This is a genomic window from Gordonia asplenii (assembly GCF_012933505.1).
Classification (GTDB): domain Bacteria; phylum Actinomycetota; class Actinomycetes; order Mycobacteriales; family Mycobacteriaceae; genus Gordonia; species Gordonia asplenii.
Genome location: NZ_JABBNB010000001.1, coordinates 173,015 through 403,700 on the forward strand (window position 1 = coordinate 173,015; position 230,686 = coordinate 403,700).

General features: G+C 66.6%; 209 protein-coding genes and 4 pseudogenes (1 of these 213 only partly in view). 128 read left to right on the top strand and 85 right to left on the bottom strand.

What is annotated here, in order from left to right; genetic code table 11:
* Positions 1-156: 156 nt before the first annotated feature.
* From HH308_RS00795 to HH308_RS00815, 4 genes are all read right to left on the bottom strand, one after another.
* Positions 157-1,401, bottom strand: coding sequence for a radical SAM/SPASM domain-containing protein (locus HH308_RS00795; RefSeq protein ID WP_170192256.1), 1,245 nt, complete (start codon positions 1,399-1,401; stop codon positions 157-159).
* Entirely contained in the window at positions 1,398-2,792 is a 1,395-nt protein-coding gene (locus HH308_RS00800; protein ID WP_170192257.1) for a serine/threonine protein kinase, read from the bottom strand. The genes HH308_RS00795 and HH308_RS00800 overlap by 4 nt, the downstream gene beginning before the upstream one ends.
* A 60-nt stretch (positions 2,793-2,852) precedes the next feature.
* Positions 2,853-4,895: a serine/threonine-protein kinase gene (locus tag HH308_RS29645; RefSeq protein ID WP_246284044.1), complete on the bottom strand. Its 2,043-nt coding sequence runs from the start codon at positions 4,893-4,895 to the stop codon at positions 2,853-2,855.
* Positions 4,896-5,062: 167 nt separating this feature from the next.
* Entirely contained in the window at positions 5,063-5,359 is a 297-nt protein-coding gene (locus HH308_RS00815; protein WP_170192258.1) for a DUF503 domain-containing protein, read from the bottom strand.
* A gap of 245 nt (positions 5,360-5,604) precedes the next feature.
* On the opposite strand from HH308_RS00815, the gene rpsB reads away from it, so the two are divergent.
* From rpsB to HH308_RS00845, 6 genes are all read left to right on the top strand, one after another.
* A complete protein-coding gene (gene rpsB / locus HH308_RS00820; protein ID WP_170192259.1) occupies positions 5,605-6,429 on the top strand; it encodes a 30S ribosomal protein S2 in 825 nt (274 codons plus the stop codon).
* Between the two features lie 41 nt (positions 6,430-6,470).
* Positions 6,471-7,295, top strand: a complete 825-nt coding sequence (gene tsf, locus HH308_RS00825) for a translation elongation factor Ts (RefSeq protein WP_170192260.1) — start codon at positions 6,471-6,473, stop codon at positions 7,293-7,295.
* Between the two features lie 129 nt (positions 7,296-7,424).
* A complete protein-coding gene (pyrH, locus tag HH308_RS00830; protein WP_170192261.1) occupies positions 7,425-8,201 on the top strand; it encodes a UMP kinase in 777 nt (258 codons plus the stop codon).
* Positions 8,202-8,258: 57 nt separating this feature from the next.
* Positions 8,259-8,816 (top strand): ribosome recycling factor, encoded by a 558-nt coding sequence (gene frr, locus HH308_RS00835; RefSeq protein ID WP_170192262.1) that lies wholly within the window; start codon positions 8,259-8,261, stop codon positions 8,814-8,816.
* Between the two features lie 10 nt (positions 8,817-8,826).
* Positions 8,827-9,690 carry a phosphatidate cytidylyltransferase gene (locus HH308_RS00840; RefSeq protein WP_170192556.1) on the top strand — a complete coding sequence of 288 codons (864 nt, stop codon included), beginning with the start codon at positions 8,827-8,829 and terminating at the stop codon, positions 9,688-9,690.
* The gene (locus tag HH308_RS00845) at positions 9,687-10,076 is read left to right on the top strand and encodes a hypothetical protein (RefSeq protein ID WP_170192263.1); all 390 of its coding nucleotides are present in this window, start codon (positions 9,687-9,689) and stop codon (positions 10,074-10,076) included. Before HH308_RS00840 ends, HH308_RS00845 begins: the two co-directional genes overlap by 4 nt.
* A 6-nt stretch (positions 10,077-10,082) precedes the next feature.
* Here the strand turns inward: HH308_RS00845 and HH308_RS00850 are convergent, their stop codons facing one another.
* Complete coding sequence (locus HH308_RS00850) at positions 10,083-11,057, bottom strand: helix-turn-helix domain-containing protein (RefSeq protein WP_170192264.1); 975 nt, start codon at positions 11,055-11,057, stop codon at positions 10,083-10,085.
* Positions 11,058-11,245: 188 nt separating this feature from the next.
* Here HH308_RS00850 and HH308_RS00855 point away from each other — a divergent pair, with 188 nt between their 5' ends.
* The gene (locus HH308_RS00855) at positions 11,246-12,064 is read left to right on the top strand and encodes an alpha/beta hydrolase (protein ID WP_170192265.1); all 819 of its coding nucleotides are present in this window, start codon (positions 11,246-11,248) and stop codon (positions 12,062-12,064) included.
* A 31-nt stretch (positions 12,065-12,095) separates the two neighbouring features.
* On the top strand, positions 12,096-12,953 hold the full coding sequence (locus HH308_RS00860) for an alpha/beta hydrolase (RefSeq protein WP_170192266.1): 858 nt from the start codon (positions 12,096-12,098) through the stop codon (positions 12,951-12,953).
* A gap of 100 nt (positions 12,954-13,053) precedes the next feature.
* Here HH308_RS00860 and HH308_RS00865 read toward each other — a convergent pair whose 3' ends face one another.
* Both HH308_RS00865 and HH308_RS00870 read right to left on the bottom strand, forming a co-directional pair.
* On the bottom strand, positions 13,054-14,307 hold the full coding sequence (locus HH308_RS00865; RefSeq protein WP_170192267.1) for a glutaminase: 1,254 nt from the start codon (positions 14,305-14,307) through the stop codon (positions 13,054-13,056).
* Positions 14,308-14,381: 74 nt separating this feature from the next.
* Positions 14,382-15,281, bottom strand: a complete 900-nt coding sequence (locus tag HH308_RS00870) for a helix-turn-helix transcriptional regulator (protein ID WP_170192268.1) — start codon at positions 15,279-15,281, stop codon at positions 14,382-14,384.
* Positions 15,282-15,357: 76 nt separating this feature from the next.
* Between HH308_RS00870 and HH308_RS00875 the strand changes: the two are divergent.
* A pseudogene (locus HH308_RS00875) lies at positions 15,358-15,774 on the top strand (class I SAM-dependent methyltransferase); the annotation flags it as partial.
* On the opposite strand, the gene HH308_RS00880 reads toward HH308_RS00875, so the two are convergent.
* The 3 genes from HH308_RS00880 to HH308_RS00890 form a co-directional block, all read right to left on the bottom strand.
* A complete protein-coding gene (locus tag HH308_RS00880) occupies positions 15,740-18,064 on the bottom strand; it encodes a heavy metal translocating P-type ATPase (protein WP_246284103.1) in 2,325 nt (774 codons plus the stop codon). The pseudogene HH308_RS00875 and the gene HH308_RS00880 sit on opposite strands and share 35 nt — an antisense overlap.
* Positions 18,061-18,342 carry a DUF1490 family protein gene (locus HH308_RS00885; RefSeq protein WP_170192557.1) on the bottom strand — a complete coding sequence of 94 codons (282 nt, stop codon included), beginning with the start codon at positions 18,340-18,342 and terminating at the stop codon, positions 18,061-18,063. Before HH308_RS00885 ends, HH308_RS00880 begins: the two co-directional genes overlap by 4 nt.
* An 87-nt stretch (positions 18,343-18,429) precedes the next feature.
* Complete coding sequence (locus HH308_RS00890; protein WP_170192270.1) at positions 18,430-19,398, bottom strand: zinc-binding alcohol dehydrogenase family protein; 969 nt, start codon at positions 19,396-19,398, stop codon at positions 18,430-18,432.
* Positions 19,399-19,464: 66 nt separating this feature from the next.
* Here HH308_RS00890 and HH308_RS00895 point away from each other — a divergent pair, with 66 nt between their 5' ends.
* The gene (locus HH308_RS00895) at positions 19,465-20,094 is read left to right on the top strand and encodes a TetR/AcrR family transcriptional regulator C-terminal domain-containing protein (RefSeq protein WP_170192271.1); all 630 of its coding nucleotides are present in this window, start codon (positions 19,465-19,467) and stop codon (positions 20,092-20,094) included.
* 5 nt (positions 20,095-20,099) lie between these two features.
* Entirely contained in the window at positions 20,100-21,206 is a 1,107-nt protein-coding gene (gene rlmN / locus HH308_RS00900) for a dual-specificity RNA methyltransferase RlmN (protein ID WP_170192272.1), read from the top strand.
* Between the two features lie 1,189 nt (positions 21,207-22,395).
* Here the strand turns inward: rlmN and HH308_RS00905 are convergent.
* The 10 genes from HH308_RS00905 to HH308_RS00945 all read right to left on the bottom strand — a co-directional run bounded on the left by HH308_RS00905 (position 22,396) and on the right by HH308_RS00945 (position 41,290).
* Positions 22,396-23,583, bottom strand: a complete 1,188-nt coding sequence (locus HH308_RS00905) for an McrC family protein (RefSeq protein ID WP_170192273.1) — start codon at positions 23,581-23,583, stop codon at positions 22,396-22,398.
* Positions 23,561-25,798, bottom strand: coding sequence for an McrB family protein (locus HH308_RS30345; RefSeq protein ID WP_312870245.1), 2,238 nt, complete (start codon positions 25,796-25,798; stop codon positions 23,561-23,563). Before HH308_RS30345 ends, HH308_RS00905 begins: the two co-directional genes overlap by 23 nt.
* Before the next feature lie 36 nt (positions 25,799-25,834).
* Positions 25,835-26,887 (bottom strand): type II toxin-antitoxin system antitoxin DNA ADP-ribosyl glycohydrolase DarG, encoded by a 1,053-nt coding sequence (gene darG / locus HH308_RS00915; protein ID WP_170192559.1) that lies wholly within the window; start codon positions 26,885-26,887, stop codon positions 25,835-25,837.
* An 18-nt stretch (positions 26,888-26,905) separates the two neighbouring features.
* Positions 26,906-27,547 carry a type II toxin-antitoxin system toxin DNA ADP-ribosyl transferase DarT gene (darT, locus tag HH308_RS00920; RefSeq protein WP_312870290.1) on the bottom strand — a complete coding sequence of 214 codons (642 nt, stop codon included), beginning with the start codon at positions 27,545-27,547 and terminating at the stop codon, positions 26,906-26,908.
* A gap of 2 nt (positions 27,548-27,549) precedes the next feature.
* On the bottom strand, positions 27,550-28,338 hold the full coding sequence (locus HH308_RS00925; protein WP_170192275.1) for a hypothetical protein: 789 nt from the start codon (positions 28,336-28,338) through the stop codon (positions 27,550-27,552).
* Positions 28,335-29,081 (bottom strand): hypothetical protein, encoded by a 747-nt coding sequence (locus tag HH308_RS29655; RefSeq protein ID WP_246284048.1) that lies wholly within the window; start codon positions 29,079-29,081, stop codon positions 28,335-28,337. Before HH308_RS29655 ends, HH308_RS00925 begins: the two co-directional genes overlap by 4 nt.
* A complete protein-coding gene (locus HH308_RS00930; RefSeq protein ID WP_246284049.1) occupies positions 29,078-32,260 on the bottom strand; it encodes an Eco57I restriction-modification methylase domain-containing protein in 3,183 nt (1,060 codons plus the stop codon). Before HH308_RS00930 ends, HH308_RS29655 begins: the two co-directional genes overlap by 4 nt.
* Entirely contained in the window at positions 32,257-35,076 is a 2,820-nt protein-coding gene (locus tag HH308_RS00935; RefSeq protein ID WP_170192276.1) for a DUF8741 domain-containing protein, read from the bottom strand. The genes HH308_RS00930 and HH308_RS00935 overlap by 4 nt, the downstream gene beginning before the upstream one ends.
* Before the next feature lie 3 nt (positions 35,077-35,079).
* Positions 35,080-40,212 (bottom strand): DEAD/DEAH box helicase family protein, encoded by a 5,133-nt coding sequence (locus HH308_RS00940; protein WP_170192277.1) that lies wholly within the window; start codon positions 40,210-40,212, stop codon positions 35,080-35,082.
* 799 nt (positions 40,213-41,011) lie between these two features.
* Positions 41,012-41,290, bottom strand: coding sequence for a DUF2631 domain-containing protein (locus HH308_RS00945; RefSeq protein WP_170192278.1), 279 nt, complete (start codon positions 41,288-41,290; stop codon positions 41,012-41,014).
* Between the two features lie 129 nt (positions 41,291-41,419).
* Here HH308_RS00945 and dxr point away from each other — a divergent pair, with 129 nt between their 5' ends.
* From dxr to HH308_RS00965, 4 genes are all read left to right on the top strand, one after another.
* The gene (gene dxr / locus HH308_RS00950) at positions 41,420-42,583 is read left to right on the top strand and encodes a 1-deoxy-D-xylulose-5-phosphate reductoisomerase (RefSeq protein ID WP_170192279.1); all 1,164 of its coding nucleotides are present in this window, start codon (positions 41,420-41,422) and stop codon (positions 42,581-42,583) included.
* A gap of 63 nt (positions 42,584-42,646) precedes the next feature.
* On the top strand, positions 42,647-43,870 hold the full coding sequence (locus HH308_RS00955) for a M50 family metallopeptidase (RefSeq protein ID WP_170192280.1): 1,224 nt from the start codon (positions 42,647-42,649) through the stop codon (positions 43,868-43,870).
* 47 nt (positions 43,871-43,917) lie between these two features.
* Positions 43,918-45,093, top strand: a complete 1,176-nt coding sequence (gene ispG, locus HH308_RS00960; protein WP_170192281.1) for a flavodoxin-dependent (E)-4-hydroxy-3-methylbut-2-enyl-diphosphate synthase — start codon at positions 43,918-43,920, stop codon at positions 45,091-45,093.
* Positions 45,094-45,297: 204 nt separating this feature from the next.
* Positions 45,298-46,089, top strand: a complete 792-nt coding sequence (locus HH308_RS00965; RefSeq protein WP_170192282.1) for a GNAT family N-acetyltransferase — start codon at positions 45,298-45,300, stop codon at positions 46,087-46,089.
* Here HH308_RS00965 and HH308_RS00970 read toward each other — a convergent pair.
* Positions 46,049-47,332, bottom strand: a complete 1,284-nt coding sequence (locus HH308_RS00970) for a beta-ketoacyl-ACP synthase II (RefSeq protein WP_170192283.1) — start codon at positions 47,330-47,332, stop codon at positions 46,049-46,051. The two genes, HH308_RS00965 and HH308_RS00970, sit on opposite strands and share 41 nt — an antisense overlap.
* Before the next feature lie 40 nt (positions 47,333-47,372).
* On the opposite strand from HH308_RS00970, the gene HH308_RS00975 reads away from it, so the two are divergent.
* On the top strand, positions 47,373-47,948 hold the full coding sequence (locus HH308_RS00975; RefSeq protein ID WP_170192284.1) for a TetR/AcrR family transcriptional regulator: 576 nt from the start codon (positions 47,373-47,375) through the stop codon (positions 47,946-47,948).
* Between the two features lie 9 nt (positions 47,949-47,957).
* On the opposite strand, the gene HH308_RS00980 is transcribed toward HH308_RS00975, so the two are convergent.
* Positions 47,958-48,617: a TetR/AcrR family transcriptional regulator gene (locus tag HH308_RS00980; RefSeq protein ID WP_312870247.1), complete on the bottom strand. Its 660-nt coding sequence runs from the start codon at positions 48,615-48,617 to the stop codon at positions 47,958-47,960.
* Entirely contained in the window at positions 48,520-50,091 is a 1,572-nt protein-coding gene (locus HH308_RS00985; RefSeq protein WP_170192285.1) for an MFS transporter, read from the bottom strand. Before HH308_RS00985 ends, HH308_RS00980 begins: the two co-directional genes overlap by 98 nt.
* Positions 50,092-50,221: 130 nt before the next feature.
* Between HH308_RS00985 and HH308_RS00990 the strand changes: the two genes are divergently transcribed.
* The gene (locus HH308_RS00990) at positions 50,222-52,030 is read left to right on the top strand and encodes a penicillin-binding transpeptidase domain-containing protein (RefSeq protein WP_170192286.1); all 1,809 of its coding nucleotides are present in this window, start codon (positions 50,222-50,224) and stop codon (positions 52,028-52,030) included.
* Between the two features lie 90 nt (positions 52,031-52,120).
* On the opposite strand, the gene HH308_RS00995 is transcribed toward HH308_RS00990, so the two are convergent.
* The 3 genes from HH308_RS00995 to HH308_RS01005 are packed head-to-tail and all read right to left on the bottom strand — an operon-like array spanning position 52,121 to position 55,007.
* The gene (locus HH308_RS00995; protein ID WP_170192287.1) at positions 52,121-52,894 is read right to left on the bottom strand and encodes a heme ABC transporter ATP-binding protein; all 774 of its coding nucleotides are present in this window, start codon (positions 52,892-52,894) and stop codon (positions 52,121-52,123) included.
* Entirely contained in the window at positions 52,891-53,952 is a 1,062-nt protein-coding gene (locus HH308_RS01000) for a FecCD family ABC transporter permease (RefSeq protein WP_376767151.1), read from the bottom strand. The genes HH308_RS00995 and HH308_RS01000 overlap by 4 nt, the downstream gene beginning before the upstream one ends.
* Before the next feature lie 2 nt (positions 53,953-53,954).
* Positions 53,955-55,007: a heme/hemin ABC transporter substrate-binding protein gene (locus tag HH308_RS01005; RefSeq protein WP_211188063.1), complete on the bottom strand. Its 1,053-nt coding sequence runs from the start codon at positions 55,005-55,007 to the stop codon at positions 53,955-53,957.
* 92 nt (positions 55,008-55,099) lie between these two features.
* On the opposite strand from HH308_RS01005, the gene map reads away from it, so the two are divergent.
* From map to HH308_RS01035, 6 genes are all read left to right on the top strand, one after another.
* Complete coding sequence (gene map, locus HH308_RS01010; protein WP_170192290.1) at positions 55,100-55,978, top strand: type I methionyl aminopeptidase; 879 nt, start codon at positions 55,100-55,102, stop codon at positions 55,976-55,978.
* Entirely contained in the window at positions 55,975-57,564 is a 1,590-nt protein-coding gene (locus HH308_RS01015) for a cobyric acid synthase (RefSeq protein WP_312870248.1), read from the top strand. Before map ends, HH308_RS01015 begins: the two co-directional genes overlap by 4 nt.
* A 10-nt stretch (positions 57,565-57,574) precedes the next feature.
* A complete protein-coding gene (locus HH308_RS01020; protein WP_170192292.1) occupies positions 57,575-58,435 on the top strand; it encodes an alpha/beta fold hydrolase in 861 nt (286 codons plus the stop codon).
* Positions 58,436-58,531: 96 nt separating this feature from the next.
* Positions 58,532-60,814 carry a glycerol-3-phosphate 1-O-acyltransferase gene (locus tag HH308_RS01025; RefSeq protein WP_170192293.1) on the top strand — a complete coding sequence of 761 codons (2,283 nt, stop codon included), beginning with the start codon at positions 58,532-58,534 and terminating at the stop codon, positions 60,812-60,814.
* On the top strand, positions 60,811-62,316 hold the full coding sequence (locus tag HH308_RS01030) for an HAD-IB family hydrolase (protein ID WP_170192294.1): 1,506 nt from the start codon (positions 60,811-60,813) through the stop codon (positions 62,314-62,316). Before HH308_RS01025 ends, HH308_RS01030 begins: the two co-directional genes overlap by 4 nt.
* 40 nt (positions 62,317-62,356) lie before the next feature.
* Positions 62,357-63,733 (top strand): wax ester/triacylglycerol synthase domain-containing protein, encoded by a 1,377-nt coding sequence (locus HH308_RS01035; RefSeq protein ID WP_170192561.1) that lies wholly within the window; start codon positions 62,357-62,359, stop codon positions 63,731-63,733.
* A gap of 86 nt (positions 63,734-63,819) precedes the next feature.
* On the opposite strand, the gene HH308_RS01040 is transcribed toward HH308_RS01035, so the two are convergent.
* Positions 63,820-64,401, bottom strand: a complete 582-nt coding sequence (locus HH308_RS01040; RefSeq protein WP_170192295.1) for a TetR/AcrR family transcriptional regulator — start codon at positions 64,399-64,401, stop codon at positions 63,820-63,822.
* Positions 64,402-64,442: 41 nt separating this feature from the next.
* Here HH308_RS01040 and zapE point away from each other — a divergent pair, with 41 nt between their 5' ends.
* A complete protein-coding gene (zapE, locus tag HH308_RS01045; RefSeq protein ID WP_170192296.1) occupies positions 64,443-65,363 on the top strand; it encodes a cell division protein ZapE in 921 nt (306 codons plus the stop codon).
* Between the two features lie 16 nt (positions 65,364-65,379).
* Here zapE and HH308_RS01050 read toward each other — a convergent pair whose 3' ends face one another.
* Complete coding sequence (locus HH308_RS01050) at positions 65,380-66,150, bottom strand: IclR family transcriptional regulator (RefSeq protein ID WP_312870249.1); 771 nt, start codon at positions 66,148-66,150, stop codon at positions 65,380-65,382.
* 70 nt (positions 66,151-66,220) lie between these two features.
* Between HH308_RS01050 and HH308_RS01055 the strand changes: the two genes are divergently transcribed.
* The 3 genes from HH308_RS01055 to dmpG are packed head-to-tail and all read left to right on the top strand — an operon-like array spanning position 66,221 to position 69,023.
* The gene (locus tag HH308_RS01055; RefSeq protein ID WP_170192298.1) at positions 66,221-67,042 is read left to right on the top strand and encodes a 2-keto-4-pentenoate hydratase; all 822 of its coding nucleotides are present in this window, start codon (positions 66,221-66,223) and stop codon (positions 67,040-67,042) included.
* Positions 67,039-68,022: an acetaldehyde dehydrogenase (acetylating) gene (locus HH308_RS01060; protein ID WP_170192299.1), complete on the top strand. Its 984-nt coding sequence runs from the start codon at positions 67,039-67,041 to the stop codon at positions 68,020-68,022. The genes HH308_RS01055 and HH308_RS01060 overlap by 4 nt, the downstream gene beginning before the upstream one ends.
* Complete coding sequence (gene dmpG / locus HH308_RS01065; protein WP_170192300.1) at positions 68,019-69,023, top strand: 4-hydroxy-2-oxovalerate aldolase; 1,005 nt, start codon at positions 68,019-68,021, stop codon at positions 69,021-69,023. The genes HH308_RS01060 and dmpG overlap by 4 nt, the downstream gene beginning before the upstream one ends.
* 393 nt (positions 69,024-69,416) lie before the next feature.
* Here the strand turns inward: dmpG and HH308_RS01070 are convergent, their stop codons facing one another.
* Complete coding sequence (locus HH308_RS01070; protein ID WP_170192562.1) at positions 69,417-70,808, bottom strand: mycothione reductase; 1,392 nt, start codon at positions 70,806-70,808, stop codon at positions 69,417-69,419.
* Positions 70,805-71,836: an alpha/beta hydrolase gene (locus tag HH308_RS01075; RefSeq protein WP_312870251.1), complete on the bottom strand. Its 1,032-nt coding sequence runs from the start codon at positions 71,834-71,836 to the stop codon at positions 70,805-70,807. The genes HH308_RS01070 and HH308_RS01075 overlap by 4 nt, the downstream gene beginning before the upstream one ends.
* Positions 71,837-71,973: 137 nt before the next feature.
* Here HH308_RS01075 and mqo point away from each other — a divergent pair, with 137 nt between their 5' ends.
* Genes mqo through HH308_RS01100 form a run of 5 tightly spaced genes read left to right on the top strand, consistent with a single transcriptional unit; the run spans position 71,974 to position 79,057 of the window.
* The gene (mqo, locus tag HH308_RS01080) at positions 71,974-73,470 is read left to right on the top strand and encodes a malate dehydrogenase (quinone) (RefSeq protein ID WP_170192301.1); all 1,497 of its coding nucleotides are present in this window, start codon (positions 71,974-71,976) and stop codon (positions 73,468-73,470) included.
* 3 nt (positions 73,471-73,473) lie between these two features.
* Positions 73,474-75,429 (top strand): VWA domain-containing protein, encoded by a 1,956-nt coding sequence (locus tag HH308_RS01085; protein ID WP_170192302.1) that lies wholly within the window; start codon positions 73,474-73,476, stop codon positions 75,427-75,429.
* A gap of 29 nt (positions 75,430-75,458) precedes the next feature.
* Positions 75,459-76,076 (top strand): cob(I)yrinic acid a,c-diamide adenosyltransferase, encoded by a 618-nt coding sequence (cobO, locus tag HH308_RS01090; RefSeq protein WP_170192303.1) that lies wholly within the window; start codon positions 75,459-75,461, stop codon positions 76,074-76,076.
* Positions 76,077-76,122: 46 nt separating this feature from the next.
* Complete coding sequence (locus tag HH308_RS01095; protein ID WP_170192304.1) at positions 76,123-77,514, top strand: cobyrinic acid a,c-diamide synthase CobB; 1,392 nt, start codon at positions 76,123-76,125, stop codon at positions 77,512-77,514.
* Positions 77,501-79,057, top strand: a complete 1,557-nt coding sequence (locus HH308_RS01100) for a GAF domain-containing sensor histidine kinase (protein ID WP_170192305.1) — start codon at positions 77,501-77,503, stop codon at positions 79,055-79,057. The genes HH308_RS01095 and HH308_RS01100 overlap by 14 nt, the downstream gene beginning before the upstream one ends.
* A gap of 683 nt (positions 79,058-79,740) precedes the next feature.
* On the opposite strand, the gene HH308_RS01105 is transcribed toward HH308_RS01100, so the two are convergent.
* A complete protein-coding gene (locus tag HH308_RS01105; RefSeq protein ID WP_312870252.1) occupies positions 79,741-80,418 on the bottom strand; it encodes a response regulator in 678 nt (225 codons plus the stop codon).
* 149 nt (positions 80,419-80,567) lie between these two features.
* Here HH308_RS01105 and HH308_RS01110 point away from each other — a divergent pair, with 149 nt between their 5' ends.
* From HH308_RS01110 to HH308_RS01125, 4 genes are all read left to right on the top strand, one after another.
* Entirely contained in the window at positions 80,568-81,563 is a 996-nt protein-coding gene (locus tag HH308_RS01110; RefSeq protein WP_170192307.1) for an acyl-ACP desaturase, read from the top strand.
* Positions 81,564-81,672: 109 nt separating this feature from the next.
* Positions 81,673-82,917: an acyl-CoA dehydrogenase family protein gene (locus HH308_RS01115; protein WP_170192308.1), complete on the top strand. Its 1,245-nt coding sequence runs from the start codon at positions 81,673-81,675 to the stop codon at positions 82,915-82,917.
* 61 nt (positions 82,918-82,978) lie between these two features.
* Positions 82,979-83,395: a DUF302 domain-containing protein gene (locus HH308_RS01120; protein WP_170192309.1), complete on the top strand. Its 417-nt coding sequence runs from the start codon at positions 82,979-82,981 to the stop codon at positions 83,393-83,395.
* Positions 83,392-83,652, top strand: coding sequence for a metal-sensitive transcriptional regulator (locus HH308_RS01125; protein WP_170192310.1), 261 nt, complete (start codon positions 83,392-83,394; stop codon positions 83,650-83,652). Before HH308_RS01120 ends, HH308_RS01125 begins: the two co-directional genes overlap by 4 nt.
* 9 nt (positions 83,653-83,661) lie before the next feature.
* On the opposite strand, the gene HH308_RS01130 is transcribed toward HH308_RS01125, so the two are convergent.
* Entirely contained in the window at positions 83,662-84,930 is a 1,269-nt protein-coding gene (locus HH308_RS01130; RefSeq protein WP_170192311.1) for a sensor histidine kinase, read from the bottom strand.
* Positions 84,914-85,552, bottom strand: a complete 639-nt coding sequence (locus tag HH308_RS01135) for a response regulator (RefSeq protein ID WP_170192312.1) — start codon at positions 85,550-85,552, stop codon at positions 84,914-84,916. Before HH308_RS01135 ends, HH308_RS01130 begins: the two co-directional genes overlap by 17 nt.
* A gap of 218 nt (positions 85,553-85,770) precedes the next feature.
* Here HH308_RS01135 and HH308_RS01140 point away from each other — a divergent pair, with 218 nt between their 5' ends.
* From HH308_RS01140 to HH308_RS01150, 3 genes are all read left to right on the top strand, one after another.
* Positions 85,771-86,400, top strand: a complete 630-nt coding sequence (locus HH308_RS01140) for a TetR/AcrR family transcriptional regulator (protein WP_170192313.1) — start codon at positions 85,771-85,773, stop codon at positions 86,398-86,400.
* Positions 86,401-86,431: 31 nt separating this feature from the next.
* The gene (gene cobA / locus HH308_RS01145; RefSeq protein WP_170192314.1) at positions 86,432-87,682 is read left to right on the top strand and encodes a uroporphyrinogen-III C-methyltransferase; all 1,251 of its coding nucleotides are present in this window, start codon (positions 86,432-86,434) and stop codon (positions 87,680-87,682) included.
* A gap of 61 nt (positions 87,683-87,743) precedes the next feature.
* Positions 87,744-89,237, top strand: coding sequence for an MFS transporter (locus tag HH308_RS01150; protein ID WP_376767143.1), 1,494 nt, complete (start codon positions 87,744-87,746; stop codon positions 89,235-89,237).
* Between the two features lie 7 nt (positions 89,238-89,244).
* Here the strand turns inward: HH308_RS01150 and yaaA are convergent, their stop codons facing one another.
* A complete protein-coding gene (gene yaaA / locus HH308_RS01155) occupies positions 89,245-89,985 on the bottom strand; it encodes a peroxide stress protein YaaA (RefSeq protein WP_170192315.1) in 741 nt (246 codons plus the stop codon).
* 39 nt (positions 89,986-90,024) lie between these two features.
* Between yaaA and HH308_RS01160 the strand changes: the two genes are divergently transcribed.
* Entirely contained in the window at positions 90,025-91,755 is a 1,731-nt protein-coding gene (locus tag HH308_RS01160) for a proline--tRNA ligase (RefSeq protein WP_170192565.1), read from the top strand.
* A gap of 367 nt (positions 91,756-92,122) precedes the next feature.
* Here HH308_RS01160 and HH308_RS01165 read toward each other — a convergent pair whose 3' ends face one another.
* Complete coding sequence (locus HH308_RS01165) at positions 92,123-93,664, bottom strand: class I adenylate-forming enzyme family protein (RefSeq protein WP_211188017.1); 1,542 nt, start codon at positions 93,662-93,664, stop codon at positions 92,123-92,125.
* Complete coding sequence (locus HH308_RS01170) at positions 93,665-94,645, bottom strand: phosphotriesterase family protein (protein WP_170192316.1); 981 nt, start codon at positions 94,643-94,645, stop codon at positions 93,665-93,667.
* Positions 94,646-94,847: 202 nt separating this feature from the next.
* Here HH308_RS01170 and HH308_RS01175 point away from each other — a divergent pair, with 202 nt between their 5' ends.
* On the top strand, positions 94,848-95,618 hold the full coding sequence (locus HH308_RS01175; protein ID WP_170192317.1) for an alpha/beta hydrolase: 771 nt from the start codon (positions 94,848-94,850) through the stop codon (positions 95,616-95,618).
* Positions 95,619-95,627: 9 nt separating this feature from the next.
* Here HH308_RS01175 and HH308_RS01180 read toward each other — a convergent pair whose 3' ends face one another.
* Together HH308_RS01180 and HH308_RS01185 are read right to left on the bottom strand one after the other, a co-directional pair.
* Positions 95,628-96,059, bottom strand: coding sequence for a ferritin-like domain-containing protein (locus HH308_RS01180; RefSeq protein ID WP_170192318.1), 432 nt, complete (start codon positions 96,057-96,059; stop codon positions 95,628-95,630).
* Entirely contained in the window at positions 96,056-96,547 is a 492-nt protein-coding gene (locus HH308_RS01185) for a hypothetical protein (protein ID WP_170192319.1), read from the bottom strand. Before HH308_RS01185 ends, HH308_RS01180 begins: the two co-directional genes overlap by 4 nt.
* Before the next feature lie 187 nt (positions 96,548-96,734).
* On the opposite strand from HH308_RS01185, the gene rimP reads away from it, so the two are divergent.
* The 6 genes from rimP to HH308_RS01215 all read left to right on the top strand — a co-directional run bounded on the left by rimP (position 96,735) and on the right by HH308_RS01215 (position 103,341).
* Positions 96,735-97,286, top strand: coding sequence for a ribosome maturation factor RimP (gene rimP, locus HH308_RS01190; RefSeq protein ID WP_312870253.1), 552 nt, complete (start codon positions 96,735-96,737; stop codon positions 97,284-97,286).
* Positions 97,287-97,356: 70 nt separating this feature from the next.
* Positions 97,357-98,379 carry a transcription termination factor NusA gene (gene nusA / locus HH308_RS01195; protein WP_170192320.1) on the top strand — a complete coding sequence of 341 codons (1,023 nt, stop codon included), beginning with the start codon at positions 97,357-97,359 and terminating at the stop codon, positions 98,377-98,379.
* A gap of 79 nt (positions 98,380-98,458) precedes the next feature.
* A complete protein-coding gene (locus tag HH308_RS01200; protein WP_170192568.1) occupies positions 98,459-98,779 on the top strand; it encodes a YlxR family protein in 321 nt (106 codons plus the stop codon).
* 77 nt (positions 98,780-98,856) lie between these two features.
* Complete coding sequence (infB, locus tag HH308_RS01205) at positions 98,857-101,814, top strand: translation initiation factor IF-2 (RefSeq protein WP_170192321.1); 2,958 nt, start codon at positions 98,857-98,859, stop codon at positions 101,812-101,814.
* Between the two features lie 100 nt (positions 101,815-101,914).
* Positions 101,915-102,367, top strand: coding sequence for a 30S ribosome-binding factor RbfA (rbfA, locus tag HH308_RS01210; RefSeq protein WP_170192322.1), 453 nt, complete (start codon positions 101,915-101,917; stop codon positions 102,365-102,367).
* 5 nt (positions 102,368-102,372) lie between these two features.
* A complete protein-coding gene (locus HH308_RS01215) occupies positions 102,373-103,341 on the top strand; it encodes a DHH family phosphoesterase (RefSeq protein WP_170192323.1) in 969 nt (322 codons plus the stop codon).
* A gap of 19 nt (positions 103,342-103,360) precedes the next feature.
* Here the strand turns inward: HH308_RS01215 and HH308_RS01220 are convergent, their stop codons facing one another.
* The gene (locus HH308_RS01220; protein WP_170192324.1) at positions 103,361-104,332 is read right to left on the bottom strand and encodes a helix-turn-helix domain-containing protein; all 972 of its coding nucleotides are present in this window, start codon (positions 104,330-104,332) and stop codon (positions 103,361-103,363) included.
* Positions 104,333-104,826: 494 nt separating this feature from the next.
* Between HH308_RS01220 and HH308_RS01225 the strand changes: the two genes are divergently transcribed.
* The 15 genes from HH308_RS01225 to HH308_RS01295 all read left to right on the top strand — a co-directional run bounded on the left by HH308_RS01225 (position 104,827) and on the right by HH308_RS01295 (position 120,775).
* Positions 104,827-105,678, top strand: a complete 852-nt coding sequence (locus HH308_RS01225; protein ID WP_170192325.1) for a glycosyltransferase family 2 protein — start codon at positions 104,827-104,829, stop codon at positions 105,676-105,678.
* A 71-nt stretch (positions 105,679-105,749) separates the two neighbouring features.
* Complete coding sequence (locus tag HH308_RS01230) at positions 105,750-106,199, top strand: hypothetical protein (RefSeq protein ID WP_170192326.1); 450 nt, start codon at positions 105,750-105,752, stop codon at positions 106,197-106,199.
* Between the two features lie 46 nt (positions 106,200-106,245).
* Positions 106,246-107,208, top strand: coding sequence for a glycosyltransferase family 2 protein (locus tag HH308_RS01235; RefSeq protein WP_246284055.1), 963 nt, complete (start codon positions 106,246-106,248; stop codon positions 107,206-107,208).
* The gene (locus tag HH308_RS01240; RefSeq protein WP_170192328.1) at positions 107,205-108,014 is read left to right on the top strand and encodes a polysaccharide deacetylase family protein; all 810 of its coding nucleotides are present in this window, start codon (positions 107,205-107,207) and stop codon (positions 108,012-108,014) included. The genes HH308_RS01235 and HH308_RS01240 overlap by 4 nt, the downstream gene beginning before the upstream one ends.
* Positions 108,007-109,410: a lipopolysaccharide biosynthesis protein gene (locus HH308_RS01245; RefSeq protein ID WP_211188019.1), complete on the top strand. Its 1,404-nt coding sequence runs from the start codon at positions 108,007-108,009 to the stop codon at positions 109,408-109,410. The genes HH308_RS01240 and HH308_RS01245 overlap by 8 nt, the downstream gene beginning before the upstream one ends.
* Positions 109,407-111,542, top strand: coding sequence for a hypothetical protein (locus HH308_RS01250; RefSeq protein WP_170192329.1), 2,136 nt, complete (start codon positions 109,407-109,409; stop codon positions 111,540-111,542). Before HH308_RS01245 ends, HH308_RS01250 begins: the two co-directional genes overlap by 4 nt.
* Before the next feature lie 65 nt (positions 111,543-111,607).
* Entirely contained in the window at positions 111,608-113,191 is a 1,584-nt protein-coding gene (locus HH308_RS01255; protein ID WP_170192330.1) for an AMP-binding protein, read from the top strand.
* Complete coding sequence (locus HH308_RS01260; RefSeq protein WP_170192331.1) at positions 113,188-113,409, top strand: phosphopantetheine-binding protein; 222 nt, start codon at positions 113,188-113,190, stop codon at positions 113,407-113,409. The genes HH308_RS01255 and HH308_RS01260 overlap by 4 nt, the downstream gene beginning before the upstream one ends.
* Complete coding sequence (locus tag HH308_RS01265; protein ID WP_246284057.1) at positions 113,406-114,788, top strand: flavin monoamine oxidase family protein; 1,383 nt, start codon at positions 113,406-113,408, stop codon at positions 114,786-114,788. Before HH308_RS01260 ends, HH308_RS01265 begins: the two co-directional genes overlap by 4 nt.
* Positions 114,785-116,236: a KamA family radical SAM protein gene (locus HH308_RS01270; RefSeq protein WP_246284058.1), complete on the top strand. Its 1,452-nt coding sequence runs from the start codon at positions 114,785-114,787 to the stop codon at positions 116,234-116,236. The genes HH308_RS01265 and HH308_RS01270 overlap by 4 nt, the downstream gene beginning before the upstream one ends.
* Positions 116,233-117,081, top strand: coding sequence for a hypothetical protein (locus HH308_RS01275; protein ID WP_170192332.1), 849 nt, complete (start codon positions 116,233-116,235; stop codon positions 117,079-117,081). Before HH308_RS01270 ends, HH308_RS01275 begins: the two co-directional genes overlap by 4 nt.
* A 32-nt stretch (positions 117,082-117,113) precedes the next feature.
* Positions 117,114-117,269 carry a hypothetical protein gene (locus HH308_RS01280; protein WP_170192333.1) on the top strand — a complete coding sequence of 52 codons (156 nt, stop codon included), beginning with the start codon at positions 117,114-117,116 and terminating at the stop codon, positions 117,267-117,269.
* Positions 117,270-117,285: 16 nt separating this feature from the next.
* Positions 117,286-118,623 carry a GH39 family glycosyl hydrolase gene (locus tag HH308_RS01285; RefSeq protein ID WP_246284060.1) on the top strand — a complete coding sequence of 446 codons (1,338 nt, stop codon included), beginning with the start codon at positions 117,286-117,288 and terminating at the stop codon, positions 118,621-118,623.
* 71 nt (positions 118,624-118,694) lie between these two features.
* On the top strand, positions 118,695-119,987 hold the full coding sequence (locus HH308_RS01290) for an MATE family efflux transporter (RefSeq protein ID WP_170192334.1): 1,293 nt from the start codon (positions 118,695-118,697) through the stop codon (positions 119,985-119,987).
* Between the two features lie 26 nt (positions 119,988-120,013).
* A complete protein-coding gene (locus HH308_RS01295; RefSeq protein ID WP_170192335.1) occupies positions 120,014-120,775 on the top strand; it encodes a lipase family alpha/beta hydrolase in 762 nt (253 codons plus the stop codon).
* Positions 120,776-120,786: 11 nt separating this feature from the next.
* Here the strand turns inward: HH308_RS01295 and HH308_RS01300 are convergent, their stop codons facing one another.
* Positions 120,787-121,578, bottom strand: coding sequence for a hypothetical protein (locus HH308_RS01300; RefSeq protein ID WP_170192336.1), 792 nt, complete (start codon positions 121,576-121,578; stop codon positions 120,787-120,789).
* A 78-nt stretch (positions 121,579-121,656) separates the two neighbouring features.
* Between HH308_RS01300 and HH308_RS01305 the strand changes: the two genes are divergently transcribed.
* The 3 genes from HH308_RS01305 to truB all read left to right on the top strand — a co-directional run bounded on the left by HH308_RS01305 (position 121,657) and on the right by truB (position 124,529).
* Positions 121,657-122,616: a metallophosphoesterase family protein gene (locus HH308_RS01305; protein WP_170192337.1), complete on the top strand. Its 960-nt coding sequence runs from the start codon at positions 121,657-121,659 to the stop codon at positions 122,614-122,616.
* Positions 122,617-122,913: 297 nt separating this feature from the next.
* Entirely contained in the window at positions 122,914-123,606 is a 693-nt protein-coding gene (locus tag HH308_RS01310; RefSeq protein ID WP_170192338.1) for a 4'-phosphopantetheinyl transferase family protein, read from the top strand.
* A complete protein-coding gene (gene truB, locus HH308_RS01315) occupies positions 123,606-124,529 on the top strand; it encodes a tRNA pseudouridine(55) synthase TruB (RefSeq protein ID WP_170192339.1) in 924 nt (307 codons plus the stop codon). The genes HH308_RS01310 and truB overlap by 1 nt, the downstream gene beginning before the upstream one ends.
* A gap of 50 nt (positions 124,530-124,579) precedes the next feature.
* Here truB and HH308_RS01320 read toward each other — a convergent pair whose 3' ends face one another.
* The 3 genes from HH308_RS01320 to HH308_RS01330 form a co-directional block, all read right to left on the bottom strand.
* Positions 124,580-125,971 carry a WS/DGAT/MGAT family O-acyltransferase gene (locus tag HH308_RS01320; protein WP_170192340.1) on the bottom strand — a complete coding sequence of 464 codons (1,392 nt, stop codon included), beginning with the start codon at positions 125,969-125,971 and terminating at the stop codon, positions 124,580-124,582.
* A gap of 19 nt (positions 125,972-125,990) precedes the next feature.
* Positions 125,991-127,514 (bottom strand): AMP-binding protein, encoded by a 1,524-nt coding sequence (locus HH308_RS01325; RefSeq protein ID WP_170192341.1) that lies wholly within the window; start codon positions 127,512-127,514, stop codon positions 125,991-125,993.
* 178 nt (positions 127,515-127,692) lie between these two features.
* Positions 127,693-128,445: a metal-dependent transcriptional regulator gene (locus tag HH308_RS01330; protein ID WP_246284062.1), complete on the bottom strand. Its 753-nt coding sequence runs from the start codon at positions 128,443-128,445 to the stop codon at positions 127,693-127,695.
* Between the two features lie 118 nt (positions 128,446-128,563).
* On the opposite strand from HH308_RS01330, the gene HH308_RS01335 reads away from it, so the two are divergent.
* Positions 128,564-129,523, top strand: coding sequence for a bifunctional riboflavin kinase/FAD synthetase (locus HH308_RS01335; RefSeq protein ID WP_170192342.1), 960 nt, complete (start codon positions 128,564-128,566; stop codon positions 129,521-129,523).
* 280 nt (positions 129,524-129,803) lie between these two features.
* On the opposite strand, the gene HH308_RS30350 is transcribed toward HH308_RS01335, so the two are convergent.
* Entirely contained in the window at positions 129,804-131,201 is a 1,398-nt protein-coding gene (locus HH308_RS30350) for a DUF2786 domain-containing protein (RefSeq protein WP_170192343.1), read from the bottom strand.
* A 206-nt stretch (positions 131,202-131,407) separates the two neighbouring features.
* Between HH308_RS30350 and rpsO the strand changes: the two genes are divergently transcribed.
* The 14 genes and pseudogenes from rpsO (at position 131,408) to HH308_RS01410 (ending at position 141,424) form a co-directional block, all read left to right on the top strand.
* Complete coding sequence (rpsO, locus tag HH308_RS01345; protein WP_170192344.1) at positions 131,408-131,677, top strand: 30S ribosomal protein S15; 270 nt, start codon at positions 131,408-131,410, stop codon at positions 131,675-131,677.
* Between the two features lie 101 nt (positions 131,678-131,778).
* The gene (locus tag HH308_RS01350) at positions 131,779-132,243 is read left to right on the top strand and encodes a VOC family protein (protein ID WP_170192345.1); all 465 of its coding nucleotides are present in this window, start codon (positions 131,779-131,781) and stop codon (positions 132,241-132,243) included.
* Entirely contained in the window at positions 132,240-132,566 is a 327-nt protein-coding gene (locus tag HH308_RS01355; protein ID WP_170192346.1) for an ArsR/SmtB family transcription factor, read from the top strand. Before HH308_RS01350 ends, HH308_RS01355 begins: the two co-directional genes overlap by 4 nt.
* Positions 132,559-133,044 (top strand): SRPBCC domain-containing protein, encoded by a 486-nt coding sequence (locus tag HH308_RS01360; protein WP_170192347.1) that lies wholly within the window; start codon positions 132,559-132,561, stop codon positions 133,042-133,044. The genes HH308_RS01355 and HH308_RS01360 overlap by 8 nt, the downstream gene beginning before the upstream one ends.
* A gap of 467 nt (positions 133,045-133,511) precedes the next feature.
* Positions 133,512-135,824, top strand: coding sequence for a polyribonucleotide nucleotidyltransferase (locus HH308_RS01365; protein ID WP_170192348.1), 2,313 nt, complete (start codon positions 133,512-133,514; stop codon positions 135,822-135,824).
* A 299-nt stretch (positions 135,825-136,123) separates the two neighbouring features.
* Positions 136,124-136,876: a 4-hydroxy-tetrahydrodipicolinate reductase gene (gene dapB, locus HH308_RS01370; protein WP_170192349.1), complete on the top strand. Its 753-nt coding sequence runs from the start codon at positions 136,124-136,126 to the stop codon at positions 136,874-136,876.
* 8 nt (positions 136,877-136,884) lie between these two features.
* Positions 136,885-137,388: a tetratricopeptide repeat protein gene (locus tag HH308_RS01375; RefSeq protein ID WP_170192350.1), complete on the top strand. Its 504-nt coding sequence runs from the start codon at positions 136,885-136,887 to the stop codon at positions 137,386-137,388.
* Between the two features lie 2 nt (positions 137,389-137,390).
* Entirely contained in the window at positions 137,391-138,023 is a 633-nt protein-coding gene (locus tag HH308_RS01380; protein ID WP_170192351.1) for a hypothetical protein, read from the top strand.
* Between the two features lie 27 nt (positions 138,024-138,050).
* Positions 138,051-138,266 (top strand): annotated as a pseudogene (locus tag HH308_RS01385) (flavodoxin family protein); the annotation flags it as partial.
* Between the two features lie 47 nt (positions 138,267-138,313).
* On the top strand, positions 138,314-138,841 hold the full coding sequence (locus HH308_RS01390; protein WP_170192353.1) for a hypothetical protein: 528 nt from the start codon (positions 138,314-138,316) through the stop codon (positions 138,839-138,841).
* Positions 138,838-139,296: a flavodoxin family protein gene (locus tag HH308_RS01395; protein ID WP_170192354.1), complete on the top strand. Its 459-nt coding sequence runs from the start codon at positions 138,838-138,840 to the stop codon at positions 139,294-139,296. Before HH308_RS01390 ends, HH308_RS01395 begins: the two co-directional genes overlap by 4 nt.
* Before the next feature lie 61 nt (positions 139,297-139,357).
* Complete coding sequence (locus HH308_RS01400; RefSeq protein WP_170192355.1) at positions 139,358-140,374, top strand: AlbA family DNA-binding domain-containing protein; 1,017 nt, start codon at positions 139,358-139,360, stop codon at positions 140,372-140,374.
* A 175-nt stretch (positions 140,375-140,549) separates the two neighbouring features.
* Positions 140,550-141,236, top strand: a complete 687-nt coding sequence (locus HH308_RS01405; protein WP_170192356.1) for a hypothetical protein — start codon at positions 140,550-140,552, stop codon at positions 141,234-141,236.
* Positions 141,233-141,424 (top strand): hypothetical protein, encoded by a 192-nt coding sequence (locus tag HH308_RS01410; protein ID WP_170192357.1) that lies wholly within the window; start codon positions 141,233-141,235, stop codon positions 141,422-141,424. Before HH308_RS01405 ends, HH308_RS01410 begins: the two co-directional genes overlap by 4 nt.
* 1 nt (position 141,425) lies before the next feature.
* Here the strand turns inward: HH308_RS01410 and HH308_RS01415 are convergent, their stop codons facing one another.
* Entirely contained in the window at positions 141,426-141,626 is a 201-nt protein-coding gene (locus HH308_RS01415; protein ID WP_170192358.1) for a hypothetical protein, read from the bottom strand.
* 110 nt (positions 141,627-141,736) lie between these two features.
* Between HH308_RS01415 and HH308_RS01420 the strand changes: the two are divergent.
* A pseudogene (locus HH308_RS01420) lies at positions 141,737-141,978 on the top strand (flavodoxin family protein); the annotation flags it as partial.
* A gap of 56 nt (positions 141,979-142,034) precedes the next feature.
* Here the strand turns inward: HH308_RS01420 and HH308_RS01425 are convergent.
* Positions 142,035-142,388: a hypothetical protein gene (locus HH308_RS01425; protein WP_170192572.1), complete on the bottom strand. Its 354-nt coding sequence runs from the start codon at positions 142,386-142,388 to the stop codon at positions 142,035-142,037.
* 588 nt (positions 142,389-142,976) lie between these two features.
* On the opposite strand from HH308_RS01425, the gene HH308_RS01430 reads away from it, so the two are divergent.
* Genes HH308_RS01430 through HH308_RS01450 form a run of 5 tightly spaced genes read left to right on the top strand, consistent with a single transcriptional unit; the run spans position 142,977 to position 147,068 of the window.
* The gene (locus HH308_RS01430; RefSeq protein WP_246284064.1) at positions 142,977-143,846 is read left to right on the top strand and encodes an alpha/beta hydrolase family protein; all 870 of its coding nucleotides are present in this window, start codon (positions 142,977-142,979) and stop codon (positions 143,844-143,846) included.
* A gap of 51 nt (positions 143,847-143,897) precedes the next feature.
* Complete coding sequence (locus tag HH308_RS01435; RefSeq protein WP_170192573.1) at positions 143,898-144,731, top strand: thymidylate synthase; 834 nt, start codon at positions 143,898-143,900, stop codon at positions 144,729-144,731.
* Positions 144,728-145,231 carry a dihydrofolate reductase gene (locus tag HH308_RS01440; RefSeq protein WP_170192359.1) on the top strand — a complete coding sequence of 168 codons (504 nt, stop codon included), beginning with the start codon at positions 144,728-144,730 and terminating at the stop codon, positions 145,229-145,231. Before HH308_RS01435 ends, HH308_RS01440 begins: the two co-directional genes overlap by 4 nt.
* Positions 145,228-146,481: a winged helix-turn-helix domain-containing protein gene (locus tag HH308_RS01445; protein ID WP_170192574.1), complete on the top strand. Its 1,254-nt coding sequence runs from the start codon at positions 145,228-145,230 to the stop codon at positions 146,479-146,481. Before HH308_RS01440 ends, HH308_RS01445 begins: the two co-directional genes overlap by 4 nt.
* A 17-nt stretch (positions 146,482-146,498) precedes the next feature.
* A complete protein-coding gene (locus tag HH308_RS01450) occupies positions 146,499-147,068 on the top strand; it encodes a TIGR03086 family metal-binding protein (RefSeq protein WP_170192360.1) in 570 nt (189 codons plus the stop codon).
* A gap of 9 nt (positions 147,069-147,077) precedes the next feature.
* On the opposite strand, the gene HH308_RS01455 is transcribed toward HH308_RS01450, so the two are convergent.
* The 9 genes and pseudogenes from HH308_RS01455 to HH308_RS01490 all read right to left on the bottom strand — a co-directional run bounded on the left by HH308_RS01455 (position 147,078) and on the right by HH308_RS01490 (position 155,907).
* A complete protein-coding gene (locus HH308_RS01455) occupies positions 147,078-148,262 on the bottom strand; it encodes an acyl-CoA dehydrogenase family protein (protein WP_170192361.1) in 1,185 nt (394 codons plus the stop codon).
* Between the two features lies 1 nt (position 148,263).
* On the bottom strand, positions 148,264-149,154 hold the full coding sequence (gene phaZ, locus HH308_RS01460) for a poly(3-hydroxyalkanoate) depolymerase (protein ID WP_170192362.1): 891 nt from the start codon (positions 149,152-149,154) through the stop codon (positions 148,264-148,266).
* The gene (locus HH308_RS01465) at positions 149,151-149,603 is read right to left on the bottom strand and encodes a MaoC family dehydratase (RefSeq protein ID WP_170192363.1); all 453 of its coding nucleotides are present in this window, start codon (positions 149,601-149,603) and stop codon (positions 149,151-149,153) included. Before HH308_RS01465 ends, phaZ begins: the two co-directional genes overlap by 4 nt.
* 44 nt (positions 149,604-149,647) lie before the next feature.
* The gene (locus tag HH308_RS01470; protein ID WP_170192364.1) at positions 149,648-151,348 is read right to left on the bottom strand and encodes a PHA/PHB synthase family protein; all 1,701 of its coding nucleotides are present in this window, start codon (positions 151,346-151,348) and stop codon (positions 149,648-149,650) included.
* A 45-nt stretch (positions 151,349-151,393) separates the two neighbouring features.
* Positions 151,394-152,884: a long-chain-fatty-acid--CoA ligase gene (locus HH308_RS01475; RefSeq protein WP_170192365.1), complete on the bottom strand. Its 1,491-nt coding sequence runs from the start codon at positions 152,882-152,884 to the stop codon at positions 151,394-151,396.
* Between the two features lie 136 nt (positions 152,885-153,020).
* Positions 153,021-154,256 (bottom strand): PucR family transcriptional regulator, encoded by a 1,236-nt coding sequence (locus HH308_RS01480; protein ID WP_312870260.1) that lies wholly within the window; start codon positions 154,254-154,256, stop codon positions 153,021-153,023.
* A gap of 23 nt (positions 154,257-154,279) precedes the next feature.
* Positions 154,280-154,663, bottom strand: coding sequence for a DUF488 domain-containing protein (locus HH308_RS29660; protein WP_246284119.1), 384 nt, complete (start codon positions 154,661-154,663; stop codon positions 154,280-154,282).
* An 18-nt stretch (positions 154,664-154,681) separates the two neighbouring features.
* Positions 154,682-155,395, bottom strand: a pseudogene (locus tag HH308_RS29665) (uracil-DNA glycosylase); the annotation flags it as partial.
* A complete protein-coding gene (locus HH308_RS01490; protein WP_170192367.1) occupies positions 155,392-155,907 on the bottom strand; it encodes a PadR family transcriptional regulator in 516 nt (171 codons plus the stop codon). The pseudogene HH308_RS29665 and the gene HH308_RS01490, both read right to left, overlap by 4 nt.
* 86 nt (positions 155,908-155,993) lie before the next feature.
* Here HH308_RS01490 and HH308_RS01495 point away from each other — a divergent pair, with 86 nt between their 5' ends.
* From HH308_RS01495 to HH308_RS01505, 3 genes are read left to right on the top strand one after another with little or no spacing between them, the layout of a single operon-like run.
* Positions 155,994-156,548 (top strand): hypothetical protein, encoded by a 555-nt coding sequence (locus HH308_RS01495; RefSeq protein WP_170192368.1) that lies wholly within the window; start codon positions 155,994-155,996, stop codon positions 156,546-156,548.
* Positions 156,549-156,593: 45 nt separating this feature from the next.
* Positions 156,594-157,508: an EamA family transporter RarD gene (gene rarD / locus HH308_RS01500; protein WP_170192369.1), complete on the top strand. Its 915-nt coding sequence runs from the start codon at positions 156,594-156,596 to the stop codon at positions 157,506-157,508.
* 43 nt (positions 157,509-157,551) lie between these two features.
* Positions 157,552-158,313 (top strand): HAD-IIB family hydrolase, encoded by a 762-nt coding sequence (locus HH308_RS01505; protein WP_170192370.1) that lies wholly within the window; start codon positions 157,552-157,554, stop codon positions 158,311-158,313.
* 525 nt (positions 158,314-158,838) lie between these two features.
* Here the strand turns inward: HH308_RS01505 and HH308_RS01510 are convergent.
* Complete coding sequence (locus tag HH308_RS01510; protein WP_170192371.1) at positions 158,839-159,645, bottom strand: tyrosine-protein phosphatase; 807 nt, start codon at positions 159,643-159,645, stop codon at positions 158,839-158,841.
* Positions 159,646-159,793: 148 nt separating this feature from the next.
* Here HH308_RS01510 and thyX point away from each other — a divergent pair, with 148 nt between their 5' ends.
* The 6 genes from thyX (at position 159,794) to HH308_RS01540 (ending at position 168,511) form a co-directional block, all read left to right on the top strand.
* Positions 159,794-160,546 carry an FAD-dependent thymidylate synthase gene (thyX, locus tag HH308_RS01515; RefSeq protein WP_170192372.1) on the top strand — a complete coding sequence of 251 codons (753 nt, stop codon included), beginning with the start codon at positions 159,794-159,796 and terminating at the stop codon, positions 160,544-160,546.
* 87 nt (positions 160,547-160,633) lie between these two features.
* Positions 160,634-161,539 (top strand): 4-hydroxy-tetrahydrodipicolinate synthase, encoded by a 906-nt coding sequence (gene dapA / locus HH308_RS01520; RefSeq protein ID WP_170192373.1) that lies wholly within the window; start codon positions 160,634-160,636, stop codon positions 161,537-161,539.
* Complete coding sequence (locus HH308_RS01525) at positions 161,536-163,491, top strand: ribonuclease J (RefSeq protein WP_170192374.1); 1,956 nt, start codon at positions 161,536-161,538, stop codon at positions 163,489-163,491. Before dapA ends, HH308_RS01525 begins: the two co-directional genes overlap by 4 nt.
* Positions 163,492-163,495: 4 nt before the next feature.
* On the top strand, positions 163,496-164,128 hold the full coding sequence (locus HH308_RS01530) for a TIGR03085 family metal-binding protein (RefSeq protein ID WP_170192375.1): 633 nt from the start codon (positions 163,496-163,498) through the stop codon (positions 164,126-164,128).
* An 89-nt stretch (positions 164,129-164,217) separates the two neighbouring features.
* Positions 164,218-167,298, top strand: coding sequence for a DNA translocase FtsK 4TM domain-containing protein (locus HH308_RS01535; RefSeq protein ID WP_170192376.1), 3,081 nt, complete (start codon positions 164,218-164,220; stop codon positions 167,296-167,298).
* A gap of 220 nt (positions 167,299-167,518) precedes the next feature.
* Complete coding sequence (locus HH308_RS01540; protein ID WP_170192377.1) at positions 167,519-168,511, top strand: TerC family protein; 993 nt, start codon at positions 167,519-167,521, stop codon at positions 168,509-168,511.
* Here HH308_RS01540 and HH308_RS01545 read toward each other — a convergent pair.
* The gene (locus HH308_RS01545; RefSeq protein WP_376767144.1) at positions 168,501-168,809 is read right to left on the bottom strand and encodes a YciI family protein; all 309 of its coding nucleotides are present in this window, start codon (positions 168,807-168,809) and stop codon (positions 168,501-168,503) included. The two genes, HH308_RS01540 and HH308_RS01545, sit on opposite strands and share 11 nt — an antisense overlap.
* A 191-nt stretch (positions 168,810-169,000) precedes the next feature.
* Positions 169,001-169,552 carry an amino-acid N-acetyltransferase gene (locus HH308_RS01550; protein ID WP_170192378.1) on the bottom strand — a complete coding sequence of 184 codons (552 nt, stop codon included), beginning with the start codon at positions 169,550-169,552 and terminating at the stop codon, positions 169,001-169,003.
* A gap of 147 nt (positions 169,553-169,699) precedes the next feature.
* Here HH308_RS01550 and pgsA point away from each other — a divergent pair, with 147 nt between their 5' ends.
* The 8 genes from pgsA (at position 169,700) to HH308_RS01590 (ending at position 175,341) form a co-directional block, all read left to right on the top strand.
* Complete coding sequence (gene pgsA, locus HH308_RS01555; RefSeq protein ID WP_170192379.1) at positions 169,700-170,344, top strand: CDP-diacylglycerol--glycerol-3-phosphate 3-phosphatidyltransferase; 645 nt, start codon at positions 169,700-169,702, stop codon at positions 170,342-170,344.
* Between the two features lie 205 nt (positions 170,345-170,549).
* A complete protein-coding gene (locus HH308_RS01560) occupies positions 170,550-170,867 on the top strand; it encodes a helix-turn-helix domain-containing protein (RefSeq protein ID WP_170192380.1) in 318 nt (105 codons plus the stop codon).
* 51 nt (positions 170,868-170,918) lie between these two features.
* Complete coding sequence (locus HH308_RS01565) at positions 170,919-171,725, top strand: PspA/IM30 family protein (protein WP_170192381.1); 807 nt, start codon at positions 170,919-170,921, stop codon at positions 171,723-171,725.
* A 21-nt stretch (positions 171,726-171,746) separates the two neighbouring features.
* Positions 171,747-172,124 carry a nitroreductase family deazaflavin-dependent oxidoreductase gene (locus HH308_RS01570; RefSeq protein WP_170192382.1) on the top strand — a complete coding sequence of 126 codons (378 nt, stop codon included), beginning with the start codon at positions 171,747-171,749 and terminating at the stop codon, positions 172,122-172,124.
* Entirely contained in the window at positions 172,121-173,326 is a 1,206-nt protein-coding gene (locus HH308_RS01575; RefSeq protein ID WP_170192383.1) for a glycosyltransferase, read from the top strand. The genes HH308_RS01570 and HH308_RS01575 overlap by 4 nt, the downstream gene beginning before the upstream one ends.
* Positions 173,327-173,336: 10 nt before the next feature.
* On the top strand, positions 173,337-173,531 hold the full coding sequence (locus tag HH308_RS01580; protein ID WP_170192384.1) for a DUF3046 domain-containing protein: 195 nt from the start codon (positions 173,337-173,339) through the stop codon (positions 173,529-173,531).
* A gap of 222 nt (positions 173,532-173,753) precedes the next feature.
* Positions 173,754-174,797 carry a recombinase RecA gene (gene recA, locus HH308_RS01585; RefSeq protein WP_170192385.1) on the top strand — a complete coding sequence of 348 codons (1,044 nt, stop codon included), beginning with the start codon at positions 173,754-173,756 and terminating at the stop codon, positions 174,795-174,797.
* Positions 174,798-174,813: 16 nt separating this feature from the next.
* Positions 174,814-175,341, top strand: coding sequence for a regulatory protein RecX (locus HH308_RS01590; protein WP_170192386.1), 528 nt, complete (start codon positions 174,814-174,816; stop codon positions 175,339-175,341).
* A 31-nt stretch (positions 175,342-175,372) separates the two neighbouring features.
* On the opposite strand, the gene HH308_RS01595 is transcribed toward HH308_RS01590, so the two are convergent.
* The 4 genes from HH308_RS01595 to HH308_RS01610 are packed head-to-tail and all read right to left on the bottom strand — an operon-like array spanning position 175,373 to position 178,701.
* On the bottom strand, positions 175,373-176,263 hold the full coding sequence (locus HH308_RS01595) for an amino acid ABC transporter permease (protein ID WP_170192387.1): 891 nt from the start codon (positions 176,261-176,263) through the stop codon (positions 175,373-175,375).
* Positions 176,260-176,931, bottom strand: a complete 672-nt coding sequence (locus HH308_RS01600; protein ID WP_170192388.1) for an amino acid ABC transporter permease — start codon at positions 176,929-176,931, stop codon at positions 176,260-176,262. Before HH308_RS01600 ends, HH308_RS01595 begins: the two co-directional genes overlap by 4 nt.
* 13 nt (positions 176,932-176,944) lie before the next feature.
* On the bottom strand, positions 176,945-177,973 hold the full coding sequence (locus HH308_RS01605; RefSeq protein WP_170192389.1) for a glutamate ABC transporter substrate-binding protein: 1,029 nt from the start codon (positions 177,971-177,973) through the stop codon (positions 176,945-176,947).
* Positions 177,973-178,701: an amino acid ABC transporter ATP-binding protein gene (locus HH308_RS01610; protein WP_211188084.1), complete on the bottom strand. Its 729-nt coding sequence runs from the start codon at positions 178,699-178,701 to the stop codon at positions 177,973-177,975. The genes HH308_RS01605 and HH308_RS01610 overlap by 1 nt, the downstream gene beginning before the upstream one ends.
* Positions 178,702-178,921: 220 nt before the next feature.
* Between HH308_RS01610 and miaB the strand changes: the two genes are divergently transcribed.
* Positions 178,922-180,451 carry a tRNA (N6-isopentenyl adenosine(37)-C2)-methylthiotransferase MiaB gene (gene miaB, locus HH308_RS01615; protein ID WP_312870262.1) on the top strand — a complete coding sequence of 510 codons (1,530 nt, stop codon included), beginning with the start codon at positions 178,922-178,924 and terminating at the stop codon, positions 180,449-180,451.
* Positions 180,442-181,035 (top strand): Rv2732c family membrane protein, encoded by a 594-nt coding sequence (locus tag HH308_RS01620; RefSeq protein ID WP_211188086.1) that lies wholly within the window; start codon positions 180,442-180,444, stop codon positions 181,033-181,035. The genes miaB and HH308_RS01620 overlap by 10 nt, the downstream gene beginning before the upstream one ends.
* 53 nt (positions 181,036-181,088) lie before the next feature.
* Here HH308_RS01620 and HH308_RS01625 read toward each other — a convergent pair whose 3' ends face one another.
* A complete protein-coding gene (locus HH308_RS01625) occupies positions 181,089-182,477 on the bottom strand; it encodes a DUF349 domain-containing protein (protein WP_170192392.1) in 1,389 nt (462 codons plus the stop codon).
* Positions 182,478-182,627: 150 nt separating this feature from the next.
* Here HH308_RS01625 and HH308_RS01630 point away from each other — a divergent pair, with 150 nt between their 5' ends.
* The 4 genes from HH308_RS01630 to hflX all read left to right on the top strand — a co-directional run bounded on the left by HH308_RS01630 (position 182,628) and on the right by hflX (position 186,717).
* Positions 182,628-183,386, top strand: coding sequence for a class III extradiol ring-cleavage dioxygenase family protein (locus tag HH308_RS01630; protein ID WP_170192393.1), 759 nt, complete (start codon positions 182,628-182,630; stop codon positions 183,384-183,386).
* A complete protein-coding gene (gene miaA / locus HH308_RS01635; protein ID WP_170192394.1) occupies positions 183,383-184,303 on the top strand; it encodes a tRNA (adenosine(37)-N6)-dimethylallyltransferase MiaA in 921 nt (306 codons plus the stop codon). The genes HH308_RS01630 and miaA overlap by 4 nt, the downstream gene beginning before the upstream one ends.
* A gap of 9 nt (positions 184,304-184,312) precedes the next feature.
* On the top strand, positions 184,313-185,221 hold the full coding sequence (gene dapF / locus HH308_RS01640) for a diaminopimelate epimerase (protein ID WP_170192395.1): 909 nt from the start codon (positions 184,313-184,315) through the stop codon (positions 185,219-185,221).
* Positions 185,222-185,283: 62 nt separating this feature from the next.
* A complete protein-coding gene (gene hflX, locus HH308_RS01645) occupies positions 185,284-186,717 on the top strand; it encodes a GTPase HflX (RefSeq protein WP_246284066.1) in 1,434 nt (477 codons plus the stop codon).
* Positions 186,718-186,790: 73 nt separating this feature from the next.
* Here the strand turns inward: hflX and HH308_RS01650 are convergent, their stop codons facing one another.
* From HH308_RS01650 to HH308_RS01665, 4 genes are all read right to left on the bottom strand, one after another.
* Positions 186,791-187,051: an HPr family phosphocarrier protein gene (locus tag HH308_RS01650; protein WP_170192396.1), complete on the bottom strand. Its 261-nt coding sequence runs from the start codon at positions 187,049-187,051 to the stop codon at positions 186,791-186,793.
* An 85-nt stretch (positions 187,052-187,136) separates the two neighbouring features.
* Positions 187,137-189,218 (bottom strand): PTS fructose transporter subunit IIABC, encoded by a 2,082-nt coding sequence (locus tag HH308_RS01655; RefSeq protein ID WP_170192397.1) that lies wholly within the window; start codon positions 189,216-189,218, stop codon positions 187,137-187,139.
* A 56-nt stretch (positions 189,219-189,274) separates the two neighbouring features.
* Positions 189,275-190,237, bottom strand: a complete 963-nt coding sequence (locus tag HH308_RS01660; RefSeq protein WP_170192398.1) for a 1-phosphofructokinase family hexose kinase — start codon at positions 190,235-190,237, stop codon at positions 189,275-189,277.
* The gene (locus HH308_RS01665) at positions 190,234-191,007 is read right to left on the bottom strand and encodes a DeoR/GlpR family DNA-binding transcription regulator (protein WP_170192399.1); all 774 of its coding nucleotides are present in this window, start codon (positions 191,005-191,007) and stop codon (positions 190,234-190,236) included. The genes HH308_RS01660 and HH308_RS01665 overlap by 4 nt, the downstream gene beginning before the upstream one ends.
* Positions 191,008-191,164: 157 nt before the next feature.
* Here HH308_RS01665 and ptsP point away from each other — a divergent pair, with 157 nt between their 5' ends.
* Positions 191,165-192,829 (top strand): phosphoenolpyruvate--protein phosphotransferase, encoded by a 1,665-nt coding sequence (gene ptsP, locus HH308_RS01670; protein WP_170192400.1) that lies wholly within the window; start codon positions 191,165-191,167, stop codon positions 192,827-192,829.
* Between the two features lie 73 nt (positions 192,830-192,902).
* On the opposite strand, the gene lexA is transcribed toward ptsP, so the two are convergent.
* Positions 192,903-193,643, bottom strand: a complete 741-nt coding sequence (lexA, locus tag HH308_RS01675; RefSeq protein ID WP_170192401.1) for a transcriptional repressor LexA — start codon at positions 193,641-193,643, stop codon at positions 192,903-192,905.
* A gap of 203 nt (positions 193,644-193,846) precedes the next feature.
* On the opposite strand from lexA, the gene HH308_RS29505 reads away from it, so the two are divergent.
* Both HH308_RS29505 and nrdR read left to right on the top strand, forming a co-directional pair.
* Complete coding sequence (locus HH308_RS29505; RefSeq protein WP_211188022.1) at positions 193,847-194,317, top strand: LysM peptidoglycan-binding domain-containing protein; 471 nt, start codon at positions 193,847-193,849, stop codon at positions 194,315-194,317.
* Positions 194,318-194,397: 80 nt separating this feature from the next.
* Entirely contained in the window at positions 194,398-194,880 is a 483-nt protein-coding gene (nrdR, locus tag HH308_RS01685; RefSeq protein ID WP_170192402.1) for a transcriptional regulator NrdR, read from the top strand.
* Here nrdR and hrpA read toward each other — a convergent pair.
* Positions 194,873-198,913, bottom strand: coding sequence for an ATP-dependent RNA helicase HrpA (gene hrpA / locus HH308_RS01690; RefSeq protein ID WP_246284068.1), 4,041 nt, complete (start codon positions 198,911-198,913; stop codon positions 194,873-194,875). The genes nrdR and hrpA overlap by 8 nt on opposite strands.
* Before the next feature lie 85 nt (positions 198,914-198,998).
* On the opposite strand from hrpA, the gene HH308_RS01695 reads away from it, so the two are divergent.
* The gene (locus HH308_RS01695; protein WP_246284070.1) at positions 198,999-200,228 is read left to right on the top strand and encodes an aminotransferase family protein; all 1,230 of its coding nucleotides are present in this window, start codon (positions 198,999-199,001) and stop codon (positions 200,226-200,228) included.
* A gap of 13 nt (positions 200,229-200,241) precedes the next feature.
* Here the strand turns inward: HH308_RS01695 and HH308_RS01700 are convergent, their stop codons facing one another.
* The 3 genes from HH308_RS01700 to HH308_RS01710 are packed head-to-tail and all read right to left on the bottom strand — an operon-like array spanning position 200,242 to position 203,766.
* Entirely contained in the window at positions 200,242-200,679 is a 438-nt protein-coding gene (locus HH308_RS01700; protein ID WP_170192404.1) for a nitroreductase family deazaflavin-dependent oxidoreductase, read from the bottom strand.
* Between the two features lie 29 nt (positions 200,680-200,708).
* The gene (locus tag HH308_RS01705) at positions 200,709-202,832 is read right to left on the bottom strand and encodes a DEAD/DEAH box helicase (RefSeq protein ID WP_170192405.1); all 2,124 of its coding nucleotides are present in this window, start codon (positions 202,830-202,832) and stop codon (positions 200,709-200,711) included.
* Positions 202,810-203,766 (bottom strand): PAC2 family protein, encoded by a 957-nt coding sequence (locus HH308_RS01710; RefSeq protein ID WP_170192406.1) that lies wholly within the window; start codon positions 203,764-203,766, stop codon positions 202,810-202,812. The genes HH308_RS01705 and HH308_RS01710 overlap by 23 nt, the downstream gene beginning before the upstream one ends.
* 214 nt (positions 203,767-203,980) lie before the next feature.
* Here HH308_RS01710 and HH308_RS01715 point away from each other — a divergent pair, with 214 nt between their 5' ends.
* On the top strand, positions 203,981-204,715 hold the full coding sequence (locus tag HH308_RS01715) for a hypothetical protein (RefSeq protein ID WP_170192407.1): 735 nt from the start codon (positions 203,981-203,983) through the stop codon (positions 204,713-204,715).
* A gap of 123 nt (positions 204,716-204,838) precedes the next feature.
* Positions 204,839-205,924 carry a DUF4192 domain-containing protein gene (locus HH308_RS01720; RefSeq protein WP_170192408.1) on the top strand — a complete coding sequence of 362 codons (1,086 nt, stop codon included), beginning with the start codon at positions 204,839-204,841 and terminating at the stop codon, positions 205,922-205,924.
* 6 nt (positions 205,925-205,930) lie between these two features.
* On the opposite strand, the gene HH308_RS01725 is transcribed toward HH308_RS01720, so the two are convergent.
* A complete protein-coding gene (locus HH308_RS01725; protein WP_170192409.1) occupies positions 205,931-206,614 on the bottom strand; it encodes an iron-dependent transcriptional repressor DtxR in 684 nt (227 codons plus the stop codon).
* Between the two features lie 139 nt (positions 206,615-206,753).
* Between HH308_RS01725 and HH308_RS01730 the strand changes: the two genes are divergently transcribed.
* Both HH308_RS01730 and HH308_RS01735 read left to right on the top strand, forming a co-directional pair.
* Positions 206,754-208,049, top strand: coding sequence for an acetoin utilization protein AcuC (locus tag HH308_RS01730; RefSeq protein ID WP_170192410.1), 1,296 nt, complete (start codon positions 206,754-206,756; stop codon positions 208,047-208,049).
* Positions 208,050-208,176: 127 nt separating this feature from the next.
* Positions 208,177-210,900: a bifunctional acetate--CoA ligase family protein/GNAT family N-acetyltransferase gene (locus tag HH308_RS01735; protein ID WP_170192579.1), complete on the top strand. Its 2,724-nt coding sequence runs from the start codon at positions 208,177-208,179 to the stop codon at positions 210,898-210,900.
* A 3-nt stretch (positions 210,901-210,903) separates the two neighbouring features.
* On the opposite strand, the gene HH308_RS01740 is transcribed toward HH308_RS01735, so the two are convergent.
* Both HH308_RS01740 and HH308_RS01745 read right to left on the bottom strand, forming a co-directional pair.
* Positions 210,904-211,899: a sigma-70 family RNA polymerase sigma factor gene (locus HH308_RS01740; protein WP_170192411.1), complete on the bottom strand. Its 996-nt coding sequence runs from the start codon at positions 211,897-211,899 to the stop codon at positions 210,904-210,906.
* 71 nt (positions 211,900-211,970) lie between these two features.
* Positions 211,971-212,393, bottom strand: coding sequence for a DUF3099 domain-containing protein (locus HH308_RS01745; RefSeq protein WP_170192412.1), 423 nt, complete (start codon positions 212,391-212,393; stop codon positions 211,971-211,973).
* A gap of 97 nt (positions 212,394-212,490) precedes the next feature.
* Here HH308_RS01745 and HH308_RS01750 point away from each other — a divergent pair, with 97 nt between their 5' ends.
* Together HH308_RS01750 and HH308_RS01755 are read left to right on the top strand one after the other, a co-directional pair.
* A complete protein-coding gene (locus tag HH308_RS01750) occupies positions 212,491-212,727 on the top strand; it encodes a DUF3039 domain-containing protein (protein WP_170192413.1) in 237 nt (78 codons plus the stop codon).
* A gap of 480 nt (positions 212,728-213,207) precedes the next feature.
* On the top strand, positions 213,208-213,729 hold the full coding sequence (locus HH308_RS01755; protein WP_170192414.1) for a putative endonuclease domain-containing protein: 522 nt from the start codon (positions 213,208-213,210) through the stop codon (positions 213,727-213,729).
* A 278-nt stretch (positions 213,730-214,007) separates the two neighbouring features.
* Here HH308_RS01755 and HH308_RS01760 read toward each other — a convergent pair whose 3' ends face one another.
* Positions 214,008-215,177, bottom strand: coding sequence for a YihY/virulence factor BrkB family protein (locus tag HH308_RS01760; RefSeq protein WP_312870264.1), 1,170 nt, complete (start codon positions 215,175-215,177; stop codon positions 214,008-214,010).
* A 69-nt stretch (positions 215,178-215,246) separates the two neighbouring features.
* On the opposite strand from HH308_RS01760, the gene HH308_RS01765 reads away from it, so the two are divergent.
* Positions 215,247-216,977: a DEAD/DEAH box helicase gene (locus tag HH308_RS01765; protein WP_170192415.1), complete on the top strand. Its 1,731-nt coding sequence runs from the start codon at positions 215,247-215,249 to the stop codon at positions 216,975-216,977.
* Between the two features lie 84 nt (positions 216,978-217,061).
* Here the strand turns inward: HH308_RS01765 and HH308_RS01770 are convergent, their stop codons facing one another.
* Entirely contained in the window at positions 217,062-217,271 is a 210-nt protein-coding gene (locus HH308_RS01770) for a DUF7455 domain-containing protein (protein WP_170192416.1), read from the bottom strand.
* Between the two features lie 205 nt (positions 217,272-217,476).
* On the opposite strand from HH308_RS01770, the gene HH308_RS01775 reads away from it, so the two are divergent.
* The gene (locus tag HH308_RS01775; protein WP_170192417.1) at positions 217,477-218,163 is read left to right on the top strand and encodes a YoaK family protein; all 687 of its coding nucleotides are present in this window, start codon (positions 217,477-217,479) and stop codon (positions 218,161-218,163) included.
* A 546-nt stretch (positions 218,164-218,709) separates the two neighbouring features.
* Here the strand turns inward: HH308_RS01775 and HH308_RS01780 are convergent.
* The 3 genes from HH308_RS01780 to ppgK all read right to left on the bottom strand — a co-directional run bounded on the left by HH308_RS01780 (position 218,710) and on the right by ppgK (position 222,335).
* A complete protein-coding gene (locus tag HH308_RS01780) occupies positions 218,710-219,813 on the bottom strand; it encodes a DUF5685 family protein (protein ID WP_170192418.1) in 1,104 nt (367 codons plus the stop codon).
* Positions 219,814-219,902: 89 nt separating this feature from the next.
* On the bottom strand, positions 219,903-221,360 hold the full coding sequence (locus HH308_RS01785; RefSeq protein WP_170192419.1) for an RNA polymerase sigma factor: 1,458 nt from the start codon (positions 221,358-221,360) through the stop codon (positions 219,903-219,905).
* 198 nt (positions 221,361-221,558) lie between these two features.
* Complete coding sequence (ppgK, locus tag HH308_RS01790) at positions 221,559-222,335, bottom strand: polyphosphate--glucose phosphotransferase (RefSeq protein ID WP_170192420.1); 777 nt, start codon at positions 222,333-222,335, stop codon at positions 221,559-221,561.
* Positions 222,336-222,455: 120 nt separating this feature from the next.
* Here ppgK and HH308_RS01795 point away from each other — a divergent pair, with 120 nt between their 5' ends.
* Positions 222,456-223,352, top strand: a complete 897-nt coding sequence (locus HH308_RS01795) for an inositol monophosphatase family protein (protein ID WP_170192421.1) — start codon at positions 222,456-222,458, stop codon at positions 223,350-223,352.
* Positions 223,353-223,482: 130 nt separating this feature from the next.
* Here HH308_RS01795 and cei read toward each other — a convergent pair whose 3' ends face one another.
* A complete protein-coding gene (gene cei / locus HH308_RS01800) occupies positions 223,483-224,199 on the bottom strand; it encodes an envelope integrity protein Cei (protein WP_170192422.1) in 717 nt (238 codons plus the stop codon).
* Positions 224,200-224,628: 429 nt separating this feature from the next.
* Here cei and HH308_RS01805 point away from each other — a divergent pair, with 429 nt between their 5' ends.
* The gene (locus tag HH308_RS01805) at positions 224,629-224,928 is read left to right on the top strand and encodes a DUF4193 domain-containing protein (RefSeq protein ID WP_170192423.1); all 300 of its coding nucleotides are present in this window, start codon (positions 224,629-224,631) and stop codon (positions 224,926-224,928) included.
* A gap of 69 nt (positions 224,929-224,997) precedes the next feature.
* On the opposite strand, the gene HH308_RS01810 is transcribed toward HH308_RS01805, so the two are convergent.
* Positions 224,998-225,519, bottom strand: a complete 522-nt coding sequence (locus HH308_RS01810; RefSeq protein ID WP_312870266.1) for a DUF3093 domain-containing protein — start codon at positions 225,517-225,519, stop codon at positions 224,998-225,000.
* A gap of 23 nt (positions 225,520-225,542) precedes the next feature.
* Between HH308_RS01810 and dut the strand changes: the two genes are divergently transcribed.
* Positions 225,543-226,043, top strand: coding sequence for a dUTP diphosphatase (gene dut / locus HH308_RS01815; protein WP_170192425.1), 501 nt, complete (start codon positions 225,543-225,545; stop codon positions 226,041-226,043).
* Positions 226,044-226,083: 40 nt separating this feature from the next.
* Entirely contained in the window at positions 226,084-226,818 is a 735-nt protein-coding gene (locus HH308_RS01820; protein ID WP_170192426.1) for a DUF3710 domain-containing protein, read from the top strand.
* Here the strand turns inward: HH308_RS01820 and HH308_RS01825 are convergent.
* Positions 226,799-227,521 carry an alpha/beta hydrolase gene (locus HH308_RS01825; RefSeq protein ID WP_170192427.1) on the bottom strand — a complete coding sequence of 241 codons (723 nt, stop codon included), beginning with the start codon at positions 227,519-227,521 and terminating at the stop codon, positions 226,799-226,801. The two genes, HH308_RS01820 and HH308_RS01825, sit on opposite strands and share 20 nt — an antisense overlap.
* Before the next feature lie 122 nt (positions 227,522-227,643).
* Between HH308_RS01825 and HH308_RS01830 the strand changes: the two genes are divergently transcribed.
* Positions 227,644-228,018 (top strand): OB-fold nucleic acid binding domain-containing protein, encoded by a 375-nt coding sequence (locus HH308_RS01830; RefSeq protein ID WP_170192428.1) that lies wholly within the window; start codon positions 227,644-227,646, stop codon positions 228,016-228,018.
* Positions 228,005-228,724 (top strand): DUF3159 domain-containing protein, encoded by a 720-nt coding sequence (locus HH308_RS01835; RefSeq protein ID WP_376767145.1) that lies wholly within the window; start codon positions 228,005-228,007, stop codon positions 228,722-228,724. Before HH308_RS01830 ends, HH308_RS01835 begins: the two co-directional genes overlap by 14 nt.
* Positions 228,725-228,939: 215 nt before the next feature.
* On the opposite strand, the gene HH308_RS01840 is transcribed toward HH308_RS01835, so the two are convergent.
* Both HH308_RS01840 and HH308_RS01845 read right to left on the bottom strand, forming a co-directional pair.
* Complete coding sequence (locus HH308_RS01840) at positions 228,940-229,599, bottom strand: potassium channel family protein (RefSeq protein ID WP_170192429.1); 660 nt, start codon at positions 229,597-229,599, stop codon at positions 228,940-228,942.
* Between the two features lie 49 nt (positions 229,600-229,648).
* On the bottom strand, positions 229,649-230,314 hold the full coding sequence (locus tag HH308_RS01845; RefSeq protein ID WP_170192430.1) for a potassium channel family protein: 666 nt from the start codon (positions 230,312-230,314) through the stop codon (positions 229,649-229,651).
* Between the two features lie 150 nt (positions 230,315-230,464).
* On the opposite strand from HH308_RS01845, the gene HH308_RS01850 reads away from it, so the two are divergent.
* Positions 230,465-230,686, top strand: partial view of an APC family permease gene (locus tag HH308_RS01850; RefSeq protein ID WP_170192431.1) — the beginning only. It continues 1,791 nt past the right edge of the window; the window shows 222 of its 2,013 coding nt (coding positions 1-222); the start codon lies at positions 230,465-230,467; its stop codon lies beyond the right edge, outside the window.

Sequence of the window (230,686 nt, forward strand, 5' to 3'; positions counted from 1 at the left end):
GCGGGTGGGTGTCTTGCTCGCTCACCGCAACCAGCCGACGTGTCTCGCCCGCTCAACCAGCGGAGGTGTCGCGCTCGCTCACCGCAACCAGCGGAGACCGAACGCGGTCGCGATGGTCAACGGTTCGTTGTCACGGGTGGGGCTGGTGAGGCGGTATCAGGGCGTCGGCCAGTCCGCGGGCCAGCGAATCGCGTCGGCGGTCAATCGAGCGGTGTCCCGCGGTGGCCACTGCGCGTCGGCCGGCTCGGTCACCATGGTGAATCGTCCGTAGTCGAACGGGAGCCCATCGGCGGCCCCGACCGGGATCAGGCGTTCCCGCAACCCCTCTCGTTGCAGCGTGAGTGCGCGGTGGTGGCAGAGCGGATTGTTGCCGCGCCGACCGAACAGCGTGTGCGCCGACCACGAACACCCTCCCCGGCACGTGTCCGCATACTCGCAGGTCGCGCAGAAGCCCCACAGTCCGTCGCGTGCATCCGCGCCGGGTCTGCGCAGGTTGAAAGTCAGTTCGGGTGCGGTCGCCTTGATGTCGGCGATGCGGCGGTCGCGGACGTTGCCGCCGGTGTATGGCGCACTGGGCAGGGACGGACATCCTTTGATCGCGCCGTCGGCCTCGATGCCGAGCGTGGTCACACCGGCTTGGCAGCCCTGCCATGACCCGTCGGAGTCCCGGAACCGCAGCAGACTCTCGTCGGGCCCGTGATAGCCGAGGCTGTTGGCGAGGTAGACCTGCACGCCGTCGGCGACCGACCGCCGCGCGATCCGACTGATTACCGGAAACACCACCAGCAACTCAGGTGGTTGCAGCAGCAAGTCGGGATGGTCTGCGGCGCTGCCCATCGGAACGGTCAGCTGAAGCTGCCACGCGATTATGCCGAGTCTCGATGACAGCACATCGTAGAGTTCGGGCAGGTCGACGGCGGTGCGACGGTTGACCTGGGTATTGCACGCCACCGCGAGGCCGGCGGCACGCAAATGGTCGGCGGTTCGTAGGCACGACTCCCAGGAGCCGGTGCGGCCGCGCAACGCGTCGTGCGTGGCTGCCATGCCGTCGATCGAGATCGATGCCTGCGTGATCCCGGCCTCCCACATGCCGTGCGCCATCGCGGCGCTGAGCTTGTATCCGCCGGTGGTCACGGTGCAGCGCATGCCTCTTGCCGTGATGGCGGCGGCGATCTGCAACCAATCCCGACGCAGGAATGCCTCGCCTCCGATCAGCGTGACCTCTTCGATGCCCACTTCGGCGAGCTGGTCGACGACGTCGAGGGCTTGCGCGGTGGACATCTCGTCGGGCCGGGCACTGCCCGCCCGCGACCCGCAGTGCGAGCAGGCCAGGTTGCAGGCCAGGGTCAGCTCCCAGACCGCATAGGTGCGGCGCAGCCGGGGACGGGAATCGGTGCTCATCGGCGGTCCCGCCGCGAGAACCAGCGTCGACGCGGCGCCGAGTCGCGGTTGAACACCGGTGGGCCACCGTAGACGGGACGCGGCGATGGGGGCTCGTCGCCGCGCCACACGGGCGGACCTCCGTAGACGGTGAGGGACGGCGGGGGATCATCGTCGAGCCACACGGGCGGACCTCCGTACACCAGGGCGGGTGGCGGGGGAGCACTGTCGCTCGGTCGTACCGGTATCGACGGGCCGTCGCTGACCGACCGCGCGCGCTCGTCTGCGTCACGCCGATACGCCTGCGCAATCCAGTACGCCTGCCCATCGAAGGGCAGGCGCTCGGGAGCCCGCTGCCACGACACCGTCGGCACTCGCGGCACACTGCGGTCGGTGTCGTCAGGACGCTCGGCGTCGCTCGCCGCCGCACCGAATTCGGTGTCGATCAACGACTTCGCGACCGCAACGGCTTGCTCAGCAGTCTCGTAGCGGCCGACCTCGGTGTCGCCGAACGTGACGACGAAATATCCAGATCCCCGATTCGGTGATCGTCCGGTCCGCCGCTGACCGGTGCCCGCCTGGTCGCGACCGGCGTCAGCAGCGACGAGTAGTGCGTCGGCGAACTCGCCGCACGACTGGTAGCGGTCGTTCGGGTCCTTGGCCAAGACCCGCGCGAACACACCGTCCATCGCCGGCGGCAGATGCATGGCTCGCCGCCACGCCGACGGTGGCGGCCGATGTAGGTGCCCGTCCGCCACTTCCGCGAACGACAGCCCAGGGTAGGGAGGTTGGCCGGTGAGCAGATGAAAGGCCGTGCAGCCCAGCGAGTAGATGTCGGCTCGGTTGTCCACGACACCCCCGTTGCATATCTCAGGACTGGCGAAGGCTGCGGCATGCCACGGCATCGTGGTCTCATCGAGCCATGTGCTGCCCTCGGGGCCGAAGCCCGCGAGTTTGACGGTTCGCAACCCGCCGTCCTCGTCGAACACCGCGCGGACAAACATGGGATGGACCCTGAGGTGGACGATCCCGCGGGTTCGCCACGCGTGGTCCAGGCCGGCACCCACCGCTGCCACGATCTCGATCGCCCGACCGAGTGGAATCGATCGGGGCGAGAGCACCAACCGATCGGCGCCAGCGTCGATATGTTCGGTGCACCGCCACAATTGGCCGCTGTTCTCGCCCCAGGCATGCACCGCGGCGATGTTCGGATGTGCGGTGGCCGCGAGAGCCTCCGCGTTGCGAACCGCGGTCGCGACAAACGATCGGCTGGCGCAGAGCTGTGGGCTGAACACGATCAGCTCTTCGGTGAGCGCCGATCCTGGGCGCTGGACGAGATAGCTCGCCGCACCCGAGTGTGGACGAATAGGTTCGAGAATGCGGTAGCCGGCGAAGACGTCTCCGTTGATCATCTGTGTCCCTCGGACCTGCTGGTCGCAGTCATGTGGTGGATAGTTGTGTGGGGCCGCGCGTCATTTGAGCGCGATTGCCGAGACGGTGTTGTCGTCGCCATTGGTGACGTATGCGGTGGTGCCGTTGGGGGTGATCGCAACATCCTGTGGCAGATTGCCGACGGGAATTGTGGCGGTCAGCTTGCCGCTGGCGATGTCGATCACTGACACCGTGTTGCTGTCGTAGTCGGTTACAAAAGCGGTGGCGCCGTTGGGAGTGATCGCCACATCCTGCGGCAGACTGCCGACGAGGATCGTAGCGGTGACCCTGCCGCTGGCGGTGTCGATCACTGACACGGTGCCCGCAAATGTGGCGGTGTTATCAGTCACATATGCAGTGGTGCCGTTGGGGGTGACCGCCACCCCCTCCGGGGAATTGCCGACGGGGATGTTTGCGGCGACTCTGTCGCTGGCGGTATCGATCACTGAGACGGTGTTGTCGCCGACATTGACCACGTATGCGGTGGTGCCGTTGGGGGTGATCGCCACACCACTCGGAGCTTTGCCCGCAGGGATAGTTGCGGTGACCCTGCCGCTGGCGGTGTCGATCACCGACACTGAGCTAGCATACGAGCCACCGCCGTTGGTCACATATGCGGTGGCGCCGTTGGGGGTAATCGCCACGCGCTGTGCGTTATTACCGACGGGGATGGTTGCGGTGACTTTGCCAGTGGCGGTGTCGATCACCGACACCGTGTTGCTGTAGTCATTGGTCACATAGACATTCATGCCGTTGGGGGTGACGGCCACATCGTATGGATACACGCCGACGGGGATGGTTGCGGTGACTCTGCCGGTGGCGGTGTCGATCACCGACACTGTGTTGTCGGCGCGATTGGTCACGTATGCGGTAACTCCGTCGGGGGCGACTGCCACACCAGATGGCGACCGCCCGACGCGGATGGTGGCCGTCACGTGTGGAGTAGTCGCAGCGCTGACGGGAGTTGACCGCGCACCGCCGTGCGAGTCGGCCAATTTCGTGATAGCGATCCCGTAGACGGTCGCGACCAGCGCCGCGACCGCGGCGATGATCGCGATGCGCTTGCCCAATCGGCGGCGGGAGGCGATCGGGTCTGCGGCGACGGCCGGTCGAATCTGAGTCGTGCCCGCGACTTCGGCGCTGTCGCCGCCAGCAGGTCCCGGGAGGGACTCGGCTCCGGCTGGCGTCGATTGCGGCCGGACCGCGGTCGGTGTATGTACGGGATCCACAGTGATCACGGCCTGCAACTCGTCCACGAACTCGCCGCAGGTCTGGTACCGATCCTCCGGGTGCTTGGCGAGGACTCGCGTGAACACCGCGTCCAGGCCCGCGGGGAGGTGCCGTGCCCGCGCAGTGACCGCCGGAATCGGCCAACGGAGATGCGCGGCCATCAGCGCCGACATCGTCGTCGCGTCTTCGTACGGGGTGCTGCCGGTGAGGAGCTGGAACGCCGTGCAGCCGAGCGAATAGACGTCGGCCCGATTGTCGGTGAGACCACCGTCGAGTGCTTCGGGGCAGATGTAGGCCATGGTTCCCACGGCCATGCCGGTCGACGTCAACGACGTCGCCTCGCCCGCGGCCTTGGCGATGCCGAAGTCGGCCAATTTGACGGTCTTGAACGTGCCGTCGCCCCGACGAGCGATCAAGATGTTGGCGGGCTTCACGTCACGGTGGGTGATGCCGTGGTCCTGCCAGGCATAGTCCAGCGCGGCCGCGGCACCTGCGATCAGTTGGAATGCGGTGTCCAGGGGTAGCGCTCGGTGCTCACGAAGCAGCTGCGCGGCATCGACGCCGTCGACGAACTCCATCGCCAACCACAGGCGGCCCTCGAATACGCCGCGGTCGTAGAGCACGACGATATTCGGATGGCTCAACGGCGCGAGCAGGTCCGCCTCCCGCTGAAACCGCAGCGCGAAGTCCTTGTTGCCGCTCATCGGCAGGTTAAGCAGCTTGAGCGCATCGCGACGCGGCAGACGTGGGTGCTCGACCAGGTACACCTCGCCCATACCGCCGGAACCCAACTGCCGGATCACCCGATAGCCCGCGATGCTCTGCTCAGCCTCCGCGACGCCCTGCTCAGCCATCGTAAGTCCCTTTGCGGTAGGCCAGCGAGATCGGGTCCGCTGTGCGGCCGGGACGTCGAACGAAATTCGGCGCCTCCCAACGTCCTGATTGTTCCCCGCATCCACGACGACGGGCAAGAATTCGTTGGGACGACAGACCCGACCTATGCCGCCGATCTGCGCCGGAGCTAGAAATCCTCCGAGGAGACCACCCGGCGTCGCGCCGAGTTGATTTCGATCTCGGGACGGCGGGCCACCAGGTGCTCGATCGAGTCGAGGACGTCGGCGACATGTCGCTGATCCGGCCCGACGACGCCGGCCCCGATACCGGCGCGTCGGTGCAGGTCGTGGTTGCCGACCTCGGCGGCGCTCACCGAGTATTTGCGTTTGATCTCCGCGATGACGGGCCGGATCACCGACCGCTTCTCCTTGAGCGAGTGCACGTCCCCTAACAAGACGTCGAATTCGATCCAGCCGATCCACATTCGGTCGAGCATACGCGGACCGACCCGGCGTCGAACACGCGATTTTGTCCGGGGCAACGCGGCGGCGTAGGCTGAACGGCGCACTTCGCCTGCGGGCGGGGTGACTTCGCGCGCCTGCGGACTGGTTCGGCACGAACCGGCTCGCGTGGGCAGTCCCGAGAGTATCGGGTCCACCGGGTGCAGGCGCCAGGATCGACGACAACCCGTCGTCGGTGACGAACTGCGATACAAAAGGATGTTTCGACATGGCTGTCGTAACAATGAAGCAGCTGCTCGACAGTGGCGCACACTTCGGTCACCAGACTCGCCGGTGGAACCCGAAGATGAAGCGATTCATCTTCACCGACCGCAACGGCATCTACATCATCGACTTGCAGCAGACGCTGACCTACATCGACAAGGCCTACGAGTTCGTCAAGGAGACCGTCGCCCACGGTGGCACCGTTCTCTTCGTCGGCACCAAGAAGCAGGCCCAGGAGTCGATCGCGGCTGAGGCGACGCGCGTCGGGATGCCGTATGTGAACCAGCGCTGGCTCGGCGGCATGCTCACCAACTTCTCGACCGTTCACAAGCGCCTGCAGCGCATGAAGGAACTCGAGACCATGGAGCAGACCGGTGGCTTCGAAGGTCGCACCAAGAAGGAAATCTTGATGCTGACCCGCGAGAAGAACAAGCTCGAGCGGACACTCGGTGGTATCCGCGATATGGCCAAGGTGCCATCTGCGATTTGGGTTGTCGACACCAACAAGGAGCATATTGCTGTTGGTGAGGCTCGCAAGCTGAACATCCCGGTCATCGCGATCCTGGACACCAACTGCGATCCCGACTTGGTCGACTACCCGATCCCGGGCAACGACGACGCCATCCGCAGCGCCGCACTGCTGACCCGCGTGGTGGCTTCGGCCGTCGCCGAGGGCGTGCAGGCTCGCGCGGGCCGCGCAGCAGGCGACGCCAAGCCCGAAGCCGGTGCCGGCGAGCCCCTCGCCGAGTGGGAGACCGAACTGCTGACCCAGGCAACCGAGGGTGCTCCTGCGGAGGCTCCTGCAGCCGACGCCCCGGCCGCTGAGTAACTCACATACTTCATCTACTCATCAAAGGAGGCTCGCCACCGATGGCGAACTACACCGCAGCTGATGTGAAGCGGCTTCGCGAACTGACCGGTTCGGGCATGCTCGACTGCAAGAACGCGCTGGCCAACAACGACGGCGACTTCGACAAGGCCGTCGAGGAACTGCGCATCAAGGGCGCCAAGGACGTCGGCAAGCGTGCCGAGCGGTCCACCGCCGAGGGCCTCGTGGCCGCTCGCGACGGCGCGATGATCGAGCTGAACAGCGAGACCGACTTCGTCGCCAAGAACGCCGAGTTCCAGGAACTCGCCGATGCGGTACTGGGTGCGGCCGTCGAGGCCAAGACCAGTGACGTCGACACTCTGCGCGCGGCTGCCCTGGGTGAGGGCACCGTCGCCGACGCGATCGCCGCGCTGTCGGCGAAGATCGGTGAGAAGCTCGAACTGCGTCGCGTCGTCTACTTCGACGGACCGGTCGCCACCTACCTGCACAAGCGTGCGTCGGATCTGCCCCCGGGCGTCGGCGTGCTCGTGCAGTACACCGGTGAGGGTGCCGAAGCTGCCGAGGCCGCGCGTGGCGCCGCTCAGCAGGTTGCCGCGCTCAAGGCCAAGTACGCTTCGCGCGACGAGGTGCCGGCCGACGTCGTCGAGAACGAGCGTCGCATCGCCGAGCAGACCGCCCGCGAAGAGGGCAAGCCGGAACAGGCTCTGCCGAAGATCGTCGAAGGTCGCGTGACCGGCTTCTACAAGGATGTCGTGCTGATCGACCAGGCCTACGTCAAGGACAGCAAGAAGACTGTCAAGGCGATCCTGGACGAGGCAGGCGCCACCGTGAAGGCGTTCGCCCGCTTCGAGGTCGGTCAGTCCTAAGACTGCCCCACTTGTAAACAGCACCGGACCCCGCGGCGGCCGTCGATTTCCGACGGCCCGCCACGGGGTCCGTTTGTCGTGCCCATAAGATGAGTCGGAGCCCGCCGACGTCCCGCAGGGAGGAAATTGATGACCCAGTCGCCCGCAGACACCGAGTATGCAGCCGCCGAGAATGCAGAAACCGAGAACGTCGATGGTCGGCCCGGCTATCGGCGAGTATTGCTCAAGCTCGGCGGTGAGATGTTCGGCGGCGGCAGCGTCGGTCTGGACCCCGACGTCGTGGCGACGGTCGCCGACCAGATCGCCGAGGTCGTGCGGACCGGCGCACAGGTGGCGGTGGTCATCGGCGGCGGCAACTTCTTCCGCGGCGCCGAACTGCAGCAGCGCGGCCTGGACCGGTCCCGCTCGGACTACATGGGCATGCTCGGCACCGTGATGAATTGCCTTGCGCTGCAAGACTTCTTGGAGAAGCGTGGGATCAGCACCCGCGTTCAGACGGCGATCACGATGGGGCAGGTTGCCGAGCCCTACCTGCCGCTGCGCGCCCAGCGGCACCTGGAGAAGGGGCGGGTGGTGATCTTCGGCGCGGGCATGGGTATGCCGTACTTCTCCACCGACACCACCGCCGCTCAGCGAGCCCTGGAGATCAAGGCCGAGGTGGTGCTGATGGCCAAGGCGGTCGACGGCATCTACTCCGACGACCCGCGCACCAACCCCGACGCCGAATTGTTCGACGAGATCACCTACCGCGAGGTGCTCGACAAACAACTCAAAGTCGCCGACGCCACATCGTTCAGTCTCTGTATGGACAACAAAATGCCGATTCTGGTGTTCAATCTGCTCACCAAGGGCAATATTGCGCGTGCGATCGCCGGTGAACGCATCGGAACTCTGGTGGCCGATTAAGCCTGCGGTAACACCGCACCGCAAGGAATCACCCCGACAACTCTCAAGGACAATTCCATGATTGACGATGCCCTGCTCGACGCCGAAGAGAAGATGGAGAAGGCCGTCGGTGTCGCCCGTGACGACATGGGTTCCATCCGTACCGGCCGCGCCAACCCGGCGATGTTCAACCGCATCAACATCGAGTACTACGGCACGATGACTCCGATCACGCAGGTCGCCAGCATCACCGCCGCCGAAGCCCGCCTGATCGTGATCAAGCCGTATGAGGCGTCGACGCTGGGCAGCATCGAGACCTCCATCCGCAACTCCGATCTCGGGGTGAACCCCACCAACGACGGGTCGATCATCCGGGTGGCGATCCCACAGTTGACCGAGGAGCGTCGTCGGGAGCTGGTCAAGCAGGCCAAGGGCAAGGGCGAGGACGCCAAGGTGGCGATCCGCAATGTGCGCCGCAAGGCCGTCGACGAGCTCAAACGCATCCAGAAGGACGGCGAGGCCGGCGAAGACGAGGTCACTCGCGCCGAAAAGGAACTCGACAAGACCACGGCAGGCTATGTTGCACAGGTCGACGAACTCGTGAAGCACAAAGAAGGGGAACTGCTCGAAGTCTGAGCCGATGACTATGCCTACCGAAACCCCAGCCCCGAGCGGCTCCGGCGCCGCCAGCGGCTCCAAAGCCGGGCGCAACCTTCCCGCAGCGATCGGCGTCGGCGTCGCGCTCGGCGCCGCAATCATCGCGACACTGCTCTTCGCGCCGAAGGTTTGGTACGGCATCGTCGCCGTCGCATTCGCCATCGCCACCTGGGAGGTCACCAAGCGGCTGCGCGACGGCGGCTACGACGTCCCGTTCATCCCGATGCTCGTCGGCGGGCAGGCGATCATCTGGAGCTCGTGGCCGTGGGGACAGACCGGCGTACTGGTCGCGTTCGTGACCACGGTGCTGGTGTGCATGGTCTGGAAATTGCTGGGCCAGGGCATCTCCAATGCCCCGCAGAATTACCTGCGCGACTTGGCGGTCGCGGTCTTCGTCCTCGCCTGGCTGCCGGTGCTGGCGTCGTTCGGTGCGTCAATGGTGTTGCAGGACAACGGCGCCGCCCGGGTCTGCACACTGATGGTGGTGGTCGTCTGCTCCGACGTCGGCGGGTACGCGGCGGGCGTGATGTTCGGCAAACATCCGATGGCGCCGGCGATCAGTCCTAAGAAGTCGTGGGAGGGACTGTGCGGGTCGCTGCTGGTCGGCACCATCGGCGCGGTGAGCTGCGTGTACTTCCTGGTCGACGACCGCTGGTGGATCGGTCTGATCCTCGGCCCGGTGCTCGTCGTCTGCGCGACACTCGGCGACCTCGTCGAATCTCAGGTCAAACGCGACCTCGGCATCAAGGACATGGGCACCCTGCTGCCCGGCCACGGTGGCATCATGGATCGGCTCGACTCGTTGCTTCCGTCCGCGTTCATTGTGTGGGCAGTGCTCTCGGCGCTGGCGTGAGATCACTGCCGGGCTGGCCGTTCGGCGTCGTGGGAGTCGCGGCGACGGTCGCCGCGTGGCTCAGCAATGTCTGGCTGATCCGCAGGCAGGACGCCTGGAACGACGACGTCCGCGCGCGGCACTGTCGTTACCTTCCGCCGCTGCCGTCGGCGCATCTCTACGGTGGCGCCGCGATGGTGTTGGGGGTGCTCGCCGCGGTCTGCCTGATCGTGTGGGTGTGCCTCGACGCCCGCAGCGGACCCCGCGCGTGGGTGATGCTGGTCGTGCTCATCGGTGTCGCGGCTGCGATGCTCGCGGTGGGCATCGGCTTCCTCTTCGCCGTCGGCGCTCCCACCGATCCGGGGCAGGGCACCGACGGCAGCGGACTGCCGTGCGGCAGTGGATGATCCGGGTCATCCCGGACCCGGCTCCCGCTCGACCGTGTCGGAGAGCTCACGCCACTCCCGCGGGGTCATTCCGTACGCGCGCCGGAATCGGCGGCTGAAATGCGGCGCGCTGACGAATCCCCAGCTGCGCGCGATCATCGCGATCGAGCGGTGCCTGCAGTTCGGGTCGGCGAGTTCGTGATGCGCGCCGGCCAGCCGCTGCGTGGTGATCCAGTGCGCCAGTCCGCCGTCGTGCAACTCGGCGGTCACTTTGTAGAGCTGACGTACCGAGACGCTGTGCGCGCGGGCGATCGACTGGGGTGTCAGCGTGGGGTCGCGCAGATGTTGACGCACATAGCCGTGTACGCGAACGCCGAGCGTGCCGGCCAGGGCGTCGCGCGCCTGCGGCCGGTCTGATGCGGTCAGGACGAAGGCACGCACCAATTCGATTGTCGCCGTGCCCAATTGGTCGGCGACGAGCGGCCCGACGGCGCGGCTGGCCGGGCTGACCTCGTTGATGTGCTGCGCGAGGACGCCGCGCAGCGGGTTCTCCGCGGCGGTGACGCATGCTCGCCGCAGCAAGCCGTAGCCGAGGTCGACCGAGTCGAGCGGCACATGCAGAGCCTGGGCGACGCCGGCGTCGGTGAACACGTAGTCGTAGGGGGAGTTCAAGTCGGTCGCCAACAGGTCGCCGGGGGCGATGACCCGTTGCCGGCCGTGCTGCTCGTGGCGGGCGTAACCGGCTTGCTGCACGGCCAGTGCAAACATCGGAGAGCTCTCGCGAGAGATCTGTGTTGCGGTGCGGCGCAGGCGGATTCCGGCCATCTGTCCGCGGAACAGTTCGGCGGGCCCGGTGTGCCACACATCCATCCGGACGCGGGGATCGGTGCCCGTGCCTTCGCGGGTGACGAATGCGGGCGCCGACGCCTCCGCGAACGCCGCGACGATCGCGTCCATGCGGTCGGCGGTACCGATCAGATCGGTGTCGAAGGCGAGCGCCATGCGCCGACGCTACCCTGTCGGGTCCGCTCAGGGCTAGTGCACGGTGACTGCGGAAATGGCGTTGAGCTGGGCTTTCGTCATATCGTCGACGATCCGTGCACGGGTGGGACGCAACTGTGCACGATCAGGCAACCCGCGCGCGGCGACGCCGGGTTAGGTTGGCAGCGCCGACGCCGCCAGGAGTGACGATGTACCGATCGCAACAGCCGCAACCCGTGGTCTTCATCCACGGGCTGTGGATGCACGCGTCGGTGTGGGAGCCGTGGATGACGCTGTTCGGTGAGCGCGGCTATGCCACCGTCGCGCCGGGTTGGCCCGGTGAACGTCCGACCGCGGATCACACCCGTTCGGCCGCAACCGAATTGAGCGGCATCGGGCTGGCGGAGATCACCGACCACTACGAGTCGATCATCGCCGATCTGCCGTCGGCGCCCATCGTGATCGGGCACTGTTTCGGCGGACTCGTCGCCCAGCAACTGCTGGCGCGTGGCTTCGCCCGGTCGGCGGTAGCGTTGGCGCCCGCCCAGTTTCGCGGTGTGCTCACCGTGAGCGGCGATCAATTGCGCACTGCGGCAACGGTTCTCGCCCATCCATCGTGGTGGCGGGCAGCGTGGCTGCCCTCGTCGTCGCGGTTCCGCGGCACCGTCGCCAACGTGCTCGACGCCCCCGCCGCCACCAAGCTCTACACCGGCTATGCGATCCCGACGTCGGTGCGTCCACTGCTGCAAGTGGGGCTGGCGAACGCATCGCTGTCGACGGCGGCGTCGGTCGACACACACGCCGCCCGCGGGCCCCTGCTCGTCGTCGCCGGATCAGACGATCGCACCGCACCCGCACGCGTCGTGCGAGCGGCGGTTCGACGCCACCGGAGGCATCGACCCGACGCGGTAACCGAATTCATCGAGATCGACGGCGATCACGCGGTGACGTTCGGTCCGCGCTGGTTCGATGTCGCGAACCTGGTACTCGGCTTTCTCGACGATCACGATCTCACCCTCGTCGCCTGACCGGCGCACCGACTCCCCGGAGGACAACATCATGGCCAACACCCCCACCGCGGCTGAACTCGCCGCCGTCGAGAACGCCAATGCGAGCGGCCGGAGACCGGTGGTGTTCGTGCACGGATTGTGGCTGTTGGGATCGAGTTGGCAGCGGTGGGCCGACTTCTTCGAGGCCGCCGGCTACGCGCCGCTGACCCCCGGGTGGCCGGACGATCCCGAGTCGGTCGCCGCGGCCCGCTCCACTCCGGATGCCTTCGCGGGCAAAGGCGTGGGCGATGTCGCCGACTACCTCCAGGCGATCATCGAACGCCTCGGCGTGCAACCGATCCTCATCGGTCACTCGTTCGGTGGCCTGCTGGTGCAGATCCTCGCCGGTCGAGGGCTCGCCGCCGCGACGGTCGCCATCGATCCGGCGCCGTCGCGGGGCGTGCTGCCGCTGCCCATCTCGTCACTGCGCGCATCGTTGCCGGTCCTGGGCAATCCGGCCAACCGCAAGCGAGCGGTGACGTTGACGCTCGACCAGTTCACCTACGGATTCGCCAACGCCGTCAGTCCCGAGGAGGCGAGGACGCTGTACGAGACCTTCCACGTGGCGGCCGCCGGGCGACCGCTGTTTCAGGCTGCGGTGGGCAACTTCAATCCGCGCAGTGAAACCGCCGCGGACAACATGCGCGCCGATCGTGGCCCACTTCTGGTGATATCCGGCGAACGCGACAACATCGTTCCCTGGGCGATCGCGAACGCGACGTTCAAACGGCAACGCCGCAACACCGACGCGATCACCGAAATCGTCGAGATCGCCGGTCGGGGTCACAGTCTGACCATCGACTCCGGTTGGGCCGAAGTGGCGCAGACCAGCGTCGACTTCATCGACCGCGTGTTACCCACGCACTGAACAACCGTCCACCCCGAGGAGAGGTGCCATGAACATCCGGTCCCGCTCATGACGCCGCCGGCGTCGGTCGGGTGGTCGCGCCCGGTAGCGGCTGGGACGGTCAACGGTTGTGCGGCAACTCGATCCATCGTTGCGCGACAATGCCGTCGCCGAGCCCCAGACCGCCGACTACGCCGTCGGGGTCGATCACCGCGACGCGCTTGCCGTCGTCGACGAAGCCGCGCAGCAACAGCATGATGAGTCGGCGAGCCACGTCGGTCACGCTGTGTACCCGCCGGATGTCAAGTGCCACAACGGGTGCCGGATGCGACGTGTTGTCGACCAGCTCGCGCACGATGATCTCGGCGTTCGTGAACTGAAGGGCCCCTTGCAATTCCACCACTTCCACGTCGTCGACGATCTCGATCGACCGGATCGCGGTGCGGTGCGCCGGTGGGAGTTCCATCAGGTGCATACCGAGGTCGTCGGAGAGGCGCTCGAACATGGCGACGCCGCGCACGCTATTGCCATGTCGGTCGAGTCGCGGGGAAAATGCTGCGATGCCGATCTGGCCGGGCAGCACACCGATGATTCCGCCCGCGACTCCACTCTTGGCAGGAATGCCGACCACCGAAAGCCAGTCTCCCGCAGCGTCGTACATGCCGCAGGTGGTCATCACCGACAACATCTGGCGGACCGCGTGCCGATCGAGGATCGCTTCGCCGGTGAGTGGTTGCACGCCGCCGTTGGCGAGCGTCGCGGCCATCATGGCGAGGTCGGCCACGGTGACTTCGACCGAGCACTGGCGAAAGTAGCCGTCGATGATGTCGACCGGATCGCAGTCGATGATGTTCACCGACCGCAGCAGGTGACCCATCGCGATGTTGCGGTGACCGGTCGCGGCTTCGGAGGTGTAGACGCGCTCGTCGACGGACAGGTCGCGTCCCGCGCATGCGCTGTAGAGGCGGCGCAGCCGCTCGAATCGCTGCGCGGAGTCGGCACCATGGACCAGCGAATGCGTCGCTATCGCACCGGCGTTGATCATCGGATTGCGCGGCCGCCCCGACGCGTCGAGGGAGATTTCGTTGAATGCCTCGCCGGACGGTTCGACGCCGACCTTGTCGAGCACGGCGGGCAGGCCGTTGTCGGTGATGGCGAGGCCGTAGGTGAACGGTTTGGACATCGACTGGATCGAGAACGCGACGTCGGCGTCGCCGGCGAGATAGCGGTGTCCGTCGGGCAGTGCGATGGCCAGCGCGGTGTGTTCGGGATCGGCGGTGGCGAGTTCGGGAATGTAATCGGCGACGGCGCCGCCGACGTCGGCTTGGACTTGCGAGACGACACGGGCCAGATAGGCGGGAATCGGCGACTGCACGGACTCACACTATCGAAACCCCACTCAGTCGGCAGACGACGTCCGCTTGGTCGTCGTGGCCGTGTCGAGGGTGACTATCGCCCCACATCGACCGCGGTTTCCTGCGAACCCCGCCACTGTCGCGGCGGCATGCCGATCTCGCGCCTGAACAGTCGCGAGAAATAGGCGGCGTCGTCGACGCCGACTCGTGCTGCGACCGTCGCGATCGGGAGATCCGTCTGTGCCAGTAGCCGACGGGCCTCGAGCATCCGGCGCGAGACGATCCACTGCACGACGGTCTTTCCCGTGCGGCGTCGAATCAGCGTGGTCAGGTAGGCGGGACTGAACCCCACCTCGGCCGCGACGTCGGCGAGCGTCAGCGGCTGCGCATACCGATCCTCGATGGCGGTGAACACGGCAGCGACGGTGTCGTCGGGGCGATGAGCAATTCGGTCGGTGATACGCGCGACGTCGGTCAGCAGCAGCGTCAGATGCGCGACGACGGCTCGTCGGGTGTGTTCGTCGTCGACCGACAGCTCGGCCGCCAGATCGGCGAGTGCCTGCGCCCACCGGTCCCGGCGTTCATCGGGCAGCGCGATCTGTTCGACGCCGTTGGGGAACTCGTGCAGAAACGGTGCGCTGAGCTCGTCCTCCACCACGGACGGATCGAAAATTATTGCTACACAACTCTTTTCGATACGATTCCGCGTCGGGTCGACGACCCGCCCCGGCGCGATGATCCACGCCGAGCGGCAGTCGGTGAGCAGGATGGGGAAGTCGTGGATGTGGCGTGTCGCGAGGATCACGGCACCGCTGATCCCCGGGCGCGCGAGCGTGACCGGTGGACGATCGGCGGTGGGTGTGTATTGGAAGGTCGGTACGCCGTCGCGGTAACGGACGAGCCGGACCGACCGCCCCGTCGGCGAAAGATCATCCAAGTAGTGATGTGTCGCGTCCACGTCGACCTCGTCATTTCTCGGCAGAATCGATGACATGACTAAAGTACATCCAACAGCTCACGACTACATCCCGGCCGCGGGCCGCGATTGGACGTTGCCGTTCTACGACACGATGACCCGACTTGCCGGAGTGCGAGCACTACACCGTCGACTGGTCGCGGGCGCCGACCTGGCCAGCGGGCAGCGCGTACTCGAAATCGGTTGCGGCACGGGAAATCTGTCGACCGCGGTGAAACGGGCCGAACCCGGCGTCGAACTGACTGCCATCGATCCTGACCCACTTGCGCTCGATCGTGCGCGCCGGAAGTCGTCGACCATCGACTTTCGAATCGGCTACGCGCAGGAGCTGCCGTTCGCAGACGAGACCGTCGATCGGGCGTTCTCGTCGCTGATGTTGCACCACCTGGATCCGGAATCGGTGAAAAGCGCTCTCGCAGAGTTGTTTCGGGTGTGCAAGCCGGGCGGCAGCGTGCACGTCGTCGACTTCATCGAAGTCAGGGGTCTCTTCGCCCGGATGGGGCATCACCACTTTCCCGGTGTGGATCAACTGTCGCAGTTGATGACGGATGCGGGTTTCGCATCGGTCGAGGTCGAGACGGAGCATCGTCGGCTGGTGGGAGAATTCGCGTACGTGCGGGCGACACGCGCGACGGGTCCAACTGATAGCGAATAAGACGGGAACTGTTGAGCACCACGGCCACCGACGACGCGTTGTGCAGGATCGCGGCGACGACCGGCGAGAGTGCTCCACCCGCGCCGATCAGCAGGCCCAGCGCATTGACCGCGATCGACATGCCGTAGTTCTGGCGAATCACCTCGACCGTGTGCCGCCCGAGGTTGCCGATGTCGAGCAGCGCACGCAGGTCGTCGGCGGCCAGTGCGATGTCGGCGGTCTCCACCGCGACGCCGGTGCCCGCGATTCCCATCGCGATGCCGAGGTCGGCGGCAGCCAGCGCCGGAGCGTCGTTGATGCCGTCGCCGACCATCGCGACGATGTGTCCGTCGTCTTGCAACCGTCGTACTTCGGCGAGCTTGTCGTCGGGGAGCACCTCGGCCCGCCACGACGTGATGCCGAGTTGTTCGGCGATGGCGGCAGCGGTCCGCGGATGATCTCCGGTGACCATGCTGATCTCGGTGACGCCGGACCGGCGAAGACGCGCGAGAGTCTCTGGCGCTTCGGGACGCAACTCGTCTCGCAGGCTGACCAGACCGACCAGCGCACCGTCGACGGCCAGCAACAGCGGTGTCTCGCAGTCGGCTTGCAGCCGCGCTACCCAATCGGTGGCGTCGGGCGGCACACCGACGTCGTGCCGGGCGAGCAGCGACGGGTTGCCGAGTAGCAGCAACCTGCCGTCGTCGGCGCGGGTGCGCATGCCGAGGCCGACGATGACTTCGCACTCGGCATGGGGCGGAATCTCGATCCGCCGTTCTTCGGTGGAGCGGATGACCGCTTCGGCGAGCGGGTGCCGGGAGTGGATCTCCGAGCTCGCGGCGTAGGCCAGGATCTGTTCGGGCGTCCACCCGTCATGGAACGAAATGACAGTGGTGACCACGGGTCGTCCGAGTGTCAGGGTTCCGGTCTTGTCGAATACCACCGCGCTGACCCGACCGGCCGCCTCGAGATGTGATCCGCCCTTGATCAGGATGCCGCGACGTGCGCCGTTGCCGATCGCACCGCTGATCGCGGTGGGCGTCGACAGCCCGACGGCGCACGGGCAGGCAATCAACAGCATCGTCATCGCCCGACGCACGTCGCCGGTGGCGAGGAGTGTGAGCGCGGAGAGCGCGAACGACGCCGGAACGAAGCGCCGGGAGAAGTTGTCGCCGACCGTTTGAATCGGGGCCCGGTCATGTTGGGCCTCCTCGACACGGCTGATGACGCGACCGATGGCGGTGTCGGCGCCGACCGCGGTGGCCGACACCACGAGACGTCCGGCCATCACGACCGAGCCCGCATGGACACGACTGCGCGATGACTTGCTGACCGGAAGACTCTCGCCGGTGAGCGCCGACTGGTCGACGGCCGCTTCGCCTTCGATGACATCCCCGTCGACCGGAATGGCGACGTGTTCATGAACGACGACGACATCGCCGATGGCGACCGTGTCGAGTGGCACCTGCACCTCGCTGCCGTCGGCGAGTCGTAACCACACGGTGTCGGAACTGCCGCGCAAGAGATCGGTGATCGCGCGACGGGTACGGCGCAGGGTCAGCTCCTGGAGAAACTCGCCGATATTGAGCAGCCACAGCACGGTGAGTGCGACCACGTTCTCCCGCAGAAGCAGGCTCGCTATCGTGGCGGCGGACACCAGGGCGTCTGTCCCGGCCCGCCCGCCGCGCAGCGAGCGCAGTGCGCCCGACAGGAACGGATATCCGGAAAAGATGGTCACGCCGGTCGCGGTGGCCCGCGAGACAGGCCCGAGCAGCGGTGGTCGTCGTAGCCCGTAGCGTCGAACGCCGAGCAGGACGAGCGCGACGGCCCCGATTCCCATTCGGACCACGTCGGCGTTGGACACGTCCGCCGAGTGCGGGCGACGCGCTGCGGACGTGTCCACCGCGGCGTCGAGTCCTGCCCGAATCGCCTCGAGTATGTCTTCTCGGGACACGTCGGCGCGGTGCCAGACGACGACCGAGCCGGTGCGGCCGAATGCGTGCACCGCCCGCACTCCGGTGAGGGTCGCCACGGCGTCCTCAACGGCGACGGCGCGGCTTTCGGGGGCGCGGGCGAATGAGTCGACGACGACTCGCAAGCGCCCGGCGGCCGCGGACTGGACGGTGTGGTCGGGGAGACCACGAAGGTTAGCGGCCACCGCGGTCAGTGCTCGTGGTCGTGAGCGGTCGCCATCCCCGGCGGAGTGGCCTCCTCGCCGATCTTCTCTTTCGCCTCGGCGAGTACGTCGGCGGCGTTGAGCCGCACCGTCTCCGCGACCTCCTCGGCGCGGCGGGCGCCGCGCAGCCCCCAGGCGGTAGCCACGACGGCACCGTCGCGCAGCGGAGCGCTCGAGAGGCCTTTGCGGACCAGGTCGTAGGCGACCGCACCGGCGAACCCGGTCGCGACGGCAGAACCTGCCTTGGTGAGCAGCACGTGCAGAGCCATCGAGCCATCCTTCATTATTGGTAATGGTTTCCATAACCATAATGCATGCTCGACGATGGCGCGCGCGATCGGGCCGACGTTTGGGTCCTACGGCACGACCACCGCCCGTGTGCTCTCCGACGCGGCCCATGCCTCATCGATTGCGGCTAGGGGATATGCGGTGAAGGGGATATGCACTGCGCCGCCGGCGATCTGGTCGATGAATGCGGGCAGCGCGCCGAACATGTCGGCGGGGCGGACGCTGCCCAGTCCGCTCCCGCTGATCGCGTAGCGGCGGCTGCGCAGCAGTGTGGCGGGCACGGCGGCGTGCGCGCCTGCGATCGCGCCGATCTGAATGTGGGCGACGTCGAAGTGGGGACCGGCCAACGCGGGGTCGTCGAGGGCGGTGAACGCCGCTTCGGCGACCGGCCCCCACACGAAGTCGATGACCGTGGTCGGCGCCTGGTCGTCGAGTGCGGCGACGATGGCGGCGGCGTCGTCGGTCCCGGTCAGCGTGACGGTCCGTACCGAATCTGGGCGTCGATCGGCGAGCTCGCGCAGAATCTCCGAATTGCGGCCCACCGCAATGACTTTCGTCGCTCCCAAGGCGAAGGCGTTGTCGACGGCGATTCGTCCGGCGATGCCGGTGGCGCCGAGGATGAGCACCGTGCCCAGTCCTGCCTCGCCCAACGCCGCCCGACGATTCGTCAGTGGGACATACGACGCCAGGCCCGGATTGCAGCCCGCGGCCACGGCGAGCGGGTCGACGCCGTCGGGCAACTCGACCGCGAACGACGACGGGACGGCGAAGCGTTCGGCGAATGTGCCCCACGGCGCGGCGACCATGCCCGTGTAGATGAGCCGGCCGTCGTCGGTGCGCGCGACGGCGTCCAACCCGGGAACGGCCGGCCAGACGTTCTCGCTGCTGTAGTGCCTGCCGCTGATCCGGGCGCGCACGACCGGGTGTAGTCCCGCGGCGACGAGCTCGACGACGCGCTGCCCGTCGTGGACGGTCGGGTCGGCGAAGTCGGTGAAGGTCGGGGTGGCGCCTGCCGCGCCTACTACCGCTGCTTTCATTTTCTGTCTCCTTAACTAAGTTAAATGGCTTCCACCAGCATGCTCTAACACTGTTAAGGTGTCAAGGTGCCCGGAAAACTGACCCGCCAGATCATCGTCGACGCCGCGTTCGAGGTTCTCGACGACGTCGGGATCGACGGGCTGACGGTGCGCGCATTGGCGACGCGGCTCGGCGTGAAGGCGCCTGCGTTGTACTGGCACGTCAAGTCGAAGCAGGACCTGCTCGACGAGATGGGGACCGAGGTGGCGCGGCGAATCGCGCGCCGGTCGGTCGATGCCGACGACTTCGCCGATGCACTGCGCGTTTACGCCGAGACGATGCGCACGGAGTACCTGCGCCATCGCGACGGCGCGCGGACGTTCAGCGGAACGGCGTTGACCGACCCGGAGATGCTGCGCGGTCAGGAGGACGGGCTGCGCCGATGGCGCGACCGCGGGATCTCGGTGGAGCGGGTCGTCGACGCCTTCGAGATCGTGACGGCGTTCGTCGTCGGATTCGTCATCGAGGAACAGGAGCGCACCGACGAGTCGAGGTATTCCCTGCAGCGTCGTGACGCCGCCGTCGGCCCGGAGTATCCCCTCGTCGTCGACGCCGGGCATCACATCTTCCGACCGGCGCAGGAACGGTTCGACGCGCAGCTGGGGGTGGTCGTCGACGCGGTGGCCCAGGGCACACGTTCGGACATGGGACAATAGGAGTCATGACCTCGTTGCCCCTGGTTTTCGACGCGCCCAAACGCGGTAAGCCGCCGACGCATTTCGCCGACCTCTCCGCCGAGGAACGGGTGGCCGCGGTGACGAAGCTCGGGCTGCCCAAATTCCGGGCGAATCAATTGGCCAAGCAGTACTTCGGGCGGCTCAACGCCGACGTCGACGAGATGACCGACGTGCCCGCGGCGTTGCGTGCCGACGTCGGCGAGCAGTTGTTCCCGACCCTGATGACACCGGTCCGGCAAGTCTTCACCGATGACCACACGACGCGAAAGACGTTGTGGCGCTTGCATGATGGCACGTTGCTGGAGAGCGTGCTGATGCGCTACACGGACCGCAACACGCTGTGCATCTCGAGCCAGGCGGGGTGCGGTATGGCGTGCCCATTCTGTGCGACGGGGCAGGGCGGGCTAGATCGGAACCTGTCGACCGCAGAGATCGTCGACCAGGTGCGTTCAGCCGCGCGGTCACTGCGCGACGGCGACTTCGGCGAGCCGGGGCGACTGTCGAATGTCGTGTTCATGGGCATGGGGGAGCCGCTGGCCAACTACAAACGCGTCGTCGACGCCGTACGAAAGATCACCGCGCCCGCCCCCGACGGGCTGGGAATCTCGGCACGGTCGGTGACGGTGTCGACGGTCGGGCTGGCGCCGTCGATCCGGCGACTCGCCGACGAGGGACTGTCGGTGACGCTCGCGGTCTCGCTGCACACGCCCGACGACGAACTGCGCGACACACTCGTGCCGGTCAACAACCGTTGGTCGGTGAAGGAAGTGCTCGACGCCGCGCGCTACTACGCCGACACCACCGGCCGGCGCGTGTCGATCGAGTACGCCCTGATCCGCGACGTCAACGACCAGCCGTGGCGCGCGGACCTGCTCGGTAAGAAGCTGCACAAGGCGCTCGGTTCGCTGGTCCACGTGAACTTGATTCCCCTGAATCCGACGCCGGGATCAGAATGGGACGCAAGTCCCAAACCGGTCGAGAAAGAGTTCGTGCGCCGCGTCCGCGAGCAGGGCGTGTCGTGCACGGTGCGCGACACCCGCGGTCAGGAGATCGCGGCGGCCTGCGGGCAGTTGGCGGCCGAAGAGGTGTAGGCGGCTGCGGCCGTCGGTGGGGCCGCGAAGCTCGAAGCCTTGATTCGCTGGCCGGGCCCGTCGGTCGATTCGCGTCAGGGGGCCTTGACATACTTCGGATATGTCCTCGAGTGAACGTGGCGCTCACCATTACGTTCGGCGTGCATGCACGCGGTGCGGCGCTCGGCCAAGCTTTAATCGTGTGGGCAAGCCTGGCCTTTGCGAGGTTTGCATTGACGCTGCCTACCGTGCATTGGGGGTAGAACCGGTAGGGCCACATGTCTCTGCGCAAGCGCCGCGCATCTTCCGATGTCAAGTTTGCGGACGTGTAGATGCCGCGAGTCTTACCGCGCTTCGAAACAAGCGGCCACCCCTCTGCTTAGGGTGCTCGGTGAGAGAGATTGCGGAGAGGGACATTTCACAAACGATCTCGGTGACAGAGGCGGCGGGATATATTATCTCGGGAACGTGGGTGGTCTATGGCCAGAATGGCAAGGAGGTCAGTCAGTCTGATCTCGCGGCGCAGATGAGCGCGTTCTGGGAACTCGTGGTTGCAACCTGTAGGAAGTGTGGAGCGGACACTGAAATCAGCGCGGTCTTTTGTCTGGCCTCGGCAGACTCAACGCGCGAGATACCTTGTATGAACTGCATGGCGGGAAATGAGGGCTTGGTCGAAAGGCAGGATCTCAGTTTCGCAGCCCATGGTCTGGAAAGGTTGCACGACGGTTACGCGAAGATGACTGACCTCGTCACCGCGAAGTGCTTAGCGTGTGGGTCCCTCCGGAAGATTTCTGAGTCTGCACTGCTATCTGGTGCGACACCATGTCTCTCTTGTGACTCGGGTATAGATCCCAATGTTCCGCATTTCGTATACATCGTTTGGTTCCCTCGACTCAAGGTTCGAAAGGTGGGTATTACAAACTGGGAATCGCACAGTGATCGCATTGCACAACACCTAAACCGCGGCGGATTTCTTGAGGATCTCGTTTTGGTGCCGAATCGAGATGCTGCGACGTTGCTCGAATCCTGGGTTCTGGAAAGCGTGGTGAAGGGACATCGCAAGGCGAGTAGTCCGTTGGATTTTCCACAAGGTGGGTGGACGGAGACCTGGGTCGATAGTGCTCCGATCTTCGACCTGTCGCTGGCGTGCCGCGATGTGCGAAACTCAAGAGCCGGCATCGATGGTTGGCCGATGTCCCGTACCTCGGGGTTAGGGAAGTAGGTGCTGCTTGATTCTGTCCGCTACTTTGTCGACTTCCCCAAGCAACTCCTCCGGCGGTAATGCAAGGTCCATGGCGTGACAGTGGATTGCGATTCTGGATCTGCGTACAGAGTGAGCAATAGCCGTCTCGTTCCCCTTGGCATACACCAAATGTCCGTCTTGTAGTCCGAGCGTCGTGCAGTACGCAAGCATCTGATAAAGATCGGCATCGGGAAACCCTTCGGGACGCTCTGCCTTGTATTTTGCGTCGATGACGGCGGCTGGTCGTCGGTCATGCCCTAACCATAGGAGGTCAGGTTTCATCACCACATGATCCGCTTCGTCGAGGAAGATACGGTGCTGTGTGACGGCTTTGCCTCCGAGCTCAGTCAGCACCTCGCCGAGTGCCGCACAGATGAAGTCTTCGAAGACCCGCCACATGTCGAACATGAATCCAGTGACGGTCAGATCCCCAATGCGCTGCTCGAAAGACTGTGCGGATAGCACGATCTGGGCCAGTCGCAGGGCATCGTGATAGCGCGCGTTCAGGCGAGTCGGCTGCCACCGGGGAGGTGGCAGGCCTCGCGTAGGCGGTGAGACTTCGCTCATAGCAATGTGCAGCCGTTGGAGTCGGCGACGTGCTCCCACAGAGATTCCGCGCACTCTGAGCATTCGCAAGGTTGCGGCCAAGAGCAGTCGATTCTCGACGATGTCTACCGTGAAGTCGTCGTACTCCACAGACAGCGGAAGTGGTAGACCGTATCGGCGAGTCATCTGCTCGCCCGCGAGGATTCGCCCGCGGAGCACGGGCAGTGTGTCGGTCGTCGTGCGGTAACCCTGCAACAGTCCCTGAGCGGTGGCCAGTGTCGCCAACCTCGAAAACGCTTCAGCGAGGGCCGGAAGCAACTCGTCGTCGGCAATTAGATCGACTGCGTCGTCGCGCCAGAGGCTCCGATGCCCGCTATAGCCGAGTAGGAAGATCAGTCGATTCAAGTCGGCGATCTTGGGACGGACGACGACCTGCTGGGCTCCGACCGCAACTGCACCGATCTTGCGGCCCGGCGCGATCTCATACCAGCCGGCATCGAGGGTTGGCGTGACGACCACGATTGCCAGTGATCGCAACGCCTCGAACTCGTGGGCGGAAAGGCGAGCGAACTGCGAATCTCCGCCCTCAGTCAGGCAGATAGGTGTCATCGTCGTTACCTGCGGAGGATGCGGCGAATTTCTTCTCGATGGCTGCGAGCCCGTAGTCCGCGCGCACGTCGACGCCAGGGTCGCCGTAGTGAAACTCCTCAAGGAGTGGAAGGATCGAGGTCCGCCAGGCTCTGTCGAGGCCGCCTGGTGCGAAGACGGACTCGCGCATGAAGTACGACGGACCAATTTTGAAGTCGTCGTCGGGGATACGTTTGTTGAGTTCGTCCAACAGATCTGCGACGTGCGGAGAATGCCCCTTCTCGTGCAACCATCGCCGCAGAACCTTATTCGTGGGTTCCTCGGACGGATGAAGCGGAAGGAAGGCGAAGCGTCGCCGCATCGCGGCGTCGACGAGTGCGATGGAGCGGTCAGCCGTGTTCATCGTGCCGAGCAGAATCACGTTGCGTGGCAATACAAACGGCTTGCCATCATCGGATCCGTACAGCAGGTCGATGCCTTCGCTGCGATACTCCAGCAGGAAATAGAGTTCACCGAAGATCTTGGCTAGGTTGCCCCGGTTGATTTCATCGATGATGAGAACATAAGCGGCGGAGGGATTTTCGTTGGCTTTGTCGACGATGCGGCGTAGTGGGCCGGGCCGTAGTTCGAATCCGACTTGACCACCGGACCCTTGCGCGGGCCGGTACCCCTCGAAGAAGTCTTCATACGAGTAGGCGGGGTGGAACTGGACTAATTTGACGTTCTCTCCGGCTAGGTAGTGGGCGAGCGCCTTAGCGAGGTAAGTCTTTCCGGTCCCGGGTGGTCCGTAGAAGATCAGCTGCGGGCGGTCGCGGAGGAGTTCGACGCATTCTTGCAGCCACGCTTGTGGGACATTGAGTTGCTCGGCGAGTTCGGCATCGGCGTCACGAAGGTTGAGTTTGGTCGCTGGTGGGGAATCCTCGCGCTGGCCCATGAGTTCGCGGATGGTGTCAATCTGCTCGGTGATGTCTACCACGTCGCCGCCGGTTGTCAGCACCGCTGAGATCTCCATCGGGAGGTTGACCGACGGCACGTTGTGAGTCTCCCAGGTTACTGAGCGGCGCAGGTTGGAGCGGCCGTCGCTGCTCGCGATTTGCTCGGCCTCGCCGGTCACCGTCCCAAAGTACGCTCGCCCCTGGCTGACGGTGACAACGAGATCACCGGGGTGAATCCTAGAAAGGAAGGTGTAGAGTTCGTGGGTCTTTTCTTGCCGGATCGTGTACGGAGAGGAACGATAATCTTCAGCAACTATCGCTCTGAGTTCATCCTGGGTGAGTTCGGAATCGAGTTGACGAAGGAACTTCGCGGCCAGCGAGACCGATCCCTTTCGCCGCCAGATCGGCACCATGTCGATGCCGGCCACGTTTGAGCCGTAGACCTTCCACGCATGGGTGACGTCGTCGGTCGGTTCGGCGGTGGGAGCTGGATCCTTCCACTTCTCAACCCAGGGTGAGACATAAAAGTCAACCGGACCGCCGTGGGCCTCAACGAGGTTGTCATAGATGGTGTGAAGATCGACGTCGACATCGTCGGTGGTCGAGTGGCTGAGGTAGTCGGTCGCGAAGGCATCGCGGATCTGACGTCGCTGGTTGATGCTGACGATTGGGAGAAAGAAATCAGGGAATGCGAGGTAAAGCAGCGACTGCCGCTGCGCAATTTGGCCAGTCTCGACCGACTGTGCGAGTGCGCGGAACTCCAATGGATCGTCGAGGAGTCCCATGCGGCGCTCGCTGGGGAGCGCACGGAACACCTGAGCGAATTCGATCAGGTAGTTGATTTGCTTCCACCGGTAGTTGTTAAAGGCTTGACCGCCATGGTAAACACCTCCGGAGGAGAGGGCATGCTCGACGTCGGCGGGGAGGTGTACCGGTCGCTCGCTTAGCGCCAGAATTGTGTTCGCTTGCTCTATTTTCAATGGCCCACTGAGATTAACGATCGGTAGGACATTCATCGTGTAGAGCTCGGCGAAGAGCTGAATTGCGTCCGGCGAAGAATCGGCAAGCTGTCCGGCAAGTTTGTCGAAAAAGGTTCCGCCCCCGATGTCGGGGCGTTGAACGAAATCACGATTCAACTCCGCGAGGTTATCCTCGGTCCAAATCATTCGCCCCGGAGTAATTAATGATCCCCCCTTGCCGAGTCCGTCGACGATGAGGCGACGGCCGATGGCTTCTACGGTCGGCGCAGTCTTTCGGTTGAGAGATGGTGCCTGTGTGTTGTCAAGTCCGTTGTCGGGCACGGTGATTCGCTTGTCCTTCGTTTCGGCGTGGATGAGCTACCTCTGTGCTGCGATGAGCCCACGCTCAGTCAGCGCGCACCAGGCCGTCTCGACATGCTGTTCAGTGAACAAGCTTCTCTTACGCTGGTTCCATTCACGGACGATCTTCGCGGCCATCGTGGGGTCGGTCGCCGACGGCTCCTCGTGAGCCACCCAGTGGACAGTCGCGAGAAGCTCCATGCCGTACATCGACTCGAACCCCTCGATGGCCTGGAACACTTGGTCGATTCGTTCTGATGTCCGCGGGTGGGCCCGTACCACCCCACGTGCTTCGTCCACGGCGTCGGGTAGGACCCGGATCGGGTCAGCCGCCAGTACCTTCGCGGAGCCGTCACCGTAGCCAACAAGGAAGTGTCCTTCGACATGGTCAAGGACATGGCGCAAGTTGTCGGCGTAGGGCCCGTACAAGTTGCGTGCGTACTGCAGATTCAATGGTTCGCCGAGGACCTGCATGAAGTACATCAGCTTTTGAACCTCGATGGGGCTCGCATCGAGGGCAACCGCGCTGTATCGGTCGATCAACGTGACCAGCGCTGCGCGGCCAACGGTCATTCTCGGTCGAGGTGTGGCATTTCGCATTGCGGAGGCGTGGGGTGCGGGTGCGGGCGGATACAGCCGGACATCAAGCTCGGGGAGCGCCGCAAATGCAGTCACGATTCGCGGTTCGACGTCAGCCCAGTCGAGTCCTCCATTGCCGCAGCCTAGAGGTGGAATTGCAATCGAAGTGATCTCGCGGCCGCGGACTACCTCGACTAGGTCGACCAGGCCAGCTTCGATGTCGCCGATGCGGGAGCGCGCTCGCCAGTGTCCCTTCGTCGGAAAGTTGATGATGAACCGTGGGCCGTCGAGCATCCCGGTCTCCCAGACGTGCATCCGGCCCAACTGCACCTCGCCGGTCTTGCACGCCGCTGCGTAGGCCTTGAACATGTCGGGGTAGGCGCGCCGAAATTGCAGGGCGATGCCCTTGCCCATCACCCCGACGGTATTGACGGTGTTGACCAGCGCGTCGACGCCGGCGTCCAGCAGGTTGCCGCTAGCGCTGGTCAGCATGGTGTCGGGCTCCATGGTTCAAAAGTAGGCCTTCGGTGTGACATGAATGGGTGGCGCGGTTACCTCCAGGTTAGCGAGGACCGATTCGACCGTATCGCGGCGGGCGTCGTCGTAGACGGCGATCCCGTCGATCGCGTCCCACGGAACCCGCTGGTGGACCAAGCATTCAGCCATCCGGCGTTCCTTACGATCTGGGTCCTCCTCGGTGTTCCTCCAGTAGTCGAGATACATGACTGCCCAGTCGACGAGATCGTCCAGATCGTCGATGGCGGTGGAGTGCTTGCTGTGAGCGAGCGCGGCGTTCCGATCGGTGAACACCATCGGCAGGCCGTGCTGGTGAAGGATCTCGATTGTCGTAATCAGGTAGATCAGGTCGTGGCAGTCGCCAGTGAACGTCGGCACATTGCCGTGGCGGATTGCATACATCATCGGGCTACGCGACCGGAAGTAGAACGGCGCGTAGTCGGCGACGATGCCGTACGGTTCGACGACAACCGGTCTACGGCGGCGTTGCTCCTTGATGCTTGGGTTGCCGGCCTCGACGGTGAGGTGCCCGCCGCCCTGCGCGTCAGTGTCCGAGAGCAGTCCATGTTCGACGATGGTCGCCAGGTGATCGATGTGAGTGAAGTGGCAAACAGTTGTCGGGACCGGACGCGGCACGGTCAAGCAGCCATCTCGTCGTAGGCCTCCAAGATGAGGCGCTTTGTGCGGTACTCACCGAACTCAGCGATGTCTTTGCGTTTGACGATAGGGAACGTTTCCATTATGTAGTCGACGTCGTCGCGTTCGATGCCATACAGATGGAAGAAGGCGGCGTCAAGTTCGGCGCGGAGGTGGGCGCGTTGGGTGGGGTTCCAAGGGGTAGATGACGGGGTGCCCCGCAGATCCTCGGCGATAGGCCTCATCTCCAGGTTGTCCGCGATGAGGGCGGTTACGCGATCAAAGATCCATTCCTTCAAAGGCTTTTGCGACCAGGCAGTGATTGAGTCCGCAACTGATGGGCTGATCATTGGCAGTTGGCGCATGGTGAAGTACTTTAGGTGGGTTCCACCGACCTTCTGTCGCGCGACAAAATCAAAAGCGAAACTGTTCCAGTTCGCAAGAATGACTGCGGCAGCCTCCGGGGGATCGCAGAAGGTTAGCAGAGTTCCACCCTCGGGCGACGCGTGTTCTCCGCTGATGGTTGCGATGCAGGTGCGCTCGTCGGTGCTACGGCAAATATCGCGCCAGCCGAGCAGCCAGTCGCGGTTCCAGCGCCCTTCGAGCTTGTCTGCGACCTCACCTTCCGCTACCCAATAGCGGGGAATTGCAACGAAATTCGAGTCTTCCTTCTCTTTGAGGGTTACGTCGCGTACTCGTCCGTCACGTTCATATGTAGCCCATCGGTGGTCGTACTGATGGATCATCTTCGCTTCGTAGAGTGGAAGCATTGCCTTGACATCGGTAGTCATTTGGGAGTCTCCAGTGGGCTATCATCGATTCCAGCAGGGGAGTTGGAAGGTGCTCCGTTTCGTCTTCCGAGCACTATAGCGTCATATGCTTCAAGAACTAGTCGTTTGGTACGATACTCGCCAAGCTTGCTGAATTCCTTTCGTTTGACAATAGGAAAGGCGTCCATGATGTAGTCGACATCATCGCGATCGATCCCGTAGAGATGAAAGAAGATTGCGTCTAGCTGGGCCTTTAGTTGCGCGCAATCTGCTGAATAGTCGAAGGTAATCAGATGGTGAAGGTGCTCGACTATCTGCCCCTGGAAGCCAGGAGACCGGAACTGCGCGGGGAATGGCACGGGGATCTGCTTGAGGTAGAAATAGGTCATTGACGTTCCGCCGACCTTCTGTCTTGCAACATAGTCGAAGGCAAATGAACTCCACGCAGCGCAGAGTAGCCTAATGTGAGGTGTAAAAGCGAGGGGTAGTTTGTGATTGACTGCCGCTACAGGAAGCATAGCGGCGATCATTGTTCGCTCATCCGTACTTCGGCAGATGTCGCGCCATCCGAGGAGCCAATCGCCTGGATGTCCACTGAGGCGTTCGTGCACGAGGCTTTCCGCTACCCAGTAGCGAGGCAGCGCAGCGAAACTCGAATCGGCCTTCTCCTCAGTCGTCACCAGACGGGTCGACCCGTCGCGCTCGTACGTCGCCCAGCGATAATCAAAGTGATGGATCATCTTGGCCTCGTAAAGTGGCATCATTCGCTCGAGTTTCGCCCCCCCCCCCGCTCAAAGACATTGCCGTTCAGCACCCAACCGTCAGCTTCCAGTTCGTTGCGGGTGTGGAACAGACCCGAGTCATTGGACATGTGGAACATTGTCATGAACTTGATGCCCCAAGGATTGCCGTTCACCGGGTCATTCTCGTTGATCAACACCGGCACGCGCCGGTAGATGCCTAGGGTGATCTCGGCGTCGCGGCGCGATCGGAACACAGGGCAGGTTCCCGTGTTCGGATTCAGTAACGTGATCTCTTCGGGGCTCAACGTGAACGTTGTGTCAGGGCGCAGTAAGTCGGTAGGGTCGTGGGCAAAGAATGCGAAATCGGCACGCGGCTCGCGAGTATCGCGGCCCGTCAATGTAAGTAGGCAGAACTTGAAACTTCGGTGGACTCCGTCGAACAGCGGCCGCGAGTTCTCGAAGTCATACAGGCTGGCTATCGACCCGCGTTCGACGAGATCCTTGAAGAAGTATTGCGTGGTCGCATCGGTGGCGATCCCCGTTGGCAGTATCACGCCGAGTCGGCCGTCGCCGGTAAGGAGGTTCCGGTCAGTCTCGGCGAAAACTGCGTAGGTATTGATGTCGCCGCGCCCAGTTAGAGGGTAACGACCAGAATTGCGCAGGATATGGGAAATTCCTTCCGCCCGGCGCTTCTCGGCGGCGAACGCATGATAAAGCGGTGCATTCGTAGTAGGCAACTTCGCGATCAATCGTTTTCGGGCAGCTGCGTTTGGAGCAGTCGCAATCTCAGTGTCTCGTGCAGCGAAGAACTCCTGCTCTTGAAGTTTCACACGTTCCCACGGTGGATTCCCCAGCACCACCGAGAAGCCCCCAGCCCATCCAGTCGCGTCGTTGAGAGAATCGCTGCCGACACCAGCAACATCGGTGGGAAACAGGTGCGGAAACTCCAAATGCCAGTGAAAGAATCGATACTCGGCAGTGAGTCGGGTGAGTTCGTCGCGTTGCAGGTGGTCTAAAACGTCCGTTCCCTGCGACAGCGCGGCAATCGTGCTCTGCGTGATCGGGGTGGGCGCGCCGTCGAACTTCGGCCACACGAACGCCGCGCACCAGGCGTCGGCAGCGAGGCGGTGCTGCTGGTATTCGCTCGACTGCTGGTATGAGCGGAGTCGCTGCTGTTGGACGTGAACATCGGCGAGTGACAGCGCCTGGCTCCCGATTACCTGCTCGACTTCATCACCGATGTCGGAGTTTGACCTGAGTACATCACCGATGTCGAACAAGCCGCCTTGCCTTGCACGTTCGGTCTTGTTCGCCTTGGCCAGCGCGGACGACAATGTCTTGTCGTCGCCCTCGATCGGTTTGAATGCTGAATCCGGTAACCCGTCCGCTAACAATCTGGGGGTGACGCCTACGAGCGCATTGCCGACCTTGATCTGCCCGTCGAGATAGGTGAGTGGCCGCCCTGGCTCAAGCGCCTCCATCCACAACGACACCTTGGCCAACTCGGCAGCGAGAGGGTTGACGTCGACACCGTAAATGCACGTCGACACCACCTCACGCATCGCCACGCGAATCTGTTGTGGCGCGGGCTCGGGATCGCCGGTGCGGATCGCCGCAACACGCTTGGCGATTCGGCGAGCGGCTCCGACCAGAAAGTGACCGCTGCCGCACGCGGGATCACATACTGTGACTCGGAGCAGTGCGGCGACCTGGCCGTCTGAGTTGTTAGCCGACTTAACTGCGTCGTCGAGCACGGGGTCCAGGGCGGTATCGAGCAGCGACTCGACCAACGAGGTCGGCGTGTAGTACGAACCGGTGTCCTTGCGTTGGTTGCCCGAGGCGATGTCCAGAGCGTAACGCTTGGTCGTCGGGTCCCACTGTGGCACGAACTCCAAGAGAGCCTCGTAGATGCTCCCTAGCTCCTCGGCACCCAAGTTGCGATAATCGACCACCCGCAGCACTGAGGACTTGGGTTCATGAGTCAGGGAGAGGGAACGAACAGCACTCAACAGCGCGTCATTGCTCAACCCGTGGTCGGCAAGAAAGTCGAGTTCGCCCTGGTCGAACAGGCCACCGATTCCGGGCAAACCGAGTCCCGGTAGGCCGCCCTCGTCGCCCAAACCACGCCACACAAGAGTGAGAGCGGCCCAGCGGTCACTGTACCGTCCGGCGCTGGCTCGGCGCCGGCGTGCAGTGGCTCGCAAACGGGCAGTGGAGAAGTAGTCCGAATACCGTTGACGGGCAATCGGATTGGCAGATGGATCTAGAAGGGCGCCGCGGTCTTCGGCGACGAACGTGAACAGAAGTCGATAGACCACGCGCAGGAGTGCATGGTTCACATCAACCACTGTTAGGCGACCGGATTCAAGGTCTTCGCGAAGCGATGCGTTGTCGGGGTGAGTAAGGAAACCCCGCCCCAAAGTCCGCAGCGCATCGACCACGCCGTCTCGCAGCAGGTTCAGCGCGCGCGAACCGGACTCCACTGCTTCGGTGCGCCACTGCTCCAAGCGGCAGCTGGTGGCGCCGATCTCGTCGTCGCGAACTTCCAGGCGCGATACCTGGCAGAGGGTGTAAAGCAGCAGAAAGTCGGCAAAGAGGTCACCGTCGAAGATTGCTTCAAGATCGAACTCCACATACGCCGAACCGACGAGGGAGGTCGAATCTCTCAGCAGTCGCAATACTTGCCCGTTGGACAAGATTCCCCATAGATGAGCGTCGCTACGGTTGAGCAACTCCTGCACCATCGACTGTGGGGAGGCTCCGGCGGCGCCCGCCACGCCCTTCGTTCGTGTGTCGAGAGCGGTGCGCGCACCCAACAGGTGTATCGGTATCGGCCTCCACTCGTGAGAGATCGGGAACGATTGCCCGTCGGCCGTGATTCCACCGCGTCCGGTCGTCGACACACGGCCGTAGCCCAGCTGATCGAGCAGCACTAGGAGGAAGCGCTCGCGAGTGAGAGAAGTAGTCGACGAGCCGTCGGGGATTTGAGCCAGAGCGTCACGGTAGCCTTGCCACGCGCCTCGGAGGTATGCCCAGACACGGTTCGCCGCGTCACGGACGGTCTCGCCGGTTGCGAGGTGATAATCCTTGGGGGACAAGGTGTTTCCGCTGGGGTCGCGACCAGTTGCCAGCTGTGTAGGGAGGTCGACCGGCAATAGGCCGCCCGAGATATGTAATCCCATGAACGACTCAGCTGTCATTTGGCAGACTCCCTGGCAGGTGGCACGAACACGAAGACCCCTAAGATATCTGCGCCCGGCTCAGCTGTGACCTTCAGGCCGCGCACTATTTCCGATGATGCTTGCCGAACTCGGCGATGCGCGTTGAGTAGGCCTTTGGCCAATGCCGCGCCGTGCTCGGACAGATGTGGCATCAAGGAGTCGATTCCATCGAGAGCGCGGGACATGAACTGTTGTGCCTGCGGGCCCGGAACGTTACCGCTGGGAACTGCGGAGAGCAGGGCTTGCGCGTCGTCCGGCGCGAGCCATCGAGCTTGGGTGGGTGAGCCTTCGAACGCCAGAGTTGCTACATCCTCGGCAATCAATTGGCGCGCACCGCTTCTTGACGGCAACTCCAGGTGAAATCGGTAGCGAGAAACCAGGAGTGTCGTGCGAGTGGGCACCGAATCAGTGCGAATCACTGCGCATCGACGGGCCGGGCGGTCTGCCGAGTCCATCGTCGCATCGAGCGCGGACTCGATGACGTAGCCGGCGATCGCCTCGACCGATGCATCAGTTCGGTTGAGGACCGCGTCACCGCGCCGCAGTGGTAGGTCGTATGCAAATAGCAGCGGATCGTTTCGGTCCGGAGGTAAGGCGTCACGCAGCCCGAGTGGTAGTCCCGCCAACGTCGCGCTCAATCCGTTGTCCCGCGCGACGACTGTTGACTGCAGTGCGTGCAATGAATGTTGGACGCAGGTGCGCACCTGGGCTCGGGTCCCCAGCGCTGTGCGCGCAGCGGCAACTTCGGCGGCGACGTCCTCGGGCTTGATCGCGTGCTGCGCGTACTTGGTCTGCGCACGCTTTTCGCGTTCGGCGGTCGACATCCAATCGTCGTAGAGCGCATCCCGCTTGTCTTGGACGCCGAGGTCCAGGGTGAGTTGTTCGGCGTCTACTCCGCGGAGCAGAAGGCCCTCCATCAGTGCTTCGACCACAGCACCGTTGTTGTCGGGGACGGGCACGGAAACTCCGGTCGCCTTGCGAATTTGCTCATGTTTGCGCAGCAGTACTTCAAGGACAATACCGTCGATCTGGTTGTCGCGGCCGTACAGTGTCAACGCGCGGACTTGATCGGCTCGCTGGCCGAACCGATCGACACGCCCTTCACGCTGTTCGTGGCGGGTGGGGTTCCACGCGAGGTCGTAGTGCAGTACCGCTTGAAAACTCTCTTGCAGGTTCACCCCCTCGGACAAACAGTCGGTGGCAACCAACACATGACGGCCCTCTGAGGCAGTCAGTTCATCTATGCGAGCCACTCGTTCGGCGGGTGGCAGGGCGCCGGTGACCGCCCGGACTGACACGTTGCGGCCCAGCGCCCTATCCAATTGCTCTGCCACATACTCCGCGGTATCGATGAACCGGCAGAACACAATGGGATCGCAGCCGTCGGCGAGCAATGCCTTGACTTGAGTGGTCAACGCGGCGACCTTGCGGTCGGGCTTGCCTTCGAGCTTTGCAGCCTCGGAAAGAAATCCCCGAAGCCGACGGGTTGTTGACGATGCTGAGTTGGAGTCCGGGGCGGCTCCCGGCGTGGTGTCGGCAGCTTCAATCGCTTCGTCATCGGACTGGTCCAAGACGGTCGCGCGGCCGATCGCATCGGCCTCGTCAGGCGAATCAGCGGCAGCCGAGGCGGCCCTAGTGCGCAATGTCTGCGCGGCCGCACGCGGCGACGACGCCAAGGCCCTCAGCAGCGCAAGTGCGGACCACCAATTGACTCGCTTTGCCAGATCGCCGTCGTCGGTTCGAATGGTTTCGCGCGCGTAATCGAGTACCTTCTCGAAAAGAGCCCGATACTCCGGCGACAGGGTGTACGGGACTTCCTTGGTGAGACGGTCCTTTGGAAAGGGAGTGTCTTCGTCGAGGTAGCGTCGAATGTCGCCGCGTCGGCGCTGAACGAAATGGCGGGCTAGGAGCTCGCGACCGCGACGGTCATCGAGGTTGACTGTCGCCAACGCGGGATCAAGCAGCCCCAGCAGGTTGCGGAATGCGTCGTCGTTTCCTGAATGCGGTGTGGCGCTGGCGAGGACAAGATGTCGCTGAGGATCGGCGGCAAGCGCTTGCATCAGCTCGAAGCGCTGCGTACGCCCGGATCCCGCCTGACCGGCGGCCGCCACACAGGTATGGACTTCATCGACGATGACGAGGTCGGGGCATGTGCGCAGGAATTCGTGTCGACGGCGTGCGGACTTGATGAAGTCGGTGGAGACAACTGTGATCGGGTACCGCTCGAAGATGGATTCGCTGCCGATCCGGCCGCGCTCCAGCCGCCGCACGGTCGATGGCAGTACCAACTCGGCTTCAAGGCCGAACTTGCCGCGCAACTCCGCCTGCCACTGTTCGGCCAGGGCAGGTGAACACAGAACAGACAGTCCACGCGCTTCGCCAACTGCGAGTAGCTCTGCGGCCACCAGACCCGCTTCGATGGTCTTGCCGATTCCGACGTCGTCGGCGATCAGCAAGCGCACCACATCCTGGCGCAACGCCATCATCAGCGGCACCAACTGGTAGGCCCGAGGTTCGACAGCGATCGATGCTAGACATCGGAAAGGCCCTGCCGTGGAACGGAATCCGATCCGCAAGGCGTCGGTGAGCAGCTTGGCGCTGAAATGGTCACCCAGATCGTCAGGCGACGGCGCTGGAAACGCAGCCGGGGTCACGCCTTCGCTGACAAGCACGCCAGCGACATCGTCTTCGAGACCGCCGAGGGGCCGTAGTACTAGGAAGTCGTCGGTGCTGTCGGGGAGCACCACCCATTCACGACCGCGTGCGGTAACAAGATTTCCGGGGGCAAAGCCCATCCCTCAGTTCCTTCCCGAGCCGAATACATAGCTGTGGCGATGTAGCTGTGGCAACCAATCGGAATCGGCACGTAGCCGCACCACCGACCAACCACGGTCTAACAGATCATCCTCGGCGCTCGCGTCGCGACCCACACTGGGAGGTGCGTCGCCGTCGACGAATACTGCAGTTGCCCCGTCGCCGGACCGATAGACGAAGTCGGCTGTGGCTGCGCCAACCGATTCGTGAACGGCGTCGGGAAGCACGAACTCGTGAGACACAAGTACATCAAGTAAATTGCGCTCGAGGTCGGAGCTGCATTTTGCCCGCAATGCGTCGATGTCGCTGGGGGAACTTCCTTCAGCTTTGATCGGCGAGGTAGTCGCTGAGGTGAGCGTGATCAACAGGTCCCGGATGGCGTGCCGGTCGATATGTTCGTGGTCGGACTGGTTGCCGTACGCGAGGAGACAGTCATAGCAAGCCTTCTCGCAGCGTGCCCCCGACAACGAGAAGCGGTTATCGGATCCATCAGGCGCGAAGTGCATGATATCGAGTGCTCGGCGTGCGACCCGAGCGAGAGCGTCGGCTTCGGCGATCAGGCGACGTAACACGCCTGCGCCACCTTCGGCGGATTCGGTGAACAGCATCCGTCCCCGCTCGACGAGGTCAGGAAGAACTTCACTCGACAGTTCCGAATCCTCCAGCTGGAACTCGGCCTCGATCCCGCGTTCCAAAGCATAGCGAAGGGTTGTGGTGACCACATCGTTGGCAGGTACCACGAGTCGAAAAACCGCAATGTTGCGCGTGTCCTCGACAAACGGAATCACCTTTTGCGGAATTGCGGCCTTCTCCACATCGGGCAAATCGTCATCATCAGGAGTCGCATCAGGTGCGTCCTTTTCGCTGAGCCAGTTACCCTTCACCGTATCGAGCCAATATCCGAGCTCATGCGGATTCTTGCGTCGTCGCCGACCGAGATTGGTGACCCGGATAGTCGCAGTATCGCCATAGATGAGTTCGGCGACAGGCCCACCGGAACCGTCGACCACGGCGTACAGTCGACCAGAGTGAGGCCCCCGTTGACTGAATCGGTACGAAGTTTCTAGCTCGAAGCCAGCGCGCCGACGTTCCTCCTCGTCTGAAGAGATCCGTTCGCGACGCCGCGTGAACACTGTTTGCATCCGCATCAAATTCTGGCGGGGAGCAGGAAGCGTGACGCCGCAGTTCTCGCAGACATCGAGGCCGGCTTGACGGACATGGTGATAACCGCAATCTTCGCATCGTCGCGCATCCTGAAGGTCAACCGTCCCGATGCCGCCCGCAGACATCGGGACCTGAATGCGGCGGACCTCGTAGCGCGCTCCCTCGTGGTAGATCAGAGCACCGGGGCCGAACTCGCTGATTGCGAGGAACCGCGGTCGTTGGAGGTAGTCACCTCCTTCTGCGCCGGCGGTGCCCTTACGTCCAGGGATATATGCGGCAAGTGGAAGTCGGGGGAAGCTGTAGCCGGGAAGAAACCCTTCCGAAGCGAAGTAGCGATAAGTGTAGAAGTCTGAGTGCCCCGTATCGGAGTCTTCATTTCGTAGGATTCTCAGCTGACTTTCCGCGTCTCGGCGGCGGGACTCGGCCGCGCGACGGGCTCCGGTCGTCGCAGAGGTGTCGAGAACGATGCGATTCTGCTCGTCTTGGTCGGCCAGCGCCGCCTGATAAAGCTCTCGCCATCTATCGCACGCTCGATTGAAGGACGCTGCGGCCGATGTAATTACATCGGCCGCCCAGCCGTCGTGCCACCACGCCGTTTCACCGAGTTCGATGCGCAGTGGCTCGGTGATCGTAGCCGCACGTTGGGTGGCGCGAATTGCAGCATCTTTCTGTGACAACGCATTCCGAAGGCCGTCGATGAGCGGCATTCCGGTTGTGTCGACCTCCAAGAGCTGAGGCATACGCGAATGAAGATTCGCGCCGGTCTCCGCCAACCAGATTGCATGTAGGTGGGAGGCCAGCAATGACTCGTTTGTGAGATCCAACCTCGGGGCGGCGACGACGCCGGCGACCATGTCCTGTGATCTCCGGAAGTAGTACTGATCATGCGAGTTTCCGGTGGCGCAATAGGTGACAACAAGTGCGGGCTGTCCCGACCGCCCAGCGCGACCCGATCGTTGGGCGTAGTTCGCGGGAGTCGGCGGCACATTCCGTAGGCCAACCGCATTGAGGCTCGAAATATCGACGCCCAATTCCATTGTTGGCGAACAATACATCAGCGGGAGTGTGCCGGAACGAAAGTCGCTTTCTCGTTCGCTCCTGATCCGGGCTGGAACCTGGGCCGTATGCTCGCGGGCGAAAAGCCCTGCTAGGGTGGTTGCAGTCTGTCGATAGAGGTCACGAAAGAACGGGTTAATGCGAAGCCCCTGGTCAGCGCTAGCGGTACGACGCAGAAGGTCTGCAGCGCCGGTGATTCCGGTTCCCGCGATCCAGATGATCGACGATGCTTTGAGTCGATAGTTGGGGCCAGAATCATGGGGGAGCGAAACCTTCGTCAGGAGCCCGACACGTGTCAGGACGTCGAGCGCGTTCTCAATCACCTCTTGTGCATCGACGGTTGTCAGGCGGTTGCCGTCTAGATCGCATAGGCCACTTCGATCCTTGATGTAGCGTCCGAGCGCGGACAGTCCAGTCATTCGAACTTCAGCTCGGGGCTGACCGGGCGAACCCCGCCGGGTCGACACCGTAGCTACTCGAGGCGGTTCGGATCCGGTTACGGACCAGGGGCCAGCCAGATGCTGGTCGGACTGCCTGCGGAGCCGATCGAATCCGTCTTCGGAAAGGCACTCGACGTCAATGGCGAGTGCGCGCCGAAACTCGTCAAGCACGATGCCGCACAGTTCCTCGCGCTGCCCCGCGTCGGCGTAGCGCAGTGCAACCGGCGAGGACGCCCAGAGGTCCTGGTCAGCGGCGATCTCGGGCAATGACTCATAGCTAACGTGGAGCAGGCCGGTCTGTTCCAAGTTCGGCATTGTGACTCGCCAACCGCGTTCGAGATCTGCATACAGTCGGTACTCGACGAACCCGCTGAACGCGCGTTCTGCCGCGGTGCGTGCGCCATACTGCGCGTCGGGATTGCCGGCGTAGTCGGCAAACGGCAGCCCGAGGGCGACCACGACGCGTTGGGCAACGTCATCGTGGCGTGCTGGACCGTCGGCCAACGCGCGCCAAAGTGCGCCCCGAAGCTGTGTCACTTGGACGAAGTCGTTGAAGTGGCCCGCTTGCAAACTGGCGTCCTGCCGGTTGTCGACGAAGGTCAAGAGTTTGCGTGCGTGTTCGTCAAGCTCCGTGGGCGGAAGCTGTTTGAGCGAGCGGACGATCGACGCGCTGACAACCGAGACTGCCGAGCTGCGACCTTCGGCGTCGAGACTGGCCAATTTCGCGAAGTCGTTTCCGCGGGTCTGTTCGTAAGAGATCTTGCATCGAAGGCAGAACCGGAAGGGAGCAGGAATGTACGCTGCCGGGATCCCATCGTGGGCCTCATGGCCGTCGACGCCGACGCGGACGGTACGCGGCATGTGTTTGCGAAGGCGATCCATAACCACGCCGTCAATCAGCCACGAATCGGGAAAACGCCCTTCAGTTTCGGGGTCACCTGGCCAGGGCTGATCGCGCGAGATGTACAGGTAGCCGTTCGCGCGATCACCGCCGCTGGCGTCCCGGTCACGGCGCGGCCGGTACCGGGTGGTACCTCGATCTTCGGAGCGGGCCACTACGAGGTACTCCTGACCGCATTCTCGGCAGAATGACAGCGGGATAAGCGACTTGTGCGGTTCGCCGGGGACCGACACCTGATATGTCTCGGTGATGTGACGGGTGTCCTCCGGCTCGATTGACACGTAGAGCGTGTCGCCCTTGGACAGGAACTGATGGAGTCGAAATGCGAAGAGTGGACGACCCGTCTCCGGGTGGACCGCATTGGATCCGGCAAGTAGCGTGCTCTGCACGGCAGCTGTGCACTGATCTGGAGAACACCCGCTGAGTTCGGCGAGGTGTGCGGCCGCTTCGCGCACTGTCTTCGGCTTTGAGCGGACAATTCTGCTGGTTTCCGGCTCGCTGTCGAGGCCGAACGTCGACTCGATCCACGCGGCGAGAGGTGATGCGGCAAGGTCTTGATAGTTGCCCGCGGCTCCACCAGCCCTGATTTCCTGAGCGAGCACACCGAGATTCGCGGTGCCCTCTGTCGCGTGAGTGAGGTGTTCGCCAATCACACGGTTCGGGGTAACGGTTGTACCGAATATTTGGCCGGTGACAGTTGCGACGACTGTGCGTTGGTCCTCAGCGGTGCCAGAGCTAGCCATCGTCGCTGAGGTTCCCACGCATTGCAGGTTGGGTGACTCGCAGGCGTCGCGAACGCGTCGCACCAGCATGGCAACGTCGGCGCCTTGGCGGCCCCGGTAAGTGTGCAATTCGTCGAGGACGAGGAACTGCAGCCCTTGTGCCGCTTTCACGAGCTTCTTGCGTTCCTCCGGGCGCGTGAGAACCAACTCGAGCATGACGTAGTTGGTCAGCAGGATGTCGGGTGGGTTGCGCAGGATTTCGTCACGGTCCTCGCCTTGCTCCTGGCCGGTATAGCGGGCGAAGGTGACTGGCTCGTTGCCCTCGCCATAGCCGAACCGCAAGAACTTCTCCAGCTCGCCGACCTGTGAATTGGCGAGGGCGTTCATCGGGTAGACGATGATCGCCTTCACGCCCCGCTTGCGGGAAGGCATGCGAAGCACCCAATTGACGATCGGGATGATGTACGCCAGTGATTTGCCTGACCCGGTCCCAGTTGTGAGCACGTACGAATCGCCGCTTCGTGCGGCTTCGACGGCGTCACGCTGATGCCGGTGTAACGTGATGGAGCGGACTCCGACGTCTGTGATCGACTCCTTGGGGCGGAAGATTCGCTCGCACTCTTCGTGCAGCAGTCCGTCGGCGACGAGCTCGGTAATCGAACCGCCGCTGGAGAACAGCGGATTGAGTGATAGCCACGGTTGAGGCCACTGTCCCCCCCGTGCGGCCAGTTCAACGACGTGCTGCTTCAATCGCGGTTCCCGTACGTCGACCGCAGATGTAGTGAATGACCGGTAGTCATCGATCAGCCGCTGGTGCACATTGAAGACGTCCATCGGATCCTTCGGTCGGCGCGAGCAGGGCCCGGTTAATGCCCCCGCGATGGTCTAAGATCTCTGAGACTACTGTGTGCCGCAACGGAATCTGGGCAGACCGGGGGAACCTCGTAGACGTTCATCCTCCTGGCGCACAGCGGGCGTTAGCGACGCAGTCTCAATTGACCTAATGTCGTGATAAGTCCTTCCGACGTAGCTTCACTCGATACCACTCGAATCGAGAGGAAGCCCTGGGTCTATAACCCTTGCGCTGGCCGATGCTCGATGTCGGCTCCTACCCGATGGCCTTCGCCCCTGGGCGCACTGCTCGGCGACAGCGACGTCGCCAGCCCGCGAACAACTCAACGGTCAAATCTCCGCCATCGTGACCCACGCCGACGGTAACTAGTCGCTGATCAAGGCGACGATCCTCGGGAACACGTCGACGGCGGCATCGATTGGCGGATCCGCCGGCGACTCTGTAGATCCCGGGCCCGTTCTATCGGCCGGGCCGTTCACTGTCGTGCGCAATGACGGCGACGCTCGGAACGACGACGAGCCGCATGGCGTCCTCGCCCAGGGGCTGTACTTCTCGGCGCCCGACGCCGCGCGGACGATCGATGCGGGAGGCATCGAGTCGGCGGTGCATTCGTGGGCGTATGTCCCCGGATCCCTGGCGGCGATAGAACCAGTGCTACAGGGGATTTCGGCACGGCCAGCCCGCAGACTCGACACCAACCCCACACACATCGAAGAACCCGAACGGAAAATCCGTTCGGGTTCTTCGATTGATGCAGGGTTCAGCGGCCAGCCGCCGACGTCAGCTCCACTTGCGGCGCGACGGCCACCAGTTCTTGATCAGGAAGAACGCGAGAACCGCGGCGAAGCCGATCAGGTACAGGTCCTCGACCTTGCCCTTGTGATTGCCGATCATCATGAACAGCAGGAATGCGACGAAGAACCAGCCGACGACGGTGAACGTCTTGCGGGCCTGACCGTGCCAGCCGAATCGGGCCGACGGCGCGTCGGCCGGCTCGCGCTTCCAGCCGGTGTCGATCTGCGCGTGCGAATCATGTTCCTGCACTGCGGTTCCAGCCACGATCAACTCCTGTGAACTCCGGGATCGTCGCGGATATGCGACGGTCTGTAGTAGGTCGGCCTACAGCATAACCTCACCGGGTCGTGTCGCGGTGCCAAGGGGCGTGAGTCGGCGGGGGATAATCGACGGGTGACTTCCGACGAATCGCCTACGCGCGTCCTCATCCTCGGCTCGACCGGATCCATCGGCACCCAGGCGCTCGAGGTCATCGCCGCCAATCCCGACCGCTTCGAAGTCGTCGGTCTCGGAGCCGGCGGCGGCAACACCGATCTACTGATCGCGCAGGCACGCGCGGCCGGGCTCGGTCCCGATGCGGTGGGCGTCGCCAATCCCGACGCGGCCGACACCGTCGGCGCAGCCTTGGGCGCAACCGTGCTGTCCGGCCCCGACGCGATGACAGACCTGGTACACGCCTGCCCGGCCGACGTCGTACTCAACGCCGTCGTCGGATCCCTCGGACTGGCGCCCAGCATCGCGATCCTGCGGTCCGGCGCGCGCCTGGCGCTGGCCAATAAGGAATCGCTGGTCGCGGGCGGTTCACTCGTGCTCGACGCCGCGGCGCCCGGGCAGATCGTGCCCGTCGACTCCGAACACTCCGCCATCGCCCAATGCCTGCGGGCCGGATCGGCGGCCGAGGTGGACCGCCTGGTTCTCACGGCGTCGGGCGGACCGTTCCGCGGCTGGACTCGCGAGCAGATCGTCGACGTCACCCCCGAACAAGCCGGCAAACATCCGACCTGGTCGATGGGGCCGATGATCACCCTCAACTCGGCGACCCTGGTCAACAAGGCGCTCGAAGTCATCGAGGCGCACCTGCTCTTCGACGTGGACTACGACCACATCGACGTCACCGTGCACCCGCAGTCCATCGTGCATTCGATGGTCACCTTCGTCGACGGCGCGACCGTGGCCAAGGCGTCGCCGCCGTCGATGAAGCTGCCCATCGCGCTGGCCCTGGCCTGGCCCGAGCGGGTCCCCGGCGCATCGCTGGCCTGTGACTTCTCCACCGCGTCGGCCTGGACCTTTGAACCGGTCGACAACGACGTGTTCCCGGCCATCGAACTCGCGCGCGCGGCGGGTACCCGTGGCGGAAGTCTCACAGCGGTGTTCAACGCCGCCAATGAGGCGGCGGCCGACGCGTTCTTCGCAGGTCGGATCACCTTTCCCCGCATCGTCGAGACCATCGCCGACGTGCTGTCGCAGGCGGATCAGTGGGCCACGCCACCAGGTACGCTGGAGGAAGTGTTCGCAGCCGACGCGTGGGCCCGACGCCGGGCCGCCGAGATCGCCTAGACCTGTGAGCCCGCACAAGCACCGACCAGCCCAGCGTCGGCGTGAGAGAGAGTTGACCAACGAGTGAGTTTTGTCGTGGGCGTCGTCCTGTTCGCAGTGGCGCTGCTGTTATCGGTGGCGTGGCACGAATGCGGACACATGTGGGCTGCTCAGCGCACCGGAATGAAGGTGCGCCGCTACTTCGTCGGATTCGGACCGACGCTGTGGTCGACCCGACGGGGGGAGACCGAGTACGGCTTCAAGGCGCTGCCCCTCGGCGGATTCTGCGACATCGCCGGAATGACCCCGTACGACGAGATCGACGAGGCGGACCGCCCCCGCGCGATGTACCTGCAGAAGGCGTGGAAACGCCTGGTGGTGTTGTTCGCCGGTCCCGCGCAGAATTTCATCCTGGGCTTCGTCCTCGTATACGTCCTCGCCGTCGGGTGGGGACTGCCCATCCTCAACCCCGCGCCGGTCCCCGCGAAAGTCGCCTCGACGTTCTGCGTCACCCCGACCGCCGATGCGCAGGGCAACAGCGTGGGACCGTGCGTCGGTGCCGGTCCGGCCGCCGCGGCCGGACTGCGTGCCGGCGACGAGATCGTAGCGGTCGACCGAACACCCGTCAGCAGTGCTGCTGACCTTTCACCGATCATCCAAAAAGCAACGGGCCCAGTGCAATTGACGGTCAAGCGGGACGGCGTGGTGTTGCCGCAGCCGTTAACGATGACGCCGCAGAAGGTGACGCTCACCCAGACCAAGTCCGACGGCACCACCGAGAAGGTGACCATCGGGCGCGTCGGCCTGAGGTATCCGCAGCAGCAGCTGGTCAACGAGTACAACGTCGCGACCGCCATCCCCGGATCGATCGTATTCACCGGGCAGCTGTTCCAGGCGACCTGGGACGCGTTGCTCTCGATGCCGAGCAAGATCGGCGCCCTCTGGACCGCGGTCACCGGCGGTGAACGTGCCGTCGACACCCCGATCAGCGTCTACGGCGCCTCGGTGCTCGGGGGGCAGGCCGTCGAACGCGGAAACTGGGAACTGTTCCTGATCCTGCTCATCAGCATCAACTTCTTCCTCGGCCTGTTCAACCTCGTCCCATTGCTCCCGCTCGACGGCGGGCATATGGCGATCGTCGGATATGAGAAGGGCCGCAACATGATTCGACGCCGGATGGGCCGCACCGCGCTCGGTCCGGTGGATTACCTCAAACTGATGCCGCTCACCTACGCGGTGGTCATCGTTCTCGGCGCGTTCATGGTGCTGACGTTGACAGCTGACATCGTGAACCCCATCAAGCTCTAACCAGCCCGTTCGCAACAACCCGCTCGTAACAATGAGGAGAACGACACATGAGTGACAGTCCGCAGGCAATCGGCCTGGGAATGCCGGCAGCTCCGCCGCCGGTGCTGGCGCCGCGTCGCGTGACCCGTCAACTCAAGGTCGGCGGCGTCGGGGTGGGCTCGGATTCGCCGATCTCGGTTCAGTCGATGACCACCACCAAGACCCACGACATCAACGCGACGCTTCAGCAGATCGCGGAGCTCACGGCGTCGGGCTGCGACATCGTGCGCGTCGCGTGCCCTCGTCAGGAGGACGCCGACGCGCTGCCGATCATCGCGAAGAAGTCGAAGATCCCGGTGATCGCCGACATCCACTTCCAGCCGCGGTACATCTTCGCCGCTATCGACGCCGGTTGTGCGGCGGTGCGCGTGAACCCCGGCAACATCAAGGAGTTCGACGGCCGCGTGAAGGAGGTCGCGCAGGCGGCGGGCGACGCGGGCATTCCGATCCGGATCGGCGTCAACGCCGGCTCTCTCGACCCCCGGCTGCTGCAGAAATACGGAAAGGCGACGCCGGAAGCGCTCGTCGAGTCCGCCCTGTGGGAGGCGGGCCTGTTCGAGGAGCACGGTTTCGGCGACATCAAGATCTCGGTCAAGCACAACGACCCGGTGATCATGGTCGAGGCCTACCGGCAGCTCGCCGCACAATGCGACTATCCGCTGCACCTCGGCGTCACCGAGGCCGGCCCCGCCTTCCAGGGCACCATCAAGTCGTCGGTCGCATTCGGTGCGCTGCTGTCCCAGGGCATCGGGGATACGATTCGGGTGTCGTTGTCGGCGCCGCCGGCCGAGGAGGTCAAGGTCGGCGATCAGATCCTGCAGTCGCTCAATCTGCGGCCCCGCAAGTTGGAAATCGTGTCCTGCCCGTCGTGCGGCCGTGCGCAGGTCGACGTCTACAAACTTGCCAACGAGGTGACCGCGGGCCTCGAAGGTATGGAGGTCCCACTGCGCGTGGCCGTGATGGGCTGTGTCGTCAACGGTCCCGGCGAGGCCCGCGAGGCAGACCTCGGCGTCGCCTCCGGCAACGGACGCGGGCAGATCTTCGTCAAGGGGGAAGTCATCAAGACCGTTCCCGAATCGCAGATTGTCGAGACATTAATTGAAGAAGCGCTGCGCATCGCAGCCGAAACGGGTCAGGATGGTGACGGAAGTTCTGTCGGCTCTCCGGTGGTTACCGTCAGCTGATTTTTCGGCGGGTCGGTGCCGGGGAGCCCAGCCAGGGATGAGGTATCGAGAGTGCTGAAACTTCTGGGTCACGGGCCACCGGGCGCCGGGAGCGTAGCGAGCGGGCCCACTGCTACAGGCGCCGGGAGCGTAGCGAGCGGGCCCACAGTTACAGGCGCGGCGAGCGTAGCGAGCGGGTCGCACCACCTGCGTGCGGCCGACACGATGTCGGTGCTGCGCGCCCTCGACGCCGATCCGGTGGGCACCGCGATGGTCGCGGCGCGGGTTGAGGCGCACGGCGTCGAACCGCGGTCCCTCGGTGGTCAGCTGTGGAGTGCGGGCGATGTCACGACGTCGCTGTGCTTCTCGGGTGCGAATCTGATTCCGTTGCGCGGCAGCAGTTCTGACATGCATTACTTCGCTGATCGCGCGTTGTCCGCGCCGCGGGCGTGCTCGTCGATCGTCGGGCACGCCGAGTACATCGAACCGCTGTGGGCTACGTTGGAACCCACCTGGGGCCCGGCCCGCGAAGTACGGGACAACCAACCGTTGATGGCGTTGCAGCACGATTTGCTGGTGACTCCCGATCCGCACGTCCGGATGGTCACCTTCGACGACCTCGACTCCTATCTGCCCGCCGCAGTGGAGATGTTCATCGGCGAAGTCGGGGTGGATCCATGTGCCGGCGACGGTGGCCGTGCCTACCGGCGTCGACTCGAGTCGCTGGTCAGCGCACATCGCGTATTCGCGCGATTCGACGGCCGTGACGTCGTGTTCAAGGCGGAGATCGGGTCGCTGTCGCGGCGGGTGGGCCAGATTCAGGGCGTGTGGGTCGATCCCGATCTGCGCGGCCACGGTTACGGTGTCGGCGGGACCGCAGCCGTCGCGCAGGCCATCCTCGACAACGGACGGTTGCCGAGCCTGTATGTCAACGACTTCAACGGCCGCGCACGCAACGTGTACAACTCGGTGGGCTTCAGTCAAGTGGGGACATTCGCGACGGTGCTGATCGACTGAGGCGCGTCGTTTCCAGCAGGAGACTGACGTTGTGGCCGCCGAAGCCGACCGAATTCGTCAGTGCATAGCGCGCGTCGGTTTCTCGTGGTCGCGAGTGGACGACGTCGAGCTCCACGCCCGGATCCCCGTCGATGAAGTTGAGCGTCGGCGGAATGGTCGCCGAGGCCAAAGTCTTTGCCGTCAAAGCCGTTTCGAGCGCGCCGACGGCCCCGATCGAATGACCCAACGCGCCCTTGGGGGCGTATACCGACGCCTGCGGCACCACGTCTGAGATCGCACGTGCCTCGGCCGCGTCGCCCACACTCGTTGAGGTGGCATGCGCGTTGACGTGCGTGACGCGGTCGGCAGCGATGTCCGCCGCGGCGATCGCCTTGCGCATGGCCCGGGCGATTCCGTTGCCGTCGGGTACCGGAGCCACGATGTGATGACCGTCCGACGTCACTCCGGCTCCGACGACGTCGGCGATGGAGCGTGCGCCGCGTCGTCGGGCATGTGCCGCGGACTCCAACAGAACCAGCGCGCCGGCTTCGCCGAAGACGAAGCCGTCGCGGTCCCGATCGAACGGGCGGGACGCGGCCGGCGGATCGTCGTTGCGGGTGCTCATCGCGCGCATCATGGCGAAACTCGCGATCGGGACCGCGTTGATCGTGCCCTCCACGCCGCCGGCGATGACGACGTCGGCATCGCCGTCGGCGATCAACTGCCAGCCACGCGCGATCGCCTCGGCTCCCGAGGCGCAGGCCGAGACCGGTGCGAACACACCGGCTCGCGCGCCGAATTCGACCGCGACGGTCGCCGCCGGGCCGTTCGGCATGATCATCGGCACCGCGAACGGCGAGATCTTGCGGTAGCCCCGCGCGCGCATCGTGTCGACGGCATCGACGAGTGCCTCTGCCCCGCCGAGCCCGGTTCCGATGCAGACCGCGAGTCGGTCGGAGTCCACGATCGGGTCGCCCGCGGTGGTCCAGAGTCGTCGAGCGAGGACGAGGGCCTGCTGTTCGACGTAGGACATTCGCCGAGTCTCGACGCGAGTGAGGTGGTCGGACGGATGGCCGGCCAGGACCCCGCCGATGCGGACGGGCAAGTCGTATTCGTCGACGAAAGACGAGGTCAATCGGGATATCCCGGAGCGCCCGGCGAGCAGCTGCCCCCACACGTCGTCGAGGCCGTCGCCGAGTGAGGTGGTGAGGGCCGTCGCGGTGATCGACGCACGACGTGTTTCTGAATCACTTGCTTCATTCATGACTGCATGTCTATCTGAAGCAGTTGTTACAGTCAACAGTGTGCCCCGCCCGATCGACCTGTCGAAGCGAAATGATCTCGTCGAGAAGACTGCGGTCTATCTGAGCGACAACGGGCTCATCGACACGTCGTTGCGCGACGTCGCCACGGCGCTCGGAACGTCCGCACGGATGCTGGTCTACTACTTCGGCACCAAGGAAGCGTTGTTCTCGGCAGCCCTGGAAAGTCGCCGACAGAATTTCCGGGCGGCATTCGACGGTGTGTCGAGTACGGGTGAACTCGTGGACGCGCTCGAGTTGTTGCTGCGGGAGATGACCGTCGGCGACAAGGAGCCGGGTGCACGGCTGCTCGTCCAGATTCTCGGCGCCGGCAGTTCCCAGAACAGCGAATATCAGGCATATGCGCGGGCCGCGATCGGCGAGATGAGCGCGGGGCTCAGCGATGCTCTGCGGCGGATCGGCGCAGAGCCGGCCGACGCCGACCGGCACGCGAAGGTCATCGGAGCGGCGTTCCGGGGGATGTTGATCGACCGGTTTACCACCGCGGCGCCAGGCGAGGTCGACGCCGCGGCGGAGGCGATGTTCGCGATGCTCGTCGACCTCGCCGCCCGACGGTGAGTCGATCGCCTAGGATTCGCCGCTCACCGGCAGCCCCCGCTCGAACATCTCGGCCAACATCAGCAGTGTTTCCGGGCCCATCGCCGCGCCGGTGCGGCTGACCTGATTCACCGCGCCGATCATCGCTCCGACCACCACTCGCAGCGCGACGTCGTCGACCGGACCTTCGATATGCGCCTTGAGCGCAGCGATCAGCTCGTCTGCGGTCCGTTCGAACGCTCGAGCCTGCGCCGCACGCAGACTCGCCGACGACTGCAACAGCCGGGCCCGTTCGAGTTCGGTGGCCCGCGTCTCGTCGTCGAGGTAACCGAACAACAGCGACCCCATCCGCAGAATTTGCGCCGCGACGTTGCCGCCCGGGTCGATGGGACCCATGTTGGAGAGGAAGACTGCGTCGTAGTCGTCCTCGACGACGAGTGCCTCTTTCGTCGAGAAGTAGCGGAAGAACGTTGCCTGCGAGACTTCGGCGGCCGCCGCGATCTCGGCGACGGTCGTATTGTCGAAGCCCTTGTCGGCGAACAATTCGTATGCGACTGTGCGCAGCGTGACCCGTGTCTTCAACTTCTTGCGTTCACGGAGTCCGAGTCGATCGTCGTCCGGCGTCATCGCTGCCTTCGGCGGATCCGGCCGTCCGCGCTGCGTCGTCGGTCCCGCGTTGTTGGGGGTCACCGTTGCATTGTGCCGGAATCAAGACGCACAGGGTCAACAACACCGCGGTGAACCCGACGCCGATCAGCCCGGCGACGCCGAGGGCGTGCTGGTATGCGTCGACCACCGAATGCACCGAGCCGGGGGCGATCTGTCGCAGTTGCGCGGTCGTCGCGACCACATTGTCCGACGTCCCCGCGCGCAGCGGGGCGGGTAGCGCGGCGTCGTCGAGCCGCGCCGAATACACCGCCGCGACGATCGATCCGAAGACGGCGACGCCGAGTGCTGCCGAGATCTGCCGAATCGATTGCAGCAGAGCCGAACCCGAGCCGGCGTCGGCGGCGTCGAGATCGTTGAGCGCCAGTGTCATCGCCAACGGAAGGATGATGCCGAGGCCGAGGCCGAGGAGTGCGGCGATGATCACGTAGACGGCGGTGCCGCCGTCAGGACGCAGCCCCTGCAGGGCGCTGGACGCCGCGAGCAATCCCACGGCGACCATTGCGGTGGCGCGGCCGCCGAACCGGTCCACCGCGACGTCGGTCAGACGGGTGCCGAGGATCAAGCCGCCGATGATCGGCAGCAGGCGCAGGCCCACGCCGAGGGCGTCGGCGTCGAATGCGACGGCGAAGGCCTGCGCCAGTTGGAAAGTCGCACTGGCGAGAAGGATCATCGTCGTCGACGCGAGGACGGTACCGGCGAGGAAGCCCCGGCGGACGAACAAATGCAGATTGACCAACGGGTGCGCCGTGGTCAGCTCGTAGACCACGAAGGCGGCGGTGACCACCGCGGCGACAGCGATGAGCACGATGAACTGTGTTGACGCCCAACCTGATTCGCCTGCCTGAGTGAACGCGGCGACCAGCAGTCCGAAACCCGCCACCGACCCGACGACTCCGATGAGGTCGAAACGCGCGCTGCCGCGTGCTTTCGAGTTCGGGATCAGGTACCACACCGCGACGGCCGCCAGGGCGGCGATCGGCACGTTGATCAGGAACACCGACCCCCACCAGAAGTGCTGCAGCAGCACACCTCCCAGGATGGGACCGAGGGGCATACCCGCCGCCGACGACGCCATCCAGACCCCGAGCGCCTTGGTCCGGTCGGCCGGATCGGCGAACAGATCGGGGAGGACCGCCATCGACATCGGCATCGCGGCTGCGGCGCACAGGCCCAACGCCACCCGTCCGACGATCAGCAGTCCGGGCGAACCGGCGAAGGCACACAGCGCCGACGCCGCCCCGAACCCGACGAGTGAGATCGCCAGCAGCCGGCCGCGGCCGAACCTGTCACCGACCGCTCCCAACGGAATCATGAACGCGCCCAATACAAGTGGGTAGCACGTGGTGATCCATTGCAGTTCAGTCGTGGAGGCGTCGAGATCGCGTGCCAGAGTCGGGAGCGCGACGGTGAGCACCATCGTGTCCAGGCCGACGATCAGCATCGCGAATGCGAGAACTGACAGTGCGAGCCAGGGTGAGCGGGAAAGTCGTGGCATGAGGATCTCCCTTGTGAGAGTAATACTCATTTGAGAGTTACTCTCATTTGATTCGCTGTCAACCCGTCGGGCGTCGTCGTTCGGTGTGGCAACCGCTCGACAGCAGGCCGGCGACCTAACATCAGCCGTGATGAATACGATTCGACGACGTGGTGCAGCGCTGATCACGGTGCTGGCCTGCGTGGCGCTGCTCGTCGGAGCGACGGCCTGCTCGACCTCCGACGACGGACCGCGGCAAGCCGTGCAACGGTTTCTCAACGACGTGGCGTCGGGTGACGTCGCTGCGGCGGCAGCGCAGACCGACGACAAGGTCGCTGCTGAACCGTCCCTGCGAGGTGTGTGGCGTGGACTGCAGGCCAGTGCGCTCACCGCTACCGCCGGCCGGACCCGGATCAACGCCGACACCGCCAACGTCGACGTGGATTACCGATGGAAGCTGCCACGTGGGCGCGAATGGGCGTACACGGCATCTGTGGTGGCCGCCCGCACCGACGGTGGCTGGGGAGTGCGGTGGACTTCCACCGACATCCACCCCGACCTCGGCGCCAACCAGAAGCTCGTCTTCCAGGTCACCGAGGCGCCGCACGCCACCATCAACGAGGCGGACGGCTCCACCGTGATGACCAACGGCACCATGGTCGGCATCAGTTTCGACGCCAAGGCCGCGACCGATGCGGGCGGCAATGTCGTCGACTCGGTGACGCGGTTGGTCTCGGCCGTCAGTCCATTGCGTCCGGATCTGTCCGCACAGGCCGTCATCGAGCAGTCCACCGCTAGTGACACTCCGTACCCGATTGCGCGCCTGAGCAATTCGGACTACGACCGGCTCCGAGATCAATTGGCCATCCCCGGGGTGATCGCCACCGATCAGGCCGAGCTGACCGCAACCGACAAGACGTTCGCGCCCGCACTGCTTTCGCAGGTGAAGAAGGCGGTCGGGTCCGAACTCGACGGCACCGTCGGGTGGCGGATAGCAGTAGTCAATCCGAACGGCCTCGTCGCCGACATCGTCACCGACAACGCGGCTAAGCCTGCCCCCGCGGTGACGCTCACGTTGTCCAAGTCGGTGCAGCAGGCCGCGCAGATCGCGGTGAACGGCAGTTCGCGATTCAAGACGGCGATGGTCGTAATCCAACCGTCGACCGGCAACATCCTGGCGATCGCGCAGAATTCGTCGGCCGACCGCGACGGGCCGATCGCCACTACGGGCCTCTATCCGCCCGGGTCGACGTTCAAGATGGTCACGGCGTCGGCGGCGATCACCCACAATCTGGCGCATCCGTCGACACCGGTGCCGTGCCCGGGCGAGATTCAGATCGGTCCCCGCCTGGTTCCCAACTACGACAAATTCTCCCTCGGCACCGTGCCCATGCTGAGCGCCTTCGCCAACTCGTGCAATACCACCTTCGCCAAGCTCGCCAGCGAGATGGGACCCGCCGACCTGGCGAGCATGGCCGCATCCATGGGGCTCGGGCGGAACTATACGATCGCCGGGCTCGACGCCGTATCGGGCTCCGTTCCGATCGCGCCGGAACTCGTCTCCCGCAGCGAGGACGGCTTCGGGCAGGGCAAGGTTCTCGCGAGCCCGCTGGGTATGGCCCTCGTCGCGGCGACCGCCGCGCGCGGATCGGCGCCGACCCCCCAGCTGATCGTCGGGCGGCCGACGAAAGTCGAAGGGCCGCAACCGACCATCGCCCCAGGGGTGATCGAACAGCTCAGGACGATGATGCGGGCGGTGGTCACCGAGGGCACCGCGACGGTGATCGCCGGACAGGGCGCCGTGTACGGAAAGACCGGTGAAGCAGAGTTCGCCGGCGGCTCCCACGCCTGGTTCGCGGGTTACCGGGGCGACCTCGCATTCGCGACGCTGCTCGTCGGCGGCGGCGACTCCACCAACGCCGTCGCGGTGACCCGCGACTTCTTGTCGATGCTGGGCTGAGCACAGCCTGGTGGCGCTGCGTCGCCGCGACTCTAGAACAGCCGCCCCGACCGCACCAGCGCGGGTTCCTCCAGATCGAGTTCCCCGACCTCACTCCCGGCGCGGCACGATCACCGCTTGGCCCGTTCGTGGGTGGGCGATGATTTCGACGGGATGGTCGTAGATCTCCGACAGAAGGTCGTCGGTGAGTACTTCGGTGGGTGTCCCGGTCGCGACGATCCGGCCCGACTTCATCAGCGCGACCCGATCGGCGTAGGCGGCCGCCAGCGAAAGGTCGTGTACGACAATCAAAATCGCCACTCCGCGGTCGCGTGCGCGGCGCAGCACCCGCAGCGTGGCCTCTTGGTGGGCGATGTCGAGGGCGGCGGTCGGCTCATCGAGCAGCAGGACGGGTGTGCGCTGGGCGAGCGCCCGCGCCAACGCGACGCGCGCCTGCTGACCACCCGACAACTGCGCGACCGGACGGTCGACGAATGCGGTGAGATCGCAGTCGGCGATCACCTCCTCGACGATGCCCGACGACTCACGCGCCTGCGGCGTCCTCGACCACGGGTAGCGGCCCATCTCGACGACTTCGCCGACGGTGAACCCGATGTCGGGCCGATTGTGTTGTGTCACAACGGCTCGGCGTCGCCCCCTCTCGATCGCCGACAGATCCCCGACGCGGTCGCCGCCGATCGACACCCGCCCCGACGACGCCGGACGAAAGCCGCCCAGCGCCGACAGTAGCGTCGACTTCCCGCAGCCGTTCGGCCCGACGAGGGCCATGATCTCCCCGGAACCGACCGCCAGGTCGACACCTGAGACGACGTCGGTGCCGTCGAGGCGCACCGAAACCGATTGTGCGACAAGAACATCACTCACCAGCCGGCCCCCGCATTCCGGCTGCGTCGCAGCAGGACGAAGAACGCGGGCCCGCCGATCAACGACGTCAGCATGCCAAGCGGAAGGTCGGCTCCGGTCATCATCGTGCGGGCGGCGAGATCGGCTGCCGCGATTACCAGCGCTCCGCCGATCACGCTGGCGGGCAACAGAATCGCGTGCCGCGGCCCGACGATCAGCCGCATCACGTGCGGGATCACCAGCCCGACGAACATGATGATCCCGGTGAACGCGACGCCCGCCGCGGTCAGGATCGCCACCAGCACGATGGTCTGGCGCCGGATCGACTCGACGTCGACGCCCAACGACGCAGCCTGCACCTCGCCGAGCGCGAGCAGGTCGAGCTTGCGGACCAGCAGAAATGCCGCACCCACCCCGACGATCACCAGCGGAAGCACCACCCAGATGGCGCCCCAGGTGGCCGCGGTCAGCGACCCCAGCTGCCAGAACACGATCTGCTCGCGAGCCGCCGTCGACGCCAGGAAGGTGAAGTAGGCGATGATGCCCAGCGCAAACGCGTTCACGGCGATGCCGGTGAGTACCAACATGATCGACGACGACGTGCCGTTGCGCAGCGACATCAGGTACACCGCCGCGACGGTCAGCAGCGCGGCGACGAACGCGGCGGCGGCCAGCGCCCAACCGTTCACGCCTACGCCGCCGATGACGATCACCGCGCACGCGCCGACCGCGGCCCCCGACGACACGCCGATCACCCCCGGTTCGGCGAGCGGATTGGCCAACACGCCCTGCATCAGACATCCGGCCGTGCCCAGCGCCGCGCCGACCAAGAGCCCCAGGATGATCCGCGGCAGCCGGATGGTCCACAGGGTGTGCTCGCCTTGCGGATCCGACGGCATCGGCCCGACGTCGAGCCGGAAGTGGTGGGCGATGCTACCGAGCACCTCGGCGGGGGAGATGTGGATCTGTCCGGTGCCCGCCGAGACGACCACCACGAGCAGTGTGAGGACGGCGAGCGCGCCGAGTATCCCCGTACCGCGAGTCAGGCGCGGCGTCGAACGCCGGGTGGCGGCGGACACGCTCACTGATAGATCGACTTCGCCAGCGACTGCAGCACCCGCCCGACGTCGGGCCCGAAGGACAAGATCTCGGTCTCATCCATCGCGACGATGCGCCGGGCCTTGCCCGCGCTGGTGTCCGAGACGCCGGGGAGCTTGAGCACGCCGTCGATGCCGCCGACCGAGTCGGCGCCCTGACTCATCACCAGCACGACGTCGGGGTTGGCATTCGCGAGTGCTTCGGCGTTCACCGACGTGAAGGCGCCGGTCAGCCCCGACGCCGTGCCCGCGTCGCGGCCGCCGAGTGTGGCGATCAGGTCGTCGGCGCCCGATTGCGGTCCGGCGAGCAGGACCAGGCGCGACCCGCGGATGTAGAGGAAGGCGATGCGCGGAGTGCCCGACGGATTCGGGATCGACGCCTTGGCCGTGGCGATCTGCTCTTGCGTGCGCTTGACGAGCGCCTTTCCGGCGTCGGGCACGCCGAGTGCCGCCGCGACCGCCGTGATCAGTGCCGGAGTCGACTCGACGGTGCGGGTGGAGCTGAACGCGACCACCGGGATACCTGACGACCGGACCTGCTCGACCGCCTGCGTCGGAATGGTCTGCGAATCCACCAGCACCACGGTGGGATTCAATGCCAGCGTCGCTTCCGCATTGAGGCTGTGGCCCCGATTCGTCACCACCGGCAGCGCCGCGGCCTGCGGGAACGTCGACGACATGTCCCGCCCGACGACGTGTGATCCCAGCCCCAGCGAGAAGACGATGTTGCCCAGCGTGCCGTTGCGGTCGACGGCGACGATCCGTGCGGTATCGGTCACGGTCACCTTCCCCGCGGGCTGCGACCCGGTGGCCACCGAGTCGACGGTCGTCGGCAGCGTCGACGCCGGGTTCTCGGCGATCGGTACCACCGCGGGACCGTCGATCTTCGCGGTGGAGGGACCGGCGCGCAGGTGGGCGGCGGTGGCCGACGGCGACGACGACGAGTCCAGCGGCGCGGTGGTGCACCCGGCCAGCAGCACGACGCCGCACAGCAGCGCCCCGACGGTGAGGAGCAGGGAGGTCGACGATGTTCTCAGTGCACGCACGCGATTCACACTAGTCTTAAGTTTGGTGGACCTAAGTTCGGCGGGGACATACCCGGCCGCACGGTGGGATTACAGTAGATCCCATGTCTGCACCCTCCACCCACCGTGCGCCGTTGGTGCCCGGCAAGCTCTCGCCGACCCGGCGCGTCCCCGACGACATCGAACGTCCCGAGTACGCCTGGAAAGACTCCGTCAACGAGGGCCACGAACCGTGGGTGCAGACCCCGGAGACCATCGAGAAGGTTCGCGTCGCGGGCAAGATCGCCGCGAACGCGCTCGCCGAGGCCGGCCGCGCGGTTGCGCCGGGGGCCACCACCGACCACCTCGACGCCATCGCCCACGAGTACATGATCGACCACGGTGCCTATCCGTCGACGTTGGGCTACAAGGCTTTTCCCAAGTCCTGCTGCACCTCGCTGAACGAGGTGATCTGCCACGGCATCCCCGATTCGACGGTGATCCGCGACGGTGACATCGTCAACATCGACGTCACCGCCTACATCGACGGGGCACACGGCGACTGCAATGCGACCTTCCTCGCCGGCGACGTGTCGCAAGAGGCCGCCGACCTCGTCGAGCGCACCCGTATCGCCACCGAACGCGCCATCAAGGCGTGCAAGCCGGGGCGTGAACTCAACGTCATCGGGCGGGTCATCGAGTCGTACGCGAATCGCTTCGGCTACAACGTCGTTCGCGACTTCACCGGCCACGGCATCGGTGAGACATTTCACAACGGGCTCGTCGTTCTGCACTACGACCAACCGGACGTGTCGACCATCATCGAGCCCGGCATGGTGTTCACCATCGAGCCGATGATCAACCTCGGCGGTCTGCGCTACGAGATCTGGGACGACGGCTGGACGGTCGTCACCTCCGACCGCAAGTGGACCGCGCAGTTCGAGCACACCCTGGTCATCACCGAGGACGGCCCGGAGATCCTCACCCTCCCCGACGCGGTGTGAGCTCGCCGCTCGCCGGTCTCACCGGTGCGCTGCTGATCGGCGGGACCACGTCCGACGCCGGGAAGTCGCTCATCGTCGCCGGGTTGTGCCGGGCGCTGGCGCGCGCCGGGGTGCGCGTCGCGCCGTTCAAGGCGCAGAACATGTCGAACAATTCCGTCGTCACGCTCGACGGCGGGGAGATCGGCCGCGCGCAGGCGATGCAGGCGCACGCGTGCGGGTTGGCGCCGTCGGTGCGGTTCAACCCGGTGCTGCTCAAGCCGGGCAGCGATCGGCGCTCGCATGTGGTGGTGTCGGGCGCGACCGTCGGCGAGGTCGGCGCGGCGGACTACGCGTCGTGGCGAAATCGGTTGCGCGACATCGTCATCGACGAGCTGACCGCGCTCCGCCGCGACTACGACGTGGTGATCTGCGAAGGCGCCGGATCGATCGCCGAGATCAACCTGCGGGCCTCCGACATCGCCAACATGGGACTCGCCCGCGCGGCGCGACTGCCGGTGCTGCTCGTCTCCGACATCGACCGCGGCGGGTCGCTGGCCCACCTCTTCGGCACCACTGCGATCCTCGACCCCGACGACCAACGGCTGATCGCCGGCTACCTGATCAACAAGTTCCGCGGCGATCCCGCCCTGCTGGCGCCGGGCCTGGAATCGTTGCGGCAGTTGACCGGACGCTCGACCCTCGGCGTGATTCCGTTCGCGCAGGGGCTGTGGCTCGACGCCGAGGACTCGCTCGGCGTCGCGGTGGGGCGCAGGCTCGGCCCACCGGCCGCCGAGGTCGCCGGGCCCCGGCTGCGTGTCGCGGCCATCCGCCTCCCGCGGATCTCCAACACCACCGACGTCGAGGCGCTGGCCTGCGAACCCGGCGTCGATGTGACCTGGGTCGACGACCCGGCGTCGGTCGCGGCGGCCGACCTGGTGGTACTGCCTGGGACGCGGGCGACGGTCAGCGACCTGCGCTGGCTACGTGAACGCGGCCTGGACAGCGTTGTGGCACAACGGATCACGCGAGGCGCACCGGTGCTCGCGATCTGCGGGGGCTATCAGATGCTCGCGCGCGACATCGTCGACGACGTCGAGTCGGGCAGCGGGACGGTGTCCGGGCTCGGTTCGGTGCGCCAGCGTGTCGTCTTCGCTCCCGATAAGACGCTGCGGCAGGTGCAGGGCGCGTCGATCGCCGGTGGCCTGCCGGTGCGCGGTTACGAGATCCACCACGGCAGGATCGTCGACGACGAGGACACCCCGTGGCTGGTCGACGCCGACGGCGGCGTCGAAGGTGTTCGCCGCGAGGGAATCTGGGCCACGCATTGGCATGGTGTGCTTGCCGACGACCGGTTCCGGCGGGCGTTTCTGCGCGACGTCGCCGCGGTCGCCGGCAGCGACTTCGTCGGGGTTGCCAGCGGCGACTTCGTCGCGGTTGAGGCGAGCTACGACGGCGCGCGAGAGCAACAACTCGACCTGATCGCCGACCTTCTCGTCGAGCATCTCGACCTGGATGCCGTCGCCGACGTGATCGCCAACGGGGCGGGGGAGCAACCGGTGCTCGAGCTGGTCGGCGACCACCGCCCGCACAACAGCGGATGGCTATAAACTGATTCGAGTGACTATCGAGCAGCGTGCCGTGCAGGTCGGCGACTTCACTTTCGACGTCCGCATCGGCACGCCCGACGACGCGCCCAAGCCCAAGGGCAAGAAGAAGATCTATCTGCCCACGGTCCTTCTGCTGCACGGCTTTCCGCACAACAGCGACTGCTTCGACGACGTCGTGCCGAGGCTGCTCGACGCCGGGCTGCGGACCGTCGTGTTCAATCAGCGCGGCTACAGCGCCGGCGCGCGGCCAGACGGCGTCGACAGCTATCTGCTCACCCACCTGGTATCCGACGTGATCGGCATGCTCGACGCCCTGGATCTGTCGCATGTCCTGCTGGTTGGGCACGATCTCGGCGGCCTCGTCGCGTGGCATGTCGCGGCCAAGCACCCGCAACGGCTCAACGGCCTGGTCACCGTGAGCGTCGGCCATCCCAGCGCCATCTCCGATGCACTGCGCGAAAGCGACGATCAACGCAAGCGGTCGTCGTACATCAAGATGTTCACCGCTGTGGGTTCGGAAGACAAACTCCTTGCCGACAACGCAGACCTGTTGCGGCGCATGGGACTTCCCGCCGACTCCATCCCGCCGCTGCAGGAGCCGGGCGCGTTGGCGGCCGCGATGAACTGGTATCGCGCGATCTTCACCGGCGACATCGCGGGCAAACTCGCGTGCGGCCCGATCGAAGTGCCGACCACCATGATCTGGAGCGACCAGGACGTCGCCCTCGGGCGTGAGCAGGCCGAGATGACCGGTCGCTACGTGTACTCCGACTACCGGTTCTGCGAGCTCAACGGCGTCGACCACTGGATCCCGGAGAAGGCGCCGGCCGCGGTGGCCAGCGAAGTCGCCCTGCGGTCGTCGCCGTTCTGACCCGGCCTCCCGGCGCCGATGGGCGTCAATCCGATCCGCCGGGGCGCAAGATCGGACACAATCAACTGTCGATTCGAGTGGAGAAGGTGGGCGTTGGTGGCCGAGATCGTTCTGGCGGACGTGCGGACCGCGGTCGAGCGGGAGATAGTCGTCGAGTGGGCGGGCCGCAGTCACCCCGGCGTCGAGGTGGGCACCCTCGACGAACTCGACGTCGACGGTCTGGACCCGGCGACGTCGTTGATCCCGGCACGCGTGGTGTGGCTGCCGCCGGTTCGCAAGGGAGAGCGGCGGGTGGCGCTGGCGGATGCGATCGTGCTGTCCAATCCGCGACGGCCGCCGGCGTTTCGGCAGCAGGCCATCCGCAGGCTGGGCCCCGATCGCGTCCGCGTGGTCGAGGGTGTTCCGGCTACGGTCGCCGACCTGCGTCGACGCTACGACGCCAAGCAGGCCCCCGGTGAGTCGTTCGCCGCGTTCGTGGGGATGGCGGCGTCGATCACCGCCGAACGCGCCGAGCTGGAACTGATCGGCGCGCGCTACAAGGTTCCGCGCCTGGTCGCCGAGCAGATCAGCTCGTCGGCCACCTTCCAGGAGGGTGCCGCCGCCCTGGCGACCGAGTTGGGACGGACGGCGAGATCCGTCGCCCAAGAGGCGACCGACAAGATGAGCACCTTCGTCGCGACGCAGAGCAGGCTGATGCGCGACGTGTTCACGTCGACGTTCGGCATCCTGTATGAACGCGCCTGGAGCGTGTCGGTCGACCTCGACACCCTCGGTGAACTACGAGCGCTCAACAAGTCGAGTTCACTGGTGTTCCTGCCGTCGCACCGGTCGTATGTGGACACGCTGATTCTCGACAGCGTGCTCGACGGCCACGATTTTCCGCCCAACCTCGTTCTCGGGGGCGACAACCTGGCGTTCTGGCCGATGGGTCCGATCGCCCGCCGCGCGGGAACCATCTTCATCCGGCGCAAGTTCGGCTCCGACCCGGTCTACAAATTCGCGATGCGGTCGTATCTGTCGTTCATCGTCGAGAAGCGCTTCAACCTGGAGTGGTACATCGAAGGGGGTCGCAGCCGCACCGGCAAGCTGCGACCGCCGATGCTCGGCCTGCTCGCGTACGTCGCCGACGCCGTCGAGACGCACGACGACGCCGACGTGATGATCGTCCCGACGTCGATCGTCTACGACCAACTGCCCGAGATCACCGCCATGGCTCGCGAGTCGGCCGGCGGTGCCAAGACTCCCGAAGACCTCAAATGGCTGGTCAAGTACGCGCGTGGCCAGCGCGAATACCGAGGTGAGGCGCGGGTGCGCTTCGGTGAGCCGTTCTCGCTGCGCCAAGCGCTCTCCGACGCGGGCACCGGTCGGGCGAAGCTGGAGAAGGTCGCCTTCAAGGTGATGGACGAGATCAACGCCGCGACGCCGATCTCGGCGACGTCGCTGGCCGGTTTCGCGTTGCTCGGCGCGGAGGACCGTGCGTACACCGCACACGAGATCGAGGTGATCCTCGCGCCGCTGCTGCGTTACATCGACGCTCGGCAACTGCCCGGACCCGATCCTGCGCTGTGCCGCGGCCTCGGCCTGCTCGAGACGCTCAGCGAGCTGACCGGCGCCGGAGTTCTGGAGACCTTCGACGGCGGCCCCGAGCAGGTGTGGGCGATCGCCCCCGAGAACCACGCGATCGCCGCCTATTACCGCAACGGCGCGCTGCACCACTTCGTCGATCGGGCCATCGTCGAACTGGGTCTGCTGGCCGTCGCCGACGGCACGGTCCGCGCGACCGACGGTCTTCTCCCGCCCGCCCAGCAGGAGGCATTGCGCATCCGCGACCTGCTGAAATTCGAGTTCTTCTTCCCGGCCAAGGACGAGTTCCTGCACCGGCTGGGCGCGGAGATGGACATCATCGCGCCCGAGTGGCGCGACGTGGAACCGACGCAGGAGTGGGTTCACGACACGCTGTTCGACAGCGGCGGCATGCTGCTGGCCCGACGATCCCTGCAAACCTTCTTCGACGCCCAGCACGTCGTCGCACGGCATCTGGTCTCACTCAAGGCCGACGACGTCGACAAAGAGGCGGTCCTCGCCGACTGCATCGGCCTCGGGCGTCAGCTCGCGATGCAGGGCGTCGTGCAGAAGGATTCGGTGTCGCGCGAGATGTACGACGCGGCCTACCGACTGGCCGCCAACCGCGGTGCCGTCGGACCACAGGCCGACGATGCGCAGGCCGACCCGCTCACGGCGCGGCGAGTCTGGCTCGCCGACGTCGACGACATGCGTGACCGGCTGTCGCGGATCGCGGAAATCGAGGCCGAGCAGGCGGCCGGACACAACGATGCCGGACACAACGAGGCAGGACACGACGAGGAGGCTGGCCGGTGAGCGCGTTGACCGACCGCTTGGAGCAGATCAAGGCGGCACCGTCGGGTAAGCAGATCGGCGCATTCTTCGACTACGACGGCACACTGCTCGACGGTTTCTCCGCGACGGCGATTCTGCGCGCGCGACTGCGCAGCCGTGAGGTCACCGGCAAGGAGGTGCTCGACGGCCTGCTGATCGCGTTGCGCGGGTGTTCGTCGGAGCAGGACTTCGCCGAGGTGCTCGCCGCGACCAAACCGGCGTTCGTCGGCAAGACCTACGCCGAACTACTCGAAACCGGCGAGGAACTGTTCAAACACGACACCTCGTCGAAGCTGCGGCCGCAGATGTGGCAGATCATCCGGGCCCACCGCGCGAAGGGCCACCGGATCGTGATCGCGTCGTCGGCGACCCGCTTTCAGATCGAGCCGATCGCCAAGCAGATCGACGCCGATCACGCGCTCGCGACCGACGTCGAAGTGATCGACGGTGTCTGCACCGGCAATATTCTCGGGCGTCCGCTGTGGGGCCCGGGCAAGGCCGCCGCCGTGCGTCGACTGGCCGCCGAATACGACCTGGACCTCGGGGCGTCGTTCGCCTACAGCGACGGCAACGAGGACGTTCCCTACCTCGAATCGGTGGGAAATCCGGCGGCGGTGTCGCCTCAGCACGAACTGCGGGCCGTCGCCGAGTCGCGCGGGTGGCCGATCCTCGACTTGAGCAATCCGTCGTACAGCACGGTCGGGCAAGTCGTGCGGACGAGTGCCTTCTACGGGGCGTTCCTCGGGGGAGCGGCGGTCGGCTTCGTCCGGGGAATGCTCAGCGACAATTCGTCCGAGGCGATGCAGACGTCGGTGGCCGAGGGCATCGACGCGGGTTTCGCCCTGGCCGGGGTGAATGTCGAAGTGCTCGACGGCGCCGAATACCTGACCAGCGCCCGACCCTGCGTCTTCCTGTTCAACCACCAGTCCAAACTCGACCTGCCGGTGATGATCCACCTCATCCGCCACCACGCGACCGGCGTAGCCAAGAAGGAGATCCGCGATCTCCCGCTGTTCGGGCAGATCCTCGAGGTCGGCGGCGTCGCCTTCATCGACCGTGCCAACGCGGGTAAGGCCATCGAGCAGCTTGCGCCGGTCGTGCGCAAGATCGAAGAGGAACAGTTCTCGCTCGTCGTCGCACCCGAGGGAACCCGATCGTCTACGCCGCGGATCGGCACGTTCAAGAAGGGGCCGTTCCACATTGCGATGAACGCCGGAGTACCGATCGTGCCGGTGGTGATGCGCAATGCGGGTGAATTGATGTGGCGCGGAGCGCAATTGATCAAACCGGGCACCGTCGAGGTGCGGGTGCTGCCGCCGGTCGACACCTCCACCTGGGTACCGGAGAAGGCGGGCGACTACGCCGAAGAAGTGCGTCAGCAGTACATCGACGCGCTGGCCGACTGGCCGGTGACGGCCTTCGACGACGGACGGATGACCAAGACGATGGGATTGTTCGAATGGCGGGAGTCGTCGCGTGACTGAGTCGAAAGACCAACCGCTCGCCTGGGGTACCGAACCGGAGATGAGTCCGGTCGACACCGTGATGTGGCGCGGCGACTCCGACCGCCGACTACGCTCGACCATCTCGATGGTGGAGATCTACGACTGCGAACCCGACTGGGATCGCCTTGTCGCGGCACATGATTGGGGCAGCCGGATGGCGCCGCGATTCCGCCAGCGCGTGGTGGAGTCGCCGCTGCGGACCGGTACGCCCAGTTGGCAGATCGACCCCGACTTCGATCTGCACTACCACCTGCGGCGGATCAGACTGGCCGGTGACGGCTCGATGCGTGATCTGTTCAGCCTGTGCGAGCAGCTGGCGATGACCCCGCTCGATCCGGCCCGCCCGCCGTGGGAGGGCTACCTGATCGACGGTCTGGCGTCGGGGAAGACGGCGTACTTCCTCAAGGCACACCATGCGCTGACCGACGGCTTGGGAGCGATTCTCGTTCTGGCGCAACTGCATTCGACGACCCGCGACCCCATTCCGGGCAAACCGCAGCCGCCTGCGCCGATCAGCCGAGACCTCTCGGCCCTCGACGTGCTCACCCGGCAGGTCGGGGAGGAGATCTCCCGGCTGCCGAAGCTGGCGGGAATGGTGTTCGACGGTGTGCGTTCACTCACCGATCCGCAGAAGGCGTTGAGCCGGGTACTGCGTTACGGGCGCTCGGTGCCGCGGGTCGCCGGAATGATCAGCCCGACGGGGTCGCCGCTGCTTGCGGGACGCAGCGTGTCGTGGCGATTCAGCGCGTTCGAGGTCGACTTCGCGGCGATCAAAGCCGCGGGCGCGGCGACCGGTGCATCGGTCAACGACATCTACCTCGGTGGACTGATCGGCGGATTCCGGATCTATCACGAGGCACTGGGCCACCCGATCGAGTCGATGCCGGTGGCCATCCCGATCTCGGTGCGCACCGACGCCGACGCCGCGGGCGGCAACCGAATCGCCGTCGGGCGGCTCGCCGGTCCGGTCGGCATCGTCGATCCGTTCGAACGGGTCCTCACCATCCGCGAGCAGGTGCGCGCGGCCCGCGGGGAACCGGCCGTCGACATCTTCAACACCATCGGGCCGGTCCTGGCCTGGCTGCCGGGGCCGGTGTTGACGCAGTTCAGCGGCACGACGTCGATGAACGACCTGCAGGCCAGCAATGTTCCGGGCATCCCCTGGGAGACCTTCGTCGCAGGCGCCAAAGTGGAGCGGATGTACCCGTTCGGGCCCCTGCCCGGGTGCGCGGTGATGGCGACGATGATCACGCACAACGGAGTCGCGTGCCTCGGTCTGAACATCGACGCCGCGGCGGTCACCGAGCTGGAGCTCTTCGCCGATTGCCTAGTCCAGGGATTCAACGAGGTTCTGGCCCTGGGCGATTCGGGCGAGAGGCTCAAGCACGTGGTGTGAGGGGGTGGCTGGCTGAGTTGAAACCGCCCCCCGGGTGGTCGAGTAGCCGTTGCATTCCCGCTGCGGGAAGTGTCGACGACGTCGGCCTACGCCACCAACGCCACCAGCCAGCGTCGGACAAGTTCTTCAACCACGTCGTGCGGTTCGTCTGCGGTCAGACTCCGGTGCCCGTAAGTGAAATCGAGGGCGATGCCCTCGATGAGGGTCAGCAGATCCGCGGCGCGTGCCGACGGATCGTCGGCGCCCAGCGCATCGAGTAGGCCCGTTGCCGCGTCGATGGAGAACAGGCAGCGTGCCAGCGCGGCACGATGCCCCTCGTCTGCCGCAGCATCAGGAGCAAAAGCGTAGCGGGCCAACAGATCTCGACGACGTTGCCCGAGGAGGTCGACCAAGTAGGCCGCGATCTGCGCGGCAGCGCCGTCGACGCTGATCTCGGTTGTGGTGCCGCCGGACAACTCCGCGAACCTTGCCCGCGACCTCTCGGTCAGGAAGTCGATCGCGGCGTCGATGAGCGCGGCGCGCGTCCGGAAGTAGTACGACGTCGAGCCCTTCGCGATTCCTAGCGCCGCGTCGATCGCGCTGTGGGTCACCGCGTGGTTGCCGCCGCCGGCGGCGAGGTCCAATGCGGCGTCGCAGATCGATAGTCGTCGTGAAAGTCGGTGGGGCATCTCACAATTCAACCAAACTCTACGATGATAGAGTCTCGCTCATGAGAATCGACGGACGGCAATTGGATCGGGCACAGCGCTCGGCGATGGACGCGCTCGCCGATCCGGCCGGATCCGACGTCTACCTGTGGGGTCCGCCGGGCCGCGGGAAGTCCTGGCTGGTCGACGCCCACCTGGCGTCGATGTCCCGGAAAAGGGTGTTGCGCAGTCACTTTCACGAATTCTTCGCCGACGTCCACCGACTGATCCGCACGCGCGGTTCGCTGGCGGACGCGCTCGACGCGCTGCTCACGGGGCTCGACGTCGTGTGCTTCGACGAATTTCACGTCCACGACCCCGCCGACGGTCAGTACGTGACCGCTCTGCTCGACGCCATCGGGACAAGACGGATCAGGCTCATCGTCACCTCCAACTATCCACCGGCCGGTCTGATGCCGAACCCGTTGTTCCACAGCATGTTCGAGCCGACGATCGACCTGATCGAGCGCCGGTTCCGGATCGTCGAATGCGACGGGGGCGTCGACTATCGCGCGTCGAGAGCCGACCGGGCACCCGGCGCGTGGCTCTGTCCGGGAACGCATGCACAGCTGCGCAGCGTCGGGCTGCGCCGACCCGCGGCGGCAGAGCGCACGACGGTGAGTCCGGCCGGACACCCGATCGTCGCGACGCGAGCCCGGGCCGGCGAGATATGGTTCCGCTTCGCCGACCTCTGTGCGACCGCCACCGCGCCGATCGACTACCTGGCGCTCGCCGACGAATACCGGCGCTGGGTGATCACCGACGTACCCGATCAACTCGATGCCGAACCGGCGCAGCGATTCGCGAACCTCGTCGACGTGTTGTGGGAGAAGCGAACCGAGGTGATCGTCGCGGCGTCGAATACTCCGGATTCTCTCGAGTCGGCGGGCGCCCACGACCTCGATCGGATGCGCAGCAGGCTGCGTCAACTGCCGATGGCATAGGTGGTGGCAAGGCTCGTCATCGGGACTCGGTCAGTGTTCGACGCCGATTGAGCGTCGATCCGATCCCCGCGGCGGCGGCTCGCACGGCGTCGACTTGGGTTTCCGGTCGAAATCGGGTGACCGGACCGGTGACGCTGATCGCGGCGATCACCGCGTTGGTGGCGACGTCGAAGATCGGAGCGGCGACGCAGGTGATGCCGACCGCGGACTCCTCGCGTTCGAAGGCCACGCCGCTCTCGACCGCGGCGTCGAGTTGACGGGCCAGCAGGCCCGGAGCGACGACGGTGCGCGGGGTCCATCGTTCCAGCGGGCGACTCAACACCCGCCCGCGGAGTCCGGGGTCCGCGTGCGCGAGCAGCGCCTTGCCGATTCCGGTGCAGTGCAACGGCATTCGCCCGCCCGTGCGCGACGGCGCGGCCGCCTGCCGGTGCCCGCCGATCTTGGCGACGTAGACCACCTCGAGGCCGTCGAGTACGCCGAGGTGCACGGTCTCGTGGGTGCGTTCGTACAGGTCCTGCAGGAACGGCATCGCGATCTCCAATAGACTGCGCTCGGTCGACGCGCGCATCCCCAGTTCGAAGAGGGCCCCGGACAGTCGGTACCCGCTCGAGGTCTTCTCGAGGAGACGATTGTCGGCCAACTCGTTGGCGAGACGATACGCGGTCGCCTTGTGCAGGCCTGTTCGACGCACCAGTTCGGCGAGGGACAGCTCGTAGTCGTCGGCGCCGAAGGCGTGCAGCAGCACGACCACCTTGCCGATGACCGTGTCGGGTGTCGCGTCAGCCACGCCACCCAGCGTATCGCTCAGCGATACGAAACGGTGGAGATGCCGACACCTCGCGGCCGATGCTGTTCGCATGACACAGACAACAGACCTCGACAACGCCATCGAGCAAGCGGCGGACCGGCTGCTCACGGCGTCGCGCACGCACGTCGCATGCGCCCCAGTCCGCGACGTCATCGGCGCCACCGACCTGCCCGCGGCGTACCGCGCGCAACAGCGCATCAACGACGTCCGCATCGCCGGCGGCGCGCGGGTCGTCGGCCGCAAGATCGGCCTGACGTCCAAGGCGGTACAGGATCAACTCGGCGTCGACCAGCCCGATTTCGGCGTCCTGTTCGACGACATGGGCTTCGCAGACGGCGACGTCGTCCCGATGACGCGACTGCTGCAGCCGAAGGCGGAGGCGGAGATCGCCTTCGTTCTCGGCGCGGACCTCGTCGACGGCCCGCTCGACGCCGCGCAGGTCGCCGATGCGATCGCCTACGGCGTCGCGGCTCTGGAGATCTGCGACAGTCGAATCGCGGACTGGGACATCCGCTTCGGCGACACCGTCGCCGACAACGCGTCGGCGGGCCTGTACGTATTGGGCACCGAGACCAAGACACTCGCCGAGTTCAGCCCGGTCGACACGACGATGAGCATGTCGATCAACGGCGCGGAGGTGTCCACCGGCAGCGGGGCGGACTGCCTCGGCGACCCGCTCAACGCCGTCGCCTGGCTGGCGCAGGCGGCTCGCGACAACGGTGCGCCGCTGCTGGCCGGTCAGGTGATCCTGTCCGGCGCGCTCGGCCCGATGCGGCCGCTCGCGGCGGGCGACGACGTGCGCGTCGACATCACTGGATTGGGAAGCGTCACAGCATATTTCAGCTCGACAAACGAGGAGACCGCAAAATGAGCGACAAGACCAAGGTGGCGATCATCGGATCGGGCAACATCGGCACCGACCTGATGTTCAAAGTCATCCGCAACGCCAAGCACGTCCAGATGGGCGCGATGGTCGGCATCGACCCCGACTCCGACGGTCTGGCACGTGCCGCCCGACTCGGCGTGCCGACCACCCACGAGGGCGTCGACGGGCTGGTGGCGCTGCCGGACTTCGACGAGATCGGGATCGTCTTCGACGCGACGTCGGCCAAGGCGCACAAGCACAACGCATCGATCCTGCAACCGCTGGGCAAGCGGCTCATCGACCTGACGCCCGCCGCCATCGGGCCGTACGTGGTGCCCGCCGTCAACATCGACGATCACCTCGACGCCCCGAACGTCAACATGGTGACCTGCGGCGGGCAGGCGACGATCCCGATCGTCGCCGCCGTGTCGCGGGTGGTGCCCGTCGAGTACGCGGAGATCGTCGCGTCGATCGCGTCGAAGTCGGCGGGTCCGGGCACCCGCGCCAACATCGACGAATTCACCGAGACGACGTCGGCGGCGATCCGCGAGGTCGGCGGCGCCCGGCGCGGCAAGGCGATCATCATCCTCAACCCCGCCGAACCGCCGTTGATGATGCGCGACACCGTCTTCGCGCTGATCGACTCCGCCGACTCGGCGATCCACGAGCAGATCGTCGCGTCGATCGCGAAGATGGTCGACGACGTCGCGGCCTACGTCCCCGGATACCGGCTCAAGCAGAAGGTGCAGATCACCGAGATCCCCGCCGAGCGCCCGGTGACCACGCTGCTCGACGGCGGGCGAACCGCGACTCACCAGGTGTCGGTCTTCCTCGAAGTCGAGGGCGCCGCACACTACCTGCCGGCCTATGCGGGCAACCTCGACATCATGACCTCGGCCGGCCTGCAGGTCGCCGAGCGCATCGCCGCCCAACAGGCCACGGCGGCAACCACTTCGGAGGAAAGCAAATCGGAGGAAAGCAAATGAGCACCCCCATCTTCGTCCAGGACGTCACGTTGCGCGACGGCATGCACGCCGTGCGACATCAGATGTCGATCAGCGACCTGCAGGCGATCGTCGCAGCGCTCGACGCCGCCGGAGTCGACGCCATCGAAGTCGCTCACGGCGACGGTTTGGCCGGCGGGTCGGTCAACTACGGTCCGGGGTCGAATACCGACTGGGAGTGGATCGAAGCCGCCGCAGACGTGCTGCAGAACGCGCGGCTGACGACGCTCCTGCTGCCCGGCGTCGGCACGATCGCCGAGTTGAAGACCGCGTATTCGCTGGGTGTGCGGTCGGTGCGCGTCGCGACGCACTGCACCGAGGCCGATATCTCCGCACAACACATCGGTGCCGCGCGCGAACTCGGGATGGATGTGTCCGGCTTCTTGATGCTGTCGCACATGGCCGCACCGGAGGAACTGGCGCGGCAGGCCAAGATGATGGAAAGCTATGGCGCACACTGTGTTTACGTCACCGACTCCGGCGGCCGACTGACCATGAACGACGTCGCCGCGCGCGTCCGGGCATACCGCGAGGTGCTGGAGCCGTCGACGGAGATCGGCATTCACGCGCACGAGAATCTGTCGCTGTCGGTGGCGAATTCCGTTGTGGCGGTGGACAACGGTGTGTACCGCGTCGACGCATCGCTGGCCGGCCACGGAGCCGGCGCGGGCAACTGCCCGATCGAAGCGTTCATCGCGGTGGCGAACCTGTCCGACTTCGAGCATCGGTGCGATTTGGCCGCGCTCGAGGATGCCGCCGACGATCTCGTGCGTCCCCTGCAAGACCGTCCGGTGCGCGTCGACCGCGAAACCCTGACACTCGGCTACGCGGGTGTGTACTCGTCGTTCCTGCGCCACGCGGAGACGGCGTCGCAGCGCTACGGCGTCGACGTGCGCGACATCCTCACCGAATGCGGCAACCGGGGTCTGGTCGGCGGCCAGGAAGACATGATCGTCGATATCGCGCTGACGTTGGCGGGGTAGGACTGGGAACCCCGAGTGCCCGAAGCGAGGAACGAGCGGCGTTACCTCCGCTCCCCGAGTGCCGAAGCGAGGAACGAGCTTCGGTGTAACGAGGGGTCTGGCGAGACGAAGAATCCAACTTGACCGAGAACATGGTGGCGATGAAATTGTTCGCAGTCCGAGCTCCCGGTGCTGCACTGAATCTTCCACGTATGTGATTGGCATTCAGGTGCTGAAAGCCGCACACCCGCAAGGTGTTTCGGGTCGGTTTGGGTTCTTTGTCTCACCAGACCCCTCGTTACACCGAAGCTCGCAAGCTCGCTTCGGCACTCGGGGAGCGGGGGTTTCGCCCCCGCTCACGCCGAAGCTTGTGAGCTCGCCTCCGCACTCGGCACTCGGGCGTTCGCCCCCGCCCTACTCCAACTCCAACCCCAGCAGTGCGTTCTCCAGAACCTCCGGCAGCGCCGGGTGGATCCAGTACTGGCCGCGGGCCATGTCGTGCACGCCCAAGCCGAAGGACATCGCCTGGATCGCTGGCTGGACCAGCGTCGACGCCTGTGGGCCGAGGATGTGGACGCCGATGAGCTTGCCGGTCGCGCGCTCGGCGAGGACCTTGCAGAAGCTCGTGGTGTCTTCCATCGCCCACCCGTAGGCGACGTCGCTGTAGGGCTGAACCTTCACGGCGTAGTCGATGCCGGCGTCGGCGGCCTCCCGTTCGGTCAGCCCGACGGTGGCGATCTGCGGGTGGCTGAACACGGCCGACGGCACGAAGCGATGGTCGAACGGAACGAGATCAGTGGCGTCCCAACCTCGTTTGACGTTCTCCTGGACGACGCGCGTCTCGTGATTGGCGACGTGGCGCAGTTGGTGCTCAGAGGCGACGTCGCCGAGCGCCCACACTCCGCGCGCCGACGTCCGCCCGAATCGGTCGCGCTCGACGCGCCCGGCATCGTCGAGTCCGACGTCGATCGACGACAGGTTGAGCCCGTCGCCGTTGGGCCAGCGGCCGGTGGCGACCAGCAGGACGTCGGAGTCGACGTGAGAGCCGTCGGCGAAGTCCAGCCGAACCGAACCGTCGTCGAGCGTGGGCGCCCCGACGGTGCGCTGGTCGGTGCGGACCGTCCATTGCTCGCGCGCGATTTCGGTGAACCGGTCGGCGATGTCGGAATCGTGGTGGCGCAACAGTTTCGGCCCGCGCGCGACGATGGTGACGTCGGTGCCGAGTGCGGAGAAGACATGCGCGAACTCGGCGGCGATGAATCCGCTGCCGAGAATCGTCATGCGCGCCGGAAGCTCCGCCAGGCGCATCACGTCGTTATTGGTGTAGTACCGGACCCCGGAGTCGGCGACGACGTCGGGGATGATCGGCCGCGACCCCGCCGCAATGACCACCTGATCGGCGAGCACCACATCGTCGTCGGCGGTCACCAGCCGGTAACGGTCACCGTCGCGGCCGTCGAATGTCACGTGCGACTCGTAGAGCCTGACGTTCGGCGATCGATGCGCCCGGTAGTCGCGGCCACCCGACGAGAGGGGGTCGATCCGGTCGAAGACACGCTTGACGATGCCCGGCCAATCCGCCGAATTGAACGTCGCGTCCACGCCATAGCGGCCGGCCTCCCGGACGTGGTCGGCGATGTCTGCGGCATAGACGAACATCTTGGTGGGAATGCACCCGACGTTGAGGCAGGTGCCGCCGAAGACGCCGTCCTCGAACAGGGCGAACGAGGTGTCGTGGAAGTCGCGGTTGGCGAAGGTGTTCCCGCTGCCCGACCCGATCAGCGCGACGTCGACCGTTGTCGTCATGACGCCGACGAGCCCGCGCCGGGCAGGGTCGTGAGCCACGCGTCGACCTCGTGGTAGGCGCGCTCACGCACGCGCGGCACAGACAGGAAGACGTCGTGACGGGCATCGGCGACGGGCACCGCACTCACCCGATTGCCCAGGCACCCGCTCCATCGGGCGATCTGCTCGACGTCGAGGACGATGTCGGCGGCATCGGCCTTGGGGTCGTATCCGCCGATGAAATGTGACTTGTCCGAACGCAATACGAGCGACGGCACCCCGACGTCGAGGCCACGGTGCAGCGCCGCGTGACCGTCGCGCACAGCGTTGAGCCAGCCGGCGGTCACCGGGAATCCGCCGAGCGGCTTGCGTACGAGGTCGTAGGCCCACTCGCCGTGGGCACTCTCGTGGAGGCTCTCGCCGTACGCCGCCGACAATTCCTGCGGCATCACGAGCTTCGGGCGCAGTTTCGCAACGGCTTTGATCACCGCGGTGGTGATCGGTGAGCGAAGCACGGGACTGCCCTGCAGATCGAACCACGGGCTGTTGAGGAGCAGTCCGGTGATCCGCGAGTGCCGCGCGGGATCGGAGGTGCGCAACCGATCGAGCCAGAGCGGAGTGATGATCCCGCCGGTGGAGTGCCCGGCGATGAGGACGTCGGCGTCCGCGCCGACGTCGGTCAGGATCTTGTCGAGCGACAGGGTCAGCTCGACGTCGTAGAACTTGAGGTTGGTGGTGAAATGCGGGGTATGGCCCTCGCCCAGTGAACGGCCGCATTTGCGCAGGTCCACCGCGTAGAACTCGTAGCCGCGTGCGGCGAAGAACTCGGCGAGCGGTTCCTGGAAGAAGTAGTCGGTGAAGCCGTGCACGTAGAGCACCGCCCCGACGGGCTTCTCGACCCGCTCGCTACGGCGGACGAGCGTCGCGGTGATGGGGTCTTCACCGTCGGGATCGGGTCCCAGATCGAAGGTGAGAAGTTGGTAGTTGTCGAGCAGATGGTCGGGCTGCCAGCCGGTGGTGCGCGACGAAACGTCGGTCGATGAGCTCACGGCGAGTATCTTACTGTGCAGTACCCCGGTGTCGCCTAGCACACAATCTGAGCAACCCCATTCGGTTCGGGTGCGGCCATGGGGAACAATGTCTGGTGAATCTAAAGTTCAGCCCGCTGAGAAATGGGAGCGCGAGGGTGTCTCAAACGATCAAGTCCGATGTGGTGTTGGTAGGCGCTGGCATCATGAGCGCTACCCTGGGCGCGCTTCTGCGACAGTTGCAGCCCGAATGGTCGATCAGCCTGTTCGAGTCGCTCGACGCCGCCGCCGCAGAGAGCAGCGACCCGTGGAACAACGCGGGCACCGGGCATTCGGCCCTGTGCGAGCTGAACTACACACCGCAGGACGCCAACGGTGACGTGAACGTCGACAAGGCGATCACCATCAACGAGCAGTTCCAGGTGTCGCGTCAGTTCTGGGCGCACTCGGTGGACAAGGGCATCCTCGGTGACCCGAGCGAGTTCATCAACCCCATCCCGCACGTGAGCTTCACCCACGGCGAGGCCGGTGCCAGCTACCTGCGCAAACGCTACGACAAACTGTCGCGCCACCCGCTGTTCGAGGGCATGGAGTACATCACCGAGCCCGACGAGTTCGCCGCGCGCCTGCCGCTGATGTCCGACGGTCGTGACTTCTCCGACCCGGTCGCCCTCAACTGGTTCACCGACGGCACCGACGTCGACTTCGGCGCGCTCACCCAGCAACTGCTGAATTACGTCGGCAAAGACTCCGACATCTACTTCGGTCATCGGGTGACCAACCTGAACAAGCAGTCCGACGGAAGTTGGATCGTCAAGGTCGTCAACGACCGCACCGGCGAGAAGCTGAAGGTACACGCGAAGTTCGTATTCGTCGGCGCAGGCGGCGGGGCGCTGCATCTGCTGCAGAAGTCGGGCATCTCCGAGGCCAAGGGCTTCGGCGGCTTCCCGGTGTCGGGTGAGTTCATCCGCTGCACCAACCCCGAGCTGATCAGCCGCCACCAGGCGAAGGTCTACGGGCAGGCCGCCGTCGGCGCACCGCCGATGTCGGTGCCGCACCTGGACACCCGCGTCATCAACCACCAGCCGGGACTGCTGTTCGGCCCGTACGCGGGCTGGTCGCCCAAGTTCCTCAAGAACGGCAAGGCCACCGACCTGATCGAGTCGGTGACCCCGAGCAACCTGCTGCCGATGATCTCCATCGCACCGAAAGAGTTCGGCCTGCTGAAGTACCTCATCAGCGAGCTCGCGTCCAGCACCGCCGACCGCATCGACACGCTCAACGAGTTCGCTCCGCGCGCCGTCGCCGGCGACTGGGAATTCGTCACCGCCGGCCAGCGCGTCCAGGTGATCCGCAAGAACAGCGCCGTCAACGGCTCGCTCGAATTCGGCACCGCCGTCGTCGCGGCCGGTGACGGCACCATCGCCGGCCTGCTCGGGGCGTCGCCCGGGGCGTCGACCGCGGTTCCCGCGATGCTCGACGTCCTGTCGAAGTGTTTCCCACGCCAGTTCGACGGGTGGCGTCCGAAGCTCGTCGAGATGATTCCGTCCTTCGGTCAGAAGCTGTCCGACAACACCTCGTTGTTCGGTGAGGTGTGGGACTGGTCGAGCAAGAGCCTGCTGCTGACCAACTCGCGCGCGACCGCCGACGCATAGTCGATGTCGGCGCAGCCGCAACGCATCGATTATCCGTTCAGCGCCGTCGTCGGACAGGATCAGCTCAAACTCGCGCTGATCCTGTCCGCGATCGCGCCCGGCATCGGCGGTGTGCTGATCCGGGGCGAGAAGGGGACCGCCAAGTCGACGATCGTGCGCGGTCTCGGACCGCTGCTCGGCGAGCCGGGCAGTCCACGGCCGGTGGTGGACCTGCCGATCGGCGCCACCGAGGACCGGGTCGTCGGGTCGCTCGACGTCACCCGTGCCCTGCGCGACGGCGAGGCCGTCTTCACTCCCGGACTCCTCGCCCGCGCCGACCGCGGTGTGCTCTACATCGATGAGGTGAACCTTCTCGCCGATCATCTCGTGGACGTGTTGCTCGACGCCGCCGCCAGCGGGCGGGTCACCGTCGAACGCGACGGTATCTCGCACACCTCGTCGACCGAGTTCGTCCTCGTCGGCACGATGAATCCGGAAGAGGGCGAACTGCGCCCGCAACTGCTCGACCGTTTCGGTCTCGCCGTCGACGTCGTGGCCGCGCGCGACGTCGACGAACGCGTCGAGGTGGTGACCCGGCGGCTCGAATTCGACGCCGCCCCAGAGCGATTCGTGCAGCGCTTCGCCGACGACGAGGCGGAGTTGACCCGGCGCATCCGGCAGGCACGCACCGACGTCGGCGACGTCGAACTGCCGATCACCGAACTGCGCCGCATCGCCGCGGTATGCGCGCATCTCGACGTCGACGGCATGCGCGGCGACATCGTCGTCGCGCGCGCGGCCGCCGCACACGCCGCGTGGCGCGGGGCGTCGTCGATCAACGCCGACGACGTGCGCATCGCCGTCGAACTGGCCCTGCCGCACCGCAGGCGCCGCGATCCGTTCGACGAGTCGGGGCTGTCCGAACAACAGGTCGACGACGCGATGGATGCGGGGGAGCAGGCCGCGCAGCCTGACCCGCCCCCGCCCGACGACGATGGACCCGACAACGATGGACCCGACAACGATGGACCCGACGCCGACCCCGACGGCCCGGGTGGCGGCGGCATCGACGCGCCGCCGAACGATGATGGCGCGGAGACGGATTCGAGCGCGACCACCGCGGGGTCCGACGACGCCGCGGGGCCGCGGTTCACAGCGCCGGCCACCGCTGCGGCCCGAGTCCGCAATCTCCGCGTCGCCGGCGTCGGAAGCGGTGCCTCGGGTCGTCGGTCCAAGGCGTACAGCGATCGTGGAATGACCACGCGCGCAATCCAGTTCACGCCCGGGACGTCGGTGCACGTCGTCGGGACGGCGATGGCGGCGATCGAGCGCGCGGTGAGCGCATCGTCGCGGGTCGTGGTGACCGGCGATGATCTGCGTGGAGCACAGCGAGTGGGAACCGAGGGCAACCTGGTCGTCTTCCTGCTCGACCTGTCCGGGTCGATGACCGCGCGTAAACGCCTCGACTCCGTGACCCGCGCCTGCGTCGATCTGCTGCGTGACTCCTACACTCGCCGCGACCGGGTCGCGGTGGTTGTCGCCCGCGGCAGCCACGCGGAAGTGGTTGTGCCGCCGACTCGTTCGGTGGATCTCGCCGTGGCGCGACTCAGTCGGGTCCGCGTCGGCGGACGCACCCCGCTCGCCGACGGACTGATTCAGTCGTTGTCGGTGATTTCCGCTGCCGCACAACGGGAACCGGCCCGCCGCCCGCTGTTGGTGGTGCTCACCGACGGCCGTGCCACGGGGCCGGGAGCGAACCGGAATTCGGCAGCGTCGGGCGCCGACGCCCTCACGCGCGCACACGCCGCGGCGCGGGGCATCGCTCGCCGCCATATCGACGCCGTGGTCATCGACTGCGAACAGGGGATGATCCGGCTGGGGCTGGCCGCGCAGCTGGCTCGCCACCTGCACGCGCCGTGCCTCGCGATCGCCGACCTCAATGCGCATTCGATCGTCGCCGCGGTCCGCGCCGCAGCCTGACCCGAACCCCGACCAAAAGGAAACCGACTGTGCCACAAGGAGTTCCGGAGAGCATCCCGAACGACGGGCTGACCACCCGGCAGCGCCGCAACACCCCGGTGCTAGGCGTGCACACCGGCGACGGCAAGGGGAAGTCGACGGCGGCCTTCGGCATGGCGATGCGCGCCTGGAACGCCGGCCTCAACGTCGCGGTGTTCCAGTTCGTGAAGTCGGCGAAGTGGCGGGTAGGCGAGGAGTCCGCACTCGAAGCACTCGGCGCCCTCCACGAGCAGACCGGTCGGGGTGGGCCGGTGCAGTGGCACAAGATGGGTCAGGGCTGGTCGTGGCTGCGCTCCAGCTCCGAGCACGCCGACGATCACGCGGCCGCCGCCCGAGCCGGTTGGGCCGAGATCAGCCGACGCCTTGCTGGCGAAGAGCACGATTTCTACGTCCTCGACGAGTTCACCTATCCACTCGATTGGGGATGGATCGACGTCGACGAGGTGGTCGACACCCTGCGCGCCCGACCCGGTCGTCAACACGTGATCATCACCGGACGCCGCGCGCCGCAGAAGTTGATCGACGCCGCCGACCTCGTCACCGAGATGCGCAAGGTCGCCCACCCGATGGATCAGGGGCGCAAGGGCCAGAAGGGCATCGAATGGTGATCGGCGCGAGCATGGTGATCGGCGCGAGCGCCGCGACGGGAGATCTGTGACGTCGACCCCCGCGGTCGTCATCGCGGCGCCGTCGTCGGGCAGCGGCAAGACCACCGTCACCACCGGTCTGATCGCCGCGCTGCGTCGGGCCGGGCGAAAGGTGGCGCCGTTCAAGGTCGGACCCGACTTCATCGACCCCGGATACCACAGCGTCGCCGCCGACCGGCCCGGACGGAATCTGGATCCGAATCTCGTCGGCGTCGAACGGATCTCGCCGCTCTTCGCGGCCGGCTGCGTGGGCGCCGACATCGCCGTGGTCGAAGGCGTGATGGGCTTGTTCGACGGCCGCATCGCAGCGGACGGTCATTCGACGTCCACCGGCGGCTTCGGCTCGACGGCGCAGGTCGCGTCGATCCTCGGCGCGCCGGTGGTGCTCGTCGTCGACGCCGCCGGGCACAGTCAATCACTTGCCGCGCTGCTGCACGGCTTCGCGACATTCGACTCGACCGTGACCATCGCCGGCGTCATTCTCAACCGGGTGGGTTCGCCGCGCCATGAATCGGTGCTGCGGGCGGCCTGCGCGCAAGTCGGGCTGCCGGTTCTCGGTGCGGTGCGGCGTAACGGTGAGTTGTCGGTCCCGTCGCGGCACCTCGGGTTGATCCCGGCCGCCGAACGTGCGCCACAAGCGCGCGACGCCGTCGACGCGATGGCCGCGGCGATGGGCGCCGGCGTCGATCTCGCGGCGATCGAAGCGACCGCGCGACAGCGGCGTCAGCGCGACGGTGCGCCCTGGTCTGCGCCGGATGCAGTCGGTGAGCCGGTACGTGCCCGTCCGGTGATCGCGATGGCCGGCGGCGCGGCTTTCACCTTTGGCTATGCCGAACACGCGGAACTTCTGCGCGCGGCCGGCGCTGACGTGGTGACAGTCGATCCACTGCACGATCGGCTGCCCGAGGGCGCCGCGGGGGTGGTCATCGGCGGCGGTTTTCCCGAAGAGTATGCCGAGCAGCTCGCGGGCAACGTCGGGCTGCGCGACGATCTGCGCGAGCACGCCCGGCGCGGCGGCGTGATCCACGGCGAATGCGCCGGCTACCTGTATCTCTGTGCGGCACTTGATGATCAGCCGATGTCGGGGGTGCTGGACGCGACCGGCACCTTCTCGCCCGCCCTGACATTGGGCTACCGCGACGCGGTATGTCTGCGTGACAACGTGCTCTATCGGGCCGGTGAACGCGTCACCGGACACGAGTTCCACCGCTCGACGGTGCACGGCGTCGGCGATGCCGCGTGGGGGTGGCGCAGTGATGTCGGCTCCGTCACCGACGGACTCGTCGCCGACGGCGTGCACGGTTCGTTCCTGCATGTCCATCCGGCCGGGGCGCCGAGCGCCGTCGCGCGGTTCGTCGCTGCCGCAGCGGCGTACCGTGCACACGATGATCATGGGTGAGGGTCCCGACGGGCTGCTCAGCGGCGTCGGCGAGATCGACGATCCCCGACAGCTGCGGGAACTGCTCGACGCCGTGCTCGTCGTCGGGCGTGGACTGGACCTCGACGCGGCGCTGCAACGCATCGTCGACGTCGCGGCCCGGGTCCTCGACGCGCGCTACTGTGCGTTGGGCGTCCGGTCCGAGTACAGCGGTCTGCTCAAAGAATTCGTCTACACCGGCATCGACGAACAGACGCGCGCGACGATGGGACACCTACCGGTAGGGCACGGTCTGCTCGGGGTACTGTTCGACGATCCGCACGTACTGCGCGTCGAAGAGCTCAACACGCATCCGGCGTCGGTGGGCTTTCCACCGAATCACCCGCCCATGCGTACCTTCCTCGGCGCGCCGATTCTGGTGCGCGGCAGCGTATTCGGCAGCATCTACCTGACCGAGAAGCAGTCGGCGGCAGACTTCAGCCGCACCGACGAGAAGTTGATCAGCGTACTCGCGGTAGCAGCGGGCATCGCGGTAGACAATGCGCGACTGTTCGAACTGACGCTTGTCCGGCAGCGCTGGGTGGAAGTGCTGGCACGCCGCGGGTCGGAGCCGCTGGCGGGAATCCCGTTGGGCGACACCATGAACGGCTTGTGCTCCGACGTCGCCGAGCTCACCGGTGCGGGCGGCGTGGCATTGATCACGTCGTTCGGCGGGCAGGACCGGCCGCGCGGGCGCTCCGGCGCCGACGTCGCCGATGTCGCCGCAAGCGGCGGTTACGTGATCGATCAGCCCTTCACCGTCGGCGGTCGTCAGATCGGGCGGCTGTCGCTGATCTACGAGCGCGACCCGCATCTGCCGCCGGAGATGTACGCGGGCTTGGCCGGTGTCGCCGAGATCGCCTCGCTGGCCATCGCCTACGACGAACGTCAGCAGATGGCCCGCGATCTGGAGGTGCTCGCCGATCGGCATCGCATCGCCCGCGACCTGCACGACCACGTCATTCAGCGACTGTTCGCGATAGGCATTGCGCTGCAAACGATGTCGATGAATCCCGATGCCCAGGGCCGGGCGGATCCGGGCACGCGGATGGCGACGGTGATCGCCGACCTCGACGCGACGGTCGCGCAGATCCGGACGTCGATCTTCGAGTTGCAGACGGCGTCGGAGTCGTCGGCGGTGAAGAGCGTCCGACGCCGCGTGCTCGACGTCGTCGAACAGTCGGCGGCGCATGCACCGGTGACGCCGTCGGTGCGATTCGACGGTGCGGTCGACACCCTGGTGCCCGACGACCTGGCGTCGCATCTGGAAGCCGTTGTGCGCGAGGCGCTGAGCAACGCGCTGCGGCATTCGGGCGCCGGGCGGATCGACATCGTGGTCGCCGTTGCCGACGAAGACCTGGTGGTGACCGTCGCCGACGACGGGTGCGGCATACCGTCCGATGCCCATCGTCGGGGATTGCGGAATCTCGCCGACCGGGCGGTGGAGTGCGGGGGACGACTCACCCTCGCGGTGCCCGCAGGCGGTGGGACCGAGCTGAAATGGGTTGTGCCGCTGGAGGAGTGATCGGTCGGCGAGTCGGGCAATCCCCCGCTCGACCAGCGGGGGCGCCGTCTGGGCTGATCGGCATCTCCTGGCGGCGAACTTGTCGAAACCGTTGTGGCGCAACCAATTTCGTGTGTACGGCGGGAGGTTGGGACTCGCTGCGGTAGTGTGTTCTCACTGCGCTCGTCGATCTCCGCGGACGTAACACCTTCGCGTGGCGGAGAGGGGGTTACCGCGGCGGCTATCAGGGCAGCGCAGTGAGAACGAATTTGTGCAGTGCGAAGGCCCCTTCGCTCATCGAGTGCCGACGCGAGCGCAGCGAGCCGTCGGTGTATCGAGATGCGGTGAGCCGAACTCGAAACAGAACCGAAAGACTCGCTCCCCCAAGATGTTCCGTAGCGGCCTGGGCACGTTGTCTCACCAGACCCCTCGTTACACCGAAGCTCGTACCTCGCTTCGGCACTCGGGGAGCGGGGAGGTGCTCCGGTGCTCGTTCCTCGCTTCGGCACTCGGGGAGCGGGGAGGTGCTCCGGTGCTCGTTCCTCGTGTCGGCACTCGGGGAGCGGGGAGGTGCTCCGGTGCTCGTACCTCGCTTCGGCACTCGGGGAGCGGGGAGGTGCTCCGGTGCTCGTTCCTCGCGTCGGCACTCGGGGAGCGGAAGGCCCTCGGGTAGCGGAGGCCAGCAGAGGGGAGTGCGGCGAGCGCTACGAACTCGAGTCTCTGCGCTCGTTGCGCAATTCGGTGGCCAGTACGGCCACCTGTGTGCGGCGTTCCATGTCGAGCTTGGCCAGGACGCGGGTCACGTAGTTCTTGACGGTCTTCTCCGCGAGGTGAGTGCGTTCGGCGATCTGGCGGTTGGTCAAACCGTCGCCGATCAGCGACACGATGTCGCGTTCGCGGTCGGTCAGCTGCGACAGCGGGTCGTCGTGTGTCGCGCTGCTGCGGATTCGTTTCATCAGCGCCTCGGTGCTGCGGCGATCGAGGAGGGACCCACCGTGTCCGACGGTGCGCACCGCCGCGATCAGATTGTGGCCGAGGATCTGCTTGAGTACGAAGCCCGACGCGCCGGCGACCACCGCCGCCATCAGCGCGTCGTCGTCGGAGTAGGAGGTCAGCATCAGGCAGTGCACCCGTGGATGATCGGACCGCACGTCGCGGCACAATTCGACGCCGCTGCCGTCGGGCAGGCGGACGTCGAGCACCGCGACGTCGGGCAGGGTGGCAGCGATGCCGACGCGTGCCTCAGCGACGCTGGCCGCCTCGCCGACGATGTCGATGTCGTCGGCGGTGCTGAGCAGGTCGCGCAGACCACGGCGGACGAGTTCGTGGTCGTCGACGAGGTAGGCGCGGATGGCCGTCGGGGGTGAGGATTGCGCTGACACGGTCAGTGACACTACGCCTGCGACGCGGCCGACGGTGAGTCCCGCGTCGGGCCCGGAGATCGAGGGCAGATCGTCCCCTGACCTGGTCCCCAGCGGAGCGGGACGTTGTACCCACTACTTCGCGTAGTAGATCGTCGACGCTGGAGGACATGGAGAATCACCACGTTCGGTTGCTGTCGATGTCCGGCCACGACCTGCTGACCGAGCTGTTGCCCGTCGTCGAACGCGAAGTCGACCGGCATATGGCTACCGCCGTCGACTGGCACCCGCATGACTATGTGCCGTGGGACGACGGGCGCAACTTCGCGGCGCTGGGCGGCGTCGACTGGGATCCCAGCCAGTCGACGCTGTCCGACACCGCGAAGGCGGCGATGATCACCAATCTCCTCACCGAAGACAATCTGCCGTCGTATCACCGCGTGATCGCCGAGAACTTCAGCCTCGACGACGCCTGGGGATTCTGGGTGGGGCGTTGGACGGCGGAGGAGGCCCGTCATTCGATCGTCATGCGCGACTACCTGGTCGTCACGCGCGGCGTCGACCCGGTGGAACTGGAACGCACCCGCCTGGTGCACATGACCGGCGGATTCAATCCGTTCCCCACCGAACTGGCCGAGCGCGTCGACGGAACCGGCGGTGGCGGTCTGGGGATGCTGCTGGCCGTCGCGTATGTGAGTTTCCAGGAACTGGCCACCCGGGTGTCGCATCGCAACACCGGCAAAGCCTGCGGCGATCCGATCGCCGACGCGATGCTCGCACGCGTCGCCGCCGACGAGAACCTGCACATGCTGTTCTACCGCAATGTGACGTCGGCCGCCCTCGACCTGGTGCCCGACGAGGCGATGGCTGCGATCTATACGATCGTCGCCAACTTCACGATGCCGGGATCGTCCATGCCGGGTTTCCGGCGCAACGCGGTGCTGATCGCCAAGGGCGCCATCTACGACCTTCCGCAACACCTCAACGACGTGCTCCGTCCGGTGCTGAGACAGTGGAAGGTATTCTCCCGCACCGACTTCGGGCCGTCCGGCGAGTATTTCCGCGAACTGCTGGCGCAGTTCCTCGACGACCTCGAGGCAAAGGTCACCCGATTCGAGGAGTCCCGAGCGCGCGCGCTCGAGCGGCAACTGCGCCGGAGCGCGTGAGCGTCGTTCATTGAAATCACCGCGCGCCTTATGCTCCGGATTCCACCCGCCAAGACACTAGTGTCCTGTGACGATGCTGTCTTTCGCCCGTCGTCGATTGGAACCTTCCGTGACTCTCCGCCCGCCGTCGCACGCCGACTTCCGCAGCGACACACTGCCGATCGCGAACCGGATCACCTCCGACGGCGACGCGTTGCGGATCGCCGCGGAACTCGCCGCCGACTTCGCCGACGGTGCGATCGAACGCGACCGGGACGGGGTCACCCCGGTGGCGGAGCTGGAACGGATCCGCCAGTCCGGCTTGCTCGCGATCCCCGTACCGGCCGAGCTCGGCGGCGCCGGGGCGTCGACGCGTACGCTCGTCGACGTGGTGGCGCTCCTCGCCGCGGCCGACGGCTCCATCGCGCAGGTGCTGCAGAACCACTACTTCTTTCTCCGGCATGCGCTCGTGCACGGGACGTCGGAGCAGCGAGAGTTCTTCGCCCGCTTGGTGATCGACGGCAATCGGCTCGGCAACGCCCAGGCCGAGCGCAATGTCGGGTCGACGTCGAACGGTCCGGGGGAGTGGACCACGGCGCTGAGCGCGAGTGCAGACGACGGCGTCGCGACGCTGACGGGCACGAAGTACTACAGCACGGGAGCCTTTACGGCGCAATGGATTCCGGTGAACGCGACAGGGCTGGCCGGGACGTCGGTGATCGTCTACGTGCCGCGTACGGCCGACGGCGTGCACGTGACCGACGACTGGAACGGCTTCGGGCAACGCGGAACACACAGCGGCACAACAACTCTGACCGCGGTACGAGTGGCGGACTGGCAGGTCGTCGCGGTCAACGGCGACGTCGAGCCGCCGCGCGTCGACGGCGCCTACGGGCAGATCATTCACGCGGCGCTCGACGTCGGGATCGCGCAGGGTGCGCTGTCACGGCTGGCGGAGTTCCTCGCGACGAAGACGCGGGTGTACCGCGACAGTCCGGCCGCGAAGGCGGCGCAGGACTCCCATTTGCTGTATGAGACAGGGAAATTGGCGGTCGGTGTGCGGGCGGCGCGCGCGGTCCTTCATGAGGCCGCCGAGGCGATCGACGTCGCCGGGCTCACGCCGACGCGAGCGCAGTCGACCGAGGCGTCACTGGCGGTGGCGGCCGCGCGCGCCGTCGCCGCAGAGACGGCGGTGACGACGGCGAACGAACTGTTCGAGATCGCCGGCACCGGAGCGACCGATCGGAAGTACGGCCTGGACCGCTATTGGCGTGATGCCCGGACCCACACCCTGCACGACCCGACGCGCTGGAAGTACATCCACATCGGCAACGAACTGGTCAACGGTGTGGTGCCCAGCGGGTCGCTGATCTGACCGCCGGGCGGGGTAACCCCCTGGGGGGATATGGCATACTGGGTTCCGGAAGGGAGCACCGATGCCGCAATTCACCATGTCCACCGAGGTCGCGCTGCCCTACGACGCCGCCGTCGAGGCGGTCCGCGCCGAACTCGCCGAGGTGGGATTCGGCGTCCTCACCGAAATCGACGTCGCCGCCACGCTGAAGTCCAAACTCGACGTCGACGTCGCGCCCAAGATCATCCTCGGCGCCTGCCGTCCACAGCTCGCCCATCAGGCGCTGCAGATCGATGCGCGGGTCGCTGCGCTGCTGCCATGCAATGTGGTGGTGTCGGGTATCGGCGGCGGGTCGGTCGTCGAGGTGATGGATCCCGCCGTGATGCCCGAATTCACCGGCGCCGCAGAGCTTTCCGAGGTCGCCGAAGATGCGCGGACTCGGCTGCGGACCATGCTTGACGCGGTGTCGGCACGCGCGGCGTCGGCGGCCGCGCGGTGAAGCTCGATCCACTCGAGGCCAAACCGTTGATCACCCGGATGAAGCGCGCGCACGGCCATCTGGCGACCGTGATCCGGATGCTCGAAGAAGGGCAGGACTGCGAAGACGTCCTCACCCAGCTCGCGGCGGTGAGCAAGGCCTTGGATCGCAGCGGATTCGCGCTGGTGGCGACCGGCCTCAAACAGTGCATCGCCACCGAAGGGGTCGACGGCGTCGACACCGCGAAGCTGGAGAAGCTGTTTCTGTCGTTGGCGTGATCGGCCTGTTCAATGTGCCGGCGGGGTGACCGGCAGCTGTGCGATCGCGACGGTGCCGCCCGCCGGAGCCGCGGCGATCGTCAGGGTGCCGCCTGCACTTTCGATGCGCACTCGCCGAGAGGTCAGGCCGATGTGTCCGGCGGCGGTCTTGGCATCGCTCGCCTCGTCGATGCCGACCCCGTCGTCGAGCACGACGAGACGGGCGACTGCGTCGTCGAGCTCGATGCTCATCTGCACACTCGATGCCCGCGCATGTTTGACGACATTGGTCAGCAGTTCGCGGGCGGTGGCGAAGAGCAGATCGTCGACGTCGGAGCGGAAGTCGTCGGGCCAGCCGACGGAGTCGAGCTCGACGGCGAATCCGCCGCGCTCGCGCATCGACGCGCCGAGGTTGCCCAGGGCGGCGGGCAATCCACTCGCTTGCAGGACCGCGGGGTGCAATTCCACCAGGGTGGAGCGCAGCAGCCGGGCGGACTCGCGCAGTGCGAGGTCGAGGCGTGCGACCGACTCGGCGTCGGCGGTCCCGGCGATCAGATCGAGCTCCTGTCGGGCGCCCAGAACGTACTGGAGTGCGCCGTCGTGCAGCGCTTCGGCGAGGTTCTCCCGTTCCCTGTTCTCCACGACGAGCACCTCGTCGAGCAGCCGGGTGCGTTGTGCCGCAAGGGTTCCGATGGTCTCGACGCGCGAGCGCTGAAGCAGGCACAGCAGATAGGCGGCGCCCGCCAGGGTGGCCATGACCATGGCCCGCAGGGCGATCAACGACCACGGTTCCCCGTATGAGGCGCGAGCGGCGATGATCGATCCCGTGTACACCAGAGCGGTCGGAATGACGACCGCCGCGCAGACATGCGGGCGCAGGCTGGTGGCGGCGAGCATCGGCACCACGGCGAAGCCGCTGACGAGAACGTCGGCGGTCCAACTGATGTGGTCGGATCGGCTGGCGATGATCGTGACCGACGACAACGCCAGCAGGTCGACGAAGAGAGCGAGCCAGGCGTAGCGGATGACGAACAGCCCGGCCTTCGCGACGGTCACCGCACCGGCGGCACACCACGCGGCGTAGAGACCGACGATGACCCCGCAGGCCACCGCGTCGCTGGCGGGCGGTTCGAGGGCGACCGCGGCGATCGAGAAGATCGACAGGAGCACTCGCAACAGCACTTGGATCTGGACGCCGCGCAGGGCATGGCCGATCAGAATGCGTTCGATGCCCGGTTCGCCGGCGAGCTCGGCCAGCGAGTCGCGGACCGGCACCCGCGCGTCAGTCGACGATGCCACGGCGCATCGCCTCGGCCACCGCAGCGGCGCGGTCGGAGACGCCGAGTTTCTCGTAGAGGCGCTGCGTATGAGTCTTGACGGTCGCGGCGCCGATGAACAGTTCGGCGGCCACCTGCGGAATCGAGAGCCCCCGTGCGAATCCGGCGATGACCTGCCGTTCCCGTTCGCTCAGGGTTGGGCCGTTGGGCTCGGCGTTGGCGCGGATCTGGCCGACGAGGGCACCCGCGAGTTCCGGCGGAACGACGGTCTCGCCTTTTGCGACGCGAGTCACGGCGCCGACGATGGCGTCGCGGTCGGCATCCTTGGCGAGGTAGCCCGCCGCGCCCTCCTGCAGGGCCGCGAAGACGATCGGGCCGTCGGTGACCGCCGACAGCAGAAGCACTTTCGTCGACAGACCATCGCGTGTCACCGACTTAACGACGTCGATACCGGTCATCCCGGGCATCTGGTAGTCGACGACGGCGACGTCGGGGGAGTGCGTGCGAATCGCTTCGAGCCCCGACGGCCCGTCGCCCGCCTCGCCGACGACGCGGATCCGGCCGCTGTGGGTCAATCCGCGTGCCACTCCGTCCCGGAAGAAGGGGTGGTCGTCGACGACGACAACGGTGACGAGGTTCTCCATCGGCTCAGACTAACGTCCGCCGGGCGCTGTCGCGGGTATGACCGGCGCCGGAGCGGGGCGTCGCGTGACCGCGTAATCCGCTGTGGTGCCGGTCACCGTGTGGCATCCTGAAGGCAGTTGAAACTTGGTTCAAGTTCAGGTGTTCGACGGATCGCTGAACTGCCCGGACGATAGCGCTCGGGTTGAGGGGTTTTCTGCGCAATGGTTAGGTGGGCGAGATGGATATTCCGGTATTGGCCGATACGTCGGCCCTGCGCGAGCCGAGCACCGCCCGCGGCGAGCGCACCCGCGCGAACTTGATCGCGGCCGCCCGTCGCGTGTTCGAGCGCAAGGGATACCTCGACGCGAAACTGAGTGACATCACGACGTCGGCGCGCTGCTCGACGGGGACGTTCTACACCTACTTCACCGATAAGGCCGAGATTCTGCAGGCCGTACTCGAAGCGGTTCAGGACGACATGCTCCACCCGCAGGTGCCGGTCCACGGCGACGGCTCGCTGCGCGGTCAGATCGAGGCGGGTAACCGCGAGTACCTCGACGGCTACCGGCGCAACGCGAAGATGATGAAGTTGCTCGACCAGGTCGCCGCGATCGACCCGGCGTTTCGTGACGTGCGTCGCAGGCGTTCGAACGCATTTGTGCAGCGCAATGCGCGCGCCATCGGTGCCTTGCAGGCAGCGGGCCTCGCGGACCCGGGGCTGGACCCGGCGATTGCGGCGAAGGCCTTGTCCGCCATGGTTTCTCGCCTCGCCTTCCACACCTTCTGCTTCGAGGAAGAGATCGACTTCGAGATGCTGGTGCGAACCTGCACGGACCTGTGGGTCAACGCCTTGCGCCTGCCGCGCTGACGGCGTCGCGCCGTCGGTACCATTTTCATCCATGCCGCAAACCTCGTCTTCCGCTGTGCCCGCAGAACCTTCGCCGAGCGGCACGCACTACCTGGCGGGGCTGAATCTGTCCGGCCGCAAGGTCGTCGTCGTCGGAGGTGGATCGGTCGCGCAGCGTCGCCTGCCCAACCTGATCGCGGCGGGAGCACGCGTCGAGGTGATCGCCGTCGACCCGACACCCGCCGTCGAATCCAATCCCGCCGTACACGTGGCGCAGCGTGCCTACGTCGACGGCGACCTCGACGGCGCCTGGTACGCCATCGCCTGCACCGACGATCCGGCGGTCAACGCGGCCGTCGTCGCCGAAGCCGAACGGTCCCGCATCTTCTGTGTCCGCGCCGACGACGCGCGCGGCGGAACCGCGGTGACCCCGGCGAGTGGACGTCGGGGTGCGGTCACCTTCGGCGTGCTGGCCGCGGGCGACCACCGGCGCTCCGCCCAGGTCCGCGACCTCATCGCCGGAGTGCTCGACGGGTCGTCGACGATCGCACCGGTCGACGACGAGCCGCATGCGGCTGGGGTCGCGCTGGTCGGCGGCGGTCCGGGCGACCCCGATCTCATCACCGTCCGCGGCCGCGCGCTGCTCGCCCGGGCCGACGTCGTCGTCGCCGACCGGCTGGCACCCGCCGAGTTGCTGGCTGCGCTGGGACCCGACGTCGAGGTGATCGACGCCGCGAAGGTGCCCTACGGTCGGGCGATGAAGCAGGAGGCGATCAACGCCGTGCTCGTCGATCGTGCTCGGCAGGGCAAATTCGTCGTCCGGCTCAAGGGCGGCGACCCATATGTCTACGGTCGCGGCTTCGAGGAATTGCAGGCCTGCGTCGAAGCGGGCGTGCCGGTGACTGTGGTGCCCGGGATCAGCAGCTCCATTTCAGCGCCCGCGCTGGCCGGCATTCCCGTCACCCATCGTGGCGTCACTCACGAAGTGGTCATCGCGTCCGGGCACGTACCGCCTGGGCATCCCGACTCGCTCACCGACTGGGCGGCCCTCGCGCGATTGCGTGGCACGATCGTGCTCATGATGGCCGTCGAGCGGATCGATGCCTTCGCCACCGCACTGCTCGATGGCGGCCGACCAGCGAATACGCCGGTCGCGCTGATCGAAAACGCCTCACTGCCGACGCAGCGGGTCCTGCGGACGACCCTCGTGGAGGCGTCGTCGACCGCGAGCGAACACGGGCTCAAGCCGCCGGCGATCGTGGTGATCGGGCAGGTGGCCGGGTTCACCGACGCCGTCGGCTGAGGCGAATCTGTGCCAACGGTGATTGGCAACTTCTACCCCTTGCGCGGTAACGTCGCAGTTCATGTCTCATTCAACGGCGAGTGCACCCGCATCCGCGGACGGCGCGTTCAGCAAGGTCATCGGCCCGCAGATCCTCGTGATCAGCGGGATGCAGTTGCTGTTGGTGCTCGACGGCACCGTCGCCGCGCTCGCCCTCCCGCGCATCCGTGAACAATTGCACCTGTCCGAGGCGAGCGGAAACTGGATCATCACCGCTTACGTCCTCGCATTCGGTGGGCTGATGTTGCTCGGCGGGCGCCTGGGCGACGCCTTCGGACGCAAGCGCATGTTCATCGCGGGCGTCACCGCGTTCACCTTGACCTCACTGCTGTGCGGTCTCGCGCAGAACGAGTGGATGCTGGTCGTCGGGCGAGCGCTGCAGGGCGTGTCGGCGGCCATCGCGGCACCGACGGCGATGGCGCTGGTCGCGACGACGTTCGCGCCCGGCAAAGACCGCAGCACGGCGTTCGCGATCTACGCGGCGATGACGGGCATAGGCTCAGTCGCGGGGCTGATCGTCGGCGGCGTGCTGACCGAGATCAGCTGGCGGCTGGTGTTCTTGATCAACGTGCCGATCGGTGTGCTGGTGGCCGTCGGCGCGGTGGTGTGCCTGCGGGAGTCGCAGGGCGAACGGCTCGCGCTCGACGTCCCGGGGGCGATTCTCGCCACCCTCGGCTGCACGCTGGTGGTGCTTGGCATCAACGAAGGCCCCAGCGGATGGTCGAGTCCGGTGGTGATCATCTCGCTGATCGGCGGTGTCGCCGCACTCATCGGCTTCGTGTTCGTCGAGCGGACCGCGAAGAATCCGCTGCTGCCGTTCTCGCTGTTCGACAACACCAGCCGCGTCGCCGCGCTCGCCGCGATCCTGTTCGCCAGCGCGATCATGATGTGCATGGCGGTCTTCATCTCGCTGTACCTGCAGGGAATCTTGAAGTACACGCCGCTGCAGAGCGGTCTGGCCGTGGTTCCGTTCGCGTTCGGCCTGGGCATCGCGGCGGCCATCGCGTCGAAGCTGGCGCTGCGGATCCAGCCGCGCTGGCTGGTGCTGCTCGGCGGCGCGATCATCTTCGTGGGGTGCGTGTACGCGGCGTCGATCGCCACCGGCTCACCGTCGTACTTCCCGAGCATCGGCCTGCCGGTGGTCATCATCGGCTTCGGCGTCGGGATGGCGGTGATCCCGCTGACGCTGTCGGTGGTCGCCGGCGTCGGGGCGACCGAGATCGGCCCGCTGACCGCCCTCGCGCAGGTCGCGCAGCAGATCGGCGGAGCTGTGGGGCTGGTCGCCGTCGGGGCGATGGTGACCTCGCGCTCGTTGTCGCTCGGCGGAACCACCGCACCCGTCGAGAAGATGACCGGCACCGAGCTCGCCGCACTGGCCAGCGGTTACGGACTGGCGTTCGCGTCCTGTGCGGGAATCGCGATTCTCGCCGGCGTCGTCGTGCTGTTCATGCGATTTACCCCCGAGGAAGTCGCCGAAGGGCAGGCGGCGCAGGAGGCGGCGAACGCGGGCGGGTAGGTCGCGACTATTCCGTCACCACCGTGATCGACGTCGGGCCGTCGATCTCGACGCGCTGCCCGGCGTCGGACAGCACCGCGGCCAGCGCATTGATGTCCTTGATGTTGCGCCGCGTGTTGACGAGGTCGCGCGCGATGAGCCCTTTGTAGTGCTTGTTGAAGTGGCTCACGACTTTTCGTGATCCATCCGGCGCCTCGGTGACGACTGTCGCGGTGACCGCCCGCCGGACGGGACCGAGTTGCTGGTAGGTGCCCGAGCGCAGGTCGACGATGAAGTCGTCGACGGCGTCGAGCTCGGCGGTCAGCACCGTTTTCCAGATGGCCGCGAGGGTGCCCATCCCGGGGAGTTTGGAGCCACCGGAGAGGCGGTAGGCGGGGATGGGGTCGGTGGCGCGCACGACGCCGAACAGCGCGGAGCCGATGGCGAGCCGGTCGGCGGCCTTCGTCTTGCCCGCGCGGGTGAGGTGCCGGTAGTCGAGCGCGTCGTAGAGGACGCCGGTGTAGCGCGTGATGGCGGGGCGGGTGGGAGACAGCCAGAGGTCGGCGTTGCGGTCCACCTCGGCGAGCTGGGACTGTCCGAGCCCCAACGCCTTTCGGCTCGCGTCGAGGTCGGCGGCCAGCGTGACGACGGCGTCGCCGAGCAGCTTGCGGTTCGCGTTGAGCGCTCGGAACGAGAGCGCGTCGAGGTCCAGCGGTGCGCCCGACCCGCCGTCGGACTTGGTCTCGGAAGGAGGCAGGATTACCAACACCGCGAACACATTACTAAGCTGTTCGGTGTGATTACGCGCATGTCCTCGCTGTTCCTGCGGACCCTCCGTGACGACCCCGCCGACGCCGAAGTACCCAGCCACAAACTGCTGGTGCGCGCAGGCTACGTTCGCCGCGCCGCGCCAGGAGTGTACTCCTGGCTGCCGCTCGGGCTGCGGGTCCTGCGGGCCGTCGAAAATGTCGTGCGCGAAGAGATGAACCGTATTGGCGCACAAGAGATTCTGCTGCCGGCTCTGCTGCCGCGCGATCCCTACGAGACGACCGGACGTTGGACGGAGTACGGCGACGCGCTGTTCCGCTTGCGCGACCGCAAGGGCGTCGACATGCTTCTCGGACCGACGCACGAGGAGCTGTTCGCCGGTCTGGTCAAGAGTGAGTACTCGTCGTACAAGGATCTGCCGGTCATCCTGTACCAGGTCCAGACGAAGTACCGCGACGAGGAGCGTCCGCGCGCGGGCATCCTGCGCGGACGCGAGTTCGTGATGAAGGATTCGTACTCCTTCGACCTGTCCGACGACGGGCTCAAAGAGGCCTACTCCAAGCATCGTGAGGCCTACCAACGCATCTTCGAGCGGCTCGCGGTCAAGTATGTGATCGTCGCGGCGACGTCGGGCGCGATGGGCGGCAGTGCGTCGGAGGAATTCCTCGCCGAAGCCGAGGTGGGCGAGGACACCTACGTGCGCTGCCTCGAATCCGGATACGCGGCCAATGTCGAAGCCGTGATCACAACGGCCCCCGACCCCATTCCGCTGGACGGGTTGCCCGAGGCGGTCGTCCACGACACCGAGAACACTCCCACCATCGACTCGCTCGTCGAATGGGCCAACGGCGCGCTCGACCGTGAGGTCACCGCGGCGGACACGCTCAAGAACATCATGGTGAAGGTCCGTCTGCCCGGCGGCGACTGGGAACTGCTCGGCGTCGGCGTGCCCGGCGACCGCGAGGTGGACTTCAAACGCCTGGAGGCATCGCTCGAGCCTGCCGAGGTGGAGCTGCTCGAAGATGCCGACTTCGCGGCGCACTCCTTCCTCGCGAAGGGGTACATCGGCCCGAAGGCATTGCTGGACAACGGTATCCGCTTCCTCGTCGACCCGCGTGTGGTGTCCGGGACGGCGTGGATCACCGGTGCCGACGAGCATGGCAAGCATTACGTCGATCTGGTCGCCGACCGTGACTTCGTCCCCGACGGCACCATCGAGGCCGCCGAGGTGCGCGACGGTGACCCGTCGCCCGACGGTCAGGGGCCGCTGGTGTCGGCCAAGGGCATCGAGATCGGCCACATCTTCCAACTCGGCCGCAAGTACACCGACGCCTTCGAGGTGGACGTGCTCGGCGAGAGCGGCAAGCCGGTCCGGCTCACGCAGGGGTCCTACGGTATCGGCGTATCGCGACTGGTGGCCGTGCTCGCCGAGCAGTGGCACGACGACAAGGGGCTGCGCTGGCCGCGCGAGGTGTCGCCGTTCGGTGTGCATTTGGTGATCGCGAACAAGGACGAGGCGGCTGTCGCCGGTGCCGGTCAGCTCGCCGAGGATCTCGACGCCGCAGGCATCGAGGTGCTCCTCGACGACCGCAAGGCGTCGCCCGGCGTCAAGTTCAAGGACGCCGAGTTGCTCGGTGTGCCGACGGTCGTCGTGGTCGGGCGCGGCTTCGCCGACGGCACCATCGAGATCCGCGACCGGTTCACCGGCGAAGCGACCGCGGTGCCGGTGGACGCGGCCGTCGAAGCGGTGACAGCCGCGGTCCGCGGCTAGGCCGACTCAGGGTCGGTTGAGCCTGGACTCACTGATTGCTACCGAGCTGTCCCCGCTGGTTGAGCCTGGCCGAGCGCCGTGCTAGCCGAGTCGAAGTAGCGCCAGCCGAGAACCGTGTCGAAACCATGGCGTGGCGAATTGTCAACTGTTTCAACGTGTTCGGTTGCGCTGGCACCGTTGACTCACGTGGTTTCGACACGTTCGTCGCTAACGCTCCTCACGGCTCAACCGGCGGGCTCCGGGGGCTCAGCCGGCGGGCTCCGGGGTTCCAGCCGGCGGGCTCCAGGGCTCAACCGGCGAGCTCTAGGGTTCAACCGGCGGGCTGGGTCTGCCGCGTCGAAACCGCGATACCCGGCGTCGTCGGCGCTCAGCGCAGCGGGTCGCCCCAGACGACCGACTCCCGGATCCGGCCCTTGACGATCTTTCCGCCCGGATTTCGGGGCAACGGTTCGTCGAGCAGGGCGACGTATTGCGGGACCTTGAAGTCGGCGATGCTCTCGCGCACCGACGCCAATACCGCGGCGACGTCGATCTCCTCACCGCCGCCGTAGAGCACGGCTCCGACCTTCTCGCCCATCACGTCGTCGGGGACGGCGAGCACCGCCGCCTCGGCGACGCCGGGTGCCGCCAGCAGCGCCGATTCGACTTCGATGCTCGACACGTTTTCGCCGCCGCGGTTGATGATGTCTTTGATCCGGTCGACGACGTGGATGCGTCCGGCATCGTCGACCCGCACGATGTCACCGGTGTGCAGCCAGCCGTCGATGATCGTGTCGACGGTCGCCTGCGGCCGCTGCCAGTACTCGGTGGTCACGTTGGCCCCGCGCGCGACGAGCTCGCCGAGGCTGGGATCGGCGTCGTCGAGCGGCTCGATGGCCAGATCGACCGATGGCACCGCGTAGCCGACCGAGTCGGCGTGGTCGACGGCGTCTTCATGCGGGAGGACCGTCATCAGCGATGCCGTCTCGGTCATGCCGTAGCCGTTCGACACCCGGGCGTTCGGGAAAGCCTGCTGAATGGCGCTGACCAGGACCGGCGCGATGGGTGCGCCGCCGTAGGCGACCCAGCGGACACCGGAGGTGTCGGTCGTCTCGAAGGCGGGATTGCGCAGCAGCAGGGCGTACACCGCGGGCACGGTGACCATGAACGAGATCCGCTGCTGCGACAGCGATGCCAGCAGTGTCGCCTGATCGAGGACCGGCATGATCACCGACGTCCCGCCGTAATAGGTCGCGACCAGCAGCTGCGAGTTGCAACCGGTGACGTGGAACAGCGGCACACTGATCAATGTGCGCAATTCGGCACCGATGTCGGGCGGAATCGCGAAGCAGCGGGACACGTTGGCGGTGTTGGTCAGGAACGCTTCGTGTGTCGTCGGCACGCCCTTCGGGCTGCCGGTGGTTCCGGAGGTGTAGAAGAACGCGGCGACATCGCCACGAGCGAGATCGTCGACGACGAACGGGTCACCGTCGGGCAGCGGAGTGTCGGCCGCCAGATCGACCGTGGTGCCCGAATCACCGAGGATGAACTCGACTTCCGGTTGCGTCGATCGGGTGTTCACCGCGACGACGATGCCACCGGCCATGAGCACGCCCCAGAAGGCGAACACCCAGTCGACACCGGCCGGGTACCGGACGGCGACACGGTCACCACGTTCGACGCCTGCGGCACGCAGCCCACCGGCCACACGTGCGGACCGGTCCCAGAGCTCGCGATGCGTGAGACGTTCGCCGCCCAGTTCGAGGAGTGCCTCACCGTCGGGGTCGTCGTCGGCGTTGCGCCGGATCAACTCGAGCAGCGACGCGGGCAGGTCCTCGAAGCGAGGCGCCCCGGCGTCGTCGGTGCCGACGCCGTCGCGGCCGAACGGATTGTGATCGCGGCTGATCGGGATGATGGTGCACGATGGCATCTACTTCGCTCCCGAGAAGTACGCCCGCGGATTGTCGACCAGCATCGTGGTGATCTGCTCCTCGGTCACGCCGCGTTCGCGCAGCGCGGGCAACACGTCGTCGAAGATGTGGGTGTACTTCCAGTTCGGCAACGCGACTTTGATCATGTCCTCGGCATAGAAGTCGCTGTAGCACGACGCGTCGTGGGCCAGCACCATCTGCCCGGCATAGCCCGCGGCGGCCATCGTCGCGACGATGTTCACACGGTCCTCGAACGGTGAGAAGACGTCGATGCCGAAGCGGTCCATCCCGAGGATCGCGCCCGTGTCGGCGAGCGCCTTGAGGTAGTCGGCGTCGGTGGAGTCGCCGCTGTGGCCGATCACGACCTTCGACATGTCGACGCCCTCCTCGGCGAAGACCCGGGCGGCGATGAGGCCGGTCTTGTCGGCGGCGTGGGTGTGCACCGTGATCGGGGTGCCGGTCTCGATGTGAGCCTGGCCGACGGCGCGCATGACGCGCTCGACGCCGGAGGTCAGGCCGTATTCGTCGATGGCGCACTTGAGGAGACCGGCTTTGACGCCGGTGTCGGCGATGCCGTTGCGGATGTCGCTGACGAACAATTCGGTCATCGGATCGATGGGGGTGTCGAAGATCTTGCCCGGCCCGGTGAAGTGAAACTGGACGGGTTCTTCGTGGTAGGTGTAAATGCCGGTGGCGACGACGATGTTGATGTCGACTTGCTCGTTGATCCGCTGAATTCGCGGGATGTAGCGGCCCAGACCGATGACGGTGGGGTCGACGATGGTGGTGACTCCGCGGGACTTGGCCTCGGTGAGCTTGGCGACGGCGTCGGCGACGCGGTAATCCTCATCCCAGGGGTCGGGGTAGTTGGGATAGTTCTCGCGGATCTCGGTGCCGATGGTGAACACGTGCTCGTGCATGAGCACGGTACCCAGGTCAGCGACGTCTACCTGCCCTTTGACGGTCTCTACGACTGGCAATGAATCACTCCTCGATCGAGCACCCGCGGGGGGTGGCTTGCTGTGACGTGAGCCATACTAGGCTACTTCCACAGCTGTTGAACTCAGTCTCAGGTTCAAGTCCGCCGATCGGCGATATTGTGATCCTAGTCACGATATGGCAAGGTCGTCGTGGCTGAAATCAGTTTCAGTTTCAGGTGCGGGTGATGGGTAGGAGCACACAATGACGAGGAATTCCACCGCGATGGCACCGCCGGCGATGGTGTGGAGTCTCACCGAGGGCAGTCGGTCGATGTCGGAACTCGCGTGGTTCTACGGTGTGCGCAGCTGGCTGACGCGCCGCTCGGTGGGGGACGGCCGATCGGTTCTCGTGATTCCGGGACTGATGGCCGACGACGCCTCCACCGCGCCGTTGCGCAGCCTGCTGCGTTCGGTCGGCTACCGGGTCTACGGATGGCGGCTCGGCGTCGACATCGGACCGACCGCGCGCATCGTCGACGGCCTCGACGAGCGGCTCGCGTACATCCGGCAGCGCAACGACGGCGCGGTCAGCGTCATCGGACAGAGTCTCGGCGGACTCATGGGGCGCGAACTCGCCCGCCGCAATCCCGGCGCGGTCGACCGTCTCATCACGTTGGGCAGCCCGATGAACCTCACCGACCGCGCGCAGTCGCGGGCCGGTCGGACCTACGACTTCTTCGCCCCGCACCACCTGCCCGAGTACAGCTTCCAGAACTGGATGGCGATGGAACGGCCGGTGATCCCGTCGACGTCGATCTACAGTCGGTTCGACGGCATCGTCGCTACCAGCGCCTGCGTGTATGACAAAGACATCCCGCTGACCGAGAACATCAGGGTGCACAGCAGTCATCTCGGGATGGGAGTGCAGCCCGCGGCCGTGTACGCGACCCTGGACCGGCTCGCCGCGCCGGTCGACGACTGGCAGCCCTTCCGCGCGCCGGCTCATCTGCGGGCGTACTTCCCCGCGACGTGACGCCGGCCGCTACCGCGTGCCCGGCAACGCCGTGGTGACCGGTCTGATGCCCGCTGCCTCGCGCCAGAACGCGGCGCGCAGCGCGCATTCGGTGAGTCCGTCGACGGCGAGCCGCCGGATCTTCTCGGTGTCCGCGTGCTCGGCGAGTGACCGATAGGCCTGCGCGGTGTCCTGCTCGGCGTCGAGCGCGGCCCGCGCGGCCGTCGCGGAGTTGGTGACCGCGAGCGGAATGATGTAGCCGGGGGCGGTGGTGCGGGCCGGTGCTCCCGCGGCGACCAGGGCCTGATTCAGTTCGTCGCGCCGGGCGCGGTGCTCGGCGATGTAGGTGGCGACGGCGTCGCGCTGTGCGCCGGTCGTGAAGGCCGTCAGTACACCGTAGGTGTAGACCGCGGCATGCTCGGCGTCGACGGCCGTACCGAGGGCGTCAGTGGTCTCGCTCATCCGAGTTGCACCTTTCGCAGCGTGGTCGTCGAGGCGCTCACCGACGCGAGCAACCCGGCCCGATAGCCGTCCATCGTGACCCCGACATCGGCGGCCTGGCGGGCCGAGCGCTCCAGCTGCGTGCGCAGCGCATCCAGGGTGGGCGTCGACGCCGGGGTGGCCGACGGCGAGGTCGAGGTCGAGGAAAGCGTTTGTGCCGCTTGCGGATCCAGCCTCGTGATCTCCTCCCGCAGCGCCTTCGAGTGAACGTCGCGCTCGGTGGCGACGACGCCGAGTGCGGCCGCGAAATTCGGGCTCGTCGTCACCAGGAGACGTGCGGTGGTGGCATCGTCGAGCGCGGCCCGGGCAACCGGCTGCAACTGCTGTGCGAGCAGTTGGTCGGCGGTGGGCCCGCTGTCGCACGCGGCGAGCAGCGGGGCGACGGTGAGTCCGCCGACGCTGACGAGGCCCGCGGCCAAGACGGTTCGGCGGTTGGGTGCGGAAGTCACAGTCGACCATGATGCCATTGCTCGACCGGGGCGGCGACGAACGCCGGCCCGGCCCGGCGTGAACTCGATCCGACGTGAATGCCCGCAATCGCTCAGCTAGCGGGTGGGCGGTACGACGAGCGCTCGGCGTCGACTAGACTTGACGGCCGACGCAATCACCGCACAACTGAAGACGAGGAGCCGGCGAGTGAGCACACCACCGATGACGGCGCAGCATCTGCATCGACTCGTCGACCCGATCATCACCACCCGCGGCTACGACGTCGACGATCTCACGATTTCACCGGCCGCGGGCGGCGGAACGGCCGCCACGATCGTCGTCGACCGCGACGGCGGAGTCGAACTCGACGCGCTGGCGACACTGACCCGCGACCTCGTCGAAGCGATCGACGCACAATCGCCCGACGCCGACTACACGCTCGAACTCACGACGCGCGGCGTCGACCGCCCGCTGACACTGCCCCGACACTGGCGGCGCGCGCAGGGCCGCAGAGTCGAGATCGACGTCGTCGGAGCCGATGGCACACCGGAGACGATCGCGGGGCGGATCGGAGCGTCGACCGACGCGACCGTCGAGCTGATCCGCAACCAGCGGGGCCGTTTCACGACGGTGACCGTTGATCTCGACTCGGTAACCAAGGCGATCGTCGGAGTTGATTTCACCGCCCCCAACCGCACCGAACTGGAATTGTGTGGCCTGGACGCCGCTGCAATCGCGCGGTTGACCCGCACCAATTGACGACGAGTCACACCCACGAGCAACGACAAGCAGCGACAAGCAAACAAGTAAATAGGAGTACTGGAACAACATGAATATCGACATCTCTGCACTGCGGATGATCGAGGTCGAGAAGGGCGTCTCGATCGACACCGTCATCACGGCCATCGAATCGGCGCTGCTCACCGCGTATCGGCACACCGACGGATATGCCCAGCACGCGCGGGTCGACGTCGACCGCAAGTCGGGCGTCGTGCGCGTCATGGCGCAGGAGGTCGACGAGACCGGCGAGATCGTCCACGAGTGGGACGACACCCCCGCCGACTTCGGCCGCATCGCCGCGACGACTGCGCGCCAGGTGATTCTGCAGCGCATCCAGGATGCCGAGAACGAGAAGAACTTCGGCGACTTCGCCACCCACGAGGGCGAGATCGTCGGCGGCGTGGTGCAGCGCGACGTCCGCGCCAATGCGCGCAACATGATCATCGTGCAGATCGGCAGCGATGCGCACGGCACCGAAGGCGTCATCCCGCAGGCCGAGCAGGTTCCGGGCGAGGTCTACGAACACGGGGATCGCCTCAAGTGCTACGTCGTGGGGGTGACGCGTGGCCAGCGCGGCCCGCAGATCACCCTCTCGCGCACCCACCCGAACCTGGTCCGCAAGCTGTTCTCGCTGGAAGTTCCCGAGATCGAGAACGGTCAGGTCGAGATCGTCGCCGTCGCCCGGGAGGCCGGGCACCGGTCGAAGATCGCCGTGCACACCGACATCTCCGGACTCAACGCCAAGGGCGCTTGCATCGGCCCGATGGGCCAGCGGGTGCGCAACGTGATGAGCGAGCTGGCGGGGGAGAAGATCGACATCATCGACTTCGACGCCGACCCCGCGGTCTTCGTCGCCAACGCGCTCTCCCCGGCCAAGGTGTTGTCGGTCACGGTCATCGACGCCGAGAACCGCGCGGCACGGGTCGTCGTGCCGGACTACCAGTTGTCGCTCGCGATCGGCAAGGAAGGGCAGAATGCCCGCCTCGCCGCGCGGTTGACCGGCTGGCGGATCGATATCCGCTCCGACGCCGACCCCGAACCGGCTGGTCAGGCCACCGATCGACCGGCCTGAAATGCCCGCGAATCGAACCGATTTGCCAACGGCGGTAGACTGATCAATGGTCGGTGTGGCGACACGTCCGGTGATCCGGATGTGCCTTGGATGTAGACAACGCTCGCAAGCACGTGGAGCGGCCGCGGACCTTGTCCGGATCGTCGCGGTACGCGGCGAATCAGGGCCGGTGATCGTTGTGGATCACACCAAGTCCATGCCGGGACGCGGAGCCTGGCTGCACGCGCGGACCGAATGCGTGTCCACCGTCGTGCGGCGTAAGGCGCTGCCCGCGGCATTGCGTGTCAACGGGATCACCGTTGACCCGGACGGCCTCGTCGCAGCGGTGATGGGGTCGACGCAGAACGAGGTTCGCGCAAGCGAGCCGGAACAGGTAGCAGAAGACATGAGCACACCGTGAAGTTCCCACGATGAGCGCGTTTCTAACGTAAACCGAGGTCGCAGCGGGTCCCGCTCGGCCTCTAAGTGAGGAGAGCAGTGGCAGGCAAGGCCCGCGTGCACGAACTGGCCAAAGAGCTGGGCGTGACGAGCAAAGTGGTGCTCGAACGTCTCAAAGAGCAGGGCGAGTTCGTAAAATCCGCATCGTCGACGGTGGAGGCCCCCGTGGCCCGTCGACTCCGGGAGTCGTTCCCGAGCTCCGATGGAGCATCCGACGCAGCCGGCAAGGCGGCGTCCAAGAAGTCAACCCCCGCATCGGCAGCGCCGACGCCGGGATCGTCGGCCGCGCCGACGTCGTCGGCACCGAAGCCCGGTGCCCGCAAGCCCGCGGCCGGCCCGAAGCCCGGTGCTCCGAAGCCCGCTGCTGCGGCCAAGCCCGCACCGGCTGCCGCTGCGGCAGCTCCCGCACCGGCGGCGTCCACGCCGGCGCAGGCTCCGTCGCGCACCCCCGGCCCGCGTCCGGGACCCGCGCCGAAGGCTGCCCCGCAGCCCGCACCCGCCGCGCAGACGAGGCCTGCTCCGCAGGCCAAGCCGGCGGCGCAGGCCAAGCCCGTCACCCCGGCTCCCGGCCCGAGTGCTCGCCCCGGCCCCAAGCCGGGCCCGCGTGCTCCGCGCGTCGGAAACAACCCCTATTCGTCGGCTCCCGCGCCGGCACCCCGGCCACCGGCCGCGCGTCCGGGTCCCGGCCAGGGCGGCCCGCGTCCGGGTCCCGGGCAGGGCGGCCCTCGCCCCGGCGGCGGTCGTCCCGGTGGAGCCAATCGGCCGGCGGCCGGCGGCCGTCCCGGCCCCGGTGGGCCCCGTCCCGCTCCCGGCCAGGGTGGTCCCCGGCCGAGTCCGGGCAGCATGCCCCCGCGTCCCAGCCCCGGCGCGATGCCGAGCCGTTCGGCTCGTCCCGACGCCGGTCGTCCCGGCCGCGGCGGACCCGGTGGCGGCGGTAACCGTGGCGGCACCGGTGGTGGCGGCTACCGCGGTGGTGCGGGCGCTGGTACCGGCGGTAACGCGGGTGGACCGCCCGCCGGTGGCTTCCGTGGTCGCCCGGGTGGTGGCGGCGGAGGCGGCGGCGGCCGTGGTCGCGGCGGCGCCGCGGGTGCATTCGGTCGTCCCGGCGGCGCGCCCCGCAAGGGCCGCAAGTCGAAGCGGGCGAAACGCGCCGAGTACGAGAACATGCAGGCCCCGACCGTCGGCGGCGTCCGTTTGCCGCACGGCGGCGGCGAGACCATCCGTCTCGCACGTGGCGCCTCGCTGTCGGATTTCGCCGACAAGATCGGCGCCAACCCGGCGTCGCTGGTCCAGGCTCTGTTCAACCTCGGCGAGATGGTCACCGCCACCGAGTCGGTGAACGACGAGACGTTGGAGCTGCTCGGCTCGGAGATGAACTACTCCGTGCAGGTCGTCAGCCCCGAAGACGAGGACCGTGAGCTCCTGGAGAGCTTCGACCTGTCCTACGGCGAAGACGAAGGCGGCGAGGACGACCTCGAACAGCGTCCGCCGGTGGTCACCGTCATGGGCCACGTCGATCACGGTAAGACCCGACTGCTCGACACGATCCGTAAGGCCAATGTCCGTGAGGGCGAGGCCGGCGGCATCACCCAGCACATCGGCGCCTACCAGGTGAACACGCACCTCAACGGTGAAGATCGCCTGATCACCTTCATCGACACCCCGGGTCACGAGGCGTTCACCGCCATGCGTGCCCGCGGCGCGAAGTCGACGGACATCGCGATCCTCGTGGTCGCCGCCGACGACGGCGTCATGCCGCAGACGGTCGAGGCGCTCAACCACGCCCAGGCGGCCGACGTGCCGATCGTGGTCGCGGTCAACAAGATCGACAAGGAAGGCGCGGATCCCACCAAGATCCGCGGCCAGCTCACCGAGTACGGCCTCATCCCCGAGGAATACGGCGGCGACACCATGTTCGTCGACATCTCGGCACGTCAGGGCACGAATATCGACGCCCTGCTGGAAGCCGTGCTGCTGACCGCGGATGCCTCGCTGGACCTGCGGGCCAACCCCGACATGGACGCTCAGGGTGTCGCCATCGAAGCGCACCTCGACCGCGGCCGTGGCCCGGTGGCCACCGTGCTGGTTCAGCGCGGAACGCTCAAAGTCGGCGACTCGGTCGTCGCGGGCGACGCCTACGGTCGTGTGCGACGCATGGTCGACGAACACGGCGACGACGTCGAGGCGGCCACGCCGTCGCGACCGGTCCAGGTCATCGGCTTCACGTCGGTGCCGGGTGCGGGTGACAACCTGCTCGTCGTCGAAGAAGACCGCATCGCCCGCCAGATCGCGGACCGCCGCAACGCGCGCAAGCGCAATGCACTGGCCGCGCGCAGCCGCAAGCGCATCAGCCTGGAAGATCTGGATACAGCACTGAAGGAGACTTCGCAGCTGAACCTGATCCTCAAGGGCGACAACTCCGGTACCGTCGAGGCTCTCGAAGAGGCGCTGCTGGGCATCGAGATCGACGACGAGGTGCAGTTGCGCGTCATCGACCGCGGCGTCGGCGGGGTCACCGAGACCAACGTCAACCTCGCCGCGGCGTCGGACGCGATCATCATCGGCTTCAACGTTCGCGCGGAGGGCAAAGCCACCGAGCTGGCCAACCGCGAGGGCGTCGACATCCGGTACTACTCGATCATCTACCAGGCGATCGACGAGATCGAGAGCGCGCTCAAGGGCATGCTCAAGCCGGTGTACGAAGAGGTCGAACTGGGCCGCGCCGAGATCCGCGCGATCTTCCGCTCGTCCAAGGTCGGCAACATCGCGGGCTGCATGATCAGCTCGGGTGTCGTGCGGCGCAACGCGAAGGCACGTCTACTGCGCGACAACGTCGTCGTCGCGGAGAACCTCACCATCTCGTCGCTGCGGCGCGAGAAGGATGACGTGACCGAGGTCCGCGAAGGCTTCGAATGCGGTCTGACGCTGACGTATAGCGATATCAAGGTCGGCGACTTCATCGAGTCGTATGAGCTGCAGGAGAAGGCTCGCGACTGAGCCTGATTCCATCCACTCCTTCTGCCGCGCGGCGCGAGTTCGCTCCCGTCGCGCGGCAGGGGGAGTAGTTTTTCGATAGACCTAGAGAAGGATTTTCGACGTGGCAGATCCGGCGCGCGCACAGCGACTCGCCAAGCGCATCTCATCCATCGTGGCATCGGCGATCGGCTCGGAGATCAAAGACCCGCGGTTGGCGCACGTCACCGTCACCGATTGCCGGGTATCCGGCGACCTGCACGACGCCACCATCTTCTACACCGTGATGGGCGAGTCGATCGACGACGAACCCGACTACGACGGTGCCGCAGCGGCCCTCGCGAAGGCCACCGGTGTGCTGCGATCCAAGGTCGGCGCGGGTACCGGCGTGCGGTTCACCCCGACGCTGACGTTCGTCCTCGACACTGTTCCCGACGCCGCGCGGCACGTGGAGGAACTCCTCGCCCGCGCACACGCCAACGACGAGCTCGTCGCGCGGCAGGCGCAGGACGCGACCCCGGCGGGCGACGCCGATCCCTACAAGACCAGCGACGACGCCGACGACGGGGTGCAGTGACCGGAATGCTCGCCCCCGACACGGCGCATGTCATCGCCGACGCCCTGCGTGATGCGGGCGCCGTCACCATCCTGTGCCACGTGCGGCCCGACGCCGACACCATCGGCAGCGGCCTTGCGCTCGGTATCGCGCTCACGCGGCTCGGCGTCGACGTCGAGGTGTCTTTTCCCGGCGAGACTCCGTTGCCGGGTGCGCTGCGCGGGCTGCCCGGCGTGGAGTTGCTGGTGGCGCAACCCGACGTCGTCGGGCACGACACCGTGGTCGCCGTCGATGCCGCGAGTATCGGCCGATTGACCTGTCTCGCCTCATATTTCAATGACGCGACGCGCAGCATCGTCATCGACCACCATGTGTCGAACACCGGATTCGGGACTATCGACTACGTCGACCCCGGCGCCGACTGCACCACCGCGCTGGTGCTCAACGTCGTCGACCGGCTCGGCGTCGACCTCGACGCCGACATCGCCACCTGCCTCTACGCCGGTCTGATCACCGATACCGGTTCGTTCAAGTGGGCGCGGCCGGCGTCGTTGACGATCGCCGCCCGGCTTCTCGAGGCGGGCGTCGACGGCGCACGGTGGAGTCGGACGCTGCTCGACAGCCACCCGTTCGCGTGGCTGAAGATGGTGGAGAAGGTGCTGGCCACCGCGACGCTGCGGTCCGAGCAGTTCGGCGGACGCGGCCTGGTGTACGCCGTCATCGACGCCGACGCGTCCGACGGCCTCGGCTGGGCCGAATTGGAGAGCGTCATCGACGTCGTGCGGACGGTTGTCGAAGCCGAAGTGGCGGTGGTCTTCAAAGAGGGCACGCCGGGTGAGTGGACTGTGTCGCTGCGCTCGAAGTCTTCGGTGGATCTGGTTCCGGTCGCGCGGGCGCTGGGCGGCGGCGGTCATCATCGAGCCTGCGGGTACAGCGCGCGCGGTGACCGTGACGAGGTCGTCGCTGACTTGCTGAACACCATCGGCAGCGTCTGACCCCGAGCGCGCCTGCGTATCAGGTGGAGAATCGATCAGTCTTCGTCCATGCGAAGCGCTTGCGCCGGTCCCATGCGCCGACCAGTCTTCGGATTCCGAAGTCGAGGTCGGCGACGGTCGGCGAGTCGGCTCGCATCCGGGTCATCGACGACCACACCTGAAGCAGATTGAGCCACAGCGCATGAGTCGGCGTCGAATATGTACGCACGCGAGGATCGTCTTGTGGCAGCGACCCCGCCGGGCCCCGCGTGGTGCGTCGCTGATCGTCGAATATGAGGTGGAGTTCGCGGTCGGGATGGACATCGATGATCGCTGCGACGAATTCCGGAAAGCTCGGACTCGTGCGGTCGACGGCCGCGTTGGGTCCGGAGGCATCGGTCAGCGCGCTCAGCAGGGGAGAGAGTGCGTTTCGCGGTGAGGAGAGCGGGTGAAACCGCGAGGTGTCGTCGACGTGGAGAGCGACTGCGGCGTCCGGCGGGCCGACGTAGAGGCCGACTATCTCGACGTCGAACGCTTCCAGTTGGGGGTTGGTCGCGAATCGAAACGCCCCGGTGCGCCATGGGATGATTCCGTACTCTCGCCACACCTTCGCAACTGTCGTGTCGGAGACCTCCGACTGCGCGGCCAACATTCGCGTCGACCATTGTCTGATGCCGAATTCGGCTGACGGTGCTTGCAGAGTTGCCGCGACGATACCGGAGTGATCGATCTCGCGGGGCCGGCCGTGGCGATGCTCGTCGGTCAGTCCGTCGAGTCCGCGTTCTGAATATCGTCGGCGCCAACCGATCACGGTGGGGCGCGACACACCCAACGTTTGCGCTATCTCGGTGTTCGGCATCCCCTGCGAGGCCAGCAGCACGATCTGAGCCCGCAGAACCAGGGCCGACGGCACCGCGGACGACTGCAGCCACGCCGACAATTCTGCTCGGTCGCCCTGGCGCAGTACCAGAATCGGAGCAGAACGATCCGCTGCGCCCGCATTTACAACCACATCTCATTGTAATACTATTTAGTGCGCAGCATATTACCTCAATTATGCGAGCTATAAGAGTTGTAATAACTATTACTAACGAGCGAGTTGGTGTTTGCAGCTAATTGAAAGGCGTAACTATCTGAGCGCCCCGAATCGGTTTTTCCCATATCGGCGACCGGCGCCTTTGCTGCAAATTCATCCAAACGAATGGATCGCCATATCGTCGCGTTTGTCGTAAGATCTAACGTCGAGGCCGAGGTACTAAGGACGGTAATAGGCTCCGGTCGGCCGGCCTCGCGAAACACGACCTGCTGGGTGCAAGGTTTCTAACGACACGCACGTGGCGTCGACCGGGTGTTGTGCAAGGCGGTTCAGGTCGCCCTATTCGCGCTGACGCCTGCCCCGAGATCAACTATTCACGCGGCTTCGCCGCTGACGGCGGATCGTAATTCACCGGCGCCCTGGAATGTCTTGTGACGCGATTTGCCGCACATCGATGTTTGGAGTCCACCATGACCGGTGTACGACCGCGAGTCGGAACCGTCGACGGAATTCCGGCTACGCGACCGTCGGACGAAACAATACCAACTGGAGCCGTGGTCAATCCGTCGCCTACTGTCAGCCTGATCATTCCCGTCCGAAACGAGGCGCGGAACATCGCGTGGGTGCTCGAGCAGATTGCCGAGGAGGTCGACGAGATCATCCTGGTAGACGGCAACTCTACCGACGCGACCCTGATCACCGCGAGTCGATACCGTCCCGACATCAGGGTCGTGGCCCAAGACGGCGTAGGAAAGGGGTCCGCTCTGCGGACCGGCTTTCTCGCCGCGACCGGAGACCTCGTCGTGATGATGGACGCCGACGGAAGCATGGCGCCCCAGGAGATACGACATTATCTGCATTTCCTCACCAACGGCTATGACTTCGTCAAGGGTTCGCGGTTCGTAGTCGGTGGAGGATCGTTGGACATCACGCCGTTCCGTCGTCTCGGAAATCGGTTTCTGCTCGGTGTGTTCAACAGCATCTATGACACGGAACTAACTGATCTCTGTTACGGCTTCTGTGCATTCCACCGCCGTTATCTCGACACCCTCGCGCTCTCCGCCTCGGGCTTCGAAATCGAAGCGGAAATGGTAGTCAACGCCATGCGTGGCGGCTTGCGCGTCGCCGAGGTGCCCAGCCTCGAGATGCCGCGCCGCTCGGGAAAATCGAATCTTCACGCAATTCGCGACGGCATTCGCGTGCTGCGCACCGTGCTGCACGGTCACGACACCGGGATCACCGGTCGCGTCGTGAGGACGTTGTCGCGCAGGGGTGCCCGGCGAGCGGTGCGCAACGCCGCGCGATCCGCGGAATCGACGTGATACCGGGCATTCGTCGAGGGGCGAGCGCCGATCGAACACATTACAAATAGATCATCGATGAGGAGCAGGTGATGGCGCTTCAGATCGTTATGCGCACTATCCGCGACAGTTCGGCGGCATTGGCGCAACTGATGCGACCGCCGAGATCCTCGCCGCCGATCGAAGGCCGCCTCATCGCGGCGACCGTGACGGCCCTCCTGGGCGTGGCGACCGGAGTGTTCATCGCGTCTGCCCCGGAACTCGCCGGGCGGCTGTGGCTCGCGTTCTTCGCCGTCGCGGCCCCCGCGATCGCCATCACCCGCATGTTGCCGAGCTTCGACCTTGCGGTGGCGCTGATCATCGGCGTCGCCGGCGGCGCGACAGTCAACGCGATCGTGGTCGAGGCGATGCTCGCCGCCAATGCCTGGTCGATCACCGGCGGAGTCATCGCGGTCGCCGTCGTCGCGGCGCTGGTGTGGCTGATACCCGTCGGGGCAGCCGCCGCGTCGCCGGGCGAAATGCCCGACCACCGGTCGCGATGACCTATCTCCAGCTGACTCGCCAGACAGACAGGTGTCTCCGATGAGAATGGCACAACCCCCACTCACCCTGACCATATCCGTGGTGATCTGCGTCTACACCCTCGACCGGTGGGACGACATCGTCGATGCCGTCGACTCCGTGCGCGCCCAGACGATGGCGGCGCGTGAGATCATCGTCGTCGTCGACTACAACGCCGACCTCTACCACCGGCTGCGGACAGCCATGACCGACGTGACCGTCGTCGAGAATCACCACCACCGCGGCCTGTCCGGCGGTAAGGACACCGGCGTCGAAGTAGCGTCTGGGGAGATCGTGGCGTTCCTCGATGATGACGCGGTGGCCCACCGTGACTGGCTTCGACATTTTCACGACGCATACACCGACGAGCACATCGCCGGCGTCGGCGGCACGACGCTACCGCGGTGGGCCAGTGCGCGTCCGCGGTGGTTCCCGGAGGAATTCGACTGGGTCCTCGGTTGCACCTACACCGGCCGTGAGCCCGGCCCCGTCCGAAATCTTCTGGGCGGCAACGCCTCGTTCCGGCGGGAAGTCTTCACGGTCGCGGGCGGATTCCCCAGTCATATCGGTCGGACGTCGGAACAGAGTCGTCCCCTGGGGTGTGAAGAGACGGAGTTCTGCATCCGGGTGAGTCAGCACCGGCCCGACTGGACGTTCGTTTTCGAACCCGAGGCGGTGATCTGGCATCGGGTGCCCGCCGGCCGGGAGACCTTCTCGTACTTCCGCTCGCGGTGCTTCGCAGAGGGGTTGTCGAAGGCGTCGGTCACGCGCAGCGTCGGGGTCGGCGACGCGCTGTCGGCGGAACGGACCTACACCTCTCGCGTGCTGACTCGGGGTGTCGCACGGGGTGTCGGTGACTCGTTGCGCGGCGACCGGGCGGGAATAGAGCGCGCGGGGGCCATCTCCGTCGGGCTTCTCGCGGCGGCCGCCGGATACGCCCGCGGTGGGGCACCCGTGCGCCGCCGCAGCACATCCCCGGCGCAGACATGACCGGGCACGAGCCAGGTGGGCAGGTTCCCGTGCTGATGTACCACGCCGTCGCCGACGAACCGTCCGCAGCGACGCGCAGATTGTCGGTCACGCCGCGTGCGCTGGATGAACAGGTGACTTTCCTGGCAGAGAGCGGTTACACGGGCATGACCTTCTCCGAGCTGGCCCGCGCCTTCGCGACCGGCGCCCCGCTCCCACCGCGGCCAGTGGTCTTCACCTTCGACGACGGCTATGCCGACTTCGCCGAGTCCGCATGGCCGATATTGCGCCGCAACGACTTTCCCGCCACAGTCTTCGTCACGACCGGGTGGGTCGCCGACGCCGGGCCCGACGCGAGCGGCAAACCGCTCGGTCCGATGCTGACCTGGGCGCAGGTACGGTCCCTCGCGGCGGCCGGGGTCGAGATCGGCGCGCACAGCCACAGCCACCCCGAACTGGACCAGTGCCCCGCGGTGGACCTCGCCGATGAGTTGCACGTCGGGCGGACGCTGCTCGAAGACTGCATCGGTGCGCCGGTCCGGGCGTTCGCCTATCCGTTCGGGTACTCCAGTCCCCGGGTCAGGCTGGCCGTTCGGGCCGCGGGATATCGCTGCGCCGCAGCGGTGGCCAATGTCTGGGCAAACCCAGCCGGTGACCTCTTCCGAGTGCCGCGGCTGACGATCCGTCGGCATACCGACGCCGCGGAGTTCGCCACGATCATGACCGGCTCCGAACGGATCTTCTGGACCGATCGAATGTTGACCACCGGGTGGGCCGCGGTTCGGGCGGCCCGACGTGCCCGCAAGCGGGTGGGGCGCAATGGCTGAGCACGCGGCGGTGACCGGTGTGGGCGAGATCGAGGGGGCGCAGCTCCCCGCGACCGACGACCGGGTCCGCCGCTCGCCGAGCCGACACAGCGCGTCGACCGGGTTTCTGCGAAACTCCTACGCGCTGGTCTTGAGCACCGGCATCTCCGGCGCGTTGGGGCTGGTCTACTGGGTTCTCGCAGCTCGGTACTACAGCGACTCCGACGTCGGGCGCGGCTCGGCGGCGCTGTCGGCGTTGATGCTGCTGACCGGCGTGGTGTCAGCCAACTTCGCGGGCACCCTGAACCGGTTCATCCCCAAGACCGGTCACCGAACCGTCATCGTCGTCGCATTCGTCTATCTCGTCACGTCTGCGGCGGTCGCCGTCCTCGCCGTCGTACTGCTCTTCGTCCTGCACGTCTGGGGCGGCCCGGCCTACGACATTCTGCGTGAACCCGCCAACCGGCTCTGGTTCGTTGCGGCGGCGGCGGCCGCCAGTGTCATCACGATCCAGGACAGCGTGCTGACCGGACTGCGTCAAGCGGTGTGGGTGCCGGTGTGGAATGTGACGTTCGCCATCGCCAAGATCGTCCTATTGGTGGTTCTCGCCCACGCCATGCCGCGCACGGGCGTGTTCTACTCCTGGATCATCCCGATGATCATCGTGATGATCCCGGTGAACATGTTGATCTTCGGCAAGCTCCTACCGCGGCACGTGCGGACGTCGGTGCACGATACGGACCTGACGTCGGTGCAGATCGCCCGGTTCTTCGCCGGAGACTACCTCGGCGCGTTGTTCCTCTACGGCGCGATGTTTCTCGTCCCGATCCTGGTGGCCGTCCACGTGGCGCCGCACACCTATGCGTACTTCTTCATCGCCTGGTCGGTCGCCACAATGATGAACCTCGTCGCGGTCAATATCGCCACGCCGATGGCCGTGGAGGGGGTCCGCCACCCGGAGAACCTGGCGCGGTTCTGCCGGTCGGCGCTCAACCGGGCAGTCGGTCTGCTGCTGGTCGGCGCCGTGGTGGTGTGTCTGGCGGCGCCCTACGCCATGGGACTGCTCGGTGCCGGTTACCTCGACGCCGTGGTGCTGCTCCAGCTGCTGGCCTTCGCAAGCTTGCCCAGTGCGGTGGTCGACGTCTATCTGGGTACCCTGCGCGCCCGCACCAGATCGCGCCGGATCATCGCAGTCCAGTCGCTGCGTGCGTGCATGGTGCTCGGCCTGGTAATTGCGTTTCAGCAGTGTCCGCAGTTGTTCGCGGGCTTCGGGAACCCGGCGCTGACCGCCGTCGGGGTCGCCGTGCTCTTGGGGCAGTGCGTGGCGATGTCGGCGGTGCTCGTCGATCTCGGACGCTTGCTCGGGTGGCGGTGGCGCGTCGACGCACCCGCCGAGGCCAGTGAGGCGAGCAGATGACCGTCGTCAGCGCGACCCCGGGACAGCCGGTCCACGCGGCGGAATCGACCCTGGCTGCGGACGACGCCACGACCGGGTCGCGGAGCCCGCGACCCGTACACGTTGCGTGGGTCGGTGTCACCGCGCGGTGTCTGCTGACTGCGGCATCGGTCGCTCTCTACATCGTGCCGCTCGATCGAATCGATCTGAACGCGATGACCGGGCTGGGCCTCATCTCGGTGCTGCCGGCTTCCATGCTGCTCGGGCCGGCAGCGCTGATCGTCGCGTTCGTGGCGACCCTGTCGCTGTCGGGACGTCGGGTGTGGTTGCTGTGTGTCCAACTCATCCTGCTGACGCTGATGCTGCACGGGATCACCGCCCTGATCGAGTCTGAGCCACGATTCGCGATCAGTTGGGTCCACGCCGGCTTCGTCGAGTACATCGACCGCACGGGCACGACGGCCCCCGGACTCGACGCGCGATGGTCGTGGCCCGGCTTCTTCGGTCTGGCGGCGTTCTGGGTGGGCACCGGGGACATCACGGCCCTGCATCCGTTGCTCACCGGTGCTCCGGTGGTGTTCAACCTGACCTACCTCGGTGCGCTCGGACTCCTGCTCACCGGGCTGCGGATGTCGGGGCAGGCGAAATGGCTTGCGGCACTGTTCTTCTGCCTGCTCAACTGGGTGGGGCAGGACTACTTCTCGCCGCAGGGCTGGGGAGTGCTCCTCTACCTGCTCTTCCTGGCACTGCTCGTGATGTGCTTCCGCACACCCGACGGACTGCCGAGCATTCGGCGGCCGCTGCGCGTCGGACAACGCGTCTGGCACCGGATGTGGCGAGATACGACGCCCGGGGAATTGCCGCAGCGGGCGAGCTCCCCGTCCGAACGTGTCGTTGTGTACGTGGTGCTCGTCGGACTGTTCGTCACGGCCACGGTCTGCCATCAGTTGACTCCGTGCGCGATGTTGCTGAGCGCCGGTGCTCTGGTGCTCGCGCGGCGATGCGTGCTGACCGGGCTGCCCGTACTGCTGGGAGTGATCCTGGTGGCGTGGATCAGCTACATGACCCAGGCGTACTGGGGCGGCCATTTCAACGCGGTGCTCAGCGGCGTCGGCAACGTCGGTGGAACGGTGTCGGCGAACATCTCCAGTCGTGCGAGTCTCGGCGACTCCGGCCATCAGTGGGTGGTGCGCGTTCGAATGATGTCGACCGTGCTGGTGTTTCTGATCGCCGGCTTGGGTGCGCTGCGCCGACGTCGCGCCGGGCTGCAGGATCGGGTGCTGCTGGCACTGGTCGCCGCCCCGGTCGGTCTTGCGTTGATGCAGAGCTACGGCGGTGAGATGGCACTGCGCGTCTATCTCTTCGCGCTGGCGCCCGCCTGTGTCCTCGCCGCGCTGGCCTACTTTCCGCGGCCGACCGCTGCGCCGTCACTGCTCGCTCGCTGTGCCGCGGGCGCAAGTGCGCTGGTGATGCTGTTCGCGTTCTTCGTGACGCGCTACGGAAACGAGGCGTTCGAGCGAATCGACACCGGTGCCGTGACCGCGGTGGCGAATGTCTACGAGCACACGTCGGGCAATGTCCGATTCATCTACGTCACCGCGATACCCGAACTCGACTCCACGCCGTTCATACCGCTCGGGTACCGCGACGTCGAGCGAGTGACGTGGAAGAACACGATGGCGCCGCTGGACCCGACCGACGTCACCGCGGTCGTGTCTGCGCTGCGCGAGCAGGGGCCCGGGGGATACCTGATCAGTACCCGGAGCCAGGAGGCCTACATCATGTTCGGCCAGGGCTATCTGCGCGGATGGGGCGATCGATTCCGCCAGGCGCTTGCCGCGACACCGGGAATCCGCGTTGTCGCCGAGAACCCGGACGCCGCCGTCTATACCCTCACCTGGCCACCCGGTGCCGTCGCCGCCCGATCCGCTCCGCTGGCGACCGGGGTCAAGGTGTGGCGAACTCCGTGGACGCCGGTCGGGGTCGTGTTCCTCATCCTGCTGCTGGCTGTCCTCGGCTTCCGCGAAGCGCGGGGGATTCAGTTGGGATCCGGGAATCGCAGGCGGCTGCGCCCACTCACGTTGGCCGCGGTTCCACTGCTGATCGGATTCGCACTCGTCGTAATCGAGCGCTTCGTACTGCTGACGTCTTGACGACCCTGAGAGGAGTTCGACCGTCCAACCCCGACCCCCGCGAGACACCGCAAGGCAGGTCCATCATGTTTCGAACAATCTATCCCGACGCCGGCATCGTCTCACCCGATGCCGACGTCGTCGGCGACGTCCTGACGGACTTCGCCGTCGCCGCACGCTCGCGGCCGGAGCACACCGCGCTCATCCACAACGGGACGCCGACCACCTTCGGCGAACTCGCCGAGCACGTGCGGGACACGGCGATCAGATATCGCAGCCGCGGGTTCGACGCCGGGCTGGTCGGCGTGCTGGTGGACCATACGCCCTCGATGGTCACGCAGCTGCTCGGTGTCCTGCAGGCCGGTGCCACCTACTGTCCGATCGATTCCGCGCTCCCACTCGCGCGCAAACAGGCGCTCAGCGAGGCCCTCGGCGTAGACCGGCTGTTCGCCTCCGCTGCCCGGAGCGTGGCAGGAGTCCGGACCGACACCGTCGACGCCGCCGGACCGGTGCCGGATCCGCTACTGCCGCAACGCATCTGGCACGGACAGGACGCCGCGTACGTCCTGTGCACCTCGGGATCGACCGGCCTGCCCAAACCGGTGGTCGTACCCCGGCACGCGCTGACGGTGACAGTCCGCGCATTGCGTGCGTTGTTCGAACTCACCCCCGCCGATCGAGTGCTGCAATTCGCCTCGTTGAGCTGGGACACATCGTTCGAGGAGATCCTGCCGACGATGACTGCCGGAGCAACGCTGGTCTTCGACGACGCCGCCCATAGCGGAGCGTTCGGACCGTTCATCCGCATGCTCGCCGAACGGAAGATCACAGTGCTCGACCTGCCGACCGCGTTCTGGCATGAGCTCGTGCTCCATCTGCACGAGTCCGGTGCAGCGCTGCCCGATACGGTGCGGCTGGTGGTGATCGGCGGGGAGCGGGTCGACCCGACCCGTCTGCGGCAGTGGCGGTCGCTGGGCGTCGGGCACGTCCGACTGCTCAACACCTACGGATGCACTGAGACGACGATGATCACCCACGCCGTCACACTCAACGGTCCGGGAACCGAATCATCGGTGTTGCAACGGACACAAGCCCCGCTGGGGCGGCCGCTGCCGCACGTCGTCGACCATGTCACCGCACAGGGGGAGTTGCTGGTGTCGGGACCGTCGCTGGCGACCGGCTACCTCGGCCTGCCGATCGCCACCGCGGCTTCGTTCGGAGTGCTGGATCACGGCACGGGTCCGGCCCGGTGGTTCCGGACCGGAGACCTGGTCTCGCGCGACGACGACACCCTGCTCCACGGACTCGGCCGCGCCGACGAACAGCTGAAAGTGTCGGGGGTGCGAATACACCCGGCCGAGGTCGAAATCCACTTGCGTGCGCATCCAGACGTTGCTGGTGCGGTGGTGCTCGGCGAACAACGACTGGGTCGCACCGCGTTGACCGCCTACGTCGTTGCGTCCGGCTCAACTACCACGGCCGAGCTGAGGCGATTCCTCGGTGAACGGCTACCCCGTCAATTCGTGCCGACACGCTTCATCTTCGTGGCCGCCCTGAGCTATACCACCAGCGGCAAAGTCGACCGCGCCGCCATGCGACGCATCGGCGACCCCGCCGATGCCCTGAACACAGCACACCCGAGTTCCCATGGAAAGGCAGTCGCCAGATGAGCGTTGAACAGATGGTCCAGATATTCCGCAGGGTGCTCGGCACGAAGGATGTCGACGAGCGATCCGACTTCTTCGACCTCGGCGGCGATTCACTGCTCGCGACCCGCGTCCTGAGCGCCATCGCGCGGGAATGCGGTACCGAACTGTCCTATGAGGACTTCGTCGACGACCCGTCGGCGCGCGGTTTGGTCGCAAGAATGGTCGCTGTGGTCTCATGAGCAGGCCGGAGATGCGGGTGGTGATCGTCGGGGCGGGGCTGGCGGGCCTCACCGCCGCGGCTGACGCGATGGACAACGGCGCCGAGGTGGTCGTCGTCGAGGCACGCGACCGGGTTGGCGGTCGTGTGCACGGCATCCGACTGGCAGACAACCTGATCGTCGACGGCGGCGCCGCGTATCTCGGCGAACGGCATACCGAGTTGCTCGCCAAGATACGCGAATACGGGCTGGCCCTCGCGGCTACGACGATGGACGGGGACAGCACGTTCCTGGTCGCCAATCGGCGAACGACCACGGCGACGCGTGTGCCGCCGTTCGGCGCTGTGGCGCTGGGTGAGCTCTTCGACCACCTCGAAGACCTCGTCGAGCAAGTCCGGCCGGACGCTCCCTGGCTCACGCCGCACGCCGCCGACCTCGATCGACTCACCGCCGCGCAATGGCTCGCCGACGTGATCGACCAGCGCGACGCACGGACGTTCTTCCCACTGTTCATCGGCGAGATGATGGCTGCCGATCCCGCCGCGATCTCGGTTCTGCACATGGCCTTCTACCTTCGCTCGGGAGGTGGCATCCGCTACCTCAACGCGTTCGATGGAGGGGCGCAGCAGTGGCGTATCGACGGTGGCGCGCAACTGCTGTGCGAGGCGCTTCATCGTCGGCTCGGCGAACGCGTGCGACTGAGCCATCCGGTGTACGCGATCGAGCAGGATGCGTACGGCGCGCTCGTACGATGCGGACCCGACGCCGGTGCACCGTGCGAGATTCGGGCGGACCGTGTCGTCGTCGCGCTTCCGCCCGCGTTGGCGCAGCAGATCCAGTACCGGCCGGCTCTGCCGAGCCCCCGGGCGACACCGGCGACGGGACACGGATGTGCGATCAAAGTGCACCTGAGCTATCCGACGCCGATCTGGCGCGACAGTGGATTGTCCGGCTGGTCGGTGAGCACATCCGGGCCGCTGTTGTCGACGGTCGACGACTCGCCGTCGGATGAATCGGCCGGAGTGCTCACCGGATTCGTCACCGGCGCGGCTGCCGCGGAGTTCACCCGGCAGTCGCCGCAACGGCAGCGCGACTCTGTACTCGCACACTTGCGTCGCCTCTACCCGCAATTGCCGCGACCGCACTACACCGTCACGGACTGGCTCGCGGAGAAGTACAGCAGGGGCTGTTATGCCGCGCTATTCGGTCCTGGCGATTGGTTACGTCTGGGCCCGACGCTCACCGAGCCGCACGGGCGGATCCATTGGGCGGGCACCGAAACCAGTCTCGAGTTCTTCGGCTTGATGGAGGGCGCGATCAGGTCAGGCCACCGAGTCGTCGCCGAGTTGAACGACGGCGTCGAACCGCGATCTGCCTCACGAAAGGTTCTGTCACGATGACCACATTCGTTTCCCCGGCGCCGACCGGCTATGCCGGGGCGACCGACCAGCCCTACACCTATGAGCGCAGGAGCCTGTACGAACCCGACTGGCGACGTTATCCGGGCTGGGCCGACGTCAGCCGGGCGCAATGGTGCGACCCGCAGTGGCAGCGGGCCCATTCGGTCAAGAACATCCGACAGTTGAGAGCCGTCGTCGGCGGCCTGCTCGACGAGCGGTTCTACGACGATCTCGCCGCCGACCAGGAGCAACGCGCGACCATGTCGATGCTGGTACCGCCCCAGGTCCTCAACACGATCGCCCCCCACGGTGCGCAGGCGCGCGGCGGACTCACCGACCTGTTCTACGCCGACCCGATCCGCCGTTACATGCTGCCGGTGTTGAGTGATCGGGAGTCACACTGGTGTTCGCATCCGTATGCGGAGCGAGACTCACTGCATGAGAGCGAGATGTGGGTCGTCGAAGGACTGACGCACCGCTATCCCACCAAGGTGCTCGCCGAACTCCTCTCCACGTGTCCGCAATACTGCGGCCACTGCACGAGGATGGACTTGATCGGCAACTCGACGCCGACGATCGACAAGGCGCGGTTGACTCTCAAACCCGTCGACCGGTACGACCGCATGCTCGAATACCTCCGCGCGACGCCGACGGTGCGCGACGTCGTGGTCTCCGGCGGTGACGTCGCCAACGTCCCCTGGCCGCGGTTGGAGGCGTTCGTGCGCCAACTCCTCGACATCGAGACAATTCGCGACATCCGCCTGGCCAGCAAGGCGCTCGCTGATCTGCCGCAGCATTGGCTGCAGGCCGGGGTGCTCGACGGCGTGCGACGCGTCGCCCACCTCGCCGCGGCTCGTGGGGTCAATCTGGCGTTGCATACGCACATCAACCATGTGCAGTCGGTGACACCGCTGGTGGAGCAGGCGACCCGCGGATTACTCGACGCCGGATTGCGCGATGTGCGAAACCAGGGCGTGCTGCTACGCGGAGTGAATGACACTTCAGCCGATCTGCTCGACCTGTGTCTGGCACTTCAGGGTGAGGCGCACATTCTGCCGTATTACTTCTACATGTGCGACATGATCCCGCATTCCGAGCATTGGCGAGTAGCGCTGTGGGAGGCACAGCAGCTGCAACTGGAGATCATGGGATATCTTCCGGGATTCGCGACACCGAGGATAGTGTGCGATGTTCCGTTCGTTGGAAAACGCTGGGTACATCAGGTCGTCTATTACGATCGTATTCGCGGAATATCGCATTGGAACAAGAATTACCGCACCGGACTGGACGAGTCCGATGTCGACGCGTTGAACAGAGTGTATCCGTACTACGACCCCATTTACACGCTGCCGCAGTCGGGACAGAATTGGTGGCGCCGAGCATGCGAAGACCCGGTCGCGACGACCGATGATGCGTCAGTGATCGCGTCGATGCGGCCGGGCCCGTGACCGTCGAACTGGTTCCGATCACCGACGCCGACATCGGGGCCGTCGCGCAGTTCCTGCACGTCAATCACAATCCGGGGGTCCCGTGGGAGCGGGCGTGCTCGCAGGCCCCCTGGACGGCGGACGCACCCAACCGCGGGTTCATGATCCGCGACGGGCAACGTGTCGTCGGCACATTGTTGGCGTTGTACTCCGAACGCCTGATCGCCGGGCGGACGGAGCGCTTCTGCAACCTCGGTTCCTGGTGCGTGCTGCCCGACTACCGGTCCCGCAGCATACTTCTGCTGAAATCGATGCTCGCGCAGGCGGATTATCACTTCACGGTGCTCTCACCCGACGACGGTCCGCAAGAGATTCTCGCCTGGCACAAGTTTCGCTTCCTCGACACCTCCGCGGCGCTCATTCCGAACCTGCCCTGGCCCACACCGAACCCGCGAACCAGGATAAGTTCGGACCCCGAAGTGATCGCGTCGGTGATCGCGGGCGCGGAGTTGCAGTTGTACCGCGATCACGCACGGGCGCTTGCGGTACGCCACCTCGTAATCGTTCACGGCGACCAGTCGTGTTACATCATGTATCGGACCTACCGGCGCAGACGACTCCCGGTCTTCGCGTCGCTGCTCCACGTCGGTGACCCGGAACTGTTTGAGCGGTCGTGGATCCCACTGACCCGCCATTTGTTGATACGACACGGTTTGATCGCGACCCTCGTGGAACTGCGGGTCATCGACCGTCGGCCGCGATTCGCATTCGAATTGAAGAATTCGCCCAAGATGTTTCGAAGCGACAGCCTCGAACCAGATCAGATAGATGATCTGTACAGTGAGCTCGTCTCCGTTCCGTGGTAGCCGGGCAACGAGATAAGGTGGCGCAACCCGTCATGGAAACAGTGTTTCGAATCGCCATGATTCTCGGCGGCGCGCTCGTCGCCGGGTTTATGGGCATCATCGCACTCAATATCGTCCTGGTCTCCCGGCTGCGGGCGCACATCCCACAGGAATCGCCGTCGAAGTCGTGGCCCGCCGCCGACGTGTGACCGCGCCCGTGAACCGATGACGAATTCGACGAAACCGACCGTGCGGAGGATTGCCCGCTGGTCGGTCGGCGGCGGCCTGCTCATCATCGTCCTGGCGAGCGCGCTGGTCGTGGCCATGTGCGTGTATCGCCATCCGACTCCGACCCCGTCGATGCACACCGATGCACCCTGGCCCGGATGGGGCTTCACCCACACGCAGTTCAGCGCCGACAGCGGCATCCCCGATGCGGTGGACCGGGCCCGGGCCGCCGTCGCGGCGGTCCCGATGGTTCAAGCCCAGGCGATCATGGGCTGGGGGGTGGACAATCCCGAGCCGGCGCCCGGCCGATACGACTTTCGCAGCCTTGACCGGCGAATGGATTTCATTCGTCGCAGCGGCGGAACGCCGGTGATCGTGCTCTGTTGCGCGCCGGACTGGATGAGGGGAGGCGAGCCCGGTCAGACCGACTGGTCCCGTCTGGAAGTCGCACCCTCGTCCGCACATTTCGCCGACTTCGCCGAATTGGCTGCCCAGGTCGCCAAGCGCTACCCGGATGTGCGGTACTTCGTCGTCTGGAACGAGTTCAAGGGGTTCTACGACGACCGACGTGGGCAATGGGACGCTGCCGGGTACACGGCGATGTACAACCTCGTCTACGACGCGGTGAAGGCAGTCAACCCGGCAAATCGCGTCGGCGGACCCTACCTCGATTTCGCGAGTATCGCCCCCGACGCTCCCGGTGGCTCCCCGCTTCGGGGCCCGTGGGGAGCGATCGATCGCCGCAACCTCGAGGCGTTCGACTATTGGAACCGGCACCGGAGAGGAGCCGATTTCGTCGCCGTCGACGCCCACGCGTCCACGGCGCAGGGCAGTCCTGACGAATTCACCGCCGTCCAGAAGTTCGCCGCCGTGGGCCGGTGGCTTCGCATCCACACCGACCTACCCGTCTGGTGGCTGGAGTGGTATGTCGAGCCGACGCGACCGGGCTGGACGTCGCAGCATCAGATCGCCGTACGCGTGGCAGCGATGATCGAGCTCGCCGCCGGCGGCGCCGACACGGCGCTGTACTGGAATCCGAAACCGGGCGACGCGCTCTGCGTGGACTGCCTGTGGACCGACACCTGGAGCAGCACCGGCGGACAACCATTGACGATGCTCGACGTGCTGGGGAGATTCGTCCGATGGTTTCCACCGAGCGTCGAGCGGCGAGAGACCTTCGTCGCCGACGGCCTGCTGGCGCTGGCGACCGCGCGAGCGCAGGTCATCGTCAACATCACCGACCACCCGATATCAGCGATGGTGAGCGGGCAGCCGATGGTGTGGGCGCCGTATGAAACGCGCTGGCTCACCTCCGGACAGAGTTCGGGGCAGTGACGACCCGAGAACCGCACCGCTGACGGTGGGCGGTGCCGTCGCGCGCAGCCGGCCTGGCAGGATGTCTGCGCATGAAGAGGATCGCGGCGTTGTCGACGTCGGCTCTCGCCGTTCTCGTCGCGCCGCCCCTGTATCTGCTGCTCGACCTCGCCGTCGTCGGGCGGCTGGGTGCGCACGAGTTGGCGGCCCTCGGCGTCGGGACGCTGGTCCTGGCGATTGTGTCGACCCAGCTGACCTTCCTCGCCTACGGCACCACCGCGCGCTCGGCTCGACGTTTCGGAGCGGGTGACCGTGACGGTGCGATCGCCGAGGGTGTCGGGGCGACGTGGATCGCCCTCGGGGTGGGTGTGCTGCTCGTCGTCATCGGATTCGTCGCCGCGCCGTGGGTGATGCGGGCACTGGTCCCCGACGACGCCGTGGCCGCCGACGCCGCGAGTTGGCTGCGCATCGCGATCTTCGGGGTGCCGCTGATCCTGGTGTCGCTGGCCGGCAACGGCTGGATGCGCGGAGTTCAGGAGACGCGTGCTCCGGTGGTCAATGTGGTTGTGGGTCTTGGTGTTTCGGCTGTGTTGTGCGTGGGCCTGGTGCACGGCGTCGGCGGGCTGCCCCGACTCGGGCTGCACGGAAGCGCGTGGGCGAACCTCGTGGGGCAGGGGTTGACCGGACTGCTCTTCGCAGCGGCGTTGGTGCGCCACGTAATTCGCTCCGGAGTCTCGTTGCGGCCCGACTCGACGATCATCCGCGCACAGCTGACGATGGCTCGCGACCTCATCACCCGCAGTCTGTCCTTTCAGATCTGTTTCGTCTCCGCCGCGGCCGTCGCGGCGCGATTCTCGGTGGAAGCCGTTGCGGCGCATCAAGTGGTGCTGCAGGTATGGGAGTTCCTCTCGCTTCTGCTCGATTCGCTGGCGATCGCGGCGCAGAGTCTCGTCGGTGCCGCGCTGGGCGCGGCGGCCGTCGCCGAAGCCAAGAGCGTCGCGCGCCGGGTGACCGTCGCGTCGGTGGTGGTATCCGTCGTCGTCGCGGCCGTGCTTGCCGTCGGCGCGTCGAGCCTGCCCCGGGTCTTCAACTCCGATCCGGCGGTGCTGCACGCGATCGCGACGCCGTGGTGGTTCTTGATCGGCATGTTGCCGATCGCCGGTGTCGTATTCGCGCTCGACGGTGTGCTGCTGGGTGCGGGCGACGCCGCGTTCCTGCGGACCGCCACCCTGGTATCGGCGCTGGGCGGCTTCCTGCCGCTGATCTGGCTGTCGCTGGTGTTCGACTGGGGCCTGGCCGGCATATGGACGGGACTGCTGGTGTTCATGGTGGCGCGGCTGGCGACGGTGGGATGGCGGTATCGGGGCGGGGGATGGGCGCGCTGAGCCAGTCGTTAGGCTAGGCTGCCCACATGTCATTTCGTCGCATGCCGCTCATCGTCGCCGCAGCGTTGCTTCTCTGCCTCTCACTGGGTATCGCCCCCTCGCACGCCTCCCCGGCCCAGACTCGCGTGCTGATCATCCCCGGCCAGTACGTCGGCACAGCGCCGTTCTCGCTGATGGCACAGAACCTCGCGTCGCGTGGCTACCCGACGACCGTCCTCGACCTCAAGGGCTTCGAACCCCGGTCGGACGCGCGGGCGATCGCCGCGGCCGTCGATCGGGAGCGCGCAGCACATCCGGGCGCGAAGATCGCTCTCGTCGGGCACAGCATCGGCGGAATGTCCGCGCGCTGGTACCTGAAGGAACTCGGTGGCACCGACAAAGTCGCGACCTACGTGGCGATCGGCGCTCCGCAGTACGGATCGAGCGCGGCGTGCACACAGAACGTCGGCCGGGACGTGTGCCCGGGCAGCGCCTTCCTGACCGCGATCAACAAGGGGGACGACGCTCCCGGGCCGACCGAATACTTCAGCATCCGTAGTGCCCGTGAGTACGCGACCGGCGACCTCGACGGCGGACAGTGCCGTGTCTGGCCCATCTCGGCGAACGAGTCGCTGCCCGCGATGGGCTACGAGCACACCTTCGAGCCGTTCGACGCACGCGTGTGGGACGCGGTCGTCGCGTCGCTTCACGGCCGGTGCGCTGGACGCTTCGTCGTCGACGCCGACAACTCGCTGTCGTATCAGAAATCGCTGCTTCCCGGCGCGCCCGGCTACCGGAAGCTGAAGTAGCGCTCGTCGCGTCAGAAACGCTGAGTGGGGTACGTCGGTCCGGGGCGAGCGGGTGGATGGTTCGGCGCCTGCTGCTGATAGGGCGGATAGCCCGGCATCTGATATGGAATCGGTTGGGGGACTTGGTATCCCGGCGGCACACCGTAGGGCTGCGCGAGTGGGGCCGGTCGCCGCATCGACAGCCCGACGACGTCGAATATCCACAGGCAGACGATGCCCAGGAAGGCGACCAGGTCGTAGAGGAGATTGTTCAGCATCTCTGACATCCACTGCGGGCCGACGTGGATGTCGACGACGTCGTTGACCAGCAGCGCGATCCAGCCGCCGAGCAGCAGCAGGGCGGGTATCAACCCGATCCAGGCGAATCCGGTCTGCCTGCGGGCGATACTCCAACCGAGGATCCAACTGAGGGTGAACGTGCTGGTCGTGAAGGTGATGACTACCCAGACCGGCTGGTCCTGCAGGGTGAGGACGGACAGCCCCGCGATGCTGGCCGCCCACCGCAGATCCGACAACCCCACGAGGACCACGAAGACTATGGCCGCGCCTATCCGCTTGCCCGCGGTACGTCCCCGAGTCAGAAGCATCGCCACCGTGAACAGCGACGCCGTCGCGTACACGGCGAAGAAGATCCATCGCTTCGGATCGTGGGCATCGTCGAGATCATTGCCGATGACAATCGAGAGTACGGCTGACACCAGGTCCGGCCCGACCAGCAAGATGCCACCCAGCAGCGCGCTGATGACGACCTCGGTTCCGGGCGATCGATTCGGGCGCGGGGCCTGCGGCATCGGATAGCTCACCGCGAGATCATCCCACGGCTCGGTTTCACCGGCAGGGCGAACCAGCGCGGGATCGGCGATCTGGAAAGATGGAACATCATGGCTACTCTCTGGGCGATCAGCGATCTGCACGTCGCGCACCGCGGGAACGAGCACATCGTCGACAAGATTCGACCCACCGACCCCGACGACTGGCTGATCGTCGCGGGTGACGTCGGTGAGCGCACCGACGACATCATCGACACACTTCGCCGCCTGCGCGCTCGCTTCCACACCGTGATCTGGGTGCCCGGCAACCATGAGCTGTACACCACTGCCAAGGATCCGCTGCAGATCCACGGTGTGGCGCGCTACGACTATCTGGTGCAGGCTTGCCGCGACATCGGCGTCATCACCCCCGAGGACATCTACCCGCTCTTCGACGCCGGGGACGGCTCGACGCCGGTCCGGCTCGTCCCGATGTTCCTGCTCTACGACTACACGTTCCGCCCCGAAGGCACGACGACGGCACTCGCCGCCCTCGCGCTGGCCCGCGAACGCAACGTCGTCGCGACCGACGAATTCCTGATCTCCCCCGAGCCGTACCCCACCCGCGACGCGTGGGGCCGGGCGCGCGTCGAAGCGACCCGCAAACGTCTCGATTCGATCGATCCCGCCGAGCAGACGATCCTCATCAACCACTGGCCGCTACGACGTGAGCCGACGCGGATCCTGATGTACCCGGAGTTCGCACTGTGGTGCGGCACCGAGCTGACCCACGACTGGCACACGCGCTACCGGGCGGCCTGCGCCGTGTACGGTCACCTGCACATTCCGCGCACCACCTGGTACGACGCCGTGCGGTTCGAAGAGGTGTCGGTCGGCTACCCGCGCGAATGGAAGCGTCGCGGGCTGCCGGATCCGCTGCTGAGGCAGATCTGGCCGGACCCGGGCATGACCGCGCGCGACCTTCCCGAGCACGGCGCTCGCTTCGAATTGCCGCCCGACTACGAGGAACGCGCAGCCGAGTTTCGCCGCAAGATCGAGGAGCGGGAAGCCCGGCGGCAGCAGGGCAAGTGAACCTACCGCCGCGGCCCCAGCCGCTGGTTGAGCCGGGCCCGACGCGCCGTGCTGAGCGAGCGCAGCGAGTCGAAGTAAGCGCAGCGAGACGTGCCCGCGTCGAAACCACGGCGCGACGAATCGACGGCTGTCACAAAGCGTTTGGGCGCGTTGGCATCCTCGTCTTGCGAGGTTTCGACACGGGACTCCGGCAGCGCTCGGTCCCGGCTCAACCAGCGGGGGACGGGCGATCACGCGTCGATCAGCATCCGGACTATTCAAAATGCGACATGAACCGAGAAAGGGACAACCAACGTCATGATCGAACAGATCCTGCCGCCCGGCGTCGTCGGCGCCGAGGCGTTCGACGATCCGGCCGGGCTCAGCGCGCTGCCCGCTGAGGAGCCCATCATCGGGCGGGCCGTGGAGAAGCGTCGTCGCGAATTCATCACCGCGCGTCATTGCGCGCGAGAAGCGTTGTCGCAGTTGGGCGCCGACGCCGGTGCCATCATGCGTGGCGAGAAGGGCGAGCCGTTGTGGCCGCGCGGGGTGGTCGGGTCGATCACCCACACCGACGGCTACCGCGCCGCGATCGTCGCCTACTCGATGGCGGTGCGCTCGCTCGGCATCGACTCCGAACCGCACGAGGCGCTGCCCGACGGCGTGCTCGACCACACGAGCATCGCCGCCGAACGCGATGTTCTGGCGACGCGGCCGGCGGGCCTGCATTGGGACCGACTGCTGTTCTGCGCCAAGGAGACCACCTACAAGGCCTGGTTCCCGTTGACACACCGTTGGCTGGGTTTCGAGGACGCGCACATCGTCTTCGAGCAGACCGCCGGCCCTAGCGATGGCGGATCGTCACCCGCGGACGGCCCGGCGTCGGGCACCTTCACCTCGACGATCCTGATCGACGGCCGGACCGACGACGGCGGCGCGCCCCTGCTGCACCTGCCCGGCCGTTGGCTGATCGACCAGGGCTTCATCACCACCACGATCACGCTGACCTGATGGCGGACGCACACGCCCACCTCGACACCGCCGGGCTCGTCGTCGTCGACAAGCCCGCCGGTATCACCAGCCACGACGTGGTGGCCAAGTGCCGCAAGGGATTCAACACCCGGCGCGTCGGGCATGCGGGCACATTGGACCCGATGGCCACCGGTGTGCTCGTCATCGGCATCGAACGCGCGACCAAACTGCTCGGACTGTTGTCGCTGACGACGAAGTCGTACACCGCGACGATCCGTCTCGGCGCCGCAACCGATTCCGACGACGCGCAGGGCGACGTCACTTCGAGCGCGGATGCCTCAGCGGTCTCCGACGACGACATCGCCTCGGGCATAGCGGCATTGACCGGCGACATCATGCAGGTCCCGGCGAAGGTCTCGGCGATCAAGGTCGACGGCAGGCGGGCACATGCGCTGATGCGCACCGGCGAGGAGTTCGAATTGCCGGCGCGGCCGGTCAGCGTCGACCGCTTCGACGTCGTCGCGACGCGGCGCGACGGACCGTTCGTCGACCTCGACGTCGAGGTCGACTGTTCGTCGGGAACCTACATTCGTGCTCTCGCACGGGATCTGGGCGCCGGGCTCGGTGTCGGGGGCCACTTGACGGCATTGCGCCGCACCAAGGTCGGGCCGTTCGGGCTGGACCATGCGCGGACACTCGACGAACTGGTCCGCGACCCCGACAGCGGTGCGACACCGCAACTGAGCCTGCACATCGACGAGGCGGCGAAACTTGCGTTCGGCCACCGCGACATCAGCTTCGACGAGGCCGAGGGAATCAGCCAGGGACGCTGGCTCACGCCGATCGGACGCAAGGACGTCTACGTCGCCATCGACCCCGACGGTCGCCCCATCGCGCTGATCCGCGAGAAGGGGCGTCGGGCGAGTTCGGTGATGGTCGTGCGGCCGGCGACGCTGCGGTAGGGAGGCGGCCGGGAGGCCGACGACGCCCGTCGGCGTCGTCGGCGAACCGGTCAGCCCTGGCGCGCCGCCGCGAGCAACGCCTGGTGCTCGGCGAGCAGCAGGTCGGCCAGATGCGCGATGTCGGGCACGGCGTTCGGCGACGAGATCAGCCCGAAGAACAGGCTGCCGTTGTAACTGTGCAGCGTGATGTTCAGCGCCTGACCGTCGGCGAGCATCGACACCGGGTAGAACTCGACGAGTTTCGCGCCGTTGAGGTAGATCGGCACCTGCGGCCCGGGCACATTCGAGATCGCGACATTAGACGGGATCACGGTCGACGTGAGATTGCTGCGTTGCAGTGCGCGCGCCGCGCCCGCGGTGATGGCGGGCACCGCGAAGTCGCTGAAGCCGATGATCGTCGCCACCGGCAACGCGTTGTGCATCTCCTTCGCCGCGTTCATCGACTCGTGCACCGCCTTGAGCCGAGCGAGCGGATCGTCGAGATTCGTCGGCAGGTCGGCGAGCACCAGCGACACCTGATTGCCCAGTGCTCCGCGCTGCGATTCGTCTCGGGTGGAGACCGGCACGCCCGCCTTCAAGGGCTTGTCCGGCAGGGCGTCGTGCTCGCTGAGCCAGGTCCGCAGGCCACCCGCGCAGATCGCCATCACCACGTCGTTGACCGTCGCGCCGAGGCCCTTGCGGATCTCCTTGACCTCGCTCAACGGAATCTGGAAGGGCGCGAAGACGCGTCGATTGGTCGGCTTGATGTTGAACGGCGTGCGCGGAATGCGCATCGACTGCTGACCGAACAGTGCTTTGACGTTGCCGGGCCGCTTGGCGTAGTGGGTGAACAGATCCCATTGCAGCTGCGCGGCTTTCACCGGGCGGACCGCGTTCGCGGTCACCGCCGAGGCGAACAGGCTCAGTTGTGCGGGCTGCGACTCCGGCTTCCACGGTTGGGGCGCCGGTGTGGGCTGGTCGACGCTGGGGTCGACGTCGAGCATGATGCCGAGGATGTCGGCGCCGGACACCCCGTCGATCGCCGAATGGTGAACCGTCGTCAACACCGCGACCATCCCGTCGTCGAGGCCGCCGATGATCGCCATCTCCCACAGCGGCCGCGATCGGTCGAGTGGTTTCGCCACGATCCGGCTCACCACGTCGATCAGCTGCTCACGCGATCCCGGGGCGGCCAGCCCGACGTCGTAGACGTGGTCGTCGATGTTGAAGTCGGGGTCGTCGACCCAGTAGGGATGGTCGAGGTTCATCGGCACCTCGACCAGGCGTTTGCGGAAGATCTCCATCTTGTGCATTCGCGCGAGCAGGCGGGCACGTACCGTCGCGGCGGTCAGCGGCTCCGGTGCGGTACTGGGATCGTAGATGCCGAGGCTGCTGACGTGACCGTAGACCGGGCCGGTTTCCAGGTGCAGGAAGGAGGCGTCGAGGCCGGTGAGTTTGCGCATGTCGGGTGCCTTTCTGACGTCAGCCGTTGCGGGCCGCACGGTATTCGACGACGGCCGCGAGCAGCGGTTCGGGATCGATCGCGCGTTTGAGGATCTTGCCCGACGGCCCCTTGGGAAGAGCGTCGACGAAGTGCACCGCACGGGGAAGTTTGTACGACGCCAGGCGATCGTTGGCCCAGTCGCGCACCGCGGCGGCGTCGAGAGTGACTCCCGGCGTCGTCGCGATGACCGCGGCGATCTCCTCGCCGTAGTGCTCGTCGGGTACGCCGACCACCGCCACCTCGACTATGTCGGGGTGTTCGTAGAGTGCGTTCTCCACCTCGCTCGGGTACACGTTGTACCCGCCGCGGATGATCAGCTCCTTGGCGCGGTCGACGATGCGCAGGTTGCCCGCCTCGTCGAATTCCCCGATGTCGCCGGTCGACAGCCATCCGTCGGCGTCGATCGTCTCGGCCGTCGCGTCGGGACGATTCCAGTAGCCGCGCATCACGATCGGCCCGCGGATGAATACTTCGCCGCGCTCGCCGGTCGGCACGGGTTGACCGTCGGAGCCGCGGACCTCGACGTCGACCTCCGGTACCGCCGGACCGACGGTGCCGATCGGCGACGGCGTGCCCGGCCGGGAGAACGTGCCGAGCGCGGCGGTCTCGGTGAGGCCGTAGCCCTCGGAGATGTCGCAGCCGAAGCGGCGCTTGAACGCGTTGCTGACTTCCAGCGGCAGAGAGGCGCCGCCGGACACGGCGAGGCGGAGATGGTTGAACGCATCGGCGGGAGTGTCGTCCGGCGCGTGCAGCATGGCGTTCCACATCGTCGGGACACCGCAGACGATGGTCAGCTGATCCTTCACGATGAGGTCGATCATCGACGTCGGGGTGAACATCGGCAGCAGCGATACCGTGGCTCCGGAGTGCAGCCCGGACAGCATGACCGCGGCCTGCCCGAAGACGTGGAACAGCGGGAGCCCGGTACCCACCCGGTCGTCGGCGGTCGACTGCGACAATTGCCCCGAGATACGTGCTGCCGCAGTCAGATTCCCGGTGGTCAGCTCGGCGCCCTTGGGCCGCCCGGTGGTGCCGGAGGTGTAGAGGAGCATGGCGATGTCGGCGTCGTCGAAGTCGTGTACGTCGGTGATCGCGTCCGCGTCGGCAGTCGCCCCCGCTGACAGCGTGAGGAAGTCGATGCCCTTCTCCGAAGCGGCGGTCCGCGCGGCGGACGCCAGGCTCTCCCACGCGATCGCCAGGCGGCAACCGGCGTCGTCGATGAAATACGACAGTTCGGCGGGCGTGCACAGCGGATTGACCGGTACGACGATGGCGCCCGCGGCGTGGATACCGAGGTACCCGACCACGAACTCGGGCAGCGTCGGACCGATGAACAGGATGCGATCTCCCGGCGCGACGCCGCGCGCGGCCAGCATGCCCGCATAGGCTTTCACCTCGCCGACGAGTTGCGCGTAGGTCAGTGATCCCGCGGGCCCGCGCAGGGCCTCGTGGTCGGGAGTGGTTTCGGCGTGTGTGATGATCGGCGCGACCAGGCTGGTCATGGTCGTTTCCTCCCTGTGCGGTGGCGATGTCGACACCGGGCGCAACGGGAGACTCGCCTTTGCGGAGAAGGCGTGATTCATGCTGTTCAGAGCATGTGCTCCGAGGTGAACCTGATGTCAACTTAAACGTAGCAGGGCGTGTTGCGGCTCACAGTCGAATGGTGGGGACCGGTTCGGTTCAGCTCTTATGCGGGTCCAGATAGATGGCGTGGGTGGCGATGTCGCCGAGATCAAGGGTCGTGCCGCCGCTGACTTCGATGCTCGTCGTGCCGGCGAACGGTCGCTTCTCGACGACGGTCAGCACACAGTCGAGCGCCACGCCGACCTCGTCGAAATAGCGCAGCATGTCGGGGTCGGTGTCGGAGATGCGGGCGACGGTGCCCGAGTCGCCGACCGACAGGTCGGCCAGCCGCGTCGCCGACGGCAGGGCCATCGACCCGTCGAGCGCCGGGATGGGATCGCCGTGCGGATCGCGTTCGGGGTGGCCGAGCTTCGAGTCGATACGCGCCATCAGGCGGTCGGAGACCGCATGCTCGAGGATCTCGGCCTCGTCGTGCACTTCGTCCCAGCCGTAGCCGAGTTCGGAGACGAGGAATGTCTCCAGCAGTCGATGCCGCCGGACCATCCCGATGGCCGCGGCGTGCCCAGCGTCGGTGAGGCTGATCGCGCCGTATTTCTCGTGCGAGACAAGTCCCTGATCAGCGAGCTTGCGGATCGATTCGGACGCGGTCGACGCTGAGACGCCGAGCTTCTCGGCGAGCATCTTGGTAGTGACCTTGACCTCGGCCCACTCCTGCGACGTCCAGATCACTTTCAGATAGTCCTGGGTGACCGACGTCAGCGCCTCGACCGAGGCCACCGGAAGGGTGGTGGCGCTCGCGGCGGAGTCGTCGGGGGTGCGTCGCGACGTCGAGCCGGAGCGGTTAGGCATGGATAACAGTCTAGAGGTGTGGGTCGGTGATGTCGTCCCGACACCCGTCTGCGCGGTGAGTCCGGCAACAGTCTCCTCGCGCGGCGGTGGCGAGTGCGGTGCCTGTAAGGTGTGACTCGTGTTGCGTTGGCGAGGGCTCGACGACATTCCCGCGGACTGGGGCAGATGTGTGGTCACCATCGGAGTTTTCGATGGCGTTCACCGCGGCCATGCTCAGCTGATCCACGCGGCGACCGCCGCGGCCAAGGAGCGCGGTATGCCGTCGGTATTGATGACATTCGATCCGCATCCGGCCGAGGTGGTGCGGCCTGGTACCCACCCGCCGCAGCTGACCACGCTGACCCGGCGCGCCGAACTCGCCGAGGAGATGGGCATCGACGTCTTCTGCGTCATGCCGTTCACGCCGGTGCTAGCGGCGCAGGCGCCGAAGGACTTCGTGCACGAGGTGCTCGTCGAACGACTCCACGCCGCCGAGGTCGTCGTCGGCGACAACTTCACCTACGGCCGCAAGGCCGCCGGAACCGTCGACAAACTTCGCGAGTCGGGAACCCGATTCGGCTTTGAGGTGCAAGGGATTTCGCTGTTCGGCGAGCATGCGGTGACCTTCTCGTCGACCTACATTCGCTCCTGCGTCGCCGCGGGCGACGTCGAATCGGCTGCCGAGGCGCTCGGCCGACCGCACCGCGTCGAGGGGGTCGTCGTGCGCGGCGACGGTCGTGGACGCCAATTGGGTTATCCCACAGCCAATGTCGCGCCGCCGATGCATTCGGCGATCCCCGCCGACGGCGTCTATGCGGCCTGGTTCACCGTGCTCGGCGCGGGACCCGTTGTGGGACAGGTGGAACCGGGCGCGCGGTATGAGGCGGCGGTGTCGGTCGGCACCAATCCGACCTTCTCGGGCCGCACCCGCACCGTCGAGGCGTTCGTCCTCGACGCCAGCGCCGACCTCTACGGCCAGCACGTCGCCGTCGACTTCGTCGCCCACATCCGCCCGATGGTGTCCTTCGACAGCGTCGACGACCTGCTGGTCGAGATCGGCAACGACGTCGAGAAGACGCGCACGCTACTCGCCGAGTAGGTCTGTGGGCGTTCGCCGTTCGCGCCGGAAGCTGGTTGAGCCGCGGCCACGGCGCCCTTTCCGCTGGTTGAGCCGCGGCCACGGCGCCCCTTTCCGCTGGTTGAGCCGGGCCCGACGAGCGCAGCGAGACGCGCCCGTGTCGAAACCACGGCGAGACGAGTTGCCAACTGCCGCAAGGTGTGTGGTGCGCTGACGGCGTCGGCGTGGGTGGTTTCGACACGGGCCTTCGCTAGCGCTTCGGCCCGGCTCAACCGGCGGAAGGGACTTCGGTCCGCCGCCGCTAGCTCGCGTCCTCTTCGATGGCGTCGCGGCCGCCGGTGAGGTCAGCGGTGTCGGCGGCCTGCCGCCCCGCGTACCAGCCGAGATCGTTGGTGACCGATGAGCGCACCGAGCGCACATTCGGGAATTGGCGGTCGAACACGTCGGCTATCGCTTCGGCGCGTTCGGCCAGCACCGGCACCAACTCCTTGCCGTACTTGGACGACGCCGCGGCCGCCGCGCGCTCGCGTGCCTCGGCGAGGCGTTCGGAGATCCGATGGGCGTAGGAGATCAAGAAGGAGCGCCGAAAACTCGGGGTACGCGTCTCGCGGTCCACGCCGACCTCGTGCAGCGCGCGGGTCGACTGGACGAGCAACGAGGTGAACAGCAGTTCGCACAGGTTGAGGTCGATCGGCATGCCGACCACCGATGCCAGGCCGACTTCCTTGTGCCACAGCGTCTTTACGCCGTTGTTGATCCCGACTGCGTTGAGCAGTGACAGTTTGGCGTCGGGGTAGGGGGTGGTCAGCAGGATGCGGCGGGTCACCACTTTCGAGCGCGGATCGTCCGACCCGTCGGCGTCGAGCATCGCCGAGTCGATGGTGTACTGCGTCATCAGGTCCTGTGCCTTCGCCGAGAGCGTCTCGGCTTCCTCGGGGAAGTCGGAGGCCTCGGCTTTGGCGAGCAAGCCGCGAATGCGATTGAGAATCTTGGTGTCCGCGGTCCGAGTCGCGGCCGGGTGCGGCGTCGCCCTGCGGCTGGGTCGGGTACCCCATTTCGACGGTACGGTCAGCAGGGCGTCGAGCGTGACGAGGTTTGAGAGCCAACTGAACACCCGCGCGACCGGCTCCCAGCAGTCGAACGGTACGAGGTACTCGGTGGTCATCCAGTGGCGCACCGCCTCGACACCGCGCGGGGCGTCGGCGTCGAGGTGCAAGTCGGTGAGCTGGTCGATCCAAGCCTCGGGGGCATGGGCGTAGGCGGAATGCGCCACCGCGTGCGAGCCGATCGCGAAGATCACGAGTCGCTGCTCGATGGTGCCCAGATCGCGCGCTGCGACATGCATCAGTTCGGCCGGCTGCCAACCGTTTTCGAAGGCGATGCGAGTACTGCTGTCGACGCGTTGACCGAGTGCCGATTCCAGATCGGTCCACTCGAGGAACGCGCTGTGGTCGGCGACTTCGGTGACCGCGCCGCGGAAACGCTTGGCGTCCTTACTCGGTCCGAATCCGAAGATGACGGCGTCGGTCAGGGCGCGGTTGAACTGTGCGGCATGGTCCACGGCATCGAAGCTAGGCGGGGCGTCTGACCGGCTGCGCCGAGCGTCGAATCCCCACGTCGAGGAACCCGACTGGCTGGAATCGCCCCTGGCCTGCTTCTTCTTGCGGGCGTCGCGGCGGTGTTTGCTGTTGCGGCTCACGGTGTCCTCCCAGGGTCGGCGTCGAGTAACGGTACGTCGTAGCTGTGACAACTCCTCCGGTGAGGCCTGTCGTCGCGGTGCCGACCTGTGGACAACTGGATTTGGGTGGCTCCGGTGTGCACTGGTAGTGTCCCTTGACGGTGTTGCTGCAGTCCGCGGCGGCGCACCGGGTGATTGGACGCGGAACTGAAACAAGGAGCACGAGCATGTCGTTGACTGCTGCGCAGAAGAAGGAAATCCTCACCGAGTACGGTCTGCACGAGACCGACACCGGGTCGCCGGAAGCTCAGGTCGCACTGCTGACCAAGCGCATCACCGATCTCACCGAGCACCTCAAGAAGCACAAGCACGACCACCACAGCCGTCGTGGCCTGCTGCTGCTCGTCGGCCGTCGTCGTCGTCTGCTGAAGTACGTCGCCAGCGTCGACATCGAGCGGTACCGCTCGCTGATCGAGCGTCTGGGCCTGCGTCGCTGAGACACTAGATCATTCACACGGCCGCGTCACCGCTTGGTGGCGCGGCCGTGTTGTGTCTGTGGGGCTTGATTTAGTTTCCTCAAAGGGAAATAATTGCCACTATGGATGACAATGTATTCACCTCGGCGGTGTTCTATCGCGACCAGAAGGCGGCGCTCGCCTGGCTGAGTGAGGCATTCGGCTTCGAGACGACCATGGCGATCGAGGGACCGCCCGACTCTCCGGAGATGTCGCACTATGAGATGGCCGCACCGTCGGGCGGCCGGATCATGATCGGCGGACAGTGGGCCGACTGGACGCGCAGCCCCGCCGGGCTCGACGGCGCGAACACCCAGTCCGTGCACGTGATGCTCGCCTCGGGCCTCGACGCGCATTGCGAGCGCGCACGTGCGGCCGGAGCCGTGATCGCGGCCGAGCCGGCCGAGCAGTTCTACGGCGACCGCATCTACCGGGCCATCGATCCGGAGGGGCACTGCTGGACCTTCGCGCAGCACGTCCGCGATGTCACCCGCGCCGAAGCCGAGGCCGCGATCGGGCAACCCATCACGTCATCGACGTGGGAGTGAGCGACGTCGACGCCACCATCGCGGCCCTCGCCGATCCCGTTCGGCGGCGGGTAGTCGAACTCCTCGCGCAGCAGCCGATGCGGCCGAGTGAGTTGGCGCAGGCCGTGGGCGCGAGCACGTCGTCGTTGAGTAAGCACCTGCGTGTGCTGCGGCAGCGGGGGATCGTCGAAGAGACTCATCCGGAGTTCGACGCGCGCGTACGGATCTACACGCTGCGGTCGGCACCCATGGCCGAGCTGCGCTCCTGGCTGGAGACGGCCGAGCGTGGCTGGTCGGCGCAGCTGTCGTCGTTCGCCGACTTCGTGGAGAAGGCCGATGACTGACGGTTCGCGGGTGCTGGTCGCGCTACGCGTGGCGGCCACCGCCGAGCGTGCCTTCACGGCGTTCACCGAACATATCGCGCGCTGGTGGCAACCCAACCTGATCTTCCAGTTCACCCCGGGCCGCACCGGCGTGCTGGCCTTCGAGCCGCTCGGGCCGGGCGGGCGGCTCGTCGAACACTACGACGACGGCACGCAGTTCGTGATCGGGCAGATCAGTGTGTGGGAACCGCCGTCGAGGCTCGTCGTCGGGTGGCGCCAGGCAGGTTTTCCGCCCGACGCCGACACCGAGTTGCACGTCCGTTTCGAACAGTTCGACGCCGAGCCCGTACAGACCCGAGTCACCGTCGAGCACTACGGCTGGGATCGCATTCCAGCGGAAAACGTTGTGCGCCATGGTTTTCCGTTGTCAGTGTTCGCGCTGCGATTCGCCGAGTGGTGGAAAGCCCAGCTCAAGCGGTTGGGGGAGTCGTTGGATTAGACGCCGACGCGGCGTCCGGCGCTGCCGGTCCGTCTGGATCGATCCCGGTCGGGTGACTCCTCGCGTCGACGTGCGCCGTGTGTCCGTCGATTCGTTCGATCGGCTAAGCGTAATCTCGGCGGCACTCGACGGAATACGGTCACTGCCCACGTCAAGTGATAAACTCGCTGCGGAACATCGCCAGTTGCAGATGTCAACGGATGAAGTCGGTGGGTTCGAGTCAGATCGGTCCTCGGTAGTGGCTGCCGGAGCCAAGTGGGTTCCGGCCGCTTCGATCGAAGGCCGTCTGCAACGCAAGCCCGGATGGACGGGCATGCACGCCGACTCTCTGTGCGACCTCTCGCATTCTCGTTATGTCTCCCGACGCTTTGGCGTACCCGAACACGGGTGGCCCGGCGTCGAATTCGTGAAAACATCCGGCGCGCCGACGAGCGGCCCGCCGCACTGAAAGGGAAACCCCTCAACATATGACTACTGAAGTCAACCCCGACGTCGACTACGACGACGACGTCACCGAAGCCACCGCGGTCATCGACAACGGCAGCTTCGGCACCCGCACCATCCGTTTCGAGACCGGTCGCCTCGCCCAGCAGGCCGCCGGTGCCGTCGTCGCCTACCTCGACGAAGAGACCATGATCCTCTCGACGACGTCGGCGTCGAAGGCGCCGAAGGATCACTTCGACTTCTTCCCGCTCACCGTCGACGTCGAAGAGCGCATGTACGCCGCGGGTCGCATCCCCGGATCGTTCTTCCGCCGCGAAGGCCGCCCGTCCACCGACGCGATCCTCACCTGCCGGCTGATCGACCGGCCGCTGCGCCCGTCGTTCGTCGACGGCCTGCGCAACGAGATCCAGGTCATCGAGACCGTCCTCTCGCTTAACCCCAACGACCTCTACGACGTCGTCGCGATCAACGCGGCGTCGGCGTCGACGCAGATCGCGGGCCTGCCGTTCTCCGGTCCGGTCGGCGGTGTGCGCGTCGCACTGATCCCGACCGAGGAGAACAAGGCAGGCCAGTGGGTCGCGTTCCCGACGGTCGAGCAGCTCGAAGGCGCGGTGTTCGACATGGTGGTCGCCGGGCGCATCGTCTCCGGCTCGGGAGCCGACGCCGACGTCGCGATCATGATGGTCGAGGCCGAGGCGACCGAGAACGTGCTCGCCCGCATCGCCGAGGGCGCGCAGGCTCCCACCGAGGCGATCGTCGCCGAGGGTCTCGAAGCCGCCAAGCCGTTCATCGCCGCACTGTGCGAGGCGCAGAAGGAACTGGCCGCCAAGGCGGCCAAGGAGACCGGCGAGTTCCCGCTGTTCCCGCCCTACGCCGACGACGCCTACGCGGCCGTCGAGTCCGCGGCGTCGGAGAAGCTCTCGCAGATCCTCACCATCGCGGGCAAGCAGGAACGCGACAACGCGACCGACGAGCTCAAGGGCGAATTGCTCGATCGGCTCGGCGAGCAGTTCGCCGGTCGTGAGAAGGAGATCGGCGCGGCCTACCGCTCGCTGACCAAGAAACTGGTCCGCAAGCGCATCCTGACCGACCACTTCCGCATCGACGGTCGCGGCATCACCGACATCCGGTCGCTGTCGGCCGAGGTCGCGGTCATCCCGCGCGCTCATGGTTCGGCGCTGTTCGAGCGCGGCGAGACCCAGATCATGGGCGTCACCACACTCGACATGGTCAAGATGGCTCAGCAGGTCGACTCGCTGGGACCCGAGACCTCCAAGCGCTACATGCATCATTACAACTTCCCGCCGTACTCGACCGGTGAGACCGGCCGTGTCGGCTCGCCGAAGCGCCGCGAAATCGGCCACGGCGCGCTCGCCGAGCGGGCTCTCGTTCCGGTGCTGCCCAGCGTCGAAGAGTTCCCGTACGCGATCCGCCAGGTGTCCGAGGCGCTGAGCTCCAACGGTTCGACGTCGATGGGCTCGGTCTGCGCGTCGACCATCTCGCTGCTCAACGCCGGTGTGCCGTTGAAGGCCCCGGTCGCCGGCATCGCGATGGGCCTGGTGTCCGACCAGGTGGATGGCGAGACCCGCTACGTCGCGCTCACCGACATCCTCGGCGCCGAAGACGCCTTCGGCGACATGGACTTCAAGGTCGCCGGCACCAAGGACTTCGTCACCGCGCTGCAGCTCGACACCAAGCTCGACGGCATCCCCTCGAAGGTCCTCGCCGGCGCGCTGAGCCAGGCCCGCGATGCGCGTCTGACCATTCTCGACGTCATGGCCGAGGCCATCGACGAGCCCGACGAGATGAGCCCGTTCGCTCCGCGTATCTCCACGGTGAAGATCCCGGTCGACAAGATCGGCGAGCTGATCGGCCCCAAGGGCAAGACGATCAACGGCATCACCGACGAGACCGGCGCCAACATCTCGATCGAGGACGACGGCACCGTGTTCATCGGCGCGGCCGACGGCCCGTCGGCGCAGGCCGCGATCGACAAGGTCAACGCGATCGCCAACCCGCAGCTGCCCAAGGTCGGCGAGCGGTTCCTGGGCACGGTCGTCAAGACCACCGCCTTCGGCGCGTTCGTGTCGCTGCTGCCGGGTCGCGACGGACTGGTCCACATCTCGAAGTTGGGCCGTGGCAAGCGGATCAACAAGGTCGAAGACGTGGTGAACGTCGGATCCAAGTTGCAGGTCGAGATCGCCGATATCGACGAGCGCGGCAAGATCAGCCTCATCCTCGTCGACGAGGCCAAGGCCGACGCGGCGGCGGACGACGCCGACAAGACCGCCGACGTCTCAGCGGAGGCCAAGGACGAGGCGAAAGCCGACGCCTGATCTGACGCCCGCGGGCTGACATAGAACCAAACCGTTCCCCGTGAGCGGAGCGGATGCTGGGGGAGCATCTGCTCGGCTCACGGGGAACAGTTTTCGGTTATGGCGGGGAACCGGACAGGGCTGCGCTGCGTCTAAGTCGCATGCGGGAAGAATCATCCGCCACCGGAGCTGATCGATTGAGATGGCGGCAGTGATGGTTGCCACGCGGAGCCTGCTGGGGTCGCGCGCACCGCAAGTGGGACAATGGTGGTGCAACCAAACACGGGGCAACACTCACTGGGTCGAAGGAGCGCATCAGCGTGAGCGAAGTAACCACGGTCGGCGTGCTGGGCAGCAACGGCAAGGTCGGGCAGGCGATCGTCGCAGGTGTGCAGGCGGCGTCGGATCTCACCTACAGCGCGGGCGTCGACAAGGGTGACGCACTCACCGACTTCGTCGAGTCCGGCACGCAGGTCGTTGTCGACTTCACCCACCCCGATGTCGTGATGGACAACTTGAAGTTCTTGGTGGACAACGGAATTCACGCCGTCGTCGGAACCACCGGGTTTACCGACGAGCGCCTGGACACGCTGGCCGGCTGGCTGGCCGACGCCCCCGGCGTCGGTGTGCTGATCGCGCCGAACTTCGCGATCGGCGCGGTGCTGAGCATGCGTTTCGCGCAGCAGGCGGCACGGTTCTTCGATTCGGTCGAGGTCATCGAACTGCATCACCCGCACAAGGCCGACGCTCCGTCGGGCACGGCGACCCGCACGGCTGAGTTGATCGCCGCCGCGCGCGCCGAGGCGGGCGTGGGGCCGAGCCCGGATGCGACGTCGATCGCGCTCGACGGCGCCCGCGGCGCACTGGTCGGCGACGTGCACGTGCACTCGGTCCGGCTGGCGGGACTCGTTGCGCACCAAGAGGTTCTGCTCGGCACCCAGGGGGAGACGCTGACGATCCGCCACGATTCGATCGACCGCACCTCGTTCCTCCCGGGCGTGCTGCTGGGGGTCCGCGAGATCGCGGGGCGGCCGGGTCTGACCGTCGGACTCGACGCGCTGATGGATCTGTGAGTACGCGGATGACCGAGCCCACGCCCGCCGGCAAGCAGGGACCTGACCTGACCCGTAAGGATCCTCGCCCGATCGTGTGGATGGTCGGGTTCATCTGCGTGGCGCTCGTGGTCTACCTGGTGCTGTTGGGCAAGCGTGGAATCGATCTGATCTCCGACGGCTCGGCCGCGGGCATCGGTCTGGGCATCGGCGTGCTGATCCTGCCGTTCCTCGGCGCGTGGATGCTGTTCACCACGTTGCAGGCGGGCATCGAGCATCAGAGACTGGCCCGCATCATGAAGGCCGAGGGACGGGAACTCGACGTGTCGAGCCTGCCGCGCCGGGCGTCGGGCCGCATCGAGCACGACGCCGCCGACGAGCTCTTCGCCCAGGTCAAACGGGAGTGGGAGGCGGCTCCCGACGACTGGCACAACTCCTACCGGATCGCCCGCGCCTACGACTATGCCGGTGACCGTAAACGCGCCCGGGAAATGATGACCCGAGCGGTCAAGCAGTACCGCGCATCGAAGTAGCCGTGGATCCGCAGCGACCGGTCTGGTATGCCGCCTATGGCTCAAACCTGTTGCCGGAGCGGTTCTCCAGCTACCTCGGCGGAAGTCCGGCCGACGGCGCGTTCGGTGCCCACCGCCCGGCACCGGATTCGACGCCGCCGCGTCGGTCGCGACGCTCGACGCTGCGTCATCCGATGTTCTTCGCGGGATGGTCGGTGCGGTGGTCCGGGCCGGTGGCGTTCGTCGAATTGACCCCCGTCGTCGACGCCGAGTTTCCCTGCCGGCTGTACTTGGTGTCGGTCGCGCAGCTGATGCACGTGGCGTGCGCGGAGAACCAGGTGGAATCGGTGCGGTTCGACGGCATCGACTCGCTGGAACCGGGCGCTTGGCTGGACCTGTCGATCGATCCCGACGGGGTATCGACGCGCGCGAAATACAATGCGCTGCTTCGACTTCCGGACGTCGACGACGTGCCCGTGTTCACCCTGACGACGGCTCGGGCGCTGACGCGCGGCGAGCCGCCGGCCGCATACGTCGACACGATCCGACGCGGACTGACGTCGTTGGGGCTCTCCGATGACCAAGCGCGTGCGGTACTGGCCGCCGCCGTGCGGTCGACGACGTCGTCCTCGCCTAGCGGCAGGGTGGCAGACTAGACCGCACCCATCGTCGAAAGGCCGTCCATGGCAACGCTTCTGATCGTCCATCACACGCCTTCGCCGCACTGCCAGGCGATGTTCGAGGCGGTCGTGAGCGGCGCGACCGACCCGGAGATCAAGGGCGTCGACGTGGTGCGTCGCGCGGCGCTGTCGGTGTCGACGAGCGATTTCCTCGACGCGGACGGCTACGTGCTGGGGACCCCGGCCAACCTCGGATCGATCTCCGGTGCTCTCAAGCATTTGAGTTGCGATAACCCCGCTATTAGGTGTTCTTGGAGGTCAGCGGCATGAAGGTTCCGAGCACGGTCACCGGATTGTGGGGTGAGGCGATTGTCGTTCAAGATCTACGGAACCAGGGATGGCGCGTCGACTGGGATGGCGGGCTAACTCGCGGTCGTGACCTCAGAGCAACGCTCGGCGACCGCACAGTGCATGTACAGGTGAAGACGACAACTTCAGGCGATGGGCGCATTGCGTGGGCTGCCGATGGGGCACGCGCCCGCGATTGGTCGGCGTCGGTGGAGATAGAGGGAGCCCAGGCGATCTATGCCCTTGTGTACTTGCCGGACGCCGCCGATGTGGACTTCGACCTCGAATCTGGAGTGATGACAATCCAACTACCACGGAACCACAAGGTCGCATTCGTCCCCGCTGAGCAGTTCGCGGATGATGTCGACGTAGCGAGGGCAGAGTACGGCTCGCGGGTACGGAAGGTTCGCGGGAGAAACGGCGAGGCCGTGGGTACACCGCTCTCACCGGACGGGCTGCGGTACCCGGTGTGCGCCTTCGACTACGACTTCGGGCGGGCGCTATGAGACGTCTTTTGATCATCCACCACACGCCCTCGCCGCACTGCCAGGCGATGTTCGAGGCGGTGGTGAGTGGCGCGACCGACCCCGAGATCGAGGGCGTCGAGGTGGTGCGCCGTGCGGCCCTGTCGGTGTCCACGAGCGACTTCCTCAATGCGGACGGGTATGTGCTCGGTAGCCCAGCGAACCTCGGGTCGATTTCTGGTGCTCTCAAGCACGGGTTCGACTGTTCCTATTACCAGATCCTCGACTCGACGCGGGGCCGCCCGTTCGGGCTCTACCTGCACGGCAATGAGGGCACCGAAGGCGCGGAGAACGCCGTCGATCGGATCACCGCCGGGCTCGGCTGGGAGAAGGCCGCCGAGTACGTGATCGCGTCGAACAAGCCAGACAAGGCGGTGCTGGAGCGGTGCTGGGAGCTGGGCGCGACGGTCGCCGCCGGTCTGATGGAGGACGTGTAAACGGATGGCCAATGGGAAAGATCGGTCTGGCGGTACGCGCCGCCCGCTTCGCTTCTCAGGAGTGAGCGAAGAAGCTCGCGAACTGCTCGACACTGAGGGTGAGTCAGGACGTTTCGAATTCAAGCGAGACGCCGCAGCCGTTAAGGCGACGGTCCTAGTTGCAGCAGCGAACTGGGTCGCCAGCGATCGTGCACGCGAGATGGTGACTCTGCTCGTCGGCGTTGATGAGGTTGAAGACGCCACCACGGGACTTGCGAGGGGGCAGATACGTGGCCTGCCCGACCTGCATCAGTCGATTGAGAGGATTCAGAACGTCGTCGGCGATACCCTGCCAACCCCAGTAGACGTGACGTTCATCGAAGAGGGCACCAAGACCGACACTCCGTTCCTTCGGCTTGAGATTCGTCCCACCTACGCCCCGCACTTCGACTCCAGTGGTCGGAGGGTCACGCGCAACAACGCCTCCACGCGCCCGCTGTCGGACGAAGAGATGCTGGACATCTATCTCAACCGCGAGTCGATCAAGTTCGAGGAGCGGTTCAGCGCGATAGTTGATGAAGTGACTCAGCGTGTCGTTGCACTATCAGCACAGCTCGAAGAAGTCGCAGACCGGATTGACCACGCGTCGAGTGCGGCTTGGGAGGCTGCGAGCAACGCCGACGAGTCGAGGACGCTCGCGGAGCGGTTGGATTACGACATTCAGTCTGTTCTCGAAAAGGTCGAGAACCCTATGCCCTCGAACGTCAGGTGCTTTTTCGAACTGCGCGAAAAGCGACAGACGGTTTGGCGTCGATATTCTTACGACGTGGCGCTGCGGCCCACGAAAGCGACGCCGAAACTTACCGCGAGGCTGAGAGCTGTTCTCGCCGAGCCGATTGACCCCGAGATCTGGGCTGCCAATCGGGCGGAGACAGAGCTGTGGGAAGAGGTTCTTAAAGAGCGAGGTGATCGGGGCTCGATGGCTCAGTGGTCGAGGGCAGTTCGCAAGCGTGAGGAGTTCCAGCTCGACATGGCACCTCAACTGGACGACATCATCGGCCAACTGACAAGGGAAGCGGAGGACATCAGGAACGACTGAGAGATAACCTCGCGCAGTCCATCGGTGCCTACGGGCTGACACCCTTGGCCCGTATCGTCGCCCGTGGGTGCCGAGGCCATCCATCGTCACCTTCCACACCTGGTGCCCGATCTCCCGCCAGGGGCGGTGTGTCATTTCTGGCCAATCTGTCAGAGCGCGTCGATACAGTTCGACGGTGACGATGAACGCTGACCACGCCCTGGAAGTCTGCCGAGACCGAGTAGCCCGCGCCGCCGAGATTCGCTCCGCGATCGGGTCGATATGGAACGAGTACATCGAGCAGGTTCCACGTCGGTTCGTGTTGAAACCGGGCCGCGACGATGACCACCGGGTCGTCGCTGTTGAGACCTTCGAGCAAATGCCGGTTCGTCTGAGCACGTTGTTCGGTGAGTGGCTGTACGAGCTGCGCGCAGCGCTCGACGGTGCGGTCTACTTCATGGCCGTGCGTGACAGCGGTCAGAACCCGCCGCCAAATGAGCGCGGGTTGATGTTCCCAACGCTCACCGACGCTGCGAAGTACGACACCAAGGACTTCCGAGGGAAGCTGAAAGCGCTGTCAGACAACAGCTACGCGCTCCTGCGTGTCGTCCAGCCGTTTAACGCGCAACCTGACCACCTCGGCAACGTCTTGTGGTGGCTCGACGAGTTGGCGCGGATCGACAGGCACCGCTACGGGCATGCCCTCGCTGCACACGCTGACCACATCAGGGTCGGGGTGTCGTCTCCGTTGGAGATGGTCGAGAGCTACTTACCTCCGAACCCAGCGGGTCCGATCGTTGTCGATGAGACACAGCCCGTGCGGATTATTGAGGTCAGGGCCCCTCGGGGTGGGACGACGTGGAGTTTCAGCAGCACCTCGTGATTGACGATGGCTGGTCGAGTTTCATCGACGTGCCTGAGTGGAAGTCGCGGACAGCAGCGCCGCTGCGCGGGTTGTCGCTCGACAAACGCATGTGCGCATGCGAGATCTTCGTCCTCGACGACATCATCGGCCCCTTGTTGACGGGAACAGCGACGCTGCCCGGCCCGAACGACGAGGGTGTAGCGTAGCTCAAGCCCTCACACCCGCTGGGTAATGCTGAAGGTGCCCGGCGTCGCACCGCTGCGGATATTGGCGAGTGCGTGCGCGCGCGCGGGCGCTCGGGTCGACTGCGGGCAGGAACAGCACCTTGTCGACGTCGGTCTGGGACACCTTGCCGTTGGTGTAGAGCTGGTGTGCCAGGCCGGTGATCGAGCCCCTACAGCTCGCCACCAGTCTGGGTACCTGCCCGCTGTGGTCGCCCGCGTCGCGGATAGCGCGGGCGTCGAAGGTGTTTCGGTCGAGCTGGAGGCGCAGACCGCGCGAGAGAGTTTACGACAAATAGGCATGCCTTCGACAGTTCCTATTACCAGATCCTCGACTCGACGCGGGGCCGCCCGTACGGGTTGTACCTGAATGGGAACGAAGGCACCGAAGGTGCCGAGAGCGCCATCGACCGCATCACCGCCGGCTCGGCTGGGAGAAGGCCGCCGAGTACGTCATCGCGTCGAACAAACCGGATAATGCCGTGCTGGAGGCGTGCTGGGAGCTGGGCGCGACGGTGGCGGCGCAACTCATGCAATAGCTCATCCAGAGGAGCGCGCTACGGCGCGTTGTGGCCTGATTCCGAGTGTCAATTCATCATTGCCACCGCAGACCGCTGGAGGTTTCTCGACAAGTGGCGCGACCGTCGGTTTTCTTGACGAACGCGCGGTCACCGAGCCTTACGCACCGGTCACCGAGCGCGACCTTCGGTTTGTAGGTTTCGGCCTTGCTCTGCCACGAGCCATAAAGACCGATGGGGGAGCAGAACAGCGTGCCGTCCGCTGAGTCCATTCCGTACTCGTGTTCATAGCAAGGGCCACCTTCGCGCTGGACCGAGGCCGGTGAGGCGGCAGCGACGCCGATTCCGGACAGCGAGAATCCGACAGCGATGAGGGCTAGACTTGCAAGCTTCTTCAACTGTGACTCCTGATAGGTGACGAGCACGACCATCTGATTCAACACGACAGTCGATGCCGACGGTGTAGTACGAATGGGGCAAAATTCCCACCTCGCAACCAGTAGCTGTTGACCGGCCGGGCAGGTGTACTAAGAGCCCTCGCCCCAAGTCCCAACCGGTCTGATGTGGCGAATTGTCAACGCGCAGTCCACATTGTGAAATCCTCCCGTTGCCGGGGCGTCGCGCCGGAGACAGCTTTACCATCCGGGTATGTCCGACTCGCGCTGACCGGGAGATAAGAGCATGTCCAAAACGATCTACCTGGCGAACGAAGAGTTCGACGGTCAGTTCAGCCGTACCATGCAGGCGGCCACGGTCGGTATGGCCGACCTGGGTGAGGCGTATACGACCGCACGCGCCGTCGGTAACCGCTACGACCCGCAGCGTTGGCAGCAGGCGTGGACTGAACGTGCCGACGCGACCCGTGCCCTCGCCGACGCGGCCCGCCGCGACGGACACCTCACCACCGCGTGCGACGCCTATCTGCGCGCGTGCGAATACTACCGGCAGTCCTACTTCTACCTGCGACCGCGACTCGACGACGAGCAATTGATGCAGGGTTACCCCGCGCGCACGTCGCCATGTTTGCGACCGCGGCCGAACTTCTCCCGCACACGGCGCACCCGGTGCGGGCCGACGTTGCCGAGATTCCCTACCGAGACGAGCAGGGCGAGACGACGATTCACGGCTGGCTGTTCGCCCCGGCCGCCGCACCCGACGGCCCGCGCCCCACTATCGTCTCGCCCGCCGGCTACGACTCGACCGCGGAAAGCGGCTGGGTGTACAGCATGGGGGCCGTGGCGCGCGGGTACACGGTGCTGTCGGTCGAAGGGCCAGGTCAGGGCAAGAGCCTTTACGTCGACCGCCGGTATTTCCGTCCCGACTACGAGGTGGCGGCCACGCAGATCCTGGACTGGGCGTTGAGCCGCGACGACGTCGACGACAATGCCGTGGTCATGGTCGGGCGGTCGTTCGCCGGCTATCTCGCGCCGCGCGCGGTGGCCCACGATGATCGTTGGGCCGGGCTGGTCTGTGATCCGGCCCAACCCGACATGGGCGCGAAACTTCCGTCGGGCGCCGCCGGAACGGTGGCGGCACCGCTGATGACGGCACTGGCGAAGGCCAGCCGGGAGAAGGCCGACTTCTTCGGCGCGAGGATGGCCGCGCATGGAACCACGAGCATCGCCGAGTACTTCGCCGAACTGCCGAAGTACTCGATGCTGGACTCCGCGGCTGCCATCAGGTGTCCTACCTTGATCGTCGAATGCCCCGGCGATCCGGTCGGTGGCGGCGGACGAGCGCTGCTGGAGGTGATGGCGCCGGGGATAGCCGAGTACCGCGAGTTCGACGCGGGAAGCGGGATCGACGGACATATCGGCGGCCTCGGCCAGCGGCCCTGGGAGGAAGCGGTATTCGACTGGGTCGACGCCACGATCGCCGGCGCGGGCTGATCACACTGATATGAATCTACATCACTACACTTGACACCCGTGAGTGCAGCAATGACGTCGCAATCCGGAGCGGTCGATCGGCCCGACGCCGTTCCGACGCCGTATGAAGACCTCTTGCGGCTGGTCTTGGAGACCGGCACCGCCAAGGCGGATCGCACCGGCACCGGTACTCGCAGCATCTTCGGACATCAGCTCCGCTACGACCTCGCGCAGGGATTTCCGCTGATCACGACGAAGAAGGTGCATCTCAAGTCGATCATCTACGAGTTGCTGTGGTTCCTGCGCGGCGACTCGAACGTCCGCTGGCTGCAGGAGCGCGGCGTCACGATCTGGGACGAGTGGGCGAGCCCGGAAGGTGACCTCGGCCCGGTGTACGGGGTCCAGTGGCGCAGCTGGCCGACACCGTCGGGCGAGCACATCGATCAGATCGCCGCGGCGCTGGACATGCTGAGGACCAATCCGGACTCGCGGCGCAACATCGTCTCGGCGTGGAACGTCGGCGAGATCCCGCAGATGGCGTTGCCGCCCTGCCACGCGTTCTTCCAGTTCTACGTCGCCGACGGCAAACTGTCGTGTCAGCTCTATCAGCGTTCGGCCGATCTGTTCCTCGGTGTTCCGTTCAACATCGCGTCGTACGCCCTGCTGACGCACATGATGGCGCAACAGGCCGGCCTCGACGTCGGCGACTTCATCTGGACCGGCGGTGACTGCCACATCTACGACAACCACGTCGAGCAGGTGCGGCTGCAACTCGGGAGGCAGCCCTTCGCCTATCCGAAACTCGAACTGCGCAAACGCGATTCGATCTCCGACTACGAATTCGACGACATCACCATCGTCGACTATCAGTCGCATCCGGCAATCAAGGCGCCGGTGGCCGTGTGAGCGAGGCTGCGACGGTCCGGCTCGTCTGGGCGCAGGATCTCAACGGGGGCATCGGCAAGGCTGCGCGCATCCCGTGGCGCGTTCCCGAGGACATGGCCCGGTTCAAGGAACTCACCATCGGCCACCCGGTCGTCATGGGGCGAAAGACGTGGGAGTCGTTGCCGCCTAAGTTCCGTCCGCTGCCCGGCAGACGCAACATCGTCGTCACTCGGGACCGGTCGTGGACGGCCGACGGCGCCGAGGTGGCGTACAGCGTCGACGACGCCGTGCGACACTGCGACGATTCGTTGGTCTCCGTCATCGGCGGCGGTGAGATCTACCGGGCCGCAATGGATCTGGCGACCGAACTGCTGGTCACCGAGGTGGATACGGCGGTCGAGGGCGCCGATGCGCACGCACCGAGGATCGGCGACGAGTGGATCGCCGACGTCGGACCGTGGCGGACGTCGACCGCGCAGGGGCTCGGGTACCGCTTCGTCGATTATCGGCGGCGCGCATAGTGGCTCGCCCGCGCGACCTGTCGGCGTCGCAAGCGCGTCGAATCGCCCTCGCCGCACAGGGTTTCGGAGGTGCGGGATCGCCGTCGACGCCGACGCGCACCGACCTCAAACGCGTCGTCCGGCATACCAGACTGCTGCAGATGGACTCGGTCAACATCTTGGCCCGGGCGCACTACATGCCGATGTACAGCCGCGTCGGGCCGTACGACACCACTATTCTTCAACGCGCAGCGTGGAATTCGAGCGCCCGGCCGCCGCGACTCCTGGTCGAGTACTGGGCGCACGAGGCCGCGCTGATCCCCGTCGAGGACTGGCCGCTGTTCGGCTGGCGGATGAACGAATTCCGCGACGGACGCTATCGGTACACCAGAGATGTGATGCGCCGCAACAAATCTCAGGCCAACGACGTCGTCGCCGTGATCACCGAGCGAGGTGCGACGACGCCCCGCGAGATCGAAGAGGTGCTCGGCATCGAGCGGTCGGCGCATCAGCGCGGCAGCTGGTGGAACCGCGGTGAGGTGAAGCATCTCTGCGAGGCCCTGTTCGCCGCGGGCGTGCTGTCGGCGATCCGCAATGACCACTTCGTCCGGCACTACGACCTCGCCGACCGCGTCGTCGGGGATGCGGTCGGCGTCGCCGTCGACCGGCGAGACGCGCACCGCGAGTTGGTGTCTCGTGCGGCGAGCGCGCACGGCATCGCCACGATCGCCGACCTCGCCGACTATTACCGGCTCAAGGCCGCCGACGTGCGGTCGGTCGTCGGAGATCTCATCGACTCGGGGGAGATCACCGCGGTCGCGGTCCACGGCTGGGCGGATCCCGCGTACCTGCATCGCGATGCGAAGATTCCGCGGGCCGTCGATCGGGCCGCGTTGCTGTCGCCGTTCGACCCGCTGATCTTCTTCCGGCCGCGCACCGAACGACTCTTCGACTTTCATTACCGCATCGAGATCTATGTCCCCGAACACAAACGCGTCCACGGCTACTATGTGCTGCCGTTCCTGATGGGGGAGTCCGTCGTCGCTCGCGTCGACCTCAAGGCCGACCGCAAAGGGGCTGTCCTGCAGGTGCTCTCGTCACATCTCGAGCCGGGATTCGACGCCGGCGACGTTACCGAGGCACTGGCCGCAGAGTTGTCGAGGATGGCCCGCTGGCGCGGGCTCGGTGTCGTCGACGTGCATCGGAAAGGGGATCTCGCGGCACCCTTGCGTCGGGCTGTCGCGAATCTTCAAGACGTCGCCGTCGGGTGATTCCTAGGCTTGAGGTCATGGAAACACACGAAGAACTCGACGCTGTGCTCGCCGACCTCGGCGACCTCCTGGCCGCCGCCGCCCACACACCCGCCGGGGCCGTTACGCCCTGCACCGACTTCGACTTCGCGACGCTGCGCCAGCACGTGGTCGGCTGGATGTCGGCCTTCACCGAGGGATTCAGCGCCGACGACCATCAATGCGGCGACGCCGAGGCGGTAGTCGTCGTCGGCGACGGGTCCGACCAGGTATGCGACTTGCGGGCTCGGCTCGCGCAGGTACTTCCCGCGGCCGCCGAGCATCCGGTGCGCATCGGCGACGCCGAGATGCCCGGCGGGATGTCTCTGTCGATGATCCTCTGGGAATATCAGGTGCATGGCTGGGATCTCGCTCGTGCCGCCGGAATGGATTGGCGCCCAGCCGAATCCGGCGTGAACGAGTCGCTGCGGTTCGCGCCGACGATGCTGACCCCCGACTACCAGGGAGAGGGCAAGACCTTCGCACCCGCCGTCGACGTCGCGAACGACGCGCCGGCGATCGACCGGTTGGTGGCGATGTCGGGGCGGGATCCGAAGTGGTCGGCGTAGGGGACTGCCCTACACGAACGCGCTGTGCCCGGTGATCGACTTGCCCACGATCAGCGTGTTCATCTCCCGCGTTCCCTCGTACGAGTAGATCGCCTCGGCGTCGGCGACGAACCGTCCGACGTTGTGTTCCAACAGGATTCCATTGCCGCCCATCAGCTCTCGTGCCCAGCCGACCGTCTCGCGCATCCGGACCGTGCAGAACGCCTTCGCCAGCGACGAGTGACGGTCGGCCGCCTGGCCGGCATCTTGCAGCTGCGACAGCCGTGTCACCAGTCCCCACGACGCCGTGATGTTGCCCAGCATCCGGACGAGTAGGTCCTGCACGAGCTGGAATCCGGCGATCGGACGGCCGAACTGTTCGCGCTCCAGCGAATACGCCAGGGCGTTCTCGTATGCGCCGCGAGCACAACCGACCGCCATCCACGCCACGCCGGCACGCGTCATCCGCAACACGTCGGCCGTCGCGGCGAACGAGTTCGCGTTCTGCAGCCGGTCGGCCTCGTCGACGCGGACGTCGGTCAGCGTGATCAGCCCGTTCTGCACGATCCGCAGCGCGAACTTGTGCTCCTGCTTCTCCACCGCGAAGCCCGGCGCATGGTTGTCGACGATGAACCCCTTGACCTGCCCGTCCGCCTCGTCGCGGGCCCAGATGATGGTCAGGTCACCGATCGGGGCGTTGCCGATCCACTTCTTGCGCCCGTTGAGGATCCACGTGTCGCTGTCGCGGCGCGCGGTCGTGGTCAGACCGCCCGCCGCACCCGACCCGACGTCGGGCTCGGTCAGCCCGAACGAACCGATCAACTCGGCGCGTGCCATCTTCGGCAGATACTTCTGCTTCTGCTCGTCCGACCCGCATAAGTAGATCGAGCCCATCGACAGTCCGCTGTGGACGCCGTGGAAGGTCGCGACCGACGAGTCGACCCGCGCCAGTTCCATGGCCAGCATTCCGTCGAACAGGTAACTGCGCCCGGCACATCCGTACCCCGCATACGGGCTGCCGGCGACGCCCAGCTCGGCGTAGCCGGGCAGGATCTCGCTCGGGAACTGCGCCTTCGACCAGTACTCCAGCAACAGCGGCTGCACATCGGTTGCGAGGTAGTCGCGGACGCGGCCGATCACCGCGCGGTCGTCGTCGCCGAGCAGCGCGTCGAAATCGTAGAAGTCGGCGGCGTAGTCGGGTGGGGTGGCGGGCATGTCAGCCTCCGGGAGTGAGTTGGACGTCGGATCCCCGGCGCCATGGCTTGCGGGCCACCCGCGGCGGACCGAGGTAGTCGTCGATGACGGGACCGAATACGTCGGCTGCCAGAATCAGTTCGATGTGGCCGCCCGGATGTGAATGCAGGGTGGCCCGGGGGATGAGCCCATTCATGATGCGTGCGTTGATCATCGGGACGATCGGGTCGTCGGTGCCCGCGATGATCAGGGTGCGCTGCCGGATGGCGGGCAACGCGAAGATCGACGTCCAGATCGACCCGGCCATCAACTGGTGTAGATAGCCCTTCTTCGACCCGGCGTGCAATTGCCGGATCAGCAGTTCGGCGACGTCCTGACCGTGTTCGCGCACCACCCCGCCGTACAATTGCGCGGCGATCGACGCTCCGTACGACGGATCGCGAAACCGCCTGGGGGTCACCATCTTCGACAGCACCCGCGGATTGCCGGGCACCATGACGGCACCGGTCCCGGTCGCCACCAGAATCAGCCGGCGGCATCGCCGCGGGTTCTGGAATGCGAACTGCTGCGCCAGTGCGCCGCCCCATGACAGACCCAGCACGTCGACGACCCCGATGTCGAGGTGGTCGAGCACGCGGCCGAGAACCCAAGCGAGATAAGGGAATCCGTAGGGCAGCGGCGACGTCGGCGACTCACCGGTCCCCGGCACGTCGAAGCGGACCACCGGGCGCTCCGGGTCGAGGTTCTCGACCAGCGGGTCGAGCACTTCCAGACTCGCGCCGATTCCGTTGCACATCACCAGCGGCACCCCGACGCCGGGGCGATACCGTACGCGGATGCGCTGCCAACCGGTCGCGATGTAGGTGTCCTGGCTGTCCTGCGGCGCGGCCGCCTTCTCATCGACGGTGCTCATCGGTACAACACCACCCATTCGGCGATGCACGCCGGCCGATCGGATCCGTCGAGCTCGTAGGTGATCTTGAAGACGGCCTCCACGCCGGCCGGCTTCTGTTGAGCAGCGGCGAGTTCGACGACGCCGCGGATCTTCTTGCCGACCGGGACCGGCGCCGGGAAGCGCACCTTGTTGAGGCCGTAGTTCAATGCCGCGGCCACATTGTCGATCTGCACCGTCTCGGCGAGCAGCAGCGGAGCGAGCGACAGGGTGAGGTAGCCATGGGCGATGGTGCCGCCGAACGGTCCGGCCGCGGCCCGTTCCACGTCGATGTGAATCCACTGGTGATCACCGGTGGCGTCGGCGAATTGATTGACGCGGTCCTGGGTGATCTCGATCCACTCGGAGGTGCCGAGCACCTTCCCGACATAGTCCACAATGGAGGCTGGGTTGGCGATCTGGGTAGCCATGCGTACTCCTTTCAGAAATGAGAAGCGTTGGGGGAGAAGCGGTCTTACGATTCGAGCACATACGTTCCCGGTGCCGGGGCGAGCGGCTCGAAGCCCGCTGTACCGAGCGCGCTCGGTGCGTCCACTTCGGCGCCGCCACGCTCGTTGAGCCATGAGATGTGATCCGGCCACCACGAGTCCGAGTGCTTCTCGGCGGTCTGCAACCACTCTTCGGGGGTGACGTCGGAGTCGGCCGGCCCGGTGCGGAACGAGGCCTTCGGGTTCCCGGGCGGATTCACCAGTGAGGCGATATGGCCGCTCGTCGACAGCACGTAGCGGCTGTTCTTCGAGCCGAGCAGGGCGGCACTGCGGTAGGTCGCCTGCCACGGGCAGATGTGATCGGCGATGCCGCCGACGACATACGAGTCGCGTTCGATCGCACCGAGGTCGACAGGGGTGCCCAGCATGGTGGCCTTGCCCGCGGTGACCAGGTCATTGCCCAATCCCATCATCACCATGTCTTTGTGCAGCTCAGCGGTCATCCGCGTGGTGTCGGCGTTCCAGAACAGGACGTCGAACGCGGCGGGCGAACGGCCCTGGATGTAGTTGTTCACCCAGTAGCGCCACACCAGGTCGGTGGGCCGCAGCCACGCGAACATCTCCGCCATCGCCCGGCCGTCGAGGTATCCCTTGTTCGACGACTGCCGGATCGCGGCGTGCGCGGCGCGCTCACTGGCCAGCGCCGAAGCGAAACCGGCCTGGTTCTGGTCGAGAACGGTCACCCCGAGGGTCAACGAGTTGACCTTGTCACCCTGGCCGGTGGCCTCCAGGTGTGCCAGCGTCATCGCGGCAAGGATGCCGCCGGAGCAGGTGGCCGACACATTGGTGGTGTGCGATCCGGTGATCGACTGCGTCGCCTCGATCGCTTCGATGATCGCCTTGCCGTACGCGTCGAATCCCCAATCACGGTGGCGTGCTTTGGGATTGCGCCACGAGATGGCGAACACCTGCTGGCCGTTCTGGACGTAGTACTCGATCATCGAGCGCTTGGGCGCGATGTCCATGATGTAGTACTTGTTGATCACCGGCGGGACCAGCAGCAGCGGCACCTCGCGGACCTGCTTGGTCTGCGGTGCGTACTGGATGAGCTCGAACATCCGGGTGCGCAGCACCACGGCGCCCTTGGTGGTCGCGACGGTCTCTCCGACGGTGAACGCGTCCGGCTCGACCATTGCGGGCACTCGAGGCTTCGAGGCCATGTCGCGCACGAAGGCCTTGAAGCCGCGGACCGCGGACAGGCCACCGGTGTCGATCAGCGCCTTCCAGCCGAGCGGGTTGAGGATGATGTTGTTGGTGGGCGACAGACCTTCGATGAAGTTGTCCAGTGCGAAGCGCACCTTCTCGGCGTCGCGCCAATCCAAATCGGTTGCGGCGTAAAGCTGTTCGACGGTGTCCGACGCCGCGAGGTAGGCCTGCTCGATGCGGTGCAGAACGGCGTTGCCGGCCCACGCGGGATCGGCGAAACGCTTGTCGTGGCGGGCCGGTTGACGGTTGGAGCGGCCGACGGCGATGGTGCCCAGCTCCTTGGCCAGGCCCGCGCCCTTCTCGGCGACGGTGATCGGCTGCTTCGCCAGTTCCATTCCGAAGCGCGCCCACGCGGCGTTGGGGGCCATCCGGTTGGCGAACGATTTGGTGGAGTTGACGAGTAGCAGGTCCAGCGGCGCGGCGATCTCGCCCGCGGCGGCGTTGTTGTGAGCGATAGTCATATCGGGATTCCTTGGAGTAACAGCGGCTCAGTCGGCAGCGGTGGTTCAGTTGGTGGGGATGACGATGTCGCGTTTCTGGATCTTCCCGGTCGGGCCGGTCGGCAGGGCGTCGAGGAACCAGATCTGCCGCGGGTACTTGTAGGCGGCGACGCGTTCCTTGGTGTAGTCGCGCAGTTCCTCTTCGGTGACCGAGGCGCCCGGCTTGAGCTGGACCGCGGCACCGACCTCCTCGCCGAGTGAGGAATGCGGAATGCCGACCACCGCGGCCGCGGCGACGGCGGGATGCTCGTAGAGCACCTCTTCCACCTCACGCGGGTAGATGTTGAAGCCGCCGCGGATGATCATGTCCTTGGTGCGGTCGACGATGCGGTAGTAGCCGTCGGCATCCTTGGTGCCGACGTCGCCGGTCGAGAACCAGCCGTCGGCGTCGATGGACTTCGCGGTCGCCTCGGGCAGATTCCAGTAGCCCTTCATCACGTTGTGGCCGCGGATCTGGATCTCACCGGGAGCGTCGACGTCGGCTTCGGTGCCGTCGACGGTGACGACGCGCATCTCGACGCCTTCGATCGGGGTGCCGATGCTGCCGGCCTTGCGTTCTTTGTCCGGGTGGTTGAAGCAGGCGACCGGAGAGGTCTCCGACAATCCGTATCCCTCCAGGATCGCGGCGTCGAACGCGGCTTCGAAGTCGGTGATCACCTGCGCGGGCAGCGCGGCGCCGCCGGAGGCGCACAGTCGCAGCGTGCTGGTGTCGTCGGTGTCGGTGCGAGCCGCGATGAGTGCCGAGTACATCGTCGGGACGCCCTCGAAGATGGTGACCTTGTCGGCGGCGATCGTGTCGAGCACGACGCGCGGGTCGAAGCGCGGAATCAGGGTGAGCGTCGACTGGGAGTACACCGCGGAGTTGAGTCCACACGTCAAGCCGAAGACGTGGAACAACGGCAGGCAACCCATGATCACGTCGTCGGGCTGTGCGCTGAACAGGGTGCGCACGCTGACCTCGGCGTTGCGGCCGAGACCGACATGGGTCAGTTCGGCGCCCTTGGGCTTGCCGGTGGTCCCGGAGGTGTGCAGGATGACCGCGGTGTCGAGGCCGTCGCGTGCCACCGGCGCGGCCTGGGGCGTCGACCCCGCGATCGCTGCGACCAGGGCGTCGTCGGCGATGATGCAGCGGGCGCCGGCCGCCTGTGCTCCGGCGTTCGCCTCCTCGGCGAAGGTCGGTACCGCGAAGAGGATCTTGGCAGAGGTGTTGGACAGGTAGAACTCGATCTCCCGCGACTTGAGCAGCGGGTTCATCGGTACGGCGACGGCACCGGCGCGCAGGATGCCGTAGAACAGGATCGCGAACTCGGGCACGTTCGGCAGCATCAGGCCGATCCGGTCGCCGGGCTCGATTCCGTTGTCGGCCAGCAGGGTGGCGACGCGAGCGGCGGCGTCGTCGAAAGCGGCATAGGAGTAGGTGGTCGGTCCGCATTTGAGCGCGGCGTGTGCCGGGCGCGCGGCGGCGGCTGCGACGAGGTTTTCAGCGAGGTTGGTCATGGGTGCTCCGCTCTTCGAGGCTCTTCGAGGTCGAACTTTTTCTACCTCTTAAGCGTGCGCCCCGACACCCCTTTCCCGCGATGGTGCGCTGCCTAACGTTTGCCGCACCCGAGTGTGCACATGCACAACGTGGGTTCTATGTGGGCGGATCCGTGTGCGATAGGTCACCCGCAGACGCCGGAAAATGCGCGTCTACCTCGAACGCGAGGCACAGTTCGGCGAGTTCGCGGGGCGCGGTGGTGGACCGCCCGCTGAGTTCTTCGATCCGCCGCAATCGGTGTCGCACGGTGTTGCGATGGACGAACATCCGTTCGGCGGTGGTGTTGATGTTTCCCCCCGCGTCGACCCAGGTCCGGAAGGTGTCGAAGAGCGGCTCGCGGTCGTCGTCGGGCAACGCGTAGAGCTTGCTCAGCACCGTGTTGGCGACGTCGAGGCTCACCTCCGGCGTCGACACCGCCGCGATGCCGAGCACCGAATCGTCGAACTGGGTGACGCCCGACCCCGGGCCGTTGACGGCGACCCGCGCATACCGCAGCGCCTTGGCGGTGTCGGCGAGTTCGGCGAAGGGTGCGCTCACCCCGACCCGTCCGACCGCGATGCGTGACAGCAGTTCCAGCACCGAAGCGCGCGACGCCGCCGACGGTGCGTGCACGATGCCGATCTGCTGATCGGGCAGTAGCCGCCACGCCGAATACAGGTCGAGTGCCCGCATCTTGGCGTCGACGCCGGGCAGCGGCTGCTTGCCGACGGTCGGCGCGGTGGCCGCGATCGCCAGGTACGGCCCGCGCGTCGGGATGCGCAGATGCGCGGCGATCTCCCACAGCGATGTCTGCGACGTCACCCGCCCCTCGAGCAGGTGTTCGGTCAGCGCGGCCCGCTCGGCGGCGTCGTCGAGAATCTTGCTGGTGGTCTGCTCGCGATGCGCCGACGCCATCGCGACGATGAACGCATCCTGGCCGAGCCACATCCGTTCGGTCGCCGCGAGGACGGCACGTCGGGAGAAGTGCTCGTTGTCCTGCGCGACGGCCATGAATTCGCGCCACACCATCTGAAATCCGATGCGGTAGGCGTGCATCAGCGCGGTCAGCGGCACGCCGCGGGACGCGCGGTCGGTCCCGGTGATCCGGGCCGGCGTGGTGTCGAAGGCCTCGTCGCCGCGCATGCCGCTGATCACGAACTCGAAATTGTGTCGTACGGTCTCGGTGATCCGCTCGATCGGCACCACGTCGGTCGAGGCGTAGAAGTCGACGTCGCGCGCGATGGTCTCGGCCACCGTCCGCGACAGGGACCCGAGCCGCACGTTCATGAGGTCCGCGATCTCGCTCAGTTCGGCGGCGAGCTCGGCATCGGTGACGGTAGTGATCGGTGGCACCCGTCAATTGTGCATGTGCACCATCAGGTTTCGTGACCGGTTCCCGAGCAACGCAGGACGTGCGCCAGCACGGTCGCTTCGCTGATGTCGTCGCGCTTGGCCGCGGTGAGCAGCGTGAGCGGCCCCTGCGCGGCGCGACGGCGCAGGTCAGCGAGCGCGTCGGCACGCTCGGGGACGGTGAGTTCGGCGCGGTATCTGGCGGCGAACTCGGGGAACTTCGCCGGGTCGTGGCCGTACCATTTGCGCAGCTCGGTCGACGGTGCGACGGCCTTGCACCACTCGTCGAGGTGAGCGCGGTCTTTGCTCATCCCGCGCGGCCACAGCCGGTCGACGAGGATTCGCGCGCCGTCGTCGGGATCGGGGTCGTCGTAGATCCGCCGGACGCGGACCGCCGCGTGGTCGGTCATCGGTGCCTCCTCCGCTCGGGCGATCGTGTTCGCCTGCCGCAGAACATCTCCCAGCATCTCCCGGGTGAGCCGCCCGGTAAAGGTGTTGTGCTGGCTCACGTGATAACACCCCAACAGATGCAGCCGTCGGCCGTCCGGGTGGGTCAGCTCGACGTCGGCGCCGTGCGTGAACTTCGGGCGGGGCGAAGGCAGCTCCCAACCGGCGTCGGCGAGCACGGTCATCAGTGCCTGCCAGCCGAACGCTCCCAGCACGACGGCGACTTTCAGTGTGGCGCTGAGCAATTCGATCTCACGGGCGAGAAACGGCGCGCAGGTCCGACGTTCGGTCGGCGTCGGCTTGTTGTCCGGCGGCGCGCAGCGCACCGGTGCGGTGAGGCGGACGTCGTGCAGCACCAGGCCGTCGTCGATCGCAGTCGCGGTCGGTTGGCTGGCCAGGCCGACGTCGTGCAGCGCCGCGAACAGAAAGTCTCCGCTGCGGTCGCCGGTGAACATGCGGCCGGTGCGGTTGGCGCCGTTGGCCGCGGGAGCGAGCCCGACGACGAGGATCGTCGCGTCGGCCGGCCCGAAGCCGGGAACCGGTCGGCCCCAATAGGTTTCGTCGCGAAACGACGCACGCTTGACGGTGGCGACGTGCTCGCGCCAGCCGACCAGGCGCGGGCAGGCCCGGCAATCGACGATCAACTCGTCGAGCATGCTCAGCGTCGTCGCCGATCGCGGGGGGCGTCGGCTCATGAGTCGAGGCGCTCCAAAGCCCATTGCGCCCAACCGATTTCCATGTCGGCCTTGCGCAGCCCGAATTCCAGGGCGATCCTGCCGTTGGTCGAGATCGGGTCGACGTTGGAGGCGATCTGACCGACGATCTCGTCGAGCTGCTTGCGTTGGGCGATCGCGGAGTCGCGGTGCGCGGTGAACACCGAGCGGGCATCGGCGGGGGAGACGACGTCGAGAAAGAACACGCGCAGCAGCAGGTCGCTGCGAATCGCCTTGGGTTTGGGCGGCGTGCGCATCCAGTCGCGTAGCTCGGCGCGCCCGGCGTCGGTGATCGCGTAGTCCTTGCGGCCGCGCGCTCCCTCGGCGGATACCGTGATCAACTCGGCGTCGGACATCTTGTTCAGCTCGGTGTACACCTGACTCTGGGTTGCGGGCCAGACGTTGGCCATCGACGAATTGAAGACCTTCATCAAGTCGTAGCCGCTCGCCGGTTCGTCATCGAGAAGTCCGAGTAGCGCATGTCGCAACGTCATGTGTCGACCATATTCCACTATTGACAGGTCGTGCAACGAGCTTCTACATTCGACAGGTCAGTTATGGAATGTTATTTGGAGGACTATTGACCTATTTGCGCGGCTTCATCCCCTGGATCGCCTACGGTGTGGTCGCGGGCTTCGCCGACTGGCGGTGGGGGGCGCTGAGTGCCTTCGTTCTCAGCGTCGTGCTGATCCTCATCGACCGTCGGTCGGGGATGAAGGTCGACGCTCAGATCCTCGAGATCAGTGCCGCCGTGTTCTTCGCCGTGCTCACCGCGGTCGCATTCATCGCGCCGCACAGCGGCGTCGAGGACTACGACAGCTGCCTGGCCTTCGGCTGGCTCGCATTGACCTCCTGGCTGTCGCTGGCACTGCGTATGCCCTTCACCGAGGGCATTGCGAAACGTGAAGTGCCGCAGGAGTATTGGAATTCACCTCGGTTCAAGCGGGTCAACGTCGTGATCACCGCGGCATGGGCGCTGGCATTCACCGTGACGTGCGCCGTCGTCACCGTCGTCTACCTCCTCGGCCTCGACGATTCCCTGGACATCGCCGCCCAGGTCGCCGGTTTCGTGGTGCCGGTGATGTTCACCAACTGGTACCGGCAGCGGGCGGTCGGTGCCGCGCAGGACGCCTGACACCTGCTCGTCGGCGCGGTATCCCGATGCCGCACACTGAGTTCCGTGAGCGTCGACGATTACTCGAATCATCGTTCCGATCCCGGTGGCCTGGCCGCCGGGATCGGTGCGTATGTGGTCTGGGGCTGCTTTCCGCTGTTCTTCACCCTGCTCGATCGGTCCGGTGCGGTGGAAGTGCTGGCGCACCGCGTGGTGTGGACGTTCGTCGCGATGTTCGTCGTGCTGGTGGTGACCCGCAGGGTGAGGTCGCTGCTGGTGATCTCACCGCGATCATGGCTCATCGTCGCCTCCGCGACGGCCTTGATCTGCCTCAACTGGGGCACCTACATCTACGCCGTCAATTCGGGACAGGTCGTCGAATGTGCCCTCGGCTATTTCATCAATCCGCTGGTCAGTGTCGTGTTCGGAGTGATCCTCTTCGGTGAGCGCCTGCGCCCGCTTCAAGTCGTAGCGCTGATCGTCGCCGCGGCCGCGGTGGTGGTCATCACCGTCGACTACGGCCACCCGCCGGTGATCGCGCTCGTGCTGGCCTTCTCGTTCGGCCTGTACGGCGTCCTGAAGAAGATCGTGCCACTGGACCCGCGGACCTCGCTGACCGCCGAGGGCGTCGTCGCGGCGCCGTTCGCGCTCGGCTACCTGATCGTTCTGACGGTGCACGGGGCGTCGACGTTTACGCAGTTCGGCATCGGCTATGCGGTGCTGCTGGCTGTCGCCGGACCGCTCACCGCGGTGCCATTGCTGCTCTTCGGGGTTGCGGCACAACGGATTCCGTTGTCGATCCTCGGAATTCTGCAATACCTCACCCCAACCATGCAGATGCTGATCGGGTTGTTCGTGCTGGGTGAGTCGATGACTCCGGTCCGGTGGGTCGGCTTCGGGCTGATCTGGGTGGCGCTGGTCATCTTCACCGCGGGTTCGCGTGTGTCGCGCGAAAATGACAAGGTAGACGTCGACAAATGACAGATGTGCTGTCGTTGAGAAGAGTGTTAGGAACGCGCAGACTATGGCGGTAACGGCCAACGATAAGACGTACTCGCTGGTGATGTTCGACCTCGACGACACCCTCGCGCCGTCGAAGAGTCCCCTCGGCGACGACATGGCCGACCTGCTGCGCCGACTCCTCGCCACCACCCGCGCGTGCATCATCTCCGGTGGCAACTACACCCAGTTCCAGACCCAGGTGATCGGACGGCTCGGTGACTTCGACGGTATGGGCAACCTGCACCTGATGCCGACGAACGGCACCCAGTACGTGCGTTGGTCGGGGACCGAGTGGGAGACCGTCTACGCCGAGTCGCTCACCGACGACGAGAAGCGGCACGCGATGGACGTCGTCGAGGCCGGTGCGCGCGAACTCGGACTCTGGGAATCCGAGCCCTGGGGCCCGATCCTGGAGGACCGCGGCAGCCAGATCACCTTCAGCGCCCTCGGCCAGTTGGCCCCCGTCGACGCCAAATCCGCCTGGGACCCCGACGGAGCGAAGAAGGAATCGTTGCGGGCCTATGCCGCGCAACGGCTGCCCGAGTTGGAGGTGCGCAGCGGTGGCTCGACGTCGGTCGACATCACCCGCAAGGGCATCGACAAGGCGTACGGCACGCGACGGCTGATGGAGATCCTCGGCGTGGCCACCGAGGAGATCCTCTTCTTCGGCGACCGCCTCGACGAGGGCGGCAACGACCGCCCCGTACAGGACATGGGCGTCGACTCGGTGCACGTGCACGGTTTCGCCGACACCTACGCGAGGCTGAGCGCGATCGTCGGGTGACAGCGGGTCCCCTCCGTTGGTTGAGCCGGAGCGCAAGCGCAGGCCCCTCCGCTGGTTGAGCCGGGCCGGAGCGCAAGCGCAGGCCCGTGTCCAAACCACGGTGCCCTCCGCTGGTTGAGCCATGGTTGAGCGCAAGCGCGGCCTGTGTCGAAACCACGGTGCCCTCCGCTCGTCGAGTGCCGAAGCGAGGCGCCGTGCTGAGCGAGGAACGAGTCGAAGTAAACGAGCTTCGGTGTATCGAGACGTCCGCCGGCCGAAGTCGTCGACGTAGGTACGGCAGTGAGCTTCTGAAAGTCGCGTGGATTCAAGGGATTTGGGCCGGGTTGGTTTCTTCGTCTCGCCGACCCCTCGTTACACCGAAGCTCGTTCCTCGCTTCGGCACTCGGGGAGCGAGTGGGTGGTCGCCTTCGAGAATTCTGCTGCTCTCGGGGGCGGGTGGTCGCCTCCGGGAATTCTGCTGCTCTCGGGGGGGCGGGTGGTCGCCTCCGAGAACCCTGCTGCACTCGGGGGGCGAGGTGCGGCAGCTCAGTACACCCGCAGCGGGACTCGTACGGCGTTGCGGAGCGCGGTCACCTCGGCAGGCGTCAGGCCCAGACCCTTGCGGACGTAGTTGTCGAAGCTGCCGTAGACGCGGTTCGCGGTCGAGAACGACGTGTTGAGCAGGTTCAGATTGACGCCGTTGAGCGGATCATTCGGCGTGGCGTGCCGATAGATGTTGCTTGCCAGGTAATCGCTGTCGACGGTGGCGCGGTCGACGCCGGCGATCGTCAGAATCAGTGCGGCGGCCCAGCCGGTGCGGTCCTTGCCCGCGGTGCAGTGGAAGATCACCGAATCGCCCGCCGCCACGGTCGTGGTGATGGTGCGCAACGCGGTCGCGAACTGAGCGCGTGCCTGTGCGTCGGTGACGAACGCACGGTAGGCGCTGGTCAGGTCGATGAGCGTGGTCGGCGGGGTGGCGCCGAGGACGTCGTCGTAGTGCAGGGTGGCACCCGGGACGACGTGGTCGGGCTGTAGTGCGCGCTCGGCGGCGGTGCGCAGATCGATGATCGTGGCCACCCGACGCTTGGCGAGCGTGGCTTTGTCCGCGGCGGTCAGCTTGGACAGGTTGTCGCTGCGGATCACCAGCGAACTGATCGACTTGCCGTCTCGCGTGGTGATGCCGTCGAAGGTGCGGGTGTTCTGCGTGCCGTCGAGCTTGATCAGCCGGGTCGGGGCGACGATCGTCGACTTCGGTGCCGCCGCGGCCGGTACCGCGACGAGGGCGGGGGCGCCGAGCAGCGCAGCGACGACAGTGGCAGCGGTCAGGGTCTTTCGGAGCGACGATGATTTCACTCGTCGATTGTTACAACCTGCCTCGACGGTGCGCCACCCTTACCGTCCGCCCAGCGGGTTAACATTGCCTCCCGTCCGCCCGAAACTCCATCGATGCCCCCGAGATCGATGCCCCCGAGATCGATGCCCCGAGAGGAAGTGTCCACCCGTGTCGAGGTCAGTGCCGTGCAACGTCGAGCTGGTCGCGGCGACGTCGTTTCGCACGCCGGAGGATGTCGACTGGGAGACCGACGCCGACGGCGGTGAGGCGCTCGTCGAATTCGCCGGCCGGGCCTGTTATCAGAGCTGGGACAAGCCGAATCCGCGCACGGCGACCAACGCCGGGTACCTGCGGCACATCCTGGAAGTGGGCCACCTGTCACTGCTGGAACACGCGAACGCCACCTTCTACATCACCGGGATCTCCCGGTCGTGTACGCACGAACTGATTCGGCATCGACACTTCTCCTACTCGCAGCTGTCGCAACGCTTTGTGCCAGAACATGATTCGAATGTCGTGCCACCTCCCGCGATTCGGGGAGACGCACATCTGGAGGAACTGTTCGCCAAGGCGACCGATGCCAGCCGCGACGCTTACGTCGAACTGCTCGACGCCCTGGAGGCCAAGTTCGCCGACGTTCCCAACGCCATCCTGCGACGCAAACAGGCACGCCAGGCCGCGCGTTCGGTGCTGCCTAACGCGACCGAGACCAAGATCGTCGTGACCGGAAACTACCGAGCGTGGCGGCATTTCGTCGGTATGCGGGCCACCGAGCACGCCGACGTCGAGATCCGGCAGCTGGCCATCGCATGCCTGCGAGAACTACTTGCGGTGGCGCCGACGGTGTTCGGCGACTTCGAGATCGGCGAATTGTCCGACGGCACGCAAGTGGCGACGTCGCCGTTCGTCCTGGAGGGATGAGGGTCGGCGTGACGCGTCCCACCCCGCCCGTGAAACCCGGTGTGCCCCGGTGGGAACCGCACTTGGCGCCAGGTAGCCTTATGCACTATGACTGCAGGTGAGGCGCCGGTGAGAGCGCATCCGTTTGGGACTATCGGTGTCGCGATGGTGACCCCCTTCGCGGCCGACGGTTCGCTAGACCTCGACAAGGCCGCCGAACTCGCCGACCATCTGGTCACCAAGGGCTGCGACGGCCTCATCATCTCCGGTACCACCGGCGAGTCGCCGACCACCCAGCCCGAAGAAAAGCTCGAAGTGCTGCGCGTGGTGATCGACGCCGTGGGTGGCCGCGCGAAGATCACCGCGGGCGTCGGAACCTACGACACCCTGGAAAGCGCCGAATTCGCGCGCAATGCCGCTGCCGCGGGCGCCGACGGCCTGCTGGTCGTCACGCCGTACTACAGCAAGCCCCCGCAGTCGGGTCTGCTCGCGCATTTCCGGACCGTCGCCGACGCTACCGACCTGCCGGTGCTGCTCTACGACATTCCCGGACGTTCGGTGGTGCCGATCGCCACCGAGACCATCCGCGCCCTCGCCGAGCATCCCAACATCAAAGGTGTGAAGGACGCCAAGGGCGACCTGCACGCGGCGGCAGACCTCATCGCCACCACCGACCTGGAGTTCCTGTCCGGCGAGGACGCGCTCAACCTGCCGTGGCTGGCTATCGGCGCGTCCGGATACGTCAGTGTGATCGGCCACTTGGTGCCAGATCGCCTGCGGGACATGCAGATTGCGGTCGAGAAGGGCGATCTGGCCACCGCCCGGGAGCTGACCGCCTCGATGAAGCCGCTGGTGGACGCGATGGGCCGCCTCGGCGGCGTGACGATGGTCAAGACCGCGTTGCGGATCCTCGGACTCGACGTCGGCGACCCGCGCTTGCCGCAGGTTCCCGCCGACGGGGCGCAGATCGAAGAGCTGATCGGCGACCTGCGCGCCGCGAGGTTGCTGTCATGACCGCGCCCGAACGCCCCCGGCGGCGGCGCAGCGCGACCCGGCAGGCGGGACCACCCGCGGAGCGTCAGGTCACACCGCCCGTCGACGAGGTTGCCGCAGAGTCGGTCGTCGCGCCCGTCGAGGTTGCCGCAGAGCCGGCCGCCAAGGCCGACGAGCCGAAGAAGGCCAAGCGCTCCGACCGTCGGGGCGGCCGTAAGTCGGCGCCCAAACCCGTTGCCACACAGGGCAATCCGCCGCAGGCGCCGCGCGCTGCGGCGAGTGAGGCCACCGATCGGCTCGGCCTGCCACCCAAATTGAAGCGTGGCGGACTGCGCATCGTCGCGCTCGGCGGCATCGGCGAGATCGGCCGCAACATGACGGTCTTCGAATACAACGGCAAGTTGCTGATCGTCGACTGCGGTGTGCTGTTCCCCGAGGACCAGCAGCCCGGCGTCGACCTGATCCTGCCCGACTTCCGCTACATCGAGGACCGGATGGATGACGTCGAGGCGATCATCCTGACCCACGGGCACGAGGACCACATCGGTGCGGTGCCGTTCCTGCTGCGTCAACGCAGCGACATCCCGGTCATCGGTGCCCGGTTCACCCTGGCCCTGGTCGCGGCCAAGTGCAAAGAACACCGGTTGCGCCCCAACCTGATCGAAGTCACCGAAGGCCAGAAGACTCGCCACGGACCGTTCGAGTGCGAGTACTTCGCCGTCAACCACTCGATTCCCGACGCCATCGCCGTCGCGATCCGCACCCCCGCGGGAGTGGTGCTGCATACCGGCGACATCAAACTCGATCAGCTGCCGCTCGACGGACGCCTCACCGACCTCGCCGGATTCAGCCGGCTCGGCGACGACGGTGTCGACCTGTTCCTCGTGGACTCCACCAACGCCGAAGTGCCGGGTTTCGTCACGCCGGAGCGGGAGATCGGCGGGGTCCTCGACACGGTGATCGGCAAGGCCAAGCACCGGGTGATCGTCGCGTCGTTCGCGAGCCACGTGCATCGCATCCAGCAGATCATCGACGTCGCACAGAATCACAACCGCCGCGTCACCTTCGTCGGCCGGTCGATGGTCCGCAATATGCAGATCGCGCAGGATCTCGGCTATCTGCGGGTGCCCGACGGCGTCGTCGTCGACCTCGATACCGCCGCGACCCTGCCCGACCATCGCGTCGTGCTGATCTCCACCGGCTCGCAGGGAGAGCCGCTGTCGGCGCTGTCGCGGATGGCGCGCGGTGAGCATCGGCAGATCAACATCCGCGCCGACGACCTCGTCGTGCTGGCGTCGTCGTTGATCCCGGGCAACGAGAACTCGGTGTTCGCGGTGGTCAACGGACTGGCCAAACGCGGTGCCACCGTCATCACGCAGCAGAGCGCGAAGGTGCACGTCTCCGGTCACGCGTCGGCGGGCGAGCTGCTCTATCTGTACAACGCGGTCCGGCCGAGCAATGTGATGCCGGTCCACGGCGAATGGCGCCACCTGCGGGCGAACGCCGCGCTGGCAGTTGCGACGGGTGTCGCACCGGATCGGGTGGTGCTGGCCGAAGACGGCGTGGTGGTCGACCTCGTCGACGGTCGGGCGTCCGTCGTCGGGCGAGTCCCCGTGGGGCACGTGTACGTCGACGGACTGTCGGTCGGCGACGTCGGGGAGACGACGCTGTCGGATCGCCTCGTCCTCGGCGAGGGCGGGTTCATCGCGATCACCGTCGCCGTCGATGCGACGACGGGACGCGCGGTGAGTGCGCCGGAGGTGTCCGGGCGCGGCTTCTCCGACGACCCGACCGCGCTCAAGGATGCGGCCGACCTGGTTGATCGGGCGCTGGAGAACCTGGCGTCGGAGGGCGTCACCGAGATCCACCGGATCGCGCAGACCATCCGCCGGACGGTGGGCCGCTGGGTCGCCAAGGAGTACCAGCGTAAGCCGATGATCGTGCCGACCGTACTCGCAGTAGGGGACAACTGAACCGATGACCCACGCCCGCGCCGAGCGCGCTGCCTTCGCCGCGACGTTGCTCGACGTCGGGCCGGACGCCCCGACCATGTGTGAAGGGTGGACCACGCGGGATCTCGCGGCGCACGTCGTCGTGCGGGAATCGCGTCTCGACGCCGCACCGGGAATCACGATTCCCTTCTTCGCCGGGTATACCGAGAACGTGCGTGCGCGCACGGCGGCGGGATCGTGGACCGGGCTGGTCATGCGACTGGCCGACGGTCCGCCGTGGTTCTCCCCGATGAAGCCCCTGGACCGCTGGTTGAATCTGTCGGAGATGTTCGTCCATCACGAGGACGTGCTACGCGGCGGCGCCGACCCCAATGGACCGTGGACTCCGCGAGTGCTCGACGACGGCTTGCAGGACGCGCTCAGGGGGGCGGTCCGCAGTGCGGTGATGCTGGCGATGACCAATGTTCCGGCCGCGGTGACGCTCGCCACAACGGAAGGGGTCGTGCTAGCGACAGTCGGCCGTGGCGAGCCGGTGACGGTTACCGGCACGCCCGGTGAGCTGCTGTTATTCGCCTTCGGACGGGCTCCGGTGGATGTCCGATTCAGTGGATCCGGCGCGGCGATCGAGGCGTTGAAAGATAGCTCGCGCGGGATCTGAGCACGCACACATCACAAAAGACTAACGGCCTCCCGTAACTTGTGTTGCGCATGTGACTGAAGTGAAGCCTAGAGACTAGGCTGTGAGCCATGGCTTCGAAAGCAACCGCTCGTACTGGCGCGCGCTCGTCGGCCGGGGGAACCCGCGCGTCGAGTGCCCGCGGCGGCACTTCCGGCACCCGCTCGGGCGGCGCCCACCGGGCGTCGGGTACTCGCCAGGCGAGTGCCAAGACGACCGGTAAGACCGCCGGTACCGCTGCAGGCAAAGCGTCCACGTCGCGTTCCGGCGCCGCCAAGTCCGCCCCCCGCAAAGCCACCGCGAAGTCGCGCTCGGGCTCGACGGGCCGTTCGGCGTCCGCGGGTCGGGTCAACACCGCCTCGGCCGACCTCCATCGTCGCAGGCCATCCGTCGCTGCGTCGGCCGGTCGCGGCATCGGTGCGAGTTGGACACTGCTGGCTCGCGGGGTCGGCAAACTGGCCCGTACCGGAACACACGGCAATCGGCGCGGCGTCGACGATCGCTACGCATTCGACGAGATCCCGTTCGACGAGGATGAGAACGAATTCCTCGACCAGCCCACCCCCCGCGACTCGCATTCCGGTATGAAACGGGTGCCCGCCGGTGGTGGTCACTCCCATCGTCGAGACGGTGCGGGACTCGCGCTGATCATCGTCGCCGCCGTCATCTGCGCCGGTGTGTGGTTCGGGGCGGCCGGGCCGGCCGGGGCGTTCGTCGACACCTTGGTGCGCGCGATCGTCGGCGTGGTGGCCGTTGTCGTGCCGATTCTGTTGCTGGCGGTCGGCATCATGCTGATGCGCCGGCCACCGAATCCACGGCGTCGGCCGCAGTACATCGGCGCCGCACTGCTGATCGGCCTTCCGCTGCTCGGATTGATTCACCTGATCGCCGGATCGCCGAAGGGCCTCGACGCCCGCTCGGTCGCGGGCGGGTACGTCGGATTCGTGGTCGGCACGCCACTGACGAACGCGGTCACCGAATGGATCTCGGTGCCGGTCTTCTTGCTGTGCATGGCGTTCGGCGCGCTGCTGCTCTCCGGGCGGACGGTGCGCGAAGTGGTCGACGGCGTGGCCGGCTACCTCGGACTCGTCGATCATTACTACGAGGACGACTACGCGAGTCAGTTCGACGACGATGACGCCGACGGCGTCGACGAGCCGCTCGACGCCGTCGAGGACGACACCGACGACTTCGTCGATCCGGTCGAGTCACCCGCACCGGCACGTCGCTCGAGGCCCGAACGGTCGGCCGACCCCTACGACAACTACCCGCCCGACGAGCAGCCGGCGCGGCGTCGACGCTCACGGAAGGCGGCGCCGACGTCGGGTGCGGCCGATGTACTCGCCGACCTGGCCACCGAACCCATTCCGGGACGGCGCCGCACACCGGTCTCGCCGGACATGGTCACCGAGCCGATCCTCGACGACGCCGACGACTTGTTCGCCGACGACCCATGGGCCGACGAGCCCGTCGAGGCGGATCCCGAACCGGCTCCCGCGCCCCGACCGCGCAAGACCGCGGGCGAAGCGGCCCGAGAACGGGCAGCGGCTGCGCCCGCGCCCCGGCCGACTCCCAAGCCGACGCCGAGACCCGCTCCGGTGCTCGACGTAGACGACGATGACGATGATGACGCGCCGCTGGCCCGGCCGATGGCCGATTCGGAGGGTAGCTACCTGCTACCCCCGGCGTCGTTGCTGATCGAAGGTGACCCGCCCAAACTCGGCAGCAACGCCAACGACGAGATGATCGACCGCATCGGCAGCGTGCTCGAACAGTTCAAGATCGACGCCGCGGTCACCGGCTACACCCGTGGCCCGACCGTCACGCGCTACGAGGTGGAACTCGGTCCCGGCGTGAAGGTCGAGAAGATCACCGCGTTGCAGCGCAATATCGCCTACGCGGCGGCCACCGACAACGTCCGCCTGCTGGCCCCGATCCCCGGCAAGTCGGCGGTCGGCATCGAGGTGCCCAACGCCGACCGCGAAATGGTGCGGCTCGCCGACGTGCTGGCGTCACCGAAGAGCCGCAAGGACCGCCACCCGCTGGTCATCGGCCTCGGTAAGGACATCGAGGGCGACTTCGTGACCGCCAACCTCGCGAAGATGCCGCACCTGCTGGTGGCCGGCTCGACCGGCTCGGGCAAGTCCAGCTTCGTCAACTCGATGCTGGTGTCGTTGTTGCAGCGGGCCACGCCCGACCAGGTCCGAATGATCCTGATCGACCCCAAGATGGTGGAGCTGACGCCCTATGAAGGCATCCCGCACCTGATCACGCCGATCATCACACAGCCGAAGAAGGCCGCGGCCGCGCTCGCGTGGCTGGTTGAGGAGATGGAACAGCGCTACCAGGACATGAAGGCCTCGCGTGTGCGCCACATCGACGACTTCAACGCGAAGGTGGCCTCCGGCGAGATCACGACGCCGCTCGGTTCGGAGCGGGTGTACAAGCCCTACCCCTACATCCTCGCCATCGTCGACGAGCTCGCCGACCTCATGATGACCGCACCGCGCGACGTCGAAGACGCCATCGTGCGTATCACGCAGAAGGCCCGTGCCGCGGGCATCCACCTCGTGCTGGCCACCCAGCGACCGTCCGTCGACGTCGTGACCGGCCTGATCAAGACCAACGTGCCCTCTCGGCTGGCGTTCGCGACGTCATCGTTGACCGACTCGCGAGTCATCCTCGACCAACCGGGCGCCGAGAAGCTGATCGGCATGGGTGACGGACTGTTCCTGCCGATGGGCGCGAACAAGCCCATCCGCATGCAGGGTGCGTTCATCACCGACGAGGAGATCGCCGCCGTCGTCGACTTCAGTCGTGAGCAGGGCGAACCCGACTACACCGAGGGCGTCACCGCGGCCAAGGCCGGCGACAAGAAGGACATCGACTCCGACATCGGCAACGACCTCGACGACCTGCTGCAAGCCATCGAACTGGTGGTGTCGTCGCAGTTCGGATCGACGTCGATGCTGCAGCGCAAACTGCGCGTCGGCTTCGCCAAGGCGGGACGCCTGATGGACCTGATGGAGACGCGCGGCGTCGTCGGGCCGAGCGAGGGATCCAAGGCGCGCGACGTCCTGGTGAAGCCGGAAGACCTGGCCGGAGTGATCGCGTCCATCACCGGCGGAGGCGACGCGGCGGCGGGGGAGTGAATTCTCCGGTATACTGCTAGGAGATTCACGAGGGGAGTACCCCGACCACGGCAACCCGTCACTACGGCCTGAACGAGCACGTGCCATCACGCTGCTGAGAATCGGAGCCCGGGACGTCGGCCCGCACGACATCAGTCGCCCGCGGGTGGGAGAGACCTCTGGCATCGCAATGGATTCACCGTCGCCGAGCGCGACGGTGCTGCGCGCTGGAGGTAGTGCTGTGGAAGTATCCCTGCTGGTCTGGACGGTCACCGTCGCGGTGATCGCGGGCCTGTTCGTCTTCGATTTCTTCGCTCATGTTCGGGTGCCCCATGCACCGACGTTGCGTGAGTCGGGCACGTGGTCGGCGATCTACATCGGCATCGCCGTCGCGTTCGGCGCGTTCGTCTGGTGGAAGTGGGGCGGGTCGTTCGGTGGCGAATACTTCGCCGGCTACATCACCGAGAAGGCGTTGTCGGTGGACAACCTGTTTGTCTTCGTCATCATCTTCGCGAAATTCGCCGTGCCCGCGGAGTACCAGCAGAAGATTCTGCTCCTCGGGATCGTGATGGCGCTGGCTCTGCGCGGCGCCTTCATCGCCGTGGGCGCGGCCGCGATCAGCACCTACAGCTGGGTGTTCTACCTGTTCGGGGCATTCCTGCTGTACACGGCCATCAAACTGATCCGCGAGTCCGACGACCCCGTCGACCACGAGGAAGAGCGCGAGTCGCGTCTGGTCCGGTTCGTCAAGCGCAGGCTGCGCACCACCGACGACTACGACAGCGACCGATTGTTCACCCGCGTCGACGGACGCCGCATGGCGACGCCGATGCTCATGGTGCTCATCGTCATCGCCTTCACCGACGTCCTGTTCGCGTTGGACTCGATCCCGGCGATCTACGGCCTGACGTCGCAGCCTTACATCGTGTTCACCGCCAACGCATTCGCCTTGATGGGGCTGCGGCAGCTGTTCTTCCTGCTCGGCGGACTGCTCGAGCGGTTGGTCTACCTCAGTTACGGACTGTCGTTCATCCTCGGCTTCATCGGCGTCAAGCTGGTGCTGCACGCCCTGCACGAGAACACCCTCGGCTTCATCAACGGCGGCGAGCACGTGGCGGTGCCGGAGATCTCCACCCCGGTCTCGTTGGCGGTGATCGTCGGAACCCTCGTCGTGACGACGGTGGCGAGCCTGGTCGCTTCACGACGCCAGGATGCCGGGCCGGTTACGCGGTAAACGGCCCGAATACCGGCGTCCATTCCTGGACGCGCACCGCGCTCACGCCGCCGACCTGCTGGAACGGGTCGGCGGCGACGAACTCGCGCGTCGAGTCGGCGTCGTCGCCGCGGACCAGGAATAGCCCGCCCGAGCCGTCGGTGAGCGGGCCGGCGATCAGCATCCGCCCGGCGTCGACCTGCTCGGACAGCCAGGCGCGGTGCGCCGGTCGATGTTCGTCGCGCAGCGGAAGCTTCTCCGGTGGGTAGGTGTACTCGACGAGGAACACGGCCATGATGACTCCTGGAATTTCGGTCACGGTTGGAACCGGACGGTCGGACTGGGCGGTACGAGTGGATCGTCCCGGCTAATCGTTGTGATGTCGCCGCGGCGCGCTAGGCACGATACCGGTCAGTTGAGGGCGCTGATGCGGTGACCGGGGCGCTACTGCGGTAGCCGACGTCGTGCGAGTGGATAAAGGCGCACTACCACCGCGGAGACTCAAGTCATCTAGGCGAGGGTGACCAACATCCGGGTGTTCCCCAGAGTGTTCGGTTTGACATAGGACAGGTCGAGGAACTCCGCGACACCGGTGTCGTAGGAGCGGCACATCTCCTCGTAGACCTCGCGGGTCACCGGGGTGCCCTCGATCTCGACGAATCCGTGCCGGCCGAAGAAGGCGGTCTCGAAGGTCAGGACGAACACCCGGGACAGCTCGAGTTCACGCGCGACGTCGAGCAGCTGCGCCACGACACGATGCCCGATGCCGTGCCCCGCGAGAGTCGGGTCCACAGCGACCGTGCGGACTTCGCCGAGGTCGGCCCACAGCACGTGCAGCGCTCCGCAGCCGACCACCCGCTCGGTGCCGGTCTCGGCCACGGTGGCTACCCAGAACTCCTGCACGGCCTCGTAGAGGGTGACGAGATTCTTCTCCAGCAGGATCTTGCCCGCGTATTCGTCGATCAGCGACTTGATCTGCGGCACGTCGGAGGTGCGCGCACGTCGAACGACGATGTCGTTCGACGCAGGGGCGTTCTCCACGGGCAGATCAGCTGAACTCATGAGCAGAATCCTAAGCCGACGACACGGGTCGTCGGTGCCCGACCCACGCGCTGCCGGTGGGCGATCACGTAGTCGTTACGCTAGGCACGTGACTATGCACGACTGTGTACCGCAGCCGCCGCGCGCTTCGACGTGTCGGCCGGTCGCATGAGCGAGCACAAGCGCATCTCCGAGCGCTTGGCCGCAGGTGACGGCCCTCCCGATCACATCACCGACCCGGTCGACGTGGTACCGGTGCTCAACATCGCCAACGTCTTGACCATGTTCCGCATCGTGTTGGTACCGGTATTCGTGTTCACTCTTCTGGTCGACGGCGGCCACGACACCATGTGGCGACTGATCACCACCGGCGTGTTCGCCCTGGCCGCGCTCACCGACCGCTACGACGGGCAGATCGCCCGGGAGCGTGGCCTGGTCACCGATTTCGGCAAGTTGATGGATCCGATCGCCGACAAGGCCCTCATCGGGGCGGCGCTGATCGGCCTGTCGATTCTGGGCGATCTGCCCTGGTGGGTGACGATCGTCATCCTCGGTCGCGAACTGGGTGTCACCGCGCTGCGTTTCTGGGTGCTGCGGCACGCGGTGATTCCGGCGAGCCGTGGCGGGAAGCTGAAGACCCTGCTGCAGGCGCTCGCGATCGGATTGTTCCTGCTCCCGCTGCCGCACCCGTGGGAATGGGTGGCGTGGACCTTCATGATCAGTGCCGTCGTGGCGACCATCGTGACCGGCGTCGACTACGTCTGGCAGGCGATCGCGCTACGGCGCACTGCGGCCGATCAGTCGTCCCCGTGATCATTCGTTCGGTGCACCGCGGCGCGTTGTGCCCGGCGACGTCGGGCATCGTGGACTAACCTCGCGACAGAGACACGCGATGACACTCCTCGATGCCGTCGCGACGGCCCGGCACTCTAGAGTGAAGAGTCAGGTCGGTGTGAGGGTTCGGGAACCCGGGGGACCGTATGTGCGTTGGACTTGAGGACGAGACAGGAGAGCACAGATGGCACAGCTGTTGCGAGAGGCGCTGGGCGACACCCTGCGCCAGGCGCGGACTGACCAGGGCCGGACGCTGCGTGAAGTGTCGACCAACGCGCGAGTGAGCCTGGGTTACCTCTCCGAGGTGGAACGCGGACAGAAGGAAGCGTCGAGCGAACTGCTCGCGGCGATCTGCGATGCCCTCGACGTCGAACTCGCCGACCTGCTGCTGGCCGCGGGTGAGGCCCTGCGCCCGACGCCTGCCGACGTGATCGCGTCGACCAAGGTGGTCATCCCCGCGCCGACGTCGAGCGAACGCCCCGCGGCCCTCGCCGCCGCCTGAGATGCTTACCCTGCGAACCGACTGATCTCTCGATGGAGTTGACTTTCTGCCATGGCTAACCCGTTTGTGAAGTTCTGGAACTACCTGATGGCGCTCGGCAACGCCAAGATCGACGAGAACGCCGACCCCCGCATTCAGATTCAGCAGGCGATCGAAGACGCACAGCGTCAGCATCAGGAGCTCTCGCAACAGGCGGCAGCGGTCATCGGCAACCAGCGTCAGCTCGAGATGAAGCTGAATCGTCAGCTCGAAGAGGTCGAGAAGCTGCAGAGCAATACCCGCCAGGCGCTGACCCTCGCCGACCAGGCCAACGCCGCAGGCGACACCGCCAAGGCGCAGGAGTACACCAACGCGGCCGAGGCGTTCGCCGCGCAGCTGGTCTCCACCGAGCAGAGCGTCGAGGACCTCAAGACCCTGCACGATCAGTCGTTGCAGGCCGCCGGGCAGGCCAAGCAGGCCGTCGAGCGCAACGCGATGATGTTGCAGCAGAAGCTCGCCGAGCGCTCCAAGCTGCTCAGCCAGTTGGAGCAGGCGAAGATGCAGGAGAAGGTCTCGGCCTCGCTGCAGCAGATGAGCGAGTTGGCGGTACCGGGCAATACTCCGAACCTCGACCAGGTCCGCGACAAGATCGAACGCCGCTACGCCAACGCACTGGGTTCGGCTGAGCTGGCCCGCAACACCGTGCAGGGCCGGATGGCCGAGGTGGAACAGGCGAGCGTTCAGATGGCCGGACACGCCCGGCTGGAGCAGATCCGCGCCAGCATGAACGGCGCACCGCTGACGAGTCCGCAAGCCGCACCGCAGGTGGCCGCGAACCTGAACAAGCCCGCCGATCCGCAGGCGAATCAGCAGGGTTAGCCGAGTCCCAGCCACCGGCTCATGGCGTGGCCACGCCAACTACTTCCCGTCGCGCGCTGGATCCGGCGTCCGGCTCTGCGGATCGCACATGCCGGCCTCGGGTTCGCCGAGGTTACCCACCGGGGCCGACGGTCCGGTCGTGAGTACCGGACGCCGGTCCGCGCCGTGCGTAGCGGCGACATCATCATCGGCGCGAACTTCGGCGCCGACGCCGACTGGGTCCGCAATGTGTTCGCTGCGCAGACCGCGCGGGTCCGGATCGGCGACGACGTGCTGACCGCCGTCGACCCGCGGCTGGTCGACACCCGCACGGTGCTCAACCGATTGCCTCCGATGACCCGGTTCATCCTGCATCGGCTGGCGCGGACCGAGCAGTGCATCGTCATGCGGGTGTCATGAGTCCGCGGCGCAGGGTCGGGTTGGTCGCCGGGCCGGAGGCCGGGCACGCCTTTCCGGCCTTCGCGCTCGCCGAAAGGCTTGCGGCCGTGGGGCATTCGCCGATCGTGTATACCGGCCTGCGCTGGTCCCACGCCGCGGCACGGCGCGGCATCCGGGTCGTCGACCTTCCCGAGCTCGCCGCCGACGACTCGGACGACGATTCCGATGCGGGCGCGAAACTGTCGGTGCGCGCCGCGCGGATGGCGCTGGCGCTGGCACCCGTTCTCGTCGCGCACGACGTCGACGTCGTGGTCTCCGACGTCATCACCGTCGCGGGCGGCTGGGCCGCCGAATTGGCTGGGCTGGGCTGGGTGGAATGTTCCCCGCACCCGCTGTACCTCCAATCGCGCGGACTGCCGCCGATCGGGGCGGGCATGGCGCGCGGCGAGGGGCCGCTCGGACGCATGCGCGACGCCGCGCTGCGGACCTCGAGTGCACCCGCCCGGCGTCGGGGCGCACGGCAGCGCGCCGCCGCCCGCCGCTCCATCGGGTTACCGCCCGACGCCGGGCCGATCACCCGGATGGTCGCCACCCTGCCCGGTCTGGAGGAGTACCGGCCGGACTGGCCCGCTGACACGCATCTGATCGGGCCGCTGCTGTGGGAGCCCACCGACGCCACCCTGCCGTTGCCCGCGGGGCGGGCGCCGCTGGTGATGGTCGCCCCGTCGACCGCGGTGACCGGCGCCGCGGATCTGGCCGCGATCGCACTGGCCGCGCTGAGCCCGGGACTGCTGAAGATGCCGGTGCGAGTTGTGATTTCGGGTCTCACCACGCCGTCGGCCGACGAGGTGGCGAGGTCGGAGTTGCCCGACGTCGCAGCAGGATTCGGGCGACAGGACGCGCTGGTCGCCGCGGCCGACGTCGTGATCTGCGGCGGCGGTCACGGCATGCTCGTCAAGGCGCTGGGCGCCGGAGTGCCGGTGGTGACCGTGCCCGGCGGGGGAGACCAGTGGGAACTCGCCAACCGCGTGCAACGGCGCGGTGCCGGTCGCCTGGTGCGGCCGCTCGACGCCGAATCGTTGGCCACCGCGACCCGCGAGGTGCTCGCCGACGCGCGTTTCGCGGCGGCCGCGCGACGCCTGGCCGCATCCGGCGCAGGCGTCGTCGATCCGGTCGGGGTGATCGAGCGGGCGGCGACGCGCCGCCCGACGCCCGGCACGTAGGATCGCTGGCGTGCGTCTGACCGAATTCACCGAACTGATCACCACCGAGTTCGGCGAGGTGACCGCCGACTCCATGCTCGTCGACCACGTGCTCGCCGACCTCGGCGGCCAGACCGCGGCGCAGGCGCTTGAGGCGGGAGTAGATCCCCGTGACGTGTGGGTCGCACTGTGCCGCGACTTCGACGTGCCGCGCGACCGATGGTGACCCACGCGCCGTGCCGGTAGGCGGCTCATCCAGCCACTTCTCAGCGCGTCGCACTTGCAATCGAACATCCGTTCGCTACTCTGGAAATCCGACGGAACCAAATCCACCCCCGAGAACGTCCAAGATGTCGGCGACCGCGCGCGTGAACCGAGATTGTCAGAGGGTCTCGCTAGCGTGGCAACCGAGTAATCCACTTGACGTCCTCACCAAGGAGAGATCGACATGGCAGCAGCATCGCAAGACCGCGAAAAGGCACTCGATCTGGCGCTCGCGCAGATCGACAAGAACTTCGGCAAGGGATCGGTGATGCGGCTCGGCGAGGAGAGCCGTCAGCCGATCGAGGTCATCCCCACCGGCGCCATCGCCCTCGACATCGCGCTCGGCATCGGCGGACTGCCCCGCGGCCGAGTCGTGGAGATCTACGGCCCGGAATCGTCGGGTAAGACCACCGTCGCGCTGCACGCCGTCGCCAATGCGCAGGCGCAGGGCGGCATCGCCGCATTCATCGACGCGGAGCACGCCCTCGACCCCGAGTACGCGGCCAAGCTCGGCGTCGACGTCGACGCACTGCTGGTCTCTCAGCCGGACACCGGCGAGCAGGCCCTGGAGATCGCCGACATGCTGATCCGCTCGGGCGCCCTGGACATCTTGGTCGTCGACTCGGTGGCCGCGCTGGTGCCCAAGGCCGAAATCGAAGGCGAGATGGGTGACAGCCACGTCGGTCTGCAGGCACGTCTGATGAGCCAGGCGCTGCGCAAGATGACCGGCGCGCTGAGCAACTCGAACACCACCGCGATCTTCATCAACCAGCTGCGCGAGAAGATCGGCGTGATGTTCGGCTCCCCGGAGACCACCACCGGCGGTAAAGCACTGAAGTTCTATTCGTCTGTACGCCTCGACGTCCGTCGCATCGAGACCCTCAAGGACGGCTCCGACGCGGTCGGCAACCGCACCCGTGTGAAAGTCGTCAAGAACAAGGTCGCACCGCCGTTCAAGCAGGCCGAGTTCGACATCCTCTACGGTCACGGCATCTCCAAGGAGGGCTCACTCATCGACCTGGGCGTCGCCGAGGGATTCATCCGCAAGGCGGGCTCATGGTTCACCTATGAGGGCGACCAACTCGGCCAGGGCAAGGAGAACGCGCGAAAGTTCTTGCTGGAGAACACCGATATCCGCGACGAGATCGAGAAGAAGATCAAGGAGAAGCTCGGCATCGGGGCGGTCCTCGACGCAGACGAGGTGGCTCCGGCTCCGGTCGAGTTCTAGACGGTGAGTCGCGGTGATGACTGACTCGCCCGAGCCGCGTCCGCGGCGGTCGCCGGAGGAATCCAAAGCCAGCGCTTGGGACGCGGCGTTGCGGCTGTTGGGCATTCGTGCCCGCAGTCGCGACGAGATGCGAAAACGACTGCAGCGCAGAGGCTTCGAAGAATCTGAGATCGAGTCGGTGATGACCAGACTCGACGCCGCCGGGCTCCTCGACGATGCCGACTTCGCCGGCGAATGGGTACGCGCGCGCCACTCGACGTCGGGCAAGGGGCGCATCGCGCTGCGCCACGAACTCGCGGCCAAGGGCGTCGACAAGGCCATCGTCGAAGAGGCACTCGCCGGCGTCGACCCCGACGCCGAGCGGGAGATCGCGGCCCGGCTCGTCGCCAAGAAGCTCACCGCGTCGACGCTGGAGGAAGCGCACACCGACCGAACCGGCCGCGACAAGGTATTCCGCCGACTCGTCGGAATGCTCGTGCGTCGCGGCTACGGCCAGTCGATGTCGATCGACGTGGTGAACGAGGCGCTGCGCGCGGCCGCCTGACCGCGCGCAGCGCCTCGTCAGGCGGCCACGACTAGCGACGCAGTCCCGGCAGCGGTTCGGTGGCGCCGAGTTCCAACTCTTCGGGGCTGACGGTGGTCCGCTTGCGCCGCCCGTGGCGGATCCGGTCCTCGAGATAGGTCGCGAACGACGACAATCCGAAGTTGATCAGGATCATCACGATCGCCACGATGATCAGCACCGGCAGATAGTTGCCGTAATACGACGCCGACTGCAGACTCGACCGCACCACCTCGATGTAGCCGATGATGTAACCCAGCGCGGAGTCTTTCAAGGCGATCACCATCTGCGAGACGAGAGCGGGCAGCATCGCGGTGATCGCCTGCGGAAGCAGGATGATCCGCATCGTCTGCGATTTGCGCAACCCGAGTGACAGTGCGGCCTCGGACTGACCGCGCGGCAGTGATTGGATGCCCGAGCGCAGGATCTCGGCGATCACCGAACCGTTGTAGAGGGTGAGTCCGGTGACCACCGCGGCGAACGCCAACTGCGACGACGGGAAGATCGCATAGTCGGCGAACACGTAGTACGCGAAGATCATCAGGATCAGCACCGGAATCGCGCGGAACACCTCGGTGACCGCACCGGAGAGCCAGCGCAGCCATCGATGGTCGGAGAGCCTGCCGATGCCCAGCACCGAACCGAGGATCATCGCGAGGATGATCGACACGATCGCCGCCTTGACGGTGCCCCACAGACCGGGCAGGACATAGGTGGTCCAGGTGGTGGCCGTGACGAACGGAGTCCACTTCTCCGCGGCGAACTGGCCGTTGTCGGCCAGCACGAGGATCGCATATACCGCGATCGCCACGACGATCGCGATGAACACGACCGCGATGATGTTGTTGCGCAGCCGTGCCTTGGGGCCCGGCGCGTCGTAGAGGACGGTTGCCTGAGTGCTCATCGTTTCACCGCGAATCGGTTAGCCAGGTACCCGAAGATCAGGCCCTCGGTCAGAGTGATGATCATGAAGCCGACGGCGATGATCACGAACACCGCGACCACCTGGTCGGCGAAATTCTCGATCTCCTCCTTCATCAGCAACGATGCCTCGGCGACACCGATGACGGAGGCGATCGTCGTGTTCTTCGTCAACGCGATCAGTACGCTGCCCATCGGGCCGATCACCGTGCGGGCCGCCTGCGGCAACACGATGATCCCGAAGACCTGCGCGAACGACAGGCCCAGCGACCGGGCGGCTTCGGCCTGCCCGAGCGGCACGGTGTTGAAACCCGACCGCAGCGTCTCGCAGACGAACGTCGCGGTGTAGAGGACGAATGCCAGCACCGCGATCCAGAAGTTGTTGTTCTTCACCTGATTGCTGAACTGCAGCCCCAGATTCTGATAGAGGCCGAACGAGCAGAAGATGACGATCAAGGTCAGCGGCGTGTTGCGGACGATGTTGATGTACACCGTCGCGAAGCCGCGCATCACCGGCACCGGGGAGACCCGCATGCCCGCGAGCACGGTGCCCCAGACAACGGCACCGACCGCCGAGAAGAACGTCAACTTCAAGGTCATCCAGAATGCGGGCCACAACTGCGGGCCCATCTCCGACCAGAGTTCACTCATGCCGTGCGCCCCCTCACTTGAGTCCTGCCGGGCACGGCTTGCCCGGCGTCGGCGTGACGAATTTCAAATCACCGGGTACCGGGGTGAACTTGTAGGTGTCGCCGGTGGCGGCGCGGGCGATCATCTTGTCGACGTTCGCCGAGCCGATGTTGGCGCGCAGTGCCTGTTGCCACGGTGAATTCGGGCCCTCGGGCACCATCATCGCCCGCAACGCCTCGTTCACCGCGGCAATGGAGTCGGGCTGGTTCTTCGCCATGCCGATGCCGTAGCGCTCCGTCGAGAACGGAGTGCCTGCCTTGATGAAGTTCGGCACCTTCTTGCCGTCGTAATCCTTTGTCCCGCAATAGTCTTTCGGGTAGGTCATGTCGACGAGCCGGAATTCGCCCGGCCAGAAGTTCGAGTAGCCCGCCAAGATCACTTCGTCGGTGGTCAGTGCGTCGACCTTGCCGCGCCGCAGACCTTCGACGCACGACGAGTACGAGTCGTACTCCTGCAGCTGGACGCCGGGCAATTGCTTCTTGACGTTCTGCGCCGGCGTCGATCCGGTGACCGAGCAGAGTTTCTTACCGTTCTCGAGGTCGGTCAGGTTCTGGATCGAATGATCGTCGGCGCGCACCAGCAGGCCCTGGTAGTTGATCAGGTAGGGACCGGCGAAGTCGACTTCCTTCGAGCGCGCGGCGTTGATCGAGTAGGTGGCGGCGATCATGTCGACCTCGCCGTTGTCGATCAGTGTCTCGCGCTGCGCCGACGGGGTCTCGCGCCAGGTGATCCGCGGGTGCGCGACGCCGAGTTTGTCGGCGATGTGGTTGACCACATAGGTCGACACCGTGGGATCGAAGCCAGTCACCGATCGATCCGGATTGCGCTGGCCGAGACCCGGCTGATCGTATTTGGTGCCGAGAATGACCTTGCCGTTGCGGATCGAGTCGAGCAGGTTGCGTGGCTCGGTGCTGCCGCAGGCGCTCAGCAGCATCGCGCCGAGTGCGACGATCACCGCGCAGGAGGTGAGAACTGTTGCCCGGCTTGGTTTTCGGGTGCCCATCAGTGGTCCAGGATCTTCGACAGGAAGTCGCGGGCCCGCTCGGACTTCGGTTGGGTGAAGAAGCTCTCCGGGTCGGTGTCCTCGACGATCTGGCCGTCGGCCATGAAGATGATCCGGTCGGCGGCCTTGCGGGCGAACCCCATCTCGTGGGTCACCACGAGCATGGTCATGCCCTCCTTGGCCAGCGAGACCATGACGTCGAGCACTTCGTTGACCATCTCCGGATCCAGCGCCGACGTCGGCTCGTCGAACAGCATGACGGTCGGTTCCATCGCCAGTGATCGCGCGATGGCCACGCGCTGTTGCTGGCCACCGGACAACTGAGCGGGGTACTTGTCCTTCTGGGTGGCGATGCCGACGCGTTCGAGGAGTTGATAGCCGCGTTTGTCCGCGTCCGCCTTCGACTTTCGACGCACCTTCACCGGCGCCAGGGTCACGTTCTCCAGAATCGTCTTGTGCGCGAACAGATTGAAGGACTGAAACACCATCCCGACGTCGGCGCGCAGCTTGGCGAGGTCACGCCCCTCCGACGGCAGCAGGTTGCCGTCGATGTAGATCTCGCCGCTGTCGATCGGTTCGAGACGATTGATGGTGCGGCACAACGTCGATTTGCCAGACCCGGACGGCCCGAGCACCACGACGACCTGTCCCGCGGGAACTTCCAGATCGATGTCTTTGAGCACATGCAGAGATCCGTAGTGCTTCTGCACTTTTCGAATGGAGATCATGGACTTCGACGGTGGGCCGGCGGCCCCGGGCTCACTGACATTTGTGGGCGAAGCGGTCATATCGCCAACCCTAGTGGCCAGGTCGGTCGTAGTGGGGGCATTGCGAATGTTGGTGCGCCTAAGCATCTCGGCGACGGGTTGCGACTGATCGCCGACGGCGAGCGCGCGACCGCCGATAGCGAGCGGCGTCGATTTGGACTGCTCACGTACCCTGGGATGAGTGAGTAGTCAGTTGTCCGCGCCGCGCCGTTACCAGGTGCGTACCTACGGGTGCCAGATGAACGTCCACGACTCCGAGCGGATCTCGGGTCTTCTCGAGGATGCCGGCTACGTCGCCGCGGCCGACGGCGACGATCCGGATCTGGTGGTGTTCAACACCTGCGCGGTCCGCGAGAACGCCGACAACAAGTTGTACGGAAACCTGTCCCACCTCGCGCCGCAGAAACACGACCGCCCGGACATGCAGATCGCGGTCGGCGGCTGCCTGGCGCAGAAGGACAAGGACACCGTCCTGGCCAAGGCGCCCTATGTCGACGTGGTCTTCGGCACCCACAACATCGGGTCGCTGCCCGCGCTGCTCGACCGCGCACGTCACAACGCCGAGGCGCAGGTGGAGATTCTCGAGTCCCTGGAGCAGTTCCCGTCGACCCTGCCGGCCAAACGCGATTCCGCCTACTCGGGCTGGGTGTCGGTGTCGGTCGGCTGCAACAACACCTGCACGTTCTGCATCGTGCCGTCGCTGCGCGGCAAAGAGGTGGACCGACGGCCCGGTGACATCCTCGCCGAAGTGCAGGCACTCGTCGACCAGGGGGTGAGCGAGGTGACGTTGCTGGGGCAGAACGTGAATGCCTACGGCATGTCGTTCGCCGACCCGGACCTCGACCGTAACCGCGGTGCCTTCGCCGACCTGCTGCGCGCGTGCGGCACCATCGACGGACTCGAGCGAGTCCGCTTCACCTCCCCGCATCCGGCCGAGTTCACCGACGACGTCATCGAGGCGATGGCGCAGACCCCCAACATCTGCCCGCAGTTGCATATGCCGCTGCAGTCGGGGTCGGACCGGATCCTGCGGGCGATGCGACGCAGCTACCGCAAGACGAAGTTCCTCGGCATCATCGAGCGTGTGCGCGAGGCGATGCCGCATGCCGCGATCACTACCGACATCATCGTCGGGTTCCCCGGCGAGACCGAAGAGGATTTCCAGCAGACGCTGGAAGTCGTTGCCGCAGCACGCTTTTCGAGCGCATTCACATTCCAGTACTCGCCCCGTCCAGGGACCCCGGCGGCGACTATGGCCGACCAGATCCCGCCCGACGTCGTCAAAGATCGCTACCAGCGGCTCATCGCGCTGCAGGAGTCGGTGTGTCTCGACGAGAACACCAAGCTGGTCGGGTCCGACGTCGAGCTGCTCGTCTCGGCCGACGCCGGGCGCAAGAGCGCGGCCAATGCCCGACTGACCGGACGGGCCCGCGACGGACGACTGGTCCACTTCGCCGCCCCGACGTCGACCGCCGACGCGACGCGGATCCGTCCCGGCGACTACGTCACCACCACGATCACCGCCGCGGCGCCGCATCATCTGATCGCCGACGCCGGGGTGCACTCGCATCGGCGCACCCGCGCGGGCGACGCCTACGAGGCACAGACAACACCCACGACGGCGCCGGTCGGCGTGGGGCTCGGCATGCCGAGCATCGGAGCGCGCGCACCGGAACCGGTGAGTGCCTGCAACAGCGGAGGCTGCCAGTGACCGACAAGACGCACGACGACCAGTTCGAACAGTTCCACGACGATCTGGCGAAGGCCGAACGCAAGGTGGCCGGTGAATTCGACCCGGGTGCACGCGGCGTCGTGGTCGCCGTCGGTGTACTGGTGGCGATCGCGTCGCTGCTGCTCGCGCACGCGGGCAAGGCCAACGGGTTCGACGTCCTGACCTTTTCGCACGCCGCGCAGGCCGAGCGGATCACCATCACCTCGCGCGTGTTCGTCTACTTCGTGGCGATCTTCGGGATCGGCTTCTCCACTCTCGCGCTGCTCACCCGACGCTGGGCGATCGCCTGGATCGCCTTGTGCGGCAACCTGATCGCTGTCGTCGCCGGCCTGTTGGCCTGGTGGTCGCGCAACACCCCGGGGGTCGGCGGCGTGCAGCCGCCGTCGGGCGTGGGCATCGGGCTGATCGCCGGATGGTTCGCGGTGATCCTGCTCAGTTTCCACTGGGCACGCCTGGTCTGGGCCCGCAGCAACTACCAACTGGCGCTCGAGGAACAGCGACGCATCGAGGCTGCTGAACGCGAGAAGGCCGTGCGGGACCTGCAGAAGCGCAAGAACCACTGAACGTATCGAGCGAGTGTTCAGCGGCCTCGGAAAGCCGCTGAACCAACGCCCGACTAACCCTCGCTGACCACGTTCTGCGCGGTCTGCGCCCACTGGCGCCACTGCTGCGCCTGTTCGCTGAGCTTGCGTGCCTGCGATGCCTTGCCGCGTTCCTCGGCTTTGGCGGCCTGCTCTTCGAATTGTGCTGCGCGCTCGGCGAATTGGGCCGCGCGAGCCTGCGCTTCGGGGTCGGTCTGCTGCCAGTGTGCCTGCTCGGCGTCGCGGATTCGGCGCTCCAACGACCGGGCCCGACCTTCGAGTGCCTGCATCTGCTCGCGCGGCACCTTGCCCAACTCGTCCCAGCGTTCCTGGAAGTTGCGGAATTCGCGTCGCGCGGCGTCGAGATTCGCGGTGGGATCGATCGACTTCTCGGCGGCGTCGAGCAGCGCGCGCTTGGCGTCGGCGTTGGCGGCGAACTCGGTGTCGCGTTCGGCGGTCACCGCGTTGCGCGCGGCGAAGAACACGTCCTGAGCCGCTTTGAACTGCTGCCAGAGCGCGTCGTCGGTGTCGCGTGGGGCACGGCCCGCGGCCTTCCACTCGGTGAGCAGATCGCGGAACTTGCCGGCCGTCGGGCCCCAGTCGGTCGACGACGACAATTCTCTCGCGCGTTCGATGAGTTCTTCTTTGCGGCCCTTCGCGCTGGCCCGTTCGCGATCCAGTTCGGCGAAGTGGGCGCCGCGCCTGCGATTGAATGCGTCGCGTGCCTTGGCGTAGCGCTTCCAGAGCACGTCGTCGGTCTTGCGGTCGATGCCCTTGATGGCGCGCCACTCGTCGAGGATCGCGCGTAGTCGATCACCGGAGGCTTTCCACTGGTTGGAGTCCGAACCGATGGCCTCCGCCTCGACGCAGAGTGCCTCCTTTTTGGCGATCGCGTCGGCGCGGGCCTGTTCGCGTTCGGCCTTCACGGAGGCGGCGACGTCGTCGGCGGTCTGGGTGATCGAGGTGAGTCGAGCGGCCAGCGCGTCGACGTCGCCGATGACGGTGGCCTCGGGCAGCGTCTCGAGCAGATGCGCCGCGGCGGCCTGCGTCTTGCGCGGATCGCCGGAGCGGGCGGCCAGACGTTCTTCGAGGATTTCGACTTCGGTCGCGAGGTCGTCGAAGCGCCGGGCGAAGTGCGCCAGGCCCTGCTCCGCGTCGCCCGCCTGCCACGACCCGACCTGCCGCTCGCCGGATGCGGTGATCAGCCAGACACCGCCGTCATCGTCGACCCGGCCGAATTTGTGCACGTCACCATGCGGAACAGGATGCGGAGCCGGGGGATGACTGGCCGGTGGGGCGGCGGCCGCGGCGACCGCGGGCGTCGGGCGCGGGCCCGGTCGGGGACCTGGTCTGGGGCCCGGTCGCGGGCCCGGTTTGGGCGCGGAAGGAGTTGCCGAAGGGGTGGTGGCGTCCGAGTCTGTCATAGGGTGGTCCTCCGCTTGTGCCGCGCGTCACGGCTGCCGTCAACTGAATATCGCTCCGATCCGCACATGCATATGTGCGAACAGGGGTTGTTCCATTCAAACAGGTCAGGGCGCCGGATGTGTGCGCTGGTGAGACATTAGCCTGTACCCGTGTTGAAATCTGTGGTCTTTGTGCCCAGCGCCCCGGCGTTGGTCCCGGAGTTGGCCGGGCCGGGCGCGGTCGACGTCGAACCGGTGCGCGCGGCGTCGATCGACGTTCTGCGAGCGGCGACCGAGGTCGGCGGCGGCCTACCGCTTCGCTGGTTTGTTCTCGGCGATAATGTTGGCGCGCAATCGGATTCGCGGCTCGACGGCCCGGGGACCTGTCGCGGCTTCGGGGTCGATCGAGTGGTGTCGCTCGACGTCGCCGCCGGTTCCGGCGAGCCCGACGCCGGGTGGCCGACGTCGATGCTGCTCGCCGGTTGGCTGCGGGAAATGGCCTCGATCGATCGACTGATCCCGATCGTCGTCGATGCCGACGGCGCGACCGACCGCAGCGCCGGTAGCGACCCGACGGTCGACGCGGCCGCGTCGCTGCGCGCCCGCCTGCTGGAAACGTCCGATCCGGTGGGGCTGCTCGTCGTCGGCGACGGCGCCACGTCGTTGAGCGCCCGTGCGCCCGGCGGCGGCGACTCACCGCAGGCCCGAGCCCTGCAAGAGCGGATCGACGCCGCCTTGGGGAACGCCGACACGGCGGCACTCACCGCGCTGACGCCCGCGGAATGCGCGCTGTGGGGTGTCGGCGGACGTGCGGTGTGGCAGGTGGCGGCGGCCGCCCTCGACGGTGTCGAGCTCACCGGTCGGCTCGACTACGCGGGGGCGCCGCTCGGCGTCGGATACACCGTGGCGAGCTGGACGGCGTCGCGGTGACGATCGACGCACCGACACCCATCGCGATCGTCGGGCCGACGGCGACCGGCAAGTCGGCGCTGGGACTCGACCTCGCGCAGCGCCTCGGCGGCGAGGTGATCAACATCGACGCGATGCAGCAGTATCGCGGCATGGACGTCGGCACCGCGAAACTGACCGTAGAGGACCGGCGCGGCGTCGAACATCATCAGCTCGACGTCCTCGACGTGACCGAAACCGCAACGGTGGCGCGCTACCTCGCGGCAGCGGTCGCCGACGTCGAAGCATTGCGGGCGCGTGGTGTGACGCCGATCGTCGTCGGCGGATCGATGATGTACATCCAGGCGTTGCTCGACGACTGGCAGCTGCCCGCGACGGATCCGGCGGTACGGGCGCGGTATGAGGCACAACTCGCCGACGTCGGGGTGGCGGCGATGCACGCGCGCCTCGCGCAGGTCGACCCGGCGGCGGCGTCGACGATTCTCGACACCGACGGGCGGCGCATCGTGCGCGCGCTGGAGGTCGTCGAACTCACCGGGCGGCCGTTCGCGGCGTCGCAGCCGAAGATCGGCGAACCACGCTGGGGCACGAGGATTTTCGCCGTCGATCGGGAGACCTCCGAACTCGACGCGCGGATCGAACTGCGGACGCGGATGATGTTCGACGCCGGGCTCGTCGACGAAGTACGGGAACTGGAGGGCCGGGGCCTGCGCGCGGGGCAGACCGCGCGGCGGGCCATCGGATACGCCCAGGTGCTCGCCGCCTTCGACGGCGACTACGATCTCGCCGAAGCCGCCGAGCGCACATTCATCGGCACCCGGCGCTACGTGCGTCGGCAACGGTCGTGGTTCCGCCGCGACCACCGCATCACCTGGCTCGACGGCGCGTCGGAGCACCTGGTCGCCGACGCGATGGGGGTTGTCGGGACGGACCGGTAACCTGGTCGCGTGACTCTCGCCGTGCCCGACGCCGATTTCGCGTCCCACTTCTTCAAGGGACATGGAACCCAGAACGACTTCGTCATCCTCTACGATCCGGCCGCTGCGCTGGATCTGACCGTCGAGGCCGTCGCGGCACTGTGTGACCGGCAACGCGGCATCGGCGCCGATGGACTGCTGCGCGTTGCGCGGGCCGGCGAACTCGTCGCTCGCGGCGTGCTCGACGCCCATCCCGACGACGTCGCGCCGGAGGACTGGTTCATGGACTACCGCAACGCCGACGGCTCGATCGCGGAGATGTGCGGCAACGGTGTGCGGGTGTTCGCCCACTTCTGCCGGGCGGCCGGACTGGTGGAGTCGGACGTGTTCACCGTCGGATCGCGGGCGGGCGGGCGGGTCGTGACCGTCCACTCGTTCGACGATTCGGAAGCCGAGGTGAGCGTGTCGATGGGGCTCGCACGGCTGGGCGTCGAATCGTCGGCGCGGATCGACGGTGTCGACTATGCCGGTGTCGCCGTCGACGTCGGGAACCCGCACCTCGCCGCCGTCGTCGACGGGCTGAGTGTGCAACAGCTTGCCGCCCTTGACTTTTCGCGGGGCGCGTCCTTCGATGCCGAGGTATTTCCGCACGGGGTGAACGTCGAGGTGCTGACGGCGCCGGTCGCCCACGGAGCGGTGTTCGACGCGTCGATGCGCGTCATCGAACGCGGCGTCGGGGAGACGCGTAGCTGCGGAACGGGTCTGGTCGCGGCGGCGGCAGCGGCGCTGCGGTCGATCGGCCGCGACACCGGTGAACTGCGACTGACGGTGCCCGGCGGGCAGGTGACGGTGACGATCGACGCCGCCGGTGCAACCCTGCGCGGCCCCTCGCGGCTGGTGGCGCGGGGCACGCTGATCGACGGCTGGCAGCGCGGGTAGGGTGCGCGCTCGGCGTTATTGAGATGCGTCGCCTCAGTTGAGCGTGCCATCATGGAACGCATATGACTGACACGAACGTCTCCGTACCCACCACCGGTGACCTGCAACTCGACGACCGCGCTTCGCTGCAACGCGTCGCCGGACTGTCCACCGAACTCACCGACGTCACCGAGGTCGAATACCGCCAACTCCGACTCGAACGAGTCGTGCTGGTCGGTGTGTGGACCCACGGGACACAAGCACAGGCCAACGCGGCGATGGCCGAATTGGCGGCGCTCGCCGAAACTGCGGGATCGCAGGTACTCGACGCGCTGATCCAGCGCCGGTCCAAACCCGACTCGGCCACCTACATCGGCTCCGGCAAGGCCGGTGAACTGCGCGAGGTGGTCATCGCCACCGAAGCCGACACCGTCATCTGCGACGGCGAACTGACGCCCGCCCAACTGACCGCGCTGGAGAAGGTCGTCAAGGTCAAGGTGATCGATCGCACCGCGCTGATCCTCGACATCTTCGCCCAGCACGCCACCTCCCGCGAGGGCAAGGCCCAGGTGTCGCTGGCTCAGATGGAATACATGCTGCCCCGACTGCGCGGCTGGGGCGAGTCGATGTCCCGGCAGGCCGGTGGCCGGGCCGGCAGCAACGGCGGCGTCGGCCTGCGCGGCCCGGGTGAGACCAAGATCGAGACCGATCGTCGTCGGATCCGCGAGCGGATGGCCAAGATGCGGCGCGAAATCCGTCTGATGAAGACCGCGCGCGTGGTGAAACGCGCTGCGCGCCAACGTAACTCGGTACCAGCGCTGACCGTCGTCGGCTACACGAACGCGGGCAAGTCGTCGCTGGTGAACGCGATGACCGGCTCCGGCGTGCTGGTGCAGGACGCGCTGTTCGCCACCCTGGACCCGACGACGCGGCGGGCCAAACTCGACGACGGGCGAGTCGTCGTGTTCACCGACACCGTCGGGTTCGTGCGGCACCTGCCCACCCAGCTCGTCGAGGCGTTCCGCTCGACGCTGGAGGAGGCCGCCGACGCCGACCTGCTGCTGCACGTCGTCGACGGTGCCGACGAGTACCCGCTCGGCCAGATCACCGCGGTGCGTCAGGTGCTCAAAGAGATCGTCGGCGAGTCGTCGGGCGAGTCCGACACCGGTGCGTCGGGTGCGGTGCTGCCGCCCGAGCTGCTGGTGGTGAACAAGGTCGACGCGATGACGCCGGTGCAGATCACCGCGTTACGCGCGGCGCTGCCCGACGCCGTGTTCATCTCGGCGCGCACCGGTGCGGGACTGCCGGAACTCTTCGACCGCATCCGCGCGGCCCTGGGCAGCAACGACGTCGAACTGTATGTCTCGGTGCCGTTCGCGCGCGGCGACCTGGTGTCGCGGATCCACGCCGAGGGCGAGGTGCTCGCAACCGACCACGACGTCGACGGGACGCGCATGCGGGTGCGGGTTCCCGTCGCGCTGGCGGGCGAGCTGCGGGAACTGATCGTCGGGGGATAGCTTCGGAGCGGACCCGGCGACGCCGATGCCCCCGACTCGATCAGAGTCGGGGGCATCGGCGTGATGAGCAGACCTATTCGGCGTCGAGGTCGGCGGCGACCAGTTCGACGACCTTGGCCAGGGCGGCGTCGTCGTCGGAGCTGACGGTCACCTCGGTACCCTTCTCGGCGCCGAGGGTCATGATCAGCAGTGCCGAGCCGGCGTCTACCGGGTCTTCACCTTCGACCGCGAGGGTGACGTCGGCGCCGAGTTCGGCGACGGCTTCGGCGATGATCGTCGCGGGGCGGGCGTGCAGGCCGACAGCGGATCCGACGGCGACTGTGGTCGATGGCATGAGCGTTCTCCTTTGAAATGTGGTGATTGATCTTACGGGTGGGACGGGTGCGTCCGGTGGGTTATGGCTTCCGAGACGTGACGGCTCAGGCGATGGCGGCTTCCAGCTCGGCCTCTTCCTGCGGATTGCGAGCGGCGTGGAAGGACTTCGCCGCGACGACAGCCACGCATCCGACGACCACACCGATGGCCAGTGCCAGCAGGAACAGCGGCCAGGTGCCGTTCATCGCGAAGAAGACGAAGATGCCGCCGTGCGGAGCCTGCAGCTGGACACCGAAGGCCATGATCAGCGCGCCGGTGGTGGCCCCGCCCAGCATCATCGAGGGAATGACGCGCAGTGGGTCGGCCGCGGCGAACGGAATGGCGCCCTCGGAGATGAACGCCGCGCCGAGCAGCCAGGCAGCTTTGCCGTTCTCCCGCTCGACCTCGGTGAACAGCTTGGGACGCAACACCGTTGCGAGTGCCAGGGCGAGCGGCGGCAGCATTCCGGCTGCCATCACCGCGGCCATGATCTCCAGCTGCGGCACTCCGCCGATGGCGAGCCCCGTGGTGGCGAACAGGTATGCGGCCTTGTTGACCGGGCCACCCAGGTCGAAGCACATCATCAGGCCGAGCACGATGCCGAGGATGATCTTGGAGCTGCCCGACATCGAGTTGAGTGCGTCGGTCATCTCGGTGGTCACCCAGGCGAGCGGCTTGCCGAGGAGCATGAACATCAGACCGCCGACGACCATCGATGCGAACAGCGGGATGATGACGACCGGTTGCAGGCCACGTGCCCACTGCGGCAACGGGATTCGTGACAGCCAGAGCGCGACGACACCGGCCAGCACACCGCCGACCAGACCGCCGATGAAGCTGGCGCCGACCGCGACGGACACGAGTCCGGCGACGAAACCGGGTGCGATACCCGGACGATCGGCGATGGCGAAGGCGATGTAACCGGACAGGACGGGCACCAACATGCCCATTGCCAGTGCGCCGACGGCGAAGGACACGCCACCGAGGTACTGCATGAGGCCGCCCGCGGGGAGATCCCAGAGACTGTTGTGCAGGGCGATGAATGCGCCGTCGGACAGCGTCTTGGACGAATCGAGGGTCTTGTTGGCGATCTGATAGCCCGCGAGCAGGAAGCCCAGCGCGATCAGCAGACCGCCGGCCGCGACGAACGGGATCATGTAACTGACGCCGGTCATCAGGGCCTGCCGGAGCTGGCCGCCGAGTCCGACGTTGTCCGAGCCGGTGGTCTCCTCCGACGCCGAGGCGTCTCCGCCCACGACCGCGGCGTTCGGATTCGTCGACGCCGCGACGGCTTCGGCGATCATCTTGTCGGGTTCGTTGATGGCGCGTTTGACGCCCGAGGCGATCACCGGTTTGCCGGCGAACCGTTCACGGCCCTTCACCCCGACGTCGGTGGCGAAGATGACGGCGTCGGCGTCGGCGATGGTCTGCGCCGACATCGGTGTGGTGGCCGACGACCCCTGGGTCTCGACGACGAAGTCGACGTCGGCGCGCTCGGCGGCGTATTTGAGTGCGTCGGCCGCCATGTAGGTGTGCGCGATGCCGGTGGGGCAGGCGGTGATCGCGACGACGCGTGGACGTGCGGCCGTTGCGCCGTTCTTCTCCAGGCTTGCCGGTACTGCCGCGGCTGCGGGAGCAGCCGCCTCGGCGGGCTTGGCGGCGGCCTTGGGCTTGGGCTTGATGGCCTCACCGACGAGCTCGACGATGCGGTCCGCGTCGGGCGCCTCGCGCAGCGCGGCGACGAAGTCCGGCCGGACCAGTGCACGGGCCAATGAGCTGAGCAGCTTCATGTGCTCGCTGCCGCCCTCGGGAGCTGCGATGAGGAAGACGATGTCGGCGTCGCCGTCCGGGCCGCCGAAGTCGACCTTCTTCGACAGTCGGGCCATCGCCAGGCTGGCCGCGGTGACCGACGCCGAGCGAGCGTGCGGGATGGCGATGCCGCCGGGCAGGCCGGTGGCCGACTTGGCTTCGCGCGCCATCGCCGCGGCGATGAGGTCGGCGGCGTCGGTGGTGCGGCCCTGATCGGCGAGAAGTCCGGTGAGCCGGGTGATCACGGCCTCGTTGGAGTCGCCTGCGTCGGCGTCGAGGATCACCGTCTCGGTGGTGATGATCTGCGGCGTCTGCGCGCCGGAGTCGTGCGTGGTCATTGACGAGCCATTTCTGTGTGGGGGCGGTGGGTGGGGCGGGTGGATGGATACGAACGCTAGGCGGGGGTGGGCAGGGCGATCTCGGCGATCTGGATATCGTCGAGATTGAGATCGGACGGCGACGGCGGTTGGGTGCCGGGGAGGGCGGCCGCGGCGGACCCGTAGGCGACCGCCCGGCGCAGGCGCTCGGCGGGCTCGGCGCCCGCCAGCTCGGCGAGCAGGTAGCCGGCGAGCGAGGCATCGCCCGCACCGACGGTGCTGCGCGGCACGATCGGCGGCGGCGTCGCCGACCACGACGCGGTGGTGGTGGTCAGCAATGCCCCGGCCGCTCCCAGGGTGGTCAGGATCGTGCCGCCGGTGCGTTGCGCGAGCAGCAGCGACGCAGCCACGGCGGGTCCGAAGTCACCGGCCTGCGCTGCGGCCTCGATGGCGGGGCCGTCGCCGCCGACGAGTTCGGCGAGTTCGTCGGCATTGGGTTTGAGGAGGTCGGCGCCGGGTTGCGCGACCGCGGCCAACGGCGCTCCGGAGGTGTCGACGGCGATCTTGCAGCCGTGCGGCTTGAGTGCGGCGACGAGTCGGGCGTACCAGTCAGCGGGCAGTCCGGGCGGCAGTGACCCGCACAGGGCCACCCAGCTCGCGCCGGGAGCATTGGCGACGATCTCCTCGGCGAGCGCGGTCGCGGTCGCGTCGTCGAGCACCGCGCCGGCGGCGTTGATCTTGGTGGTGGTGCCGTCTGGGTCGACGACGGTCAGGTTGGAGCGGACGTCGGCTCCGACGTCGGTGGCGCGGTAGGGCAGCCGTACCGAGTCGAGCAGACCCAGCATCGGATCGTCGCTGCGTGCGGGCAGGATGGCGAGGGTGGCGACGTCGGCGCCCGCGGCGACACGTGCCACGTTGACACCCTTGCCGCCGGCTTCGATGCGCGTCGCGGCGGCACGCTGTACGGCGCCGTGGCGAAGCGGAGCCTCCAGCTCGACGGTGCGGTCGATGCTCGGGTTGGCGGTCACGGTGAGGATCATGCGGTAACGACCTCGATTCCTTGTTCGGTGTAGAGCGACACGGTTGCCGGGTCCGCGCCGGCGTCGGTGACGATGACGTCGACCGCGGACAGGGGAGCGAAGGACACGACGTCGTCGAGCCCGAACTTCGATGAATCAGCGAGCACCACAACACGATTGGCGCACGAGACCATCGCCGATTTCACCGCGGCCTCGTCGGGGTCGGGAGTGGAGAGTCCGCGTCCGAGGCTGATCCCATTGGTCCCGATGAAGGCCACCGACACCCGCAACCGGTTGATCGCGGCGACGGTGTCGGCGCCGACGCTGGCTTGGGTCAGGCCACGCAGCCGTCCGCCGATCAGGTGCAGATTCACCGTCGTCAGCTTGGACAGTGTCGCGGCCACGCCGAGTGCGTTGGTGGCGATGGTGAGCTCGCGGTGGTCGGTGAGCGCACGAGCGGCCTGATATGTGGTGGTGCCGGCGTCGAACAGGACCGAACCGCCGGCCGGGGGCAGGAAGCGTTGCGCGGCGGCACCGATGGCTGCCTTGGCCTCGCTGTATTCGGCGATGCGCTGGGCCAGCGGGCGTTCGCCGCCGTCGAGCGTGGACAGGCTCGGATCGACGGCGCCCCCGTGCACGCGGTGCACGTGACCCGCGCGCTCGAGTACGGCGAGGTCGCGGCGGATGGTCTCGCCGGTGACGTCGAACTTGGCGGCCAGGTCGATCACCGACACCCGGCCGGTGTCGCGGACCGCTGCGGCGATTGCTTCGTGGCGTTCGGCGGCGTACATCCTGCTGGCCTCCTTTCGTCTGTGTCTACAGGTGGATTTCTGTGGATTCCGTTGGGTTGCGATGTTGATATATTTGGTTTTACTCCCGAGTGTGTTGACAAGTCAAGCTTTTCTCGTAATCTGAATCACACAAGTTACTCGATGAAAGGTAAGTCTCGTGGCGGACACTCTCCAGCAGCTGACCGGAACCCCGGTCGTTTCAGGTATCGCGTACGGGCCGGCCATCTGGCCGGGCGCGCGCCCGGAATTCGCGCCGTCGTCGGCGGAACTGCCCGACGCCGACCGCGCGGGCGAAGTGGAGCGTTTCATCGCCGCGGCGGCCGACGTCGCCACCCGGCTGCGCGAGCGAGCGTCGGCCAGTTCCGGTGTGGCCGCCGAGGTGCTCAGTGCGACGGCGGGCCTGGCCGAGGATCGCGGCTGGCTGTCCGCGGCACGCAAGCTGATCACCGCGGGCACGCCGGCCGCGGACGCCGCCGTCGCCGCGACCCAGCAGTTCGCGGACCTGTTCACCAAGCTCGGCGGGCTGATGGCCGAGCGGGTCACCGACCTCAACGACGTGCGCGACCGCGTGCTGGCCGCGTTGTCGGGATCACCGGAACCCGGTGTGCCCGTACCGGATTCGCCGTCGGTGCTGTTCGCCGACGACCTCGCCCCGGCCGATACCGCGGGGCTCGATCCCGAGCTGGTGATCGCTCTGGTCACCCGGCTCGGCGGGCCGACCAGCCACACCGCGATCATCGCGCGTCAACTCGGCATCCCGTGCATCGTCGCCGTCGGCGACCTCGCATCCATCGAGGCGGGCACCCAGGTGTTGGTCGACGGCACCGCGGGCACGATCGTCGTCGAGCCCGAGCCGGAATCGGCGCGCGACGCCGCCGCGAAGTGGCGGGTGCAGGCCGAGCTGGTCGCCGGATGGGCCGGTCCCGGACGCACTGCCGACGGGCACGACGTCGACATCCTCGCCAACGTCGCCGACGGTGCGTCGGCGCGCGCGGCGTCGTCGAAGCCGGTGGCCGGAATCGGGCTGTTTCGCACCGAGCTCGCGTTCCTCGACCGCGCCACCGCACCGACCGTGCAGGAGCAGGCGGCCAGCTACCGTGAGGTCTTCGACGCGTTCAGCGGGCACAAGGTGGTGATTCGGACGCTCGACGCCGGGTCGGACAAGCCGATGAAGTTCGTCGACAGCCCCGACGAGGCCAACCCGGCGCTCGGCGTGCGCGGCAACCGCATCGCCGACGCCCAGCCCGAACTGCGCGACACCCAGCTCGACGCCATCGCGGCGGCGGTCGCCGACACCGACGCCGACGTGTGGGTGATGGCCCCGATGATCGCGACCGTCGCCGAAGCGCGTGAGTTCGCGGGTCTGGCTCGTGCGCGTGGGCTCAAGGCGGGGGTGATGATCGAGGTGCCCGCGGCCGCGTTGCTCGCGCCGCAGGTCCTCGCGGAGGTGGACTTCGTCTCGATCGGCACCAACGACCTCACCCAGTACACGATGGCCGCCGACCGGATGTCGGCCGAGCTGGCCGCACTGACTGATCCGTGGCAACCGGCCGTGCTGTCGCTGGTGTCGATGGTCGCCGCGGCCGGACGCGCCGCGGGCAAGCCGGTCGGCGTGTGCGGTGAGGCCGCCGCCGATCCACTGCTGGCGTGTGTGCTGGTGGGCCTGGGGGTGACGTCGTTGTCGAGTGCGCCGGTCGCGGCGGCGGCGGTGGGCGCTCGACTCGGGCAGGTCACGCTGGCCCAGTGCGAGGCTGCCGCGAGCGCGGCGTTGGCGACGTCGGATCCTGCCGCGGCACGGGCCGCGGCCGGGGCCCAGGTGTAGCGCGGCAGGCAGAGGGCCCGGGTCCGGCACCGTCTCTCGGTGTCGGACCCGGGCCGTTGGGGATGGCGGCCGCCTAGACGCGGCGCAGGATCGTGACGACCTTGCCGAGGATGGTGGCGTCGTCACCGGGGATCGGCTCGAACATGACGTTGTGCGGCATCAGCCACACGTGACCGCGTTTGCGTTTGAAGGTCTTGACGGTGGCCTCGCCGTCGATCATCGCTGCGACGATGTCGCCGTTCTCGGCGACGTTCTGTTGGCGTACCACCACCCAGTCCCCGTCGCAGATGGCGGCGTCGATCATCGACTCGCCGACAACCCGCAGCAGAAACAGTGCGCCGTCTCCGACGAGCTCACGGGGGAGCGGGAAGACGTCTTCGACGGCCTCCTCGGCGAGGATCGGGCCACCTGCGGCGATGCGTCCGAGAACTGGTACGAAGGTCGGCGTGGGCATCGTCGCGACACCGCCGAAGGGTGAATCTCCCGACGGGCCGGGCTCGTTGTCTTGGATGTTGACCGCGCGCGGACGGTTGTGGTCGCGGCGCAGGAGGCCCTTGCGTTCGAGTGTGCGCAATTGGTGGGCGACCGAGGAGGTCGAGGTGAGTCCGACGGCATCACCGATCTCGCGGATGCTCGGGGGATAGCCGCGCATGCGGACCGACTTGCGGATGAATTCCAGTACCGCGCGCTGGCGCGCGGTGAGCGTCGCCTCGACGGATTCGACCAGGTTCTCGTCGAGTGCGGCGGTCGAATCGGGCCCGCTCGCCGGCTCCCGGCGCCCGTTGGAATCGTCCGACGGTCCCTGATCAGTCATCGACTGGTGTCCTCTCTGTTGGTGTCGCGGCCGCCACGGTAGTTCCCGCGTGTGGGGTTCCTGGGGTCTCTGGTACCAAAATAGCCCAGCCGAGCTGGACTTTCAAACATTTGTTCGAGATGTCGCGAGACTTTGTCGGTGGGTCGTGCTAGAAATCGAACATAAGTTCATCGAACATAGGCTCGTACACCTAGGAGGACACCATGACCGCAGCAGTCGCTCCCCGCGTCGAGGTCACCGCTCCCGTCCGTCCGGCGCCTCGACGCACGCCGGGCGAGGCGGCGCGCCCGGTCGACCGTCGGGTGATCGTCGTCCGACCGGCCGGAACGCGATGCGCCGGCACGCAGACGGTGCGCGTGCGGGTGACTCCCAAGGCGCAGACCGCGGTGTATCGCCGGCGTCGTGGCGTCGCGGGTGTCCTGGTCGGTGCGGCGCTGGGCGGCTTCGTCTGGTTCTTCGCGATCGTCGGCAACGATTACGCGGCGGCCACCGCGCCGGAGCCGACGTCGACCGCGGTCGTCCACGTGCGCGCAGGCGAGTCGCTGAACTCGGTGGCCGTCCGGGTGGCCCCGCAGATTCCCGCGCAGGCGGTCATCGCCGAAATCGTCGAGCTCAACCACCTGCACGCGTCCGCGCTGCGGGTCGGGCAGGCGCTCGTGACCCCGGTGTACTGAGCGATGCGCACCGTTGCCCGAGCGGGACAAAGGCGCCGCTCTTGAGGTCCATCCGATGCTCGGCAGTTACTCTTTTAGGTATGCGCTGCCCCTTCTGCAAACACGACGACACGAAGGTCGTCGATTCCAGGGTCGCCGACGAGGGGCAGGCGATCCGACGCCGGCGTTCGTGCGCCGCCTGCGGTCGCCGTTTCTCCACGGTGGAGAGTGCCGTGCTGGCGGTGGTCAAACGCAACGGCGTGACCGAGCCGTTCAGTCGTGAGAAGGTCATGCGCGGCGTCCGGCGTGCGTGTCAAGGGCGCGACGTCGCCGAAGACGATCTGGCGTTGCTCGCTCAGCAGGTCGAGGAGGCGGTGCGGGCCACCGGAACCGCCGAAGTTCCCAGCAACGAAGTGGGATTGGCGATCCTCGGGCCGCTACGCACGCTCGACGAGGTGGCCTATCTCAGGTTCGCGTCGGTGTACCGCTCCTTCGAGTCGCTCGCCGACTTCCAGCGTGAGATCGACGACCTGCGCCAGCACGTCGGACAGCAGCCGGAGACGGCCGACGCGCCGGTCACCTGAACTCGTCGAACGAGCGCCGAATCCGCTTCTCCGACACCGGGAAAGCGGTACCCAACCGCTGCGCGAAGATGCCGACCCGCAATTCCTCGACGAGCCACGTGGCCATGTCGTTGAACGAATCCCGACGCCCCGCGGGTAGTTGCGCGAGCCGCTGGTTCCACGCCTCGACGACGCGGTCGATCACACCGAGCCCCGCGGCGTCGCGGTCCGGTGCGAGTGCCACCTGCTCCAGACGCGTGCGCGCGGCCTGTAGATACCGCGGAATCGATTGCAGGTGAACAAGACTCGTCGAGCCGACGAAACCCGCGTAGATCAGGTTGTGCAATTGCTCGGCGACGTCGTCGGCCGCGGCCGATCCGGAGTTCTCGTCGATCTCGCGCCGTAGCGGAGCGACCTCCCGCAACGCGTCGACCGCGGCGTCGAACACCTCCACCGACTTCTCGGCGACCGGCGCCGAGACGGAGACGCGCAGGGCGTCGAATTGTTCGGGCGAGCGCACCGCGCCGGTCATCGACGCGGTGACGCACTCGCCGACGGCCCGCACCGTGCAGTCGGCGAGCAGTGCTTCGCTTGTCGGATAAGGGCTTTGGCTCAGCGCCAGCGTGCCCGCGGGATCAAGGGTCCGGGTGATCCGGACGGGAAGGTTGGGCAGCGCGGCGGCGAGCAGTGCGCAGACGGCGGTATGCCGCATCCGATTCGCCTGGGCAGGGTTGGCGGCAAGCGCGCGGGTGACCCCGCCATCCACGACCCGAAGGGTCGGATAGCGGGTAACCTGCTGTCCGGCAACGGTTTCCGTCTTCTCCGCCGGCAAAGTCCCGAAGGTGTCCGCCGTCCATTCCCGCGCGACGGCGGCCTTGCCCGCACCGCCCCCGGACGCGGCGCGCCCACCACGCGCTTGCAGCGCGGTCAGCGACTTGCCCGACGCGACCGTGGCACCGGCGGCGTCGATGACGCGGAAGTTCATCCGCAGATGCGCGGGCACGGCGTCGACATCGAAATCGCTTGGTGCGATGGTCAATCCGGTCAGCGCGGAGAGTTCCCGGGCGAGGCCCCGGGTGAGCGGTTCGGATCGCGGTTTCAGACGTGCGAGGGCGGCGTCGGCGAAGCGCGACGCCGGTGCCATCGACTTGCGCAGTGCTTTCGGCAGCGATTTGACGAGTTCGGTGGCCAGCTCGGCGCGCATGCCCGGCACCGACCAGTCGAAGCCGGCCGGGCGGACGTGGCTGAGCAGCGGGGCCGGAATCACCACGCTCACACCGTCGTCGGGGTCGCCGGGTGCGAACTTGTACGCGAGATCCAGCTTGAGGGTGCCCTGCGCCCACGCGCCGGGGAAGTCCGTCGCCGAGACGGGCGCGTCGTCGTGCCCGACGACGTCGGACTCGGTGAGGTCGAGCATGTCCGGATCGGCCCGCCGCGCCGTGCGCCACCAGGTGTCGAAGTGCCGAGCGGAGACCACCTCGGCGGGAATCCGCTTGTCGTAGAACTCGAACAGCTGATCATCGGTGATCGTCAGGTCGGCGCGCCGGGCCCGATGTTCGATGTCGGCGGCGTCGTCGAGCAGGGCCCGATTGTGGGTGAAGAACTTGTGCTCGGTGCGCCAGTCTCCCTCGACCAGTGCATGCCGGATGAACATCTCCCGACACAACTCGGGGTCGATCGCGGTGTAGGTGACCCGCCGCGACGCGACGAGGGGCACCCCGTAGAGCGTTACGCGTTCGTGGGCCATCGTCGAGCCCCGTTTCGACGACCAATGCGGCTCGCTGTACACGCGTTTGACGAGGTCGCCGGCGAGTCTCTCCGCCCACAGTGGGTCGACACGGGCGACCGTGTGCGCGAACAGCCGCGACGTCTCCAGCATTTCGGCGGCCATCAGGAACGGCGGCGACTTCTTCGACTGCGCCGAGCCCGGAAAGATCATCAGCGTCGTATTGCGCGCACCGGTGTACTCGCGGGAATCACCGTTGCGCGCAGCGATGTTCGACAACAGTCCGGACAGGATCGAGCGGTGGATCGCATCGTCGTCACGCCGAGTGGTCTGCGTCGACCACTTGAGGTCGGCGACGAGGGACGTGAGCTGCCGATGCAGGTCGCGCCATTCCCGAATGCGGACCCAGTGCAGGAACTCCCGCTCACAGGTGCGCCGGAACTTGCTGCCCGACAACGTCGTTCGCTGCTCTTCGAGGTAGTCCCACAGTTGGAGATAGGACAGGAAGTCGGAGCCGGGGACGTCGAATCGTTTGTGTGACTCGTCGGCGGCCTGCCGATGCTCGGCGGGCCGTTCGCGGACGTCGGGCAACGAGAGGGCCGCGGCGATGATGAGGACGTGGTCGAGGCAGCCGAGATGATGGGCTTCGACCAGCATCCGGCCCAGCCGCGGATCCACCGGGAGGGTCGCCAATTCGCGGCCCACTCGCGTCAATCGCGGTGTGCCACCGCCTTTCCCGTCCTTCGGGGTCGGCTCGAGCGCGCCCAGTTCGTGCAGGACGGCGATACCGTCGCGGATGGCGCGCTCGCCGGGGGCCTGCACGAACGGGAAGGCAGCGATGTCGCCGAGGCGCAGCGACAGCATGGACAGGATGACGCCGGCGAGGTTGGTGCGCAGGATCTCCGGGTCGGTGAACTCGGGGCGCGCGTCGAAGTCCTCTTCGCTGTAGAGGCGAATGCACACGCCCGGTGCCACCCGTCCGCAGCGGCCCGCGCGCTGTCGGGCGCCGGCCTGCGAAATCGGTTCGATCGGAAGACGATTGACCTTGGTGCGAGTGGAATACCGTGCGACGCGGGCGGTTCCGGTGTCGATGACATAGCGGATACCGGGGACGGTCAGCGAGGTCTCGGCGACGTTGGTGGCCAACACGATTCGACGACCGTCCGACGGTGTGAACACCCGGCGCTGCTCGGCGTTGGACAGCCGCGCGAACAGCGGAACGATCTGGGCACCCTTGTTGGCCCGATGCCTGAGAGCGTCAGCGGTATCACGGATGTCCCGCTCGGTGGGCAGGAAGATCAGGATGTCACCACCGCCGGTGCCATTCGGCCCGCTCGCTGCGCTCCCGGCGCCGGTACCATTCGGCCCGCTCCCGGACCACAATTCGCCGACCGCCGCGTCGATCGCCCCGATCTGGTCGAGGTCGGCGTGGTCGTTGTCGGTGTCGATCTCGTTGGCGTCGCCCGCGGCTCCCCAGGGGCGATAGCGCATCTCGACGGGGTAGGCGCGCCCGGACACTTCGAGGATAGGGACGTCGGGGTCGGCCTCGTCGGCGAAATGGCGAGCGAAACGGTCGGGTTCGATCGTGGCGGAGGTGATGATCACCTTCAGATCCCGGCGTCGGGGGAGCAGTTGTTTGAGAAAGCCCAGAATGAAGTCGATGTTGAGGCTGCGTTCGTGGGCCTCGTCGATGATCAGGGTGTCGTAGGCGCGCAGCATCGGGTCGGTGGCGATCTCGCGCAGCAGAATTCCGTCGGTCATCACTTTGACGAGCGTGTCGGCGCCGGTCTTGTCGGCGAAACGCACCGAGTAGCCGACGGCGTCGCCGAGCTCGGTCGAGGTCTCGTCGGCGATGCGGGCGGCGACCGAGCTCGCGGCGATGCGCCGCGGCTGGGTGTGCCCGATCGCACCGCGGACGCCGCGGCCGAGTTCCAGACAGATCTTCGGTAGTTGCGTCGTCTTACCCGAGCCGGTCTCACCGGCGACCACGACGACCTGATGCTCGGCGATCGCCGCCGCGATCTTCTCGCGGGCGGCGCTGACCGGCAGGTCGTCGGGGTAGGTCAGCACGGGCACCGCGGCGGCGCGCCGAAGGGCCCGAGTGCGTGCTTTCGCGAGGTCGGCGGTCAGCGATTCCCAGGTCGGCGGCTTGGCGCTGCGACCGCGACCGCGACGACCGGTTCCGCGTCCGCGGCCGGTGAAGAGATCCAGCCGACCGTGCAGGCGGTGTGCGTCGATCAGGGTGAGCTCGTTGAGCGCCTGCCGGTAAGCGGCGATTTCCGCGGGGGCGATCGGTACGGCGGCGGCTTCGGTTTCCGATGATGGCATGTCACCGCTCAGTTTACCCGGGCGGTCGAGGAGATTTCGGGGGCAGCCGGTGGCCGTTGGGACTGGTGAAGGCATGATGGTGGCCATGACTAATGCGTTGTGGCACGGTTTTGCTGACATGGGGGCGGTCAACGCGGCCGGTCCGTTTGTGATCGCCCGGGGCGACGGCGCCCACGTGTTCGACACCGACGGCAACCAGTACCTCGACGCGACGGCGGGCCTGTGGTTCACCAACATCGGGCACGGCCGTGCCGAGGTCGCCGACGCCGTCGCCGCTCAGCTCGGCAAATTGGCTCACTACTCGGGCTTCGGCGACTTGACCGCCGACGTCACCGTCGACTTGGCCAACCGACTGTCGGAGATCGCGCCGGTCGCCGGCAGCAAGCTGTTCTTCACCTCCGGCGGCAGCGACTCGGTGGAAACCGCGGCGAAACTGGCCCGGCGCTACTGGCGGGAAGTCGGCAAGCCGGAGAAGACCTTCCTGGTCGGCCGGTCGAAGGCCTACCACGGCATGCACATCGGAGGGACGTCCCTGGCCGGCATCCCGGCCAACCACGACGGCTACGGCGAATTCCTGCCCGACACCCAGACCGTCGACTGGGATGACGCCAAGAGCCTGCTCGGTCTGATCGAGCGTGTGGGCGCCGAGCGCATCGCCGCATTCTTCTGCGAGCCGATCATCGGCGCGGGCGGCGTGTACCTCCCGCCGGAGGGCTACCTCGAAGAGGTGCGCGCGATCTGCCGCGACAACGACGTACTGTTCGTCGCCGACGAAGTGGTCACCGGTTTCGGCCGCATCGGCGGCGAATCATGGTTCGCCAGTTCACGTTTCGGGCTCGAACCGGACATGGTCACCACTGCCAAGGGCCTGACGTCGGGCTACGTGCCGATGGGTGCGGTGTTCATCGCGCCGCGCATCGCCGAGCCGTTCCACGGCGGCGGTGTCTGGTTCCGGCACGGCTACACCTACGGCGGCCACGCCGGAGCGGCCGCCGCGGCGATGGCCAACCTCGACATCATCGAGCGCGAGGGACTGCTGGGCGAGGCATCGCGCCTCGAAGGCGACCTGGCGTCGGCGTTCGCGCCGCTCGCCGACCTCGACGTGGTCAGCGAGGTGCGCGTGGGCCTCGGCGCGGTCGCCGCCGTGCAGCTCGCCGATCCGGCGACCGCACCCGCCGCGGTGCTCAAACTACGTGCCAACGGCGTCGTGACCCGCGCCGCCGGCCAGGGTGCCCTGCAGGTGTCGCCGACCTTCGTGATGACCACCGAGCAGGTCGGCGAACTGGCCCAGCGCTTCGCCGACGCGCTGGGCTGAGCGGCCGGCGCGACTACGAGTTCGGGGTCAGCAGGAAGATCGGGATGACCCGACTCGTCCGGGTCTGATACTCGGCGTAGTTCGGGAAAGCGTCGACCGCGCGGTCCCACCACGTCGAGCGTTCCGCGCCCGACAGTTCCCGCGCGGTATAGCTGTGGACTCGTTCGCCGTCGCGCAGATCCACCTCGGGATGGGCGACGACGTTGTGGTACCACTGCGGATTGTTGGGCGCGCCGCCGAGCGATGCGACGGCGAGGTACTCGCCGTCGTGTTCGACGCGGATCAGCGGCGTCTTGCGCAGCTTGCCGGACTTGGCCCCGAGGGTGGTCAAGACGACGACGTCGATGCCGTTCATCGACGTGCCTTCGGTCCCGCCGGACTCCTCGATGGTCTCCGCCTGTTTGCGTGCCCAGTCCGATGTGCTCGGTGCGTATTCTCCGTGAAGTGCCATACGGTCCGAAACGTTCGGCGCGGGTCGACTTATTCCGCGGACTCGCCTGCCGCGGTCAGTTCTTCCCACTCGTCGAGCAGCGACGAGTCGACCTCGCGGACCATTTCGCCGAGTCGCTCCGTCAGCGCAACGACGTCGTCGGTGGCGACGCTCTGCGGCAACCCGGACCGCAGGACTCGATAGGTGTCGGTGAGGTAGCGCAGCAGCACTCCCTCGCTGCGGGCCAGCCCGTATTCGGAGACGAATTCGTTGAAGGTCTTCGAGTGCTCCAGGATCTCCCGGGACACCGACTTCGGCGACGGCGGGAACGACCGCACCCACGGGTGTCCGGTGCGGTACACCCCGAAGGCGAAGGTGATCTCGTCGAGCAGCGGTTGCGGCCAGGTGATCTCCTCCAGCCGCGCCATCCGCTCCTCGTACTCGATGCCGTCGGCCTTCATCTCGGCGATCGCGACGTCGCGGGCGACTTTGCGCTGGGCGAGCAGCACCTGGCGCGGATCGTCGAGGGTCGCTTCGACGACTGACAGAACGTCGAGATGATAGGTCGAGGAGTCGGCGTCGAGCAGGTCGAAGGCGGCCAGCGCGAACGCCGACAGCGGGTTGGTGAGCGCGAAATTCTCCGGCATGTCCACCGACAGTGCGACGTTCTTGCCCCACGAGTCGGGTTCGTCGAGCTGGACGACGATGCCCGAATCACGCAGGTCACGGTAGAGGGTGATGGTGTGCTTGATGTGTTTGAGCTGCCGGGCGCGGGTCTCGTGATTGGTCTCCAGCAGATGCCGCAACGCGTCGAAGCAGTCGCCGGGGCGGGCGAGGACCTCCATGAGCATCGCCATCGTCATGTGGAAATGCGAGCGCAGCGGCTCGTTGGGGGCGGTGGTGAGGGTGACGAAGGTCTGCTCGCCCCACGACACGAAGCCCTCCGGCGGCTTGCGCCGCACCACCTTGCGCATCTTCTTCGGATCGGCGCCGGCCTTGGCGACCAAACGTGCGTTCTCGACGTCGTGTTCGGGGGCCTGCGCGACGACGTACCCGACGGTGTCGAACCCCGCGCGCCCGGCCCGCCCGGCGATCTGGTGGAACTCCCGCGCCTGCAGCCGCCGCACCTTGGTGCCGTCGTATTTCGACAACCCGGCGAACAGCACGGTACGGATCGGCACGTTGATCCCGACGCCGAGGGTGTCGGTGCCCGCGACCACCCGCAGAAGTCCCTGTTGCGCAAGACGTTCGACGAGCCGCCGGTAGCGCGGCAGCATGCCCGCGTGATGCACTCCGATGCCGGCGCGCAGCAGTTTGCTCAGCGTCGCGCCGAAGCCGGTGCCGAAGCGGAAGTCGCCGATGGCTTCGGCGATGAGTGCGCGGTGGGCCTTGTCGGCGACCTTCGCCGACATCAGCGCCTGCGCGCGTTCGACCGCCGACGCCTGGGTGAAGTGCACCACGTACACCGGCGACCGTCCGGCGTCGACGAGCTTCTCGATGGTCTCGTGGATGGGTGTGAGGGCGTAGTCGTATTCGAGGGGGACCGGTCGGGTGGCGCCGGTGACCGCCGCCGTCGGTCGCTTGGTCCGACGCTGCAGGTCGTCGACGAAGAAGCTGACGTCGCCGAGCGTCGCCGACATCAGCAGGAACTGGGTGTCGGGCAGCTCGATGAGCGGTACCTGCCACGCCCAGCCGCGGTCCCGGTCGCCGTAGTAGTGAAACTCGTCGGCGACGAGCAAGCCGATATCCGACATCGGCCCGTCGCGCAGGGCGATGTTGGCGACCACCTCGGCGGTCGCGCAGATGACCGAGGCGGTGGAATTGACCGAGGCGTCGCCGGTCAGCAATCCGACGTTCTCCGCACCGAAGGCGTCGCACAGGTCGAAGAACTTCTCGCTGACCAGCGCCTTGATGGGTGCGGTGTAATACGCTCGACGCCCCCGCTGCAGCGCGAAGAAGATGGCGCCGGTCGCCACCAATGACTTGCCCGAGCCGGTCGGCGTCGCCAAGATCACATGTGCGTCGCCGACCAGTTCCAGCAGTGCTTCTTCCTGGTGGGGATAGAACTGCAGGCCACGTTCCTGCGCCCAGTCGGTGAAATCGTCGAAGGCCAGGTCTTCGTCGAACTCGTCGTCGCCGAAGTCGATGTCGTCAGATGTCAGTGGGACCGGCATCGCCCTGTTCTCGGTCGCGGTTGTGCTGCGCGAGGAACTTCTCCAGCTCGGCTCCGAGCTCGTCGCCGCTGGGCAACGGCTCGTCGGCGGCCAGCAACGACGCCTGAGTCTGCGCGGCCTCGTGGAAGCTGTCGTACTGCGACTCCAGTGCGGACACCACCGACTGGATCTCGCTGTTGCCCGACACCTCGTTGTCGATCTGCTCGCGGACCGCGGCGGCCGCGTTCTCCAGCGCTGCGACCGGCAGTTTCAGTCCGGTCACGTCGCCGACCGTCTCGATCAGCCGCGCTGCGGCACCCGGGTAGTTGGCCTGCGACAAGTAGTGCGGCACATGCGCCGACAATCCCGAACCGCGGTACCCGTGCTCGGTGAGCCGCAACTCCAGCAGCATCGACACCGACGCCGGGATCCTCATCTCCGACCCCCAACGCGGCAGGTCGCCCATCTGTTCACGATCTCCGTGCGCGGTGATGGTTGCGGGACGAGTGTGCGGCACCGCCATCGGGATGGCGTTGAGACCGATGACGTCGTTCACGCCGAACTGCTCGGTCAGGCGCCGGACCGCTTCGACGAACTGCTCCCAGCGCAGATCCGGCTCCGCGCCGGAGAGCAGCAGAAACGGGACACCAGCGGTGTCGCGGATGGCGTGCATGGTCAGTTTCGGCATGTCGACCGAGGTGAACGCGTCGCCGGAGAACGTCATGGTGGGTCGCCGCGAGCGGTAGTCGATGAGCTCGTCGGTGTTGAACGTGGCGACGAGTTCGGAGTCGAGGCTGTTGCGCAGGTGTTCGGCGGCCAGCGCGATCGCATGCCCGGCGTCGGCGAAGCCTTCCAGGGCGTGAATCAACACGGGCCCGCGGTCGGCGGAACCGGACATCTGCGGCGCAGGGAATTCCAACTCGTAGAGCGAACTGCGCTCCTGGTTCTCGTCCATCTTCGTGCCTCCTGTTCTCGAGCGTGCTGACCGGTGAAGTGACCATTGTCCCTCACGACGGCCCGACTAGGCGAATCGATTCACCCAGTCGAATGGTCTGCACGGCGTCGAGTCGATGTTTCGCACCGAATTACGGTGTATCGCTTGGGTGCAACGCACCGAAGGGGCGGGTGATTCCCGGTCCGCGCACCCATTGCTGGCAGACTCGAGGGCTGTGACGATTCGACGACGCCGAGCCGCGCTGAGCCTGCTGACCGTGTTGTCGGTTTCCGTCGCCGTAGCGGCGTGCAGCGTGAACGGGACGTCGCAGCCCGACGTCTCCGTGCGGTTGCCGCCGGCCGCCGACTTCCCGACCGGCGTCAGCGCCACCCCGGTAACGGGTGCGGGATTGGCCGCGGTGATCGCCGACGTCGTCGGGGACGCGCCCGGGGGGAGCGTCGAACCGTCGACGTGCGCGCCCGCGGCGTTGTCGTCGAATCCGGCGGACAGTGCGGGACTGGTGGCGCAACTGCCCGCGGCGTCGGACCTTCCGGGTACCCTCACGGTTTTGGCGACACGGGTGGCGACACCGCTGTCGGCGGTGGAAAGCCAAGTGGCGCGGTGTAAGTCGTTTGTGCGGACCAATGTCGCGGGGGCCCGGTCGACGGTGCGGCAGGTCCTCACCCCGGCCCCGACGTCGCCGGTGTCGGATGTGTCGACCCTGGGCATCGCCGCGACGCAGACCACCGGCGGCTCAGGACCGGGCGGCACCGGTGACAATGCGTTCGGTGTGGCGTCGAAAAGCTATCTGGCACAGCGCGAGGGCGTTCGCGTGTACGTGGTGTATCGAGGGCTGGCGACGTCGGCGGCCGCAGGCGCCGACCCGCAACTGGTCGCCGATCAGCAGACCGCCGACCTCGACGCGCTCTTCGGCAAAGCGGTGACCTCGGCGTTCGGTCGGGGCCGCTAGTGGATCGTCGGCTCCACGCATCGTCGCAGGTCGATCTGTGGACGACGGCGCTCACTGTGGACGACACGCCGACGCTGTGAATTGCCCTCTTGCACAATCGAATCGGCGCCCGACGATGGGTTCATGACTACACACCACACCACCGGGGCCCTACAAGCGCGGGTCTTGCTCAACGCCGTCGGCGGGCTGATCGGCTTCATCCCGGAGCGATCGCTGGTCCTCGTCGCCTTCGACGAGGACGGCTCGGTCAATTCCACGATGCGCCAGGACATCGTGCTCGACGCCGCGGGCGCACCGCGGCCGGAATTCCTCGGCGTCGTCGACAACCTGGCGACACTTCTGCTCGAGTACGACGCCGCGGTGGTCGTGGCGATCATCATCGACGACCGCTACCCGCCGGATTCGCCGCAGGTCGCCGAACTCGTCGAGCGGATCTCCGGACTCTTCGACGACTACGGAGGGCTCGCCGCCGCCTACGCCACCAGCACCTACGCGACGGGCGAGCACTGGCACACCGTGCTGCCGGGACCCGCGTCGAGGATCCTCGCGGCCTCACCGGCCGGGGGAGTGCTCGCCGACCCGACGTCGTCGCCGACGGCACTCGACCGGGCGGTACGGCGCGGGCGGCCGGTACTTCGCAAGCGCGCGATGATGGGGGAGATGCTCGCCGAGACGCGACACTGCACCGACCCGAGCTGCTCGACCGATCGGCTGCGCGCGCACGGGAAGCTCACCCGTGAGGAACAGGGCGACCTGTTGAGCTTCGCCTTCGACGCTCTGCGAACGCTGGCCGCCGGCTCGCGCACCTCCGGCGTCGAAATCCCTTGTGCCGCACTGGGAACCTGGTACCGGGCACTCACCGATCTCACGGTTCGAGATGCCCTGCTGGCCGTGTCGATCACCGAGCTGCGCGATCCCGCCGAACGGATGTGGCGAGAACTGACCAGGGTTCTGCGGGGCAGCGGTCGCGCCAGCGCGGCGACGATGCTGGCCCACCTGCACTACATCGCCGGCGAGGGCGCGTTCGCCGGCGTCGCCCTCGACGTCGCGCTCGGCGCGGACCGCGAATGGTCGTTCGCGGTCTTGCTCGACCGAGCGTTGCGCGCGGGCGTGCGACCGAGCCTGCTGTGGGACGTGGTCGCCGACTCCTACCGCACGGCGCATGACTTGGGCGTGACGATGCCCGAGCCGACGCTCAAGAGCGCATGAGCAGGCTCACACCTTTTCCACGAAGATCGAATGCGCCATCTCGGTCGAGAGCATCAGCCCCTCGTGACCGGGGGTGTTGATCGTGTACGACCGCGGCGAGCCGGTCACCGTGACGCGCGCATTGGGCACCACGCCCGCCTCGCGGAGGTTCGTGATCAGTTCCGGATCGGACTGGGCGTGCTCGGAGAGTCGACGTACGACGACGGCGACGGCGTCGCCCTGCGGAAGGTCGGAGACGCGGCAGGCCGAATCGGCGACGGCGGCCGGTTCGGCGCCGAGCAGTTCGAGGCCGGGAATCGGGTTGCCGTACGGCGAGGTGGTGGGATTGTCCAGCACATTGACCAGGCGGCGCTCGACGCTCTCGCTCATGACGTGCTCCCAGCGGCACGCCTCGTCGTGGACCTCGTCCCACGGCAGGCCGATCACGTCGACGAGCAGCCGCTCGGCGAGGCGATGCTTGCGCATCACGGAGATGGCCAGTTCGCGGCCCTTGGGGGTCAGTTCCAGCTGGCGGTCGCCCGCGACGTGCAGCAATCCGTCACGCTCCATCCGGGCTACCGTCTGCGACACCGTGGGACCACTCTGCTCGAGCCGCTCCGCGATGCGTGCGCGCAATGGGACAATTCCCTCTTCCTCGAGGTCGTAGATTGTGCGCAAATACATTTCGGTGGTGTCGACCAAGTCGTTCACGTCGCCCCAGTTCCCTTTCGTGGCCCGCTGTGAGCTTCCAGGATACAACCTGTGCCGACATTCACCGTTGCGCGCGCGATGGTGGCTCCGGGCAATCTGGGCTCGCGTCGTCGCGGTGTCGGCGTCAGACACTAGTGTGATGTCCGTGGCAGATTCAGTCGGCAGTGAGCAGAGCCCCGGGCCGGGCGCGGACGAGGCCGCCGTCATCTGGAGCGAGGGCTACCTCAGCTACAAATGGGCGCACACCCACCCGATGAATCCGGTCCGCCTCGCGCTGACCGTGTCGCTAGCGCAGAGCCTCGGCGTCTTCGACGACGTCGACCCGATCCCCCCACTCGAACTCGACGACGACGCGCTCAAGGTCGTACACACCGCCGACTACATCAATGCCGTGCGGGCCGTCGGGTCGGGGACCGCATCGTTGTCGGGTCCGCTCCTGGAGCGGCTGTTCGGCCTCGGTGACGCCGACAATCCGATCTTCGACGGAATGCACGAGGCATCTCGGCTGCTGGTCGGCGGGACAGTCGCGGCGGCGCAGGCCATCGCGAGCGGCTCGGTGCGCCGAGCGGTCAACATCGGCGGTGGCATGCACCACGCGATGCCGGCCCGTGCCGCCGGGTTCTGCGTCTACAACGACTGTTCGGTGGCCATCAAATGGCTGCTCGCCAACGGCTTCGACCGGATCGCCTACATCGACATCGACGCACACCACGGGGACGGCGTTCAACTCGAGTTCATCGACGATCCCCGGGTGATGACAGTGTCGTTGCATCAGCATCCGGCCACACTGTGGCCGGGCACCGGGTGGTCCACGGAGGTCGGCGACGGTGCGGCGGCCGGTGCGTCGGTCAACCTGCCGCTGATGCCCGGTGTGACAGATCGCTTGTGGCTCAGGTCATTCCACAGCGTCGTGCCGTCGATGATGGAGGCCTTCAAGCCGCAGATCCTGATCAGCCAATGTGGCGCCGACAGTCACCGGGCCGACCCGCTGACCGATCTGTCGCTGACCGTCGACGGCCAGCGCGCCGCCATCTACGCGATGCGCGACCTCGCCGACCGCTACTGCGACGGCCGTTGGCTGACCGTCGGCGGCGGCGGTTACGGCGTGATCAACGTCGTACCGCGTATCTGGACGCACCTGATCGCGGCGACCCTGGGCCGCAGCGTCGATCCGTCGACGCTCATCGGTGACGAATGGCTCGACGGTGCGCGAACCATTGCGGCGCAGGTCCATTCGGATTACTCCCGCCCGCCGGAGACCACCATGTCCGACGGCGGCGACGTGAATTACGTCGCATGGGACGGCGACACCGGGCAGGTGCCGCCCGAGGGCATCACCGAGAAGGCGCAAGCACAGACTGACCGTTCTATCCTGGCTACCCGACGTGCGGTGTTCCCGCTGCACGGACTCGACCCGGAGGATCCTCGTGACTGACCCGACGTCGCAGAACGCCGAGCAGCAAACTTCCGACAGCCAAGCGGCCGACAGTCAACCCGACGACAGTCAGGCGGCCGACAGCCAACCGACCGGTGCGCACCCCGACGATTCGGTCACCCCGGCGATCCGGCAGGCCTGGCACTATCCCCGGCACTGGATCGCCGATGTGCTCGCGTCCGACGGTGGCGTCGTACACCTGCGCCCGATCGTCCCCGACGACGCGGACCGCATCGTCGAATTTCACGGCAAACTGTCCGAGCGGACCCGCTACCTGCGGTATTTCGGTCCGACACCCACGCTGTCGCCGCGTGAGATCGCGCGCATGACCACCGTCGATCATCACAACCGCGTCGCTTTGGTCGCCGAGTTGGGTGGAGAGATCATCGCGATCGGCATCTACGAGGGACTCGCCGACTCGGGGAAACCGGAGTCGGCCGAGGTGGCGTTCGTCGTCGCCGACGAGCATCAGGGCCGGGGACTGGGCCCGATCCTGCTCGAACACCTCGCCGGTGCCGCCGCGGAGAACGGCATCACCCGGTTCGAGGCGGAGGTGCTCAGCGAGAATCCGAACATGGTCGTGGTGTTCCGCGACGCCGGCTATCAACTGAGCCGCAGCTTCGACGGGTCGACCGTGCACGTCGAATTCCTCATCGACCCGACCGAGGCGCAGCAGTCGGTGCGCAACGCCCGTGAACGGGCGTCGGAGGCGCGCAGCGTCGCCAATCTCCTGCGTCCCCGGTCGGTCGCAGTCATCGGAGCGTCGACCGATCCCGGCAAGGTCGGTCACGTCCTGCTCGCCAACATCGCCCTCGGCGGCTTCACCGGTCCCATCTACCCGGTCAACGGCCCCGGCCACGACGCTCCCGAAGAATCCGGTGAACCGCAGACCGGCACGGCGTCGAACCGCAAATCCGGCCACGACAGCATCCCGCGCCCGACGTCGGTGCGCGGCATCCGCGCCTACCCGACGGTCCGCGACATCCCCGACCCGGTCGACCTCGCGGTGGTCGCGGTACCCGCCGACCTCGTCGCCGCCGTGCTCGACGACTGTCTCGCCAAAGGCGTGCGGACACTCGTCGTCGTGTCCGGCGGCTTCAGTGAGAGCGGCGAGCGGCAGATGGTCGCACAGGTCCGTGAACACGGCATGCGGCTGGTCGGGCCCAACGCACTGGGCGTGGCCAACAACGACCACGGGGTGTCGCTGAACGCGACATTGGCCCCCCGCATCCCCGCGGAGGGCACGGTCGGATTCTTCTGCCAGTCCGGTGCACTCGGTATCGCGATCCTCGACACCGCGGCCCGGCGTGGACTCGGTCTGTCGACGTTCGTCTCCGCGGGCAACCGCGCCGACGTCTCCGGCAACGACCTGCTGCAGTACTGGGACTCCGACGACGCCACCGAAGTGGTCCTGCTGTACCTGGAGAGCTTCGGTAACCCCCGCAAATTCTCTCGGATCGCCCAGCGGGTGTCGCGGTCCAAACCGATCGTCGCGGTGAAGACGGGCCGAAGTGCCCTCAGCCAGGTCCGCGCGGTGCGCAATCTCGACGCCGTCGACGACCGCATCGCCCAGATGGTGCTGCAGCAGGCCGGCGTGATCCAGGTCGACAGCATCGCCGAGTTGTTCGACGCCGCGGCCGTCCTCGCCTACCAGCCACTGCCCAAGGGGCATCGCGCGCGGGTCATCGGCAACTCCAGCGCGCTGGGCAGCCTCGCCGCCGACGTCGCGCGCAATTCGAGCCTCGACGCGCGCGACGTCATCGACATCGGGCCCGGCGGCGAGCCGGCCGAGTTCGTCGCGGCCATCACCGAGGCGGTCCACGACGACGACGTCGACGCGATCATCGTCGTATTCGTGCCACCCGTCGCGGTGAGCGGCGCCGCGCACGCCCGCGCGCTTCTGGAGGCCAGCGCCGGTAGCGACAAGACGATCGTCTCGACGTTCCTGGGCGAAGAAGGCATTCTGCCGGCTCTGTCGGTACTGTCCGCCCAGGGCATTCCGATGCGCGGGTCGATCCCGTCGTACTCCAGCCCGGAGCGCGCCGCGAAGGCGCTGTCGCGGGCGGTGCAGTATTCGCGCTGGCGGGCGCGCCCCGAAGGGGAAGTGATCCGGCCCGACGGAATCGACCCGGAATCCGCGCGCACCCTGATCCTTTCGCGCCTGCCCGAATCGGGGGAGACGATCACCCTCGACGAGACGACGTCGGCGACGCTGCTCGCGTACTACGGAATCATCGTGGTGCCGTTCCGCGAAGTGACGTCGATGCACGAGGCGTCCGCTGCCGCCCGCGAGCTGGGCTTCCCGGTCGCGGTGAAGGCGACGTCGCGGCAATGGCGTGGCCGGATGGACCGTGAAGGCGCCCGCCTAGACCTCCCCGATGCGACGACGGTGGTCACGGCATTCGCCGAACTGACCGAACTGACCGGCGACACGACGCTACAGGTGCAGAAAATGGCCCACAAGGGCGTGGGCACCGCCATCCGGGCGGCCGACGACCCGGCATTCGGGCCGGTCATCTCGTTCGGGCTGTCGGGGCCGACCTTCGAACTGCTCGGCGACCTCGCCTACCGCGCTGTGCCGCTGTCCGACGTCGACGCTCGCGAACTGATCGCGACGCCGCGTTCCGCACCGCTGCTGACCGGGTATCTCGGTGGACCCGCCGTCGATCAAGACGCCCTGGTGGAACTGCTGCAACGGATCTCGAGCTTCGTCGACGACATCCCCGAAGTCCGCGAGGTCAGCTGTGACGAGATCCTCGCCTCCGCCGACGGCGCCGAAGTGGTGTCGGCGCAGATACGAATCGGCCCGGTGCCCAACCCCGTGGACACCGGACCGAGACGGCTGGGGTGAGATCTAGCTGGCGTAGGCGCGCAGCCGTTCGGCGCGATCGCCCTGGCGCAGCTTGACCATCACCTCGCGCTCGATCTGACGGACCCGTTCGCGCGAGAGGCCGAACAGGCGACCGATCTGATCGAGGGTGCGGGGCTGGCCGTCGTCGAGCCCGAAACGCATGCGGATGACTTGCTGCTCGCGCTCGTCGAGCGTGCCGAGGACCGCGCGTACGTCGGAATGCAGCAGCCCGGCGATGACCGCGTTCTCGGCTGAGGTCGCCTCGGCGTCCTCGATGAAGTCGCCGAGCGGCGCCTCCTCGTCGGTGCCGACCGGCATGTCGAGGCTCACCGGGTCCCGACTGTGGTCGAGCAGGTCGGCGATCTTCTCCGCCGGGATGCCGGACTCTTCAGCCAACTCGTCGTCGGTTGCCTCGCGGCCGAGCTGCTGATGCAGCTCGCGCTTGATGCGGGCCAGCTTGTTGACTTGCTCGACCAGATGCACGGGCAGCCGGATGGTGCGTGATTGGTCGGCCATTCCGCGGGTGATCGCCTGGCGGATCCACCAGGTGGCATACGTGGAGAACTTGAAGCCCTTGGCGTAGTCGAACTTCTCCATCGCGCGGATCAGACCCAGGTTGCCCTCCTGGATCAGGTCGAGCAGCGGCATGCCACGACCGGTGTAGCGCTTGGCCAGCGACACCACCAGGCGCAGGTTCGCCTCGAGCAGGTGGGCCCGGGCCGTCTCGCCTTCGCGGACGATCTGCGCGAGATCCTGCTTCTTGACCGCCGACAGCCGCTTGCGGGTGGCCAGCACGTGGCTCGCGTACAAACCGATCTCGATCTGCTTGGCCAGTTCGACTTCTTGCTCGGCGTTGAGCAGGGCGGTACGGCCGATGCCATTGAGGTACACGCGTACCAGATCGGCGGAGGGGGACTGAGCGTCGAGATCTTGTTCGGTCATCGCCGGTCGCTTGGTGTGCTGAGCGGTCGGGGCTGGGCTAACGGACGTGCGAGACATACGGCCTCCTCCATCGTGTGCGTTCTTAACTGCTCAACGAGGAGGGTTCGCGGAAAGTTCCCAGCGAGTAATTACGTGGCGTCGCCGCTGTTCGACGCCGGTTTCTCGACTACCTCGTCCACGACGTCGCCGTCGATCGTCGAGGAGTCGGTGGCGATGTCGAAGGGTCGTGACTCCAGCACCCGTCGTTCGTCCGCGGCGTCGGCGTGCATGTATCGCGCGACCTGACCGCGCTTGCGCGGCGGCGCGTCGTTGGCGATCAGCACGGCTATCCACGGTATCGGGATCGACGCCGCGACGATCGCCAGCGCCAGCCAGCCGTTGTGCGTCAGGCTGTAGGCGATACCCGCCGCCACGAGAGCTGGCACGCGAAAAGCCATGAGCGTCAAATACTTTCGCACCCGTGCACGATGCTGTTCATCGAGTCCGGTGGCGGCCCCGGTGATCAGGAAAGTCTCGGGTGCATCCCGATGTCCGATACCTGAATGGCCCATATCTCCACTGTCCCACTTTCCGCAGACGAATGCACGGTCGGGGTGGTCGACGCGCTTCGCGCTGGGATCATCAGGCGAGGTCGGGCAGAATGACACCATGGCAACACAGACGATTGAACGCCCCGACGTCGACACCGATACCGCCGACGACACCGACCGCCCCAAAGTCTTCCACTACGTCAAAAAGGACAAGATCGCCGAGAGCGCCGTCATGGGCACCCACGTCGTCGCACTGTGCGGCGAGGTCTTCCCCGTCACGCGTGCGGCGAAGCCCGGATCGCCGGTGTGCCCCAAGTGCAAGAAGATCTACTCGCGGATGAAGAAGGGCGAGTAGGCAGATTGCACTCTGCCTGGTCGGTGGCGGCGAGGGGAATGTTCCCTCGCCGAAGCTGGGGTGACCGAATGCAATCTGCTCACCGTCGGCGGTCGCCGATTCGATGAAACCAAACCGGCGTCGCGTGCGTCTAAGTGTGCATGGGACACGAGACCGGGGTTTTCTCCACCGCAGAACTGCACTCCTTCGGCGCGACGACCGCTGATATCCGCCGGGCGACGAAGGCCGGCCAAATTCTCGACTGCGGCAAGGGATGGTGGCGCGTCGAGGGGGCGAACCCCCTGGTGGTCGCCGTCGTCGAGGCGGGGGGAGTCCTGAGTTGCCGATCGGCGATTGAGTTCTATCGCGACACCGCACACCCGAAGCTGTACGTGTCCGTCGAATCCGACCATTCCGCACGGTCGTCTCAGCAGGTACGGCAAGTCCGTCGTCACGACGGCCGAGTTCAAGTGGTGCCAGGGTCATGGCCGACCGCGACGGTTGACCGGTTCCGTCGACTCGCTCGGCGTGGCGCTGGCGTGTGCGGTGAACTGCCTGTCCGAGGAGGAATGGATCGCGGTGTGTGATTCGATCCTGCACTACACCGCGCTCACCGTCCACGACGTGCGCCGCGAGATGGGTGTGGTGTCCAAGACCGTCGACCGCATGCTCGACAAATGTGACGGCCGGGCGATGTCGGGGCCGGAGTCGATCGCGCGAGTTCGGTTGCGCGCCTTAGGCTTCGATGTCCGCGTGCAACCTGCGATCGGAGGCGCCGAACATGCCGACCTCCGGATCGGGTCGCTGATCCTGGAGTGCGACAGCAAGGAGCACCACCTGCTCGACGTTCAGAAGGCCAACGACTGTCGACGCGATCGAATGACCCTCAAGAAGGGAATGATGACCATGTGGTTCATGGCCGAGGAACTGTGGACAAATTGGGACGGGCTCGTGCGGGACATCCGAGGGGTCACCTATTGCGACAGACACCGCAGACCGTATCGACCTGATCTACCGGCCTGACGGTTGATTGCAGTCTGTCCGGTCACTGGCGCCGGGGGAATATTCACCTCGCTGGGTGTGGTGGGGCTGATTGGAATCTGCCTCTGCGCTGCTTGGCCTGATGTCTGATTGCAGTCTGTCCGGTCACTGGCGCCGAGGGAGTATTCACCTCGCTGGGCGTGGTGGGGCTGATTGCAATCTGCCTCTGCGCTGCCTGGCCTGATGGCTGATTGCAGTCTGCCCGGTCACTGGCGCCGGGGGAGTATTCACCTTGCCGGGCGTGGTGGGGCTGATTGGAATCAGCGCGACTCGTCGTCGTCGGGCGTCTGCGTCTTGATGGGACCGGTCGACCAGTGCGGCAGGTGACGGATTCCGCCGGTGATCTCGGCCGTCGTCGTCTGCACCCACTCCTTGACCTGTCCCGCTGCGGCGGGCTTCGCCGGCCAGATGGACTGGATCGCGGCGTTGAGCTCGGCCCCGACGACGATCGCGAAGCCGAGGAAGAAGCAGAACAGCAGGAACGCGATGGGGGTGGCCAGGGCACCGTAGGTGTAGCCGGAGCGGGTCACCTCGGTCAGGTAGATGCGCAGGATGTAGCTGGCGATCCAGAAGAACACCGCCGCGAGGATCGCACCGGCGATCAGGCGATGCCACGGCAGCGGATTGGGCAACGCGAGGTGGTACAGCGTCGTCAGCATCGCCACCAGGACGGCTGCGACCAGCGGGAAATAGCCGATATCGATCAGATTCGCCACGACGGTTCCCCAGGAACTGGGCACGATCTTCTGCAGATACGTCGGCCCGACGGCGACCAACGGCAGCACGAACACCGACGCGAACAGGAAGCCGATGTAGACGAACAGTGCGAAGAAGCGCTGCCACACCGGATTTCGCAGATCGTGCTGGTCGTGGGCGTGCACGATCGATGAAACGAAACACGACATCGCCGACGACCCGGCCCACAGCGACAACACGAAACCGATCGACACCACACCGACGCGGCCCCGTCCGAGCACGTCCTCGACGGTCGGCCCGATCAGATCATTCACGACATTCTCCGAGAACGTCCGATTGGCGAAACCGATGATGCGTTCGTGAATCACCGCGACGGTGTCCGGGCCGAACCAGCCGCTCACGTAGCCGATGCTGCCGAGCAGCCCCAGCAACAGTGGGGGAAGTGACAGCGCTTGCCAGAACGCCGCCTGTGCCGCCCAGCCGATGATGCCGTGATCGAACGACCCGACTGCGGTGCGCCACACCAGCTTCGGCAGATTGCGCACGATCGGTTCTCGCCGGGCCGGCGTGGTCGACGTCGAGTCGGTCACCTCCGCGGTGTCGAGATCGCCGGTTGCGACGCCGACGTCGGACGCGGGGACCAGCGCATCGCCGAGTGCCCGACGTCCCGGTTGCGGGTCGTCGGGCAGCGGCGCCGGATTTCTGGTGCGTGTAGTGATGTATCTAGCATCCACGATCCGCGGCGCTCGCGCGTGCGCAGGTTCGTCGTGTCGTAGAAGCCGGTTAGAATAGTGGCCGAATCTATGGCAGGAGCGAAGTCTTTCGTGAGCGAAAAACCAGCTGCTCCGTCGTTGCGCGCATGGCAGCGTCGGGCGTTGACCAAATACCTGTCCACCAAACCGCGTGACTTCTTGGCCGTCGCCACACCGGGCGCAGGCAAGACGACATTCGGGCTGCGTATCGCCGCCGAACTGCTGGCCGACCGCACCGTGGACGCGATAACCGTCGTATGCCCCACCGAGCATCTCAAGCATCAGTGGGCCGGTGCCGCGGCACGCGCGGGTATCGCGCTCGACCCCGAGTTCAGCAACTCCGTCGGGCAGACCAGCTCCGACTTCGACGGCGTCGTGCTGACGTACGCGCAGGTGGCGTCGCATCCGACGAAGCACCGGGTGCGCACCGAGAACCGCAGGACGCTCGTCATCCTCGATGAGATTCACCACGGTGGAGACGCGAAGTCGTGGGGTGACGCGATCCGTGAGGCCTTCTCCGACGCCGAGCGCCGCCTGGCGCTGACCGGAACCCCGTTCCGCTCCGACGACTCGCCGATTCCGTTCGTCACCTACGAGGACGAACCGGGTGGACTCAAACGGTCCAAGGCCGACCACAGCTACGGCTATTCCGACGCCCTGCGCGACGGCGTGGTGCGGCCGGTCGTGTTCATGGCCTATTCGGGTCAGGCGAGTTGGCGTACCAGCGCAGGCGAGGAATTCACCGCTCGCCTCGGTGAGCCGCTGTCGGCCGAACACACCGCGCGTGCGTGGCGAACCGCGCTCGACCCGCACGGCGACTGGATTCCGGCCGTCCTCGGTGCCGCACACAAGCGGCTGCTGCAGAAACGGGCGTCTGGCATCGGCGACGCGGGCGGCCTGGTCATCGCGACCGATCAGTCCACGGCTCGCGACTACGCCGAATTGCTGACCGAGATCACCGGTAACCCGGTCACGCTGGTCCTGTCCGACGACCCCGGATCGTCGGACCGCATCGAAGCGTTCGCCAACTCGCAGGACGAGTGGATGGTCGCCGTCCGAATGGTGTCCGAGGGCGTCGACGTTCCGCGGCTGGCGGTCGGCGTGTACGCCACCAGCGCGTCGACGCCGCTGTACTTCGCCCAGGCCATCGGTCGTTTCGTGCGCTCACGCCGCCCGGGCGAGACGGCCAGCGTGTTTCTGCCCTCGGTACCGGTGCTGCTCAGCCTCGCCAGTGAGATGGAAGCGCAGCGCGATCACGTCCTGGGCAAGCCGCACCGTGAGTCCGAGGGCCTCGACGACGCGTTGATCGCCGACGCCAACAAGCGCAAAGACGAGCCGGGCGAGGAAGAGGCGGCGTTTCAATCGCTGCACGCCGACGCCGAGCTCGACCAGGTCATCTACGACGGCGCGTCTTTCGGCACCGCGACGATGGCGGGCAGTGACGAAGAGTCGGACTATCTCGGGCTGCCCGGGCTGCTCGACGCCAATCAGGTGCGCGAGCTGCTCGCGCGACGCCAGGAAGAGCAGCTGGCCAACCGCAAGGTCGCGGCGTCGAACGGGCATCCCAGCGCTGTCGCGGCACGCCCGGCGTCGACCGGGGAGAACCTCGGCGAACTGCGCCGTGAACTCAATTCGCTCGTCGCACTGCATCACCACCGCACCGGCAAGCCGCACGGCATGGTGCACAACGAACTGCGCACCCGTCTCGGTGGGCCGCCGACGGCGATGGCCACGGCCGATCAGCTGACCGAACGGATCAAAGCGCTGCGTGAGTGGCGCTGATCCGGTCGATGACATGAAAGCAGCGCCCGGGGTTGCCGGGCGCTGCTGTGGGTGGTTGAAGTAGTGTTCGCGCGGCGTCGTCGATCAGACGAGTTCGGCCGCGGACTGATCGACCGTCGCACCGAGCTGAGCCAGCCGTGCCTCGTGCTCGGTGAAATGGTGACGGCAGAAGAGGAGTTCTCCGCCGGACGGAAGGGTGGCCCGTACCTTGGCTGCTGCGCTGCAGCGATCGCAGCGGTCTGCGGCGGTGAGGGGCGCGAACACATCGGTGGTGGTGGTTACAACAGATGACATGATTCCTCCGTCCCGGGCTGACAGTGATTGTCGGTCCCAACGTGAGTGCCGCACCTGGTTGGTGTGACTCTCCTACTCTGTCAGACGATCGGCGTGCGCGTTTTGTTCCGCAGTCTCGGGTGTGTCATCTCACAGCGGCGATTTGCCAGCTCGGGATGCCCGCGTCGAGGCCGTGTCCGGTGGGTGATCCGGGCAGAATATCCGCATGGTGAACGACGAGGCACGACCCGCGGGTGAGATCAACATCGCCAGTGCGGTGCTGATGACCGCGGTCGGCGGATACATCGACGCGTTCTTGTTTCTGCGTCATCAGGTGTTCGGGTTCGCCCAGACCGGAAACGTGATCTTTCTCGCCGTCGACCTGGTCAAGGGCGGTGATTGGGTCCAATACGTGTGGCCGCTGCTCGCCTACATCGCGGGCCTCACCTGTGCGCAGGTTCTGCGGACGCGCAGGCCGGACTTGCCGAGCCGCACAGTGACCGCTGCGATGGGCTTTCAGGTCGTCGTGTTCGCGGTGCTTGCCGTTCTGCCCGGTACCGCGCCGGCGGCGCTGCTGGTCGTGACGCTGTCGTTCGTCGGTGGCGTCCGGCTCGAACTCTTCCGGGCGGCTGCCGGCATATCGTTCGTCAGCATCGCGACGACCGGCAACCTCATGCGCGCCGTGGAGGCGATCGGCGACTTCGTCCGCGGTCGGTCATCGGACCAGTTGCGCGCGATCGCCCTGACCGTGGCGGTCGTGGTCGGCTTCATCGGTGGCGCCGTGGCTGGGGCGCTGCTGTCGCAGACGGTGACGCACGCGCTGTGGGGAGCGGTGCTCCTCGAAGCCGCGAGCATGGCGGTGTTCGCGGCCGCGTCCCGGAGGCCGTCGACCGCGGGAGGCACGCCTCAGTAGGGCTACTGGTGGTGTGTCGCGGCTAGTGGTATTGATATCTTGCGCGCATCCTGCTTCGCCGTATCCTGCTGGTTGAGCGGGGCGACGCCGAGTCGAAACCACTGTGACGCTGCGGGTTGCGTCATTGCCCGGCCGGTGGGGTTTCGACTCGCTCCGCTCGCTCAACCGGCAGAGGAGCGCAACGTCGTACAACTCTTTAAGTGCGTGTCTCCCTAGTTCGCGGGCGTTTCCACTCACCCGCGGCACACAGGTCGGGTACCCGACTCACCACCTGCCCCACCGGTGACAACGGATCGATGCCGCGCGCACCTCGAGCGCTGACGCGTACTTGGTGTCGAAGTTGCGGTGACTGTGATTCGCCGCGCAGAACGCACTGGCCCTGATTGGAAACTGCCCGCTCGGCGACGGCGGGGTGAATGTTCCCCCGGCGACGGTGACGGGACTGAGTGCAATCGGCCGCTCGGGGCCAGAGGGTTTCGACTCGCTCCGCTCGCTCAACCGGCGGAGAAAACGCAACGTCATACAACTCTTAAGTGCGACAATCCACTAGCAGTCGCAGCTGCAGTCGCAACAATCGCAGTCGCAACAGTCGCCACAGCAGCCGTCGTCGCCGCAGCAATCGCCGCATCCGTCACAGTCGCAGTTGTCGCACGACGAGTCGAAACAGCGGTCGCGCCAGCGCTCCTTGTTGGGATCGGCCGCCTTGCCCAGCGATACCTCGCCGACGTCGAGGCCGTCGAACTGGTCCGAATCGAACCCGTCCGGGCCGATCGGTGTCCCCGCGACGACGGGCGCGGCGTCGAACACCTTGTGAAATGTGCGATGCATTCCGCCGAGGAGGGCGGCACGGAGCAGCCGGTCGTCGTGCAGGATGAGGTCGTCGAAGCGCCGCACGACGGCCCGGTAGAGCCGCAGGCAGTCCGCGCGCGCCTGCTCGGTGGTGGTGCCGGTCTTCTCCAGCGGATTGAAATCGCCGCGCCGGACGTCGTCGGCGCGGTCGGCGACGGCGTCGATCAGGTGCGCGAACGCCCCGAAGTCGGCTCCGATGTCGGCGAGCGGTGCGCGGTTGGCTTCGACGCCCGCGACGTCGGCGCCCGCGGCGAACACCGCCGACGTCGAGCGGACCGTCGGCTCGATGATCGCGTGCAGCGTCTCGCCGGTGAGTTCGGCCCGCGCCGACGCGGCCGGGTCACCGAGCAGTGTCTCGACGTCCACCAGCGGCGCAATGCCGACGTCGGCGAGGGCGCGGCGCCGCAGTGCGTCGGCGGCCCGTCCCGCCGTCCACGACTGCCAACGACTCTGTGCGGCAAGCCCGTTCACGCGTTCGGCGACGACGTCGGCGGCCCGTGCGCCGGCCAGCGTCAGCGATGCGGTGGTGCCGAGCCGGATTCCGAGATCAGCGGCGTCGACGACGTCGGCGCGGCGCATTCCACGGAGCGGGCAGGGACCGGCAGTGTGCGTGTCCGACGTCGAATCTCGTTGCGCCGCAACAAGAATGGACAGCATTACGGCGTCGGTGTTGGTGATCGCCCGATAGGGCTGGCCGTGCCGGTCGCGGAGGGACAGACACAGGCCGCACAGGTGAGCGCGCCATTGGTCGCGCAATTCGTCGTCGAGATGCGCCGTACAGGGGCGCGCAATGCCAAGCACCGCCTAACAATAGACAACTCCGGCCGTCCCGTGCGGACGACCGGAGAGTCAGTAATTCGATTGGGGGACAGGCGATCTAACGCGGTCGCTCAGTCCAGGTAGTCGCGCAGCACCTGCGAGCGCGACGGGTGGCGCAGCTTGCTCATCGTCTTCGACTCGATCTGGCGGATGCGCTCACGGGTGACGCCGTAGACCTGCCCGATCTCGTCGAGCGTCCGCGGCTGACCGTCGGTCAAGCCGAAGCGCAGCCGTACGACGCCGGCCTCGCGCTCGGACAGCGTCTCCAGGACCGACTGCAGCTGATCCTGCAGCAGCGTGAAGGAGACCGCGTCGACGGCCACGACCGCCTCGGAGTCCTCGATGAAGTCGCCGAGCTGGCTGTCGCCCTCGTCGCCGATCGTCTGGTCCAGCGAGATGGGTTCACGCGCGTACTGCTGGATCTCCAGCACCTTCTCCGGCGTGATGTCCATTTCCTTGGCGAGCTCTTCGGGAGTGGGCTCGCGGCCCAGATCCTGCAGCAATTCACGCTGGATGCGGCCGAGCTTGTTGATCACCTCGACCATGTGCACCGGGATACGGATAGTGCGTGCCTGGTCGGCCATGGCGCGGGTGATGGCCTGCCGGATCCACCACGTCGCATAGGTCGAGAACTTGTAGCCCTTGGTGTAGTCGAACTTCTCGACCGCACGGATCAGGCCCAGGTTGCCCTCCTGAATGAGGTCCAGGAACGCCATGCCGCGACCGGTGTAACGCTTGGCCAGCGACACGACCAGACGCAGGTTGGCTTCGAGGAGGTGATTCTTGGCGCGGTTGCCGTCACGGGCCACCTCGCTGTAGAGGCGGCGCTGCGCCGGAGCCAGCTTCTCGCCGGCCTCCATGATGCGACGCAGGCGCTCCGCGGCGAAGAGTCCGGCCTCGATCCGCTTGGCGAGCTGCACCTCTTCCTCGGCGTTGAGCAGCGCGACCTTGCCGATCTGCTTGAGGTAGGCGCGGACCGAGTCGGCGGAGGCGGTCAGCTCGGCGTCCTTGCGGGCCTGCCGCAGCGCCTCCGACTCCTCCTCGTCCCAGACGAAGTCGCCCGAGGCCTTGTCGGCGGCGGTCGGCTCGTTGGTCTCCTCTTTGCCCTTGGCGGCCGCCTTGGGCTTGGCCGGAGCCGACTCGTCGGCGTCCTCGGAATCGTCCTCGTCGTCGGAGTCGTCATCGTCGTCGGTGAGATCCTCGGCGAGGTCGACGTCGTCGGTCAGGTCGGTGTCGGGGCCGTCCATGTCGTCGATCGACGGCTCATCGAGTTCGTTCTCGTCGACGACTTCGCCGTTGGGGGTGTCGGAGGTGCCGACGGCCTTCGCCGGGGCCTTCTTGGCGCCGGCCTTCTTAGCCGGGGCCTTCTTCGCGGCGGCCTTGCGGGCGGGTGCCTTCTTGGCCGCGGCCTTACGTGGTGCGCGCTTGGCGGGAGCCTTGCGGGCGGTGGGATTGTCACCGGTCGATGACGCGGTGGCAGCCGAGGCGGCGATGTCGGATTCCGCCGATTGTGTCTGGGAGGCAGCCACGTACAACCTTTCGGACGAGCAGATGAGAAGTCGCGTCGGGGGGCGCTTGACGTCCGCGATGCGAGGGGCTGGTTGGTGCGAACCGCACCGCTGACGAACATTGTAACGACACCTGAGAAAAGGTGAAGAAAAGGCCAGCTAGCGGACGTGTCGCCGGGTTGAGACGGACGACTTGAGGCCGCCCCGACGTGCCCGCGGTCAGACTCGCAGACCGGCTTTGACGGCCATCGCGGCACCGACGATACCCGCGGTGTTGAGCAGCGACGCCGGCACCACCGGGACCTCATTGGTGAGCAGCGGAATCCACTTGTGCGCCTTGCGGCTGATTCCGCCGCCCGCGATGAACAGCATCGGCGAGAACAGCTTCTCGTAGGTCTTCAGGACCTCGGAGAGTTTCTCGGTCCACTTCTCGTAGCTCCAGTCGTTGTCTTCTTTGATCTTCGACGACGCCCGATGCTCGGCGATCTTGCCGCGGATCTCCAGATGCCCCAACTCGGTGTTGGGCAGCAGCATGCCGTGATACATGATCGCCGAGCCGATGCCGGTGCCGATCGTCAGGAAGATCACCACGCCGTCGACCTCGTTGGAGGCGTGACCGTAACTCGATTCGGCCATGCCCGCCGCGTCGGCGTCGTTGAGCACCGACAGCAGACGGTCGGGCAGGTGCCGACCGAACAGCTCGTAGACGTCGGTGCCGATCCACGAGGGGTCGATGTTGGCGGCGCTGCGCGCGTGTCCACCGGTGACGACGCACGGCAGGGTGATGCCTACCGGACCCTCCCAGCCGAAATGCGCGACGACGTCGCCGACACCCTGCGCGACGGCCGCGGGCGTGGCCGGCCGCGGCGTGAGGACCTTGAACCGGTCACCGACGAGTTCGCCGGTGTCCAGATCGACGATGCCGCCTTTGATGCCGGACCCGCCGACGTCGATGCCGAAGCTCAGATTGCGGGACTCACTTGTGGTGTCAGACATGGCTTTGCGAAGGTCCTTTCGATTCGCACACGCTCGGTGTGATCAGGCTAACGGCAAAAGCGTGCGCGTGAGCGCCTCTCAGCCGGACCCGCGCAACGGCGTCGATGACACACTGGTGACGTGACCGAAACCGCCCGCACAGGACAGCTCAGCACCGATGCCGACGACCTCGCGCTCGTCGCCACCGACATCGCGCAGACGGCCGCCGCGCATGTTCGACGCCGCCGACCCGAATTATTCGGGTCCGCAACGGTTTACGAGTCATCCGACGGGGTGGGCGGAGCGGCCGCGGTGTCGACCAAGTCGACGCCGACCGACCCGGTGACCCTCGCCGACACCGAGACCGAGGAGATGATCGCGTCCCTGCTGGCCGAGCGCCGGCCCGGGGAGGAGATGCTCGGCGAGGAGGGCGGCGGGACGGTCGACATCCCGCGCGGGGTGCGCTGGGTGGTGGACCCGATTGACGGAACCGTCAACTTCATGTACGGAATACCCGCATACGCGGTGTCGGTGGCCGCTCAGATCGACGGCGTCTCGGTGGCCGGGGCCGTCGTCGACGTCGCGCGCGAGGTCACCTATGCCGCGGCGCGGGGGTCGGGCGCCTACCGGCACTCCGGCGATGCGCGGGATCGGTTGCGGGTCAGTGGAATCGACGACGTGTCGCTGGCCCTGGTGGCGACCGGGTTCGCCTACGACCGACGCCGTCGGGAACAGCAGGCGGGCATCATCGCGGCGCTCCTGCCGCGGATCAGAGACATTCGACGAGTGGGAGCGGCGGCGCTGGATCTGTGCATGGTCGCCAGCGGCGCGGTCGACGCGCACATCGAACACGGGCTCAGTCCATGGGACTGGGCGGCGGGCGGACTCATCGCCGCCGAGGCGGGAGCGGTGGTCACACTGCCGCCCGCGCAGTCGCGATCGAGCGACGGCCATCCGACGATCGCACTGAGTCCCGGCGTGGCACAAGAGATGACGCGGCTGTTCGACGAGGTCGGCGCGCTGCGGGACCTGCCGTAGGCGACTTGCCGGCCGAAAGTCGTCACAGCGGCCGCCGCGGGTGAGGTCGACTCGTTCCTCGCTCAGCACGGCGCCTCGCTTCGGCACTCGGGGAGCGGGGGTGGGTGTCGGTAGGCAGCTTCGGCAGCTCCTAACACTTCGCCGAGTGCACTGCTTTCACCAGGGACGGGTCGACGCCGGTCTTGGGATCCTTCGGGTCGGCTGACCGCAGCGCTTCGAGAGCGGCCTGCGCGTCCTGGCTCTGCTCATGCGTCTTGTACTGCAGCCCGAGGGCGACGTCGACGCTGGTGCCGGTCCGGCCGTCGTTGACGAGCTGTGCGCACGGAATGGCCAGCCAGACCGCGGCGGCGCTGGATTTGCCCGCCGGGCCGAAGCGGATCTGGGCCACGCAGTCGAGATCCTGGTTGGGGTAGAGCGGATCGTCGCCGTAGGCACTGTCCGGCGTCGGGGAGAACCCCTGTGCGATGAGGTCGTCGGAGACCGTGCGCGCCGCGCCGCGGGTCGTCGACGCGTTGAGCACCCGCACCGAGAAGGTGCTCAGCGCGGCCGGCGTGACCGTGAGCATGTCGTCGCGCGACGCCGCGGTCAGCTTGGCAGCGGTCGTCGGGGCCGGTGCCGGCTTCGGGGCGGCCGACGTCGAGGCCGACGCACTCGCCGACGCCGCGGTCGGTTGGTTGCAGTCGACGGCGACGGACTGCTTGTCGCCGCCGGTGAGTGCGACCGTCCACACCACGATTGCGGCGAGCGCGAGCACCACCACGAGAATCAGGGCGGGCACCATGACGCGACGACGGTAGGGCCGCCCCCGCCGATCTGCCGCCCGACCGTGCGTAATGTTGCTCACCACGCGCTACGCCACCTCATTCGCGTTCGACATCGTGCACGCCCGGTGCGCCGATGGGTTGGGTCGATTTCCTCGACCACTCTAAAGGGTTGGACACGCGGACACCGCTGCCGCCGGGTCGTGTCGGCGTGCATCGGCGGGTCGATTCCCACACGCCGACGCCGCTATTGACCAGATGTCAGCAGTGGGCTATATTGTGGCGCGCCGAGCCGGAGAGAATCAGCCCAGCAAGACTTCCGTTGTGTGATGAACATCACTGAAACGGCGAGGGTCGGCGGCAACAAATGCAGGGGTAGTGGCGTTGTATCACCGACCGATGGACGAACATTCTCGTCCGTCGGCCAGCACGGCGACTCCACCCGGCCACGAGCTGGAATGTGGCGTTGAGCACGCGGCGACACGCGGCGTGAAGACAATGAGTGAGGCAGGGAAATGGCTACTGACTACGATGCTCCGCGTCGCACCGACTCCGAGGACATCGGTGAGGATTCGCTGGAGGAATTGAAGGCTCGCCGCAGTGAGGCGCAGTCGTCGTCGGTCGACGTCGACGAGGGTGACACGGCCGAGTCCTTCGAACTCCCCGGTGCCGACCTTTCCGGTGAGGAATTGTCGGTGCGCGTCGTGCCCAAGCAGGCCGACGAATTCACTTGTACGAGTTGCTTTCTCGTATATCACCGCAGCCGCCTCGATCATGAGAACGGCAGCGAGATGATCTGCGTCGACTGCGCCTGAGCGTTCGACGAGAAACGGGGGAGCCGGGCCGCTGGCGGGATCGCCGCCAGCACCGTCCCGGGTCGGGGATCAGTCCCGATCGGTGGGGGCGGGCGCGTGGCGGGCGTCGATGACGTTCAGCGCCGCGAGGACCTGCTCGGGATGGCGGGTCGACACCAGCCAGTAGGGGGTCGGGTCGTCGGGGTCGTCGAGGACCAGCAGCACCATCGTCTTCACCCACGCGCGATGCATGAGGTAGGCGGCCGGATCGAGCTGGCGGCCCAGTGCCGCGCTCTTCGCCGTCGGCGGCACCGACGCCGCGCGATCGATCACCGCGCGGGGCAGGGTGGCCTTGTCGGCGACGAGTTCACCGTCGGCGGTCACGCGGATGTGCACCCGCCCCATCGACCACAGCAACCACGCGATCAGGATCGCGACCACGAAGTATCCGACGACGCTCCACGACGCTCCGTGCGCGGCCAGCGAGATCTCGTACCCGACGATGCCGGTCAGCAGGGCGCCGGCGAGCCACCACCAGGCGGGAACGTACAGGCGCTCGGAGTAGACGTCGGCAGCGGCGGGATCACCGGACGGCGATTGCGGAGATGACACTCGACCCAGCGTAGTCTGCGGGAGTGTCCAGCGAAATTTCACCGCCGTCGACTGTCCCCGTTCTCCGCGTCAAACGACTCGATCCCGACCTTCCGCTCCCGGCACGCGCCCACCCCGGAGACGCGGGTGTCGACCTGTTCTCGACCATCGACCTCGAACTCGCACCCGGCCGCAGGCAGCTCGTCGGGACCGGCATCGCCGTCGCGCTCCCGGTCGGCACCGTCGGCCTGATCCATCCGCGCTCGGGGCTGGCCGCCCGGGCCGGGCTGTCGATCGCCAACACGCCGGGCACCGTCGACGCCGGGTATCGCGGAGAGATCAAGGTCTGCTTGATTAACCTCGACCCGGACGAGTCCATCGCCATCGCCCGCGGCGACCGCATCGCCCAGCTGCTGGTCCAGCGCGTCGAACTGCCCGAACTCGTAGAAGCCGACGAACTCGACGACACCAGCCGGGGTGCCGGTGGCTACGGGTCCAGCGGCGGGCACGCGCGTCTGGACGACGCACCCGCGTCCGGCGTATAGCCGACGAACCGTCACAGAAATACAGGAGACAGCAGTACAGATGGCAGATCAGACGCATACCCTCGGCGACGCCGCCGGGCCGTATGACATCGACTCGCTCACCAACACCGCCGCCGAACTGGCGTCGTCGCACCTCGACCTCGGGTCGGTGCTCATTCCCGTCGTCGAGGGCGGGCAGGTGAGCGTCGAAATGACCGTCGATCACCAGCCCGAGGCGGTGTATTTGATCACCCCCATCGGGCGGGTCACCGTCGCGGCCTATGCCGCGCCGAAATCGCCGGGGCAGTGGCGTGAGGTGGTGCGTGAACTGGCCGAGTCGATTCGCGCCGAGGGTGCCGCGACCACCGTCGAAGACGGGCATTGGGGCCGCGAGATCGTCGCCGAGGTGCCCGGTGAGGTGCATCGTTTCATCGGTGTCGACGGTCCCCGGTGGATGCTGCGGTGCATCGCCAGCGGACCCGAGGAACACGGCGAGCACATGGCTCAACTCGCTCGCGCCGTTCTCGCCGAAACCGTCGTGCGCCGCGGCAGCGACCCGTTCCCGCCGCGCGACCCGCTGCCGGTGGTCCTGCCGCAGATCCTCGCCGAGCAGGTCGCCGCGGCGCAGCAGGAGATGGCCAACTCCGGGGCGTTCGCGGCCGACAACCTGCCGCCCGGCGTCGAGCTGGATCCGGCCGACCTCGAGTTCACCGACTATGCGGCCGACGACGACCCGGACCACGCGCCCCCGACGTCGGGCTCGGCATTGCAGCAGCTCAAGACCCCGAAGCCGTAGTCCCGGTCAATTCGAGCCAGCCGCGGGCACATGTGTCGCCCAACAGCGCGGCGTCGACTCCCCAGGTGTGCAGCGGCAGTTCGTAGAGCACCGACCGCGGTGCCGCGGCCGCCCACTGCCGCGCGACGTCGATCGGGTGAATGAGATCGTCGGTCGAGGCGGTGATCGCCAGCGGGACCGCCAGGGTGCCCAGTTCGGCGAGTGTCGGTCCGACGAACGACGCCGCGGCGTCGAGCTGGGCGAGAAGGTCGGGGTACAGGCGCCGCCAGGACCGTGTCAGCTCGGCGGACAGCCACTCCGGGCTGCCAGCGGTCATCGTCGCGATGGTCGCCTCCAGGCCGTCGGCGCGCATCGCGGCCGCGGTCGCCGCGGCCGACACCGATGCGATGCTGCCAGCCGGCGGGCCCGACCACGGCGGCAGGGCCGCGAGCACTCCGGCGCAGGTCGCGGCGTTGCGCAGCGCCCACGACGTCACGATGCTCGCCCCGATGGACACCCCGCCCACCAGGATCGGGCCGTAGTGGGCCGCGGCGGCGTCGAGCGCCGCGAGATACCCCCCGGCGAGATCCGTGGTCGGCTCTAGGGCGACCAGTTCGACGCCGAGTGTCGTTGCGGCACTCCCGAATGCACGCATGACGTAGTCGGCGTCGGAGCCGGTGCCGGGCATCGCTACCAGGGCGCGCGGGGACGTGGTGTGAGCCATGTCAACAGATGATGCCCCGCCCGGTGGAGACACCGGACGGTGAGGTCTACAGTGACCGTTAGGAGTGCCGGTAACCCACCGAGCACTCGTCGACTACGAACTGATCGCCCCAGGAGGGTGGGATGGCTGCAACTGGTTATCTGAAGCGTCTGACGCGGAAACTGGTCGAGGATCTCGACACCGCGGACGCCGAGGAGATCGCCGAGGAATCGCGAGCGCTCGGCGCGCAATGTGCGTCGGAGTGTGCCCGCGGCGACGAGGTCAACATCCACGGCGAATTGCGCTCGGTGCAGACCTGCTCCAAGGCGGCCCACACCGGTGTCAAGGCGGAGTTCTTCGACGGTACCGATACCGTGCTCCTGAAGTGGTTGGGGCGCAATCGAATTCCGGGCATCGAACCGGGCCGCAAGCTGACCGTCCGCGGACGACTGGCCCAGCACGACGGTGGCAAGGTCATCTACAACCCCTATTACGAGCTCGACGGTGCCGACGAATAACGAGCCCGGCTCCTCCGATCACACCGCAGTTCCCAGCGACATCGCCGACGCCGAGCAGCCCTCGACGACCGGCGCCGCGCCCGCACCGACCCACCAGACTCTCCTCGAGCAGATGGGCGGCGTGTCCGGGCTGATCTACTCGACGGTGCCCGTCGTGGTGTTCGTGCCGGCCAACATGATCTTCGGACTGACCGGTGCCATCATCACCGCACTGGTCTGTGCGGCTGTGATCTTGGTCATTCGCGTGGTTCGCCGCGAGCCGATCACCCCGGCGATCTCCGGCTTCGTCGGGGTGGCGATCTGCGCGTTCATCGCCCATCGCACCGGCAGCGCCAAAGGATACTTCTTGTTCGGCATCTGGACGATGCTGCTGTACGCGGGCATCTTCGTGCTGTCGATCGTCGTGCGATGGCCGCTCGTCGGGGTCGGCTGGAATGCCCTCAACGGTGCCGGACACACGTGGCGCAAGCACCGCCCGACGCTGCTCGCCTACGATCTCGCGACCGCCCTGTGGGCGCTGGTCTTCGGTGCCCGCTACGTCGTGCAGTCATTCCTCTACGACACCAGTCACACGAGCTGGCTGGCCGCCGCGCGCATCGGCATGGGCTGGCCGCTGACCGGACTCGTCGTGCTCGCGACGATCCTGCTGGTCCGGCGCGCCGAGAAGAATGTGCAGGCCCGCGCCGACGCCGTGCGCGCCGACTGAGGGGACTGGTGCGGTGTCGCGGCTGAACGGGTCGGAAATGCCCTGAAGGTGTTCGGCCGGGACCGCGGCTGAGTATCGGTGTAGAACACCTGTCCCACCGGTAACAGAGCGCACTGGCCCTGATTGGAATCTGCCTGCTCAGCGGCGGCGAGGTGAATGTTCCCCCGGCGCCGGTGACGGGGCAGAGTGCAATCGGCCGCGCAGGCCAGACTCCACTAGCCCAGTTCCAGAGCCACGTGCAGGTCGGCTTCGGCCTCGATCGGCGCGATGAACACCAGTTCGTCGCCGCCTTCGATCGGGTCGTCGGTCTGCGGGACGATGACCCGACCGCCGCGCAGGATCGTCACCAGCGCGGCGTCGCGCGGCAGTTTCAGTTTTCCGACTGGCCGTCCGGCCAGCGGTGTGTTGTCGGGCAGCGTGAGCTCGACCAGGTTCGCCTGGCCCTGCCGGAAGGTCATGAGCCGAACCAGATCGCCGACGGAGACCGCTTCCTCGACGAGGGAGGCCAGGATGCGCGGTGTCGAGACGGCGACGTCGACGCCCCAGTCCTCGCCGAACAGCCACTCGTTGCGGGGATCGTTGACACGCGCGACGACGCGATTCACCGCGAACTCCGTCTTGGCGAGCAGGCTGATCACCAGATTCGCCTTGTCGTCGCCGGTCGCGGCGATCATGACGTCGTAGCTCTGCAGGTCGGCGTGCTCCAGATTCGACAATTCGCAGGCGTCGCCCAGCAGCCAGGTCGCGCCCTCGACGGAGGATTCGTCGATATGGCTGCTGTCGCGCTCGATCAGGGTGATCTCGTGGGCGTTGACGAGCAGCTCGCGGGCGATGGAGCGCCCGACCGCACCGGCCCCGGCAATGGCAACTTTCATCGACTCACTCGTTCTGTCGTCGGTTCGTCGGTCGGAGAGCGACGGGCGGTCATTCGGTGCTCACGCGGGGAGCCGCGGCCAGGGCGCGTGCATTGGCGATGTTGTCGGTCAGTACCGCGGCGAAGACGAGGTCGTCCTGCTGCAGCACCGTCTTGACGTCGGGCAGGATCGTCCGACCGACGCGTTCCAGGAACGCGACGCGCGCGCCGGTCAGCTCCTGGAACTTGCCGATCGACGTTCCGATCCACGTCTCGTCGATGTCGAGGCGGATGATCACCAGGGCCCCCGACGGGTCACGCCACTCGGCGGTCGTCGACGTCTCGCCGAGTTCCGACACGAAGCGCTCGGTCGTCCACGGTACGGTCGCCACCGTCGAAATACCAAGGCGCTCATACACTTCCGCGCGACGGGCATCGTAGATCCGCGCGACTACCCGGTCGACGCCGAAGGTCTCGCGGGCCACCCGCGCGGAGATGATGTTGGAGTTGTCACCCGAGGACACCGCGGCGAACGCGTCGGCGGACTCGATGCCCGCTCGGATGAGCACCTCACGGTCGAACCCGACGCCGCGGACCTTGGTTCCGGTGAAATCCGGGCTCAATCGCGCGAAGGCGACCTCGTCGCGGTCGATGATCGCGACCGAATGACCACGCTTCTGCATGGCCATGGCCAGCGACGAACCGACGCGGCCGCAGCCCATAATGACTACCTGCACGCCATGACGGTACCCGATCGATGCGCGGGGCAACGGGCGTGTCGGCGCCGCTGCCCCAACTGCCCGAGATGGGGTGATTGCCCGGGGTGATCGGACAGCGTAGCGGGGTGCCGATGGCGCAGCCTCTCGCCAGGCCCTAGTGTTTGCTGAGTGTCAACACTCTCCATGGTGTCTACCGCGGCAAAACGGCTGCTGCTCGGACGGCCGTTTCGCAGTGAGCAACTCGGACATACGTTGTTGCCCAAGCGCATCGCTCTGCCGGTTTTCGCCTCCGACGCGATGTCGTCGGTCGCCTACGCGCCGCAGGAGATCTTCCTGGTGCTGTCGGTCGCCGGTATGTCGGCGATCGCGTTCGCGCCGTGGATCGCGGTC

What these genes read in the sequence shown, in the direction of transcription:
- HH308_RS01260 (WP_170192331.1), top strand. Translation starts at nt 113,188, where the DNA reads ATGAGCGTTGAACAGATGGTCCAGATATTCCGCAGGGTGCTCGGCACG.
- HH308_RS01535 (WP_170192376.1), top strand. Translation starts at nt 164,218, where the DNA reads ATGGCTTCGAAAGCAACCGCTCGTACTGGCGCGCGCTCGTCGGCCGGG.
- HH308_RS01235 (WP_246284055.1), top strand. Translation starts at nt 106,246, where the DNA reads ATGGCACAACCCCCACTCACCCTGACCATATCCGTGGTGATCTGCGTC.
- HH308_RS00925 (WP_170192275.1), bottom strand. Translation starts at nt 28,338, where the DNA reads ATGACTACCGATGTCAAGGCAATGCTTCCACTCTACGAAGCGAAGATG.
- ispG (WP_170192281.1), top strand. Translation starts at nt 43,918, where the DNA reads ATGAGTGACAGTCCGCAGGCAATCGGCCTGGGAATGCCGGCAGCTCCG.
- HH308_RS01665 (WP_170192399.1), bottom strand. Translation starts at nt 191,007, where the DNA reads ATGTACGCCGCCGAACGCCACGAAGCAATCGCCGCAGCGGTCCGCGAC.
- ppgK (WP_170192420.1), bottom strand. Translation starts at nt 222,335, where the DNA reads ATGTCTGACACCACAAGTGAGTCCCGCAATCTGAGCTTCGGCATCGAC.
- HH308_RS01830 (WP_170192428.1), top strand. Translation starts at nt 227,644, where the DNA reads ATGGCTGCAACTGGTTATCTGAAGCGTCTGACGCGGAAACTGGTCGAG.
- HH308_RS01035 (WP_170192561.1), top strand. Translation starts at nt 62,357, where the DNA reads ATGAGTCCGGTCGACACCGTGATGTGGCGCGGCGACTCCGACCGCCGA.
- darG (WP_170192559.1), bottom strand. Translation starts at nt 26,887, where the DNA reads ATGCTGACCAGCGCTAGCGGCAACCTGCTGGACGCCGGCGTCGACGCG.
- HH308_RS01085 (WP_170192302.1), top strand. Translation starts at nt 73,474, where the DNA reads ATGTCGGCGCAGCCGCAACGCATCGATTATCCGTTCAGCGCCGTCGTC.
- HH308_RS00870 (WP_170192268.1), bottom strand. Translation starts at nt 15,281, where the DNA reads ATGTCATCGATTCTGCCGAGAAATGACGAGGTCGACGTGGACGCGACA.
- HH308_RS01395 (WP_170192354.1), top strand. Translation starts at nt 138,838, where the DNA reads ATGAGACGTCTTTTGATCATCCACCACACGCCCTCGCCGCACTGCCAG.
- HH308_RS01650 (WP_170192396.1), bottom strand. Translation starts at nt 187,051, where the DNA reads ATGCCATCGACCACAGTCGCCGTCGGATCCGCTGTCGGCCTGCACGCC.
- HH308_RS00815 (WP_170192258.1), bottom strand. Translation starts at nt 5,359, where the DNA reads ATGTGGATCGGCTGGATCGAATTCGACGTCTTGTTAGGGGACGTGCAC.
- HH308_RS00985 (WP_170192285.1), bottom strand. Translation starts at nt 50,091, where the DNA reads ATGCCACGACTTTCCCGCTCACCCTGGCTCGCACTGTCAGTTCTCGCA.
- HH308_RS00905 (WP_170192273.1), bottom strand. Translation starts at nt 23,583, where the DNA reads ATGACACCTATCTGCCTGACTGAGGGCGGAGATTCGCAGTTCGCTCGC.
- HH308_RS01805 (WP_170192423.1), top strand. Translation starts at nt 224,629, where the DNA reads ATGGCTACTGACTACGATGCTCCGCGTCGCACCGACTCCGAGGACATC.
- HH308_RS01360 (WP_170192347.1), top strand. Translation starts at nt 132,559, where the DNA reads ATGACTGACGGTTCGCGGGTGCTGGTCGCGCTACGCGTGGCGGCCACC.
- HH308_RS01750 (WP_170192413.1), top strand. Translation starts at nt 212,491, where the DNA reads ATGGCAACACAGACGATTGAACGCCCCGACGTCGACACCGATACCGCC.
- HH308_RS01270 (WP_246284058.1), top strand. Translation starts at nt 114,785, where the DNA reads ATGACCACATTCGTTTCCCCGGCGCCGACCGGCTATGCCGGGGCGACC.
- HH308_RS00970 (WP_170192283.1), bottom strand. Translation starts at nt 47,332, where the DNA reads ATGAATGAAGCAAGTGATTCAGAAACACGTCGTGCGTCGATCACCGCG.
- HH308_RS01350 (WP_170192345.1), top strand. Translation starts at nt 131,779, where the DNA reads ATGGATGACAATGTATTCACCTCGGCGGTGTTCTATCGCGACCAGAAG.
- HH308_RS01310 (WP_170192338.1), top strand. Translation starts at nt 122,914, where the DNA reads ATGATCGAACAGATCCTGCCGCCCGGCGTCGTCGGCGCCGAGGCGTTC.
- HH308_RS01225 (WP_170192325.1), top strand. Translation starts at nt 104,827, where the DNA reads ATGACCGGTGTACGACCGCGAGTCGGAACCGTCGACGGAATTCCGGCT.
- HH308_RS00885 (WP_170192557.1), bottom strand. Translation starts at nt 18,342, where the DNA reads ATGGCTCTGCACGTGCTGCTCACCAAGGCAGGTTCTGCCGTCGCGACC.
- HH308_RS01655 (WP_170192397.1), bottom strand. Translation starts at nt 189,218, where the DNA reads ATGACCACGCACGACTCCGGCGCGCAGACGCCGCAGATCATCACCACC.
- HH308_RS01055 (WP_170192298.1), top strand. Translation starts at nt 66,221, where the DNA reads ATGACACAGACAACAGACCTCGACAACGCCATCGAGCAAGCGGCGGAC.
- HH308_RS01230 (WP_170192326.1), top strand. Translation starts at nt 105,750, where the DNA reads ATGGCGCTTCAGATCGTTATGCGCACTATCCGCGACAGTTCGGCGGCA.
- HH308_RS01705 (WP_170192405.1), bottom strand. Translation starts at nt 202,832, where the DNA reads ATGCCGGTCCCACTGACATCTGACGACATCGACTTCGGCGACGACGAG.
- HH308_RS01570 (WP_170192382.1), top strand. Translation starts at nt 171,747, where the DNA reads ATGGCGTGGCCACGCCAACTACTTCCCGTCGCGCGCTGGATCCGGCGT.
- HH308_RS00990 (WP_170192286.1), top strand. Translation starts at nt 50,222, where the DNA reads ATGAATACGATTCGACGACGTGGTGCAGCGCTGATCACGGTGCTGGCC.
- HH308_RS01775 (WP_170192417.1), top strand. Translation starts at nt 217,477, where the DNA reads ATGGTGAACGACGAGGCACGACCCGCGGGTGAGATCAACATCGCCAGT.
- HH308_RS29645 (WP_246284044.1), bottom strand. Translation starts at nt 4,895, where the DNA reads ATGGCTGAGCAGGGCGTCGCGGAGGCTGAGCAGAGCATCGCGGGCTAT.
- HH308_RS01530 (WP_170192375.1), top strand. Translation starts at nt 163,496, where the DNA reads ATGACCCACGCCCGCGCCGAGCGCGCTGCCTTCGCCGCGACGTTGCTC.
- HH308_RS00800 (WP_170192257.1), bottom strand. Translation starts at nt 2,792, where the DNA reads ATGATCAACGGAGACGTCTTCGCCGGCTACCGCATTCTCGAACCTATT.
- HH308_RS01660 (WP_170192398.1), bottom strand. Translation starts at nt 190,237, where the DNA reads ATGATCCTCACCGTGACCGCCAACCCGAGCATCGACCGCACCGTCGAG.
- HH308_RS00840 (WP_170192556.1), top strand. Translation starts at nt 8,827, where the DNA reads ATGCCTACCGAAACCCCAGCCCCGAGCGGCTCCGGCGCCGCCAGCGGC.
- HH308_RS01450 (WP_170192360.1), top strand. Translation starts at nt 146,499, where the DNA reads ATGGAAACACACGAAGAACTCGACGCTGTGCTCGCCGACCTCGGCGAC.
- HH308_RS01435 (WP_170192573.1), top strand. Translation starts at nt 143,898, where the DNA reads ATGACGTCGCAATCCGGAGCGGTCGATCGGCCCGACGCCGTTCCGACG.
- HH308_RS01390 (WP_170192353.1), top strand. Translation starts at nt 138,314, where the DNA reads ATGAAGGTTCCGAGCACGGTCACCGGATTGTGGGGTGAGGCGATTGTC.
- HH308_RS01320 (WP_170192340.1), bottom strand. Translation starts at nt 125,971, where the DNA reads ATGCGCAAACTCACCGGCCTCGACGCCTCCTTCCTGCACCTGGAAACC.
- HH308_RS01745 (WP_170192412.1), bottom strand. Translation starts at nt 212,393, where the DNA reads ATGGGCCATTCAGGTATCGGACATCGGGATGCACCCGAGACTTTCCTG.
- phaZ (WP_170192362.1), bottom strand. Translation starts at nt 149,154, where the DNA reads ATGAGCACCGTCGATGAGAAGGCGGCCGCGCCGCAGGACAGCCAGGAC.
- HH308_RS01110 (WP_170192307.1), top strand. Translation starts at nt 80,568, where the DNA reads ATGGAGAATCACCACGTTCGGTTGCTGTCGATGTCCGGCCACGACCTG.
- HH308_RS01305 (WP_170192337.1), top strand. Translation starts at nt 121,657, where the DNA reads ATGGCTACTCTCTGGGCGATCAGCGATCTGCACGTCGCGCACCGCGGG.
- HH308_RS01625 (WP_170192392.1), bottom strand. Translation starts at nt 182,477, where the DNA reads ATGACAGACTCGGACGCCACCACCCCTTCGGCAACTCCTTCCGCGCCC.
- HH308_RS01825 (WP_170192427.1), bottom strand. Translation starts at nt 227,521, where the DNA reads ATGGCTCACACCACGTCCCCGCGCGCCCTGGTAGCGATGCCCGGCACC.
- HH308_RS01175 (WP_170192317.1), top strand. Translation starts at nt 94,848, where the DNA reads ATGACGAGGAATTCCACCGCGATGGCACCGCCGGCGATGGTGTGGAGT.
- HH308_RS01100 (WP_170192305.1), top strand. Translation starts at nt 77,501, where the DNA reads ATGATCATGGGTGAGGGTCCCGACGGGCTGCTCAGCGGCGTCGGCGAG.
- HH308_RS01120 (WP_170192309.1), top strand. Translation starts at nt 82,979, where the DNA reads ATGCCGCAATTCACCATGTCCACCGAGGTCGCGCTGCCCTACGACGCC.
- HH308_RS01160 (WP_170192565.1), top strand. Translation starts at nt 90,025, where the DNA reads ATGTCCTCGCTGTTCCTGCGGACCCTCCGTGACGACCCCGCCGACGCC.
- HH308_RS01465 (WP_170192363.1), bottom strand. Translation starts at nt 149,603, where the DNA reads ATGGCTACCCAGATCGCCAACCCAGCCTCCATTGTGGACTATGTCGGG.
- HH308_RS01290 (WP_170192334.1), top strand. Translation starts at nt 118,695, where the DNA reads ATGAAGAGGATCGCGGCGTTGTCGACGTCGGCTCTCGCCGTTCTCGTC.
- HH308_RS01240 (WP_170192328.1), top strand. Translation starts at nt 107,205, where the DNA reads ATGACCGGGCACGAGCCAGGTGGGCAGGTTCCCGTGCTGATGTACCAC.
- HH308_RS01215 (WP_170192323.1), top strand. Translation starts at nt 102,373, where the DNA reads ATGCTCGCCCCCGACACGGCGCATGTCATCGCCGACGCCCTGCGTGAT.
- HH308_RS01135 (WP_170192312.1), bottom strand. Translation starts at nt 85,552, where the DNA reads ATGGAGAACCTCGTCACCGTTGTCGTCGTCGACGACCACCCCTTCTTC.
- rlmN (WP_170192272.1), top strand. Translation starts at nt 20,100, where the DNA reads ATGACCTCGTTGCCCCTGGTTTTCGACGCGCCCAAACGCGGTAAGCCG.
- HH308_RS29655 (WP_246284048.1), bottom strand. Translation starts at nt 29,081, where the DNA reads ATGATGCCACTTTACGAGGCCAAGATGATCCATCACTTTGATTATCGC.
- HH308_RS01060 (WP_170192299.1), top strand. Translation starts at nt 67,039, where the DNA reads ATGAGCGACAAGACCAAGGTGGCGATCATCGGATCGGGCAACATCGGC.
- HH308_RS01595 (WP_170192387.1), bottom strand. Translation starts at nt 176,263, where the DNA reads ATGAGCACTCAGGCAACCGTCCTCTACGACGCGCCGGGCCCCAAGGCA.
- zapE (WP_170192296.1), top strand. Translation starts at nt 64,443, where the DNA reads ATGAGAATCGACGGACGGCAATTGGATCGGGCACAGCGCTCGGCGATG.
- HH308_RS01375 (WP_170192350.1), top strand. Translation starts at nt 136,885, where the DNA reads ATGACCGAGCCCACGCCCGCCGGCAAGCAGGGACCTGACCTGACCCGT.
- HH308_RS01285 (WP_246284060.1), top strand. Translation starts at nt 117,286, where the DNA reads ATGACGAATTCGACGAAACCGACCGTGCGGAGGATTGCCCGCTGGTCG.
- HH308_RS01165 (WP_211188017.1), bottom strand. Translation starts at nt 93,664, where the DNA reads ATGCCATCGTGCACCATCATCCCGATCAGCCGCGATCACAATCCGTTC.
- HH308_RS01525 (WP_170192374.1), top strand. Translation starts at nt 161,536, where the DNA reads ATGACCGCGCCCGAACGCCCCCGGCGGCGGCGCAGCGCGACCCGGCAG.
- HH308_RS00855 (WP_170192265.1), top strand. Translation starts at nt 11,246, where the DNA reads ATGTACCGATCGCAACAGCCGCAACCCGTGGTCTTCATCCACGGGCTG.
- hflX (WP_246284066.1), top strand. Translation starts at nt 185,284, where the DNA reads ATGACTGACACGAACGTCTCCGTACCCACCACCGGTGACCTGCAACTC.
- HH308_RS01475 (WP_170192365.1), bottom strand. Translation starts at nt 152,884, where the DNA reads ATGACCAACCTCGCTGAAAACCTCGTCGCAGCCGCCGCCGCGCGCCCG.
- pgsA (WP_170192379.1), top strand. Translation starts at nt 169,700, where the DNA reads ATGAGCGAGCACAAGCGCATCTCCGAGCGCTTGGCCGCAGGTGACGGC.
- HH308_RS01180 (WP_170192318.1), bottom strand. Translation starts at nt 96,059, where the DNA reads ATGAGCGAGACCACTGACGCCCTCGGTACGGCCGTCGACGCCGAGCAT.
- dapA (WP_170192373.1), top strand. Translation starts at nt 160,634, where the DNA reads ATGACTGCAGGTGAGGCGCCGGTGAGAGCGCATCCGTTTGGGACTATC.
- HH308_RS01600 (WP_170192388.1), bottom strand. Translation starts at nt 176,931, where the DNA reads ATGAGTGAACTCTGGTCGGAGATGGGCCCGCAGTTGTGGCCCGCATTC.
- HH308_RS01730 (WP_170192410.1), top strand. Translation starts at nt 206,754, where the DNA reads ATGTCCGTGGCAGATTCAGTCGGCAGTGAGCAGAGCCCCGGGCCGGGC.
- HH308_RS01565 (WP_170192381.1), top strand. Translation starts at nt 170,919, where the DNA reads ATGGCTAACCCGTTTGTGAAGTTCTGGAACTACCTGATGGCGCTCGGC.
- nrdR (WP_170192402.1), top strand. Translation starts at nt 194,398, where the DNA reads ATGCGCTGCCCCTTCTGCAAACACGACGACACGAAGGTCGTCGATTCC.
- recA (WP_170192385.1), top strand. Translation starts at nt 173,754, where the DNA reads ATGGCAGCAGCATCGCAAGACCGCGAAAAGGCACTCGATCTGGCGCTC.
- map (WP_170192290.1), top strand. Translation starts at nt 55,100, where the DNA reads ATGTCTGCACCCTCCACCCACCGTGCGCCGTTGGTGCCCGGCAAGCTC.
- HH308_RS01070 (WP_170192562.1), bottom strand. Translation starts at nt 70,808, where the DNA reads ATGACGACAACGGTCGACGTCGCGCTGATCGGGTCGGGCAGCGGGAAC.
- HH308_RS01770 (WP_170192416.1), bottom strand. Translation starts at nt 217,271, where the DNA reads ATGTCATCTGTTGTAACCACCACCACCGATGTGTTCGCGCCCCTCACC.
- rpsB (WP_170192259.1), top strand. Translation starts at nt 5,605, where the DNA reads ATGGCTGTCGTAACAATGAAGCAGCTGCTCGACAGTGGCGCACACTTC.
- HH308_RS01605 (WP_170192389.1), bottom strand. Translation starts at nt 177,973, where the DNA reads ATGGGCACCCGAAAACCAAGCCGGGCAACAGTTCTCACCTCCTGCGCG.
- HH308_RS01470 (WP_170192364.1), bottom strand. Translation starts at nt 151,348, where the DNA reads ATGACTATCGCTCACAACAACGCCGCCGCGGGCGAGATCGCCGCGCCG.
- HH308_RS01820 (WP_170192426.1), top strand. Translation starts at nt 226,084, where the DNA reads ATGGCAGATCAGACGCATACCCTCGGCGACGCCGCCGGGCCGTATGAC.
- HH308_RS00935 (WP_170192276.1), bottom strand. Translation starts at nt 35,076, where the DNA reads ATGGGCTTTGCCCCCGGAAATCTTGTTACCGCACGCGGTCGTGAATGG.
- HH308_RS01590 (WP_170192386.1), top strand. Translation starts at nt 174,814, where the DNA reads ATGACTGACTCGCCCGAGCCGCGTCCGCGGCGGTCGCCGGAGGAATCC.
- hrpA (WP_246284068.1), bottom strand. Translation starts at nt 198,913, where the DNA reads ATGCCATCATCGGAAACCGAAGCCGCCGCCGTACCGATCGCCCCCGCG.
- rpsO (WP_170192344.1), top strand. Translation starts at nt 131,408, where the DNA reads ATGTCGTTGACTGCTGCGCAGAAGAAGGAAATCCTCACCGAGTACGGT.
- HH308_RS01200 (WP_170192568.1), top strand. Translation starts at nt 98,459, where the DNA reads ATGTGCCTTGGATGTAGACAACGCTCGCAAGCACGTGGAGCGGCCGCG.
- HH308_RS01280 (WP_170192333.1), top strand. Translation starts at nt 117,114, where the DNA reads ATGGAAACAGTGTTTCGAATCGCCATGATTCTCGGCGGCGCGCTCGTC.
- HH308_RS01265 (WP_246284057.1), top strand. Translation starts at nt 113,406, where the DNA reads ATGAGCAGGCCGGAGATGCGGGTGGTGATCGTCGGGGCGGGGCTGGCG.
- HH308_RS01550 (WP_170192378.1), bottom strand. Translation starts at nt 169,552, where the DNA reads ATGAGTTCAGCTGATCTGCCCGTGGAGAACGCCCCTGCGTCGAACGAC.
- HH308_RS01610 (WP_211188084.1), bottom strand. Translation starts at nt 178,701, where the DNA reads ATGATCTCCATTCGAAAAGTGCAGAAGCACTACGGATCTCTGCATGTG.
- HH308_RS01575 (WP_170192383.1), top strand. Translation starts at nt 172,121, where the DNA reads ATGAGTCCGCGGCGCAGGGTCGGGTTGGTCGCCGGGCCGGAGGCCGGG.
- HH308_RS00890 (WP_170192270.1), bottom strand. Translation starts at nt 19,398, where the DNA reads ATGAAAGCAGCGGTAGTAGGCGCGGCAGGCGCCACCCCGACCTTCACC.
- HH308_RS01765 (WP_170192415.1), top strand. Translation starts at nt 215,247, where the DNA reads ATGGCAGGAGCGAAGTCTTTCGTGAGCGAAAAACCAGCTGCTCCGTCG.
- HH308_RS01325 (WP_170192341.1), bottom strand. Translation starts at nt 127,514, where the DNA reads ATGACCAGCCTGGTCGCGCCGATCATCACACACGCCGAAACCACTCCC.
- HH308_RS01840 (WP_170192429.1), bottom strand. Translation starts at nt 229,599, where the DNA reads ATGAAAGTTGCCATTGCCGGGGCCGGTGCGGTCGGGCGCTCCATCGCC.
- HH308_RS00795 (WP_170192256.1), bottom strand. Translation starts at nt 1,401, where the DNA reads ATGAGCACCGATTCCCGTCCCCGGCTGCGCCGCACCTATGCGGTCTGG.
- HH308_RS01710 (WP_170192406.1), bottom strand. Translation starts at nt 203,766, where the DNA reads ATGGACGAGAACCAGGAGCGCAGTTCGCTCTACGAGTTGGAATTCCCT.
- tsf (WP_170192260.1), top strand. Translation starts at nt 6,471, where the DNA reads ATGGCGAACTACACCGCAGCTGATGTGAAGCGGCTTCGCGAACTGACC.
- truB (WP_170192339.1), top strand. Translation starts at nt 123,606, where the DNA reads ATGGCGGACGCACACGCCCACCTCGACACCGCCGGGCTCGTCGTCGTC.
- HH308_RS01330 (WP_246284062.1), bottom strand. Translation starts at nt 128,445, where the DNA reads ATGCCTAACCGCTCCGGCTCGACGTCGCGACGCACCCCCGACGACTCC.
- lexA (WP_170192401.1), bottom strand. Translation starts at nt 193,643, where the DNA reads ATGACTGATCAGGGACCGTCGGACGATTCCAACGGGCGCCGGGAGCCG.
- HH308_RS00850 (WP_170192264.1), bottom strand. Translation starts at nt 11,057, where the DNA reads ATGGCGCTCGCCTTCGACACCGATCTGATCGGTACCGCCGACCGCATG.
- HH308_RS01695 (WP_246284070.1), top strand. Translation starts at nt 198,999, where the DNA reads ATGACTAATGCGTTGTGGCACGGTTTTGCTGACATGGGGGCGGTCAAC.
- HH308_RS01255 (WP_170192330.1), top strand. Translation starts at nt 111,608, where the DNA reads ATGTTTCGAACAATCTATCCCGACGCCGGCATCGTCTCACCCGATGCC.
- HH308_RS01295 (WP_170192335.1), top strand. Translation starts at nt 120,014, where the DNA reads ATGTCATTTCGTCGCATGCCGCTCATCGTCGCCGCAGCGTTGCTTCTC.
- pyrH (WP_170192261.1), top strand. Translation starts at nt 7,425, where the DNA reads ATGACCCAGTCGCCCGCAGACACCGAGTATGCAGCCGCCGAGAATGCA.
- HH308_RS01560 (WP_170192380.1), top strand. Translation starts at nt 170,550, where the DNA reads ATGGCACAGCTGTTGCGAGAGGCGCTGGGCGACACCCTGCGCCAGGCG.
- HH308_RS29660 (WP_246284119.1), bottom strand. Translation starts at nt 154,663, where the DNA reads ATGACCGACCACGCGGCGGTCCGCGTCCGGCGGATCTACGACGACCCC.
- HH308_RS01455 (WP_170192361.1), bottom strand. Translation starts at nt 148,262, where the DNA reads ATGCCCGCCACCCCACCCGACTACGCCGCCGACTTCTACGATTTCGAC.
- dmpG (WP_170192300.1), top strand. Translation starts at nt 68,019, where the DNA reads ATGAGCACCCCCATCTTCGTCCAGGACGTCACGTTGCGCGACGGCATG.
- frr (WP_170192262.1), top strand. Translation starts at nt 8,259, where the DNA reads ATGATTGACGATGCCCTGCTCGACGCCGAAGAGAAGATGGAGAAGGCC.
- HH308_RS01490 (WP_170192367.1), bottom strand. Translation starts at nt 155,907, where the DNA reads ATGACGTTGCGACATGCGCTACTCGGACTTCTCGATGACGAACCGGCG.
- HH308_RS01505 (WP_170192370.1), top strand. Translation starts at nt 157,552, where the DNA reads ATGGCGGTAACGGCCAACGATAAGACGTACTCGCTGGTGATGTTCGAC.
- HH308_RS00860 (WP_170192266.1), top strand. Translation starts at nt 12,096, where the DNA reads ATGGCCAACACCCCCACCGCGGCTGAACTCGCCGCCGTCGAGAACGCC.
- HH308_RS01430 (WP_246284064.1), top strand. Translation starts at nt 142,977, where the DNA reads ATGTTTGCGACCGCGGCCGAACTTCTCCCGCACACGGCGCACCCGGTG.
- HH308_RS01425 (WP_170192572.1), bottom strand. Translation starts at nt 142,388, where the DNA reads ATGGTCGTGCTCGTCACCTATCAGGAGTCACAGTTGAAGAAGCTTGCA.
- cobA (WP_170192314.1), top strand. Translation starts at nt 86,432, where the DNA reads ATGCCGCAAACCTCGTCTTCCGCTGTGCCCGCAGAACCTTCGCCGAGC.
- nusA (WP_170192320.1), top strand. Translation starts at nt 97,357, where the DNA reads ATGAATATCGACATCTCTGCACTGCGGATGATCGAGGTCGAGAAGGGC.
- HH308_RS01365 (WP_170192348.1), top strand. Translation starts at nt 133,512, where the DNA reads ATGACTACTGAAGTCAACCCCGACGTCGACTACGACGACGACGTCACC.
- HH308_RS00940 (WP_170192277.1), bottom strand. Translation starts at nt 40,212, where the DNA reads ATGGACGTCTTCAATGTGCACCAGCGGCTGATCGATGACTACCGGTCA.
- HH308_RS29505 (WP_211188022.1), top strand. Translation starts at nt 193,847, where the DNA reads ATGACCGCAGCAGTCGCTCCCCGCGTCGAGGTCACCGCTCCCGTCCGT.
- HH308_RS01250 (WP_170192329.1), top strand. Translation starts at nt 109,407, where the DNA reads ATGACCGTCGTCAGCGCGACCCCGGGACAGCCGGTCCACGCGGCGGAA.
- HH308_RS00930 (WP_246284049.1), bottom strand. Translation starts at nt 32,260, where the DNA reads ATGACAGCTGAGTCGTTCATGGGATTACATATCTCGGGCGGCCTATTG.
- HH308_RS01150 (WP_376767143.1), top strand. Translation starts at nt 87,744, where the DNA reads ATGTCTCATTCAACGGCGAGTGCACCCGCATCCGCGGACGGCGCGTTC.
- HH308_RS01740 (WP_170192411.1), bottom strand. Translation starts at nt 211,899, where the DNA reads ATGTCTCGCACGTCCGTTAGCCCAGCCCCGACCGCTCAGCACACCAAG.
- HH308_RS01700 (WP_170192404.1), bottom strand. Translation starts at nt 200,679, where the DNA reads ATGGCACTTCACGGAGAATACGCACCGAGCACATCGGACTGGGCACGC.
- HH308_RS01040 (WP_170192295.1), bottom strand. Translation starts at nt 64,401, where the DNA reads ATGCCCCACCGACTTTCACGACGACTATCGATCTGCGACGCCGCATTG.
- HH308_RS01720 (WP_170192408.1), top strand. Translation starts at nt 204,839, where the DNA reads ATGACTACACACCACACCACCGGGGCCCTACAAGCGCGGGTCTTGCTC.
- HH308_RS01140 (WP_170192313.1), top strand. Translation starts at nt 85,771, where the DNA reads ATGGATATTCCGGTATTGGCCGATACGTCGGCCCTGCGCGAGCCGAGC.
- HH308_RS01245 (WP_211188019.1), top strand. Translation starts at nt 108,007, where the DNA reads ATGGCTGAGCACGCGGCGGTGACCGGTGTGGGCGAGATCGAGGGGGCG.
- HH308_RS00965 (WP_170192282.1), top strand. Translation starts at nt 45,298, where the DNA reads ATGTCGGTGCTGCGCGCCCTCGACGCCGATCCGGTGGGCACCGCGATG.